The organism is Dyella sp. (genome assembly GCF_035503745.1).
Taxonomy (GTDB): Bacteria; Pseudomonadota; Gammaproteobacteria; order Xanthomonadales; family Rhodanobacteraceae; genus Dyella_B.
This window is the reverse complement of sequence record NZ_DATJTC010000011.1, coordinates 57,672-288,357: the sequence shown is the minus strand read 5'-3', so window position 1 is coordinate 288,357 and position 230,686 is coordinate 57,672. Positions and strand designations below refer to the sequence as shown.

Annotated in this window: 190 protein-coding genes and 3 pseudogenes (1 of these 193 running past the window's edge); 87 read left to right on the top strand and 106 right to left on the bottom strand. The window is 63.3% G+C overall.

All coding sequences use genetic code 11. The features are described from left to right. Positions 1–259: 259 nt before the first annotated feature. Together VME63_RS05110 and VME63_RS05105 are read right to left on the bottom strand one after the other, a co-directional pair. On the bottom strand, positions 260–1,312 hold the full coding sequence (locus VME63_RS05110; RefSeq protein ID WP_325430917.1) for a hypothetical protein: 1,053 nt from the start codon (positions 1,310–1,312) through the stop codon (positions 260–262). A 160-nt stretch (positions 1,313–1,472) separates the two neighbouring features. After that, a complete protein-coding gene (locus VME63_RS05105; RefSeq protein ID WP_325430915.1) occupies positions 1,473–1,736 on the bottom strand; it encodes a hypothetical protein in 264 nt (87 codons plus the stop codon). Between the two features lie 100 nt (positions 1,737–1,836). Between VME63_RS05105 and VME63_RS05100 the strand changes: the two genes are divergently transcribed. From VME63_RS05100 to VME63_RS05070, 7 genes are all read left to right on the top strand, one after another. Then, positions 1,837–3,168, top strand: coding sequence for a dermonecrotic toxin domain-containing protein (locus tag VME63_RS05100; RefSeq protein WP_325430913.1), 1,332 nt, complete (start codon positions 1,837–1,839; stop codon positions 3,166–3,168). Between the two features lie 133 nt (positions 3,169–3,301). Further along, positions 3,302–4,408: a hypothetical protein gene (locus VME63_RS05095; RefSeq protein WP_325430911.1), complete on the top strand. Its 1,107-nt coding sequence runs from the start codon at positions 3,302–3,304 to the stop codon at positions 4,406–4,408. 363 nt (positions 4,409–4,771) lie between these two features. Then, entirely contained in the window at positions 4,772–6,373 is a 1,602-nt protein-coding gene (locus tag VME63_RS05090) for a peptide chain release factor 3 (RefSeq protein WP_325430909.1), read from the top strand. A gap of 168 nt (positions 6,374–6,541) precedes the next feature. After that, positions 6,542–10,189 carry a response regulator gene (locus tag VME63_RS05085; protein WP_325430907.1) on the top strand — a complete coding sequence of 1,216 codons (3,648 nt, stop codon included), beginning with the start codon at positions 6,542–6,544 and terminating at the stop codon, positions 10,187–10,189. Between the two features lie 13 nt (positions 10,190–10,202). After that, a complete protein-coding gene (locus VME63_RS05080; protein WP_325430905.1) occupies positions 10,203–11,048 on the top strand; it encodes a protein-glutamate O-methyltransferase CheR in 846 nt (281 codons plus the stop codon). After that, positions 11,045–11,614, top strand: coding sequence for a chemotaxis protein CheB (locus VME63_RS05075; RefSeq protein WP_325430903.1), 570 nt, complete (start codon positions 11,045–11,047; stop codon positions 11,612–11,614). Before VME63_RS05080 ends, VME63_RS05075 begins: the two co-directional genes overlap by 4 nt. After that, on the top strand, positions 11,611–12,609 hold the full coding sequence (locus tag VME63_RS05070) for a diguanylate cyclase domain-containing protein (protein ID WP_325430901.1): 999 nt from the start codon (positions 11,611–11,613) through the stop codon (positions 12,607–12,609). Before VME63_RS05075 ends, VME63_RS05070 begins: the two co-directional genes overlap by 4 nt. Before the next feature lie 138 nt (positions 12,610–12,747). Here the strand turns inward: VME63_RS05070 and VME63_RS05065 are convergent, their stop codons facing one another. From VME63_RS05065 to VME63_RS05055, 3 genes are read right to left on the bottom strand one after another with little or no spacing between them, the layout of a single operon-like run. Further along, complete coding sequence (locus tag VME63_RS05065; RefSeq protein WP_325430899.1) at positions 12,748–13,236, bottom strand: hotdog fold domain-containing protein; 489 nt, start codon at positions 13,234–13,236, stop codon at positions 12,748–12,750. Positions 13,237–13,288: 52 nt separating this feature from the next. Beyond that, positions 13,289–15,769 (bottom strand): acyl-CoA dehydrogenase, encoded by a 2,481-nt coding sequence (locus VME63_RS05060; RefSeq protein WP_325430897.1) that lies wholly within the window; start codon positions 15,767–15,769, stop codon positions 13,289–13,291. A 1-nt stretch (position 15,770) separates the two neighbouring features. After that, entirely contained in the window at positions 15,771–16,676 is a 906-nt protein-coding gene (locus VME63_RS05055; RefSeq protein ID WP_325430895.1) for an alpha/beta hydrolase, read from the bottom strand. A 95-nt stretch (positions 16,677–16,771) separates the two neighbouring features. On the opposite strand from VME63_RS05055, the gene VME63_RS05050 reads away from it, so the two are divergent. The 5 genes from VME63_RS05050 to VME63_RS05030 all read left to right on the top strand — a co-directional run bounded on the left by VME63_RS05050 (position 16,772) and on the right by VME63_RS05030 (position 21,427). Continuing rightward, positions 16,772–17,350: a helix-turn-helix domain-containing protein gene (locus VME63_RS05050; RefSeq protein WP_325430893.1), complete on the top strand. Its 579-nt coding sequence runs from the start codon at positions 16,772–16,774 to the stop codon at positions 17,348–17,350. Between the two features lie 158 nt (positions 17,351–17,508). Beyond that, positions 17,509–19,278, top strand: a complete 1,770-nt coding sequence (locus VME63_RS05045) for a phosphoenolpyruvate carboxykinase (GTP) (RefSeq protein ID WP_325430891.1) — start codon at positions 17,509–17,511, stop codon at positions 19,276–19,278. Between the two features lie 223 nt (positions 19,279–19,501). Further along, positions 19,502–20,047 (top strand): RNA polymerase sigma factor, encoded by a 546-nt coding sequence (locus tag VME63_RS05040; protein ID WP_325430889.1) that lies wholly within the window; start codon positions 19,502–19,504, stop codon positions 20,045–20,047. After that, positions 20,047–20,499, top strand: coding sequence for a hypothetical protein (locus tag VME63_RS05035; RefSeq protein WP_325430887.1), 453 nt, complete (start codon positions 20,047–20,049; stop codon positions 20,497–20,499). Before VME63_RS05040 ends, VME63_RS05035 begins: the two co-directional genes overlap by 1 nt. A 22-nt stretch (positions 20,500–20,521) precedes the next feature. Continuing rightward, positions 20,522–21,427, top strand: a complete 906-nt coding sequence (locus VME63_RS05030) for a DUF4097 family beta strand repeat-containing protein (RefSeq protein ID WP_325430885.1) — start codon at positions 20,522–20,524, stop codon at positions 21,425–21,427. A 71-nt stretch (positions 21,428–21,498) separates the two neighbouring features. Here the strand turns inward: VME63_RS05030 and VME63_RS05025 are convergent, their stop codons facing one another. Further along, on the bottom strand, positions 21,499–22,377 hold the full coding sequence (locus VME63_RS05025; protein WP_325430883.1) for a hypothetical protein: 879 nt from the start codon (positions 22,375–22,377) through the stop codon (positions 21,499–21,501). A gap of 288 nt (positions 22,378–22,665) precedes the next feature. Between VME63_RS05025 and VME63_RS05020 the strand changes: the two genes are divergently transcribed. Further along, on the top strand, positions 22,666–25,557 hold the full coding sequence (locus VME63_RS05020) for a bifunctional diguanylate cyclase/phosphodiesterase (RefSeq protein WP_414648204.1): 2,892 nt from the start codon (positions 22,666–22,668) through the stop codon (positions 25,555–25,557). A gap of 59 nt (positions 25,558–25,616) precedes the next feature. Here VME63_RS05020 and VME63_RS05015 read toward each other — a convergent pair whose 3' ends face one another. Beyond that, entirely contained in the window at positions 25,617–26,510 is an 894-nt protein-coding gene (locus VME63_RS05015) for an Hsp33 family molecular chaperone HslO (RefSeq protein ID WP_325430879.1), read from the bottom strand. Between the two features lie 216 nt (positions 26,511–26,726). Between VME63_RS05015 and mtgA the strand changes: the two genes are divergently transcribed. The 3 genes from mtgA (at position 26,727) to VME63_RS05000 (ending at position 29,011) form a co-directional block, all read left to right on the top strand. After that, entirely contained in the window at positions 26,727–27,473 is a 747-nt protein-coding gene (gene mtgA, locus VME63_RS05010; RefSeq protein ID WP_325430877.1) for a monofunctional biosynthetic peptidoglycan transglycosylase, read from the top strand. 83 nt (positions 27,474–27,556) lie between these two features. Further along, on the top strand, positions 27,557–28,537 hold the full coding sequence (locus VME63_RS05005; protein WP_325430875.1) for a glycosyltransferase family 2 protein: 981 nt from the start codon (positions 27,557–27,559) through the stop codon (positions 28,535–28,537). A gap of 45 nt (positions 28,538–28,582) precedes the next feature. Next, positions 28,583–29,011 (top strand): CBS domain-containing protein, encoded by a 429-nt coding sequence (locus VME63_RS05000; protein WP_325430873.1) that lies wholly within the window; start codon positions 28,583–28,585, stop codon positions 29,009–29,011. Positions 29,012–29,014: 3 nt separating this feature from the next. Here VME63_RS05000 and VME63_RS04995 read toward each other — a convergent pair whose 3' ends face one another. Then, positions 29,015–30,322, bottom strand: a complete 1,308-nt coding sequence (locus VME63_RS04995) for an NTP/NDP exchange transporter (RefSeq protein ID WP_325430871.1) — start codon at positions 30,320–30,322, stop codon at positions 29,015–29,017. 35 nt (positions 30,323–30,357) lie between these two features. On the opposite strand from VME63_RS04995, the gene VME63_RS04990 reads away from it, so the two are divergent. Both VME63_RS04990 and VME63_RS04985 read left to right on the top strand, forming a co-directional pair. Beyond that, the gene (locus VME63_RS04990; protein WP_325430869.1) at positions 30,358–31,971 is read left to right on the top strand and encodes a choline dehydrogenase; all 1,614 of its coding nucleotides are present in this window, start codon (positions 30,358–30,360) and stop codon (positions 31,969–31,971) included. 192 nt (positions 31,972–32,163) lie between these two features. Further along, positions 32,164–33,468, top strand: a complete 1,305-nt coding sequence (locus tag VME63_RS04985) for a serine hydrolase domain-containing protein (protein WP_325430867.1) — start codon at positions 32,164–32,166, stop codon at positions 33,466–33,468. Positions 33,469–33,582: 114 nt separating this feature from the next. On the opposite strand, the gene VME63_RS04980 is transcribed toward VME63_RS04985, so the two are convergent. The 7 genes and pseudogenes from VME63_RS04980 to VME63_RS04950 form a co-directional block, all read right to left on the bottom strand. Then, the gene (locus tag VME63_RS04980) at positions 33,583–34,605 is read right to left on the bottom strand and encodes an energy transducer TonB (protein ID WP_325430865.1); all 1,023 of its coding nucleotides are present in this window, start codon (positions 34,603–34,605) and stop codon (positions 33,583–33,585) included. Positions 34,606–35,374: 769 nt separating this feature from the next. Further along, a pseudogene (gene metJ / locus VME63_RS18495) lies at positions 35,375–35,605 on the bottom strand (met regulon transcriptional regulator MetJ); the annotation flags it as partial. Positions 35,606–36,179: 574 nt separating this feature from the next. After that, positions 36,180–36,575 carry a glycine cleavage system protein GcvH gene (gene gcvH, locus VME63_RS04970; RefSeq protein ID WP_325430863.1) on the bottom strand — a complete coding sequence of 132 codons (396 nt, stop codon included), beginning with the start codon at positions 36,573–36,575 and terminating at the stop codon, positions 36,180–36,182. Between the two features lie 86 nt (positions 36,576–36,661). Beyond that, positions 36,662–37,762, bottom strand: coding sequence for a glycine cleavage system aminomethyltransferase GcvT (gene gcvT, locus VME63_RS04965; RefSeq protein ID WP_325430861.1), 1,101 nt, complete (start codon positions 37,760–37,762; stop codon positions 36,662–36,664). Between the two features lie 82 nt (positions 37,763–37,844). Continuing rightward, on the bottom strand, positions 37,845–38,486 hold the full coding sequence (locus tag VME63_RS04960; protein ID WP_325430991.1) for an alpha-ketoglutarate-dependent dioxygenase AlkB family protein: 642 nt from the start codon (positions 38,484–38,486) through the stop codon (positions 37,845–37,847). Further along, positions 38,479–39,066, bottom strand: coding sequence for a class I SAM-dependent methyltransferase (locus VME63_RS04955; protein ID WP_325430859.1), 588 nt, complete (start codon positions 39,064–39,066; stop codon positions 38,479–38,481). The genes VME63_RS04960 and VME63_RS04955 overlap by 8 nt, the downstream gene beginning before the upstream one ends. A 79-nt stretch (positions 39,067–39,145) precedes the next feature. Continuing rightward, positions 39,146–40,543, bottom strand: coding sequence for an amidase (locus VME63_RS04950; protein ID WP_325430857.1), 1,398 nt, complete (start codon positions 40,541–40,543; stop codon positions 39,146–39,148). Between the two features lie 156 nt (positions 40,544–40,699). Here VME63_RS04950 and VME63_RS04945 point away from each other — a divergent pair, with 156 nt between their 5' ends. The 8 genes from VME63_RS04945 to VME63_RS04910 all read left to right on the top strand — a co-directional run bounded on the left by VME63_RS04945 (position 40,700) and on the right by VME63_RS04910 (position 50,424). Further along, positions 40,700–42,301 carry an electron transfer flavoprotein-ubiquinone oxidoreductase gene (locus tag VME63_RS04945; RefSeq protein ID WP_325430855.1) on the top strand — a complete coding sequence of 534 codons (1,602 nt, stop codon included), beginning with the start codon at positions 40,700–40,702 and terminating at the stop codon, positions 42,299–42,301. Next, complete coding sequence (locus tag VME63_RS04940; protein ID WP_325430853.1) at positions 42,298–43,605, top strand: glycosyltransferase; 1,308 nt, start codon at positions 42,298–42,300, stop codon at positions 43,603–43,605. The genes VME63_RS04945 and VME63_RS04940 overlap by 4 nt, the downstream gene beginning before the upstream one ends. Beyond that, positions 43,602–43,826, top strand: coding sequence for a hypothetical protein (locus tag VME63_RS04935; protein ID WP_325430851.1), 225 nt, complete (start codon positions 43,602–43,604; stop codon positions 43,824–43,826). Before VME63_RS04940 ends, VME63_RS04935 begins: the two co-directional genes overlap by 4 nt. Then, positions 43,823–46,846 carry a glycosyltransferase family 1 protein gene (locus VME63_RS04930; RefSeq protein WP_325430849.1) on the top strand — a complete coding sequence of 1,008 codons (3,024 nt, stop codon included), beginning with the start codon at positions 43,823–43,825 and terminating at the stop codon, positions 46,844–46,846. The genes VME63_RS04935 and VME63_RS04930 overlap by 4 nt, the downstream gene beginning before the upstream one ends. A gap of 122 nt (positions 46,847–46,968) precedes the next feature. After that, positions 46,969–47,715, top strand: coding sequence for an electron transfer flavoprotein subunit beta/FixA family protein (locus VME63_RS04925; RefSeq protein WP_325430847.1), 747 nt, complete (start codon positions 46,969–46,971; stop codon positions 47,713–47,715). Positions 47,716–47,741: 26 nt separating this feature from the next. Further along, a complete protein-coding gene (locus VME63_RS04920) occupies positions 47,742–48,686 on the top strand; it encodes an electron transfer flavoprotein subunit alpha/FixB family protein (RefSeq protein ID WP_325430845.1) in 945 nt (314 codons plus the stop codon). Positions 48,687–49,060: 374 nt separating this feature from the next. Beyond that, positions 49,061–49,525: a GtrA family protein gene (locus tag VME63_RS04915; RefSeq protein ID WP_325430843.1), complete on the top strand. Its 465-nt coding sequence runs from the start codon at positions 49,061–49,063 to the stop codon at positions 49,523–49,525. Between the two features lie 50 nt (positions 49,526–49,575). Further along, the gene (locus tag VME63_RS04910) at positions 49,576–50,424 is read left to right on the top strand and encodes a polyprenol monophosphomannose synthase (protein ID WP_325430842.1); all 849 of its coding nucleotides are present in this window, start codon (positions 49,576–49,578) and stop codon (positions 50,422–50,424) included. Positions 50,425–50,470: 46 nt separating this feature from the next. Here the strand turns inward: VME63_RS04910 and VME63_RS04905 are convergent, their stop codons facing one another. The 6 genes from VME63_RS04905 to VME63_RS04880 form a co-directional block, all read right to left on the bottom strand. Continuing rightward, the gene (locus VME63_RS04905; RefSeq protein ID WP_325430840.1) at positions 50,471–51,643 is read right to left on the bottom strand and encodes a DegT/DnrJ/EryC1/StrS aminotransferase family protein; all 1,173 of its coding nucleotides are present in this window, start codon (positions 51,641–51,643) and stop codon (positions 50,471–50,473) included. Positions 51,644–51,669: 26 nt separating this feature from the next. After that, a complete protein-coding gene (gene cysC, locus VME63_RS04900; RefSeq protein ID WP_325430838.1) occupies positions 51,670–53,526 on the bottom strand; it encodes an adenylyl-sulfate kinase in 1,857 nt (618 codons plus the stop codon). Further along, positions 53,526–54,431: a sulfate adenylyltransferase subunit CysD gene (gene cysD / locus VME63_RS04895; RefSeq protein WP_325430836.1), complete on the bottom strand. Its 906-nt coding sequence runs from the start codon at positions 54,429–54,431 to the stop codon at positions 53,526–53,528. The genes cysC and cysD overlap by 1 nt, the downstream gene beginning before the upstream one ends. Before the next feature lie 276 nt (positions 54,432–54,707). After that, on the bottom strand, positions 54,708–55,055 hold the full coding sequence (locus VME63_RS04890) for a hypothetical protein (protein WP_325430834.1): 348 nt from the start codon (positions 55,053–55,055) through the stop codon (positions 54,708–54,710). After that, positions 55,052–55,969, bottom strand: coding sequence for a glycosyltransferase family 2 protein (locus VME63_RS04885; RefSeq protein ID WP_325430832.1), 918 nt, complete (start codon positions 55,967–55,969; stop codon positions 55,052–55,054). Before VME63_RS04885 ends, VME63_RS04890 begins: the two co-directional genes overlap by 4 nt. Before the next feature lie 72 nt (positions 55,970–56,041). Then, entirely contained in the window at positions 56,042–57,805 is a 1,764-nt protein-coding gene (locus VME63_RS04880) for a hypothetical protein (RefSeq protein WP_325430830.1), read from the bottom strand. 1,379 nt (positions 57,806–59,184) lie between these two features. Here VME63_RS04880 and VME63_RS04875 point away from each other — a divergent pair. Beyond that, the gene (locus tag VME63_RS04875; protein WP_325430828.1) at positions 59,185–60,849 is read left to right on the top strand and encodes a Wzt carbohydrate-binding domain-containing protein; all 1,665 of its coding nucleotides are present in this window, start codon (positions 59,185–59,187) and stop codon (positions 60,847–60,849) included. Positions 60,850–60,925: 76 nt separating this feature from the next. Here VME63_RS04875 and VME63_RS04870 read toward each other — a convergent pair whose 3' ends face one another. The 8 genes from VME63_RS04870 to VME63_RS04835 form a co-directional block, all read right to left on the bottom strand. Further along, complete coding sequence (locus VME63_RS04870) at positions 60,926–62,281, bottom strand: phosphomannomutase (RefSeq protein WP_325430826.1); 1,356 nt, start codon at positions 62,279–62,281, stop codon at positions 60,926–60,928. 36 nt (positions 62,282–62,317) lie between these two features. After that, positions 62,318–63,229 carry an NAD-dependent epimerase/dehydratase family protein gene (locus tag VME63_RS04865; protein ID WP_325430823.1) on the bottom strand — a complete coding sequence of 304 codons (912 nt, stop codon included), beginning with the start codon at positions 63,227–63,229 and terminating at the stop codon, positions 62,318–62,320. Next, positions 63,207–64,241 (bottom strand): GDP-mannose 4,6-dehydratase, encoded by a 1,035-nt coding sequence (gene gmd / locus VME63_RS04860; protein WP_325430821.1) that lies wholly within the window; start codon positions 64,239–64,241, stop codon positions 63,207–63,209. Before gmd ends, VME63_RS04865 begins: the two co-directional genes overlap by 23 nt. 72 nt (positions 64,242–64,313) lie before the next feature. After that, entirely contained in the window at positions 64,314–67,802 is a 3,489-nt protein-coding gene (locus tag VME63_RS04855) for a glycosyltransferase family 1 protein (RefSeq protein ID WP_325430819.1), read from the bottom strand. Between the two features lie 8 nt (positions 67,803–67,810). Further along, positions 67,811–69,265, bottom strand: coding sequence for a methyltransferase domain-containing protein (locus VME63_RS04850; protein WP_325430817.1), 1,455 nt, complete (start codon positions 69,263–69,265; stop codon positions 67,811–67,813). 120 nt (positions 69,266–69,385) lie between these two features. Further along, entirely contained in the window at positions 69,386–70,612 is a 1,227-nt protein-coding gene (locus tag VME63_RS04845) for an ABC transporter ATP-binding protein (protein WP_325430815.1), read from the bottom strand. Beyond that, positions 70,609–71,394 carry an ABC transporter permease gene (locus tag VME63_RS04840; RefSeq protein ID WP_414648207.1) on the bottom strand — a complete coding sequence of 262 codons (786 nt, stop codon included), beginning with the start codon at positions 71,392–71,394 and terminating at the stop codon, positions 70,609–70,611. The genes VME63_RS04845 and VME63_RS04840 overlap by 4 nt, the downstream gene beginning before the upstream one ends. Before the next feature lie 363 nt (positions 71,395–71,757). After that, positions 71,758–72,933, bottom strand: coding sequence for a PLP-dependent aspartate aminotransferase family protein (locus tag VME63_RS04835; protein WP_325430811.1), 1,176 nt, complete (start codon positions 72,931–72,933; stop codon positions 71,758–71,760). A 608-nt stretch (positions 72,934–73,541) separates the two neighbouring features. On the opposite strand from VME63_RS04835, the gene VME63_RS04830 reads away from it, so the two are divergent. The 6 genes from VME63_RS04830 to VME63_RS04805 all read left to right on the top strand — a co-directional run bounded on the left by VME63_RS04830 (position 73,542) and on the right by VME63_RS04805 (position 80,513). Next, positions 73,542–75,026, top strand: a complete 1,485-nt coding sequence (locus VME63_RS04830) for a hypothetical protein (protein WP_325430809.1) — start codon at positions 73,542–73,544, stop codon at positions 75,024–75,026. Continuing rightward, the gene (locus VME63_RS04825; RefSeq protein ID WP_325430807.1) at positions 75,023–76,309 is read left to right on the top strand and encodes a glycosyltransferase; all 1,287 of its coding nucleotides are present in this window, start codon (positions 75,023–75,025) and stop codon (positions 76,307–76,309) included. The genes VME63_RS04830 and VME63_RS04825 overlap by 4 nt, the downstream gene beginning before the upstream one ends. Further along, positions 76,309–77,523, top strand: a complete 1,215-nt coding sequence (locus tag VME63_RS04820; RefSeq protein ID WP_325430805.1) for an acyltransferase — start codon at positions 76,309–76,311, stop codon at positions 77,521–77,523. The genes VME63_RS04825 and VME63_RS04820 overlap by 1 nt, the downstream gene beginning before the upstream one ends. A gap of 65 nt (positions 77,524–77,588) precedes the next feature. Continuing rightward, complete coding sequence (locus VME63_RS04815) at positions 77,589–78,440, top strand: class I SAM-dependent methyltransferase (RefSeq protein ID WP_325430803.1); 852 nt, start codon at positions 77,589–77,591, stop codon at positions 78,438–78,440. A 16-nt stretch (positions 78,441–78,456) separates the two neighbouring features. Next, positions 78,457–79,254 carry an ABC transporter permease gene (locus tag VME63_RS04810; protein ID WP_325430801.1) on the top strand — a complete coding sequence of 266 codons (798 nt, stop codon included), beginning with the start codon at positions 78,457–78,459 and terminating at the stop codon, positions 79,252–79,254. Further along, positions 79,254–80,513, top strand: a complete 1,260-nt coding sequence (locus VME63_RS04805) for an ABC transporter ATP-binding protein (protein ID WP_325430799.1) — start codon at positions 79,254–79,256, stop codon at positions 80,511–80,513. The genes VME63_RS04810 and VME63_RS04805 overlap by 1 nt, the downstream gene beginning before the upstream one ends. A 58-nt stretch (positions 80,514–80,571) precedes the next feature. Here the strand turns inward: VME63_RS04805 and VME63_RS04800 are convergent, their stop codons facing one another. Next, a complete protein-coding gene (locus tag VME63_RS04800; RefSeq protein ID WP_325430798.1) occupies positions 80,572–80,976 on the bottom strand; it encodes a hypothetical protein in 405 nt (134 codons plus the stop codon). A 250-nt stretch (positions 80,977–81,226) separates the two neighbouring features. Here VME63_RS04800 and rfbB point away from each other — a divergent pair, with 250 nt between their 5' ends. From rfbB to VME63_RS04770, 6 genes are all read left to right on the top strand, one after another. Then, a complete protein-coding gene (gene rfbB / locus VME63_RS04795) occupies positions 81,227–82,276 on the top strand; it encodes a dTDP-glucose 4,6-dehydratase (RefSeq protein ID WP_325430796.1) in 1,050 nt (349 codons plus the stop codon). Further along, complete coding sequence (rfbA, locus tag VME63_RS04790) at positions 82,273–83,169, top strand: glucose-1-phosphate thymidylyltransferase RfbA (protein ID WP_325430794.1); 897 nt, start codon at positions 82,273–82,275, stop codon at positions 83,167–83,169. The genes rfbB and rfbA overlap by 4 nt, the downstream gene beginning before the upstream one ends. Next, positions 83,166–83,723 carry a dTDP-4-dehydrorhamnose 3,5-epimerase gene (rfbC, locus tag VME63_RS04785; RefSeq protein WP_325430793.1) on the top strand — a complete coding sequence of 186 codons (558 nt, stop codon included), beginning with the start codon at positions 83,166–83,168 and terminating at the stop codon, positions 83,721–83,723. Before rfbA ends, rfbC begins: the two co-directional genes overlap by 4 nt. Then, positions 83,720–84,640, top strand: coding sequence for a dTDP-4-dehydrorhamnose reductase (rfbD, locus tag VME63_RS04780; RefSeq protein ID WP_325430791.1), 921 nt, complete (start codon positions 83,720–83,722; stop codon positions 84,638–84,640). Before rfbC ends, rfbD begins: the two co-directional genes overlap by 4 nt. Before the next feature lie 19 nt (positions 84,641–84,659). Continuing rightward, entirely contained in the window at positions 84,660–86,072 is a 1,413-nt protein-coding gene (locus VME63_RS04775) for a mannose-1-phosphate guanylyltransferase/mannose-6-phosphate isomerase (RefSeq protein WP_325430789.1), read from the top strand. A 312-nt stretch (positions 86,073–86,384) separates the two neighbouring features. Further along, complete coding sequence (locus VME63_RS04770; RefSeq protein WP_325430787.1) at positions 86,385–87,542, top strand: alkaline phosphatase family protein; 1,158 nt, start codon at positions 86,385–86,387, stop codon at positions 87,540–87,542. 82 nt (positions 87,543–87,624) lie between these two features. On the opposite strand, the gene VME63_RS04765 is transcribed toward VME63_RS04770, so the two are convergent. Continuing rightward, the gene (locus VME63_RS04765; RefSeq protein ID WP_325430785.1) at positions 87,625–89,778 is read right to left on the bottom strand and encodes a S53 family peptidase; all 2,154 of its coding nucleotides are present in this window, start codon (positions 89,776–89,778) and stop codon (positions 87,625–87,627) included. 663 nt (positions 89,779–90,441) lie between these two features. On the opposite strand from VME63_RS04765, the gene VME63_RS04760 reads away from it, so the two are divergent. Then, the gene (locus tag VME63_RS04760) at positions 90,442–91,818 is read left to right on the top strand and encodes an outer membrane protein transport protein (protein WP_325430783.1); all 1,377 of its coding nucleotides are present in this window, start codon (positions 90,442–90,444) and stop codon (positions 91,816–91,818) included. 43 nt (positions 91,819–91,861) lie between these two features. On the opposite strand, the gene VME63_RS04755 is transcribed toward VME63_RS04760, so the two are convergent. The 7 genes from VME63_RS04755 to VME63_RS04725 form a co-directional block, all read right to left on the bottom strand. After that, entirely contained in the window at positions 91,862–94,264 is a 2,403-nt protein-coding gene (locus tag VME63_RS04755; protein WP_325430781.1) for a TonB-dependent receptor, read from the bottom strand. A 90-nt stretch (positions 94,265–94,354) separates the two neighbouring features. Then, positions 94,355–95,365, bottom strand: coding sequence for a FecR family protein (locus tag VME63_RS04750; protein WP_325430779.1), 1,011 nt, complete (start codon positions 95,363–95,365; stop codon positions 94,355–94,357). Continuing rightward, entirely contained in the window at positions 95,365–95,880 is a 516-nt protein-coding gene (locus VME63_RS04745; RefSeq protein ID WP_325430777.1) for an RNA polymerase sigma factor, read from the bottom strand. The genes VME63_RS04750 and VME63_RS04745 overlap by 1 nt, the downstream gene beginning before the upstream one ends. Positions 95,881–95,909: 29 nt before the next feature. After that, positions 95,910–97,019 (bottom strand): VirK/YbjX family protein, encoded by a 1,110-nt coding sequence (locus VME63_RS04740; protein ID WP_325430775.1) that lies wholly within the window; start codon positions 97,017–97,019, stop codon positions 95,910–95,912. Between the two features lie 114 nt (positions 97,020–97,133). Beyond that, positions 97,134–98,591 (bottom strand): efflux transporter outer membrane subunit, encoded by a 1,458-nt coding sequence (locus VME63_RS04735; protein WP_325430773.1) that lies wholly within the window; start codon positions 98,589–98,591, stop codon positions 97,134–97,136. Beyond that, positions 98,588–101,764 carry an efflux RND transporter permease subunit gene (locus VME63_RS04730; protein WP_325430771.1) on the bottom strand — a complete coding sequence of 1,059 codons (3,177 nt, stop codon included), beginning with the start codon at positions 101,762–101,764 and terminating at the stop codon, positions 98,588–98,590. The genes VME63_RS04735 and VME63_RS04730 overlap by 4 nt, the downstream gene beginning before the upstream one ends. Further along, complete coding sequence (locus tag VME63_RS04725; RefSeq protein ID WP_325430769.1) at positions 101,761–102,900, bottom strand: efflux RND transporter periplasmic adaptor subunit; 1,140 nt, start codon at positions 102,898–102,900, stop codon at positions 101,761–101,763. Before VME63_RS04725 ends, VME63_RS04730 begins: the two co-directional genes overlap by 4 nt. 136 nt (positions 102,901–103,036) lie before the next feature. On the opposite strand from VME63_RS04725, the gene VME63_RS04720 reads away from it, so the two are divergent. Beyond that, on the top strand, positions 103,037–103,654 hold the full coding sequence (locus VME63_RS04720) for a TetR/AcrR family transcriptional regulator (RefSeq protein ID WP_325430767.1): 618 nt from the start codon (positions 103,037–103,039) through the stop codon (positions 103,652–103,654). Between the two features lie 2 nt (positions 103,655–103,656). Here VME63_RS04720 and VME63_RS04715 read toward each other — a convergent pair whose 3' ends face one another. The 5 genes from VME63_RS04715 to cyoA form a co-directional block, all read right to left on the bottom strand. After that, on the bottom strand, positions 103,657–104,442 hold the full coding sequence (locus VME63_RS04715; RefSeq protein ID WP_325430765.1) for an SURF1 family protein: 786 nt from the start codon (positions 104,440–104,442) through the stop codon (positions 103,657–103,659). A gap of 96 nt (positions 104,443–104,538) precedes the next feature. Further along, on the bottom strand, positions 104,539–104,934 hold the full coding sequence (gene cyoD, locus VME63_RS04710; protein WP_325430764.1) for a cytochrome o ubiquinol oxidase subunit IV: 396 nt from the start codon (positions 104,932–104,934) through the stop codon (positions 104,539–104,541). After that, positions 104,931–105,569, bottom strand: coding sequence for a cytochrome o ubiquinol oxidase subunit III (cyoC, locus tag VME63_RS04705; RefSeq protein WP_325430762.1), 639 nt, complete (start codon positions 105,567–105,569; stop codon positions 104,931–104,933). The genes cyoD and cyoC overlap by 4 nt, the downstream gene beginning before the upstream one ends. Beyond that, a complete protein-coding gene (gene cyoB, locus VME63_RS04700; RefSeq protein WP_325430989.1) occupies positions 105,562–107,535 on the bottom strand; it encodes a cytochrome o ubiquinol oxidase subunit I in 1,974 nt (657 codons plus the stop codon). Before cyoB ends, cyoC begins: the two co-directional genes overlap by 8 nt. A 57-nt stretch (positions 107,536–107,592) precedes the next feature. Next, positions 107,593–108,552: a ubiquinol oxidase subunit II gene (gene cyoA, locus VME63_RS04695; RefSeq protein WP_325430760.1), complete on the bottom strand. Its 960-nt coding sequence runs from the start codon at positions 108,550–108,552 to the stop codon at positions 107,593–107,595. Between the two features lie 160 nt (positions 108,553–108,712). Between cyoA and VME63_RS04690 the strand changes: the two genes are divergently transcribed. After that, entirely contained in the window at positions 108,713–110,044 is a 1,332-nt protein-coding gene (locus tag VME63_RS04690; protein ID WP_325430758.1) for an MFS transporter, read from the top strand. Between the two features lie 56 nt (positions 110,045–110,100). On the opposite strand, the gene VME63_RS04685 is transcribed toward VME63_RS04690, so the two are convergent. Then, positions 110,101–110,973, bottom strand: a complete 873-nt coding sequence (locus tag VME63_RS04685; protein WP_325430755.1) for a helix-turn-helix transcriptional regulator — start codon at positions 110,971–110,973, stop codon at positions 110,101–110,103. Positions 110,974–111,108: 135 nt separating this feature from the next. Further along, positions 111,109–111,660 carry a hypothetical protein gene (locus VME63_RS04680; protein WP_325430753.1) on the bottom strand — a complete coding sequence of 184 codons (552 nt, stop codon included), beginning with the start codon at positions 111,658–111,660 and terminating at the stop codon, positions 111,109–111,111. A 518-nt stretch (positions 111,661–112,178) separates the two neighbouring features. On the opposite strand from VME63_RS04680, the gene VME63_RS04675 reads away from it, so the two are divergent. The 5 genes from VME63_RS04675 (at position 112,179) to VME63_RS04655 (ending at position 120,471) form a co-directional block, all read left to right on the top strand. Then, positions 112,179–115,133, top strand: coding sequence for a response regulator (locus tag VME63_RS04675; RefSeq protein WP_325430751.1), 2,955 nt, complete (start codon positions 112,179–112,181; stop codon positions 115,131–115,133). Continuing rightward, positions 115,130–115,519 (top strand): response regulator, encoded by a 390-nt coding sequence (locus tag VME63_RS04670; RefSeq protein WP_325430749.1) that lies wholly within the window; start codon positions 115,130–115,132, stop codon positions 115,517–115,519. Before VME63_RS04675 ends, VME63_RS04670 begins: the two co-directional genes overlap by 4 nt. After that, complete coding sequence (locus VME63_RS04665) at positions 115,516–117,189, top strand: EAL domain-containing protein (RefSeq protein WP_325430747.1); 1,674 nt, start codon at positions 115,516–115,518, stop codon at positions 117,187–117,189. Before VME63_RS04670 ends, VME63_RS04665 begins: the two co-directional genes overlap by 4 nt. A gap of 181 nt (positions 117,190–117,370) precedes the next feature. Continuing rightward, positions 117,371–119,146 carry an aspartyl protease family protein gene (locus VME63_RS04660; protein ID WP_325430745.1) on the top strand — a complete coding sequence of 592 codons (1,776 nt, stop codon included), beginning with the start codon at positions 117,371–117,373 and terminating at the stop codon, positions 119,144–119,146. A 272-nt stretch (positions 119,147–119,418) separates the two neighbouring features. After that, positions 119,419–120,471 carry a hypothetical protein gene (locus VME63_RS04655; RefSeq protein WP_325430743.1) on the top strand — a complete coding sequence of 351 codons (1,053 nt, stop codon included), beginning with the start codon at positions 119,419–119,421 and terminating at the stop codon, positions 120,469–120,471. 104 nt (positions 120,472–120,575) lie between these two features. Here VME63_RS04655 and VME63_RS04650 read toward each other — a convergent pair whose 3' ends face one another. Next, the gene (locus VME63_RS04650; protein ID WP_325430741.1) at positions 120,576–125,933 is read right to left on the bottom strand and encodes a fibronectin type III domain-containing protein; all 5,358 of its coding nucleotides are present in this window, start codon (positions 125,931–125,933) and stop codon (positions 120,576–120,578) included. Positions 125,934–126,397: 464 nt separating this feature from the next. Between VME63_RS04650 and VME63_RS04645 the strand changes: the two genes are divergently transcribed. The 4 genes from VME63_RS04645 (at position 126,398) to VME63_RS04630 (ending at position 128,698) form a co-directional block, all read left to right on the top strand. Beyond that, on the top strand, positions 126,398–126,937 hold the full coding sequence (locus VME63_RS04645; RefSeq protein WP_325430739.1) for a phage tail protein: 540 nt from the start codon (positions 126,398–126,400) through the stop codon (positions 126,935–126,937). A 39-nt stretch (positions 126,938–126,976) separates the two neighbouring features. Then, entirely contained in the window at positions 126,977–127,510 is a 534-nt protein-coding gene (locus VME63_RS04640) for a phage tail protein (protein ID WP_325430737.1), read from the top strand. Positions 127,511–127,539: 29 nt separating this feature from the next. Further along, entirely contained in the window at positions 127,540–128,067 is a 528-nt protein-coding gene (locus VME63_RS04635; RefSeq protein WP_325430735.1) for a phage tail protein, read from the top strand. A gap of 61 nt (positions 128,068–128,128) precedes the next feature. Then, entirely contained in the window at positions 128,129–128,698 is a 570-nt protein-coding gene (locus VME63_RS04630; RefSeq protein ID WP_414648202.1) for a GNAT family N-acetyltransferase, read from the top strand. On the opposite strand, the gene VME63_RS04625 is transcribed toward VME63_RS04630, so the two are convergent. The 3 genes from VME63_RS04625 to VME63_RS04615 all read right to left on the bottom strand — a co-directional run bounded on the left by VME63_RS04625 (position 128,680) and on the right by VME63_RS04615 (position 131,404). Continuing rightward, the gene (locus VME63_RS04625) at positions 128,680–128,973 is read right to left on the bottom strand and encodes a DUF6916 family protein (protein ID WP_325430731.1); all 294 of its coding nucleotides are present in this window, start codon (positions 128,971–128,973) and stop codon (positions 128,680–128,682) included. The two genes, VME63_RS04630 and VME63_RS04625, sit on opposite strands and share 19 nt — an antisense overlap. Before the next feature lie 147 nt (positions 128,974–129,120). After that, positions 129,121–130,458 carry a hypothetical protein gene (locus tag VME63_RS04620; protein WP_325430729.1) on the bottom strand — a complete coding sequence of 446 codons (1,338 nt, stop codon included), beginning with the start codon at positions 130,456–130,458 and terminating at the stop codon, positions 129,121–129,123. A gap of 340 nt (positions 130,459–130,798) precedes the next feature. Beyond that, complete coding sequence (locus tag VME63_RS04615; RefSeq protein WP_325430727.1) at positions 130,799–131,404, bottom strand: OmpW/AlkL family protein; 606 nt, start codon at positions 131,402–131,404, stop codon at positions 130,799–130,801. 335 nt (positions 131,405–131,739) lie between these two features. On the opposite strand from VME63_RS04615, the gene VME63_RS04610 reads away from it, so the two are divergent. The 6 genes from VME63_RS04610 to hemN all read left to right on the top strand — a co-directional run bounded on the left by VME63_RS04610 (position 131,740) and on the right by hemN (position 139,638). Beyond that, positions 131,740–133,305 carry a cytochrome ubiquinol oxidase subunit I gene (locus VME63_RS04610; RefSeq protein WP_325430725.1) on the top strand — a complete coding sequence of 522 codons (1,566 nt, stop codon included), beginning with the start codon at positions 131,740–131,742 and terminating at the stop codon, positions 133,303–133,305. 4 nt (positions 133,306–133,309) lie between these two features. Next, a complete protein-coding gene (gene cydB / locus VME63_RS04605; protein ID WP_325430723.1) occupies positions 133,310–134,443 on the top strand; it encodes a cytochrome d ubiquinol oxidase subunit II in 1,134 nt (377 codons plus the stop codon). A gap of 11 nt (positions 134,444–134,454) precedes the next feature. Further along, the gene (locus tag VME63_RS04600) at positions 134,455–134,670 is read left to right on the top strand and encodes a hypothetical protein (RefSeq protein ID WP_325430721.1); all 216 of its coding nucleotides are present in this window, start codon (positions 134,455–134,457) and stop codon (positions 134,668–134,670) included. Then, positions 134,657–136,414, top strand: a complete 1,758-nt coding sequence (gene cydD / locus VME63_RS04595) for a thiol reductant ABC exporter subunit CydD (RefSeq protein ID WP_325430719.1) — start codon at positions 134,657–134,659, stop codon at positions 136,412–136,414. Before VME63_RS04600 ends, cydD begins: the two co-directional genes overlap by 14 nt. Continuing rightward, a complete protein-coding gene (gene cydC / locus VME63_RS04590) occupies positions 136,411–138,192 on the top strand; it encodes a thiol reductant ABC exporter subunit CydC (RefSeq protein WP_325430717.1) in 1,782 nt (593 codons plus the stop codon). The genes cydD and cydC overlap by 4 nt, the downstream gene beginning before the upstream one ends. 69 nt (positions 138,193–138,261) lie before the next feature. After that, the gene (hemN, locus tag VME63_RS04585; RefSeq protein WP_325430715.1) at positions 138,262–139,638 is read left to right on the top strand and encodes an oxygen-independent coproporphyrinogen III oxidase; all 1,377 of its coding nucleotides are present in this window, start codon (positions 138,262–138,264) and stop codon (positions 139,636–139,638) included. Positions 139,639–139,745: 107 nt separating this feature from the next. On the opposite strand, the pseudogene VME63_RS04580 reads toward hemN, so the two are convergent. Further along, positions 139,746–140,590: pseudogene (locus VME63_RS04580) on the bottom strand (EAL domain-containing protein). Between the two features lie 131 nt (positions 140,591–140,721). On the opposite strand from VME63_RS04580, the gene VME63_RS04575 reads away from it, so the two are divergent. Both VME63_RS04575 and VME63_RS04570 read left to right on the top strand, forming a co-directional pair. Next, positions 140,722–141,645, top strand: a complete 924-nt coding sequence (locus tag VME63_RS04575) for a DUF2950 family protein (protein WP_325430713.1) — start codon at positions 140,722–140,724, stop codon at positions 141,643–141,645. A gap of 71 nt (positions 141,646–141,716) precedes the next feature. Further along, entirely contained in the window at positions 141,717–144,113 is a 2,397-nt protein-coding gene (locus VME63_RS04570; protein WP_325430711.1) for a phosphoketolase family protein, read from the top strand. Between the two features lie 568 nt (positions 144,114–144,681). Here the strand turns inward: VME63_RS04570 and VME63_RS04565 are convergent. Next, positions 144,682–145,656 carry a zinc-dependent alcohol dehydrogenase family protein gene (locus tag VME63_RS04565; RefSeq protein ID WP_325430987.1) on the bottom strand — a complete coding sequence of 325 codons (975 nt, stop codon included), beginning with the start codon at positions 145,654–145,656 and terminating at the stop codon, positions 144,682–144,684. A 157-nt stretch (positions 145,657–145,813) separates the two neighbouring features. On the opposite strand from VME63_RS04565, the gene VME63_RS04560 reads away from it, so the two are divergent. Beyond that, entirely contained in the window at positions 145,814–146,251 is a 438-nt protein-coding gene (locus VME63_RS04560) for a universal stress protein (RefSeq protein ID WP_325430709.1), read from the top strand. Positions 146,252–146,309: 58 nt separating this feature from the next. On the opposite strand, the gene VME63_RS04555 is transcribed toward VME63_RS04560, so the two are convergent. From VME63_RS04555 to VME63_RS04510, 10 genes are all read right to left on the bottom strand, one after another. Then, on the bottom strand, positions 146,310–146,618 hold the full coding sequence (locus tag VME63_RS04555) for a hypothetical protein (RefSeq protein ID WP_325430707.1): 309 nt from the start codon (positions 146,616–146,618) through the stop codon (positions 146,310–146,312). 20 nt (positions 146,619–146,638) lie between these two features. Next, a complete protein-coding gene (locus VME63_RS04550; protein ID WP_325430705.1) occupies positions 146,639–147,844 on the bottom strand; it encodes an acetate/propionate family kinase in 1,206 nt (401 codons plus the stop codon). Between the two features lie 3 nt (positions 147,845–147,847). Further along, on the bottom strand, positions 147,848–149,278 hold the full coding sequence (locus VME63_RS04545; RefSeq protein ID WP_325430703.1) for a bifunctional enoyl-CoA hydratase/phosphate acetyltransferase: 1,431 nt from the start codon (positions 149,276–149,278) through the stop codon (positions 147,848–147,850). A gap of 9 nt (positions 149,279–149,287) precedes the next feature. Beyond that, positions 149,288–150,034 (bottom strand): acetoacetyl-CoA reductase, encoded by a 747-nt coding sequence (phbB, locus tag VME63_RS04540; protein WP_325430701.1) that lies wholly within the window; start codon positions 150,032–150,034, stop codon positions 149,288–149,290. Then, entirely contained in the window at positions 150,024–150,470 is a 447-nt protein-coding gene (locus VME63_RS04535) for a phasin family protein (RefSeq protein WP_325430699.1), read from the bottom strand. The genes phbB and VME63_RS04535 overlap by 11 nt, the downstream gene beginning before the upstream one ends. A 97-nt stretch (positions 150,471–150,567) precedes the next feature. Beyond that, entirely contained in the window at positions 150,568–152,307 is a 1,740-nt protein-coding gene (locus tag VME63_RS04530) for a PHA/PHB synthase family protein (protein WP_325430697.1), read from the bottom strand. Between the two features lie 94 nt (positions 152,308–152,401). Beyond that, positions 152,402–153,508 carry an ABC transporter permease gene (locus tag VME63_RS04525; RefSeq protein ID WP_325430695.1) on the bottom strand — a complete coding sequence of 369 codons (1,107 nt, stop codon included), beginning with the start codon at positions 153,506–153,508 and terminating at the stop codon, positions 152,402–152,404. Positions 153,509–153,540: 32 nt separating this feature from the next. After that, positions 153,541–155,043, bottom strand: a complete 1,503-nt coding sequence (locus tag VME63_RS04520) for an efflux transporter outer membrane subunit (RefSeq protein WP_325430693.1) — start codon at positions 155,041–155,043, stop codon at positions 153,541–153,543. Continuing rightward, entirely contained in the window at positions 155,021–156,106 is a 1,086-nt protein-coding gene (locus VME63_RS04515) for an HlyD family secretion protein (RefSeq protein ID WP_325430691.1), read from the bottom strand. Before VME63_RS04515 ends, VME63_RS04520 begins: the two co-directional genes overlap by 23 nt. Further along, positions 156,103–156,798 (bottom strand): ABC transporter ATP-binding protein, encoded by a 696-nt coding sequence (locus tag VME63_RS04510; protein WP_325430689.1) that lies wholly within the window; start codon positions 156,796–156,798, stop codon positions 156,103–156,105. Before VME63_RS04510 ends, VME63_RS04515 begins: the two co-directional genes overlap by 4 nt. 171 nt (positions 156,799–156,969) lie before the next feature. Between VME63_RS04510 and VME63_RS04505 the strand changes: the two genes are divergently transcribed. Next, entirely contained in the window at positions 156,970–157,722 is a 753-nt protein-coding gene (locus VME63_RS04505; protein ID WP_325430687.1) for a response regulator, read from the top strand. A gap of 8 nt (positions 157,723–157,730) precedes the next feature. Further along, positions 157,731–159,764, top strand: coding sequence for a PAS domain S-box protein (locus VME63_RS04500; RefSeq protein WP_325430685.1), 2,034 nt, complete (start codon positions 157,731–157,733; stop codon positions 159,762–159,764). A gap of 4 nt (positions 159,765–159,768) precedes the next feature. On the opposite strand, the gene VME63_RS04495 is transcribed toward VME63_RS04500, so the two are convergent. After that, a complete protein-coding gene (locus tag VME63_RS04495; protein ID WP_325430682.1) occupies positions 159,769–160,506 on the bottom strand; it encodes a Crp/Fnr family transcriptional regulator in 738 nt (245 codons plus the stop codon). Positions 160,507–160,638: 132 nt separating this feature from the next. Next, positions 160,639–161,514 carry a universal stress protein gene (locus VME63_RS04490; RefSeq protein WP_325430680.1) on the bottom strand — a complete coding sequence of 292 codons (876 nt, stop codon included), beginning with the start codon at positions 161,512–161,514 and terminating at the stop codon, positions 160,639–160,641. Positions 161,515–161,660: 146 nt separating this feature from the next. Between VME63_RS04490 and VME63_RS04485 the strand changes: the two genes are divergently transcribed. Both VME63_RS04485 and VME63_RS04480 read left to right on the top strand, forming a co-directional pair. After that, a complete protein-coding gene (locus tag VME63_RS04485; RefSeq protein WP_325430678.1) occupies positions 161,661–162,242 on the top strand; it encodes a GNAT family N-acetyltransferase in 582 nt (193 codons plus the stop codon). Between the two features lie 33 nt (positions 162,243–162,275). Then, on the top strand, positions 162,276–163,172 hold the full coding sequence (locus tag VME63_RS04480; protein WP_325430676.1) for a universal stress protein: 897 nt from the start codon (positions 162,276–162,278) through the stop codon (positions 163,170–163,172). A gap of 189 nt (positions 163,173–163,361) precedes the next feature. Here the strand turns inward: VME63_RS04480 and VME63_RS04475 are convergent, their stop codons facing one another. Both VME63_RS04475 and VME63_RS04470 read right to left on the bottom strand, forming a co-directional pair. Continuing rightward, the gene (locus VME63_RS04475; protein WP_325430674.1) at positions 163,362–163,799 is read right to left on the bottom strand and encodes a universal stress protein; all 438 of its coding nucleotides are present in this window, start codon (positions 163,797–163,799) and stop codon (positions 163,362–163,364) included. Positions 163,800–163,829: 30 nt separating this feature from the next. Continuing rightward, on the bottom strand, positions 163,830–164,015 hold the full coding sequence (locus tag VME63_RS04470) for a hypothetical protein (protein WP_325430672.1): 186 nt from the start codon (positions 164,013–164,015) through the stop codon (positions 163,830–163,832). 478 nt (positions 164,016–164,493) lie between these two features. Between VME63_RS04470 and VME63_RS04465 the strand changes: the two genes are divergently transcribed. Continuing rightward, a complete protein-coding gene (locus VME63_RS04465) occupies positions 164,494–164,979 on the top strand; it encodes a universal stress protein (protein WP_325430670.1) in 486 nt (161 codons plus the stop codon). Between the two features lie 144 nt (positions 164,980–165,123). Here the strand turns inward: VME63_RS04465 and VME63_RS04460 are convergent, their stop codons facing one another. Then, positions 165,124–165,882: an SDR family oxidoreductase gene (locus VME63_RS04460; protein ID WP_325430668.1), complete on the bottom strand. Its 759-nt coding sequence runs from the start codon at positions 165,880–165,882 to the stop codon at positions 165,124–165,126. Between the two features lie 21 nt (positions 165,883–165,903). Next, positions 165,904–166,305 (bottom strand): nuclear transport factor 2 family protein, encoded by a 402-nt coding sequence (locus VME63_RS04455; RefSeq protein ID WP_325430666.1) that lies wholly within the window; start codon positions 166,303–166,305, stop codon positions 165,904–165,906. A 196-nt stretch (positions 166,306–166,501) separates the two neighbouring features. On the opposite strand from VME63_RS04455, the gene VME63_RS04450 reads away from it, so the two are divergent. Further along, positions 166,502–167,143 (top strand): TetR/AcrR family transcriptional regulator, encoded by a 642-nt coding sequence (locus VME63_RS04450; protein ID WP_325430664.1) that lies wholly within the window; start codon positions 166,502–166,504, stop codon positions 167,141–167,143. A 120-nt stretch (positions 167,144–167,263) separates the two neighbouring features. After that, positions 167,264–168,637, top strand: a complete 1,374-nt coding sequence (gene yjjJ / locus VME63_RS04445) for a type II toxin-antitoxin system HipA family toxin YjjJ (RefSeq protein ID WP_325430662.1) — start codon at positions 167,264–167,266, stop codon at positions 168,635–168,637. Positions 168,638–169,056: 419 nt separating this feature from the next. Here the strand turns inward: yjjJ and glmS are convergent, their stop codons facing one another. The 5 genes from glmS to VME63_RS04420 all read right to left on the bottom strand — a co-directional run bounded on the left by glmS (position 169,057) and on the right by VME63_RS04420 (position 174,601). Beyond that, the gene (gene glmS / locus VME63_RS04440; protein WP_325430660.1) at positions 169,057–170,886 is read right to left on the bottom strand and encodes a glutamine--fructose-6-phosphate transaminase (isomerizing); all 1,830 of its coding nucleotides are present in this window, start codon (positions 170,884–170,886) and stop codon (positions 169,057–169,059) included. A 198-nt stretch (positions 170,887–171,084) separates the two neighbouring features. Further along, entirely contained in the window at positions 171,085–172,455 is a 1,371-nt protein-coding gene (locus VME63_RS04435) for a pyridoxal-phosphate dependent enzyme (RefSeq protein ID WP_325430658.1), read from the bottom strand. A 337-nt stretch (positions 172,456–172,792) separates the two neighbouring features. Continuing rightward, positions 172,793–173,017, bottom strand: a complete 225-nt coding sequence (locus VME63_RS04430) for a YdcH family protein (protein WP_325430656.1) — start codon at positions 173,015–173,017, stop codon at positions 172,793–172,795. Positions 173,018–173,288: 271 nt separating this feature from the next. Further along, the gene (locus tag VME63_RS04425) at positions 173,289–173,921 is read right to left on the bottom strand and encodes a hypothetical protein (protein WP_325430654.1); all 633 of its coding nucleotides are present in this window, start codon (positions 173,919–173,921) and stop codon (positions 173,289–173,291) included. Continuing rightward, complete coding sequence (locus tag VME63_RS04420; RefSeq protein ID WP_325430653.1) at positions 173,918–174,601, bottom strand: DUF4398 domain-containing protein; 684 nt, start codon at positions 174,599–174,601, stop codon at positions 173,918–173,920. The genes VME63_RS04425 and VME63_RS04420 overlap by 4 nt, the downstream gene beginning before the upstream one ends. 84 nt (positions 174,602–174,685) lie before the next feature. Here VME63_RS04420 and VME63_RS04415 point away from each other — a divergent pair, with 84 nt between their 5' ends. Next, positions 174,686–175,801, top strand: a complete 1,116-nt coding sequence (locus tag VME63_RS04415) for a PilT/PilU family type 4a pilus ATPase (RefSeq protein ID WP_325430651.1) — start codon at positions 174,686–174,688, stop codon at positions 175,799–175,801. A 338-nt stretch (positions 175,802–176,139) separates the two neighbouring features. On the opposite strand, the gene maiA is transcribed toward VME63_RS04415, so the two are convergent. Then, the gene (maiA, locus tag VME63_RS04410; RefSeq protein ID WP_325430649.1) at positions 176,140–176,805 is read right to left on the bottom strand and encodes a maleylacetoacetate isomerase; all 666 of its coding nucleotides are present in this window, start codon (positions 176,803–176,805) and stop codon (positions 176,140–176,142) included. Positions 176,806–176,938: 133 nt separating this feature from the next. On the opposite strand from maiA, the gene VME63_RS04405 reads away from it, so the two are divergent. Beyond that, on the top strand, positions 176,939–178,117 hold the full coding sequence (locus tag VME63_RS04405) for a phosphoglycerate kinase (protein WP_325430647.1): 1,179 nt from the start codon (positions 176,939–176,941) through the stop codon (positions 178,115–178,117). Then, entirely contained in the window at positions 178,117–178,764 is a 648-nt protein-coding gene (locus VME63_RS04400) for an HAD hydrolase-like protein (RefSeq protein ID WP_325430645.1), read from the top strand. The genes VME63_RS04405 and VME63_RS04400 overlap by 1 nt, the downstream gene beginning before the upstream one ends. A 141-nt stretch (positions 178,765–178,905) precedes the next feature. Here VME63_RS04400 and VME63_RS04395 read toward each other — a convergent pair whose 3' ends face one another. The 5 genes and pseudogenes from VME63_RS04395 to lexA all read right to left on the bottom strand — a co-directional run bounded on the left by VME63_RS04395 (position 178,906) and on the right by lexA (position 185,413). Then, positions 178,906–179,508, bottom strand: coding sequence for an alpha-ketoglutarate-dependent dioxygenase AlkB (locus VME63_RS04395; RefSeq protein WP_325430643.1), 603 nt, complete (start codon positions 179,506–179,508; stop codon positions 178,906–178,908). 24 nt (positions 179,509–179,532) lie between these two features. Then, a complete protein-coding gene (locus VME63_RS04390) occupies positions 179,533–182,610 on the bottom strand; it encodes an error-prone DNA polymerase (protein WP_325430641.1) in 3,078 nt (1,025 codons plus the stop codon). Continuing rightward, positions 182,607–184,007 (bottom strand): DNA polymerase Y family protein, encoded by a 1,401-nt coding sequence (locus VME63_RS04385; protein ID WP_325430639.1) that lies wholly within the window; start codon positions 184,005–184,007, stop codon positions 182,607–182,609. Before VME63_RS04385 ends, VME63_RS04390 begins: the two co-directional genes overlap by 4 nt. A gap of 177 nt (positions 184,008–184,184) precedes the next feature. Next, a pseudogene (gene imuA / locus VME63_RS04380) lies at positions 184,185–184,796 on the bottom strand (translesion DNA synthesis-associated protein ImuA); the annotation flags it as partial. Beyond that, complete coding sequence (lexA, locus tag VME63_RS04375) at positions 184,796–185,413, bottom strand: transcriptional repressor LexA (protein WP_325430637.1); 618 nt, start codon at positions 185,411–185,413, stop codon at positions 184,796–184,798. The gene lexA and the pseudogene imuA, both read right to left, overlap by 1 nt. Positions 185,414–185,616: 203 nt before the next feature. Between lexA and VME63_RS04370 the strand changes: the two genes are divergently transcribed. Then, positions 185,617–186,684, top strand: a complete 1,068-nt coding sequence (locus tag VME63_RS04370) for a hypothetical protein (protein WP_325430635.1) — start codon at positions 185,617–185,619, stop codon at positions 186,682–186,684. A gap of 63 nt (positions 186,685–186,747) precedes the next feature. Here the strand turns inward: VME63_RS04370 and VME63_RS04365 are convergent, their stop codons facing one another. Together VME63_RS04365 and VME63_RS04360 are read right to left on the bottom strand one after the other, a co-directional pair. Then, complete coding sequence (locus VME63_RS04365) at positions 186,748–188,889, bottom strand: beta-agarase (protein ID WP_325430633.1); 2,142 nt, start codon at positions 188,887–188,889, stop codon at positions 186,748–186,750. 60 nt (positions 188,890–188,949) lie between these two features. Then, a complete protein-coding gene (locus VME63_RS04360; RefSeq protein WP_325430631.1) occupies positions 188,950–190,284 on the bottom strand; it encodes an APC family permease in 1,335 nt (444 codons plus the stop codon). A 496-nt stretch (positions 190,285–190,780) separates the two neighbouring features. Here VME63_RS04360 and dinB point away from each other — a divergent pair, with 496 nt between their 5' ends. Together dinB and VME63_RS04350 are read left to right on the top strand one after the other, a co-directional pair. Continuing rightward, positions 190,781–191,863: a DNA polymerase IV gene (gene dinB / locus VME63_RS04355; RefSeq protein ID WP_325430629.1), complete on the top strand. Its 1,083-nt coding sequence runs from the start codon at positions 190,781–190,783 to the stop codon at positions 191,861–191,863. Positions 191,864–191,947: 84 nt separating this feature from the next. Next, the gene (locus tag VME63_RS04350) at positions 191,948–192,643 is read left to right on the top strand and encodes a hypothetical protein (RefSeq protein ID WP_325430627.1); all 696 of its coding nucleotides are present in this window, start codon (positions 191,948–191,950) and stop codon (positions 192,641–192,643) included. 76 nt (positions 192,644–192,719) lie between these two features. On the opposite strand, the gene VME63_RS04345 is transcribed toward VME63_RS04350, so the two are convergent. From VME63_RS04345 to VME63_RS04315, 7 genes are all read right to left on the bottom strand, one after another. Beyond that, a complete protein-coding gene (locus tag VME63_RS04345; protein ID WP_325430624.1) occupies positions 192,720–193,331 on the bottom strand; it encodes a hypothetical protein in 612 nt (203 codons plus the stop codon). Between the two features lie 109 nt (positions 193,332–193,440). Beyond that, entirely contained in the window at positions 193,441–193,941 is a 501-nt protein-coding gene (locus tag VME63_RS04340; protein ID WP_325430622.1) for a hypothetical protein, read from the bottom strand. Between the two features lie 69 nt (positions 193,942–194,010). Next, positions 194,011–194,511 (bottom strand): POTRA domain-containing protein, encoded by a 501-nt coding sequence (locus VME63_RS04335; protein ID WP_325430620.1) that lies wholly within the window; start codon positions 194,509–194,511, stop codon positions 194,011–194,013. A gap of 433 nt (positions 194,512–194,944) precedes the next feature. Next, positions 194,945–196,744, bottom strand: coding sequence for a dihydrolipoyl dehydrogenase (lpdA, locus tag VME63_RS04330; protein WP_325430618.1), 1,800 nt, complete (start codon positions 196,742–196,744; stop codon positions 194,945–194,947). Between the two features lie 15 nt (positions 196,745–196,759). Further along, positions 196,760–198,130: a dihydrolipoyllysine-residue acetyltransferase gene (aceF, locus tag VME63_RS04325; protein ID WP_414648200.1), complete on the bottom strand. Its 1,371-nt coding sequence runs from the start codon at positions 198,128–198,130 to the stop codon at positions 196,760–196,762. Between the two features lie 139 nt (positions 198,131–198,269). Next, positions 198,270–199,106: a mechanosensitive ion channel family protein gene (locus VME63_RS04320; protein ID WP_325430616.1), complete on the bottom strand. Its 837-nt coding sequence runs from the start codon at positions 199,104–199,106 to the stop codon at positions 198,270–198,272. Between the two features lie 135 nt (positions 199,107–199,241). Beyond that, positions 199,242–200,048 (bottom strand): DUF2884 family protein, encoded by an 807-nt coding sequence (locus VME63_RS04315; RefSeq protein WP_325430614.1) that lies wholly within the window; start codon positions 200,046–200,048, stop codon positions 199,242–199,244. A 229-nt stretch (positions 200,049–200,277) separates the two neighbouring features. On the opposite strand from VME63_RS04315, the gene VME63_RS04310 reads away from it, so the two are divergent. Both VME63_RS04310 and VME63_RS04305 read left to right on the top strand, forming a co-directional pair. Further along, the gene (locus tag VME63_RS04310; RefSeq protein ID WP_325430612.1) at positions 200,278–201,933 is read left to right on the top strand and encodes an FAD-binding dehydrogenase; all 1,656 of its coding nucleotides are present in this window, start codon (positions 200,278–200,280) and stop codon (positions 201,931–201,933) included. Beyond that, positions 201,930–202,946: a 2-dehydropantoate 2-reductase gene (locus VME63_RS04305; RefSeq protein ID WP_325430610.1), complete on the top strand. Its 1,017-nt coding sequence runs from the start codon at positions 201,930–201,932 to the stop codon at positions 202,944–202,946. Before VME63_RS04310 ends, VME63_RS04305 begins: the two co-directional genes overlap by 4 nt. A 3-nt stretch (positions 202,947–202,949) precedes the next feature. Here the strand turns inward: VME63_RS04305 and VME63_RS04300 are convergent, their stop codons facing one another. The 7 genes from VME63_RS04300 to VME63_RS04275 all read right to left on the bottom strand — a co-directional run bounded on the left by VME63_RS04300 (position 202,950) and on the right by VME63_RS04275 (position 206,883). Continuing rightward, a complete protein-coding gene (locus VME63_RS04300; RefSeq protein WP_325430608.1) occupies positions 202,950–203,288 on the bottom strand; it encodes a hypothetical protein in 339 nt (112 codons plus the stop codon). Positions 203,289–203,439: 151 nt separating this feature from the next. Then, positions 203,440–203,676, bottom strand: a complete 237-nt coding sequence (locus tag VME63_RS18430) for a hypothetical protein (protein ID WP_414648206.1) — start codon at positions 203,674–203,676, stop codon at positions 203,440–203,442. Between the two features lie 179 nt (positions 203,677–203,855). Further along, positions 203,856–204,299: a PA2169 family four-helix-bundle protein gene (locus tag VME63_RS04295; protein ID WP_325430606.1), complete on the bottom strand. Its 444-nt coding sequence runs from the start codon at positions 204,297–204,299 to the stop codon at positions 203,856–203,858. A gap of 108 nt (positions 204,300–204,407) precedes the next feature. Further along, positions 204,408–205,160, bottom strand: a complete 753-nt coding sequence (locus VME63_RS04290) for a DUF2884 family protein (RefSeq protein ID WP_325430604.1) — start codon at positions 205,158–205,160, stop codon at positions 204,408–204,410. Positions 205,161–205,232: 72 nt separating this feature from the next. Further along, on the bottom strand, positions 205,233–205,766 hold the full coding sequence (locus tag VME63_RS04285; RefSeq protein WP_325430602.1) for a hypothetical protein: 534 nt from the start codon (positions 205,764–205,766) through the stop codon (positions 205,233–205,235). Beyond that, the gene (locus VME63_RS04280; protein WP_325430600.1) at positions 205,766–206,314 is read right to left on the bottom strand and encodes a peroxiredoxin; all 549 of its coding nucleotides are present in this window, start codon (positions 206,312–206,314) and stop codon (positions 205,766–205,768) included. The genes VME63_RS04285 and VME63_RS04280 overlap by 1 nt, the downstream gene beginning before the upstream one ends. Before the next feature lie 101 nt (positions 206,315–206,415). After that, positions 206,416–206,883 carry a hypothetical protein gene (locus VME63_RS04275; protein WP_325430598.1) on the bottom strand — a complete coding sequence of 156 codons (468 nt, stop codon included), beginning with the start codon at positions 206,881–206,883 and terminating at the stop codon, positions 206,416–206,418. Positions 206,884–207,098: 215 nt separating this feature from the next. On the opposite strand from VME63_RS04275, the gene VME63_RS04270 reads away from it, so the two are divergent. Continuing rightward, positions 207,099–207,515 (top strand): universal stress protein, encoded by a 417-nt coding sequence (locus tag VME63_RS04270; RefSeq protein WP_325430596.1) that lies wholly within the window; start codon positions 207,099–207,101, stop codon positions 207,513–207,515. 112 nt (positions 207,516–207,627) lie between these two features. Then, entirely contained in the window at positions 207,628–208,449 is an 822-nt protein-coding gene (locus VME63_RS04265) for a ferritin-like domain-containing protein (RefSeq protein ID WP_325430594.1), read from the top strand. Between the two features lie 24 nt (positions 208,450–208,473). Here VME63_RS04265 and VME63_RS04260 read toward each other — a convergent pair whose 3' ends face one another. The 5 genes from VME63_RS04260 to VME63_RS04240 all read right to left on the bottom strand — a co-directional run bounded on the left by VME63_RS04260 (position 208,474) and on the right by VME63_RS04240 (position 211,566). Further along, positions 208,474–208,977 (bottom strand): DUF6491 family protein, encoded by a 504-nt coding sequence (locus VME63_RS04260; RefSeq protein ID WP_325430592.1) that lies wholly within the window; start codon positions 208,975–208,977, stop codon positions 208,474–208,476. 91 nt (positions 208,978–209,068) lie between these two features. After that, entirely contained in the window at positions 209,069–209,344 is a 276-nt protein-coding gene (locus VME63_RS04255; RefSeq protein ID WP_325430590.1) for a hypothetical protein, read from the bottom strand. Positions 209,345–209,347: 3 nt separating this feature from the next. Next, positions 209,348–209,821 (bottom strand): DUF6491 family protein, encoded by a 474-nt coding sequence (locus VME63_RS04250; RefSeq protein WP_325430588.1) that lies wholly within the window; start codon positions 209,819–209,821, stop codon positions 209,348–209,350. Positions 209,822–209,881: 60 nt separating this feature from the next. Further along, positions 209,882–210,616 (bottom strand): hypothetical protein, encoded by a 735-nt coding sequence (locus VME63_RS04245; RefSeq protein ID WP_325430586.1) that lies wholly within the window; start codon positions 210,614–210,616, stop codon positions 209,882–209,884. A gap of 77 nt (positions 210,617–210,693) precedes the next feature. Then, complete coding sequence (locus VME63_RS04240) at positions 210,694–211,566, bottom strand: LytTR family DNA-binding domain-containing protein (RefSeq protein WP_325430584.1); 873 nt, start codon at positions 211,564–211,566, stop codon at positions 210,694–210,696. A 102-nt stretch (positions 211,567–211,668) separates the two neighbouring features. On the opposite strand from VME63_RS04240, the gene VME63_RS04235 reads away from it, so the two are divergent. The 4 genes from VME63_RS04235 to VME63_RS04220 all read left to right on the top strand — a co-directional run bounded on the left by VME63_RS04235 (position 211,669) and on the right by VME63_RS04220 (position 214,682). Then, entirely contained in the window at positions 211,669–212,940 is a 1,272-nt protein-coding gene (locus VME63_RS04235; protein ID WP_325430582.1) for an MFS transporter, read from the top strand. Positions 212,941–213,003: 63 nt separating this feature from the next. Beyond that, positions 213,004–213,615 carry a hypothetical protein gene (locus VME63_RS04230; protein ID WP_325430580.1) on the top strand — a complete coding sequence of 204 codons (612 nt, stop codon included), beginning with the start codon at positions 213,004–213,006 and terminating at the stop codon, positions 213,613–213,615. After that, entirely contained in the window at positions 213,612–214,286 is a 675-nt protein-coding gene (locus tag VME63_RS04225) for a glutathione S-transferase (RefSeq protein ID WP_325430578.1), read from the top strand. The genes VME63_RS04230 and VME63_RS04225 overlap by 4 nt, the downstream gene beginning before the upstream one ends. Before the next feature lie 78 nt (positions 214,287–214,364). Further along, positions 214,365–214,682, top strand: coding sequence for a hypothetical protein (locus VME63_RS04220; RefSeq protein ID WP_325430576.1), 318 nt, complete (start codon positions 214,365–214,367; stop codon positions 214,680–214,682). A 68-nt stretch (positions 214,683–214,750) separates the two neighbouring features. Here the strand turns inward: VME63_RS04220 and aceE are convergent, their stop codons facing one another. Next, a complete protein-coding gene (gene aceE / locus VME63_RS04215; RefSeq protein WP_325430574.1) occupies positions 214,751–217,444 on the bottom strand; it encodes a pyruvate dehydrogenase (acetyl-transferring), homodimeric type in 2,694 nt (897 codons plus the stop codon). Positions 217,445–217,795: 351 nt separating this feature from the next. Next, positions 217,796–220,084 (bottom strand): NADP-dependent malic enzyme, encoded by a 2,289-nt coding sequence (locus VME63_RS04210; RefSeq protein WP_325430572.1) that lies wholly within the window; start codon positions 220,082–220,084, stop codon positions 217,796–217,798. A 283-nt stretch (positions 220,085–220,367) separates the two neighbouring features. Here VME63_RS04210 and VME63_RS04205 point away from each other — a divergent pair, with 283 nt between their 5' ends. Further along, positions 220,368–220,868 carry a DUF2165 domain-containing protein gene (locus VME63_RS04205; protein WP_325430570.1) on the top strand — a complete coding sequence of 167 codons (501 nt, stop codon included), beginning with the start codon at positions 220,368–220,370 and terminating at the stop codon, positions 220,866–220,868. Between the two features lie 25 nt (positions 220,869–220,893). Here VME63_RS04205 and VME63_RS04200 read toward each other — a convergent pair whose 3' ends face one another. Genes VME63_RS04200 through rsgA form a run of 3 tightly spaced genes read right to left on the bottom strand, consistent with a single transcriptional unit; the run spans position 220,894 to position 223,487 of the window. Beyond that, the gene (locus VME63_RS04200; protein ID WP_325430568.1) at positions 220,894–222,168 is read right to left on the bottom strand and encodes a flavohemoglobin expression-modulating QEGLA motif protein; all 1,275 of its coding nucleotides are present in this window, start codon (positions 222,166–222,168) and stop codon (positions 220,894–220,896) included. Continuing rightward, the gene (locus tag VME63_RS04195; RefSeq protein ID WP_325430566.1) at positions 222,165–222,410 is read right to left on the bottom strand and encodes a hypothetical protein; all 246 of its coding nucleotides are present in this window, start codon (positions 222,408–222,410) and stop codon (positions 222,165–222,167) included. The genes VME63_RS04200 and VME63_RS04195 overlap by 4 nt, the downstream gene beginning before the upstream one ends. 21 nt (positions 222,411–222,431) lie before the next feature. Continuing rightward, the gene (rsgA, locus tag VME63_RS04190; RefSeq protein WP_325430564.1) at positions 222,432–223,487 is read right to left on the bottom strand and encodes a ribosome small subunit-dependent GTPase A; all 1,056 of its coding nucleotides are present in this window, start codon (positions 223,485–223,487) and stop codon (positions 222,432–222,434) included. Between the two features lie 146 nt (positions 223,488–223,633). Between rsgA and VME63_RS04185 the strand changes: the two genes are divergently transcribed. From VME63_RS04185 to grxD, 4 genes are all read left to right on the top strand, one after another. Continuing rightward, entirely contained in the window at positions 223,634–224,881 is a 1,248-nt protein-coding gene (locus VME63_RS04185) for an aminotransferase class I/II-fold pyridoxal phosphate-dependent enzyme (RefSeq protein ID WP_325430562.1), read from the top strand. Between the two features lie 3 nt (positions 224,882–224,884). Next, entirely contained in the window at positions 224,885–225,484 is a 600-nt protein-coding gene (locus tag VME63_RS04180; protein ID WP_325430560.1) for an SGNH/GDSL hydrolase family protein, read from the top strand. 107 nt (positions 225,485–225,591) lie between these two features. Then, a complete protein-coding gene (locus VME63_RS04175; RefSeq protein ID WP_325430558.1) occupies positions 225,592–226,449 on the top strand; it encodes a UDP-2,3-diacylglucosamine diphosphatase in 858 nt (285 codons plus the stop codon). Between the two features lie 319 nt (positions 226,450–226,768). Further along, complete coding sequence (grxD, locus tag VME63_RS04170) at positions 226,769–227,692, top strand: Grx4 family monothiol glutaredoxin (RefSeq protein ID WP_325430556.1); 924 nt, start codon at positions 226,769–226,771, stop codon at positions 227,690–227,692. A gap of 125 nt (positions 227,693–227,817) precedes the next feature. On the opposite strand, the gene VME63_RS04165 is transcribed toward grxD, so the two are convergent. Next, the gene (locus tag VME63_RS04165; RefSeq protein ID WP_325430554.1) at positions 227,818–228,492 is read right to left on the bottom strand and encodes a Fe2+-dependent dioxygenase; all 675 of its coding nucleotides are present in this window, start codon (positions 228,490–228,492) and stop codon (positions 227,818–227,820) included. A 152-nt stretch (positions 228,493–228,644) separates the two neighbouring features. On the opposite strand from VME63_RS04165, the gene VME63_RS04160 reads away from it, so the two are divergent. Further along, complete coding sequence (locus VME63_RS04160; protein ID WP_325430552.1) at positions 228,645–230,207, top strand: tetratricopeptide repeat-containing sulfotransferase family protein; 1,563 nt, start codon at positions 228,645–228,647, stop codon at positions 230,205–230,207. Between the two features lie 90 nt (positions 230,208–230,297). On the opposite strand, the gene VME63_RS04155 is transcribed toward VME63_RS04160, so the two are convergent. Then, a protein-coding gene (locus tag VME63_RS04155) for a TonB-dependent receptor (RefSeq protein WP_325430551.1) crosses the window boundary here: on the bottom strand, positions 230,298–230,686 show its final stretch. 2,764 nt of this gene lie beyond the right edge of the window; 389 of the gene's 3,153 nt are visible here — the last part of the coding sequence; the start codon falls outside the window, past its right edge — the gene reads right to left on this strand; it ends in the stop codon at positions 230,298–230,300.

Below are 230,686 nucleotides of genomic sequence, written 5' to 3'. Positions count from 1 at the left end.
TTCAAGTGGCCACACCGTGGCAACGTGCCGTCAACGCCGAGGCGCCATCGGTCCGCGACCAAGCTCAGCCAGCCTGCATCCGGCGGACCAACTTGATCGAATTTCCGCAGGGAAGGCTCAAAATTGACGCATCGCCATCTCGCCAGACATGTGAAAGTCGCCCTTCTATTTATGCGACCCAACGGGGCACCGCGTAGACAGACACGCCGGCATCAACCCAATGGCGATGCTTGCACCCACCTTTGCCGCCGAAAACAGCTCAAGACTTATCCCCGCCGCTCCCCGAATCGTTCGGTCGCCGAGGTCCACCGAATTGGCCCGGTGCGCCCGGTATGTAGAAGTCGCGCGCAAGCAAGGATGATGAGGTGCCCGAAGAGGTTGACGGACCAGGCAGCGCGCTGGTTCCAACTGTACCAGGGTTGCTCCAGGCACTTCGATTGCCGGACGAATGCCCTGCCCGCGACTCCGGCCACATCACCTTGGCATTCTCTTTAAAGTAACCCTTACCGTGATCCGGTCCGCCAATCCATATGCGTACGGGAACCATGCTATCGAGCGAAGAATCGCCAGGCGCGTACCCGCCTTTACCATCTTCAATAACCCAGTTCTTACTCTTCCCATCCCCCGAATCTTTTATTCGCCAATCTCTAGCGAATGGACCCGATACATACGAATCGAATGTGGCGGCCTTGCTCGCCTTAAAGGAGGATGCGGCACGCGAAGAAGTTGACGGAACGGGCTTCGCGCCTGTACTGGCATTATTCCAGGTACTTCGATCGCTGAACGAATGCCCCGCTTGCGAGCGACCGGAGCTTTTGCCAAACAGAGGCGTCTTGTCCGTTGTGCTCGTTTCGTAACCGCTCCCTTGATCGCCATCATCCCTGCTTGAGCTGGCGTGCTTGGTGGATTTTTGTCCGCCGCCCGGAAGGCCCGTATCAAGCGTCCATGCTCCACTGCCATCACGCACCACCTGCTTGGACGTCTGTTTGTATGCGCCCGCGGCGGCATGAAACTTCAAGAGCGAGCGGCTGCGGCCCGTGCCGGAATCACTCTTCACAGCATAGTCGCTCGTATCGCCCGGCAGCTTCACGGACTCATAGCCGGTGTCCGGCTTATCGAATTTCGCCAAAAGTCCCGATGCCCTGCCGCTTGCGGGCGAGGAGGAAAAGCCGGCAGTGCCCGGCGTAACCAACGCCGATAGCGAATGCGTGCCGGCATCGCCTTCGGAACCGCGCAACTTGGGATGACTCTCCGAACCGGCTAAAGGGTGCGGCGCGACATGTGTTGGGACATGTGGGGTAATACCAAACATAAGAAACACTCCCGTGCGTAGGTGACCACGAACCTCGCCGGCAGTATGAACATACGGCGCAAAGTACGGCGTTACATGCTCACTGCCACCATGCCGTGCATGGCACCTATCTTCGGTGGATACCTCGCCCAAGTGCGCCCATACGCCGTGAGTTCTTCTTTCAATCCATGACCACGATCACCCAAAACGTATCGCCTGCTTTCAGCAACACGCCACCCTCCGATCCGCCAACTGACACCGGCCAAGGCATTTCGGTATCGGCTAGACCGACGGTCATAGCCAATGCAAATCCTTTCGCCAGCCCATCCAAAAGCACATCATCGGCAAGTGCACCGGCCTTTACCGCCCGGCCATCGGCAACCACGCCCGCCACCGGCACTGCGCCACCCGCAAACACCTCGACCGCAAGCACCACTTCATCCACGGATGCCCCGGACGCTGGCGATGCGACGTCTGACACCTCATCCATCGACCCTGTGGCCTTGCACGAGCTTAAGCAACGCGCAAGGAACATCGACCTTAGAATGCGCGAGCTTGCGCAGGATGTACCTACCTACAGCGCCGAATCGTCTTCCTACATGAAGCAATTCATCAAGGACCACTTCGGCAAGGACATCGATCCCGACCACACGTATTTGAATGAATATGAACCCATCTACGAGACCGTGCCCAGCCGTGCCGGCCCGATGTATCCCGATACAAAAAGGGAGACCGGCGCCGGGCGCCTTATCCGATCCACGCCGCTATCCCAAATCGCCTATAGCAACCTGTACAGGCTTATTTCCGCGGACTCGCAGCATTTCCACATTTGCGACAATAAGGATGCCAAGCCATCTTTCGCGGAACAAAAGGATGTGATCGATCCGCGCGCCTTTTACAAGGCGCTCGACGATCTGGATTTCAAAACCTACTACTACGGAAAGCTGGACCGGTTTTACGAAAAGCACGGCGACGATCTGCGTCAACTCTTCAAGGACCGCGCCCAGTTCGAGATCGACGCGCAACACGCCGAGGGCACGTTGAGCGACGATGATTACGCGCTCGCCAATCGCGCGTTCAACCCCAACCCCAACGACAAAAATCCACCCAAGGTGCATGCCTTCGTCGTCAACGGGTATCGATCCAATGATTGCCTTGTCATCCAAGGCAACGGCCGCACGCTGCTCTATACGCGCGGCCAGGACATAGCCGTAAAAGGCTTCCGCGACGAAGACGATCTTTACAGCTCTCTCGATTCTTATCACATGAGCGACGATGACCTGAAAACCTTTGCCAAGCTGCATTTTTCCGCCAACGACGCCGAAGGGCGCGATGGCGGCCCCGGCGTTACCGGCTCGCGCTACAACACTTTCGGCAACATCTGGCACAAGCTTGGAAACTGGCTTTCCCAGGATTTATTCCCCGCCGATAACGGGGATATTTATAACGACCCCTTTGGGCACCTCGTCAAGATCAGCCAAGGCAACGACAAGCGCGATGCCAAGTTCGACATTACCTCCAACGGGGATGTCACCAGCAAGAAAATCTACCGTGGCATGAATTACGTTCCTCTACCCTTCGCGCCATCGGGGCTGCAGTTTCTTTTCAGCAAGACCAAAACACAGCGAGAGGATGCGCAGTTTGGATTCGGCATCGACACCATTTCCATGGGACTGGGCAGAAAGATTCCCCTCGTGGGACTTTACACTGACTATGGATTCCCCATTACCCAGGCCCTGCGCAAAGGCAAATCCGAGCCTGACCCGGGCCAGGCAGCCAATGTGAATGACCCTTACGATCCGAACAACCCGTACAACATAAGCAAGACCAAAGACAACGACATTAATAAGCGCAATAACGCGACCAAAAACTGGTGACGCCCTGATTTGACGCGCACGCACTCGCGCGCAACCTGCTCTTGTCGTGTCCCTTCATACACGTTTACGTCACGACACCGATGAACGCGGCCAATAATCAAAGCACTTCACTGCTTTATCGGAGCGCTCGCTTATGTTTCGTATCGACACGGATGTTCTGACGCATTTTGAACCGACCGTCGAACCTCACCCCGGCAGGCCGAACCCCGAAGAAAGCGCGCAAATGCGATCCTCTTCGGTATCGATAACGCCCGGCCCCGCCGGCTTTCCTTCTTCCCCCGCTAGCGGAAGATCATCGGGGTTGCTGGCTCGCTTCGATCATCCAACCCATGAGCCGATGGCCGTACGCGTACCAGGTGATTCGACGCCCTATTACATCAAGGACGCCTCCAATACCCGGCAAGCGCAACCGCTGTTTACGCGCGACCCCGATGCCAAGACGCTCAAGCAGACGTCCAAGCAGGCGGTCTACCACGGCGATGGCGACGCGCAACCGGTCAATGGCCTGATCGGCGGCCGCGGTTACTCCCCCGAAGAGAGAGCCGCCCGCCTCGCACAAGCCAGAAGGCAGCTTGATCAAGCCGTGGATCGCCTCGATGCCGCGCAAGCCAGTATCGACGACCTCAAGATCGATTTGCGCATATCGCAGGCGGACGTCACGGCATCTCAAAATGATGTAAATCACGCTGACACGAACGTCGCCCTCAGCCTGCAAGCGGTCAACCGCTGGGAAGGGCTACATCGCCAGGCCATGGATAATTTGACCGGTGCTTCAAACCAGCTCGCCGCCACTCGCGAGCGTAGCCGGCTGGACGACGCGGAGGTGGTCAGTGCCCAACACGAGGTCGCGGATGCCAAACGCAAGCTAAGTGATGCCACTCGAATCGGTATCCCTGATGAGGTAGCTCGACGGACCGAGGCGCTCGCCACGGCAGCGAACCGCCTGAGCAACGCCGGAAAACGGCAACGCCTCACCCACGACAGGTACGACCATGCACGGCAGCAATTGGACTCGGCGCAAGCCCAGCATCACGATGCAGAAAGCAGGTTATTCCAGGCCAGGCAAAAACTCAGCAAAAGCCAAACAGACCTCGCACAACGCCGGCAGGAATTGTGCAACGCAAAGATGCGAATACCCCGTGTCCAGAATAAACTCACGTCGGCCCGGCACACATTCGCGCAAGCGCGTCGTGATGTCATGCGCAGGGAAGCCGAGTTAAAAAATGCAGAGCCCTGGTAACGCCGCTCTGCACAACATGATGCATCAGGCGCCGGCGCGCCTGCCGCAACGTGGCGTGGCGTGGCGTCATGACGAAACCCGTTCACGGCCCGCGGTAATGGCGCCCCCCCCGGGCCCCGACGGACGAAAAGAGCACCGGATCGGCGCCTCAGACAACGAGCCCAAGCGCCGACGAAACCTTCCAGCCACCCTAGAAACGGCTGCCCCGCATCCCCCACACCGGACCCACGGCGGCACCTGCGGCAGCCGGGCCGCGGGGAAGACATGGCGCAGCAAAGCCCCCCAAAGCGCCCCCAGGACGCCGCTTGAAGCCCAATCCCGCTAAAATAGGGAGTTTGCGACTTCCCTGACGCTCAAGCGCTTATGTCCACGCACCTGCAAGAAACCCACCGCCGCCGCACCTTCGCCATCGTCAGCCATCCGGACGCGGGCAAGACCACGCTGACGGAAAAGCTGCTGCTGTTCGGCGGTGCGATCCAGATGGCCGGCTCCGTGAAGGGCCGCAAGGCGGCGCGCCATGCCACCTCGGACTGGATGGCGCTGGAAAAGGAGCGCGGCATTTCGGTCACCTCCTCGGTGATGCAGTTTCCCTACGAGGGCAAGATCGTCAACCTGCTCGATACCCCCGGCCACGCGGACTTCTCCGAAGATACCTACCGCGTGCTCACCGCCGTGGACTCCGCGCTGATGGTGATCGACTGCGCCAAGGGCGTGGAAGAACGCACCATCAAGCTGATGGAAGTGTGTCGCCTGCGCGACACGCCCATCATGACCTTCATCAACAAGCTCGACCGCGAAGGCCGCTCGCCGATCGACTTGCTCGACGAGGTGGAATCGGTACTGGGCATCGCCTGCGCGCCGCTGACCTGGCCGATCGGCATGGGCAAGCGCTTGAAGGGCGTGTACCACATGTTGCTGGACGAAGTGCATGTGTTCGAGCCGGGCAAAAACTTTACGCGCCAGGATTCGACCATCTTCAAGGGTCTTCACGCGCCGGGTCTTGAGGCGGCCATCGGTACCGAGGCGCTGAACGAATTGCGCGAGGAACTGGAACTGGTACAAGGAGCCTCGCATGCGTTCGACGTCGAGCAGTACCTCGCCGGCAAACTGACACCGGTATTTTTCGGCTCCGCCGTCAACAACTTCGGCGTGCAGCTGTTGCTGGATTTCTTCGTGGAACACGCGCCCGCGCCGCGCTCGCGCCATACGCTCAACCGCGAAGTGAAACCGGAGGAAGAAAAACTCACCGGCTTCGTGTTCAAGATCCAGGCCAATATGGATCCGGCGCATCGCGACCGCGTCGCATTCATGCGCGTTTGCTCGGGTACCTATACCGCGGGCATGAAGATGATGCAGACGCGCACCAGCAAGGAAGTGCGCATTGCCAACGCGCTCACCTTCATGGCCAGCGACCGCGAAATCGTCGAAAGCGCCTTTCCGGGCGATGTGATCGGCTTGCACAACCACGGCACCATCAGCATCGGCGACACCTTCACCGAAGGCGAGGCGATCAGCTTCACGGGCATCCCCAATTTCGCGCCGGAACTGTTCCGCCGCGCGCGCCTGCGCGACCCCCTGAAGATGAAGGCGCTGCAGAAGGGCCTGGCCCAGCTGTCCGAAGAAGGCGCTACGCAGTTCTTCCGCCCCCTGATGAGCAACGACCTGATCCTGGGCGCGGTGGGCGTGCTGCAGTTCGACGTGGTCGCCTACCGTCTTAAAGACGAATACGGCGTGGACGCCAGCTTCGAACCGGTCGGCGTGGTAACCGCGCGCTGGGTGCATTGCGAGGATGCGAAAAAGCTGGAGGAGTTCCGTGAAAAGAACGCGATGAACTTAGGCATAGACGCCGCCGGCGAACTGGTCTACCTGGCCCCCTCGCGCGTGAACCTGCAGCTGGCGCAGGAGCGCTCGCCTGCGGTGCGCTTCTCGGCCACGCGCGAACACGCCGCATCCGTGGCGGTCTGACCCGGCGTCGGCGGGGGCGATCCCCGCACGCTTTCACAAACCTGTCACCGCCGCGGCGGCTACCGCCGTCGCCGCCATCTCGCTAATCTGGCCTCCCGGCCACCGCCATCGCCGCCCGGGTGTTCCGGCCGGCAGCGGGGCTTCCACGCTACATCAGCGAGATCCCGCATGGCCAGCTCCACGGTGACGTCGTCTCCCCGCAAGAAATACTCCTGGCTGGCCAACCTGCCCATCCGCTACAAGATCATGCTGGCGATCGGGCTGCTGCTGGGCCTGTTTCTGCTCAATAGCCTGGCCAATGTCGTCTCGCAGAACCGGCAAACCCAGACACGCCGCTGGGCCGATCACACCTATCAAGTGTTGCTGCAGATCCAGATGCTGCAGCGCTCCGCCCTCGCCAGCCAGGTGGCCTTGCGCGGCTATTTGATTTCGCACAACCCTACCCAGCTGACCGCCATGAACGACGGCGACCGAACCTTCCGCGCGCAGTTGGCGGAACTTCGCCAGTTCACCGGCGACAACTCGCTGCAGCAGCTGCGCATCGATCATATCGAAGCACTGACATTGCAGTGGAGCCACGAACTGCAAAAGATGGTGTCGGCCACGCAAGCGGCACTGAAAAACCCCGATGCGGATGCCGCGGCCAAAGACCTCGCGCGCATCCAGGCCGATTATCTCGCCCGCCGCACCGTGCGCGTGGAAGATTACACGGCCGCGCTCGACCAGATGGCGGACACCGAACGCCAATTGCTGGCCGAACGCACCCGCGACGCCGAACACCTGCTGGCCGAAACACTGTACGTGAACGTTGCCAGCGCGATCGTCGGCCTGCTGCTGGGCCTGATGGTGATCTCGCTCACCTCGCGCATGGTCACGCGCCCGATCCGCCGGCTCACCGATCTGATGACGCGGCTTGCCGCGCACGATCACGACATCGAAATACGCGGCACCCTGCGCGGCGACGAAATCGGCGAAATCTCCCGCGCGCTGGAAGTGTTCAAGCAGATGGTGATCGAATCCGAGCAACAGGCGCAGCTCAAAAGCCACGCCGCGAACATCTCCGGCGCGCTGCAGGAAGCCACCAGCCATCGCGATTTCGCCGAATGCTTCATCATGCGGCTGGCCCCATTGCTGCACGCGGGCGTCGCACTCTTCTACGGCTACGACAACGCGCGGCAACGGCTGGATCTGCTCGGCAGCTACGGTCTGCGCATGCAGGGCGGCGCCGATGCCTATGTGCCGGGCGAAGGCCTTGTCGGCCAATGCGCGCTATCGCACCGGCCCATCAGCCTGGACGATGTGCCGGACAACTACCTGCGCATCGACTCCGGCAGCGGCCAGGCCATGCCGCGCCACATCACCATCCTTCCCTTGCTGCTGCGCGACCAGCTGGTCGGCATCCTGGAGTTCGCCGGCTTCACCCAGCCCGACCTGCTGCAACGGCAACTGCTGGACGAACTGCTGCCGATGGCGGCGCTGACCCTGGAAAACCTCAACCGCGCCGTCAACACTCAGGATCTGCTCGAACAGACGCGCGAACAGGCCGACGAACTTCGCCTCTCAAGCGTCACCATGCGCCAGCAGCAGCAAGCCCTTCGCTCGGCCAACGACACGCTGCAAACCAAGACCATCGAACTGGAGGAACAGTCCCAGCGCCTGCTCGCCTCCGAGGAAGAGTTGCGCGTGCAGGCCGATGAATTGCAATCCTCCAACGAGGAATTGCGCATGAAGACCGACACCTTGCGCGTGCAGAAGCAGCAACTGGAAGCGCTGCAGAAGGAGACGCAGCAAAAAGCCGAGGAACTTGCCCGCGCCAGCCAGTACAAGAGCGAATTCCTCGCCAACATGTCGCACGAGCTGCGCACGCCGCTGAACAGTTTGCTGATCCTTTCGCGCAGCCTGGCCGACAACCGCGAAGGCAACCTCGATGCCGAACAGGTCGAATCGGCGCGCATCATTCACGACGCGGGATCGAGCCTGCTGCGCCTGATCAACGACATCCTGGATCTGTCCAAGATCGAAGCGGGCAAGATGGAGCTGTCGCTGATCGACTACCCGCTGCAGAACGTCGTGCGCAGTTTGCGGCGCAACTTCGACCACGTCGCGCGCGAGAAAAAGCTCCATTACGAGGTTGTGCTGGAAGACGGCTTGCCCGAACAGATCCACACCGATCCGAACCGGCTGGAGCAGATCGCCAACAATCTGCTCGCCAATGCCTTCAAATTCACTCCCAAGGGCAGCGTGCGGGTGATCATCGGCCGACCCGCGGGCGACCTGCCGGTACCCGACGCACTGCAAGGGCAGACACTGTTGGCGATCAGCGTGAAGGATAGCGGCATCGGTATTTCCGCCGACAAGCTTGAGCGCATCTTCAACGCCTTCGAACAAGCCGACAGCAGCACCAGCCGCCAGTTTGGCGGTACCGGGCTGGGTCTTAGCATCTCCCGGCGCATGGCCGCGCTGCTGGGCGGCGACATCGTGCTGCGCAGCGAGATCGGCCAGGGCAGCGAATTCGTCCTCCTGGTACCCGAACGCAGCGCCGCGCAGGAACACACCGGCACGCCGGCCACCGCGCATCCGCCCGTACCCAAACCGGTAACGCGCGCCCTGCTGCCCGCCGAAGGCGTCAACGACGATCGCGAGCGCATCGCCCCCGGCGACAGCGTCATACTGATCGTCGAAGACGATCCCGCCTTCGCGCGCATCCTTGCCGATATCGTGCGCCAGAAAGGCCATCGCATGCTGCACGCGGTGAACGGCGAAAGCGGGCTGGAACTGGCGCGACGCTATCATCCGATCGGCGTGCTGCTGGACGTGATGCTGCCCGGCATGGATGGCTGGACGGTGATCGAGCGCTTGAAGGCCGATCCGGTCACACGCCATATCCCCGTGCATTTCCTCTCGGCCACCGACGAGGCCGGACGCGGACGCGAATTGGGCGCGGTAGGCTTTCTCACCAAGCCGGTCACGCGCGAAGCCATCAACGAGGCCTTCGAGCGCCTGCTGCATTTCGCCACCGGACGCACGCGCCACCTGCTGGTCGTCGACGACGATGCCAACGCGCGCAGCGCAGTGCGCATGCTCCTCAACCAGGATGACGTATCGATCGACGAGGCCGGCTCCGGCGAGGAAGCGCTGCAGAAAATCACGCACACCGGCTACGACTGCATCGTGCTCGATCTTGGCCTGCCCGGCATGTCGGGCACGGAGTTGCTTGAGCGGCTGGCCGAGAGCGGCAGCATTCCGCCGGTAGTGGTGTATTCCGGACGCGAGCTGAGCCGCGAGGAAAACCTGCGCATCCGCCAGTACACCGACAGCATCGTGATCAAAGGCGTGCGTTCGCCCGAGCGCCTGCTGGACGAAGTGAGCCTGTTCCTGCACAGCATCCGCCGCGCGGAGGGCGCGACGGAAACCAGCGCTTCTCCCGCCAGCCAGGACGGCCTGGCCGGCCACCACGTGCTGCTGGTGGACGATGACATGCGCAACCTGTTTGCGCTGTCCAAGGTACTGCGCGGCTGGGGGTTGCAGGTCAGCATGGCCCAGGACGGCGAGAAAGCCCTGCACGTATTGGCCGAAAACAACCAGATCGAACTGGTGCTGATGGACATCATGATGCCGGGCATGGATGGCTACGAAGCGACCCGCGCCATCCGCGCCCAGCCTGCGTTGAACCGCTTGCCGATCATCGCGCTCACCGCCAAAGCCATGCGCGGCGACCGCGAGCAATGCCTGGAGGCCGGTGCCAACGATTACCTGTCCAAGCCGATCGACCTGGACAAGCTCGCCTCGATGATGCACGTGTGGCTGCGTCGCTGATACCGGGATGACGATGGACAGGCCTGAACTGGAAAACATGGAAGTGGATCTGTTCGTGCAGGCGCTGCAGCGTCGCCACGGCTACGACTTCAGCCAATACGCGCCTGCCTCGTTCAAGCGCCGCGTGCAGCAGCTGGCGCAGCAGCTGCGCTGCCGCAGCATCAGCGGCCTGATCGAACGCACCATGCACGAGGCGGAGTTGTTGCCCCAGATACTGGATGGGCTTACCGTGCCGGTCTCGGACATGTTCCGCGACCCGGCCATGTTTCTCGCTTTGCGCGAACAAGTGCTGCCACTGCTGGCGTCGTATCCGCAGATCAACATCTGGCAGGCCGGTTGCGCACACGGGCAGGAGGTCTATTCGCTGGCGATCCTGCTGGAAGAGGCGGGCCTGTACGAACGATCGCAGATTTTTGCGACCGACCTCAGCGAACACGCACTGCAGCAGGCCGAAGAAGGCATCTATCCTGTGCGCGACGCGCAGCAATGGTCGCGCAACTACCAGGCGGCCGGCGGCACGCGCTCGCTGGCCGACTACTACAGCGCGCGCTACAGCCTGTTGAAGATCGACCAGCGCCTGCGCCGCAACGTCACCTTCGCGCGACACAACCTGGTATCGGACGGCGTATTTTGCGAAGCGCATCTAATCTTCTGCCGCAACGTGCTGATCTACTTTTCCAACACCCTGCAGGACCGCGTCTTGACGCTTTTCCGCGAGAGCCTCGTACGCGGCGGCTACCTGTGCCTGGGCCTGCGCGAAAGCCTGGACTACGCCAGCGCGGCTCGCGATTTCACCGCGTTCGAGGAAAAAATGCGCATCTACCGCCTCGCCGGCCGCACGGAGCACAAGGCCGCATGAACGCACCGGGCGCCATCGCCGTGGGGTGTTCCGCTGGCGGCGTGGACGCGCTGAAGACCGTGCTCGGCGGCCTGGATGGCGCGCTGCGCCAGGCTATCCTGGTGTGTTGCCACAGCAGTTCCGATACGGTGGACCTGCTGTGCGAAGTGCTGGGCCGCGCCTCGCCGCTACCGGTCATCGAGGCGAAGGAACGTCACCCGGTGCGCGCCGGCGTCGTTCATCTGGCGCCCAGCGGCTACCACCTGCTGGTGGAAGCGGATCTGCATTTTGCGCTGTCGGTGGACCCGCGCGTCAACCACGCTAGGCCCTCCATTGACGTGATGTTCACCACCGCCGCGGAAGTCTGGCGCAGCGCGCTGATCGGGGTCGTGCTCACCGGCGGCAATGCGGATGGCTCCAACGGCTTGCGCCGCATTCGCGAGCTGGGCGGTACGGCCATCGTGCAGACGCCGGAGGATGCGCAAGCACCGGTCATGCCGCGCGCCGCGCTGGAGATAGCCGGCGCGGATTATTGCGTCAATTTGAACGATATCGCCCCCTTGCTCAATCGCTTGTGCCTGGTATGACTATGTCGCTGCCCAAGATTCTTATCGTCGACGATACGCGCGCCAACCTGATCGCCATGCGCCGCCTGCTGGCCGATTGCGGCGCCGAGCTGGTGGAGGCTACTAGCGGCAACGAAGCCTTGTCGCTGTGCCTGGATCAACAGTTCGCCCTGATCCTGCTCGATGTGAACATGCCCGACATGGACGGCTTTGAAGTCGCCGCCTTGCTGGGCGAAGCCGAACAGTTGCGCGACACGCCGGTGATTTTCGTCACCGCCGCCTACGCGGACGACCTCAATCGCATGAAAGGCTATCGCTCCGGCGCGGTGGATTACATCGCCAAGCCGATCAACGACGCGATCCTGCAATCGAAGGTGCGCGTTTTCCTTGAGTTGCACGCGGCACGAATGCAACTGCAGCAAACCCTGGAAGAGCTGTCCGCGCGCAACGCCCAGCTGCAGGTGGAAATCGGCGAGCGCCAGCGCGTGGAAGCCACGGTGCGCCACCAGGCCACGCACGACATGCTCACGGGCCTGCCCAATCGCGTGCTGTTCCATGATCGCCTGCGCGCGGCCATGCAACGGGGCGATCGGGACGAAAGCCGCTTCGCGCTGGCCTTGATCGACATCGACGGCTTCAAGGCCATCAACGATACCTATGGCCATCCAGCCGGCGATGCGCTGCTGCAAGCCATCTCCGCTCGCCTGAACCATCAGGTGCGCAGCAACGATACGGTGGCGAGGCTGGGCGGCGATGAATTCGCCCTGATCTTCGAAGACGTCGGCGACCTGCCGCCGCTGATGGAACGCTGCCAGCAGATCTGCGACCTGCTGGCCCGGCCTTATCCGTTGAACGGTCCGCGCGGCGATTTCACCGCGCACGTAAGCGCGAGCATCGGCATCGCTTTGTGGAACGATCATATCCACTCCGACGAGGCCCTGATCCAGGCCGCCGACCACGCGCTCTACCAGGCCAAGGACAACGGCAAGAACGGTTGCGTACTGGCCGCCCAGTAACGCCGTCCACGTGCCGGCGCCGCCCATTTTTCTGCGTGACGAAGGACACCGGGCGAGCTGCCCGGCTGCCTGCCGCACGGCTCAGGACCGGCTGACCGGCGGCGCATGGGGCGCACAGGCGTAGACGGTTGCGCCGACTCAGGCCGCGCGGACGGCGCCATCTTTTCGCCGCGACACCCACATCACAATGCGCGCGCGAAAAACCACGGCACCTTGCGCGTCGGCAATCTGTACGCCCACCGGCCACTCCTGGCTCGCTTCCTGCGTGGCGAGCTCAACTTCAGGCACGGCAATGGCATGCATGCTGCCGATCGCCTTGCCCAGATACTCCACGCTCATAGCCTTGGGAATCCAGCGCATGCCCGGCGGCATGCTCGCCTGGGCCATCACGCCGGCACTGAGTTCAGCCAGGTTGCATAACGCAATCGCGTGCACCGTACCCAGGTGATTGTGCACGCGTCGGCGGTCGCGCATGCGCACTTCGCAGCGGCCCGGCTCCAGCGCAAGGAAACGCGGCGAAATGGTGGAAAAGTAGGGTGCGCGAAAACACACAGCGCGCGAGAACAACCAATGCCCTGCCGGCCAGCGTGCCATGCGGCGATACAAAGACAGCAACGACGCACTCATGCATTTCCCCAAAGCAAGACGGCGGCCTCGGCCGCCGTCTTCGTATTGACCGTCACGCCGCGCGTTGCGTGGTGTCGGCGGACTTGGCCTCGTCCTGGCGGTTGAGCGCGGAGCGCAATTGGGCCGGATCGAAATCATCCACCGAAATGAATTCGAACACGCCTTCGCGCACGCGCTTGAGCAGGGTCGCTTCGCTGGCATCGATCACGCCCGCCTTCACCGCCTCGTCCAACTGGCCGAGGTAGTCGTGCGAGGTGAACTGGCCCGCCTTCAGTGCCTTGCCGAACTTGCGCTCGACCGGCTCGGCGGCGATCACGTCCGGCAGCAACTGGTTCATGCGGCCCACCGTGTTATTGGCCGTCGGCGTCAGATACGCCCATTCCAGCAGGCGATCGCGCGCTTCGCCCGGCGCGGTGATGATGGCGGCCACGCGACGGCCCAGGCGATCCGACGGCGGCACCTCGCGGCGACCGAACGGAAACACCAACACGTGCAACAGCCACGCCACCGGGCGCACCGGGAAATTACGAATCGCGCCATCCAGCGCCATCTGCGTGCGCCACATGCATTCGTGGAAAGCCCAGGCCAGCAGCGGACGATCCGCTTCCGGACGGCCGCTGTCTTCGTAACGCTTGAGCATGGCGCTGGCGATGTACAGATAGCTCAGCACGTCGCCCAGTCGCGCGGACAGCTTTTCCTTGAACTTCAGCTTGCCGCCCAGCACGCCCATGAAGGTATCGGCGCACAGCGCCAGCGCGGCGGAGTAGCGATTGATCTTGCGGTAGTAGCGGCGCGTGTACGCATCGCCCGCCGCATCGCCGATGCCCGCAAAGGTCAGGCCCAGCACGAAGCTGCGCACGGCGTTGGACAGGCCAAAGCCGATGTGACCGAACAGCGCGCGGTCGAAGGTTTTCAGGCGCTCGCCGTAATCGGCGATCGACAGTGCCTGCATTTCCTTCAACACGTAGGGATGGCAGCGGATCGCACCCTGGCCGAAGATCATCAGGCTGCGCGTCATAATGTTCGCGCCTTCCACCGTAATGGCGATGGGCACACCCTGCCAGGCGCGGCCGGCATAGTTCTTCGGGCCCAGCTGCACCGCCTTGCCGCCGTGCACGTCCATTGAATCGCCCGCGATGGCGCGACCCCATTCGGTGGCGTGGTACTTGGCAATGGCCGAAGGCACGGCCGGTTTCTCGCCGCGATCGACCGCGGCGGCGGTAGCGCGCGACAACGCCGCCGTGGCATAGGTGAGGCCGCCGATGCGCGCCAGCGCTTCTTCCACGCCTTCGAAGCGCGCCACCGCCAGGCCGAACTGCTTGCGCATGCGCGCGTAGGCGCCGGTAGCGGCCACGGCCATGCGCACGCCACCGGTGGCGTTGGACGGCAACGAAATCGCGCGCCCCACCGACAGGCATTCCACCAGCATGCGCCAGCCGTGGCCGGCCATGTGCGGGCCGCCGATCAGCGTGGACAGCGGCGCGAAGATGTCCTTGCCGCGCACCGGACCATTCTGGAACGGGATGTTGAGCGGAAAATGGCGGCGGCCGATTTCCAGCCCTGGCGTCTCGCGCGGCAGCAGCGCCAGCGTGATGCCGAGGTCTTCCTTGTCGCCCAGCAGGTGCTCGGGATCGTACAGGCGGAAGGCCAGGCCCACGACCGTGGCGACCGGCGCCAGCGTGATGTAGCGCTTGTCAAAGTTGAGCTTCATGCCGATGGTTTCCACGCCATCGACCATCTGCTTGCACACCGTGCCGTAGTCGGGAATGGAGGTGGCGTCGGAACCGGCATACGGGCCGGTAAGCGCGAAACACGGAATTTCCTCGCCGACGGCCAGGCGCGGCAGGTAGAAATTCTTTTGCTCGTCGCTGCCGTAGTGCAGCAGCAATTCGGCCGGACCGAGCGAGTTGGGCACCGCCACGGTGGACGCCACCGTCGCGGACATGGTGGCCAGTTTCTGCAGCACCGCCGAATGCGCCAGTGCCGAGAAACCCAGACCGCCGTACTGCTTGGGAATGATCATGCCGAAGAATCGGTTCTTCTTGATGAAGTCCCACACGTCCGGCGGCAGGTCGGCCAGCTCGTGGGTGATCTGCCAGTCGTCGATCATGCCGCACAACTGCTCCACCGGGCCGTCGAGGAAGGCTTGTTCCTCCACGCTCAATGCCGGCTTGGGCTGCTTGAGCAGCTCATGCCAATCCGGCTTGCCGGAGAACAGTTCGCCTTCGAAACCGACGGTGCCCGCTTCCAGCGCGGTCTGCTCGGTGTCCGATAGCTTGGGCGTCACCTTCGCGAACACTTTGAGCAGCGGCGCGCTGATCTGCTTGCGGCGGAAATCGACCAGCAGCAGCGGCACGGCGATCAGCAGTTCGATGATCAGCAGCACCGCCGTCGTCACCGGCGCTTTCGCCAGGAGGCCCACGACGAGCGTGGCGGCGAGCGTGGCGATCGCCCAGGTACGCAGGCTGCTGCGATGGTAAGCGCAGGCGCCGGTCGCGATGAGCGCTGCCAGCACGGTCAGGAGTACGGACATCTCAACACCTCGTTGCAGGTTGCTTGGCCACCGCGTCGCGCGCGGCATCGGCCGGTTTCAGGCTCGCGATGAAGCCTGCTATCTGCGCCGTGAATGCATCGTTGGCATCCCCGGCCAGCATATGGGTGGCGCCCGGTACTTGCACGTGACGCGCATGCGGCACCAGGGCGAGGAATTCTTCGACCGTGCGATGCGACACGACATCGCTGCGTTCGCCCGACAGCAGCAGCACCGGCACCTCTACCTTCGCCGCGGCGGCGAGCAGGCGCGGCTGGTAGCGTTCGCTTTCGCCGATCAGGTCGCCGGCGAGCAAGGCCGGGTCCCAGTGCCAGCGCAGGCGTCCATCCGCGCCTTCGCGCAGCAGCGGGCGCAATTGCTGCTCGCTTTTCTTCTCTTTGCGTTGCGGCAGATAAGCGGCGATCTGCTCGGCCGCTTCAGCGTAGCTGGCAAAACCGTCCGGATGCGCCTGCATGAAGGCAAGGATGCGTTCCACGCCGGAGGTTTCCCAGCGCGGGGTAATGTCCACCAGCACCAGCGCGCGGAACGGCGAAGGCCGCAGCTCGCCGGCCAGCACCAGGCCCAGCAGGCCGCCCATCGACGCCCCCACCAGGATCGGCGGTTCCGGTTGCGCGTGAGCCAGCGCCACCAGGTCCTCGACGAATTGCTGCATGTGATAGTGGCCGCCCGCTACCCGGCCGCTTTCGCCATGCCCGCGGCTGTCGAAACTTACGCAGCGGCAGCCGCGCGCGGCCATCGTTGCGGCAGCCGCGTTCCAGGCACCGCGCGTCTGGCCGAATCCGTGCGCGAACAGCAGCGTCGGCTGCCCTTGCCGGTGGCGCAGATCGACGGCCAGCGGCAAACCGTCGCCAGCCGTGAAGGAAATCCGGTGGGGATGAAGTGATTCCATACGCGTGAGTATGGATCGTCCGCGCAGGCGCCGTCAACCAAGCCCCGGAATCGGCGCCAACCCAGCGCCAGTCGCATATCAGCTACCATACGGGTATGAATGTCCGCCAAAAACCTGAACGTTCGCGCCTTTCCGCCGAAGATTGGGAAGACGCCGCCCTTAACCTGATCGCCGAACAAGGCGTCGGCGCGCTGGCCGTCGAAGCCCTTGCACGTCAACTTGGCGTGACCAAAGGCAGCTTCTACTGGCACTTCCGCACCCGCGAAGCGCTGCTGCAGGCTGCACTGGAGCGCTGGGAGCAGTATGGCGAACGCGAAATCATCAGCCAGATCGAGGCCATTCCCGATCCGCGCGAACGCCTGCCGGAACTGTTCCGCCGGGTTGCTCATGAATTGCAGCCGCACCGCGTCTACGCGGCGCTGCTGAAGGCCCTGGACCACCCGCTGGTGGTGCCGGTGATGGCCCGTGTTTCCAAGCGCCGCACCGAATTTCTGCACACCGCCTTTACCGAGGCGGGCCTTGATCCGGCCCAGGCGCTCAACCGCGCCCGGCTCACCTATGCGGCGTATGTCGGCTTCCTTCAACTGAATTTCACGCTCGGTCTACCTCGCTTGAGTCATGAAGAGTTCGACTCCTACGTCGAACACATGATCGCGACGCTGATCCCCGCCTGACCGGCGCCCCTCCCTTCATCGAGGCCGGGCCGATGGCGCCCGGCCGCCTTGCCGCGACACCTGGCCACAGGCGCGATGCTGCATGCGACCTTGCAATGCCAGTTTACGTAACTTAGCGTCGCACCTGTTTTTTATGGGTAGACCAAGGCGAGGAAAACATGACGGGCAAGCTCGATTCGCTCGAACGATGGGTGCAAGACGTGGCGGCTATGACCCGCCCCGCGGCCATCCACTGGTGTGACGGTTCCGATACCGAATATCGGGCGCTGGTGCAGCAGATGCTGCACAGCGGAGACCTGATCGAACTGAACCAGGCAACCCATCCGGGCTGCTATCTGCACCGCTCCAGCCCGTCCGACGTGGCGCGCGTGGAGCACCTGACCTTCGTCTGCACGCAAGACGAGGTCGACGCCGGCCCCAACAACCACTGGATGGCCCCGGCCGATGCGCACGCGAAAATGGATGCGCTGTTCGACGGCTGCATGGAAGGCCGGACCCTGTACGTGATTCCCTACTGCATGGGGCCGATCGATTCGCCGCTGTCGCGCTGCGGCGTGGAGATCACCGACAGTCCCTATGTGGTGATCAACATGCGCACGATGACGCGCATGGGAGCGGCCGCACTGCAACGCATCGAGCGCGAAGGCCGTTTCGTAAAAGGCCTGCACTCCACCGGCGAACTCGATCCGGAGCGCCGCTTCATCATGCACTTCCCGGAAGAATTGACCATCAAGTCATATGGCTCGGGCTACGGCGGCAACGCCTTGCTCGGCAAGAAATGCCATGCGCTGCGCATCGCCAGCTTCCAGGCGCAAAGCGAAGGCTGGCTGGCCGAGCACATGCTGATCGTAGGCATCGAAAACCCGCAAGGTCACACGCATTACATCGCCGCGGCCTTCCCCTCGGCCTGCGGCAAGACCAACCTCGCCATGCTGATTCCGCCCGAAGGCTATCGCAGGGATGGCTGGAAGGTGTGGACGGTCGGCGACGACATCTGCTGGATGCGCCCCGGCGCGGACGGACGTCTCTACGCGATCAACCCGGAAGCCGGTTTCTTCGGCGTCGCGCCGGGTACCAGCACCGCCAGCAACCCGAACGCGCTGAACACGATTGCTCGCGACACCATCTTCACCAACGTCGCACTGACCGCCGACAACCAGCCCTGGTGGGAGGGCCTTCCCGGCACGCCGGTCACCGACTGGCTTGGACGCCCCTTCGACCCGGCCAACGGTCCGGCCGCCCATCCCAATTCGCGCTTCACGGTCAGCGCCAGGCAATGCCCGACGTGGTCGCCCAAGGCCGAGGATGCCCAGGGCGTGCCGATCAGCGCGATCGTGTTCGGCGGCCGTCGCCCTTCGCTGGTACCGCTGGTGATGGAAGCACGCGACTGGACCCACGGCGTGCTGATGGGCGCGGCGATGGGCTCGGAAACCACTGCCGCCGCCACCGGCGCGGTAGGCGTCCTGCGGCGCGATTCGATGGCGATGAAGCCGTTCTGCGGCTACCACTACGGCGACTACTTCAAACACTGGCTCTCGTTCGACCGCGCCGGCGCCAAGCTGCCGAAGATCTTCCACGTCAACTGGTTCCGCAAAGGCAAGGACGGCAAGTTCGTCTGGCCGGGCTTCGGCGAAAACCTGCGCGTGCTGGAATGGATGATCGCCCGCGTCGAGGGCAAGGCCCGTGGCGTGGATACGCCCATCGGCATCCTGCCGGCCAACGGCGAACTCAAGCTCGACGGACTGGAACTGCCGCGCGAAACGCTGGCCGAACTGCTTTACCTCGACATACCCGGCTGGCAGGCCGAGCTGCTTGCCATCGGCCAATACCTCGACGGCTTCCATCCGCGCGTGCCCGCACGCCTGCTGCAAGAGCAGCAGCGCATCGCCCAGGCGCTGGATACGCCGTTGAAGGCCGCCAACGCCTGATGCCCTCCCTGGCCTCCCTCCGAGGGAAAGGAGGGAGACCAGGGGCCATCTTGCGGGGGAGCCTCAAAAGGGCCGGCTTCGAGTCCGCGCCCTCCCAAGATTGCCCCCTCATCCCGGCCTTCTCCCCCCGCGGGGGAGAAGGAGTAAACCTCTAAACCTAAACGCCTTGAGCCGCATCCAAACTGGCAAGATGATTGCTGCCAGCATCGCCAACGGAAGCGCCATGCCACCTGCACTCGCTGCGGGACACAACGATACCGATGACGTGCGCGCGGCCGCGGCAGGCGACCGTCAGGCCTTTCAACGCCTGTACCGCCTGCATGCAAGCCGCATCCATGGCGCCATGCTGCGGCTGTCCGGCTACGATCATGCGCGGGCCGAAGACCTTACCCAGGACGCCTTCGTCCGCGCGTGGCAGAAGCTGGACAGCTTCCGCGAGCAAAGTTCCTTCGGCACATGGCTGTACCGGCTGGCGGTGAACGTGGCATTGATGGACATCCGCGCGCGCAACGCCGACCCGGTCGGCTATGTCGATGAGGACAGCGTTCCCGAGCATGGCCAAACGCCGTTCTGCGCCGCCGAGCGCGACGAGTTGGAACGCGCGATCGGCAAGCTCCCGCCACGGGCGCGCGCGGTACTGGTGCTGCACGACGTGGAAGGCTGGCGCCACGAGGAAATCGCCAGCGAACTGGAGATGGCGGTAGGGTCATCCAAGGCGCAGTTGCACCGTGCACGCGGCTTGTTGCGCAAGGCTCTTGGAGAAGTGTGATGAACGAATTCGAATGGCTACGCCAGATGCGCGAACTCAATCAGCCCGTTGCCCCACGCAACGATCTTTGGGCACGCATCGATGCTGCGCTGGACGAAAACGACGCACCGGCCGACATCGCCGCGCCGACGCCGGTCAGGCCCGCACGCCGTCCCCGCCTCTGGGCGATGGCCGCGGGATTGGCCGCGGTAGCCGTGCTGGCCGGCGGCGTGGCGTGGCACATGCGGACCTTGCCGCAGATGGCGCCAGGCGCGCCGCTGACGGCCCAGGTGCAGAACTGGAAACCCAGCGACCCGCGCCTCGCCAGTGCGGCGATCGAACTGGGTGCCGCGCGCATGGAACTGCAACAGGCTATCGAGCAAGCTCCCGATTCACCGGCCCTGCAGCGTTTGCTGCAGCGGACCGATGCTCAACAGGCTCGTCTGCGCGAGCTAGAGAAACAAGCCGGCTGAGGCCGTCAGGACACCTATAACTATGAAAAACGCCCGCTACCTGCCGCTGTTGCTCTGCCTGTCCTGGGGAGGACAGGCTTTGGCCCAAACCCCGCTTGATCTCACCCATGCTGCCTCGCCGACGGCGCACATCGAGATCAACAACGTCAAAGGCGAGGTGAACATCACCGCCTGGGACCGCAATGAAGTGCACGTCGGCGGCCAACTTGGCAACGGTGCGCAGCCGCTGGCCATCGAGGGCGATGCCGACAACCTGCAGATCCGGGTGCAGGCGCAAGGCAAGGGCAGCTGGTTCGACTGGGGCGGCGACAAATCCATGTCCGACAGCACGCTCAATATCAGCGTGCCGCGCGCGGCGTCGCTGAAGATCAACGTGGTGAGTGCGCCGATCAGCATGGACGGCACCAACGGCGGCGACATCAACGTCAATTCGGTGAGCGGCCGCGTACGCATCAATGCCCAGACTCCCGCACTCAGCATCATCACCGTCAGCGGCAACGTCGCCTTCTCCGGCCTGGCCAAGGAGGCCAAGCTGCAAACGGTGAGCGGCGACATCCTGGCCCCGTCGCTGGGCCATATGGTGGATCTGCAGACGGTGTCGGGCCACATCCAGGCGGGCGGCGGTCCGTGGCAGCAACTCAACCTCAGCACCGTGTCGGGCGACGTGCAGCTCGCCGGCTCCCTGGCGGCCGGCGGCAACGTCAGCATCGACAGCATGAGCGGCGATCTGCAGTTGCAATTCCCCGCCTCGCTGTCGAGCAACTTACACGCCAGCACCTTCAGCGGCGACCTGCGCACCGACTTCGGCACGCCCCACCAACCCGAGCACGGCCCCGGCACCACGCTCGACACGGTGACCGGATCCGGCGACGGCAAAATCAGCATCGAAACCTTCAGCGGCGACCTGCGCATTCGCAAGCAGGACTGAGCTTCGCGGCGCTTGATCGGGTAAAGAAAAAACCCTCGCTCGGCGAGGGCTTTTTTGTATGCGGCGCGATCTCAAAGATCCTGGTGATATTGCACGTAAGGCGTGCGCGACTGATCCGGTTCCGGCGGCCCCACCGGCGTGTTGTTGGCGTTGCCGGACGACCACAGGTTCTGCGCGCCGAAGCTCAACGACCCCTGCCACGGCAAATGCCACGTCACGCCCAGGTCGATGCTGTTCCAGCGGCGATCGACATAATTGCTATTGGGTATGCCCGGCTCCGGCTGCATGGTGCGGCCGATGATGCTGCCGGTGATCGGGCCATGTTCGACGCCGAAGCTCAGCGCTTTTTGATCCAGCGCATTGAGGCCCATCAGGTTGCCCGGCAGTAGCCGGATGCGTCCCACGCTGGCACCCACCAGCACGCCGCTGTCACCGGACAGGGCCAGGCGGCCACGCGCGTTGACCTGCGTGCTGCTGTCGAAATCCGAAAGACCGTTGACGCCCGTCACCGCACCCGGCAACACGCGCGGCAGTGGCGTGGCGGTGGGCACCTGGTCTTGCGCGACGCTCAGGCCAAGGCTGTAGCGGCCGGCGTAATAAGTGGCGCCCACTTCGCTGCCGATGATGCGCGGCTGGGTCGCCCACGAGCGCTGCGTCACACCGGCCTGCGCCGATACATTCGGCGTGATGCCGTATTGCACGCTGCCCGCGTTGACCGTGCCGCCGGCAAGCGGATTGACCGACAGGAACGATGCGGCATTCCCGTCCTGCGCTCCGGCCGTCGAAGAAGTTTGCGACTGCGGCAGCAACGAGCCTTGCATGGGGTGCTGTTGCTGCAATGGCGTCTGCTGCAGCCACGCCGGGTTGCTGACCTGATCGCCGCCCACGGTCTGCCCTGCCGCAAGCAGCGGCACGAACATCAGCGGCAATGTCAGCAACAAGCGGCGCATGAAAATTCGACGGCGACGTGACAGACCACACCCGACCCTCAAAGGAGGGACGGACTCCCGAGACCAGTGTACCTCATTTTACTTTTTACTAACACCCCGCTTACATCCTCGCTTCTGTGGCACAGTCTCCAAAAAAGCCGCCCCGAACAAGCACTTGCTGGCATGGAGGATGCTTGCCCTTGGAACCTGTCCCGCCGCCCTTTTGCTAACAGTTTGTAAGGGCGACATGACGGGATCGTCACGCGATATAGTCACCTAACGTTTAGCGAACGGACCTGCCCGATCACGATGAGTTCAGCGCCTGACGGCCGCAAATTCCTCCCAGAGCCCAGCCGGTCGGTACCGGCCGCCCTGCGCGAGACCATGGAACGGTTATTCCGGGCCGTGGATGCCGGCAGCGTGCTTGAAACCTGCGAAGCGGCCCTGGTCCACCTGGGGGTGCGCGGGGAGCTGCACTGGCTGCCGCCGGAGGTGGACGACCAGCTGGCCGTACCCGGCCGGCTGAGCCTGGCCAAGGATCCGCAGAGCCTGCAGGCGCTGGCGCTGGTCACCGACCCGGCCGAACTCACCGAAACGGTGGTCGCCGAACTCACCTGGCTGGGCCGGCTGGCCGGCACCCGCCTGCGCCAGCTGAGCGAGACCGGCCGCCTCTACGAAGCCATTTCCCGCCTGGCCATGGCCGAGCGCCTGCAACGCGCCCTGTACGCCATCGCCGAGCTGGCCGGCACCGCCCACAACATGACCGAGATGATGCAGTCCCTGCACGGCATCGTGGGCATGCTGATGTACGCGGAAAACTTCTACATTTTCCTCTACGACTCGGCCACCGACAGCGTGCGCTTTCCGTACTACGTCGACACCGCCGATCAAAAGCCGCCATCGCCGGACGAAAGCTACCCGTTGCAGGACATGCGCCACAGCCTGACCTGGAACCTGCTGCAGAGCGGCCAGCCGCTGATGGGTTCGGTGGAAGAGCTTTCGCGCCAGCTGGAAGGGCATTTCGCCCTGGTGGGTCCGGCCTGCGAACATTGGCTGGGCGTGCCGCTGATGCGCGGCAACCAGGTGGTCGGCGGCATCGCCGTGCAAAGCTATCGCAACGATACGCATTACACGCGACACGATCGCGAACTGCTCAACTACGTCGCGCAACACATGCAAACGGCGCTGGAGCGGCGCGAGGCGCACGCCGAACTGGAGCGTCGCGTCGCCGACCGTACCGCCGCGCTACGCGCCACCAATCGCGTACTGCGCCAGCAAGTGCTGCAGCGCCAGCGTGGCGAGCGCCTGCAATCGGCGTTGTTTCGCATCGCGGAACTGGCCAGCGCGCCGGAAAGCCAGCAAAACTTCTACGCGGCGGTGCATCGCGTCGTGGGCGGCCTGATCTACGCGCGCAATTTCTACATCGCCCTGCTCGACGAAAGCAGCCAGAACATCACCTTTCCCTACTCGGTGGACGAAATCGATACGCGCAAGCCGCGTCCGATCGGCAACGGCGCCACCGAATACGTGCTCAAGCACGGCAAACCGCTGCTGGCCGATCGCCAGACGTTCGAGCGGCTAGCCGCCCAAGGCGATTGCGTGGAAGGCGGTACACCCTCGATCTGCTGGCTGGGCGTCCCGCTGGTGTGGGACGACCGCGTGATGGGCGTGCTCGCCGTGCAAAGCTATTCACCCAAGCACATGTATGACGCGCGCGACCAGGAACTGCTCACGTTCGTCAGCTACCATATCGCCAATGCGCTGCAGCGCAAGCAGACCAGCGAATCGCTCAAGCAGGCCTACGTAAACCTGGAGCGCCGCGTCACCGAGCGCACCCGTGCGCTGGCGCTGGCCAATCGCGACCTGCGCGAACAGATCGCCGAACGCGAACGCGTCGAGCGCCGGCTGATGTACGAAACCCTGCACGACTCGCTCACCGGCCTGCCCAACCGTACGCTGCTGCTGCAGCGGCTGGGCCAGGCCCTGCAGGGCTACCATGCCGATCCGAACAAGCTGTTCGCGGTGCTGTTCATCGACCTGGACCGCTTCAAGGTGATCAACGATTCGGTCGGCCACCTGATCGGCGACGACCTGCTGTTCCAGGCCGGCAGCCGCATCCGTGCGTGCCTGAAGACACGCGACCTGGTCGCGCGCCTGGGCGGCGACGAATTCGCCGTGCTGCTGGAAGGCATCAGCGACGCGGGCAAGGCGCTGGTGGTGGCCGAACGCATCATCGCCGAGCTGCACGTGCCGTTCCGCCTGGGCGTGAAGGAAATCTTCACCTCCGCCTCGATCGGCATCGCCCTGCCCGGCCCGCACTACCAGCAGCCCGAAGAACTTTTGCGCGATGCCGATGCCGCCATGTATCGCGCCAAGGACGAAGGCCGCCATCGCGCCGCGATGTTCGACGACCGTCTGCGCCGCGAAGTGCTGTCGCTGCTGGAGATGGAAGGCGACCTGCGCCGCGCGCTCAGCCGCAACGAGTTCGTGCCGTTCTATCAGCCGATCGTGGCGCTGGAAGACGGGCGTACTGTCGGCTACGAAGCGCTGCTGCGCTGGCGCCACCCGGATCGCGGCCTGCTCTGCCCCGGCGATTTCCTCGCCGTGGCCGAAGAAAACGGCAGCGCCGAAAGTATCGACTGGCAGATTTTCGAACAGGTCGCCTCGCAGGCGGGCATGCTGGCGGGGAACGAGGGGTTTGTCAGCCTGAACGTGTCCGGCCGCCACTTCCGCATGCCCGATCTGGACGATCGCCTGCTCAACCTGCTGCGTGCGCATCGCGTCCATCCGCGCTCGCTGCGCATCGAAGTGACCGAACGCACGCTGCTGGAAAACCCCGCGCACGTCAAACGCATGCTGGACAACCTGCGCCAGCACGGCGTGGGCATCGCACTGGACGATTTCGGCACCGGCTACTCGTCGTTGAGCTATCTGCACCAGTATCCGATCGAAACGCTGAAGATCGACCGTTCTTTCATCACCGAACTTGCCAACGCCAACAGCCATAGCGTGCCGGTGGTGCGTGCCATCCAGGTGCTTGCCGATTCGCTGCAAATGCAGGTGATCGCCGAAGGCATCGAGGACGAAGCGCAGCGGCAGGCGCTGAGGCATATCGGCTGCCGTTTCGGCCAGGGCTTTCTGTTTGCCAGGCCCCAGCCGGCGGAAGCGTGGCTGGGCACGGTCAGCAAGGCGGTCGGCTGACCGCCCTTGATCCGTTCACGCCAGAGCCTGTTACGCCAAGCGCGTGAACCGCCCTCGGCTCACTGCACCGTCGAGGACGATGCCGTGTTGCCGCTGAGAAAATGCTCCGCATCCACCCGGTCGAAGTGGTAGGCGCGCGCGCAGAATTCGCACGTGACCTCGATCGTGCCGTGATGCGCTTGCAGCGTGGCCTCGACCTCGTCGCGACCCAGGGAGCGCAGCATCGCCACCACGCGCTCGCGCGAACAACTGCAGCCAAATGCCAACGGGCGCGGCTTGAACAGGCGCACCGTTTCTTCGTGATAAAGACGATAAAGCAGCTGCTCCGGCGGCGTGGCCAGCAGTTCGTCGCGACCCAGGGTGGCGGTGAGGTGCTCGATGCGCGGCCAGGCATCCTCGTCGTGCACGGCGTCGCGGCCGCCTTCGCCGGGCAGCTTTTGCAGCATCAGGCCTACGGCACTTTCGCCGTCCGCCGCAAGCACGATGCGCGCCGGCAATTGCTCCGATTGCTGAAAATAATTTTCCAGCGCACCGGCCAGCTCCGGATGACGCAGGTCGACCAGGCCCTGGTAGCGCTGTCCGCGTTCGGCGTGGCCGATGGTGATGGCCATGATGGCGCCGGGCAGATCGCCCAGCGCCAGCGTTTCGGGCAGCGGATCCTGCCAGCGCGCCAGGCCGCGCAGGCGGCCGGTGTCGGAGCATTCGGCAAACAGCAAGCGCAGCGCGCCGGTGCTTTTCAGTTCGATGGAAAGCGCGCCATCGAGCTTGATGTTGCCGGTCAGCAAAGCGCTGGCCGCCAGCGATTGTCCCAGCAGCTCGCGCAGCGGCGCAGGGTAGGGGGCACGGCCCGCCACTTCGCGCCAGGCCGGCCCCAGGCGCACGATCACGCCGCGCACGCCGGCGCGTTCAAGCAAAAAGCGATGCAGCACATCTTCCACTAGCACGGTTTCCACTTCGACTACCTCGTCAAACCTGATGGCGCAAGATGGGGACGGGCCATGCTGCGCACAATAGCCCAAGGCCACCGCCGTTAGCGCCCGTCTACGATCTCTGCGTGGCCCGCACTGGCCTTGCGGATGGTGTCTGAGCGGTCTTGAGGCACCATGAAGGCCACGCAGAGATCGTAGACAGGCTCTTATACTGCGCCGGGCTTTCTCGATGGCGTGGCCATGGTTCATCTTCCCTCATTTCGCCGTCTGCTGCGTTATGCCGGCATCGTGGCGGTGTCGTGGCTGGCGCTGACCTGGCTGGCCGTGCTGGTGCTGCGCTTTGTGCCGCCGCTGACTTCGGCGGTGATGCTGGAACGGCAGCTCGATGCCGCGATCCACGGCGAGCGGGGGTTTCATCTGCAGCACCATTGGGTACCGTGGTCGCGCATCTCGCCATGGGTGCCGATTGCGATGGTGGCCGGCGAAGACCAGAAATTTCCGTTCCACCACGGCTTCGACTTCGATTCCATCCAGAACGCGATAGATGCCGCCGATGACGGCAAGCGCCTGCGCGGCGCCAGCACGATCAGCCAGCAGACGGCGAAGAACCTGTTCCTGTGGAATGGACGCAGTTTCGTGCGCAAGGGGCTGGAAGCGTATTTCACGGTGCTGATCGAATTGACCTGGCCCAAGCGACGCATCCTGGAGATATACATGAACATCGCCCAGCTCGGCGACGGCATCTACGGCGTGGGTGCGGCCAGCGAAGACTTTTTCCACACCACGCCCGACCGGCTGGGTCCGGCGCAGGCGGCCCGGCTGGCGGCGGTGCTGCCCAATCCCGACCGCTTCCACGTCGACCGTCCCAGCGACTACGTGCTGGAGCGCAGCCGCTGGATCGAGCAGCAGATGGACCAGCTGGGCGGCCCGGCCTATCTGGACAGCCATCAGCCGCCGCGCGACACGCGCAGCGGACGGCGGCGCTGACCGCGCAGGCTTTCCCACGCCAGGGCCTGTTTACACTATGGGCGTGGCCCTAACATCAGCCCTGGCCGCCACGGATCCCATGCATGCCCACGCTCACTGTCGTTGTCCCTGCCTACAATGAATCGGAAGTACTGGCGGTCTTCCACCAGCGCCTGTGCGCGGTGCTGGACACGCTTTCGCTGCAGTGCAACGTGCTGTATGTCGACGATGGCAGCGGCGACGACACCTGGGCCATCGCCCAATCGCTTGCCGCCGCGGACGCACGCGTGGGCGCGCTGAAGCTGTCGCGCAATTTCGGCAAGGAGATCGCACTCACCGCCGGGCTCGACCATGTCGAGGCGGACGCCGCCGTGGTGATCGACGCGGACCTGCAGGATCCACCCGAACTGATCCCGCAACTGGTCGCGCAGTGGCAGGCCGGCTACGACGTGGTGTACGCCACCCGCGCGGCTCGCGCCGGCGAGACCGGCTTCAAGCGGTTCACCGCCGCCGCGTTCTACCGCACCATGGAGCTGATGTCGGACGTCCCCGTGCCGCGCGACACCGGCGACTTCCGCCTGCTCTCGCGCCGCGCACTCAAGGCGCTGGCGCAGTTGCGCGAGCGGCAGCGTTTTATGAAGGGCCTGTTCGCCTGGATCGGTTACCGGCAAACCTCGGTCAGCTATCTGCGCGATCCGCGCAAGGCCGGCCAGACGAAGTGGAATTACTGGCGCCTGGCCCAATTTGCCATCGAGGGCATTACCTCCTTTTCCGGCGCCCCACTGCGGCTGGCGACATGGACGGGAATGGCGGCCTCGATAGTGGCCTTCCTGCTGGGCCTGAAGGTGCTGATCAAGACGCTGTTGCTCGGCAATCCCGTGCCTGGCTATCCAAGCCTGATGGTGATGGTGCTGTTCCTGGGCGGCATCCAGTTGCTGGCGCTGGGCGTGATCGGCGAATACCTGGGCCGCAACTACAACGAAAGCAAACAGCGCCCGCTGTATTTCATCGAAGAGGCGCAGTTGCCCGGGCAGCCGGCCGACGCATCAGGCACACTTCACACCCCCGCCACCGAGCAGCGCTAAACTGGGCGCCACGCGGCCATGCTGCGGCCGTCGGGGAGGTTTGGCATGCGTCAGGTCAAGCACTTGCTGGAAACGAAGGGCCACGACATCTTCGCCGTCGCGCCCGAAGCGCCCGTACTGGAAGCGATCAAGCATATGGCCGAGCGCCGCGTCGGCGCGCTGCTGGTGATGCGCGGCGAACAGCTGGTGGGCATCGTTTCCGAACGCGACTACGCTCGCAAGGTGATTCTGCAGGGACGCTCGTCCGCGCAGACCGCCGTCTCCGAGATCATGAGCAGCCCCGCGCTGACCGTGACGCCCGATACGGATGTATTTGACTGCATGCGCCTTTGCACCGACAGCCGCATCCGCCATCTTCCGGTGCTGCAAGGCAGCCGCGTACTGGGCGTGATCTCGATCGGCGACCTGGTCAAGGAAGTGATCAGCGCGCAGGCCGAGCAGATCGACCAGTTGCAGCGCTACATCACCAGCTGAGCGTCAGGCTTCTTTTACCGCGTGCGCATCCGGCATGGATGCGCCGTTTTCTTCCGGCGCAAGCTCCGGGGCGGTGGCGGCCTTGCGCGCCACCCAGGTTGCGAGCAACGCCGCGCCCGCGCCGATCAGCGCAATGCGCCCAAGCGCAATACCAAGCCCTTCCAGCGCGGTGACGCTGCTGGTGACCAGCAGGTCGCCCAGGCGCCACACCGCGGTCTCGACGAAGTTTTTGCCCTTGTAGCGCATCTCGCGCGGCACGCGCGTATACAGCGCATCCGATGCGGGCTTGGTCATGCCGTACATGAAACCGCGCGAGCCGATCATCACGATCGCCAGATACGGCATGCTGTAACCCATTACCGAGAACTGGGCGTGACCGCTCGCCACGGCAAACAGCATCAAGGCCAGGTTGACCAGCATCGGCACCACCACCGCCCACAACACGCCGCGGCGAATCAGCAGCAGGCGCGTCAAGGTCAGTTGCAGGCACGCGCCCAGCCCGTTCACGGCCAGATCGATATGCGCATAGAAGGCCGTACGCGAGATGCTGGAAGTCAGGTGCGCCTTGGCGTAATCGGCGACCAGTGCGTAGGCGAGCGTACCGATGCCGTCGCCCAGCAGCATCAGGATGGCCATGAAGCGCAGGAACGGGCTGGACCACAATTCGCGGACACCTTCCCACAGCGATCCGCCGATGGGTTGCTCGGTGGCGCCGCCCTGCGCCCTCTCCGCCGAGATGCCCAGCAACAGCATCAGCGCAACGCCAAGCATCGCGGCCGAGACGAGCAACAAGGGCGCAACGCCCAACACGCCGACCAGCGCGCTGGTAATCAGCGGCCCGAACACCGCACCGGCCATGCCGCCCAGCGCGATCAGCGGAAACACCTCGCGCGCGCGCCGGCTGTCGTAGACATCGGCCATGAAGCTCCAGAACAGCGACACGACGAACAGGTTGAACACGCTCACCCAGACAAAAAACGCCACGCCCAGCGTGCGTGCGCCGATGCGGTCCTGCGCGAGGAACGCGGGCATGAAGCCGAGCAGGCATACGATGAAGAAACAGTAGCTCCAGCCCAGCAGGCGGCGGCGCGGGAAACGCGCCACCAGCGCGCCGAACACCGGCGTCAACAGCAGCATCGCCGCCAGCGTGGCCGCGTAGAACAACGGCAATTGCGACGACCCTACCGCGCCGCTCAATTGATCGCGCACCGGTCGCACGATGTAGTAAGCGGTGAGGATGAAAAAGAACGCGAGCGCCGACACGATCGGCGTGGCGTCTTGGCGTGCAACGGCGGAGGAGGACAAGCTCACTGGTGGCTTCCAGCGTGGGGCCGCGCAAGACTAGCATGACACCACGACGGCAACCGGCGGGGGAAGCGGTGGACTACGACTACGTGATCGTTGGGGCAGGCTCCGCCGGCTGCGTGCTTGCCCATCGCCTGAGCGCGCATCCGGGCAAACGGGTGCTGCTGCTGGAAGCGGGCAGTTCCGACTGGAACCCGCTGATCCACATGCCTGCGGGCATCGCTCGCCTGGCCAACAACCGCCGCCTCAACTGGAACTACGACACCGAACCCGAACCGGCCCTGCAACAGCGCCGCTTGTGGTGGCCGCGCGGCAAGACGCTTGGCGGCTCCAGTTCGATCAACGCGATGTGCTACGTGCGCGGCGTCCCGGCCGACTACGACGCCTGGGCGCACGCCACCGGCGACATGCGCTGGTCGTGGCCGCAGGTGCTGCCGTGGTTCCTGCACAGCGAGGACAACACGCGCGGCGTGAATGCGTGGCACGCGCATGGGGGTTTGCTGGGCGTGTCGGACCTGCGCCACCACAACCCGCTTTCGGCCGCGCTGATCGAAGCCGGCGCGAGCGCGGGCTGGGGCCGCAACGCCGACTTCAATGGCGCCGAGCAGGCCGGTTTCGGCTTTTACCAGGTAACGCAGCGCAACGGCGCGCGCTGCTCGGCGGCGGTCGCGTTCCTGCGCCCGGCGCAATCGCGCCCGAACCTGCACGTACGCACCCGCGCATACGTGACAGGCATCGTGCTCGAACAAGGGCGCGCCGTGGGCGTACGGCTGCAAGGGCGCGGTCGCAGCGAACAGGTGCGCGCGGGTGAAGTCCTGCTCGCCGCCGGTGCGATCAACTCGCCGCAGCTGCTGATGCTCTCGGGCATCGGCCCCGCCGATCACCTGCGCGAACACGGCATCACGCCGTGCCTGGACCTGCCGGGCGTAGGCGCGGGGTTGCAGGATCACCTGGACATCTGCACGCTGGTTGGCTGCACGCAAAACATCACCTACGACCATCTCAACGAGCTGGCCGCCGGTTGGCGCTATCTGCGCCATCGCGACGGCCCGGGCACGTCGAACGTGGCCGAGTCGGGCGGCTTCGTGCGCAGCCGCCTGGCCACCGATGCGCGTTGCGACATCCAGTTCCACTTTGTGCCGGCACTGTTGGACAACCACGGCCGCCACCGCCTGCCGGGCAACGGCTACACCTTGCACGCGTGCTACCTGCATCCGCGCAGCCGTGGCCGCCTGCGCCTGCGTTCGGTCGATCCGGCGACGCCTGTCGCCATCCACGCCGGCTACCTGAGCGATCCGGAAGGACACGACCTGGCGCGCATGATCGAGGCGGCCAAACTTTCCCGCGACATTCTCGCCCAGCCCGCCTTCGACGCTTATCGCGGCAAGCCGGTTTTTCCCGAAATGGCGCCGCAGAACGATGCGCAGTGGGAAGCCTTCATCCGGCGCAAGGCCGAAACCATCTATCACCCCGTAGGTACCTGCCGCATGGGCAGGGATGGCCACGCGGTGGTAGACAGCGAACTGCGTGTCCACGGCATCGCGGGCCTGCGCGTGGTCGATGCCTCGGTGATGCCGGCGCTGCCCAGCGGCAACACCCATGCGCCCACGGTCATGATCGCCGAGCGGGCGGCGGCGCTGACGCTGGCGACATAAGTCGCCGGCCGTAAGCACAGGATGGTCGGCCACGCGCAAACTGAACCCCTGGCGAGAGCCCGCTTCGCAAATCGCCGTCCAGCGTTGTGGCGATGTCCGAAGTGCAGCAAAATCGGCTGTCCCCGTCATGGAAGATGCCTCTGAGCTTGATGACCCGAGGCGTGGCCGCACGCCCGTAGTACGCGGAGTAGCATGCAGTTCCGTAAGCCTTCCCTTTTGATGGCCGGCACCCTGGGCCTGATCGCCGTATTGGCCAGCGCGTCGCCGGCGCGGGCGGCGCCTGTTCGCCGGACCGGTCCCCTCGCGCATCCGGCGCAGCACGACGCGACGGATCTGGACGCCACCACCACCATTCCCCCCGATCGCGTGAAAGCCGCGCTGGATGCCTATTCACACTGGCTCGACACGGTCGCGCAACGCAACGAGGTCGCGGGCTTGGCCACTGCCGTGGTAGTCGATGACAAGGTGGCGTACGAACGCGAGATCGGCTACACCGATACGTCCACCCAGCAGCCGGTCACCGCCGACACGGTGTTCCGGCTGGCCTCGCTGTCCAAGGCATTCGCGACCGCGCTGACCGGCCTGCTGGTCGATGACGGACGCTTCAGCTGGAACACCAAGCTTGCCAACGTGCTGCCGTTCTTCCAGCTCAAGGATGCCCAAGCATCCGAAGCGGCCACCGTCCAGGACATCCTCGGCCAGCGTCTGGGCCTGCCGCACAACACCTACGATCAGATGCTGGAAGACAACATCCCGTATGAAGAGCTGGTGCGCAAGCTCGACGAGGTCAACCTCACCTGCGGCGTCGGCGAGTGCTACGGCTACCAGAATGTAGCCTTCAGCCTGATCGGCGACTTGATCTACGCCGAGACCGGCGACTTCTTCTATCACCAGGTCGACAGGCGCCTGTTCTTTCCGCTGGGCATGACCAACGCCAGCTACGGTCGCGAGGCGCTGGAAAGCAGCAAGAGCTGGGCACGTCCGCACCGTCCCAACGGCGCGCACGGCTGGACGCCGTTCGATCCCAACGAAGCCTATTACCGCGTAGCACCGGCGGCCGGCGTGAATGCCAGCCTGCACGACATGGAGCTATGGCTGATCGCGCAGATGGGCGGACGCCAGGATGTGCTGCCGCAGTCGCTGCTGGATTTCCTGCACACCCCGGGCGTGCCCACGCCGGAAGAAATGCGCGAAGCGCCCTGGCGGCGAGCGCGGCTGACCTCGGCCAGCTATGCACTTGGCTGGCGCGTGTTCACCTATGGCGGCGAAACCATGGTCTTCCACGCGGGCGCGGTGGAGGGCTATCGCACCATGATCGCCTTCTTTCCGAAGTACCACGTCGGCATGGTGTCGATGTGGAACTCGCCCGGCGCGATCGGCACCGACCTGATGCCGATGGTGTTCGACACCATGTTCGGCCTGCCGCACGTGGATTGGGCCGGCGTCGAAAGCGATCCGCCGGCCAGCGCGCCGCATCACAAGCGACGCCGGCGCTAGGGATACCCCCGATCGATTGGCGTAACCTGCCGACGGCACGGATACGACCCAAAGCAAAGAGGCGAAGCCCTGGGCTTCGCCTCTTTGTTTTTACCCCTCGCGCCGCGCGGCGGCTTATTGCGGATTGCTGAGCTTGAACTCGATGCGCTTCTGCTGTTGCGAGGCAATCGCCGTGCCGTCGCGCAGGGCGGGCGAGAACTTGGCATGCCGGATAGCTTCGATCGCGGCACTGTCGAACACGTGCCGCGGCTCGGCATTGACGATGTTGATGTTGGTCACGCTACCGTCCGCATTGACCGTGTACTGCAGGTCCACCCAGCCTTCCTGATTGTTGCGCAGCGCCGAGGACGGGTAGCGCACGCGGATGCTGCTGACCGGAATGGCATCCCTGGTCTCCCCGCCGCCCGCGCCCGCATTGTTGCTGGCGGCCACCGCGTTGCTACCTGCCGTGTTGGACGAGGCGGTCTTGGCCGACTGCTCTTCCTGCCTGGCCTTCTGCTGCGCCGCCAAGGCGGCCTGTTCCTGGGCAGCCTTGTCCGCGGCGGCCTTGTCGGCAGCGGCCTTGTCGGCGGCGGCCTTCTGCGTGGCAAGATCCTGCTGGCGCTGCGCATCGAGCTGCTTCTGCTGCTCTTCGTCAAGCGTCTTGCGCTGCGCATCGAGCTTGGAGCGCAGGATGGTCAAGGTGTAGTTGGTCGGGTCCACCTTCGCCAACAGGTCGATTTCGCGCTCGGCCTCATTGAAGTCGCGCTGGTTGATCACCTGTTCGACGTTGCTGGCCGCGAACGGAAAGGTTTCGCGCAGGGCGTCGGCCGCGGCCTGGTTGCCCGGCTGCTTCTGCAGCACCTTGAGGTAGAACTCGAAAGCGTTGTTGCCGGCCGGCGCGATATAGCGCTGCTGGTTCATCGCCTTGCGCGCCTCGTCCTGCAGTTCGTTGAGGCTCAGCGCATCGACGTTGACCGGCGGCGGCGCGTGCTGGCTCTGGCTGACCGGCGTGGACGGATGCGCCCCCTGGTCGGCACTCATCAGATCCTCATGCGGCTTGATGATGAAGATCCAGGAGGCAATCGCCAGCGCCCCGATGATGACCAGAACGGCGATGGTGGCGGGCCGGATGGCGCCGCGCGCGCGAGCGCGCATAAGACTAATGTTTCGGGTATCCATGATCTCTCACTGACTTCGTGGCATCAGATACCCGCGCTTCCCCCCTGTTATCCAGGTGCGGCTCCCAAGGTCGCCGCGGCGCGGATGGAGGAAAGGTAACCCGATTACTGCGCTACGGCAAATGCGCTGCACTTCACGCCAGCCCTGGAAAATAGCTGCTAGCGAGGGGGTTGGAAAAATTCCTAGAGCGCTCGGACCCGTAAATGCCCATCGGGCGGCTCGTTCGGGCACCTTCTTAATTCAGGCGCCTTCTTAGTTCAGGCACGTCCGCCATGACTGCCGGCCGGCCGCGCCGGGCGGGCCTGTGGCGGGCAAAAAACTTCCGCGAGAGGCGATTTTTGGTGAGCCCTAAATGAAGCGTCCCGGCAAATGCCGGGACGAAACGCTTTCGAAGCACCTCCCTGCGCTGGGCACCGCAGGGAGACAATTCCGAATTTGCAGCTAGTTGTTGTGCTTACTTCTTGGTCTTGCTGGTCTTGGTGGCCTTCACCACCTTGGCAGCGGCAGCCTTCTTGGCAGTGCGCTTGCGCGTTGCCTTCTTGGCGGACTTCTTGGCAACGCGCTTGGCGGTCGCCTTCTTCGCGCCTACGCGCTTGGTGGCAGCCTTCTTGGCAGTCTTGCGAACGGTGCGCTTCTTGGCGGTGGCCTTCTTGGCGACCGGCCGCTTGGCGGCGGCTTTGCGGGTGGACTTCTTAGCGGCTTTCTTAGCCGATTTCCTAGCAGTTTTCTTGGCAGTGGCCATAGTTCGTCTCAGCTCCTCATCAGTTGGCAGTGGTTGCCCAGTAAAAGCGTGGAGGAACGCCTCAACCAGCAAATCGCTGTTGGTGGCGTGCCTCAAATTGTTGACCTGGCGGTACGTACGCAAATCCGAAAGCAGTCGCAATACATGCATTGGAATCGAAACAGTGATCTTTCTCACTGCGCCGGCTTTTTCACCGTGATCCACGTAAGGTTTGATGAACTTCGATGCCGCCATTGGTACCGTTCCCCGTTATATGGTGCGAAAGCTATTCCTGAACATTTCAACTGTCAATTGATTTTTGCCATGAAATCAATCCCTTCGATCCGGCGACCCGCTCATGGCATCGATTTCTAAAGGTCAATTGACGGTGCAAAAAACAAATGGCGAAGTGCTTCAGGCATTCTGTGTACGTGTCTCGCGCATTTTCAAATAAAGCCAAAAACAAGCTAAAAACGATCATTTTTTATTTTGCCCGCGCATGCCGTATGCATGCTGCGCGCGCATGCTTCGCACGCCGCGCAACACCGCTTCGGAGCCCTCGGCAGACACCCGACCGAAGCATGAACGGATGACGACTGAATTGTGCCCGGGATGACCCCGACCGGGTCCCGAACATCCCCGAACGCGTCCATGCGCACGCCAACGAGGTGGCGATGGATGCACCGCATGGATCGTCGTCGCGATGCGATCGCGGTATGTCTTCACCACCGCATCGACGCTCGCCGATGCGCCAGCGGGCGCATCGGCGAACCGCGAAAATGGCAACGGCCGCCTAAGCGGCCGTTGCCGGAACGAACCGATCGAGCAATCAGTCGTCTTCGTTCTCGATCAACTCCGCATAGGCGTCGGCGTCGAGCAGTTCGTCCAGTTCCGCGCGGTCGCTGGCCTTGACCACGAAGATCCAGCCGTCGCCGTAGGCGTCTTCGTTGATCGTTTCGGGCTTGTCGTTGAGGTTTTCGTTGACCTCGACAATTTCGCCGGACACCGGCGAATAGATGTCCGAGGCGGCCTTGACCGATTCGACCACCGCCGCGCCGTTGCCGGCCTGGACGCTGCTGCCCACTTCGGGCAGTTCCACGTAGACCAGATCGCCGAGCTGGCCTTGCGCATGGTCGGAGATACCCACGCGGATCAGGCCGTTGTCTTCGACACGGGCCCACTCGTGGGATTTGAGGAATTTCAGATCGCCGGGAATCTCGCTCATGGTCGGGTCCAGTCGTCGTTGGTTTCGATCAGGGGTGGAGGCACAAATTCTAACCATTTCCGCCGCAGGTCAATACATGCCGTGCGTCAGATACCCTCGCAAGGCTTGCCGTCGCGTACGAAGGGAAACTTGACCACGCGCACCGGCACTTCGCGGCCGCGGATGTCCACGCGCACTTGGCCGCAGGCGCCGGCCGGAATACGCGCGAAGGCCACCGCTTTGTTCAAGGTCGGCGCGAAGCTGCCGGAAAGAATCTCGCCCTCGCCGCCGTCGGTAAGCACCTTCTGGCCGTGGCGCAGCACGCCCTTCTCGTCCAGCACCAGGCCGACCATGGTACGCGTCACGCCGGCGGCTTTCTGCGCCTGGAGCGCCTCGCGGCCGATGAAGTCGCGGCCTTCGTCCAGCGCGATGGTCCATGCCAGGCCCGCTTCCCACGGCGAGACGTCTTCATCCATGTCCTGGCCGTAGAGGTTCATGCCCGCTTCCAGCCGCAGCGTGTCGCGCGCGCCCAGTCCGCATGGCGCCACGCCGGCACCGGCCAGCTCGTTCCACAGCGTGACGGCTTGTTCTTGCGGCACGATGATCTCGAAGCCGTCTTCGCCGGTGTAGCCGGTGCGCGCGATGAACAGCGGCGCGCCGTGCGGACCTTGCGCGGCCGCCGCGGCGAAGCGCCCGAGTTTTTCGATGCGGGCGCGATCCACCTCATGCAGCAGCCCGATCACCTTGGCGCGCGCGTTCGGGCCCTGCACCGCGATCATGGCGAAGTCCGGGCGCTCCTTTACCTCGACGCCGAACGCCTTGGCCTGCTGCGCGATCCAGGCCAGATCCTTCGCGCGCGTGGCCGCATTGACCACCAGGCGGAAAAACTCGTCGCCAAGGAAGTAGACGATCAGGTCGTCGATCACGCCGCCCCGCTCGTTCAACATGCACGTGTACAGCGCCTTGCCCTGCACTTTCAGCTTGTCGACATTGTTGGCCGCCAGGTGGCGCAGGAACGGGCGCACGCGCGCACCATGCAAGTCGACCACCGTCATGTGCGAGACATCGAACATGCCCGCGTCGCGCCGCACGGCGTGATGTTCCTCGATCTGCGAACCGTAGCTGATCGGCATGTCCCAGCCGCCGAAATCGACCATGCGTGCGCCGAGCGCGCGATGGGTGTCGTTGAGTACGGTCTTCTCGGTCATTGCTGGGCCTGTCGGGGTCAAGGGAGGAGATGGCAAACGCGCATTATCCCCGGCGCATGCGGGCAATCCAAGCTGCACGGCGTCATGGCCGCCGCCCGGCGGGGGCATGGATGAGACGAAAAGTGAGGTTGATGCGCGGTGCGCTTACCCGTGCGCTCTTGGGTACGTCGTGCTGGTACAGCTGCTGGGTGGCGCCGGACATGCACAGCAGGCTGCCGTGCGTGAGGGGTATCTCCACGGTATCGGCGGCCGTCGCGCGCGCGCCGCGCGGCAGCCTGCGACGCAGGCGGAAGCGGCGGGTGGCGCCCAGGCTCAAGGAGGCGATGACCGGTTGCGGGCCCAGTTCGGGCTCGTCGTCGCTGTGCCAGCCCATGCTGTCGGCGCCATCGCGATACAGATTGGCCAGTACACTGTTGAAGCGCGCATGACACGATCGCTGCACCGCTTCACGCAGCGCATGCAGCGCAGGCGTCCATGGCCGCGGCTCGAAGCGCGTGCGCGAATAGACGTAAACGGCGCCGGGATCGCCGATCCAGCAGCTCAGCCGTGGCGCATCCCGCTCGCGGCCGAACATGCGCAGGCGATGGCGCTCCCAGGGGATCTCTTGCAGCAGTTGCTCCCACCACGCATCGGCCGCTTCTTGCGACAGCCACGACCATGCGCACCGCACGTGGGCGCCTGGCAGCGGCAGAAGCTCCCAGCCTGCGTGGCCCGCGTCAGCCATCCTCGCGGACATAGGCAAACACCTGCGCCGGCGGCAGATTGCGCCACACCACGCCCACGCGCGTGCAACGCAGGCGAAGTTGCTGGCGCACCTTTTCGTCGAGCGGACTGCGCAGACCGTAGGTGTATTGCACGAACACGCCGCCGGGCCGCAGCACCGCCAGCGCGGCGGAGACGATGTCGTGCTGCCACTGCGGCGGCATGGTCAGCAGGCCCAGGCTGCTGAGAATGGCATCGGCACCGGCCGGCGCCAGCACGCCGGTGCGCTGCGCCAGTTCGTTGACATGCCGCGCGTCGGCGCACAGCACCTGCGCCTGCGGAAAGCGGCGGCGCAGCACGGCATGCATGGTCTGGTTCATTTCAAGCACCAGCAGCTGCGAGGGCGATACGCCGTGGCGGATCAGCGCCTCGGTGATCACGCCGGTGCCGCCGCCCAGCTCGATTACGCAACGCGCCTCATCGGGCATGGCCGAAATCATCATGCGCGCCAGCGGCTGGCCGGAGGGCAGCACCGAGGCCATTTGCAGCGGATGCTTGATCCACTCTAGAAAAAAGGTGAGCTGCTGGGTGTCGGCTGGCATGGGGAGGCCCGGCTGTTTTGCGCCACTTTAATGCGCCGACCGTAACAAAACGTTGTCAGTGCGCATCGGGCCGGCCCAGTCAGGTCAGAACGGGGTATTCGGGCGCCGCATCCAGCGTGGCCGACCATACCGCCGCCAGCTCCAGCAGGCGCAGGTCCGAACCGCGCGCGCCCACCAGCTGCAAGCCGATCGGCAGGCCGTCGGGCAGCGTGCCCATGGGGATGCTGACCGCCGGACATCCGGCGAGATTGGCAAACGCAGTCAGGTCGCCCTGCGTGGTGGGCACCGGGCCATCCAGCGCAAAGGCACCCTGGGGCGTGGTGGGCATAAGGAGCACGTCGATCTGCGCGAACAGCCGGCGCATCTTCAAGGTGGCCGCGTCCAGCACCCGGTCGGCGCGGGTGACATCGAGGGCGGTCTTGCGGGCGGCATAGTCGAGCATCGATCGAAAGCGCGGCGATACGGGATGCTCGGCATCGGCCAGCTGGGCGGCGAAGGTATCGAGCATCTGCGCTTCCATCAGCAGCAGGCCGGCGCGACGTGCGCGGTCGAAATGCCAGTCCTCGAAGTCCACCGCGCGGCACTGGCCAAGTTCGCCGTCGAGTTTGGCCAGCGCCGCGTCGAACACGTCGATCACCGCCGGCTGTACACCCAGCGCGGGCAGGTTGGCCAGCACGCCGCAACGCAATTTGGCCGGCTCCCAGTCCGGCGGCGCAAGCGCCACGCGGCGGCGGCGGGAGCGCGGATCGTCCGCATCGTAGCCGGCCAGCACCTGCAGCAGCACGGTCAGATCGTCCACGCTGCGCGCGATCAGCCCGACGGTGTCCAGCGCGCGCGCCGCCGGCACCATGCCGCGCGCGGAAATTTCGCCCTGCGTGGGTTTGAGGGCAAACACGCCACAGTAACTGGCCGGAATGCGGATCGAACCAAGCGAATCCGAACCGATCGCCGCCACCGCCAGCCCCGCCGCCACGGCCGCCGCCGAGCCGCCGGACGAACCGCCCGCCGTGTAGCCCTGCCGGTGCGGATTGTGTGTCGGTCCGGTGTGCGGATTGTCGGTGACCGCGCCAAGCGCACCCTCATCCATATTGGTTTTGCCGATCAACACCGCGCCCGACGCGCGCAACCGCCCCACGACGTGCGCATCGTACCCGGCCGCTGCGCCAGGCCCGGGCAGGCCCGCCCGTGTCGGCCAGCCGGCGATGTCGAAGTTGTCCTTGATGGCGATCGGGATGCCGTCCAGCCGCCCGATGACGCCGTTGCGCCGCCGCTGTTCGGACATACGCGCCTGTTCGCGCGCCAGCGGGGCGCTCACGCTGACGTAGGCATTGAGTTGGGGATCGAGGCGCGCGATGGCGTCCAGATAAACCTCGGCCAGCGCCTGGGGATTGACCTGCCCCGCCGCCAGCCCGTGCAGCAGCCGGCACAGCGTGGCGCGGCGCAGATCCAGTCCAGCGATGGGCGGCAGCAAGTTCACGCGCGCTCCGGCACAGATCCAGCACGATAGGGTCGTTGCCCGGCAAACCCGCGGCCGATCCCGGCCGGTTTGCCGCGCACGAGGCGAACCCGGAGAATAACCGGACATACCTTGGGGCGCTCGCCCCGCAGCCCATAGCCACACGACGGAGCCCTCATGACCGAACGCGAAACGATGGAATACGACGTTGTCGTCGTGGGCGCGGGGCCGGCCGGGCTGTCATTTGCCATCCGCCTCAAGCAGCTCAAGCCGGATGTCACCGTCTGCGTGATCGAAAAGGCTTCCACCATCGGCGCCCAGATCCTGTCCGGCGCGGTGATCGAACCGCAGCCGCTGGACGCCCTGCTGCCCGGCTGGCGCGACAACCCGCCGCCGATCTGCGTGCCCGCCGCCGAGGACGAATTCTGGCTGCTCAACAAGACCGGCGCACGCAAGCTGCCGGTACCGCCGGGCATGAAGAACCATGGCAACTTCATCGTGTCGCTGGGCGCGCTCTGCGCGTGGCTGGCGCCGCAGGCCGAGGCGCTGGGCGTGGACGTATTCCCCGGCTTCGCCGCCGCCGACACCATCTATAACGACGACGGCTCGGTCGCGGGCGTGCGTATCGGCGACATGGGCGTGGCCAAGGACGGTTCGCACAAGGCCGGCTACACCCAGGGCATCGACATCAAGGCCAAGGTCACCGTGCTCGCCGAAGGCGCGCGCGGCAGCCTCAGCAAGCAGCTGATCAAGCGCTTCAAGCTGGACCAGGACAGCGATCCGCAGGGCTACTCCATCGGCATCAAGGAGCTGTGGCAGGTGCCGCCCGGACGCGTGACGCCCGGCAAGATCGTGCACAGCTTCGGCTGGCCGGCCGACAGCCACACCTACGGCGGAAGCTTTCTTTATCACCTGGACAAGGACCGCATCGCGCTCGGCTACGTCAGCGGCCTGGATTACAGCGACCCGGACTATCAGCCGTGGGAAGCGTTCCAGCAGTGGAAGAACCACCCGATGATCAAGTCGCTGCTCGAAGGCGGCAGCATTCTTTCCGCCGGCGCGCGCGCCATCGTCACCGGCGGCTACCAATCGCTGCCGAAGCTGGAAATGCCCGGCGCGCTGTTGATCGGCGACAGCGCAGGCCTGCTCAACGTGCCCAAGATCAAGGGCACGCACCAGGCGATCCGCAGCGGCATGCTGGCGGCCGAACACCTGGCGGGCAGCGCCCTGGCATCCGCCGGTTTCGACGCCAAGCTGCGCGGCTCGGAAGTGATGGCGGAGCTGAAGAAAGTACGCAACATCAAGCCCGGTTTCAAAAAGGGCTTGTGGTGGGGCATGCTCAATGCCGCATGGGAAACCTTCACCGGCGGCGCATCGCCCTGGACGCTGAAGAACAAGGCCGACTGGTCCTCGCTGCACAAGCTGGGCCAGCAGGAAGAGCCCAAGCGCGACTACGTGCAGCGCGAACTGCCGCCGCGCGACCGCCTCGCCGGCGTCTACTTCGCCGCCACCGAACACGATGAAGACCAGCCGGTCCATCTGCACGTGCAGGACACGTCCGTGTGCGTGACCAGGTGCGCGCAGGAATACGGCAACCCGTGCACGCGCTTCTGTCCGGCCAATGTCTATGAAATCGTGCAGGACGACGCGGGCAAGCGCCTGCAGATCAACGCCGCCAACTGCGTGCACTGCAAGACCTGCGACATCAAGGATCCCTATCAGATCATCAACTGGGTCACGCCGGAAGGTGGCTCGGGCCCCAATTACCAGAATCTGTGAGCCTGGATCTGACCTGGCGCCTTGCGCGCCTGCATCAACTGGTCCGCCGCGCCTGGGGCAGCCTTGCCCTGCGCGGGTGGAAAGGCACGCTGCGGCGCATCGCCGAGCAGCGCCGCGCACCGCAGGACGATGACGCGGCAGCGGCGGCCGTGACACACGCCAGGTGGAACGACGCCGACACCCACGGCCGCCGGCGCATGCTGGTGATCGACGCGATGGCACCCAATCCCGCGCGCGATTCCGGTTCGCTGCGCCTGTGCATGATGCTGCGGCTGCTGCATGAGGACGGCTGGCATGTGGATCTGCTTTCCGACGACGGCCGCATCACCGCGGCGGACACGGCACGACTGGCCGGATACGGTGTCCACGCCCACCACGGCAGCCCGATGCGCTGGCTGCGCCAGCACGGCCGCACGCTCGACGCGGTGCTGCTGTGCCGCCTTTCGGTAGCGGCGCCTTACCTGGCGCCGAGCAAGCGCCTGGCGCCCGAAGCCATCCGTATTTTCGACACCGTCGACCTGCACTTTCTGCGCGAGCGGCGCGCGGCGGAAGTATCCGGCAGCCGCCGCATGCAGCGGCAGGCCGCGGCATCGCAACGGCAGGAGCTTGCCCTGATCCGCGCGAGCGACGTGAGTTTCGTGGTCAGCCCGGTGGAGCTGGAACTGCTGCGCAAGGAACTGCCCGGCAGCCGCGTCGAGCTGGTCAGCAATATCCACGACGTGCACGGCCGCGCCGCACCTTTTGCCGAGCGGCACGACCTGCTGTTCGTCGGCGGCTTCGGCCACCCGCCCAATGAAGATGCGATGCGCTGGTTCGTGGCCGACATCCTGCCCCTGCTGCACGAACGCGATACCGGCCTGCGCCTGCACGTGGCCGGCGATATCTCGCCCCAAGCCCGCGACGCGCTGACGCGGCCGGGCGTGGATATTCACGGCCGCGTCGAGGATCTCTCGGAACTGATGAACCGCTGCCGCGTTTCCATTGCGCCGCTGCGCTTCGGCGCGGGCGTCAAGGGCAAGGTGAACATGGCCATGAGTTATGGACTGCCGGTGGTGGTTACGCCGATGGCCGCCGAAGGCATGCACCTGGTGGACGGATACGACGCGCTGATCGCCGAAACGGCGGCGGGCTTCGCCGACGCCATCTGGCGCGTCTACCATGACCCGGCGCTATGGATGCGGCTGTCCAAGCACGGCCTGGACAACGTAAGACTGCACTTCTCCGCGCAGGCTGCGCGCGACACGCTGCGCAAGGCGCTGGCGGTCGCCGGCACGCCCGCATCGCCGGAACCACCCACGCCATGAAACGCCTGCTTCATCTGGCCAAGCAGTTTCTCGCCCGGCATCCCGGGCTGCGACGCAAGATCGTCAACGCCATCTATCGCGTGCCGATGCTCGACATGCGCCTGCGCGCGGTGCTGGACCGACGCGACGACCCGGCGTGGCGCCGGGTGGACGCGGCCGATCTGCCGCAAGAGGTGCGCATGGTCTATTCGCGGCTGCGCCAGCGCATGGAGCGTCGATGAAGCTGCTGCTGGATCTTCAAGGCGCGCAGAGCCAAAGCCGGCACCGCGGCATCGGCCGCTACACGCTGGCGCTCAGCCGCGCATTCCTCGCGCGCGCCGAACCGTTGCACGACGTGCGGCTGCTGCTCAACGCGCGTTTCGATACACCGACCGATGCGCTGATCGCGACGCTGGGCAGGCATGCCCGCGCAGACCGCCGCATCGTGCTCGATGTTCCCGAAGGCATCCGCGCACAGCCCGGCGGCAACCCCTGGCTGCGCCGGGCCGCGGCGCGCACGATGCGGCACGCAATCGAAGGCTTCGATGCCGATGCCGTATGGTTCAGCAGCCTGCTCGAAGGCTACAACGACGATGCCCTGCCCCCGGACGCGCCGCCGGCCGGCATGGCCAGCGTGGCGACCCTGTACGACCTGATTCCGCTGCACAACCCGGACGTCTACCTCGGGCATCCGCGCGTGCGCCAATGGTACGAGCAGAGCATCGACGTGCTGCGTCGCTGCGACTTGCTGCTGGCGATTTCCGAATGGGTACGCCAGGACGCCATCGAACGGTTGGGACTTGCGCCCGAACGGGTGGTAAACATCGGCGCGGCGGTGGATGCCGGCTTTCGCAAGCCGCAAGCGGATGTCGCCGCCAGCGAGGACCTATCCCGGCGCTACGGCATGACGCGTCCTTTCGTGCTTTACAGCGGAGGCTTCGAACAACGCAAGAACGTGTCATCGCTGATCGAGGCATTCGCCAGGCTGCCCGAGGGGCTGCGCGCGCGCCATCAGCTTGTGCTCGTCGGGCGCCCCTCGCAGGAGGAAAAAGCGCAGCTTGATGCGGTAGCGCGCAAAGCGGCACTCTCCCCCGACAGCATCATCTACACCGGCTTTGCGCCCGATGACGATCTGGTGCACCTGTACGCCGAATGCGCGCTGTTCGTGTTCCCCTCGCTGCTGGAAGGCTTCGGCCTGCCGCCGCTCGAAGCGATGGCCTGCGGCGCGCCAGTGATCGCCAGCAACGCCGCGAGCCTGCCCGAAGTGGTCGATCGCCGCGATGCGCAGTTCGATCCCACCCGCATCGACAGCCTTGTCGAGCGAATGGCCCAGGCGCTGGGCAATCCCGCTTTCGCCGCAGCGCTTCGGCTCTATGCCCAGGAACGCGCGGCAACGTTCAGCTGGGATGGCGTTGCCGAGCGTGCGCTGGGCGCGCTTCAGGAACTGGCGCAAAGGCGCGGAGCGGCACGCACCGTCGCCGCCGCTTCGACGCAGGCACGCATCACCTGCGTAGTTGCCGGCGACACCGGCACGCCGGCATGGCTGGCCGAACTCGATGCGCGCGTCGTTTCGCCAGCGCAGCTGCCGGCACCCGGCGATGCCTCGCCGCTCAATGCAAGCGACACGCGCTTGCTGTATCTGGTCAACCCGGGCACGGCAGGGCAACTCGCGCCGATCATGCAAACGCATCCGGGCGTGCTGTTGGTCCAGGAAGCATCCGGAAATCTTCCGGCGATGCCGGACCAGCGTGCGCTCGAAGCCGCCTATCGCACAGGCGGTTACGCGGACTTGCTAGCCGCGTGCAGCCCCGGCGCGCAAGCGATCGACCCACGCCTGCTCGCCCTGGCGGAGGACGCCCTTGGCGTGCTGTGCACGGATGAGCGCGCCGCCCAGCCATGGCGCAGCCAGGCCGGCGCGGCCTCGCTGCCGCAGATCACGGTACTGCCGGCACACGGCACCTCCGCCGCATGCCGGCGCGAGATCGCGCACGCCTACGCAACGCATCCGCTCGCGCGCGAGGCGTGCTTGTTCGACGACATCGCAAACATGGAAGGCAAACCCGGCGACGACGATCTCGCCGCGCTTGCCAACACCATCGTCGCGGCCCGTCCGCCCGGCGGCGTGCGCCGATGGCTGGTGGATGTCAGCGGCATTGCCGAAAAAGACCTCCGCACCGGCGTGCAGCGCGTGGTGCGCAACATCTTGCTGCACTGGCTGAAGTCGCCACCGGCCGGCGTGCGCGTGGAACCGGTGCGTTTCAGCAACGGCCGCTACCGCTATGCGCGCCCCTATGCGCTGAGCCTGCTCGACGTTACGCAGATCCAACTGCCGGAAGACGCCGTGGAAATCGCCAACGGCGACGTCTTCGTCGGGCTCGACTGGGCCATCGACACCATCGCCCAAGCCGAACCGCAACTGCGCGACTGGCACCGGCGTGGCGCAAGCCTGCACTTCCTTGTGCACGACCTGCTGCCGCTCACGCTGCCGGACATGTTTCATCCGTATGCGCGCGGACGCTTCGAGGATTGGCTGCGCCGCGTCGCCGGCATCGCCGATCAGCTCGTCTGCGTGTCGCGCGCCACGGCCGAGGACCTGCGCCATTGGTTGAACACCCAGGCGCCGGACTACCAGTTCGGCGCGCCACCGCGCCTGTGCGACTCGCCACTGGGCGTGGATGCCGTGCTGGGAACCGGCCATTCCGTGCTGCGCAAACCACTCGCCCAAGCCATGCATACGCGCCCGACGCTGCTGATGGTGGGAACGATCGAACCGCGCAAAGGCTACGACCAGGCGCTTGAAGCCTGCGAGATGCTGTGGAATACCGGCACCGACTGCAATCTGGTCATCGTGGGGCACTACGGTTGGTTGATGGAAACGTTTCGCACGCGCGTACAAGCCCATGCCGAGCGCGGCCGGCGCCTGTTCTGGATCGACGATGCCGGCGACGGCGAACTCGACGCCATCTATCGCCAAAGCACCGCACTGCTTGCCGCATCCTGGGGCGAGGGTTACGGACTTCCCCTGATTGAAGCGGCCCGTCGTGGCCTGCCGGTGATCGCCCGTGACCTGCCGGTTTTTCGGGAGGTGATGGGTGGGGCGGCTCGCTATGTCAGCGCGCCCGGTGCGGCGGAGCTGGCTGCCGCACTGCGCGGCCCACTGACCACGCCGGTTTCCCGCGATACCATCCCTGCCACATCGTGGCCGAACTGGGAACAGAGCGGGGCTGCCATGGCCGAGCGGATTGCCCGGTTCGCCCCTTAGCGATGCGCTAGCGCACCGCCGCGGCTGACCATGCGCGCCCGCATGGTCAGCCAAATCCGGTTAGAATGCGCGTTTGCATCACACCCCATACGCCCAAGGGCGTCCGGTAGAAGGAAACGCAGATGAAGATTCTGGTCGGCTACAAGCGCGTGGTGGACTACAACGTCCGCATCCAAGTCAAACCCGACGGCACCGGCGTGGTGACCGACGGCGTGAAGCTCTCGGCAAACCCCTTTGACGATATCGCGCTGGAAGAAGCACTGCGTCTGCGCGAAAAAGGCGTGGCCGAAGAAGTCGTGGTGGTGGCCATCGGCCCGGCCGATCTTACCGCGCACCTGCGCAACGGCCTGGCGATGGGCGCCAACCGCGCCATCCACGTGGTCACCGCCGATGCCGTGGAACCGTTGACCGCCGCGCGCGTGCTGCACAAGCTGGTCGAGAAAGAACGGCCGGGCCTGGTGATCCTGGGCAAGCAGGCGATCGACGATGACGCCAACCAGACCGGCCAGATGCTTGCCGCATTGTGGGACCGGCCGCAGGCGACCTTCGCCAGCAAGCTGGATGTCGCCGACGGCAAAGCCACCGTCACGCGCGAAGTCGACGCCGGTCTGGAAACGATCGAAGCGGAACTGCCCGCCGTCGTCACCACCGACCTGCGCCTTAACGAACCACGCTTCATCAAGCTGCCGGACATCATGAAAGCCAAGTCCAAACCGATCGACACGATCGAATTGGCGTCGTTGAGCGTGGATGCGCACCAGCAACTCAAGACCACCCATTACGCCGCGCCGCCCAAGCGCAGCAAGGGCGTGATGGTGAAGGATGCGGCCGAACTGGTCGCCGCACTCAAGCAGAAAGGCCTGCTTTAAGCAGCCGCCCGGACAAGGAGACACCCATGAGCAAGATCCTGGTTATCGCCGAACATCTGGACGGCAAGCTCAATGCCTCGACCGCACGCGCGGTCAGCGCAGCAAGCGCAGTCAAGCCCGAAGCCATCGATGTGCTGGTGCTGGGCGACCATGTGGACACCATCGCTGCCGACGCCGCGAAGATCGACGGCGTGAGCCGCGTGCTGACCGTGGCCCGCGCCGAGAACGCCCATCCGCTGGCCGCGATGCTGGCGCCGCAGATCGCCAAGGCCGCCGCCGGCTACAGCCACGTGTTCGCCCCTTCCACCACCTTCGGCAAGGACGTCGCGCCTCGCGTCGCCGCCCTGCTCGGCGTGGCGCAGGTCAGCGACGTGATGAGCGTGGAAGGCAGCCACACCTTCAAGCGCCCGATCTACGCCGGCAACGCCATCGTCACGGTGGAAGCCGATGCCGCGCACACGATCGTCGCCACCATCCGCACGGCATCGTGGCCTGCCGCCGCCACCGGCGCCAACAACGCGCCCGTCGAGGCGCTTGGCCTGGACGTGGCACTGCCCTCGCACACCCGCTTCGTCGAACTCAAGCAGGGCAAGAGCGATCGCCCCGACCTGCAAAGCGCCAGCAAGGTCGTATCCGGCGGGCGCGGCGTGGGCTCGAAGGAAAACTTCGAGATCATCTACAAGTTTGCCGACAAGATCGGCGCGGCCGTCGGCGCCTCGCGCGCGGCGGTAGACGCCGGCTACGTGCCGAACGAACTGCAGGTAGGCCAGACCGGCAAGATCATCGCGCCGGAACTGTACATGGCCATCGGCATCTCGGGCGCCATCCAGCACCTGACCGGCATCAAGGACGCGGGCACCATCGTGGCCATCAACAAGGACGGCGAGGCGCCGATCTTCGAAATCGCGGACATCGGCCTGGTGGGGGATCTGTTCAAGCTGATTCCGGAGCTGGAACAAGCCCTCGGCTGAGCGGCGGAAAAACGGCCTCCAGGGCGCGGTGCGGGACACTCCCGTACCGCGCTTTTTTTATGCGATACGGAAAGCCTGCCGCTGGACGCCTGACGCGATGGCCCGTCAGGTCTGCGTCAGTTCACGCGCGACCTCGCCGCCACGGCCGATCCGGGCCGGCCGCTTGTCGGATCAGCACACCCTGGGCCGCAGGAACGCGCACTGTTGCTGCCGCATGGTGAATTTGTGAAAAGTTTCTGGAAACACCGGCCCCACGGCCGCGGCGAGCTTGTAAGCTATTGATCCTAAGGACCGCACCGTGCATGAGAAACGCGGCGCGCAGCGTAAAAAAGGACTTACCACATAGAGCGTCCTTTTTCGCTCGAGATGCGCACATGATCAAGACCATCGCCTGGCTGACCCAACTCGGCCGGAAGCTTACTTTCAACCTGCTGCCTGAATCGCTGATTTCCTTCCTTGTTGTCGGCGCATTGGGCGTGCTCGTGCACCTGACCGTACTGAAGCTGTCGATGTCGACGATCATCCATGCATTCACCTACGCCAACCTCATGGCGATGGTGTTCGCGGCGACGTTCAACTACGTCCTCAACAACAACTCCACATTCGCCGACAGTGCACTGGTCGGCAGGCATGTCTACCTTGGTTATGTCTGCTACGTGGGCATCACCGCCGTGGGCATGGCGATAAGCCTCTCCATTTCCACAAGAATATATGCCACGCATGGCATGCCCATGATCGCCGCGCTGTGCGGCATCGTCGCCGGTTCGCTCTGGAATTACCTCGTGTCGTACACGCTGGTCTGGAAATTCCTGTTCAGCCTTTCCAAACAACAGGGCTGATGGCCCCGCATGCATCGACGGCCCGGAACCCGGCAAGAGACACCATCTAAATGACTAAGCTGCTGGTGTTTTTTGCCACCTATAACGAAGCGGGAAACGCCGAACCTCTGTTGAGCAAGATCACCAGCGTCGCGCCGGAGGCAGACATACTGGTTGTCGACGACAACAGCTCCGATGGTACCGTGGAGGTCATGCAGCAGATGCATCTGCCGCAGCTGACCATCATCAACCGGAAGGGAAAGCTTGGGCTTGGCACTGCCCATCTGTTGGCGTTGGCGTATGCGCGGCATCATGGGTATGACATCGTCGTAACGATGGATGGCGATCTGTCCCACGACCCCGCCGACTTGCCCGCACTCACCTGCGAAGTGGCCAAAGGCTCCGATATTGGCATCGGCTCGCGCTATATGTCCGGCGGCACCTGCGACTACTCCGGCTACCGCCTTTACGTCAGCAAGCTTGGCAACATCGTCGCGCGCTGCCTGCTTGGCCTGAAGCTGCACGAATTCACTACGTCGTTTCGCGCGTTCAAGGTCGATTCGCTGCAGCGCGTCGACTTTTCCAGGTTGCTGGTGGGCGGCTATTCCTTCTTCCTTACCATGATCGCCGAAGCGTCCTCGCGCGGCCTGCTCATCACCGAAACGCCGATTCATTTCCACGAGCGCGGTTACGGCGTCTCCAAGATCCCCACCTTCGAAGCGATACGCGGCATCGTCAACCTGGTACGCCTCGCCTGGATCAAGGTTTTCGTGCGCAAGCCACCGGCACCCGCCATGCTATATGCGTGCCCGGCATGCAAGACGGCCTATACCTTTGTCGCCACCACCGGCAAGCACGGCGCCCAGGCAGCATTGACGCCTGCGGGAACGTGCGTGCTTTGCGGCTATCACCACACCTGAACCGGCCGCTAGCGCCGCTGCATCGACCATGCGTTGGGCGCAACGACTATGCCTTCATCAGTCGGCACACTTGCGCCATCACCCTTTCGACATCCGCGTCCGATAGCGCAGGCGACAGCGGCAGGCTGACCGTTTCGCGCCCCAGCTTCATGGCGTTCGGCCACTGCCCGGGCCGCCAGCCAAAGCGCTGCTGGTAATACGGGTGCTCGGGGATGGAAAGGTAATGCACGCCGGTGCCGATGCGCGCGGCGTTCATCGCATCCAGGAAATCGTCGCGCCCGAGGCCGCAACGCTGGCGGTCGATCATCACCGTGTACAGGTGTCGGCCGTGGCGCGTGCCCGCATCGGCAGCCGCGGGCAGGCCGATGGGCAGTTGGGCGAACGCGTCGTCATAGCGCCTCCAGATCGCCTCGCGCCGATGCCAGTTGCGCTCCACGCGCGCCAGCTGATGCAAACCGATGGCGGCCTGCAGATCCATCATGTTGTACTTGAAGCCGCATTCGACCACCTGGTAGTGCTTGTATCCCTGGTCACCGAAGCGGTGCCAGGCGTCCTTGCTCATGCCATGGAGGGCGAGGATGCGCGCACGCGCGATCTGCTCCTCGCTGCGGCCCAGGATCATGCCGCCTTCGCCGGTGGCCACGTTCTTGGTGGCGTAGAAGCTGAAGCAGCCGAAATCGCCGAACGTGCCCAGCGGCTGGCCGTGGAACGATGCTTCTACTGCATGCGCGCAGTCCTCGATGACGACCAGCTCATGCTTGCGCGCGATCGCCATGATCGCGTCCATGTCGCAGGGGCGTCCGGCGAAATGCACCGGCAGGATCGCCCGCGTGCGCGGCGTGATGGCCGCCTCGATCGCGGCGGGATCGATGTTCTGCGTGGCGGCATCGACATCGGCCAGCACCGGCACCAGCCCCGCGTGCACGATGGCGTTGACGGTGGCGCAGAACGTCAACGGTGTGGTGATCACTTCCGACCCGGGCTCGATGCCTGCCGACAACATGCTGACGTGCAAGGCCGCCGTGCAGGAATTGACCGCCGCCGCCTGCGTATCACGCACTGCGCGAAAGGCGGCAAAATCTCGCTCGAATTGCGCCACGCGCGGCCCCGTGCCCAGCCAGCCGGAGCGTAGGCAGGCCAGTACCTCCTCTATCTCCGCCTCGTCGATCTGGGGCGCACCGAAGACCAGAAACGGCAACTGTGAAGATTCAAGGCTCATGTCGGTCCCAATCTCGGGCGGCACACTCAGCGATGTTCTCGTTGCCGCACGCAGATGACCAGCTGCTCGACCATCGCCTCCAGCGTGGCACTGCGCGTATGTAGGTGCACTTCGGGCGCCTGCGGCGTTTCGTAGGGCGAATCGATACCGGTAAAGTTGGTGATCTCGCCCGCGCGCGCCTTGCGGTACAGCCCCTTGGGATCACGGCGCTCGCACTCTTCCAGCGGCGTATCCACGAACACCTCGACAAACTCACCCTGGTCGAACAGGGTGCGCGCGAATTCGCGCTCGCTGCGGAACGGCGAGATCACGCAAACCAGCACGATCAAGCCCGCATCGACCATCAAATTCGCCACTTCGGCCACGCGGCGGACGTTCTCCACGCGCGCCTCTGCGGTGAAGCCGAGGTCACGGTTGAGACCGTGGCGGAGATTGTCGCCATCGAGCAGGTAAGTGTGATAGCCGAGCGCGCTGAGGCGCCGCTCCAGCAGGTTGGCCACGGTCGACTTGCCGGCGCCGGAAAGCCCGGTAAACCACAGGCAGCACGGCCACTGACCCTTGCTGTTCGCGCGCAGCTGCTTGTCGATGTCCAGATGCTGCCAATGCACATTGGTCGCGCGGTGCAGCGCGAAATCGAGCATGCCGCAGGCGACCGTGGCATGGTTTTGCTTGTCGATCAGGATGAAGCCGCCGAGGGCCGGATTGGTCGCATAGCTCTCGAACGCGATCGGATGATCGAGATCGAGATTGCCGTAGCCCACTTCGTTCAATTCGAGGCGGTGCGCGGCGAGCTTGGCCTGCGTGTTGACGTCCACCTTGTGCTTGATCGAGGTAACGCGCGCATTGACCGTTTTCGCGCCGATTTTCAGCCAGTAGCTACGATTGGGCAGCAGCGGTTCGTCGCCCATCCACAACAGATGCGTGGCGAACTGGTCGGCCTCCAGCGCGGGACGGGCGGCATCGGTCAGCACGTCGCCACGACTGGCATCAACCTCGCGATCCAACGTCAGCGTCACCGCCTGTCCGGCCTGCGCCTCGGGCAGATCCCCATCGGCCGTGACGATGCGCGCAATGCGCGCGCGATGCGTGCCCGGTTGCACCATGATCTCGTCGCCGACCTTGACCCGGCCACCGCAGACGGTGCCTGCATAGCCGCGAAAAGACTGGTCCGGCCGGTTGACCCACTGCACCGGCATGCGGAAATCGGCCGCGTGCAGCGGATCGATGTGCATGGTTTCAAGCAGCTCCAGCAGGGTCGGGCCGTGATACCAGGGCATGTGCGCTGGCGCATGGCCGACGTTTTCGCCCGCCAGCGCAGCGACGGGCAGCCCATGCACCGCCGCGATGCCGAGCTGCGCAGCCAAATCCGAATAGGCGTCCCGGATCGCCTCGTAGACGTCCCGCCGATAGTCGACCAGGTCCATCTTGTTGACCGCCAGCACGATTTTGCCAATGCCCAGTAAGGCGCAAATGTAGGTGTGCCGACGCGTCTGCGTCAGCAGCCCCTTGCGTGCATCAACCAGCACCACGGCCAGATCGGCATGCGACGCGCCCGTCGCCATGTTGCGCGTGTATTGCTCGTGCCCGGGACAATCGGCCACTATGAAACTGCGCCGGGCGCTATGGAAATAGCGGTAAGCGACGTCGATGGTGATGCCCTGCTCGCGCTCCGCGTCGAGGCCGTCGGTCAGCAGCGAAAAGTCAAGCAGGTCGCGGCCGGGATGCAGGCGTGCGCTGTCGCGGCGCAGCGCCTCAAGCTGGTCGTCGGGCACCATGCCGGCGTCGTACAGCAGGCGACCGAGCAGCGTGCTCTTGCCGTCATCCACACTGCCGCAGGTGATGAAGCGCAACATGCTGCGCGTGGGAGTATCCGTGCCGGCCATCAAAAATAACCTTCCTGCTTCTTGCGCTCCATGGAAGCGGAGGCATCGTGGTCGATGACTCGCCCCTGGCGCTCGGAGGAGCGCGCCGCCTCCATTTCCGCGATGATTTCATCCAGCGTGGATGCACCCGATTCGATGGCGCCGGTGAGTGGATAGCAACCGAGCGTGCGGAAGCGCACCATGCGCTGCTCGATCCGTTCGCCATCGCGCAAGATGAAGCGATCGTCGTCCACCATGATCAGCGCACCGTCGCGCGACACCACCGGACGCCGCTTGGCGTAATACAGCGGCACTACCGGAATGCCTTCGCGGCGGATGTAATGCCACACGTCCATCTCGGTCCAGTTGGACATCGGAAACACGCGGACGTTTTCGCCCTTGTGGATGTGCGTGTTGTACACGTTCCACAACTCCGGGCGCTGGCGCTTGGGATCCCAGCGATGCTGGGCGCTACGGAAGGAAAAAATGCGCTCTTTCGCGCGCGATTTCTCTTCATCGCGGCGCGCACCACCGATGGCGGCGTCGAAGCCGTATTTGTCCAGCGCCTGCTTGAGCGCAACCGTTTTCATCACGTCGGTGTGCACGGTCGCCCCATGCACCAGCGGCGAAATACCCTGCCGCACACCGTCTTCGTTGATGTGCACCAGCAGATGCAGATCCGGCGCGGCGCCCACTTCGTCGCGGAACGCGATCATCTCGCGGAACTTCCAGGTGGTGTCGACGTGTAACAGCGGAATCGGCGGACGGCTCGGATAAAACGCCTTGCGCAGCAGGTGCAGCAGCACCGACGAATCCTTGCCGATGGAATAAAGCATCACCGGCCGCTGGAAACTAGCAGCCACCTCGCGAAAGATGTGGATGCTTTCCGCTTCCAGCTGATCCAGGTGTTCGAAGGTTCTATTCATCACTTCCACCGGGCTCGCGCAAGGGCTGGATTTGACATGATACGGCGTGGCGCCATCCAACTAAGGCCACGCAAAGTCCCTGGACACTACTTGATTTGGGCTGCTCCGCATGGCTTGACACCTTACAGGTGAACGGAGCCGCCCCATCTGCACTTTACCTAGGACGCCACGCTCGACTGCGCGAGCACTCACTAAAATACCATCGTGCCGAAAACTGATCGCAGCGTCTATCTGTTCACAATCCGAGCGACACACAAACAGCGACCTCACACAACCCTAGCGAGCCACTACCAAGGCTATGCCACAAATGATAAACAGCACGCCGAGCCAATTGGAACTGGTCATGATTTCCCCAAAAAGCCGGGTCGAGGACACTGCGACCAGTACAAACGTCGCGGCAGCCATGATTGGAACAATCCTCGCCAAGGGAAATGCCTGAAAGACTTTCATGGTCAGCAGGAATGACAGCCCGTAGAAAAAAACGGCCAGAAGAATCAATGGAGTAAAGAAAACACGCAATAGGCTTGATAGCCCATCCGCGTTCACTGAACGCATCACCGACTTAATCAATAGCTGCGAACTGACGTTCAAGAGCACTGCCAATGCCACCCATAGCAGTTTCATTGTTCGCAAATCTCGACAATGTAAGACGGCCGATCGCGTGTTTCGTCCATCATCAGCGAAATATAGTAGGCAACGACACCCATACCAAGTAACAGCACACCGCCAATAAATGCCAACAACAAAATCACGGTTGTAAAGCCCGGCAGAGCCTCCCCTAGAAACCATCGCACCAGGCTAATCAGCCCTATGGCGGACGATACGACTATCGTCAACAGTCCGACCCACCCGAGCGCCATCATCGGCATATAAGTAAATGAGGCGATATTGACAAAGGCGTAGCGCAATAACTTAACAAAGGACCATTTTGACCCCCCCCCGCTACGCGGATCCACATCAAAGTGGACGTCCTTGGCGGAAAACCCGGACCAGGCGATGATTCCTCGGAAGAATTTGTGCCGCTCGCGCAAATTGACGTAAAAGTCGATGACCTTCCGATCGAGCAACTTAAAATCGCTGCGGCCCTTCAGATCGATACCCGAAGTTTTCCGCAACAAGGCGTAGAAACCATTTGAAAACAAGCTCCGCAGCCAGCCATCGCCACGATTCCGCTTCACGCCATCGATCACTAGGTAGCCCTCACGCCACATCCGAATCATTTCGGGGATAAGCGACGGCGGGTGTTGCAGATCCGAATCCATGACAATGCAGGCACGCCCTTTGGCATGTGCCAGACCCGCCTCGATAGCTGCCTCCTTGCCAAAGTTCCTAGTAAAGGACAGATATTCGACGTCTTCACAAGACGCCCGAATTTGCGTCAACACCTCGCGCGTAGCATCGCGGGAGCCGTCATCGACAAAAAGGTAGGAAATCGACTCATCGCAGCTTTCGCAAGCGGCTTTGATGCTCGCAAAATTCAACGCAAGCGCCCCAGCCTCGTTGAAAACCGGTATCACCACTGTTACGTCCGGACACATGAAACACCCCAATTCCCAAATACAAATGCGGAAACGACCAGACAGCAATCTGGAGAGCAGAAAACACCAATGCTAGTCAACGCACTGAACTGACAGCGCCCCATTGGGCTTCAATACCATCAAAAACTGCCCGAAACTTGAGGCTTTAGCCTCACCCTGGAATTCATTCGGATACGGATAATACACCCTCTGAGCGGAGGCCTTTAGCTGCTGATAAAGCGCCTGGGCACTTGCCGGATCCAGGGGCGAGATACCTAAAGCAACGTTATCACCGGCAGCGCCTAGCCAAAAACCCTTTTCGGTCCAATTGACGTTTGGAGAATCCGAAGGAAGAGGCGTACCAAAGACTCTTACGAAGTCCGCATCGCTGACTGCTATGGGGGCCAATCCATTAACACTGTTCTTACTGTGCTCATAACTGACTCCATATCTAGCCAATTGGACCAGAGATTTGCACAACTTGCGCACGACCGGCGCGCGTTCGGCCGACGCCAAATTGTCGAGCGTATTGGCCGATATTTCCGTAACTCGAATATGACCGTACTGCCGATAGGGCAACGACTGGCCGCGATATGTCTCGGTCAACGCGTCGGCAGCCCGATCGTCGCTCAAGACGAATTGAGCGCCCGTGTTTTTGAGGAAACTGAGCAACCCCAGCTTGGCCATTTCGGGTTCTGAACCGCCGTAGTAATACCACTGGTATTTATCGAAACCTTCGGGTGTTTTCCCGGCAAGTCCATTGACGATGTCAAACGAAAAATCCGCCTCTTCCTGCCACAGCGCCGGTTGATAACCACCAAAACCGTATGAAGGCAAAACCATGACCCTGGAACCCACAGGAATCACCTGTTGGTAAATGCGATCTTTAAAGAACGAATCGCTCGGCACCGGAGACATGCGATACATCGACAAGTTGGGCCACAGCAACAGCACACCTAACCCTGCAATAAGCTTTGGCGGCCATGCGTTGCTGTAGGTAAGCGCCCTACTTGCCAACAACGATGCCAATAGCGACGTATAAAGCCCAAATCGAATGGGCAACGCCTCCCTGATGAGCGGCAATTTCAAAGCGAAATGCCACGGCATGGTGATAGTGGGCGTACCGAGAATTGTCAAATGCGCACCTAAGCTACACAGTGCGACCGTAATGAAAAGCACGAACAGGCATCGATTTAATCGCTCTGCGTAAAATGCAGGACCGGCAAAAAGTAGCAGTAGAACGGGCAACCCAAGATAGCTCCCCTGCTCAGTGATATTGCCAGTGAATTTGCTAGAAACAGCGGCGAATCGAGTGCCAAGCAACCAGTTGTTCTGAGTTGGAAGTAGGTAATTGAGCGGATCTGCGGCGTACTTGGACACATCCTGCAGGCCCGAAACATGGTTGGCAAAGACCTGATACAAATAAGGACTGAGCCACAGGATCGACAGCAACACTCCAGCCACCGCCTCGATGCCAGTGACAACGACTTTTCTTCTCCCCGATTCAGTGCCATGTGGCATCAGAAAGAAAATGATAGCCGCCATCGCCATAAAGACGATCAGCGTCGCGTAGATCTCATTGGAGACACCAAATTGCAACGCAAGCAGTATCGAAATCGTAGCTGCAAAGTGGACGGGCCCGATCTTTTCGTTACAGCGCCGTAGGGTGGTGTACGCAACTGCGACCGCAAAGGAGGTGACGCATAGATTTAGATGCCCAAGCAACTGGCCCCAGGTATAACTGGAAAAATAAAACAGCACCGCGCCCGCGACAGCGGCAAATTTATCGCAGCGAAGCTCCCGCGCCATAAGGTAGGCCAGAACCCCATTTGCAGAGATGGCCAGCAGGGTAATCATGTTATACGCCAGAACAGGGCCTCCCCATTGAGTTATGGGAAAGGCTAGCAGTGCAAGACTCGGGACTGCGGTAACCCAAGCCAGGTTCTGCCCTTTCGGCGCGAAGAAGCTGGCGTGAAACGGGTTATGCCAAGCGAGCACATTGTGAGGCCACCATTTCAAGCACCAAAGCATGAAAGCGCTGTCGGGCGACAAGAGCAGCCTATGGCCCGGTTGCCAATGGCTCATGCCTCCGATCAGCACTACGCTAAGTAGCAGGAATGCGATTATGACGTTGCGTACCTCCCGCGAAGATGGAATGGGGCTGTCACTGAACCTTGCTGGATTTTGCTGCACTTTAAATGTTCCCCACCTTGTCCCTGAACAGCTACATCACGCTACCCTGCAACCTTCGCCATTGCGAACGGTGTAGGCGCAGAGCTATCCCACTTTTTTGCACCAAGTCGTCGAGCGCCTCTACGAAACAGCTCTAGAAGACGACCGAACCGGTTACCCCATTGCTCATAATGGGGGCAGTGGCGACCCAGTTGCATTGTAATGTCCTGCTGCCTCTCCGATCCCGTGGATCGCCCGCGAAAAATCCCGTCGCACCATCGGATGCAAAAGATCGCCGGGCGCTCGATGTTTCAACGGATTAGCAAAAGCAGGCTTACGAAATGAATGTTCTCTGCCGCGCGAGGCATCAGTGAGGGGCCATTGAGCACCACACCTTAAAGGCCATCGCGGCAGGCGACCCCATCGTCTACCCAGGTAGCCACATGATGGCCGCCGGATAAGTAAGGCCTCTGCTGCTCGCAGTACGACCGACGAGAAAACATGAGGCATTACTTGCGGTGGTAATGCGGTCCCCTTGAGTTTTCTAGCGTCAATGGCACTCACGCAAGACGTCACCCGATCAAAGACCGATCAAAGACCGATCAATCACCTTAAGCGATTGATCATACACGAAAAAATAACCTTACACCAGCAATGCGCGCCAGCCGGTCCTGATCTGTTGACGCGTTCGCAGCATGGCGACTTACCTCCCTTTCAGGGGTTGGCCACGCAAAATGGGCACGGTCAACACCTTTTGCCATGTTGTCTCAACACCATTGGCGCAAATGCGCCTAAATCAATCATTTCATTTGGGCCTGCATACAACTCTGGTGCAAGTTGCGTAGCCGACGCTACACGTGGCCCAAGGGCAAGCCGCGCACCATGAGCTGCTTGCGCCACCTTCAATTCCGCCTCTTTGCTGAACGCAAGTGTGCTCTAGCAAACGCTTGCGGTTAGCTTACGTTAATATGTCAGAGCCGTGTCAAGGGTTGGGAAGGCCATGCCCTGACAACGCCCTAAACCGTAATCGCACACCCGCTGCGTCCAGAATCGACGAGACTCTTTTGCAAAAAATTCTGCACTTCCACATACCCAAGACCGGCGGAATTGCCATACGCCACTATTTCGTCGATCAGCTGGGCGAGGCCCGGGTTTCACCGAGCGTTGTGGGCAGCCGTCTCAGTGACGCGCTGCTTCGCTGGGATGATCTGGACGTGGTTAGCGGACATTTCCTACTTCGACAGGGGGATCGCTTGCCTGCCGATCGGTGCGGCGTAACGGTACTGCGCAATCCGATCGATCGCTTTTTATCTGAGTATTTCTTTGCCAAAAGCGATAACGCCGATCGATTGCTCGATACAAAGTTGCACGCCCTCGATCTGGACACCTACCTCGACAAATTGACCGAACAGGAAGTCCAATCCGCGTCTTGCCAAATCGAAATGCTCTACGCGCTAGGGACGACTTCGCAGGACGTTCTTTCTAGCAATGAAAAACTCGCCGCCGCGCTGCGTGCCATAGATAAGTTCGAGCTTGTCGGCATGCAAGACGAATTGGAAGACTTTGCATGCATGCTGGACGCCAGGTTTTCCTGGAGCTCAAAACCGCTCAGCTTCAAGAACGTGACATCGCAACGCCTTCAATCGAACGCGCTAACGCCATCGCAGGCGTGCAAGCTTAAATCTCTCCTGGGCGCCGAGTTCGAACTCTACGAGCACGCCCGAATGATCTTCAGGAGAAAACGGCGCGAATATCTCAAACGATCGACTGCCGGACATTTCGATACCCCCACAACGACAAATTCAAGCGAGGACGTCCCGACCAATATCCATGAATCGCGGGCCAATTTCGGCGACATGCGATGTTCCATTGAAGATGTTTCGGTAGTCGGCGATATATCCGGCGACCATCGCGCGATGGTAGGCGAACACATGACCATCTCGATCACATTCAAAGCGCATCAAACGATTGATGAAATCAATATCGGGATCGCGATCAGGGACGACCGCGGGTTGCTCATCTTTGGCACAAACTCCATGCTGCTTGGCCAGACATATTCGCTAGAGCCCGGCCAATACCGTATCCAGTTCACGATGCTAAACCGGGCGCCCAACGGTAAATACACAATCGACGCTGCCCTTCTCCAGGGTGAAAGCCACTATCAGGGCTGTTACCACTGGATCGACAAAGCGGCCTCCTTCGAGATTCACAATACAGCTGTCACGCATTTCGAGGGCGAGATCCTGATGGACGCGAACGCGCAAATGACATCCGAGTCCCCCTCTGCATCATGGCGCGGCAAGCCCTACGCTCCGACGAGCGCTCAGATCAAATCGCTGGGGCGGACCAACAAACCGCTTGAACGCTTCGAGTCAACGATAATCCCAATGTCCAGGGACGAGCAGTTTTTCCATGGTGTGGACGCTTTCCTACCGGTGCGTGTCGAGAATACGGGCAAAGAAAGCTGGGCAGCCTACGGACAACAACTGGTTACGCTCACGTACCGCTGGCTATCGGATAATAATGAAGTGCTGGTGGCCGACGGCGTTCGCAGCCGCCTCCCCACTGACATCTCTCCTGGCGGCGCAGCGATCGTTCCCATGCGCATCGCCACGCCCACCGAGGCTGGCAACTATCTGCTGGTCCTGTCGCTGGTGCAGGAATCCGTCGCATGGTTTGTCGATAGAAATCCCGACTCGGGACATTCGGTTCGCATAGCGCTGAAGTAGCCGCCACGCGCGGAAACACCGCGCTGTGGTCCCGCGAAGGTGGCTAGCTCAAGCGCCCGTACAACTCAGTGCCGCATCATTCAGCGGCACCCTGCAAAAGGCGGCTGATTTCCGCGGTCTTTTCGCGCATCAACGCATCGTCCCCGCGTGACTCGACATTGAGGCGCAGCAGCGGTTCGGTATTGGACGATCGCAGGTTGAAGCGCCAGGAACCGAAGTCCGCACTGGTGCCGTCGGTGTAATCGAGCGAAGGTTGCTGCGCCTGGAAGTGCGCCATTACCCGGCTTACCGCCTGTTTGGCGTCTGCGACGCGGAAATTGATTTCGCCGCTACACGGGAACGCGCGCATCTGCTCGCCCAGCATGGCGGCGAGCGAAGTGTTGGTGCGCGAGATGCGCTCGACCAGCAGCAGCCAGGGAATCATGCCCGAGTCGCAATAGGCGAACTGGCGGAAGTAATGATGCGCACTCATTTCGCCGCCGTAGACGGCATCTTCGCTGCGCATGCGCTCCTTGATGAAGGCGTGACCGGTCTTGCTCTCTATCGCCACGCCGCCAGCCAGCTTCACCATGTCGATGGTGTTCCAGGTCAGGCGGGGGTCGTGAATGATCTTTGCGCCCGGATGTTTGGCCAAAAGCTGTGCGGCAAGCAGGCCGACGATGTAGTAGCCCTCGATGAAGTCGCCCGCGCTATCGAAGAAGAAACAGCGGTCGAAATCGCCATCCCATGCCAGGCCAAGATCCGCTTGATGCGCCCGCACGGCATCGGCCGTGGCGGAGCGGTTTTCAGGCAGCAGTGGATTGGGGATGCCGTTGGGAAAGCTGCCGTCCGGCTCGTGGTGCACCCTGATGAATTGGCACGGCAGGTGCTCGGCGAGCAGATCGACGATAGGCCCGGCACAGCCGTTGCCGGCGTTGACCACGATCTTCAGCGGCCGAATTTGCGAGACATCGACGTAACTCAGCAGATGGCGAATGTAGGCCGATTTGTCCGCGTCGCGGCGAAGGCCGCCGGCCTTGTCCGCATCGCTAAACCGGCTTTCCTCGACCAGGCGTTCGATGTCGCGCAGGCCGCTGTCGCCGCTGATCGGCTTGCTGCCCTCGCGCACCAGCTTCATGCCGTTGTAGTCCATCGGATTGTGGCTGGCGGTGACCATGATGCCGCCCTTGGCGCCACGATCGAAGGTCTGGAAGTAGACCTCTTCGGTGCCGCACAGGCCGATGTCGATGACGTCGCAGCCGGCGCGCATCAGGCCCTGGGCCAGTGCCGCGGCCAATGCGGGACTGTCCTTGCGGATGTCGTAGCCGACGACGATCTCGCCCTTGCCCACGACCTGCGCATAGGCGCGGCCGATCCGGTGCGCGAGATCCTCGTTGAGTTCATCGGGAATGCGGCCACGAATGTCGTAGGCCTTGAAAGACGATAGAGCCATAGCTTTGATCCTCTCGCACGCGCAATGCGCGGCGGTTCAGTCGCGCGCTTCGTACATCCACTGCAGCGTGTCGCGCAGCGGAATGATGTCGAGCGGGCCGATCAGCTCCCCAAGCTTGCGGTTGGAGCCGGTAAGTTTCGCCACTTCGTTGGCGCGCACGAACGCCGGGTTGACCTTGATCTCGATCTTGTAGCCCGCCAACGCCTCCACCATGCTCACCACTTCGGTGAGCGTATAGGCACGGCCGGAACACAGGTTCACGGTCTGCCCGATCGCGTCGGCATCCAGCAGGCGGCGGTAAGCGTTGGCGACGAATCGTACGTCCTGGAAATCGCGCGCCACGTCGATGTTGCCCAGTTCGATCACTGTCGCCCGGCGGCGGAAGTGATTGACGATCTTGGGCAGCAGGAATTTTTCCGACTGCCCCACCCCTGTGTAGTTGAACGGGCGAACCACGATGATCGGCAGCTTTTCCTTCCACAGCCCGGCCATGTGCTCCATCGCCAGCTTGCTTACCGCGTAGTCGTTGGCGGGGGCCGGGGGCACCGCTTCGGTCAGCAGCTCCACGGTGCTGTTGCCATACACATTGGCGCTGCTCGCCAGCAGCACCGCGCGCGGACGATGCGCCTGGGCGGCCAGGGCTTCCAGCAAGTTGCGCGTGCCCATGATGTTGGTGCGATAGATCGCATCGACATCGCCATGCGCAACGAAGGCAATCGCCGCCAGGTGGATGACGACATCCGGCTGGATGCGCGCAATGGCGTCCATCATGGCCTGTCGATCGCACAGATCGACCGCCGTGGCGCCGTCGCCGCTCTCGTGGGTGAGACCCACGACGTCGTAGCCCCCCTCGCGCAGTTCCTGCGCGAGGTAGACGCCGGTGAAGCCCTGCACGCCGGTGACCAGCGCTACGGGGCGCGCGCGTTCAGAAGGAATGGCCACGTTCATTCCGCTTCAAATCGGCCTCGACCATCATCTTGCATAGATCTTCCAGACTGGTCGTGGGCTCCCAGCCGAGCTTGTTCTTGGCCTTGGAGGCGTCGCCGATCAGCAGTTCGACTTCCGCCGGGCGGTAGAAGCGCGGGTTGATGGTGACCAGCACCTTGCCGGTCTGCTTGCAGATGCCGCGTTCGCCTTCGCCCTCGCCCTGCCACTCGATGGCAACGTCCACCGCCTTGAACGCCATGGTGACGAAATCGCGCACGGTTTCCGTGCGGTTGGTGGCTAGCACATAGGTATCGGGCTCCTCGACCTGCAGCATGCGCCACATGCCCTCGACATATTCCTTGGCGAAGCCCCAGTCGCGCTTGGCGTCGAGGTTGCCCAGCTCAAGACGATCGGCGAGGCCGAGCTTTATCTTCGCCACGGTGTCGGTGATCTTGCGCGTGACGAATTCGCGGCCACGCATCGGCGATTCGTGGTTGAAGAGAATGCCGCTGCAGCCAAAGATGCCGTAGGACTCGCGGTAGTTCACCGTGATCCAGTGCGCGTACAGCTTCGCCACGCCATAGGGGCTGCGCGGGTAGAACGGCGTGTCTTCGGTTTGCGGAATGGCCTGCACCTTGCCGAACATCTCGGAGGTGGATGCCTGATAGAAACGGATCTTGGGATTGACGATACGAATGGCTTCCAACAGATTCAACGCGCCCACCGCGGTGATCTGCGCCGTCAGCGCGGGCTGGTCGAACGAGACGCCCACGAAGCTTTGCGCCGCGAGGTTGTAGATCTCGGTTGCGCCGCTCTCGTTGAGCAGGCGGATGGCCGAACCCTGATCGGTCAGATCAAATTCCGCCAGATGCAGGTTGGGATGATTGTGAATGCCCAGCTCTTCGATGCGCCAGAAATTCACCGAGCTCGTGCGGCGATACGTACCATAGACGCGATAACCTTTTTCCAGCAGCAGTTGGGCCAGATAAGCCCCATCCTGGCCGGAAATGCCCGTAATGACGGCAGTCTTCATAGCAAAGTTCCTGTTCAAACCAAGTCCTAAAAAAAGGGTCGTCTTTTATCGCTTTTCAACAAAGCGGGACGCTCAGGCGCTCCGTTCATCGATGCTTTCGGCCAGGGGCGAAGGCTCAGAGTGAGGAGGACGCTGATCCACCGGATGCAAGCGCAGCTCGCTTATCCATAGCTTTGACACGGCATCCACGTGGATGCGGATGTCGAGGTCGCTGACATCCGCCCCAAGCGCCAATTCCACCACCGCCAGGCATCCGGTGGCCAACTTGTCTTGGGCGCACAGCTCGCGCCGGAGGTGCAGGACGTCCACGGACTGGCTGCAAATCTCCAGCAGCGCACACCCCTCATCGCCATCCCATCCGCCCTGGATCTTCACCACGTAGCGGCCCATCTGCAACGCCAGAGGCAAGCCGTACAACAGCAGGCCTGCCGCACCGGTGGTATGCATGCGTCCGCGCACGAGTTTGCCGACGTCGCTTCGAAAACGGTAATCGTAGGCCGCATGCCGCCACTCGCCGCCGGGCAGCCAGGCATGCACCCAGTGTTGCAGCCGCACTCGTTCGACCAGTTGCCGGGTGGCCTTGCTCCAGGTCATCCAGCGCATGCCGTCGGATTGGGGCGCGCGCCCTTGCGCGTCCAGGGCCAGCCATTGATCCAGCGACCGGGCCAGGCTCTGTGGATCGTAGCCGGAAAAGTAGTGCGCATGCTCGCCGGCTATTTCCCGGAATACAGGCAAATCGCGTGCGACCAGCGGCAGGCCATGATGGGCGCCCTCGATCAACGGTAGGCCGAAGCCTTCGCCTTCGGAGGCCATGATCAGCGCCGAGGCCCGTGCGTAGGCGCCTAGCAGCAAATCGTCCGCGGCCTGCTCGTACCAGAACAGCCGCTTGCCACGCTCCGGGTGGTTGCGCATATGCGCCAGTAGCTCATCCATCAGCCAACCGGGCTTGCCGATGATCAGCAGATTGACCTCGCGCCCCTGCGACCATAGCCGCTCGAACGCAGCCAGGGTCTGCGCATGGCCTTTGCGGGGTTCGACCGTACCGACCATGAGAAACGTCGTGCGATCGCCCAGCGCGGCCAGCTGCGCGTTGCCCTGCACGGCTGCGGCCTGGCGGACATGCGGTGCGCCCAGGTCCGCGCCCAGATGGAAGTAGCCGATCATCAGCGGCCGGTAGCGCACAGGCCTGGCCTGGTCCAGCCAGAGTTTGAACTCATCGGCCACCGCTTTGGAGATGCACATGAGGCTGTCGGCCACCTCCGCCACCGCCTCGTACCATGAGCGGAACAGCGGCAGCGAGGGCGGGTCGAAACAGTCCGGGCGCAACACCGGCAACAGATCGTAGACGACGTAATGCTGCTGCACGCCGCGATTGCGCAGGTCGCGGAAGCGCTCGATGTACTTGGGCAGCAGATGCGCGACCAGATCCAGGCCCAGATAGACATCGCCCGCAGCGAACTCCACCGGGTCGTCCGGCGGCAACGTTTCGCCCGCGTAGTAGCGGCGTGCGCAATAGCTGCGCGCATATCTGAAAATGCCGTCTTCACCCAGGCAGATGGGTTCTACGCGATAACCGCTGGGCGCATCCTTGATCAGCTCGTCCAGCACGTGTCGGACGACGCGCTGGATGCCCGTGCCCGCATCGGTGACGAACAAAGTGGAAATGTCCACCAGCCACTGCGGCTTGGCGGAGGTGGCGATGGGCAAATCCCTCGAAACGGCGGTTGCGATCCGGCGCCAGTCTTCCTCGGACACACTGCCCAATCGCTCGTGTGAGGCGATCTCGCCGATGACCGCACGAGCTTCCTCGCGCCAATGGCCGTTGCCGCCATCGGCACGGATCGCAGCATCCTCGCCGGGGAGAAACTGGGCGCAGCCAAGTGTTTGCAGATCCAGCGGCGAGAACACCCGCGCCAGTACTTCCGCCGAGAAACCCGACGCCACCGCCGCCGAAATCGCCGGGTAGCCACCGGACCGGTAAACCAGCGAAATCACCAGTTCGCGACCTGCGGGGGTGGTGGCCAGGGCGCCAAGCAACATGCCGAGCCGGTTGTCGCGCAGGACCAGGTCGGCCATGCCGGTGGCGGCGAAAGGAAGTGTCTTGGCGCAATAAGCGTGATCGGAGACTTCGATGACGACCCGATCGAAGTGCTCTCTTTCAGCGGCCAATGCGCTCAAGGGCCGATGCGGCTGCACACCGTCGCAATCGTCATCGGCATACACCGTGCAATCGCCCAGATGGCGCATGGGCTTTGGCTCATGTCCCGGGGCGGGCAGCCATGCGGTGAGACCGCGCCAGCCCTGTACCGGAGCGCTGTTGGCACCGGTACGACTGACACGGGCGCGTTCGGCCGCCGCCGCCAGCGCGGACATCGCGCGCCTGGCCGATTCCTGCCAGGAAAACCGTAGCGGCTGGCGTTGGCCGTGCTCACGCAGTACCGACCGAAAACCATCGTCCGTCAATGCGACGAGCATCTTGGCCTGGATGGCTTGCGGATCTTTCGGATCGAACAACGCCTCCTCGTATCCGATCACCTCCGGCAAGCTGGAAGCGTTCGAACCGATGACCAGCGCGCCGCTTGACATGGCCTCCAGCGCGGGCAGGCCAAAGCCCTCCTGCAGGGAGGGAAACACATACAGCGCGCAGAGGTTGTAAAGCTTCATCAGATCGACGTCGGGCACATAACCGGTGAACACCACCTCCGACGCATCCAGCCCGCTGGACGCGATCACCGCCGCGAGCGCCTTTTGCTCCGGCTCGGGCGCACCGCCTACGATGGCCAGTTGATGGCCTTTGCGCACCGCATCGGGCAACAGCGCGAAGGCGCGAACCAGCGCGGCGATGTTCTTGCGCGAATCGAAACCGCCGGCGTACATGACGAATGGCCGGCTAAGGCCATACCGGCTCATCAGTTCGTGGCGGAAGTGTTCGGGGTACTGAAGCGGCTTGAACATGGGATCGGCGGCGCCGGATATGTTTGTCAGGCGCTCTTGCGCGATGCCTAGCAGCTCGGCGGCCTCGTCGCACGAAAAGCGCGAGATGCCGAGCAAAAGATCGGCACGCTTCAGATGATCGATCTTGGCCATGTACCAACGGCGCACGCGCTCGTCGGCGAGATAGGTTTCCTGGTGCGCCAGCGGGATCAGGTCATAGAGCGTGACTGCGTTGAGGTAGCCGTCATCGGGATGGATTGCCGACACCACATCGTCGCCGAACCCATCGAACAGGCTCGCCACATGCACCACATCCGGCTTCAGTCGCCGCAAAACCTCCCTGCGCAGCACTTCCGAGGCCGAGCGGCGGAACGCGGTGGACGGGTCGATCCACGACACCGGCGCCAGGCCATCCCAGGTCACGATACGCGACTGCGGCAACAGGCCATCGAACTGGCCGCGCAGGTACTCGATCGAATCGCCCATGCTCGCGTTGAGCAGGACGGTCATCTCGTGCCCATGCGGATTGGCCAGCATGGCCCTGGCCAATGCCAGTGAATATCGGCCTACGCCGCGCCGGCGCCCCTCCGGCGACTGACAGGCCTGTAAATCGAGAATGATATGCACGTGTATCCCTACCCTTTCTTAGGCGCCTTCTTGCCACCGGCCGATGGCTCATCCGCTCGCACCTGGTCGATCACGGAAAGTATCCGACTTGCCTGTCGAGTCAATGACGCTTCCGACGAAATGGGTTCAGCCGGTACCGAAGCGGGGCCGAGCAAGAACAATCGCGCTCGCCAGACCACCCGCGAATCGCGACCCATGACGCGCACGACCGCTCCACGCAGCCACGTCCACCCGTACATCCTAACCAGCATCGGACGCGTGGACCTGGCCACGCTGCGCACGGTCAGAAACGCGACGCGGCGCAGTACGGTGTAGGCCCGCCGCGCCAGCTTCGAGGAGGATCGCAACGGCGCGGTCAAGCGCCAGGATTTACTCTGGTAAACCGTGTTCAGATCGGCGCGAAGCCTTATCACTTCATGATCGAGCGCGGCCTCGCGCTCGCGCAGGGTTTCGATCTGTCGAGTCAGCAGGCGATGGCTCTCGCCTAGCTGCCCGTGCTCCCGCTCCAGCGCCACCCATGCGACTTCGCGTTCCTGCAGATGTTCGCGCAGGCCCACCAGGGCCGCTTCGCGGCGCTCGTTCTCCGTGTCCAGAAACGCAACCCTTTCCCTAAGCTCCCTAAGCTCGGCGATGCGCCTTGCATCCTCGACCATACGGGTTCCTCGAAGCTCCTCTCCAGGATGATCACTGTCGTAGTTCTTCAGCAGCACGGACACTGGCAAACCGAAATCCCTCTGAAAGACCTCGTTGAACGCCTCCAGCGATGGCGCATCCGATGCCTTCTGCGCGACCACGGCGTAATCGGGGCTGGCGCCGCCCAATACCTGGTCCAAGGAAACGCCCGTTGCCTGCAGGAGCGAGCTGTCCTCTTGCAGGCGAACGATTTTTACTCGCGCAAAGCCGTAGTACTCCGGGACGAACGCCAGCAGATCCGGCGGCAGCGGATTGCGATGCGATGGATCCAGGTAGAAATTCAGCGAAGAAACCTTGAAGTTCTCCGGATTGGGCGTTTCCAGGATCAGCAGACCGGCCGGCTTGAGCACGCGCAGAGCTTCCTGAATCAACGCCTGCAAGATCTCGAAAGGAAGATGCTCGGCGACGTGAAAGCCGGACACGATCATCTGGCTTTGGTTCGGCAATGCCTTGAGAAACTCGATGGCATCGCCCTGGGTCACCTGCAGACCGCGCTCCCGGCATGCGTGCAGCATGCCCGCATCGACATCCACGCCCTGCCCTTCGAAGCCGTGCTGCTTGAGCAGTTCCAGCCACTCGCCACGACCGCAGCCCAGATCCACCGCAGCTACGACGTCCGCCAAGCCCTTCAACGGCTCGATGAAAGGCAGATACGCCACCAGGCGGGACAGGATCAATTCGCGCGATCCACGAAACCGGTCTTCGAGCGCCCGATAGAAACCCGCAGGCGTCGGCTGTGCGGCCGGCTCCGGCCCCTGTGGCGGGGACATGGCATCATCGTTGTGCATAAATGGCCCGATGCACGTTACACCTAAGCCCGGAGAAGCGCTGCACGGCAGATGGCATCGATAACACCGAGCCCTTGCCATCGAGCGCAGGACAGACGTAGCTCATAACTGTGCCGTCTCGATCACCGGCGGAACCCATGCGGTGCCGACGAAGCGCGTCCGGCTCATGTTGGATACCGAAAAAACCAGGGCGAGATCGCGCCATTCGTAATTGTTGACCAGGTGCGTTTCGCTACTGGCCAATGCGGTGGAAACCGAATAGCTGCCCGGTCCGAGATTCATCGGAAACGCGATGCGGAATTGGACACACTGGCCCGCCTTCACATTCTCCAGCGCCTGTCCGGTGTGATGCGTATTGGTTCCAAATACCGGCTGCCCGAGCCGGTCCTTGATCATGTAACCCAGCACCAGCCGCGGAATGTCCTCGCGCACGGCAACCTTGATATGCAGCACCACCGGCTGGCCGACATCGACGAATTCGATCGGGTCGCCTGCTTCGTTCAGCAGGGCGATCTGTTCCACCGACGCCTCGCGCGTGCCCGAAACGGTCTGCACGCGGCCGCTTTCGTGCTTGGAAATCATCACCGTGCGGTTCTCCCGCTCGGCGATCAGGGCGTTGTAGAGGTCCATGATTTCCGCCGGGTCGCCATCCTTGACCATACGGCCACCATCGAGCAGCAGCGCGCGATCGCAAAGGGACTGCACCGCTCCGCTGTCGTGCGACACGATCAGCAAACTCGTGCCCAGCTCGCGGAATTCGCGAATGCGCTTGAAGCATTTGTGCTGGAAATACGCATCGCCAACCGATAGCGCCTCATCGACAATGAGCGCGTCGGGCCTGAACGCGGTGGCCGTGGAAAAGGCCACGCGCATCTGCATGCCGGTGGAATAGGTGCGCGTGGGTTCGTTGAAGTAGCTGCCGATTTCGGCGAACTCTTCAATATCGTCGATAACGCCATCGATTGCCTTGCGCGAAAAACCCATCAGGCCGGCGACGTGGTAGACGTTTTCGCGCCCGGACAGATCCGGATTGAAGCCCATGCCAAGCTCGAGAATCGCGGCGATGCGTCCATTCACGGCCAGGCTTCCGCTGGTGGCGCGCAAGGTACCGGTGATCAGCTTGAGCAGCGTGCTTTTACCCGCACCGTTCTGCCCGACGATGCCGATGGCTTCGCCGTGCGCGACGTTGAAGGAGACATCCTTGAGCGCCCAGTGCTCAACCTTCGGCTGCACCTGCACGCCCACCCAGGAAGCAAAGCGCTTCCATTCGGTGCCGTAATCGCGATACGCCTTGCCGAGTGCGTTGACGGTAAGAAGTTTATCGGTCACAGCACGTCCACCATTTCCGGAGCCGCGCGCCGGAACATCAGCAAGGATACGCCCAGCATCAGCAGGCCAAACACGCCCACCGCAATCAATCCCCTCACATGCGGCGCCTGACCGTAAAGCATGACGGTCTGGAACGAGAGCACAATGTGATACATGGGATTGAGTTCCAGCGCCATTTTCAGCGGTTCGGGAATAATGGTGGGCATGTAGACCACAGGCGTCAGCCAAAACCAAAGCTGCAGCACTACGGTCATCACCTGCGCCACGTCGCGCACGAAAACGTTGATCACCCCAAGCAGCAACCCAAGCCCCAGGCTGAAGATCACGTTGACCACAAACAGCGCCGGCAGCCACAGGTATGCCGCCGTGGGCATATGGCCGACCAGCAGGAACACGCCGATGGCCGCGGCCAGCAGCAACACGTTGTTGACCAGCGCGGAGCCCGCGACGATGACTGGCAGGCACACGCGGGGAAACATGATTTTCTTCATCAGGCTTCCGTTGTCCACGAACATGTTGACCGAACGCGACAGCAGCTCGCTGAACAGCGACCATGCCGTCATGCCCGCCATCAGGTAGATCACGTAGGCGTAGCGGTTGTTGATGCCCGGCAGTTTCGCCGCCAGGACCCTGGAAAGCACCAACGCATAAATGGCCACCTGCGCCAGCGGCTGCAGAATCATCCACGCCGCGCCGAGCTTGCTGCGCACGAATCTCGACCGCAGGTCGTTCTTGATGGAGGACACAATGAAGTGCCGGTAACGCCAGATCGCAAGCAGCATTTCTCTCACAGCAATATCTTCCTCAAACTATGGCCAAGCGTTCGGTTGCGATAACGCGATACCCAAACCATCAGCCCTTGCCAGATTCCCTGGCGCCCGGCTTCCTCCAATCGAAGGGCCGTCTCCCTGGGGCTTGTGTCGCGATGATTTGCCAAGCCAGGATCGCCGGCAAGCCGCCTTAGACCCCTGCGATTGCCACAATTACTTACGGTTGCGGCAACCTTGCTGGACAAGCCCTGCAGCGATCCCCGTCACCATGCCCGCTCCTGCGCCCTGAAACGGGAAATAACCGGCTCAAGCCTCGTAAAGCTTGCACCGGCCCTCCATGCGTCCAAATCCCATAAGCCATGGGTCCCTTGGCAGTTACTTCAACGCGGCCGCCAGTTCGCCCTTCAAATCAGCTATGTCCTCTACACCCACGGACAGTCGGATCAACCCATCGCTGATACCCAAGCGCTTGCGATTGGCCGCAGGCACCGAAGCGTGCGTCATGATAGCCGGATGCTCGATCAGGCTTTCGACGCCGCCAAGCGATTCGGCCAGCGCGAACAGCTCGCAACGTTCCAACACACGTCGGGCTTTCTTCAGGCCACCCTTGATTTCGGCGCTGATGATGCCGCCAAAGCCGTTCATCTGGCGGCGGGCCAGCGCATGCTGCGGGTGGCTCTTGAGGCCTGGATAGATCACGCGCTCGACCGCTGGATGCTGTTCCAGCCAGTGGGCCAGCTGCATGGCGCCCTCGCAATGGGCCTTCATGCGAAGGTGCAGGGTCTTCAGGCCGCGCATGGCCAGGAAGGAGTCGAAAGGCCCGGCCACGGCGCCGACCGAGTTCTGTACAAAAGCCATCTGCTCGGCCAGCTCGCGGGTACCCGCGACGACCACGCCACCCACCATGTCCGAATGGCCGTTGAGGTACTTGGTCGCTGAATGGAGTACCAGATCCGCGCCCAGCTCGAGCGGACGCTGGATCATCGGGGAACAGAACGTGTTGTCGACCACCAGGATCAACCCATGCTTTTTCGCAAAGGCCGCCACCTTGGTCAGGTCGACGAGCTTGAGCATCGGGTTGGTCGGCGTTTCCGCCCAGATCATGCGGGTATTGGGCTTCAAGGCCGCTTTCAAAGCGGCAGTGTCGTTCAGGTCGATGAAGCTGAAATCCAGCCCGGCCGAACGGCGACGCACGCGCTCGAACAGGCGGTAGCTGCCGCCATACAGATCGTCCATGGCGATCACATGGCTGCCCGAATCGAGCAGGTCCAGCACCGTGGCCGCCGCGGCGAGGCCCGAGGCAAAGGCGAAGCCGGCCACGCCACCTTCCAGTTCGGCCACGCAGCGCTCATAGGCCATGCGCGTGGGATTCTGGGTGCGCGAGTATTCGTAGCCCTTGTGCTTGCCGGGACTCTCCTGCACGTAGGTCGAGGTGGCGTAGATCGGGGTCATGATCGCGCCCGTGCTCGGGTCAGGATGCTGCCCGGCGTGGATGGCGCGCGTGCCCAAGCCCAGTGCGCGGGTCTTGCTGCGGCTTTTGGAGATTGCCATGGCGTAAGGGTTGAGCCTGTGTACGGGTTAAAGGTGTTATCTTAACCTGCTAGGGCAAGTATTACCGAGGACGCCGGCCATCAAGCGCCGCCCCGGCAAGCGAAGCTTCAGCCTTGACGCAAAACTAGGCACAGCCCATACGCGCATGTATGGCCGCCCATTCACAGCGATGAATAAACCTAAGGACATTTGCTAGGGAGTGCCGCCTGCCCCAGGCCGGCCATGGGCCAAAGTCCGTCGCAGCATCTTGCGGATGCAAGATCTGGCATCCCATCCATGCTGCAAAGCAACATCAGCACTGCAGGGCGGCTCGATATCTTGCGCCACCGGAGCAGGCGATCAGGCCCCCGTCGCCGGTCAGGACAAGCCCCCACCGAAACCGGATCGGGAACCGGCACACAGATCGCGGACCAAGCACTGGCGCGCACCCTTGATTCTGCGGTCCACGCGCGCCCGAACCGTTTGAAACGTTTCGCGTTTGATGCCGACGGGGGCACCGCATCCGCTCTTGCACCGCAGCGTTCCTAAGCGGCGGCGGTGGTGCAAAGTTATGAGCATCGCCGGCCTTAATTGACAAGGTAAAGTCCGAAGATCTTGAGCGGAGCCGTATGAAATTCATCGTGTATGCGCCAGCACATTTTTACGGCACCGAAGAACTATCGGGCATAGTCGATAAGAACGGCTTTTCGTTGTTGCAGGCCTTTTCCCGGATCATGCGCCAGCTGGGCGAAGTGATCGAGGTCGAATGCCCCGAACAAGCCGAGCCGATCTACTGGCAATGCGTCCAGGAAAACCGCGCCTGCGTGCTGTTCTCCTTTGCGCCGCCCCATTTGCTGCCCATTACCCTGGCGTGTCCGGTCGTGCCGGTATTTGGCTGGGAATACGCCGACATTCCCGAGCGCATCGAAGAACAGTGCTGGCTGGACGATCCGCGGCACGATTGGCGCTTTGCGCTATCGAAGGCCGCTGGCGCCATCGTGCTTTCCTCCCATGCACGCGACATCGTGCGGCGAAGCATGGGGGCGATGTATCCGGTCGCTGCGGTGCATTGGCCGCTGAGTGCGAGCGTGAAGGATCAATCCTCCTGCTTCCGCGCCCTTCCGCATGCGGGCCGCAGGTCGATGCTGTCCATCCGCGGCTCGGTAGGCGATAGCGAGCACATGGGCCTGGACGTCGATGCCATCGTCTGCGACGAAGAGGACGATACCCCGGCGTTTGATCCTTCCGACGCGATCGACCTGCCGCCCCTGGATCAGATTGCACGGCATGTTCACAGCGTCGCGGCGGAAAATCCGGCGATGAATGATTCCGGCGACCTGTGGTCCAGTGAACCGCTGCCCTGCAGCTGGCGTATGCCACCCATCGTGTACATCCGCACGCGCCTGCGCGGCATCGTGTATACCGCCGTGCTCTCGATGTCGCTGGAGCAGGACAACTGGGTCGACGTCGTTACCGGATTTGGCTGGAGCTTCCGTGATGTCGCAGACGCCACCTTGCTGCTTGTCATCGACGATCCGGCGCTGGAATCCTGCCAGGCCAAGCTGGTCTCGGAGCTGAGCAAGCTATCCCCGCTCAAATGCCGGGTGCTGGCCATCTACGGCATGCCTTCGGCCGACGAATACGCCGCGCTTATCCACGCCACCACTTACTACGTCAGCGCTTCCTGCGCGAGCGCAAGCTGTCGTCACGCGGCTGACTTCATGGCGGCTGGCATACCCGTCATCGCACCGGCGCATACGGCACTGGGCGACCTGGTCCAGGGCGACAGTGCTTTGGTGGTGCGCAGCATGCCTGGCACGCCGAGAGTGTGGCCGCACGGCGATCAGGACATCTATCGCACCTGGTGGCATCAGATCGATTGGCAATCCTTGGTGGAGGCATACCATAAAAGCTATGCAGTGGCCCGCAAGGAGCCGGCAACCTATCTTGCGATGGGCCATCTGGCACGCACGCGCGCACGCGCGCATTGCGGCCCTGACGCCATCAAGATCGAGATCCAGCAATTTCTGCGCGATATCGTCACGTCAGGTCTGATGGCGCAGCACGAACGGCAGCAGGCACCCGCCATGCATACCCTGGGTATGCAATCATGATACTGCTCGTCTACACCAGCACGGCCGATAAGGACCTGGTAACGCGGCTTGGATGCCCGGAATACAGCTATCGCTTCGTCATCCGCGAATTCATGCCCCTGTTGCACGAATTTGGCAAAGTCATCGACATCGCCGACCCCGAACAGGAGGTCGACGCGATCTACGCATCCTGCGTGGCGCGCGCCGAACCGTGCCTGTTTCTGTGCTTCATGCCGCCAGGCAAGACACCGCTCCGGCTCAACTGCCCCACTATCCCGGTGTTTGCCTGGGAATACGACAATCTGCCGAACGAGGCATTCCGGGGACGCCCGCGCAACGACTGGACGCGCGTGCTGGCACGGCTGGGCAATGCCATCACCCACTCCAGCTTTGTCGCCGAACGCACCCGCGCGGTGCTGGGACCGAACTTTCCCATCGCATGCATACCCGCGCCGCTGTGGGACCGCATGCAGCGCCACCACGCCACGCACAGCGGGCTCCGGTGCCTCGCGTTCCAGGGGCTGGCGATCGACTGCAGCGAGGTGGATCTGACGCCTTATCGGCTGAGCGCCTTGAAATCCATCCCATCGCGCGACGTCCCGCTCCCGCCGGGCCAGGCCGACGGGCCGGTGACGATGCAGCTGGAAGGCGTGGTGTACACCGCCATCTTCAATCCGCAGGACGGGCGCAAGAACTGGCGCATCATGATCAGCGCTTTCTGCGAGGCGTTGCGCGAGAGGGAAGACGCAACGCTGCTGCTCAAGCTGACCCATCGCGACGCCAACGAGGTCGTGCCTGACCTGCTGCAGCAAATCCACCAGATGGGCCGGCTGAAGTGCCGCGTGGTGCTCATCCATGCCTACCTTTCCGACGAGGCCTACAATGACCTCATCCGCTGCACGACCTATGCGCTGAATACCTCGCATGGCGAAGGCCAATGCTTGCCGTTGATGGAATACATGTCGTCGGGCAAGCCCGCCGTTGCGCCTCGCCACACTTCCATGCTCGACTACATCGACGATCATTGCGCCTTTGTCGTGGACTCGTCCGAGGAAATAGGATGCTGGCCGCAGGATCCGCGGCAGGTGTATCGAACCTTGCGTCAGCGCATTCACTATGGCTCGCTGGTCAACGCCTTCCGCAACAGCTACCACGTAGCCAAGCATGAACCGGAAACCTACAAGAACATGAGCCACTCCGCGCGCCAGTCATTGAAACGCTATTGCTCCATGGATGTCGCCCGTTCCCGCTTCAAGCAACTGCTGGCGGGACAGTGCATCGGGCAGGCCAAGCAAATCGCCTGATGGCCACCATGCGCAGCGCAAGCCCGGCGCAAACCGCGCCGTCTCCCAATACCGACATCGAATGCCTGCGCGCGCTGGCCGTGATCGGAGTGGTGATTCATCACATGCAGGGCAATTTGTTCTATCCGAACCTGCCGCTGCTGACCCGCCTGTCTCAGTATGTTCAAACGTGGTGTGGCGTAGATTTGTTCTTCGCCATTTCCGGCTTCGTCATCGCACGCAGCCTGCTGCCGCCATTGGCAGCCGCGTCCGGCAACATGTCCACGCAATGGCAGGTGATCGCCGCCTTCTGGATCCGACGCGCGTGGCGCCTGCTGCCTTCGGCCTGGCTATGGCTCGCACTGATGCTGCTCGCCTCGATCGTGGCCAACCGCAGCGGCGCGTTCCAAAGCGTTCACGCCAACCTGATGGCCACCGCCGCCGGCGTCTTCAATGTCGCCAATATTCGATTTGGCCAAAGCATATTTCGATATTTCTACGGTGCAAGCTTCGTCTATTGGAGCCTGTCGCTGGAGGAACAGTTCTATCTTGTACTGCCTTGGCTGGTTGTCTGTTTGCGGCGCTATTTCCCATGGGTGCTGGCCATTCTATTGGCGATCCAGCTGCCCATGGATCGGTCCATCATGATGATGCAATTTCGCACCGACGCGCTCGGCCTTGGGGTTTTACTCGCCATGGCAAGCAGGACCGTCTTCTACACCCGGATCGAGCCGCGCATCCTGGGGCACCTGCGGGGAAGCGGCGCCGCGCTGCTGGTGCTTGCACTGTCGGGCATGGCGTTGTTGGCGAAGCTCAATCCAAAGCATTCTTCATACACCATCGGCGGGATCGCCATCATCGCCACGGTGCTGGTCTGGATGGCCTCCTACAATGCGAACTACCTTGTCCGGCAAGGCTGGCTCAAGCGCGCGCTGGTGTGGGTGGGAAACCGGTCCTACGCGATCTACTTGTGCCACGTCCCGATCTTTTTCCTGCTGCGCGAATACTGTTTCCGCCTCGGCATCCAGCACGCCCCCGCGTGGCAGCTCAGCGCGGCCGCAGCCGTCCTGATCGCGGTAACGGCGGCGCTGAATTTTCGTTATGTCGAACAGCCACTTCGGCGCCATGGCCGCGAGGTTGCCAGGCAATTCCTTGCGCGCCGCAAGAACCAGGCCGATGCCGCGAACATTCCCGCGTCGGACGACCCTGATAACCGGGCTGCAATCAGCGCATAATCCCTACTTGCCCAACGTCGCGGAAGCGCCCCTGGGTATCTTGACGGGGCAGGAGAACAACAGACATGTCGAGCATCACCAAGAAGCTGCTGGGATTGTCATCGAAGTCTTCTTCGAACGATGCGGCGAGCGCGACAGGCTGCGAGCAGCGCAATTGGAACGACCTGTCCGGCTCCCGTGGCGCGGGCCTCAAAGATGCGTTCCTCAGCGGCTGGTTCCAGAACGATACGAACGAAATTTTTCGCGGCATACCGATCGGCGAAAGCGACGTCGTGGTCGACGTGGGCTGCGGCGACGGCGGCAACTCCGCATTCTGCCTGCGGCGCGGCGCGAAGGTGGTCCTGGCCGACACGGACAAGGAAGCCATCGCCACCGCCATCGCGAGGCTCCGCACCATTCGCCCGGACAACGTGGAAACCCACGTCAGCGACGGCAACCCGTTGCCGCTCAAGGACGCGATCGCCACGCGCGTGATGTGCACGGAAGTGCTCGAACATGTGGACGATCCGGCGCAACTGATGCGCGAACTGGTGCGCATCGGCAAGCCCGGCGCGCGCTATCTGATCAGCGTCCCGGACCCGCTGCAGGAGAACCTGCAAAAGCATGTCGCGCCGCCCAGCTATTTCCAAAAACCCAATCACATCCGGGTCATCGAGCGGCAGGAGTTCTCCGATTTGGTTACGCAAGCCGGGCTGGTGATCGACGAGGTAACCTACTACGGTTTCTTCTGGTCCATCTGGTGGGCCATGTTCTGGGCTTGCGGAGTGGATCTGGAGCAACCGGCGCATCCGGTTCTGGACCACTGGACCGAAGCGTGGCGCGCGCTGATGGACATGCCCAACGGCCATGAACTCAAGCGCAAGCTGGATCAGTTCATGCCCAAAAGCCAGGTGATCGTTGCCCATAAACCTGCCTGACCGGAACCTACGCGACATGAGCCTCAGCATGACCCGCGCGCTGTGGAATTACCGCGGCTTCATTTTCGGAAGCGTCAAGCGCGAATTCCAGGCGCGCTATCGCAACTCCCTGCTCGGCGCGGCCTGGACCATCCTGCAGCCGCTGGCGATGATCACGGTTTACACGGTGGTGTTTTCCGAACTGATGCGCGCCAAGCTGCCGGGCATCGATCGCGCCTATGCCTACAGCGTGTTTCTGTGCGCGGGCCTGCTCACCTGGGGCTTGTTCGCAGAAATCCTGCAACGCGGGCAAAACGTGTTCCTGGAGAACGGCAACCTGATCAAGAAGCTCAACTTCCCGCGCATCTGCCTGCCGATCATCACGGTCATCAACGCGCTGGTGAACTTCGGCATTACCTTTACGCTGTTCGTGCTGTTTCTGCTGGTTTCGCACAGTTTTCCCGGCATGGTGGCGCTGTGCACGTTGCCGGTGCTGTTCATCCAGATCGCGCTTGCCGCGGGCATCGGCACCGTCGCGGGCGTTCTCAACGTGTTTTTCCGCGACGTGGGGCAGTTCATCGGCATCCTGCTGCAGTTCTGGTTCTGGTTCACGCCGATCGTCTATTCGGTAGCGACGCTGCCTGCGTGGGCGAGGTCGTGGATCGGCTTGAATCCGGCTACTACCCTGGCGCAGGCGTATCAAACCATTTACGTGTATGGCAAGGCTCCGGACTGGCATGGCCTGTGGCATGTCGCGGTGCTGGCGGCCGTGTTCTGCGTGTTGGCGTTGATATTGTTCCGCCGGCATGCCGGCGATATGGTGGATGAGCTGTAATGGGCGTTATTCGCGTCAACGACCTGGGCAAGGCCTACAAGACCTACGCCAGCCAGTGGTCGCGCCTGGCCGAGTGGCTGATCCCGTTCGGCAAGCCGCGCCATCACCCGCACTGGGTACTGCAAGACATTAATTTCAGCATCGGTGCAGGCGAAGCGGTGGGCATCGTCGGCAGCAACGGCGCTGGCAAAAGCACGCTGCTGAAGATCATCACCGGCACGGTGCGCCCCAGTTGCGGATCGGTGGCGCTCGAAGGCCGCGTCGCGGCCATGCTGGAATTGGGCATGGGCTTTCATCCGGACTTCACCGGCCGGCAGAACGTCATGATGGGCGGCCAGCTGCTCGGGCTGTCGGTGAGCGAGATCCAGGCGCTGATGCCCCAGATCGAGGATTTCGCCGAAATCGGCGACTATATCGACCAGCCCGTGCGCACATATTCCAGCGGCATGCAGATGCGTCTGGCATTCAGCGTGGCCACCGCGCGCCGCCCCGATATCCTGATCGTGGATGAAGCGCTGTCTGTCGGCGACGCCTATTTTCAACACAAAAGCTTCGACCGCATCCGCCAGTTCCGCATGGCCGGCACCACCTTGCTGATCGTTTCGCACGATCGCTATGCGATTCAGACCGTTTGCGATCGCGCGATCCTGCTCGATGCCGGCCGCATGCGCATGGAAGGCGATCCGGTCCAGGTGCTGGACTACTACAACGCCCTGATGGCCGAGCGCGATCACCAGCACATCCGGCGCGTCACGCAGCCGGACGGCAGCGTAGCGACGATTTCGGGTACCGGCGAGGCGTCGATCACCGGCGTGCGCATGACCGACACGCGCGGACAAACCCTGCAGTCGATCGAAACGGGCCAGGCCGTACGCCTGGAGGTTCGTATCAAGGCCCACGTGGCGGTGGACCGCGTCGTGCTCGGCTTCATGATCACCGATCGGCTGGGCCTTTGCGTTTACGGCATCAACACACACCGTCTTGAGCAACCCATCACCAATATGGCCGCTGACGAGGAAGCCACGATCTGCTTCGATTTTCCCGCGCGCCTGGGCAAGGGCAGCTACGCGGTGGCGCTATCGCTTTCGCGCGAGGATTCGCACATCGACAAAAATTACGAATGGCGCGACAAGGCACTGATGCTGCATGTGTTCAACACCAGGCAGGAGAATTTTGTCGGCTGCAATTGGCTGGACGCGAAGGTCAGCATCGAGCGCGCGATCCCCGTCAACCAGAGCCAGGCTGACATGCCGGCCTGAGGAAACCGATGTTCGACGCGGTGGAACACCGCCTGGCCGCTCAACGCATCGCGAGCCTTCAGGTCAATCCAAGCTTTGTCATCAGGCGTGCGCGCAACCCCGGCGCCAGCCTCAACACCAGGCCCATGAGGCGGCGCAGTGCGCGAATACCGGCCAGCCACTTGAGCCAACGGGTGGGTCTGCGCACCCATTCCACGACATGCCATGCCGTAGCCGCCCAGGATTTTCCGATCGGACGCAGGCGGGAGAGTTCTTCATGGCAGCTTGCCAGCGCCTGCTTGTGCCCATGCAAGTCGGCAAGCAACTGATGCTGCTCCTGCCGCAATCGTTCGACCTGCTGCTGCAGTTCACCGCAGGCGTGCTCGCTGTCGGTGAGCCGGGTCAACCGCTGTGCGGCCAGCAGGCGCCAATCGGGCGCGTTGGCGTCGTCGATGCCTGCTATGTCATGGCTTTTGACTATCATGCGTCTTCGCTCTCCCATGCCAGCAGCTCCACGCCAAACCGATCCCGGGCGCCGAGCCATCGATGCAACCTCCATGGAACGAACGCCGACCCACGGCGCCGGGCACCCTGCGCGCTCCAGCGCTACTGCCTTGGGTAAACAGTAACTTATATGAGGGGCCGAGCACAGTCCTGGCAACAGGGCCCGCGCCTGGCCAAGCCCTCTGGCTTGGCGGTAAGGCATAATCGGCGCGACCACGTTGGAGTCATTCATGCAGACACTGCTCGTAAGCGGCGGAGCCGGATTCATCGGCGCCAATTTCGTCCTGAAGGCCGTCGCCGACGGCTTGCGTGTCGTCAATCTGGACAAACTCACCTACGCCGGCAATCTCGATACGCTGACCAGCTTGCACGGGAACGCGAACCACCACTTTGTGCAGGGCGACATTGGCGACAGGGCGCTGGTCGGGCAGCTGCTGGCCCAATTCAAGCCCGATGCCATTGTCAATTTCGCAGCCGAGTCGCACGTGGATCGATCGATCGACGGCCCGGCGGCGTTCGTCCACACCAATGTCGTGGGCACGCTTGCGCTGCTGGAATGCGCGCGCGATTACTGGAAGGCGCTGCCGGAGGCGGCCGGCGCCGCGTTTCGTTTCCTGCATGTGTCTACCGATGAAGTCTACGGCTCGCTCGGCGCGAACGGACGCTTCACCGAAACCACACCTTACGCGCCCAATTCGCCGTATTCGGCGTCCAAGGCCGCGTCCGATCATCTGGTGCGCGCGTTCCACCATACCTACGGCCTGCCCACGCTTACCACGAATTGCTCCAACAATTACGGGCCGTGTCAGTTCCCCGAAAAACTCATTCCGCTGGTGATCCAGAAAGCGCTTGCCGCGTCACCCCTGCCGGTCTATGGCGACGGCCTTAACGTGCGCGACTGGCTGTTCGTGGGCGACCATTGCGCGGCGATCCGGCGTGTACTCCAGGCTGGCACCGTGGGCGATACCTACAACGTGGGCGGCAACGCCGAGCGCACGAACATCGAGGTCGTCAAGGCGATCTGCGCACTGCTGGACGATCGGCATCCGCTGGACGGCGGGCGCAAGCACCAGACGCTGATCACTTTCGTGAAAGACCGTCCCGGGCACGACCGCCGCTACGCCATCGATGCAGGCAAGCTGCAGCGCGAACTGGGCTGGCAACCGTCCCTGACGTTCGAAACCGGCATCGCGCAAACAGTCGACTGGTACCTTTCCAACCAGCCGTGGGTACAACGCGTACTCGACGGCAGCTACCGCATGGAGCGTCTGGGCGTATGAGTCAGCGCAAGGGCATCATCCTCGCCGGCGGTTCCGGCACGCGGCTTTATCCGATCACGCAAGCGGTGAGCAAGCAGTTGCTGCCGATCTACGACAAGCCGATGGTGTATTACCCGCTGTCCATCCTGATGCTCGCCGGCATCCGCGATGTGCTGATGATCAACACGCCCCACGAACAGGCCTTGTTCCAGCGCCTGCTCGGCGACGGCTCGCAGTGGGGCATCGATATCCGCTATGCGGTGCAGCCCTCTCCCGACGGGTTGGCACAGGCGTTTTTGATCGGCCGCGATTTCGTCGGCAACGATCCCAGCTGCCTGGTGCTGGGCGACAACATCTTCTATGGCGTGGGCCTTACCGAACGCTTGAGGCGCGCGGCATCGCGCGAACACGGCGCAAGCATTTTCGGTTATCGCGTGAAGGATCCGGAGCGCTACGGCGTGGCCGAATTCGACCAGAGCGGGCGCGTGGTCGGCATCGAAGAAAAACCCAGCCAGCCCAAATCGCAGTACGCCGTGACGGGTCTGTATTTCTACGACCGGCGCGTGTGCGATTTCGCCGCGCAACTGAAGCCTTCGCCGCGCGGCGAGCTGGAAATCACCGATCTCAACCGCTGCTATCTGCAGGACGACTCGCTGCATCTGGAACAGCTCGGCCGCGGCTATGCGTGGCTGGACACCGGTACGCACGAGTCGCTGATGGAAGCGGGCAATTACATCCAGACCATCGAAAACCGCCAGGGTCTGAAGGTGTGCTGCCCGGAGGAAATCGCCTACCTCAACGGCTGGATCGACGCCGAACAGCTGATGCGGCTGGCCACGCCATTGATGAAGACCGGATACGGCCAATACCTGGTCCAACTGGTAAAACAAGGTGTCGAGGGCGTCGAACGATGAAAGTGATCGAAACCTCGCTGCCGGGCGTGCTGGTGATCGAGCCGCAGGTGTTCAAGGACGCGCGCGGCTATTTCTACGAAAGCCACAACCAGGGCAAGTTCGCCAAGGCCGGCATCCACGCCCAGTTCGTGCAGGCCAACGTGTCGCGTTCGAGCAGGGGCGTACTGCGCGGCCTGCATTATCAATGGCCCAATCCGCAGGGAAAACTGGTGAGCGTGCTCGATGGCGAGGTCTACGACGTGGCGGTCGACATCCGCCAGGGCTCGCCTACGTTCGGGCAATGGACCGCCGTGATGCTTACTTCCGACAACCATCGCCACATGTGGATTCCCGAAGGATTCGCGCACGGCTTTTGCGTACTTTCCGAGCAGGCCACCTTCACCTACCAGTGCACCGCGCTGTATGACTCCGCCGCCGATGCGTCGATCGCATGGAACGATGCGCGCATCGGCATCGACTGGCCAATCAGCGAGCCGCTGATTTCCGACAAGGATGCCAAAGCACGCCTGCTGGCCGACGTGCCGGCGGACCGGCTGCCGACCTTCGCCCCATGAACATCCTGCTGCTGGGCGCCAACGGCCAGTTGGGCCGCAGCTTCGTCGAAGACGGCGGCCTGGCGCGGCGCGGATCATTGATCGCGGCTACCCGCGACGGCACCCGTTTCGATGGCGGTCCGGCCGAGACCGCGGACCTGTCGCAACCGCAGTCGCTCAAACCGCTGCTCGATCGCCACCGGCCGGGCCTGATCGTCAATACCGCCGCCTACACCGGCGTCGATCGCGCGGAAAACGAAGAAGCGCTCGCCACCCGCGTCAACGGCGAAGCCGTCGGCGTGCTGGGCGAATGGGCCGCCGCGCATGATGCGCTGGTGGTGCACTACTCCACCGACTACGTCTTTGACGGCAACGCGCACGCACCGTATGCCACCGATGCGCCGACCGCTCCGATCGGTGCATACGGCCGCAGCAAACTCGCCGGCGAACGTGCGCTGGCCGACAGCGGCGGCGCCTATCTGCTGTTGCGCACCGCCTGGGTGTACGCCGCGCACGGTCAGAATTTCCTGCGCACCATGCTGCGCCTGGCGGCCGAGCGCGACGAGCTGCGCGTGGTGGCCGACCAGCAAGGCAGCCCCACCGATACCGGCCTTATCGTGCAGGGCACCCTGGCGGCACTGGATGCCTGGCGCGCCGCCACGCCGGAGCGGCGCCAGGCGCTTGCCGGCGCCCACCACCTGGTCGCCAGCGGACACACCACCTGGCACGGGTTCGCCAACGCCATCATGCAGGAAGCCCTTGCCCGCGGGCTGCTGTCCCGCGCGCCCCGCATCACCGCCATCAGCACTGGCCAATTCCCTACGCCAGCCAAACGGCCGGCCTGGTCCGTGCTGGACAATTCCGGCTTCCAGCGACACTTCGGCTATTCTTTACCGGATTGGCGGCAGGGGCTTCGCCACGTGATCCAGACACTTTGACGGACTGATCCCTTAAAACATGTTGATTCCTCTTATTCTCAGCGGCGGTAGCGGCACACGCCTTTGGCCGGTGTCGCGTAGAAACCTGCCCAAGCAATTCCTTTCGCTCAGCGGCGACGGCACCCTCTTCCAGCAGACCGTCGCCCGTACCCGGCAATTGCCCGACGTCAGCGCCCCGATCGTGGTCGCCAGCGAGGACCATCGCTTCCTGGCCGCCGACCAATTGCTGGAAATGGGCACGCAGGGCGCCACGATCGTGCTGGAGCCCACCCCGCGCAACACCGCGCCGGCTATTGCCCTTGGCGCGCTCAAGGCGCTGGAGCGCGATCCGGAAGCCCTGCTGCTGGTGTTGCCGGCCGATCATTTGATCGGCGATACCCAGAGCTTCGTTGCCGCAGTGCAACAGGCTTTGCCTGCCGCCCGCGATGGCTGGCTGGTGACCTTCGGCATTCGTCCGGACCGCCCGGAAACCGGCTTCGGCTACATCCGCCGCGCCGAGTCGATCGGCGGCAATGCCTTCCGCGTTGCCCAGTTCGTGGAGAAGCCCGACCAGGCCAAGGCCGAAACCTATGTCGCGGACGGCGGCTACGACTGGAACTCGGGCATGTTCCTGTTCAAGGCCTCGCGCTACCTGGAAGAACTGGGCCAGCACGCGCCGGAGATGTTCCATGCCGTGCGCACGGCCTACGCCACTGGACACGGCGACCTGGATTTCGTACGCGTGGACAAGGAAGCCTTCGGCAAGGTGCCGGACAACTCCATCGACTACGCGGTGATGGAAAAAACCTTGCGCGCGGCGGTCATTCCGGTCAGCTGCGCCTGGAGCGACATCGGTTCGTGGTCGGCGCTGTGGCTATCGGGCCAGCACGACGAGCAAGGCAACCAGCGCGAAGGCGACACGCTCACCGTCAATACGCGCAATTCGCTGTTGCGTTCGCACGACCGGCACATGATCGCCACCGTCGGCGTGGACGACCTGATCGTGGTCAGCACGCCCGACGCCACGCTGGTGGCGCATCGCGATGCCGCGCAGGACGTCAAGAAAGTGGTCGACCAGCTCAAGGCCTCCGGCCGCACCGAGCACTCGTTCCATCGCGTGGTGCATCGCCCGTGGGGCAGCTACGACTCGCTGGAGGAAGGCGGCCGCTTCCAGGTCAAGCGCATCGTGGTCAAGCCCGGCGCCAGCCTGAGCCTGCAGAAGCACCACCACCGCGCCGAGCACTGGATCGTGGTGTCGGGCACGGCCGAAGTGACCTGCGACGAAAAGGTGTTCCTGCTCACCGAAAACCAGAGCACCTATATCCCGCTCGGCAGCGTGCATCGCCTACGCAACCCCGGCAAGGTGCCCCTGGAACTGATCGAAGTGCAGTCGGGCAGCTATCTGGGCGAAGACGACATCGTCCGCTTCGACGACGTCTACGGCCGCGCCTGACGTATGTCCGTTTGCACGCATGGCGCAACGCGCGCCCTGCGTGCAAACGCGCTCAGCCCGTGGGATATCCTGATCAGTGGCTCGCGGGCGGCATGATGTCCAGAACACCGCGCCTGTCGTGCTGCGCGCGGCGCCGGGGCGACCGGCCGTCTTGCCAGGCCGCGCGGCGCGGGCCACGCCCATAGTGTAAACAGGCCCTAGACATCCCCGCGCCCCTGACGCCCGCATGACTTGATCCTGTCGCGCAACACGGTTGCAATAGCGTCGCGCCGCGCATCTTGCGTGGCTCGACGCTACCGAAGGAATCCGCAGATGTCTTATGTATCGATCCATTCCGCCGCGCGGAGCAGGCTGCTCGGCGCTTGCGCGGTCTTCGCCGCGCTGATCGCCACGCTGTGCGTGTCGGCCACCTGCCTGGCCGCGTCGGTGTCGAAATTGCCGCCGGTGCGCCACGTCTTCATCATCATGCTGGAGAACGAGTCCTATCAGGTCACGTTCAACCCGCAGTCGCCCGCTCCCTACCTGGCCAACGAACTGCCCCAACAGGGTGCGCTGCTGTCCAAGTATTACGGCATCGGCCACTACAGCCTGGACAACTACATCGCCATGATCAGCGGTCAGGCACCCAACCCTGACACGCAAGCCGATTGCAGTACGTATAGCCAATTCGTGCCCACCGGCAAGGCAGACGCCAACGGCCAGCTGCCGGGCGCCGGTTGCGTCTACCCCAAGAGCGTGCGCACCCTCGCCAATCAGCTTACCGACGCGGGCCTCACCTGGAAGGCGTACATGGAAGACATGGGCCTGGATCCAGCCCGCGAAGCGGCCACCTGCGCGCATCCGGCCATCGGCGCGGCAGACGGCACCGAACACGCCGCGCCGAACGACCAGTACGCGACCAAGCACAATCCGTTCATGTATTTCCACGCCATCATCGACGACAAGAAATACTGCGACCAACGCGTGGTCAATCTGGATCACCTCGCGAACGATCTTGCCCATCTCGACAGCACGCCGAACCTGGTCTACATCACGCCCAACCTCTGCCATGACGGCCATGACGCCCCATGCAAAGACGGCAAGCAACCGGGCGGGCTGATTTCCGCCAACGCGTTCCTCAAGACCTGGGTGCCGCGCATCACGCAGTCGCCGGCCTTCAAGAAAGACGGCCTGCTGATCATCACTTTCGACGAAGGCAACGACGGCACCGTCTGCTGCCACGAAAAGCCGTTGCCGGGCGGTCCGCAGCCGGGTGGGAAGATGGGTCCGGGCGGCGGACGGATCGGCGCGGTGCTGCTATCGCCGTTCATTGCGCCGGGCACGAAGTCGGATGTGGAATACAACCACTACAGCTTGCTGCGTACGCTTGAAAACATCTACGGCTTCAAGCACCTGGGCTACGCCAAGGACGATCAGCTCAACACCTTCGGCGCCGACGTTTTCACCGCGCATCCGTCGAAGTCGAAGTAAGCCTTCAGCCGCAGCGAACGCATGCCCGAATAAAGCGCCCCCTGGCGAACCAGGGGGCGCGTGGATACCACGGCTCAGGCCATCACCACGCTGAGCTGTTGACCAGGTTGTAGGCATTGACCGAGCCGATGCCGGTGGCGAAGTCCCAGCCCACCCCCGAGCCGTAGGCAGGGGCATAACTGGATGTTGACGTCGATAGCACGCCGTACGTGCCCGAAGGCTTGTAGCAGCTGTGCGAACCGGTGCAATTGACGTCCATGTCGCCTTGGGTCACGTCGTAGAAGATGCACGAACTGGCCACCGTGTTGCCATGGCTTGCGTTGCAGCTGCTGCTGCCGGACGAGCCGTACTCGGTATTGGCCAGCGCGTAGTACACCGGATTGGGATTGCCCGCGCCGCCGGTGAGGCCGTTCTGCTGGTCCACCAGCGCCTGGATACCTGCCATGATCGGCGAGGCGAACGAGGTACCGCCCGCGCCGGCCCAGCCGCTCGGCGCACCCGTGCAGGCCACGCCGCCGCCACGCGTGTTGGCGTAGCAGAACACGTAGTAGTGGCCCCATACGCCGTTTGCCGCGAACAGCGAGACGTCCGGAATATCGCGCACGCCGTCGGACGGATTGCCCACCAGCGTCTGCCACGACGGCTTGGACCAGCCCTTGCACGTTCCGCTTACCACCCCGCTGGTGCTGGCCGAACCGCTGGCGCAACCGCTGGGGCCACCGCTACCCGAGGCGGTGGTCAGATAGTCCTGCTTGCCGATCGTGCTGTTGCAGAAGCCGCTGCTGCCATAAGGCGTGCCGTAGCCGGATTTGCTGGCGATCAGCGCACTGGCGCACGAATCGTTCCACGGAATTTCCGGGACGTACGACAGGGCCGAGCCATAGGTCGCGCTGTTAGTCGAACTCCAGTAGCTGCTATTGGTGCCGGCATAGGTGTCGCCGAAATCGGTGCCGCCTACCGCCACGTTATACGGCGTGGAGGCAAAACCGCTCACGCCGATGCCGTGCGTGGCGTTGCTGAGGTCGGCATCGCAGCTGGCGGCGCCTTCGTCGCCTGAGGAAACGAACACCGAAATGCCTTGCGCGGCCGCGCTTTGATAGGCCGAGCTGTAGGCCGCGTTCTGCGTGGCGCCGTTTTCCGCTTCGCATTCGCCATAGCTCACGCTCCAGATCTTCGGTGCGTTGCCGGCTTCAAGCAGGTTCTGCATCGCGATCAGGCCGCCGAACGTGGTGGACGTGTCCTTGCACGACACCAGCTCCAGTGCCGCGCCCGGTGCCGACGCGCCGGCGTATTCCACGTCAAGCTCCGCCTCGCCGTCATTGCCGGCCACGTCGCCCGGGTTGGTGCAGTTGTCCGGATGCACCTGGGTGAACGTGGCAGCGGGCAGGCCGAAGGCGGAGCGGAAGGTGGTGATGTCGCTGGTGGCATACACGTTGGTATCTTCGATCAGCGCGATCGTCTGGCCGCTACCGTTGACGCCCGCGCTGAACAGCGGATTGAGGTTGTAGATCGTCGCCAGGTCCGCGGGCGTCACGGCCTGGTAGGTGGAGCCGCCGGAGGTGAAGGTGTAATCCACATGCTGCTTGTAGTTGACGTGCGGACGGAAGTCGTTGAGCGACACCACGCCCTCCACCACGCCGGCGAACGCCGCCGGAATCTGCGGATCGCTCATGTTGCCGATATGGCTTTGGCCATTGACGTTCAAGCGATGGATCTCCGTCGCGAACGCCTGCCGCACCTGCCCGGCGTTGCCCGAGAAATCGATGGTCATGCCGTTCTGGTAGACCTTGTTCACCTTGAAGCCTTGCGCCGTGAGCCAGCTGACGACCACATCGATGTCCGTCTGCGCCGGGCCATATTGCTCGCCCAGCGCCGCGTTGGTCAGCCACTTGTGATAGTTCGGCGAACCCTTGGTGAGCTGTTGCTGCATCAGGGTCTCAAGCGCCTGCTCGCGCTCGGCCGGACGCTTCAGTTGCAGCAGCATGTGGTCCAGCGCCGTGGTGTCCTCCACGCGGCCCTGGTCATTGGCCGCGATCGCATGCGGCGAGACGTTGCCGGCGAGGACGATGCGATGGTTGTTGTCCGGTGCCTGGGTAATCTGCGGCGTGGAAAGCAGGCCGATGGTGCCGGCCGCATCGCTGTGGGTGGCATAGGCGCAAGCCACGCCCATCGCTAAAAAGGACAGCACCAGCCGGGCGGCGCCGCGGCCGCCGGAACATATGGATCCATGTCTCACGTTGAATTCTCCCGAAGGGATTTTTTATAAGAAATGGCGTTCGCGAACCGCCATGCGCCCCGATCCGGCGGCGACACGGTAAGAGCGCGAGGCACCAAACGCACATCCACTGCTGCACTGCTTCGATCCGAACAACCTGCAAACTCCCCCAACTTTCACAGCAAGGCATGCTGTTGCGGCTCTTCAATCTGCCCGGCCGCTCTTCGTTTTCAGTTCGGCTTTATTTCTAACAGCCGTGTTTCGAGGGCGGCATATGACAGCGACATGAAGCGCATCACATTCTTTTGTAGGCGCCTGCCGTCGCGCGCAGGCGTACGCGCTTGCCACAGGCCGGCGAACGGGATGTTTGAAGCGATTGAATCGATTTGCCCGGGACGGACTTCTTGAAACCTTCGCCCTGTTTGCGCGCGACGCCACCGTGTGCGCCGTTGCTGCGCGGCGGATGCGATTGCACGCTGGAAAGTCACGGGCGATGCGAAATTTTTTGCGCAACGCACAAAGTCCGGCGGCCAAACACCGTCTGTACCCGCGTCTTTTTTCTTGCGAATGTAATGCTATGGTTAAGACGTCTTTGGGTCCGGTTAATCAACCCGTCTACATTCTGATCACGCGTTTTACAGAAACTTAGCGTCGCACCCGATACCGCCGTCTGAGGAGAAAAACGTGGCAACTCATTCCAAGCCTCACATGACCCGCCGCTACCTGCATGCCGCCCTCGCTGTCGCCGTGGCAACCACCCTTGCGGTTCCCGTGGTGGCACAGGCCGGCGCCTTCCAACTGCCGACCGACAACGCCGCGGGCTGGGCACGCGCGAATGCGGGCGGCTCGCTGTTTCCCGACGATCCCACCGCCGCCTACAACAATCCGGCCGCCATGTCCTTTTTCAGCGCACCGGCCTTTCAAGGCACGCTGACGGAAATCCGGCCGCAAGCCCAGTTCAGCGGCCAGACCCTGGACGTGGACGGCTACGCGACCACCGGCGGCAATCCCAACGGTTTCGGCAAATTTGTGCCGTTCCCGAACATCGGCTGGGTGGTGCCGGTAAACAGCTGGTTTGCGCTCGGTGGCGCGCTCGCGGTGCCGTATGGCCTTGAGAGCAATTACAACTCGCAGTGGCAGGGTCGCTATTTCGGCACCGAAACGTATCTGCAGTCGGTGAACCTCAGCCTGTCGGCCGCATTCAAGCTCAACGACCGCTTCTCGATCGGCGTGGGCGTACTGGGCCAGCGCACCAAGGCCGAACTGAACACCGTGCTCGATCCCAATGGCGCCGCCAAGGCGATCTTCGGCCTGCCGCTGACGCCGGGGCTGGATGACGAGCAGCTCAACGTCAACGTGCGGCGCAAATTCTCCTGGGGCTTCTTCGGCGGCATGGTGTTCAAACCGACCGACCTGGACACCTTGGGCTTCAGCTACCACTCGCGCGTGGACAACAATCTCAGCGGCAGCTACGCGGTGTACGGCGGCGCCACCGGCAAGAGCTTGCTGACGCTGGCGCCGTTGCTGGATCCGAGCCTGCCCACCATCAATCCGAACGGCGCGTCGGCCTCCGCGCAATTTGACACGCCCGCTTTTGCCAGCGTCGACTGGCTGCATACCTTCACCGACCGGCTGACCATGGCGGCTACGGTCAAGTGGACGCAGTGGTCCACGTTCAAGGAGTTGGTGCTGATGTCCGAGGGTCAGCAGCTGCTTTCGCTGCCCGAACAATTCAAGGACAGCTATTTGTTCTCGGTCGGCGGCGACTACAAGCTCAACGATCAATGGACCGTGCGCGGAGGCATCGGCTACGACCAGACGCCCACCAACATCATCAGCCGCGATCCGCGCGTACCCGATGGCGCACGCAAGCTGCTCGGCTTCGGCTTAGGTTACAAACTCAACCAGCACATCAGCTTCGACCTGGGCTACGAGCATCAGTTCGTCAGCAATACGCCCGTGCACCTGACCAACCAGCCGATCCTCGGCGGACAGACGATGGACGGCTACTTCGCCGACTCCGGCGACGTGGTAAGCCTCACCGGCACCTATCACTTTTGATCAAGCCGCCCCCTCTTCCGCCGGAAGAGGGGGCTTGGCTCGCTCAAAAATCCACGGCGGCACTTAAGCGATACGTACGCCGATAGCGCAATGGCACGAAGGTTTCATCGAAATACGTGCCGTAAAGCTGCCGATCGAAGAGATTCTTCACGCCCAGCGTCACGCTCCAGCGGTGCGCGCGATAAAAAACATTCGCCGAGGCGTCGGCTTGTCCGGGAATGCGGATATAACTGCTGAAGTCGGAGGTCTCGGTGAGGCTGCGGCTGCGCGCCAGCAGGCCCCCGGCCATGCCGAAACCGCGCAGGCTGCCGTGCTGGAACGTATAGCTTGCCCACACGTTGAAGCGCTGCCGTGACGCATGAGTGGCCGGCGTGCCATCGTCGTTGCCGATCACGGCATTGGTGTAGGCCGCGCTCAGGTCCAAGCCCTGCGACAGCCGCCCATTGAATTCGATCTCCACCCCCTTGTTCGACTGCCCCGGGCCGCTCATCACGTAATACGGCGGCTGCAGGGAAATCAGGTCGGTGCTGTGATCGAGCATGATGCGATAGGCCGCCACCGTCAGGCGTGCCTTGTTTTGAAACAAGTCGAACTTCGCGCCCAGTTCGATCTGCCGCGACAACGACGGCGGCAGCGGATGGTTGTCTTTGCCCAACAGCGTATCGGGTTGAAAACCGTTGGCCGTGTTGGCGTATAGCGACGCGTCCGGCGTCAGCTTGTAAACCAGGCCAAAGCTTGGCACCCACTTCACCCGATGCTGGTTCCAGGGTGTGCCGTCCGGATAGCTGGTCTGCAACTCGTACGCCGCACGCCGCACCGCCGTCAGCAGTTCCCAGCGGTTGCCCAGGCTGATCTGGTCCTGCACGAAGATACCGCTGTCGGTAACCCATGGATTGCCCGGAAGATAGCCATCGGCGTAATCGCCGGCCCCGAGCATCGAAGTCGGCGGCGGCAGCGTGCCGCCGGTGTAGATGTTATACGGCATGCCGCTGCCGCCGTTGCTCAGCGCGTCGTCGCTGCTGCCCACTTGCACGCGCGAATAGTCCAAACCCAGCACGATCGAATGCTGCAGCCAGCCGTGGCCGAAATTCGCGGCGATGTCATTCTGCGTCACGTAGTAGGCATCGGAAGACCGATAGTGTTCGGCCGTGGCGTTGACGTCGCCGGTCGGTTCTATGGCATCGATCAGCCAATCCTTCAGGTCGATCGACTCACGCACGTACTGCGCCCGGCTGCGCAGGGTCCACGTATCGCCGAAGCGGTGCTCGAACAAATAGAACAGCCGGCGCGTTTCCACCGCCGTGTCGTCGTTCGGGTTGTCCAGCAGGATGCCCGGCGGCGATGCGGACGACAAGGTGTCCTGGAGCAGGATGACGTGATCGGGAATTGGCATGTGATTCATCATCCACGATGCGCCGCCAATGAAGGTGGTGCTGGCCGTCGTCCAGCCGACCGACGGCGCGACATAGCGGTTGCGCTGCCCGCGCATGCCTTGCACGGTGCCATTGGCATAGTCGCCGTTTGCAATCAGCCGGTAGCTTAGCGAGCCGCTGCGATTCCATGGGCCGGCCAGGTCCACGCCCACCTGCTTTTCGCCGTGATCGCCGAGGGAAAACGTCAGTTCGTGGATCGGTTGCGCCTGCGGTTTCTTCAGCACCACGTCGATCAGGCCACCGAAATTGTTGTAAGCCGACGTATCACCCAGGATCGCCTGCGGCCCCTTCAGCACCTCCACGCGTTCTACGCCGATCAGCGGCGGCGAATCGCCGATGCCAAGAATATTGTTCGGCAGGCCATCGGTCATGCCGTTGCCGGTGAAAAATCCGCGCACCTCGAATATCGGCAACCCGCTGGAACCATCCACGTATTGGGCACCCGATACGTTCTGCACCGCATCGGCCACCGTCTGCAACTGCTGCGACTGCAACAGGCTTTGCGTGACGATGCCCACCGACTGCGGCACGTCGATCGGATCGGCCAGCGTGCGCGTGGGGCCGCTGCTGACGTCCGCCATGAAGCCCACGTCGCTGCCGACCAGGCCGATCGCCTGGATCGGCGGCAACAACCTCGCCACCGGCACGGGCTTGGACAACGGCCTGGCGTTTGCAGCGTGCGGCTCGCGCGGCGTGATCACCACGGTGCGCGCATCGACGAACGTATAGGCGGCACCGGTGCCTTGCAGCAGCCGCGTCAGCGCCGCGTCAGCGGTGAGCATTCCGTCGACGTCGGTCGAACGCAGTGCATCGATCGCCCGTCCCGCCGTGAGCACCTGCACATTCGCCTGCTTGCCAAAAGCAATCAATGCGCTGGCAAGCGATTGGGCCGGGATCGAAAAACGCAGCGTCGCCGGCTGCGCTACCGCGTACGACGGCGCGACGCCCAAGCTCGTCATCACACACAACCATGTCAGGCAGCCGTAAGCCGGCAGCCAGGCAAGCCGACTCATGAATGGCGTCGTTCCCGGACCAAATCATGAGTCTGACATGCGGCGTGACGCTTGGCACGTGCAAGCGTAATGACGCACGCGTCCTGGCGATCAGCGCGGCGCCGGATGCGCCGCATCCGAAAGAATCACTTGATTGCCCACGGTGCTCACGCGCAACGGAAACACCCGCGGCAACGCGCTCAACCAGCCGTCGATCGCATCGGTACGGATGCTGCCGGTGTAGCTCAGCGTGCCAAGATCGGCATCGGCGATGCGTAGCTGGCGTGCGCTGTAGCGATTGAGATTGGCTACCACCACGCTCAAAGGCTCGTCGATGAAATCCAGGCGATCGTCGCGCCACCCCGTGGCCTGCTCCGGCACGATGCTGCCGATCGTCATGCCCCCGCTATGGGGATCGTAGGAGACGAGCTGGCCGGCGGAAACCTCAAGCGTACCCTGCTGTGCATGACCCGATGCCGCGGATATCTGCGCAATCTGAACGCGCCCCTGCGTCACCGCGACAGTGACGCGATCGCCCGTGCGGCGTACGTCGAACGCCGTGCCGATATCGCGCACCGACACCTCGCCGGCCGCCACTTCAAATGGACGGCTATTGTCATGCACGACCTGAAAGAATGCCTCGCCCTGGCGCAATTCCACGCGGCGCTGGCCATGGCTGAAATGCATGGCCAGTGTCGAGGCGGCGCCCAGCGCGACCTGCGTGCCGTCCGGCAGAACGATATCCTTGTTCTGCGCGATGGCACTGGTATAGACCTGCGAAGCGGCGCCCGATACGCCGGCCCGCCAAAGCAGATACGTACCCGACAGCGCCGCCACCGCCATCGACGCGGCGGCAGCCAACGGCAGCCATCGGCGCCATGGTTTGGAGGGCGGCGCGAACGCGTTGATCAGCCCGCGGCGCGACACCGCGTCCAGCGACCCAAGCCTGCCGGCCAGATCGTTCATGCGCTCGAACATCGCCAGGTGGCGTTCGTCTTCGGCGGTCCATGCCAGCCATTGCTCGATCGTCTCGCCGGTGGCGTCGGGCTCGCGCAGCTTCACCCACCAATCGGCGGCGGCGTGCAGGATCTGCTCCTGCTTGCGTGGGTTGGTCTTGGCCATCACGGTTTCTCCTTCGCGTCCACCCACGCGCGGCAGTGCGCCAGCGCGTTGGCAACGTGGTAGCGCACCATGCGCTCGCTCAGTTGCATGCTTTGCGCGACGGTGCCGAAATCGCGCCCTTCGATCACGTGCAGCACAAACGCCCGGCTGGTCTTGGGCGGCAGTTCGCGCAGCGCACGGCGCAGGCCGGCCACCTGCTCGGCCGCCATCGCGTGGTGATCCGGCCACGCTTCCGATACCGGCTCCTCCTGCGACTGGGCCACGGCGAAATCGTTACGCACCTTGCGCTTGCGCAGGCGGTCGATGGCCAGGTTGCCGGCGACGGTGAACAAGTAGCCGCGCAACGATTCCACCTCTTCGCGGTTGCTCATGGTGAGCACGCGCAGGTACGCCTCCTGCGCGACCTCCTGCGCATCGGAGTGCGAGCCGAGCCGGCATTGCACAAAGGCGACCAGCGCGCGGTGGTGTTCGCGGAAAAGTCGCTCGACGTCGTTTGCGTGCACCGAAAGCGTCACCGTGACCCTGTCCTCATGTAGCCATGCATTCAGCTTGCCCACGATCTTGCGCGCCAGTCATGCCATGGTTTGTAGGCTCCCGGCAGCTTCTGCACAAGAGGCCCGGCCGTTTGTACCGCCGCGCCGCCTAGCGCATGCAGCACCCGTTGTTCGGCCTCCCGCCGCAGAGCCTCGCGGCGCCGGAACGCGGAACGATGCTGGCTGGACACGTCCGTCTCCGACTTGCGGCCGGGCGATGCCGGCAACGCATACCAGCCGCCTGCGATGGCCGCGCCCTGTTGTTCCTCCCAGAAGGCATCGTAATCGGAGAGCACCGGACGCCCGCTGCGCCGCAACGGATGCGCCTGGTTGCTGACCGCGATGATGTCCCGGATGCCGTAGTGCCGCGCGAACGTATACACCAGCGACAACATCAATTGCTTGGGACGCAGGCCATGCAGTTGGCGCGTCAGCGCGCGCACGATGTCTCTCGCCCCGTCGCCGGCAGGTCCCTGCAGGCAACCGATGACCAGCCGCGTGCGCTGCTCGCCGACCACCGAGAAAACGATGCTGTACAGCGGATTTTCGGTGGCGTCGCAAAGTTGCAGGCACAGCTCGCCTTCGCAGCCCATGAAAATCGGCGGGCGCATGCAAAGCGTCAGCAGGGTGCCATCCTTGGCGATGATGCCTCCCAAGCTGGCATGCCCCTGGCCGTAAACCTGCTCGAACAATCCTTCGGGCAGGCTTGCAAGGGCAAAGCGGTAGTGCTGATGCAGGCTGCGCAGGCGCCGCCGGCGACGCCATTGCGTATTGATATAGCGATGCATGTGTCGCTCAAGCAGGCGCGGATCGCGCCGCCGATAGCTCATCATCTGCGGATGGGCATGCACAAAGGCGAGGAATCGTCCGTGGCACCACGGCATGCAGGCGCTGCGCAACACATACTTGAGCGCGGACGCGGCGCGTTTGTACCACGCGCCGCGCCAGTCGTAGCGCTCGCGTAGCGAGTGCAGCATATGGATCGCCCATCGGCTCGGCGCCAACGGCTTATGGACCTGCCCCGGCCCGTACGCGCGCCCGGCGGCCGCCGCACCGGGCGGCAGGAAAGCATCGGCGCTGATACCCAGCACACCGGCGGGCGGATGATTTGGCTTGTTCAAGGCGCTGGCCCCGCGAAACAGTCACAGTCATCCAAAGACGTTTCAGGCCGGCGATTTTGCAATGAGGCGGGAAATCTCCGTCGGAGCGCGGGGCCGACAACCCCGCGCCCGGCTTTACCGGCGCGCGGCCAGGACGGTCGCGGGCGGCACGCCCATCGCCTGGAACAGCGCCGCCGTATCGGCAAGCCGCGCCGCCCTGGCGCGGATCTGCGTCAACCTGGCGTTCTGCCACGCCTGCTCGCTGAGCAGCACCGATGGATACGCAGCCGCGCCAAGGCGATAGCGCGCACGGGTATCGTCGAATGATTGATCCGCCAGCGTCGTCGCCGACTGCGCCGATTGCAGCGTCAGGGCATCCTGATCCAGCGCGGTCAGCGTGTCGGCCACGTTCTGGAAGGCATTGAGCACCGTTTGCTGATACTGCGCGATCGCCGCGTTGTATTGATCGATCGCCGCCCTGCGTTGCGCCATCAGCGCGCCGCCGTGAAAGAGCGGCTGGGTCAGCGATGCACCGGCGCTCCAGATCGAGCCCGCGCCGGTAAACAGCATCGCGCGGTTGAACGCGGCCGAACCCATTGTCGCGGAAAGCGAAAGATGCGGGAAAAGATTGGCCGTGGCCACGCCCACCTGCGCCGACGCCGCGTGCACGGCCGCTTGGGCGGCCAACACGTCCGGACGTTGCCGCAACAGGTCCGAAGGCACGCTGACCGGTACGTCTTCGGGCAGATGCAGTTGCGCCAAGGTGAGGTTCGAGGGCGCCTGATCCGGCGTGCGTCCCATCAGTACCGCCAGCGCATGGCGCGCGCGCAGACTTTGCGCGCGCAGCGCGGGCAGCGAGGTATCGAAGTTCGCCGCCTGCTGCTGCGCGGCGAGCACGTCATCGCGCGAGGCCGCGCCCGATCGATAAGCACGGCCGGCGATATCGGCCTGTTCGTGCGCCAGTGCCGACAGGCGTTCGCTGGTATGCAGCTGTTCTTCCAGTGCTGCCGCATTGATCGCCGCCGTCACGATGTTGGCCGCCAGCGCACGACGCGCCGCATCCAGCTCGTACGACTGCTGATCCACCTGCGCGGCCGTCTGCTCGATGCCATGCCGGTTGGCGCCGAACAGGTCGAAGTCGTAGCTCAGTTGCAGTTGGCCGGCATAGACGTCGTAGAGGTTGGTGGGCGGACCGAGATCGGGGAACCCCAGTGCGCGCTGGCGACTGGCCTGTGCGCCGCCGTCAAGCGAAGGCAGCATGGTCTGCCCGACTTGCGCGCGCAGCAGTTGATGCGCGGCCTCGAGCGTATGCCTGGTCGCGGTCAGCGAAGGATTGTTGCGCAATCCTTCCTCGACCCAGCCATCGAGCGTGTCGCATCGGTATTGGCGCCACCAGTCCGGCACCGGCCGTTCGCCCAGGCTGAAACGTTGCGCAACACCCTCGGCGGGCGTGCTTTGCGCCGGCGTAGGCGTCGCGGCGTAATGCGCGGGCAATGGCGGTGCCGGCGGTCTGGCGGGCGGTGCCAAGGCGCATCCGGCCAGCAGCACGGCCAGCAGCAGCGGTACGCGTGCGATCATCGTTTCAGTGTTCATGCCATAACCTCCGGTTCCGGTGCCGGCTCGTCGGCGCGCACACCGAACCATGTCGCGTACAGCGCCGGCAGATAGAACAACGTCAGCACGGTCGCCACCGTGATGCCGCCCATCAGGGCCGTAGCCATGGGGCCAAAAAAGTTGCTGCGCAACAGCGGAATCAGCGCCAGCACGGCGGCCGCGGCGGTCAGGGTGATGGGACGGAAGCGCCGCACGGTGGCGCCGATGATCGCTTCCCAGCGCGGATGCCCCGCGCGGATATCCTGCTCGATCTGGTCCACCAGAATCACCGAGTTGCGCATGATGATGCCGAACATCGCAATGACGCCAAGCAGGGCCACGAAACCGAACGGCTTGCCGAACAGCAGCAGCGCGGCGATGACGCCGATCAGGCCCAGCGGCGCGGTCAGCACCACCATGAAGGTGCGGCCGATGCTTTGCAGCTGGATCATCAGCAAGGTCAGCACGGCGATCGCCATCAGCGGCATCTGCGCATTGATGGAGTCCTGCGCTTTTTCGTTCTGCTCGACCGAGCCGCCCACTTCCACGCGATAGCCGACCGGCAAATGACTGCGGATGCCGGCCAGCTTGCGATCCACTTCGTTGGTGACGTCCAGCCCCTGCGCGCCGTCGCGCGTATCCGATTGCACCGTTATCGACGGCTGCCGGTCGCGCTCCCAGATCACGCCGTATTCGAGACCGTAGCTGACATGGCCCAGCTGCGACAACGGAATCGCAGTGCCATTGGGCGTAGGTATCGCCAGACGCTCGATCTGATCGGGGTGGATGCGGTCGCCCTGCCCACCGCGCAGATCCACGGCGATCAGCTTGTCGCGCTCGCGCAACTGAGTAACCGTGGTACCGGACAAAGTCATCGAAAGAAAATTGGCGACATCCTGCGAGCTGATACCCAGCTGGCGCGCCCGGTTCTGGTCGATCTCAAAGCGCACCGAACGTTCGGCTGGCTCGTCCCAGTCGAACTGCACATGGACGGTGTGCGGATTGGCGCGCATCACCGTGGCCACCTGTTCGGCGATCTGGCGCACCTTGGCGATGTCGTCGCCATCGACGCGGAACTGCACGGGGAAGCCCACCGGGGGCCCGTTCTCCAGTCGGCTGACGCGCGTACGCACGTCACTGAAATCCTTACTCAGCACGCCATCGAGATAGGCCGCCAGATGCTCGCGCTGTGCGACGTCTTTGGCGGTGATCACGAACTGGGCGAAGTTCGGTTGCGGCAGCTGCTGATCCAGCGGCAGGTAGAAGCGCGGCGCACCGCTGCCAACGAAGCTGACGTAGCTGGCAATTTCCGGGCGCCCTCGCAGGGACGCTTCCAGGCGCTTGGTTTCGCGCAGCGTCGCGGCAATGGACGCGCCTTCGGGCAGGCGCAGGTCGACCAGCAATTCCGGCCGGTCGGAGCTGGGAAAGAACTGCTTGGGCACCACGCCAAAACCGGCCAAGGCGACCACGAACAACACCACCGTCGAGGCCAGCACCAGCCAGCGGCGGCGCAGGCACCAGTCCAGCCAAAGCCGGAAACGGCGGTAGAAGCGCGTGTCGTAGATTTCGATTTCCTCGCCGTTGTGCATCATCGGCGCCGCCCGCTGGGTGCGTGCTTGGCGCCACGCCTGTGGCAGGAAACGCGCCCACCATTCCTGGCCCGGCTTCGCGCGCTCATGATGCTCAGGCAGCATGTGATAGCCCAACAGCGGAATGACGATCACCGCGGCGAACCACGATACCAGCAGGGCGATGGCGGACACTTCGAAAATCGAACGCGTGTATTCGCCCGTGCCGGACTTGGCCAGCGCGATCGGCAAAAAGCCCGATACTGTCACCAGCGTACCGGTAAGCATCGGGAACGCCGTGCTGGTGTAGGCAAACGCGGCGGCGCGCACGCGCCCCCAACCTTGCTCCAGCTTCACCGACATCATTTCCACCGCGATAATCGCATCGTCAACCAGCAGGCCAAGCGCCAGCACCAGCGTGCCGAGCGACACTTTGTGCAAGCCGATGCCGAAGATATCCATGCACAGCGCGGTAGCCGCCAGCACGAACGGAATGGAGATCACCACCACCATGCCCGTGCGAAATCCCAGGCTCAGCAAACTCACCACCAAGACGATGGCCACCGCCTCGGCCACCGATTCGAGGAAGTCATCGACCGATCGCGACACCGCGCGCGGCATGCTGGTGACGTTGGACAGCTTCAGTCCCGCCGGCAGGCGCGCCTGCAACGCCGTCGTCGCCCGGTCCAGCGCCTTGCCGAGCTGGATCACGTCGCCGCCCGGCTGCATGGTGACGCCGATGCCCAGCACCTGATGCCCCATGAAGCGCATTTGTTCGGTCGGCGGATCGTCGTAGCCGCGACGAATCGTGGCGATGTCGCCCAGGCGGAACGTTTTGCCGTTGACGCGCAACAGGGTATCGGCCAGTGCGCGCTCGTCGCCGAACTGTCCGCTGGGCCGCACGAACACCCGATCGTCCGCGGTGGTCAGCACGCCGGTATCGGCCACCGCGTTCTGCTGGTCGATCGCCTGCGCGATCTGCTGCGGGCTGATGCCCAACTTGGCCAGCTGCACGTTGGCAATGTCGATGTAGATGTGCTGATTCTGGTCGCCGAAGTAATCGACCTTGGCAACCCCCGGCACACGCAGCAGTTCTGCGCGCAGCTGGTCGGCGTAGTCGTGCCATTGCGCGGGCGTGAAACCGTCGCCTTCCAGCGCGTAGATATTGGTATAGACGTCGCCGAACTCATCGTTGAAGAACGGCCCCTGCACGCCTTGCGGCAATTGCGCGGCGATGTCGCCGACTTTCTTGCGTACCTGGTACCAGGTTTCGGGCACGCTGGAAGCCGGCGCCGAATCCTTGATGTTGAAGAAGATCAGCGATTGTCCCGGCCGCGAATAGCTGCGCAGAAAATCGATCGACGGCGTTTCCTGCAGCTTGCGCGCGATGCGGTCGGTGACTTCCTCTTGCACCTGTTTGGCGGTGGCGCCGGGCCAGTAGGTTTGGATCACCATCACCTTGAAGGTGAAGGGCGGATCTTCCGACTGCGAAAGGCTCTTGTACGAGAGCAGACCGAACAGGGCGATCATGCCCATCAAAAAGAACACCAGCGACTGATGCCGCAGCGTCCACGCCGAGAGATTGAAACGTTCGCCTGTGTTCATTGCGGTGCATCCTCTGGATGCGGCGGCGCGATCGGCACGACTTTTTCGCCGGCGGAAACGGTATGCACGCCTTGCATGACGATGCGTTCGCCCGCTTTCAGGCCACCGTCGATCAACACGTCGCGCTCGCCGTAACGGACCACCACGACCGGCCGCAATGCCAGTGTCGAGTCTGTGGGGCTCACCACCCATACCGCCGGATGCTCGCCCTGATGAAACAGCGCGGTGGCGGGAATGCTTACCATCGCGCCGGCTACCGGTCGCGCGTGCAGCGCAACCTCGGCGGTCATGCCCAGTGGCAACGCGGCGGCGGACGGATCGAGCGTGAGCTTCACCCGATAGGTACGCGACTGCGCATCGGCCAACGGCGACACTTCGCGCACGTGCGCGTCAAACACGCGGCCTGGCACGGCTGGCAAGGTCACGGATGCGGGCTGGCCGACGGTGACGTCACCAATGCGGCTTTCCGGCACATCCACGTACACCTCGCGCTCACCCGACCACGCAAAGCCGAACACCTGCTGCCCGGCGGCCAACACCTGCCCTACCTCGGCCTGCCGGCTGGTGATCACGCCATCGTGATCGGCGACCAGGGTGGTGTAGCGCGACTGGTTCTGGGCCAGCTGCCATTGCTGTTTCGCCTGGTCGCGACCGGCCAGCGCCGAGGCGTAGGCATCCTGGGTCTGCTCCAGTTGCTGCTGGCTGATCAGGTTCTGCTTGAACTGGGCCTCGTCGCGATCGCGTTGCTGGGTGGCCCACAGCAGGCGGTGTTCGGCTGCCGCCAGCGCGGCCTGTGCAGCGCTGAGCTGGTCGGCGGCGTCCTTGGGGTCCAACTGCGCCAGTGCCTGGCCCTGCTTGACCGTATCGCCGGTGTCGACCGCACGCGATACCAGCTGGCCACCGACGCGGAAGGACAGCGGCATTTCGTAGCGCGCGTGGACCTCGCCCGGGAAACGGCCGCCGGACGGCTGCGCGGCCGCCTGCACCGGCAGCGCGATCACCGGCACCGCGGCATTGGATTCGGGCGGCGCCCGGTGGCATCCGGCCAGCACCAGCAGCGCGGCGAACAGCGCGGGGGGAAGCACGGCGCGCCGCAGCGCGGGCGCACGAGGCGGGGAAAGTTGTCGGTCACTCACAGGCCGCTCCTGGGGACGGATGGGGAGGTCGGCGAGTCTCCTCGCCACAATACGGTTATGAATTCTAATACATATCTGTATCTGAATGCAAAATGGTATTGGAATCCATGTGCCGGCGGCCGTGGTACCATGGCGTATGTCACGTAAACGCCTGACCCGTGAGGAATCCCGCGAACAGACGCGCCAGCGCCTGCTGGACGCGGGCGCGGCCGTCATCGCCAAAAAGGGGCTGTCCGCGACCAGCGTGGAAGACATCGCCGCACACGCCGGCTATACCCGCGGCGCGTTCTATTCGAACTTCAAGAGCAAGTCGGACCTGTTCATCGACCTGCTGAAGAACGATCACCAGAGCATCCAGCTGGACCTGCAGCAACTGCTCGACGCCGACCTCTCCGATGAAGACCTGCAGCGGCAGCTGACCCAGTTCTACAGCCAGTGTTATCGCGATCACACCAGCTACGTGCTGTGGGCCGAAGCGCGCCTGTACGCCGTGCGCGACAGCAAATTCCGCCAGCGCCTGAACGTGCTGTGCCTGGAAAAGCGCGACGTGATCGCCTACTTCATCACCCAATTCTGCGAGCGCATGAAGCGGCCCCTGCCCGCGCCCGCACCCGATCTTGCGCTGGCGATGATGGCGCTGATCGACGGCACGCTTTATTTCAACATCAGCATGCCCAACGAGATGACCGATGCCGGCGTAGAAACCGCGCTAGGCACGATCTTCCACGCAACGTTCTTCGGCTCCCGCGGCTGATATCAGCCGCGCGGCGGCGTTTGCTTCAGCTCGCGGCGCAGGCGGTATTCGTCGTAGCCGACATAGATGGCGGCGGCCAGCGTCATCAGCGCCAGCAAGTACCAAGTGATCAGGTAGCTGAGATGGTTGTTGGGAAAATCGAGCACGGTCTTGCCGCCTTCGGGCCATGACGGCTGCGCGCCGTACGCGGGCGACGCATCGGCATCGATAAAATAGGGCGCCACGTCGTGCAACCCGCGCGCGGCCGCCATCGCCGCCACGTCGCGCGTGTACCAGCTGTTGCGCGCCGGATCGTTATGGCGCAGGAAGCCCTGCGGCTCGGGCATGCGCAACAGGCCGGTGATGGTCACTTCACCGGCGGGGCCGGCCGCGCAATGGCCGTCGCGCCCGCACCAGTCGGTGGGCGCGAAGCCGCGGTTGATCATCACGATGCTGCCGTCGTCAGTGCGCAGCGGGGTCATGACCCAAAAGCCGCTGCCTTCGTCGCTGGCGGTCCACACCAGCGTCTGGCGATCGTTCAGCAGCACGCCCGAAACGCGCACGTGCCGGTATTCGTCGGCATCGGCCGTGACGTGCGCCCATTCGCCCGGGCCCGGCGGCGCCACCGGCGGTGCGTGCACGCGCTGGCTTACGTGCTCGATCAGCGTCGTCTTCCAGGCCAGGCGGCGCACCTGCCAGTTGCCCAGTGCGATGAAGCCGGCGAACACGCCCGCGGCGACGATGGCCAGCAGGGTCAGCGCTACCGGGCCGCGCGGCCCGCGCGCGGCATCCTGGGGGGGAGCGGTCACAACATGGAACCTCGATGGTGCTGTCCGCACATTTTAGCGGGATCGTCGCGATGACGATCGGCGCAGCGGCGACGTGTCACATCCGCGCGCCCGCCGTCACGGCTGGTTGCGCGCATCCTGCATGGTCCAGGGCATCATGTTGACGTTGAGGTGGTACATGATCCAGATCGAGCCGCTTAGCGTGATGACCACCAGCACCAGCGTGAACACGAAGGCCAGCATGTTCCAGCCGCCCTCGGACTTGGTGTTCATATGCAGGAAATACACCATGTGCACCACGATCTGGATGCCGGCCAGCAGCAAGATCAACGCATCGGCCGGGCCGCTCTTGGCGAACGCGCCGCTCATGACCAGCCAGAACGGGATGAAGGTGAGAATGGCCGCCAAACCGAAGCCGGTCATGTAACCCTTGAAGGTGGCGTGGATCGCGCCCACGCCATCGGGATCGTGCGCGTCGTCGTGGCCGTGCTGCGTATCGGCATGCTCGCTCATGGCAGCACCCCCATCAGATAGACGAAGCTGAAAACGCCCACCCAGATCAGATCCAGGAAGTGCCAGAACATGGACAGGCACATCAGGCGGCGCTTGTTGGCGGGGGTAAGGCCTTTCCTGCCGACCTGCACCATCAGCGTCACCAGCCAGATCAGGCCCGAGGTGACATGCAGGCCATGCGTGCCGACCAGGGTGAAGAACGAGGACAGGAACGCGCTGCGCTGCGGTCCCGCGCCAATGGAGATCAGATGCGCGAACTCGGTCAGCTCCAGCGCAATGAAGCCGGCCCCGAGCAAGCCGGTCACCGCCAGCCACACCATCATCACGCCGCGGCGATTGGCCTGCATCTCCAGCACCGCAAAGCCGTAGGTGATCGAAGACAGCAGCAGCAGCGTCGTGTTGACCGCGACCGTCGGCAGCTCCAGCACCTGCGCCGTGGTGGGACCGCCGGCGTATTCGCGCCCCAGCACGCCATAGGCGGCGAACAGGCAGGCGAAGATGAGGCAGTCGCTCATCAGGTAGATCCAGAAACCCAGCAGCGTGCCATTGGGTACGTGGTGCTCGCCCTCCACGTGGAAGCTCAGCGCCTTGGATGCGCCGTTGTCCGCCGTCATGCTGATCGATGTACTAGACATGGCTGGCCAGGAGCTCCGTGCGGGCTGCCTCGACGCGCGCCACGTCATCGCTGGGGATGTAGTAGTCGCGGTCGTAGTTGAAGGTATGGCCGATGGCGGTGGCCAGCAGCGCCACGAACGACACGATGGCCAGCGGCCACATGTACCAGATCATCGCAAAGCCGAACACGGTGGCAAACCCGGCCATGATCATGCCCGCGCCGGTGTTCTTGGGCATGTGGATCGGCTGGAAGCCCTGCAACGGCCGCTGATAGCGATGCTGCTTCATCTGCCACCAGGCATCGTTGTCGTGGATCAGCGGCGTGAAGGCGAAGTTGTATTTGGGCGGCGGCGAGGACGTGGACCACTCCAGCGTGCGCGCGTCCCACGGATCGCCGGTAACGTCGCGCAGCTTCTCCCGATCGCGGAAACTGACGTAGAACTGCATCAGCATGCTGAGAATGCCAAGCAGGATCAGGAACGCTCCGAAGGCGGCAATGACAAACCATTTCTGCAAGTCCGGATTGTCGAAATGGCTGAGCCTGCGCGTAACGCCCATGAAGCCGAGCACGTACAGCGGCATGAAGGCAAAGTAGAAGCCCACCACCCAGAACCAGAACGCGCACTTGCCCCAGAACGGATCGAGCCTGAAACCGAAAGCCTTGGGAAACCAGTAATTGACCCCGGCGAACATGCCAAACAGCACGCCGCCGATGATGACGTTGTGGAAATGCGCAATCAGGAACAAGCTGTTGTGCAGCGTGAAGTCCGCCGGCGGGATGGCCAGCATCACCCCGGTCATGCCGCCGATGACGAAAGTGATCATGAACGCCACCGTCCACATCATCGGCAGCTCGAAGTGGATGCGGCCGCGATACATGGTGAACAGCCAGTTGAAGATCTTCGCGCCCGTGGGGATCGAAATGATCATCGTGGTGATGCCGAAGAACGAATTGACGCTGGCACCGGAACCCATGGTGAAGAAATGGTGCAGCCACACCAGGTATGACAGCACCGTGATCACCACCGTGGCATACACCATCGATGCGTAGCCGAACAGGCGCTTGCGGCAAAACGTGGCCGTGACCTCGGAGAACACGCCGAACGCCGGCAGCACCAGGATGTACACCTCCGGATGGCCCCAGATCCAGATCAGGTTGACGTACATCATGGCGTTGCCGCCAAGCATGGTGGTGAAGAAGTTGGTGCCGGCATAACGATCCAGCGCCAGCAGCGCCAGCGCGGCGGTGAGCACCGGGAACGCCGCCACGATCAGCACGTTCGTGCACAGCGCCGTCCAGGTGAAGATCGGCATGCGCATCAGCGTCATGCCCGGCGCGCGCATCTTGATGATGGTGGTAAGCAGGTTGACGCCCGATAACAACGTCCCCACACCCGCGATCTGCAACGCCCAGATGTAGTAATCCACACCCGCATCCGGACTGGACACGATGTCCGACAACGGGGGATACGCCAGCCAGCCGGTGCGGGCGAACTCGCCCACGAACAGCGAGATCATCACCAGCACCGCGCCGGAAATGGTCATCCACAGGCTGAAATTGTTGAGGAACGGAAACGCCACGTCGCGCGCGCCGATCTGCAGCGGCATCACGAAATTCATCAGGCCGTTCACGAACGGCATGGCCACGAAGAAAATCATGATCACGCCGTGCGCGGTGAAAATCTGGTCGTAGTGGAACGGCGGCAAGTAGCCCGTGTTGTGGCCGAAGGAGATCGCCTGCTGCGCGCGCATCATGATCGCGTCGGAAAAACCGCGCAGCAGCATCACCAGCGCAAGGATGATGTACATCACGCCGATCTTCTTGTGATCGATGCTGGTGAACCACTCCCGCCACAGGTAACCCCACAGGCGGAAATACGTCACCGCGCCCAGCAGCGCGATCGCGCCTAGCGCCACCACGATGAAGGTGCCTACCACGATCGGCTCATGCAGCGGCAACTGGTCGATGGTGAGGCGACCGAAAATGAGCTTGGTAAGGTCGGGATGGGCAAGCATCTGGGTACCCTTACACTGTCCTGCGGATTACTGGGAATGGGACATCGGCGCGACGGCCATGCCGTTCGCATCGCTGCCGGTTTGCATCGCACCGGCATCGGCCGGCTTCATCGGGGGCATGCAGGACATGCTGTCCGGCTGCACGCAGTTGGTGAGAATGGCCTGGTACAGCGTGGCATCGACCGTGCCATAACGATGCACCGGCTCGTTCGAACTGGGCGCGACGAGCTTCATGTACTCCTCACGGTTGAGCGCATGGCCGCTGGCCTTGGCCTGCGCAATCCACTGGGCGAAACCGTCGTTGCTCAAGGCATGGAAAACGAACTTCATGCCGGAGAAGCCATCTCCACTGTAATTGGCTGAAAAACCTTCGAAATTACCGGGTTTATTGATCACCGCCTGGAGCTGGGTTTCCATGTTGGGCATGGCATAGATCTGGCCGGCCAGGGCAGGGATGAAGAACGAATTCATCACTGTCGAGGCGGTAATCTTGAACTGGATGGGCCGGTCCACCGGAGCGGCCAGATCGTTGACCGTGGCGATCCCCTGTTCGGGGTAGATAAACAGCCACTTCCAGTCCAGTGCGACCACGTCCACTTCCAGCGGCTTCATGTCCGCCGGCACCGGACGGCCTTCGGCGATGCGGTCCAGCGGGCGGAACGGATCGAGCTTGTGGGTGCTGACCCAGGTCAGCGCGCCCAGCGCGATGATGATCAGTAGCGGTGCGGCCCAGATCAAAAGCTCCAGCATGGTGGAGTGATCCCAATCCGGGTCGTAGTGGGCGTCCTTGTTGGAGGCCCGGTAGCGCCAGGCGAACAGTACGATCAGTACCATCACCGGCACGATGATCAGCAGCATCAGCACCACCGAATAGATGATCAGATCGCGCTCTTGCAGCGCCAGATCACCCGACGGCGACATGATAACCGCATGGCACCCTGCCAAGAGGGCAACGGCAGGCAGGAGCAGTCCTCGGAGAGCCTTCATGGACATGACCGGCGACGCGACCAAAGGGAAAGGGGTACTGCCCTTACAAGGTACGCCGATCCGCTGCCATCACGCAATTGCCCCGAATGGGGGTGTGGCGTTGCCGCAGTGATGGTGCCATGCTGTATCCGGCGCACACACCCTCTTCCGAGCAACGACGATGTCAAGTACGTTTCAGGAACAGCGCGAACCGGCCGGCTATACCGCTGACGAGCTCAGCCGCATCCATGCCCATGCCAAGGTGGCGCCGGGCGAGATCGCCATCGGCGTGGTGATCGGCAGAACGTCGGAATACTTCGATTTCTTCGTGTTCGGCATCGCCTGCGTGCTGGTGTTTCCGCAGGTCTTTTTTCCGTTCGAGTCCAAGCTTGACGGCATCCTGCTTTCCTTCGCGATCTTCCCGCTGGCCTTCATCGCGCGTCCGATCGGCACCACCATCTTCATGTCGTTCCAGCGGCGCTGGAGCCGCGGCACCAAACTGACCATCGCGCTTTTCCTGCTCGGCAGCTCCACTGCGGGCATGGCCTTTCTGCCCAACTACATCACCATCGGCAGTTGGTCGATCGGCCTGCTGGCGTTTTTCCGGCTCATGCAGGGCATCGCGCTGGGCGGCTCGTGGGATGGCCTGCCCTCGCTGCTGGCACTGAACACGCCGCCTGAGCGTCGCGGCTGGTATGCGATGCTCGGGCAGCTGAGCGCGCCGATCGGCTTCATGATCGCCTGCGCCCTGTTTCTTTACCTGCACGGGCAGCTGTCCAGCGAGGACTTCCTGGAATGGGGCTGGCGCTATCCGTTCTTCGTTGCCTTCGCCATCAACGTGGTGGCGCTGTTCGCGCGCCTGCGGCTGGTGGTGACGGAGGAATACACCCGCGCGATGGAAGAACGCGCACTCGAACCGATCGGCATCATCGACATGCTGCGCCGGCAGGGCTACAACATTTTCGTAGGCGCGTTCGCCGCGCTGGCAAGCTACGCGCTGTTCCATCTGGTTTCGATCTTCCCGATCTCCTGGATCAGCCTGGGCAACGTGCAATCGGTGAACTCGGTGCTGGCCGTGCAGATCGTCGGCGCCGCCGCGGGCATCCTGGGCATCATCGCCTCGGGCATCATCGCCGACCGCATCGGGCGGCGCACGACGCTGGGCACCGCCGCCATCCTGATCGGCATTTTCGCGCTGTTCGCGCCCCGGTTGCTCGGCGGCGGCGAAGCGGCGCAGGATACCTTCATCGTGGTGGGCTTCGCCCTGCTGGGGCTTTCGTACGGGCAGGCGGCGGGCAGCGTCACCTCCAACTTCGAAATTCACCTGCGCTATACCGGCGCCGCACTCACCAGCGATTTCGCCTGGCTGATCGGCGCCGCGTTCGCACCGCTGGTGGCGCTGGGCTTGTCTTCGCGATTCGGGCTGGTGGCGGTGAGCGTGTACCTGCTCTCGGGCGTGGCCTGCACGCTGATTGCGCTGCGCGTCAATCGCGCGCTGGCGGCGCGCGAGTAGCAAACGGCAACGCCAGCCATCCTTTCATCTTCACGATGGGTGCATGCGCGGCTGGCTTAGCGGCCCCCGCGCCCGCCTTCGGGCTGCGCCGGCGCGTGACTTGCCGACATCCATGCCTCGTGAGCCCGCTCGGTTTCCTCGTCGGCGGGAAACAATGACTCGATGCGCAGCTCCTGCGCGGCCACGCTTTGTGGCGCCCCCACCGTGGTCACCATCGAAAAATAGCGCAGCACCTTGTCGCCCTTGCGAAACCCCAAGGGGATCATCGGCAAGTTCGGCGCCGGCCCGGCGGCGCCCTGCAGACGCCACGCAGCATCGACGCCGGGATACGCGAACAGGGCGTCGAGCAGGTGGCGTGTGCCCTCGTCCAATACGTGTCCTACCGCTTCGCGGCGGATGCGCTGGATCAAGCTTTGGGCGACTGTTTCCCACTCCGCCACGAACGGCCGCATGCCATCCGGATCGAAGATGAGATGCAGCATGTTGCGCGGACCTTTGCGCGCCGCCATGTCGATAAACCATCCGAAAAAACGCGGGGACGATGCATTGGCGGCCAGCACATTCCAGTAGCGGTCCATCACGATCGCGGGAAACGGATCGTGCTGGCACAGCATGCGGTCGAGCGCGCGCTTGATGCCTTGCATCTCCTGCGCATCCCACGACGCTTCGGAATACAGTGGTGCGTAGCCGGCGGCGAGAAAGATAGCGTTGCGCTCGCGCAACGGAACATCCAGGGCTTGCGCGATGCTGGTCAACACCTGGCGGCTGGGCGTGCTTCGGCCGCTTTCGACAAAACTCAAATGCCGCTGCGACATGCCGGCGTCGAGCGCGAGGTTGAGCTGGCTGATGCCACGCACGTCCCGCCAGTGGCGCAACAGTTGCCCCAGGTCACCGACGGCATGTTTCTGAAGGGTGTGAGTGGTAGTCATGAGATGCTCCCAGGCACATGCATGCGGCCAGACTAACGTATGGGCGAGCGCTCGATCAGACGCCGCGACGAAATCCGCGCCGGGAGGCCGCGCACTCCAGCGGCCTCCCGGCGACGACTCACCAACGTATCGAACCTAGGCCGCGCGCCAGCGATAGGCCAGCAACGCTTCTTCCAGCGGCGGCTCGGTGACATTGCCGGTGTAGTTGGTGATCGTGGACGCCGCGACAACGGCAATCACCTCCAGCAGATGATCCTTGCCAAAGCCGGCGCCGAGAAACGCCGACGCATCCTGCTCGCTCAGGCGTCCGCGCTTTTCGATCAGGGTGCGCGCCACGTTGGACAGTGCGGCGTCTTTCGCATCCTGCGGAAGGCGGCGCGCGCGGATGGCTTCGACGTCGGTCTCGGCAACGCCTTCCTGCACGGCCAGGAACGAATGGAATGCCACCGCCCAGTCGCATGCATTCGTGACGGCGTTGGTCAATAACAGAACCTGCACCTGACGCTCGGAAAAGCTGCCACCGTGCACCTTGCCAAACAGCCCGACCAGGCTGCCGATCAGCACGGGCGAGGTGGCCATGGCGCGCGCGATGTTGGGGATCATGCCGAATGAACGCTGCAAGGCTTCCAGCGACGGCCTGGATAGTTCGGGGGACGATTCGATCGTGTGAATGGGGAACGTTGACATGGTATTGCCCTCAGTGAATGGGGATGGGCGCATCAAATTCGGCATCGGCGTCTACATCGATATCCGTGCCGGTATACGCACACTATTCACCTGGGCGCGGCGCGCCAATTACCTGTGAGGTAATCAGCTGCCTCGGCACATCAGGGTGTACGGCAGCCTCCGCGCCGAACGCCGACTGACTCCGCCTCCACATGGCTGCGATTAACCTGACCGGCGAATCCGCGCCCACGACGAAGCGCGGCATTGAGTACGCACATGTCGGCAAAGCATTCCGCATCGGCTTTACGTGTACCACCCATCGCATCGAGTCCCCTAACCGATGCGGCAAATGGGCGGGCACATCGGCGCGCGCTTCACACGTTTTGTGAAGACTGCGTCAACGCCATCGAGCCTATGCAGCAAAACTTTGCGACACCGATGTGTCTTCGCTGGCTGACATGCCCGACACAGCAATGCAATACTTGCTCGCACCCGCATCCATCGGAAGCGAGCTACGCGGGCAATAAGGGGGCAAGCGTATGAAGCGACTTGTTCTGGCCGGGGACCTGGCTAGATTCCTGGGAACGTTTTTCGTTCTTTTCGCACTGGGCGCGCTGGTGCAGGTTGCCGTCGCCGTAATCGAGCAGCGCTTCGCCGCGCATCGCGTCGACCAGGTGAACGCCAATGCGATCACCGTCGCCGGCAACACGCTGCGAGCGAACATCGATACGACCAAAGGCGACGCAAAGCTGCTCGCCGCGATCCCCGCCGTGCGCCAGTTCCTGTCCGCACCGACGCCCGCGTCGCGCGAGGTGACGGAGCGCTTGTTCGCCACGCTGGCCGCCACGCGCGGCGATTACGCGCAAGTGAGGCTGATCGACAACCGCGGCATGGAAGTATTGCGGATCAACCGCACCGCCAACGGCGTGCGCGTCGTTCCGGTGCCGGAACTGCAGGACAAATCGTCGCGCCCTTATGTCACGGCTACCGCCAAACTCGGTAGCGGCGTATTTTACGTATCGCCGCTCGATCTCAACATCGAGCATGGCGCGGTCGAGAAACCCTACGAGAGCACCTTGCGCGTAGGGATGCCCGTGTTCGCCGACGACGGCACCCGCGTGGGCATGATCGTGATCAATCTCGACGGCAACCAGCTACTGGCCCGGTTCGCCGATGATGCCAGGCTCGCGCAGGGATCGATGTGGCTGGTCGACCGCGACGGCAACTGGCTGATCGGCCCCGATCCCAGTCGCGAATGGCGTTTCATGATGCCGGATGCGGCGCAGGCCAGCGTAGGCAGCGACTTGCCCGCCATATGGACCGTCATGCAATCGGCGCCACGCGGGCAACGGCACGGCAGTTTCGGCAACGTGGCGTTCGACACCATCGACCTCAATCGCGGTGCCGGAGCCGGTGCCCCGCAGCTGCGCATCATCACGCTGACGAAAACCCCCAGCGTCACCGACATCCTGCTCAGTCGCAGCTACGTCTTGTTCCTGCTGCTGTCGATCGCACCGCTACTGATCCTGGCCGGATTGCTGACCCGCCTGCGCATCGGCTACCGCGTCATCCACGACGAGATGCAGGCCAATGCACGGCTCATGGAAGATATTTTCCGCCACTCGAGCATGGCGATGAAGGTGAAGGATGCCAACGGCCGCATCGTGCGCATCAATGAGACTGCCGCCAAGCTGATGGGCCGTCCCGCCAGCGAATTGATCGGCAAGAGCATCGACAAGGTCGCCTCGGCCGAAAGCGCCGCGCTGGTGCACGAGCACGACCACGAAGTGATCGCCGGACGCAGCGTCACCGCCTACGAGGAACAGCTCGAATACCTCGGAGGTTCCTACACCCTGCTCACCCGTCGCTTTCCGGTCACCGACGCAAGCGGCGAAGTGGCCGGCATCGGCGTGATCTCCATGGACATCACCCAGCGCATCCATATGGAGCAGGTGCTGCGCATGGCCAAGCTGGAGGCCGAGGCCGCCAATCGGGCCAAGTCGCTGTTCCTGGCCAACATGAGCCATGAGCTGCGCACGCCGCTCAACAGCATCATCGGCCTGAGCGAGCTGACGCTGGAACAGGCCTACGATCGGGAAGACAACGAAACCGCCGAGGTCATGCAGCGCGTGGTCAACGCCGGCCGGCATTTGCTGTCGCTGATCAACGACGTGCTGGATATCTCGCGCATCGAATCCGGGCGCATCGAACTGCACGCCGAAGTCGCCCGCGTGGATACGCTGGTGGAGAGCGTGATCAACTCGATGCAGCCCCTGGCCAGCGCCAACACCAACAAACTGCTGCTGGAGGTGGCCCCCGACGTCGGCCTGGCCTGCGTCGATGTGATGCGCCTGCGGCAGGTGATGCTCAACCTGATCGGCAACGCGATCAAGTTCACCCGCAACGGCGAGGTGAAAGTGGCGCTGTCGAGCCTGGACGACCATCTGCAGATCACCGTGTCGGACACCGGCATCGGCATGACGCCCGAACAACTGCAACGCGTGTTCGAACCCTTTGAACAGGCCGACCGCTCCATTGCCCGCCGCTTCGGCGGCTCGGGGCTCGGCCTTTCCATCTCGCGGCAATTGGTCGCCCTGATGGGCGGCCGGATCGAAGCGACCAGCGACATCCATTGCGGCAGCGTGTTTACCGTGTCGCTGCCGGTGGGCGACATCGACGGCTTCGAGCCCCCCGCACCGCAGCCCGGCGCGGACGCCAACTTCGCACGCCGGCGCCGGCCGGTGGTGCTGGTGGTGGACGACGATGCCGACGCCTGCGAGCTGGTACGCAATGCACTCAAGCGCAACGGCATCAACGTGGTGAGCGCCGCCTCCGGACGTGAGGCGCTGGCACTGACGCGCTCGCTGCGGCCGGCGGTGATGGTGCTGGACATCATGCTCGGCGACATGAGCGGCTGGGACGTGCTCGCCGCGCTGCGCGCAGACCCCGATCACGCCGAACTGCCCGTGATCCTTTGCACGGTCACCGATCCGGAGCAGCGCACCGGCGTACTGGGCGTGATCGAGCACCTGGTCAAGCCGTTCGACCGCGATCATCTCAGCCGCCTGGTGCAGCGTTTCGTCGGCAGCGCCAAGCGCGGCCGGCTGCTGGTGGTGGACGATGACGATTTTTATCGCGACAAAGTCGCCGGCACGTTGCGTGAAGAGGGTTATCACGTGGAGACCGCCGCCAACGGACAGCGCGCCCTGGGCCTCATGCGCGAGCATGTTCCCGACCTGGTGCTGCTGGATCTGGTAATGCCCGGCCTGGATGGCTTGGCGGTGATCGAAGCCATGCGCGCCGAGGAGATGCTCGCACTGGTGCCCATCATGTTGGTAACGGCGGCGGACGTCACCCCGGAGATGAATCGCAGCCTGTACGAGCGCGCCGTGCTGTTGGTGCGCAAGGGCGATGGCAGCCTCGTGGACGTGGTGCGACACGTGCATCACCTGCTCGATCAGTTACACCTTCCCGCGATCGAGGAAACGACATGAACAACGTGCTGTACGTCGAGGACGACGACGACAACGCCTTCATGCTCACTCGCCGCCTGGCGCGCCACGGCATTCAGGTGCGCCACGTCGAGGATGGCGAAAAGGCGCTGATCGCCGCGCTGTGGAAGCGCCCCGACGCTGTTTTGCTGGACATCAACCTGCCCGGCATCAACGGCCTGGAAGTGCTCAAGCGCCTGCGCAACAACCCGCACACCCTCGACATACCGGTGATCGTGCTCTCCGCGCACGTGATGGAGCACGACATCCTGCAGGCAATGGAGGCGGGCGCCAATGCCTTCGTGCCCAAGCCGATCGAGCTGCAGGCGCTGCTCGATGCCCTGCAACGCGTAACACATAGCCATAACCCAGAGGACCATGCCTCGTGAGCCAGGACGCCCGCATCCTTATCGTCGACGACGACGAAAGCAGCCGCTTCATGTTGCGCCGCCGATTGCGGCAACTGGGCTTTTTGAATCTGGCCGAAGCTCGCGACGGCGCCGCCGCGCTGGCCGAGGTGCACCGGCAACTGCCGGACGTGATGCTGCTGGACGTGATGATGCCCGGCACCGACGGACTGGCCGTCCTGTGCGCGATGCGCGAGGACGAACGCTTGCGCGACGTGGCCGTCATCATGATTTCGGCCAACGACAAAATGGACCTGGCCGCCCGCTGCATCGAACTGGGTGCCGAAGATTACCTGGCCAAGCCGGTGTTGATGCCGATGCTGCAGGCGCGTATCGCTTCCGTGCTGGAGCGGCGCCGCCTGCGTGCAATCGAACGCGCGTTCCTGTCCCGCTTCGACGCCGAAACCGAGTTGCCCAATCGTGCCGCCTTGATCGAGCGCACCGAACGCCTGATGGCATCGAACCGCCCGCTCGCCCTGGTGGCGGTGGCATGCAGCAACCACGCTAGCATCGCGCTCGGTACGGATGAAGGCGAAGCGGCCGCATCGCTACGCCGCTTGGCGGCCTACGTGCAATCGCGCTGGGAGCGCGTGGATACCGTGGCGCGCATCGCCGAGGACATGCTGGGCTGGCTGATTCCCGAGACACGGCCCGGCCAGCAAATGGTGCTGGAAGTGCAGGCGACGCTTGGCATGACGGCGCGCGAGTCTTCGCGTGTACTCGGCTCGGTGCGCGCACTCACCGCCGCTATCGCCGTGTGGCCGGCCAACGACGGCGCGTCGGTGGAGGCGGCCGAATTGCTGCGTCTGGCGATGAGCGAGGCGGCCCGTATCGATCCGCTCGGCGACGAGCGCGTGATCCTGGCCGATCCTTCGCTGCGTACGCGCACGCGTGCTTCGCTGGCGATCCATCAGCAACTGGAACAAGGACTGGATAACGGCGAACTGGAACTCTACTTCCAGCCCATTTTCGCGGTCGAAGGCGATCTATGCCCGGTCGGCGCCGAGGCGCTGCTGCGCTGGAACCATCCCGAGCGCGGCCTGCTCGCACCCGGCGAATTCCTGGACGCCGTTGAGCACACGCCACTGATGAACCGTCTCGACGCCTGGGTCGCCGAACGCGCCGTCGCCAGCCTGGCGGCGTGGAACGGCGAGCTTCCGCCGGCGTTCCGCCTGCACGTAAACGTAACCGCGCGTACCCTCGCCTCGGGGCGGCTGACCGAGATCTTCACCCACGACTTGCCCATGTCCTTGCGCAGGCATCTTGCGGTGGAACTGACCGAACGCGTGCACGTGCCAGACATGCCCGCCTGCGCCGCCGCACTGCATGAGTTGCGCGACCTGGGCATTCACGTGGCGCTGGACGATTTCGGCACCGGCTTCTCTTCGCTGAGCCATGTCAGCCAGCTGCCCTGCGACACGATGAAGATCGACCGCAGCTTCGTGCGTGGCGTGGATCACGACGCCAATATGCGCAGCCTGCTCGAATCGCTGATCAGCATGGCCAAATCGCTGGGCCTTGCGGTGATCGTCGAAGGCGTGGAGGAAAAAGCCGAGCTGTCCGTGCTGCGCGAAGTCGGTTGTCCGTTGGTGCAGGGCTACCTGCTCGGCCGGCCGCGCAACGAAACGGACTTCTTGCGCTGCCTGCATTGAACCGATGCCACATGGCCGATAAACCGGCGAAGCTGCCTTCGCCGGCTCACCCATCGGCCATTTACCACAATTCCCAGTGCAATTGAGGATCAATGGCGGCTGCGCGACCGCACCCCCTGCATGGCTATCGGACCACATGAAAAGCTGGATATATTTACGGCCAAGCCAACAGGGGATGTTGATGACGACGAAAATGCTGCGCCTTTGCGGCCTGGGTATCTGCATGCTGCTCGCCGGTCAGGTCTGGGCCGGGACGTGCCATCTGAAAAAATACGGCACGCTGCCGGTGGACATGATCGGCGGCCAGCCCACCACCATGATCAAGATCAACGGAACCGACACACGCTTCATGCTCGATACCGGAGCGTTCTTCAACATCATGTCCAAGGCCACCGCAGCGTCGCTGGGGCTGCGCCTGCGGCCTCTTCCCGACTGGTTCCGCATCAGCGGCATCGGCGGCTCTTCGGACGCCCAATATACGCGCGTGAAGGACTTCGGCATCCTTGGCACCACGTTCAACAACGTCGAATTCATGGTTGGCGGTTCCGACGCGGGCTATGGCCTGCTCGGCGCCAACCTGCTCGATGCGCTGGACCTGGAAGTGGATCTGGCGCAAGGCAAACTGACCTTATTTGGAACCGAAGGCTGCGGCGACGCGCCGCTGGCGTATTGGGCCAAGGACGGCAACTACAACGTCGCCGACATCCAGCCCTTGGGCGATGCCGCCGACCGGCGCACCATCCTTGAGGTCGTGATCAACGGCAAGAAGCTGCAGGCCGTACTGGATTCGGGTGCCTATGCGACCATGCTCAGCCGCGACGCAGCCGAGCGCATCGGCATCGACCTCAACGGGCCCGACGCCAAGGCCAGCATCACCAGTAGCGGCTTCGGCGCCAAAACGGTCAAGACATGGACGGTCAATATCGACTCTTTTTCCATCGGCACGGAAACCGTTCATCACAGCCAGATGCAGGTGCTCGACGGCGACTTCGGCGACCGCGATACCGACATGCTGCTAGGCGTGGATTTCATGCTTGCGCATCACATGTATATTGCCAACGAACAGCACAAGGTTTATTTCAGCTACAACGGCGGACGTGTATTCACCCTGGCCGCGGCGCCGAGCGACAACGGCAACGCCGACACCGGCACATCTAGCGGTGGCAAAGGCACCACGCCCAAGAGCGCAAGCGACTACGCGCTGGCCGGCGAGGCGCATTTATCCCGCGGCGAGCCCAAGGCTGCCGTGGCCGATTTGAATGAGGCGATTCGCCTGGCACCCGATCAGGCCGCCTATTACCTGGCCCGCGCGCGCGCGAACGCAGCGGACAAGCAGCCCGACGCGGAACTTGCCGATCTGGATAAAGCGATAAGCCTTGATCCGAAAAACGTCGATGCCCTGCTGGCACGCGCCGAGTTTCGCCTTGCGCGCAAGGACTCCACCGGTGCGGCGGCAGACGTGGCGACTGCGGCGCCGCTGGTCGCCGCGGGGTCGGCGCAAGCGCGCGCGACCGCCACGCTTTATGTGGCACTCCAACAACCTGCTGCGGCACTGCCGCTGCTCGATGACTGGATCAAGCTGCATCAGAACGATGCCATGCTCGGCGACGCACTTAACGAACGTTGCTGGGCACGCGCCCTGAGCAATCAGATGCTCGACGACGCCTTGAAGGATTGCCGCAAAGCCATCCGCCGCGACGGCAAAAACCCGGCCTATCTGGACAGCATGGGCATGGTGCAGCTGCGGCTGGGGCGCTACGCCGACGCGATCAAGGCGTACCAGCAGGCGCTTGCATTAAACCCACTGCTGGCCTGGTCGCACTACGGCCTTGGCCTGGCGGAAATTCGCAGCGGCCAGGCGGATGCGGGCAATGCACAGCTGGCGGCGGCCCGCGCGATCAATCCGCATATTGAGGCGCTCGCCCAAAAGCATGGCCTGACCACGGCCACGCCGTAAAAGCTCCCCCGCGTATCTGCCGGTGCCGCGGGGGAATCTCTCTCGCTGCCGTCTTCGCGCGCCTTTTGGCGTCAGCCTTCCAATGGCCCTGCCCGCCCCACGGAGATGCCAGTCCGCCGCAACCGGAATAGCGCTTGCGGGCACTAACCAGCAGTGCCCCCTCGATACCGCACATGCGCCCACCGACCGCCGAGGAAATCAACACAACACCGCTTGCGCGAACGGGTCTGGGCTTGCGCGCGTGGATCCTGACGGCGATCGTCGCGCTGTGCGTGCTGGCGCTCGGCGTAAAGAAGCCTTACTACAACTGGGACATGATCGGCTATGTCGCCGCTGCGCTCAGCGCCGATGGTCATCGCGGCGCCGATCTCAACACAGCGGCGTACGGCATGGTGAAAAGCGAGGTCGGCGCGCCTACGTTCGACCGATTGGTTCAACAAGACGATTATCGCCGGACCGTCTACCGCGATCCGGTTTCGCTGCAGCAACAGCTGCCGTTTTATCGCATTCGAGTGCTGTACGTCGGGTTGATCCGCCTGATGCACGCCGCCGGCGTCAATGACGCCAAGTCCACTTACCTCATAAGCGCCGTTTTCGCAGCGCTTTCAGTGGTATGGCTGGCGCTGATCGGCCGTGAAACCGGCACGCCGATCGCCGCGCTACCGCTGGTGGTTGCCTTTTCCGGGTTGCTCGACGTCGCCAGGCTGTCGACCCCCGATGCGATGGCGTGCTTCTTTGCCCTGCTGTCGGTGTATGCACTGATACGGCAAAGCGTACTGGTTTTTGTCGTCGCGGCCATCTTGCCGCTGGTCAGGACCGAGTTTCTTTTACTTTCTCTGCTGATTTTCGCCCATGCCTTCATCTACGGCAAAAGGAAATACGCGCTCATGGCGGCGGCGGTTTCTTGCGCGCTCTACTGGATTGTCATGAAGGCGAGCGGCAATGATGGCTGGCTGGTCTTGTTCAATTTCTCTTTGATCCACAAGACGGCCTATCCGGCGCAACGGATTGTTTCGCATGACCTCATCGATTATCTGCGCCCGTACGTTCTCATCGCTTACGATCTCACCACCCAGCCACTCTTGGTTCTATGCGGATTGGCCATGGCAGTTCTGTTGATGCACGGACGCGGACGAACAGCGGCGCAATGGCGGCTTTCCAGCGCCGTCTACGTCATTCCCATCGCCTTCGCCGCCATGCACCTGGCACTTTTCCCCGAGATGACCTATCGCTTTTTCCCGTTCGTCACAGCCGTGGTGCCGATGGGGTTGCTTGGCAACAGGCAGCCAGGCTTGCTGGGCCCGTCGCGGCACGATTTGCGCTGAGCATTCATCCAACCACCTGCTTTTCAGCACGCGGATAAATCCAGGGCGCGGCAATCTTCCGATTACCGCGCCCTGGATACGCGACACTGCATGGTGGCGATTAACTAGAACTGCTTCTTCACCCCAAGCTTGATCATCTGATCATGCGAATGCGGCTGGACCAGGTAATCGTAATCCGTGGTGATCAGCCAGTTGCCCTGCAGTTTCAGATCGCTACCGAAGCCCAGTTGCACGCTGTTGCCGTTCGCGCTGTACGGGTTGGACAGGATGTTCCATGATCCGGCCGAAGGAATCAGTGCGTAGCTCAGCGTGGTGCTGGTGACGCCCTGGAATTCGTGCCCGAATTCCAGACGCGCGTGCGGAATGATCAGGCCCCAGTCTTCCTTGTATTGGGTGCTCGCGCGCAAGCCCAGCAGGGCCTGCGTGGTGCGCACGAGTTCGCTGCCGTAAGTGAGCGCTTCGGTAACATCGCCGGTTTCGGAGTAGCTGTTGAGGCGCGACAGCGACCATTGCATGCTGCCATAAGGCGTCAGCAGCCACGACTGGTATTTGTATTCGTAGCCGCCCGTCAGCGATGCGAACCATTGGTCGCCGTAGCGATGGCCCAGCAGCTCGTCGCCAGCGTTTTCGCCACGGCGCGCCGTATCGAAGCTCAAGCCGCCGCCGCCGAGCACGCCGTCGATATAGGTGTGCTCCGATGGCGCGAAGCTGCCGTACATCGCGGCGCTGTAGCCTTGCGCGACGCTGCGGGTGCCATCGTTGGAGATCTCGCTGTTGTCGTGGTTGTAGCCGAGGGCCAGGCCGAACAGGCTGTCCTTGCCGATGCGCTGGTCGACGCCAGCTGTAACGGCGATGTTGTCGGAATCGAAACCGGCAGCCTGGCGATAGGAATCAAACGCGCCGAAGTTCGCGGCACCACCAATCCAAACGCCCAATCCCTGCGGTCCGGTGAAACCGGGGGTGGAGACCTGCTTGGTTGGCGTGTCGGGCGATGCCAGCGTGCCATCCGGCGCTTCGCTTGCACCCATGCCCGGACGCATGAAGCCGGCGGCGTGCGGCCACGACGTGGACTCTGATGCATTGCCTGTTTGAGGCTGGCCAGGTTGCGGCTGGCCGGGCATGGCATTGGCGCCGCCGCCGCTCAGCGGCCGGCCATCGAGGCTCAAGGACAAGGTGTTGCTGAACAGCGAACCGCCGCCATCGTGCAGGCTTTCCAGTCGGCCGCGGATGTTGTCGAGCTGGCTCTGCGCGAACATCTCCGCTTCGTTGGTTTGCGCATTGATCAGTCCAAGCACATCGGGATTCTTGGACGGATCCGGTTGCTTGGTGACCAGCACCAGCACATCGACCGTTACCGGACTGCCGCTGGTGGAAGTGAGCACCGCCGTAATCTGCACCAGCCCGGTGAAGCTGCCGTTGGGCGTAAAGGTCAACGCGGTGGGCTGGTTGAGCGAGACATTGCCCGCGTTGCCGGGCGAAAGGCCCAGCACGCTCGACCCGCTGTACGTACCCGGCGCGATGCTGCCCAGATTCACCGATACCGACGTACCGGGCGAAGTAATCACCGTCTTGGTGTAGCCGGTGGTTTTGCCCGCGGCGGTCACGGTAACCGTGATGCTGGCCGGTTGCGAGGCGCCGAAGTTATTCGACACGACGTAGTTGAACGTATCGGTGCCGACGAAGCCGGCCGCCGGTGTGTAGGTGATCTGTTCGCCATTGGCCGTGGCGGTGCCGTGCGCAGGTTGCGTGGCGACACCGACGCTGACGTAGGGCTGCGGTCCGCTGGCACCCTGCGTGGCCTGGATCAGCACCGGCGCACCGGCCGTGGTGGTCACCGAATGACTGGCCGCCGTCGGCGCCGCCAGGGACACCACGGTGATCGTCACCGTCGCGGGCGACGACGTGCCGCCCGGATTGGTGGCGGTGTAGGTAAAGGTATCGGTGCCGCCGTAATAGGCGGACGAAGGCGTGTAGGTGACGCTCTCGCCCGATACGGTCGCGGTGCCGTGCTGCGGCGCCTTGGCGATGGCCACCGACGTCACGTCGATGCCGGTGATCGCACCGCTCAAGTTGATCGTCGTGGCGGTGTTGTAGTTGGTGCTGGCGTTGACGTTGGCGGTGGTGGGCGGCGGCGGATTGGTGATCGTCACGGGCAGCGTCGCCTGCGGCGCGGCCACATGGCTACCGTCGCCGGCCTGGTTGGCGGTGACGTTGCAGACGCCGGCCGACAACGTGGTGACGGTGCTGCCCTGGATCGAACATACCGATCCGGACGAGCCGGCGATGGCGAACACGATCGGGCTGCTCGAACCCGTGCCCGTTGCCGACACGGCAAACGTGCCGCTCGGCTTGAACACCGGCGCCGCCGGGTTGGCCGCGAAGTTGGTGATCGAAGCGGCCACCTTGGGCGTCACGCTGTTGGAGGCCGCCGACGCCACACTGGTGCCGGCCGCATTGGTCGCCGTCACCGTGAAGGTATAGGCGGTGCCGTTGGTGAGTCCGGTCACCGTACAAGGCGAACTGGCGCAGGTACCGGTTATTCCGCCTGGATTGCTGGTGGCGGTGTAACCGGTGATCGCGTCGCCGCCGGTAACCGTCGGCGGCGTGAAGGTTATCGAGGCTTGCGCATCGCTGGCCGTCGCGGTGCCGATGGTCGGCGCAGCGGGTGCCACGCCCGCGATGGCGAACGTCTGGCTCACTTGCGGCGCGGGTGCGTAAGTACCGTTGCCGCCCTGATTGGCATTGATGGTGCACGATCCGGGCGTCACGGTGGTCAACGCGCCACCGCTGGTGATGGTGCAGACTGCGGTGGTGCTCGAAGAGAACGTCACCGTCAATCCTGATGTTGCGCTGGCGGTCAATGTCGGCGTGGCGCCGAAATTCACCGTGCCGGGATTGCTGAAGTTGATCGTCTGCGCGCCTTTGGGCGTTACGGCGTTCGATGCGGCGGACGCGGCGCCGGTGCCCACGCCGTTGGTTGCCGTGACGGTGAAGGTATAGGCCGTACCGTCGGTAAGACCGGTGACGGTGCACGGCGAGGCCGAACACGTGCCGGTTAATCCGCCGGGGCTGCTGGTGGCGGTGTAGCCGGTGATCGCCGAACCGCCCGACGAAGCAGGCGGGGTGAAACTCACCGTTGCTTGCTGAGCGCCCGCCGTCGCTACGCCGATGGTCGGTGCGCCCGGCACGATCCCGTTGACGGTGAAGGTCTGGCTAACCTGGGGCGCGGCCGAGTAAGTGGCATTGCCGGCCTGGTTGGCATCGATGGTGCAACTGCCGGCGGTGAGGAACGTAAGCGTGCCGCCGGTGGTGATCGTACATACGGCCGTCGTGCTGGAGGTGAAGGTCACCGTCAGGCCGGAGGTGGCCGAGGCCGTCAACGTCGGCGTGGTGCCGAAATTCTGCGCGCCTGGATTGGCGAAGGTAATCGTCTGCGACGTCTGCGGTGTCGTGCTGCCCGACGCGGCCGATGGCGCACCGGTGCCGGCCGAGTTGGTGGCGGTTACCGTGAAGGTGTACGCCGTGCCATTGGTAAGACCGGTCACCACGCAGGGCGAACTGGCACACGTCCCCGTCAAGCCGCCCGGGCTGCTGGTGGCGGTGTACTGGGTGATCGACGCACCGCCGGTGAAAGCGGGCGGCGTAAAGTTGACCGTTGCCTGCCCGCTGGCCGACGTGACTGCGCCGATGGTAGGCGCGCCTGGCACGACTGCCGCGACCGTGAAGACCTGGGTCACCTGCGGCGCAGCCGAATAAGTGGTGTCGCCGGACTGATCGGCATTGATGCTGCAACTACCTGCGGTGATGAAAGTAAGCGTGCCGCCGGTGGTGATCGTACACACCGCCGTCGTATTCGAGCTGAAGCTTACCGGCAGGCCGGAGCTGGCCGTGGCCGTCAGCGTCGGCGTGGTGCCGAAATTCTGCGTACCCGGATTGGCGAAGGTAATGGTCTGCGTTGCCTGCGGCGTGACGCTGTTCGACGCCGCCGATGGCGCACCCGTGCCGGCCGAATTGGTGGCCGTCACGCTGAAGGTGTAAGCCGTGCCATTGGTCAGGCCGGTCACCACGCAGGGCGTGCTGGCGCACGTCCCCGTCAAGCCGCCCGGGCTGCTGGTGGCGGTGTACTGGGTAATCGACGCGCCACCGGTGAATGCCGGCGCAGTAAAGCTGACCGATGCCTGCGCGGACGTTGCCGAGGCCGTGCCGATGGTGGGCGCGCCGGGCACTACCGCGTCGACAGCGAACGTCTGCGCGACAGTCGGCGCCTGGCTGTAGGTACCGTTGCCGGCCTGGTCCGCATCGATCGTGCAGCTGCCGGCCGTGATGAAGGTGAGCGTGCCGCCGGTGGTAATGGTACATATCGCGGTGGTGGTCGAGCTGAACGTGACCGTCAAGCCCGACGTGGCGGAGGCCGTCAGCGTCGGTGTCGTGCCGAAGTTCTGCGTACCCGGGTTGGTAAAGGTAATGGTTTGCGTTGCCTTGGGCGTGACGCTGTTCGATGCGCTGGAAGCCGGCCCGCTACCATCCGCGTTGGCCGCCACCACGGTGAAGGTATACGCCGTGCCGTTGGTCAATCCGGTGATGGTGTGCGTGAGCGCGGTACTGCCGGCGTTGGAATCGGTGCCGCCGGCCGGACTGGACGTCACCGTGTAACCGGTGATCGGCGAGCCGCCATTGCTGGCGGGCGCCGAGAACGTCACCGTGGCCTGTGCCACGCCGGCTGATGCGGTAACGCCGGTCGGTGCACCGGGCACCGTCGATGGCGTGACGGAATTGGACGCCGCCGACGCGCTACCTGTGCCGACGGCATTGGTGGCGGTGACCGTAAACGTGTAGGCCGTTCCATTCGTCAGGCCGGTGACCGTGCATGGCGATGCGCTACACGTACCGGTAAATCCTCCCGGGCTGGACGTGGCGGTATAGCCGGTGATGGGAGAGCCCCCGTCACTGGATGGTGCGGTGAAGGTTATCGACGCTTGCGCGTTGCCGGCCGTCGCGGTGCCTATGGTGGGCGCGCCGGGAGCCGTGGCGACGATGTTGACGGTGACGTTGGCGGTGTCGTTGTAGACCACCGATCCGCCGTCATCGCCATAAAATGCAATCGACTCGCTATAGCTGCTCGACGTGGCGGATGTCGGCGTATACAAGATCCACTCGTTGCCATTGTCGTCGTATTCGAGCGTGTAAGTGCCGTGCTCTCCGGCGATCTGGTCACCGGGATTGCCCGAACCGCCCCCCACGGCCGTCGCGCCGGGCGTCGCCTGAATATCGCCGTTTGGACTGCACGCTGCTGCTTGCCCCGTTCCCGAATACGCATTTCCGGTCAGGTTGTAGCGCTGCGCCGTATTGAGCGGGCCGTTGTTGAACGTGATCGTCAGGGTGCAGCCGGTCTGCGTTGTGTACGCCATCGCCTCGCGCGGCCAAAGGCTCGCCAGCGTCATGAACGCCAGCAGCAACAGCATGCCAAACATCGAAGTGAAGGCGCCGCATACTGCAGCGCACGCCGCGCGGTGGCGGACGAAACGAATATGAATCATGACCCCTACCCCTGAAACGACTTGCCGTGTCGTGCATGCGCACGCGGGAAACGCTATGCCGCGCTCAGGCACATGGCGAAAAAAACGAGAATCCCCGACGCTATCCGAAATCTTGCGTACTGGCGTATTAGCTTGCGACGCCGGCACACCCCCCCCTTTCGATGCATAACGTCGTAGCAAGGATGCCTACAAGTCAAGTGTTATCTTCGTCACAGTTCCATCACATCTGCAGGCCCGCAGATAGCTAGACTTCACGCGCCGGCGGGGTTTGCCGCAGCCAGGGGACATCGGCTGGGCATTGTCGCGATGGCGGCAATTGTCACGAGAGGCAGGGTAGGCTCGCACGGGGTCAGCACTTCATTGCAACGATTCACCACTGGGGGAGTCGCATGGCTGAATTTTATCTCGGTCAAATCATGATGACCGGCTTCGGGTTCGCGCAACGCGGTTTTGCGTTCTGCAACGGGCAACTCCTGCCCATCCAGCAGAATACGGCGTTGTTTTCGTTACTGGGCGTCCAGTACGGCGGTAACGGTACATCCAACTTTCAACTACCCAATCTGCAAGGACGCGCACCGGTCGGCAGCGGCCCTTCCGCGGATCCGAGCTGGCAACCTCCCAGCTATACGATCGGGGACATGGAAGGCGTGGAATCGGTGACCCTCGCCGGTCAGCAGCTACCCATGCACTCCCACCTGGTCGGCGCAACCACCAGCACCGGCAACAGCAAGATCGTGACCAATGCTCTTTTTGGCACAAGCAACAATACGAGCATCCCGGTCTTTGCAGCCGGCGGCACCAATACCGTCCCGCTCTATCCGGCAACCATCGGCATGACGGGTGGGTCCGGCCCGCATAACAACATGCAGCCGTATCGTGTCATCAACTTCAATATCGCTCTCAGCGGCATCTATCCAACGCGCGGTTGATGGCTTGAAGACTCACTCGTTTCCGGAAGGAGAACTTACGTGACGACACCTTACGTCGGCGAAATACGCCTATTAGGATTTCCGCGCATTCCCACCGGTTGGATGGCCTGCGACGGCAGTCTCAAGCCCATATCCACTTACCAGACACTGTATGCCCTGCTCGGCACCACCTACGGCGGCGACGGCGTCACCACCTTCGCGGTACCGGACCTGCGCGGCCAGGTACCCTTGCACCAGGGCACCGGCCTTGGACTTACCACCCGCGTGCTTGGCGAAGTGGGCGGCAATGAAAACGTTACGCTGCTGAGTGCGCAGATGCCGCAGCACAACCATAACTTCATGGCCACCACCAATGCTGCGACGGCCACGTCGCCGGGCACGACGGTGCAGCCGGCCACGTTGCCCAGCGACCATATCTATCTGCAAAACATCACCGGAACGCCTACGGCCGATGCCATGGCACCTACCATGATCGGGCAGGCGGGCGGAAATCTGCCCCACAACAACATCATGCCTACGTTGACGCTGTCTTTCTGTATTGCCTGGGAAGGGATTTATCCCTCACAGAGCTGACCATCGCGCAACCACATTCGGAGAATGGCATGACCACACCTTTTCTGGGCGAAGTACAAATCTTCGGCTTCAATTTTGCGCCGTATGGCTGGGCTCTGTGCAATGGCGCGACCTTGAGCATCTCGCAGTATGCGACGCTTTACTCCTTGCTCGGCACCAACTATGGCGGCAACGGGACGACCACCTTCCAGCTGCCCAACCTGACCACGCGCGCACCTTGCAGCCAGGGCACGGGACCGGGACTCTCGCAACGCACGATCGGCGAGGCGTTCGGCGAGCCGGCGCATACGCTGATTTCCAACGAGATGCCCCAGCACATCCACTCGGCGCAGGGTTTCGGCGGTGCCGGCACCCGTTCGCCGCAACCTGCCCCCAACGCGGCGCTTACCAGCTCCGGCGTGTTCGAGGTCTACAACAATAATCAGGCGCAAAACACCACGCTGCTGCCCACCACGCTGGGCACCTATGGCGGAAGTCAGCCGCACGAGAATCGCCAACCCTTTCTGGCGTTGAACTTCTGCATCGCCTTGAGCGGCGTATACCCGTCGTTTTCTTGATGTCAGTGCGCAACAGTCCGCGGTTGCATCGCTGCGGCCTGTTGCCTTGAAGCCTTCTCGCGTGTCGAACCCTCCGGTGTTTCCATCCAGGCCGAGCTTTGCGACGGAACTGCCGGAGCATCTGCGGCACGAGGGCTATCGCTTGCGCTGGGCGGGGGCAAGCGATGAGGCGTTCTTGCGCGAGCTTTATGCGTGCTCGCGCACCGAAGAGCTGGACCTCGTGGCATGGCCCGAGGGAACCAAGGCCGCCTTTCTCGGTAGCCAATTCGACTTGCAGCACCGGCATTTCGCGCACTACTTCGCCGATGCTGAATTCCTGGTCCTGGAATACAAGCAAGAACCGATCGGCCGCTTGTATGTATCGCGTCAAAAAGAAGACTGGCTGGTGATCGATATCGGGTTGATGCCTGCCTATCGCGGCAAGGGTTTAGGCAGCACCCTGCTGCTGCAGCTACTGGCTGCGGCAGAACGGGAAGGAGCCCGCAGCGTTGCGCTGCACGTGGAGCAGCGCAACGTGCGTGCGCACCGCCTTTATCGAAAGCTTGGCTTTCGCGATGAAGCCGTGGAAGGCTTTCACCTGCTTATGCGCTGGCATGTCCCCAACGGCAGCGCTCAGTTGAATATGGCTTGATAGATAAATCCATCCTGATTGCGCGCCACCGGCACCAGAAAGATGCCGAAATCGCCGACGCCTGGATTTTCCATCTGGTAAATGCGCTGCGGAAACAGCAGCGCCGAGCTGTGGTGAAACAACAGCGAAAACGGTGCACGCACCATGCCAGGCACGGCAGCGGCAGGCAATGGCCGCGCCTCGACCAGCACGAACGGCGATTTGCCGTGGTCAAGGTCCACGGTAAAGGTTTCATTGATGCGGCCGGCAAAATGTTCCAGCGTGAGAATTTGCACGCCAGCGTCCCCAGTGATTCGGCGATGCGTTTAGTGTCGCACGGAAGTGGCGCGCGCAACAGCGCTTGCCATGTTATTCGTCACAGACCACACATGAAACATGCCGGGCCTGACGCTTGCGCGCGCGGCCCGGCATCGATCCCATGATCAGTGAATTTCGTTAAGTGCGGGATCGCGTTCCACCTTGTAGATCTTGGCGGGCGGCGTCGCCGACTTCATCAGCTTCAGGCGGAAGTTCTTCGCTTGCTGGCAGGCATTGGGTCCATGCACGAACACGCCGTCCTGCGTGCACTTCCATTCGTAGAAATTCTGGATGCCGCCGGCAAGCTGCAGGCTGTAGTCGGTGCTGAGCGACGATGCATCGAACGGCACGCCGGCGGGAAGGTTCTGGAACCAGCGCATCCATTCCTTGGAACCGACCGGCGGCGGATTGGCCTGGAAGGTGGGATTCATCGGTGACACCTGCGGGCTTTCGGCCGTCATATGGCAGCTCATGCACGCGCTGACCGGATTATCCACCGGGCCGTCCAGACGGCCATTCCAACCCAGATGCGTAGGCGGCAATTCCGCCTTGCCGTTAATTGCCGATTCCTTGATCTTCGGATTGATCTTGGTCACGGTCGGCTTGGGGTTGGTGTAGTCGTTGCCGGTCTCTTCCGGATCGTTGCCCCACATCACGCCCACCGGCACCAGATTGTCCCAGCTAGGCTTGCCGGTCACCGTGCCGTTGTACTGGAAGGTGCCGAAGATCCAGCCGGTGCCGGGCACGCGCGTGTCGCGCACCGCGAAGTCCATCTGGATCAAGGCCACGTTCTTGATCTCGCGATTGGCCGAGGTGAAGCTATCGGTGACGTAAGCCTTCCAGAGCACCGGATTGACCAGGAACGGTACCTGCTTGAGATCCACGTCCGCGAACAGGGCCTTGCACACCACGGTGCCGTTATGGAACGTGTTGGGCTTGGTGGTGACGGAAGGGTCGGGATTTTGCGGGTCTTTCCACACCTGGCCGATGGTGTAGGCGCCGATATCGTTGTAGATGCCTACCGCAAACGTCTGGCCGGTGGCGGTCTGCGTGACGGCAAGCTGCTGCGACTGGATCTGCGCCTCCTTGGTCAAGCCATGGATGCCTTCGCGGCCCAGCGGCCCATAATGCTGCCACGGTGCGTGGTACCACTTGCGCACGGTGTTGTTCTGCACGTACCAGTCGCTTTCCACATTGCCCTCGAGGCAATATTTCTTCACCGCGTCCACGTACGGCCGCCACTGCTCGAAGTCGTTGCTGAACTTCGCCGGCAACAATTTGAAGAATGCCGGCGTATCGGTCGGCAACGTGGTCGGGTAGTTCTGACTCAGCTGAAAGATCGGGCCCTTGTACGTAGACGGCGGCTTATAGCCGTAGTCCGGAAACGTTCCCGCATTGGCGGCACCCGCCATCATCGCGAGCGCCATCACGGCACCCGCGACCCTGCCTTTTCCAAAAAGCATGGTTGATTCCCCGTTTTGAGTTCGCACGCCCGTAGCGGGGACATTGCAACCCCGTACGATCCCCTGTCCGGCATGACGCGGGCCCGGACGGCCATTCACGATCCAGCGGTGCGTACGATCACTGGAAGGCTGTATGGGTGGCGTGAATTTTCCAAACGGGGGGCGCAACGGCCAGGTTGCGCCACCTTGCTAGAGCTACTTATTCGGCGATGGTCCGGCGCGCACATGGACTCCATGGACTACCGAAACGTGCAATGAGCTAAGACATAACCCATATGCGTTCTTAGCACCGTGGAACTTGAATGAAAGCCGCGCGCAAATCTGCCCGGAAAACCGACCGTCAGAACCGATAGCCGACGCTCAAACCATAGGCGATAGGATCTATGGTCGCGCGACCGACATTCGCGCCATTGACATGTACCGTTCCACGGATGTCCATCCAGCGCAGATCCGCGGTCACTAGCCAGCGGTCCGTCAGCTTGACATCGATACCGCCATGCGCAGCCGCACCCCAGCTGTTTTGGATATGCACGCTGGCGCCGTTCAGCACGCCTTCGCCACGCGTATCGAAGAAGTGGGTGTAGTTGATGCCCGCGCCGATGAACGGCGATACGACGGCGCCTGGCATGAAGTGATAGTTCACGCCGAGCGTGGGCGGCAGGTCCTTGGTAGTGGCGGCTTTCATGCCGTCCAACCGCACCTCGTGCCTGAACGGCACCGCCGCCAGCGCATCCACGCCCCAATGGGGCGTGATCATGTATTCAACGCTGAAGGTGGGTTTGGCATCGTTGCTGGTGGTCGCCTTCAGGCCCGCAAGCGTACCGGTATCGCTCGTGGGATCGACGACATGCGCGCCCACGCGCACAACCCAATCGTCGTCGGCATGGCTTGGCGAAGCCAGAAAAACGGCGGCACAGGCGACCAGTACGGGGATATGGCTTTTCATGGACATCATCCGTTCGTTGATTGACGAACGGATTCTGAAAATCCCGGAGGCTGGCCCGATTGATGCAGATCAATCGCGCTACCGCATGTGTCGTCTTGCCGCAGTGTGCTGATTCCCCTCGCCGGGGATGCATCTGATCGATGCGTTGCCGAGCGCTGGTGACGCCTACGAAACATTGATCGGAGCACCCTTAGACCAAGCCGCACTTGATCGGCGTCAATATCGCCGGCTCCCCGGCCATCGACACTGGGCGTCGCGATGAACCGCCACATGCGGAACCTCGACCGTTTCGGCGATACTCCGGACGGACCTCGCTTACCTAAGGGCATCACGTCATGCATGACATAACGGTTGTCGAGCTGTCACGACTGCAGTTTGCAGCGACCGCGCTCTATCACTTTCTTTTCGTACCGCTAACGCTCGGCCTGTCCTTCCTGCTCGCGGGAATGGAAACGGTTTACGTTATCTCAGGCAGGCCCATTTACAAGCAGATGACCCAGTTCTGGGGAAAGCTGTTCCTGATCAACTTTGCGCTGGGTGTCGCCACGGGCTTGACGATGGAGTTTCAGTTCGGCACCAATTGGTCCTTTTATTCCAGTTTCGTCGGCGACATTTTTGGTGCGCCGCTGGCCATCGAGGGGCTGATGGCATTCTTTCTGGAGTCCACCTTCGTCGGCCTGATGGCATTCGGCTGGGATCGCCTCAAGCCGGGCCAGCACCTTGCGGTAACGTACCTGGTCGCCTTGGGCTCCAATTTGTCGGCACTGTGGATCCTGATTGCCAACGCCTTCATGCAATCGCCGGTGGGCGCAACATTCAACCCCGCCACCATGCGCATGGAGCTTACCGACCTCCCCGCGCTGATTTTCAGCCATGATGCGCAGGCCAAGTTCGTGCATACGTCGATCGCCGGTTATGTGACCGCGGCCGTGTTCGTGGCCGGTGTCAGCGCGTGGTACATGCTCAAGCGCAGGCATCTGGACATGGCGCGGCGCTCCTTCCGCATGGCCGTGCTGTTTGGCCTGCTTGCCACGGCGGGCGTGATCACGCTGGGCGATGCGCTGGGTTTTGTCGGCGCACAGGCGCAACCGACCAAGTTGGCGGCCATGGAAGGGCTGTGGCGAACCGAGCCAGGCCCCATGCCATTCAACCTGATGGCATTTCCCTCGCAGACCGAGCATGTAAACCATGCACAAGTGCAGATTCCGTATGCGCTGTCCATTCTCGTCACGCATTCGCTTACCGGCAGCGTGCCGGGCATCGACGTACTCGAGCAGCGCGCCGAGCAGCGCATTCGCCATGGCATTCCCGCGGTGGAAGCACTTAAGACCTTGTCCCTCCATCCAGGCGATGCGCAGGCAATGGCGACATTCGACGCGCATCGGGACGACCTTGGCTACGGTTTCCTGGTCAAGCGATACGCCGACGATGTCGCCACCGCCACCGATGCGCAAATTGCGCAGGCGGCCAAGGATTCCATTCCAAACGTCGCCACGTTGTTCTGGTCCTTCCGCGCCATGGTGGTGATGGGACTGGGCATGCTCGCGTTCTTCGTGCTGGCCCTGCTTTACACCATGCGCGACACCGTACACGAGCACCGCCGGTTCCTGCAGTTCGCGGTGTGGATGATTCCCGTGCCGTTTCTTGCCTGCGAAGCAGGCTGGCTCGTGGCCGAACTGGGCCGCCAGCCCTGGACGGTCTACGGCGTATTGCCGACGTGGATGTCCGCCTCGACGCACAGTGTCGGCTACATGCTGTTTTCACTGGGCGGATTCGTGACGCTTTACACGCTCTTCATCGTGATCGAGATGTACCTGATGGTCCGCGCGATTCGCATTGGCCCCGTCGAGTCCGAGGAGCCTGCCTCGCCCGCCCTCTCCTCCGTCTATGCCGAGGCCTGATCTCATGGACCTGTATGCAACCCTTCAAATCGTCTGGTGGCTGCTATTGGGCGTGCTGCTGATCGGACTGGCGGTCATGGTCGGCATGGACATGGGCGTGGGGACGATTCTTCGCTACGTCGGCCGCACCGACCTGGAGCGTCGCGTGGCGCTCAACGTGATCGGGCCGCATTGGGATGGCAACCAGGTGTGGTTCATCCTTGGCGGCGGCGCGGTTTTCGCCGCGTTTCCCTTGATTTATGCAACGGCCTTTTCAGGCTTCTACGTCGTGATGCTCTTGCTGCTGTGGAGCATGATCATGCGTCCGCTCGGTTTCGAGTACCGCAGCAAATTGTCCTCCGCGGGCTGGCGAAACGCCTGGGACTGGGCGTTGTTCGTCAGTGGCTTCGTGCCGATGGTGGTGTTTGGCGCGGCGTGCGGCAATCTGTTCCTGGGGGTGCCGTTCCAGTTCGACTGGACGCTTACCTCGACCTACACCGGCAGCTTCATCGCGCTGCTCAACCCTTTCGCGATCCTTTGCGGCTTACTGTCGGCCAGCATGTCGGCGGCGATGGGTGCCATCACCGTGATGAACGGTGCCGAAGGCGTGATGGCCGAACGCGGCAGGACGCTAGCGCGGGTGGCTTGGCTGCTTGGGATGGTCCTGTTCGCGGCGGGCGGTTTCTGGATCGCGCACATCCAGGGTTATGTGCTGCTGGGTTCGCCCGGTGCCGGTGTGCCGCAAACGCCGATGCAGCAACAGGTATCGCTGGTCGATGGGGCATGGCTTGCCCATTTCCGCGACCACGGCGTGCTGTGGCTGGTGCCGGCGACGGGCTTTGCCGGCATGGCGGCAAGTTTGCTCGCCGCCAGCGCACGCCGATCACACCTGGCCTGGTGGCTGGGCGCGCTGGCATGGGCCGGGGTGATCGGAACCCTCGGCACCGCGTTGTTTCCATTTCTTCTGCCAAGCGCAAGCGTGCCGGCACAAAGCCTCACCGTGTGGAACGCCAGCTCCAGCAGACTGACGCTGGCGTGGATGACCGGCTTTGCGCTCGTCTTCGTCCCGCTTGTCATCTGGTACACGAGTTGGGCTTTCTATGTCATGCGGGGAAAGGTCGATCCGCATCACATCGCCAACGATGAGCACGCCTACTGAGAGCCATCGATATGAAAACCTTTTTCCAATTCGTGCTGTTCATGATCATTGCCATCCTGATCATCCTGATGGCGGTGATACTGGGCGATTCAGGAGCCTGGTATTTCGCATGGCTGATTGGTACGGCGATGATCGTGCTCATCTCGGCAGCCGGGGGCGCATTGCTGGACGCGCAGGATCGGCAGGCAAACGGCACTGCCGGGATAAAGCACCGTGACGGTGCCTGAAGCGACCTCCGATGCCGGCGGTGCACGTGCGCAGCGTTGGCTGCGCGCGCACGCGGCACCGGGGCGACGGCTGATCAACATCGGCCTGTGCTTTGGCATCGCCCATGCCGCCGTGGCCTGCCTCATCGCGTGGCTGGTCGCGCAAGCGCTGGCGCGGGTGATCTTTCACCGCGCCGGCTACGGCGACCTTTGGACGGTACTGGCGCTTATCGGCATCTTTGCGCTTCTGCGCGGCGCATTGCTTTACCAACAGCGCCTCTTCAGCGACCGGGCGGCACATGCGGCCATCTGCGCCATGCATCGCCAATTGCGCGAGAGCTTGCGCGCGCTCGGTCCCTCGTGGTGCGCCAGCCAGTCACAGGGCGACCTGATTACGCGCCTCGTCGAGGGCGTGGATACGTTCGCGCCGTTTTATGCCAACTATCTTCCGCAGACCGTCTTCGCCGTCATCGTTCCGCTAGTGGTGGCCATTGCCGTATCGGTGGCCGACCCATGGTCGGCCGTGGCCCTGGCGGCCTGCGCACCGCTTATACCGATCTTCATGATCCTTGCCGGCCGCTCGGCGGCCGATGCCAGCACGCGGCGATGGCTGGTGCTGCGCCGCCTGGGCTCGCAGTTCATGGATGCCATCGCCGGCTTGACGACATTGCTACTATACCGCGCGGGAGACCGGGAACATAAGCGGCTGACCCTGGTCGGCGACGCGTACCGCCGCGAAACCATGGCGGTGCTACGCGTGGCTTTTTTGTCGTCGCTGGTGATGGAATTTTTTGCGGCGGTCAGCATCGCGGTCGTGGCCGTCATGGTGGGCTTCAGGTTGATGGACGGACGGCTGGCCTTCGAAAATGGGCTGTTCGCGCTTTTGCTGGCGCCGGAATTTTTCGCTCCACTGCGTGCCCTGGGCACGCAGCGCCACACCCGCATGGAGGCACTTGCCGCCGCCGACGGGCTTATCGACATCGTCGAACAGGCCAGGGCGCATGCCACGGGCGACACGGCTAGCGCCATGCCCGGCTTCGCCCCGCCGGCCATTCGGCTCCAAAGCGTGCGCGCCGGCTACGAGCGCGACGTGCTCCATGGCATCGACCTGGATATCCCGGCCGGCACGCGCCTGACGGTGGTCGGTGCCAGTGGCGGCGGCAAGAGCACGCTGCTCGCGTTGCTGATGGGCTTCATCGCCGTGCGTGAGGGACGTGTGGAAATAGACGGCCAGCACTTGTCCGCGCTGCGGCTCGATGCATGGCGGCGGCAGATAACCTGGATGCCACAGCGCCCACACGTGTTCCGCGGCAGCTTGCGTGACAATCTGCGTATCGCACGCCCCGATGCGGGCGACGCCGCACTGGCACGCGCCATCCAGCACGCTGCGCTGGACAAAGTCATCGCCCGCCTGCCGCAGGGACTGGATACACCCTTGGGCGAGCGCGGGTACGGCCTTTCCGGCGGCGAAGCGCAGCGACTTGCCCTGGCGCGTGCATGGCTGCGCGATACCCCGATCATGCTGCTGGACGAACCGACACAGCATCTGGATGCAACCACCGCCGGCGCCATCGATGACGCGCTGGACGCGTTATGCGCAGATCGCACCGTAATCCGGATAGCGCATCGCGTCGATACGCTATCGGACGACGAACGGATTGCGGTATTGAACGAAGGACGTATCGTGGAGGTGGGTACCGTTGCCACGCTGCGCCGCCAGGAAGGCGCTTTTTCAGCGCTATTGCGCTTGGGCGCCAGCGCATGAGCCATCCGTTCAAACCCGGCGGGCAGACCACACGCGAGCAATGGCGGCGTTTGGCCGCGCTATGGCTCCCGCAGCGCCGTCGCATGACAGCCGGCTTGCTGCTGGCGCTGATCGCAACGCTCGCGAGCATTGCATTGCTTGGCACGTCGGGCCATTTCATTACCGGCATGGCCATCGCCGGCGCGGGTGGAGCGGCCATCAATTACTACACGCCCGCCGCGCTGGTGCGACTGTTTGCACTGCTTCGCAGCGGGGGCCGCTACGCCGAGCGCATCGTGACGCACGATGCGACACTATCGATCCTGGCGCAGCTTCGCTGCTGGCTCTTCGCGCGCATGCTGCCGCTGGCCCCTGCAGGCCTTCGCGGCATGCGGAGCGCACAATGGATGTCGCGACTTCGCGCCGACGTAGACGCGCTGGAACATACCTACCTCGGACTGCTTCTGCCGACCCTCGTCAGCCTTTTATCCATGGCGGTCGTCGTGGGTGTCATGGCGATGTGGTCGCTCCATGGCGCGTTGGCACTGGCCATCATGCTGGCCGCGATCGGTGTGCCGCTTATTCCATGGCTCAAGCGCCACACGCTTCATGCCGAGCAGTTCGACCGTGACGGCGAGACGCTTCGGGCCGAATGGGCGGACGCGCTTGCTGGCCGCGCGGAGCTGGTGCTGTTCGGCGCGGAAACCGAGGTCGACCACCGGCTGGAAGCCACCGTCATGCGGCGCGAACGCTCGCGGCAAGCCGGCCAGCGTGCGTTGGCGGCCAGCGATGCCGCGCTTGTTGCGGCGACATCGCTGGCGGCGCTGCTTGCGCTCGCCGTTGGAATCGGCGCGTACCGCAGCGGCGCGTTAAGCGGGCCGGGACTGACCTTGCTGGTCATGCTCGCCATGGCTGGTATCGAACTGCTGCTGCCATTACCCGCGGCGTGGCTGAAGCTCGGCTCGATCCGGGCGGCGGCGCGGCGCATTTTCGGACTCGCCGACACCAAGCCGGTTGTAGCGCCACCCATCACCCCGGTCGCGCCGCCAACGGCAAGCGATCTCGATCTGCGGGATGTCTGGATGTACCACGACGATGGCGCGTGCGTGGCATTGCGGGGCATCAACATTCACCTGGCCGCCGGGGCGCGCGTCGCCATCGTAGGCCGCTCCGGCTGCGGGAAAAGCAGCCTCGCGCATGTGCTGGCACGTTTGTACCCATTCCAGGGTGACATCCTCCTTGGCGGCGTGCCGATCGCATCGCTCAACCCCGACGACGTGCGCGCGCGCATCTGCGTGGTGGAGCAATCGCCCTACCTGTTCGATGCGAGCTTGCGCGACAACCTGCGCCTGGCCTGCCCCGACGCGGACGAAACGCGCATGCTGCAAGCCTTGTCCGCCGCGCAACTGGATGGATTCGTCGCGGACCTTCCGCGCGGGCTCGATACGTGGGTGGGGCCCAACGGGGTATGCGTTTCCGGGGGCGAGGCGCGCCGTATCGCCATAGCGCGTGCGTTGCTGACCGATGCGCCCATAGTCATCCTGGACGAGCCCACCGAAGGACTCGATAACGGTACCGTCGCCGCGCTTTATGCCTCACTGGCACACGCAATGAACGGCCGCACAATGGTACTGATGACGCATCGGCTGGAAGCGCTCTCGTCGCTGGTGGACGAGATGATCGTGATGGAATCCGGCCGCATCGTAGACCGGCGGAGCCTTTCCGATACGTGCAGCCAGCAAGATCCCGGTAGCCGCTGTGGCGACGGCGTCCTGCACAAAGATCGCCGCGTCGGGTAAGCACAACCACTTCCCTTCGACGCCAGCGCCACACCCATGCAACATGCCCTACAAAGGACATATGCCACCATGGCCCACCATTTCGACGCCGCCCTGATTGCCCGTTATGATGGTAACGGCCCGCGCTACACCAGTTATCCCACGGCACTCCACTTCGCGCCATCATTTGATGAGGCAGCGCTACGCAAGGCCATTGCGGCCACCAATAACCTGTCGCCACCCAGGCCATTGTCGGCTTACATACACGTACCCTTTTGCCACAGCCCCTGCTTCTACTGCGGCTGCAACCGTGTCATCACCCGCGACGCGAACAAATCTCACCGTTACCTCAGTGTGCTTAGTCAGGAGGTGGCGCGACTCGCGCCGCTCTTCCACCAGGATCGCAGCCTGCACCAACTCCACCTCGGGGGCGGCACGCCCAACAGTCTGGATATCGATCAAATGACGGCGCTGATGGCGGCACTGGAACGCCACTTCCATCTCGCACCGCCTAGTCAGCGCGAGTTCGGCTTCGAAATGGACCCGCGGCATGCCGACGCCGATTATGTAAGTGCGCTGGCTCGACTCGGATTTAATCGTCTGTCGGTAGGCATCCAGGACTTCAGTCCGGCAGTGCAGGCGGCGGTCAACCGCCTGCAGTCGCCCGAACAAACCAGGCGCGTGATCGAAGCGGCACGCACAAACGGCTTTCGCTCAATCAGCGTTGATTTGATGTACGGACTGCCGCGCCAGACGCAGCCCGATTTTGCCCGCACGCTCGATACCGTGCTGAGCCTGGCACCCGATCGCCTGGCTGTCTACGGTTACGCCCACCTGCCTCATTTGTTCAGGGCCCAATCGCACATCAAGGCGGAAGAAACACCGAGCGCCGCCGAACGGCTGGATCTGTTCGGCCAGGCACTGGAGACCCTGACCGGCGCAGGCTACGTATACATCGGCATGGACCACTTCGCACTGCCCGGAGACGACTTGGTTCGCGCCCAGCGCGCAGGCACACTGCAGCGCAATTTCCAGGGCTATTCCACCTTTGGACACTGCGACATCGTAGGCCTGGGCCCCAGTGCGATCAGCCGAATCGGCGACACTTACAGCCAGTCAATCCGCGATCTTGCCGGTTACTCTGCTGCGGTGCTCGGCGGCAACCTGCCGGTCGCGCGCGGTATCGCGCTCACCGCTGACGATCGGCTGCGCCGGGAAGTCATCAACACACTGATGTGCGATGGTGAACTGGACATGCTCGCCTTCAGCGAGAGTCATCACCTCGATTTCCCCAGTTATTTCGGCCAGGAACTGGTGCGCTTGTACCGGCTTGGCGAAGACGGACTGGTGGCGGTCGATGACCGCCGCATTCGCGTGACACCGACGGGACGATTCCTTTTGCGGCAAATCGCGATGAGCTTCGATGCCTATCTGCCCGCCAAACAACATGGCGCGCGCCTGATTTGAAGCCAGGCGCGCGAGGGCCGGCATCGCCGATGCCAAACACCTGTTCAGCCCATAGAAAAACGCCGCCTTGGCAAGCGCGGCGTGCATCGAAAGCCCAAGCCCACTGGCTAAAGATCGAAAAAGACCTCACCCCACGAAGATGGATCAGCCGCCTGCGTTGATCGCTCGCCCGAATACACATAGAACATGCGGTTCTCGGTCTCGCCTTCAGCCGACAGCTCGAACAGTTGCTCGATCGACGCGGCCGATGCGAGCAGATGACCCTGGATCAGATCGCACCTGGCATTGCGAAGCGCGTCATGTTGCGTAGCGCGCTGCACGCCTGCGGCGACAACCGTTATGCCCAGTGCATGCACCATGCCGACGATAGCCTGGACGACGCCCTGATCGCGTGCGTCCGAATCGATTGCACTGACCAGCTCGCGATCGATCTTGAGCGAATCCACGGACAGCCGGCGCACGTAACTAAGTGAAGCAAAGCCGACGCCGAAGTCGGCGATGGCGCAATGGATGCCTAGTTCATGGATAGCCGCCAGTACCGCATCGGCCGCCGCTAAGTCTTCCAGCAGGCAGTTCTCGGTAATTTCCAACTTCAACCAACCTGGTTCCAGCGCCGTCTCAGCGACCATGGAGCGCAGCAAGATAAGAGACGCCCGATCGCACCACTGCCTGGCCGAAGCATTTACCGCGATCGGCACGAGGGGATGACCACAGTTGCGAAGCGACACCAGCTCCCTTGACACTGTTTGCAGCACGAACGCCCCAGCGATGCAATCAGTCCGCTCTCCTCCGCGACGGGAATGAAATCGGCCGGCGAGACCGGGCCAAGCTCAGGGTCGTTCCAGCGGATGAGTGCCTGCGCATACGCCATGCGACCGGTTATCGCATCCACTACCGGCTGGTACACCAGGCTCAAATGCCCGTGTGCAAGCGCACGCGGCAGCCTTTCCATTTGACTTTCGTCAATGCGCGGCACCGCTGACGCGGCGATGCTGTGGGCACGCTGGAGATAGCCGCCACGCTCTGGATACATGCCAGGTCCTTGGCGAGTCAGATCGCCTCTTTAATGCGGATGCCTTTACCATGCCCAAGTTGATCGCAAACACCCATGGCAGGGCCACAGCGCGCCTTATGCGCCTTGCGGCACTCGCGGCCTGGCTATGGGTGACGGGGCTGGCGGCGGCACCATCCGCGCAACTTACGTTCGCCTCGCCCGAAGCGGGGGTCAACGCCTTGATCAGGGCCGCGCAAGACAATGACATCTTGGCGCTGGAAGCCATACTCGGTCCCGACAGCGGCGATGTGATCAGTTCCGGCGATTCGATCGAGGATGCGCACAATCGACGGATTTTCCTGCACATCTATGAAACGTCGCATGCCCTGGTGTTTTCAGATGCAACGCATGGCGTTCTGATCGTTGGCAGGGGAAAGATGCCCATGCCGATCCCGCTGGTCAAGGAGGCTGGCGCTTGGCGCTTTGATACCAAACAGGGCCGCGCGGCCATTCTCCAGCGGCGTATTGAACGCAATGAACGCGATGCCATGCAGGTTTGCCTGGCTATCGTCTACGCGGAGCGCCAGTTCGCCGCGGAGAATCCGGGAAACGGCGGCGCTCCGGTGTATGCGTCACATTTGCGCAGCACCCCGGGACGCCACGATGGGCTTTACTGGCCCACCACGCCGGGCGAGCGCCCCAGTCTGCTGGGCGTGCTGTTGGCTGATGCGGCGGTGCACGATGGCTATGAGGCGCCGGGCGCGTCAACGGCCACGCCGTACCTGGGCTACATCTACCGCATCGTCATGCAACCGCCAGTGGAAAAGCGCGCGCGCTTCGTCGTAATGGCTTATCCGGCGGTCTATAGCGTATCGGGTATCCGCAGTTTCGTTGCCGGCGTCGACGGCGTGGTTTACGGCAAGGACCTGGGTGCCTACACGGCAACCATCGTAGCCACCACCGACGGCTTCCGTCTGGAAGACGGGTGGCAGGTCAGCCAGCCGGTGGATTGAACCAACCCGCGCCGCTTGCCGGCCGCCGCGGGCGGCATCGGCAGCGACGCATTTCATGAGGCATGAGCGACATGGCCACTCCTCTTTCGCCAAGGCAGTTGCAAAAAATCGATGCGTATTGGCGCGCTGCCAATTATCTATCCGTAGGCCAAATTTATCTGCGCGACAATCCGCTTCTGCAGCAGCCGCTGAAACGCGAGCACATCAAGCCACGCCTGCTGGGGCACTGGGGAACGACGCCGGGCTTGAACATGCTGTACGTGCATCTGAACCGGCTGATCAAGCAGCAAGATCTCAATATGATCTTCATCACGGGTCCTGGGCACGGCGGACCGGCGCTCGTCGCGCAAACCTATCTCGAAGGCTCCTACACCGAACGTTATCCCGCGATCGAACGCAACGCCAGCGGCATGCGTCGGCTATTCCGTCAGTTTTCATGGCCATATGGCGTGCCAAGTCATGTGGCACCGGAAACCCCCGGGTCGATCCACGAAGGCGGCGAACTCGGATATTCACTCGCACATGCGTATGGCGCGGCATTCGATAACCCCGACTTGATCGTCGCTTGCGTCGTCGGCGACGGTGAAGCGGAAACGGGCGCACTTGCCACAAGCTGGCATTCGAATAAATTTCTCAACCCCGCGCGCGACGGCGCCGTCTTGCCGATCCTGCATCTGAACGGATTCAAGATCGCCAACCCGACCATTCTTTCGCGCATCAGCCAGGACGAGTTGGCGGACTTGTTTCGCGGCTATGGCTACGAGCCCTATTTCGTCGAGGGCAGCGATCCGGCGATAGTTCACCAAGATCTGGCCGATGCGCTGCAGCGCATCGTCGGGAACATCCAGGCGATCCAACGAGCCGCGCGTGCGAACGGCGCGGCCGCTCCTGTCGTGCGCCCGCGCTGGCCGATGTTGATTTTCCGCACGCCCAAAGGATGGACCGGGCCTAAGGAAGTCGATGGGTTGCCAGTCGAAGGTACCTGGCGAGCGCACCAAGTGCCGCTCGCCCAGTTCGACAAGCCCGGGCATATCGAGCAGCTCGCTGCTTGGATGAAAAGCTACCAGCCACAAGACCTCTTTGACGAAAACGGCCAGCTGCATCACGAGCTCGCCGCACTGGCGCCTACGGGCCATCGTCGCATGGGCGCCAATCCGCATGCCAACGGCGGCGAACTGCTTAAACCCTTGGACATGCCGCACTTTCGCGATCATGCCGTCCGCGTGCGAGAGCCCGGATCGGCCGAAGCGGAATCCACGCGCGTACTCGGCAATTTCCTGCGCGAAGTCATGCGGTTGAACCTGGAAAGTCGAAATTTTCGCCTGTTCGGCCCTGATGAAACGGCGTCGAACCGGCTGGATGCGGTATATGAGGTTTCCGGCAAGGAATGGATGGCGGTCATTGCCCCTGTCGATGATCACCTCAGCGCCGATGGCCGCGTCATGGAAGTCTTGAGCGAGCATCTATGCGAAGGCTGGCTGGAAGGCTACCTGCTCAGCGGCCGCCATGGCCTTTTTTCCTGCTACGAAGCCTTCATCCACATCATCGATTCGATGTTCAACCAGCATGCGAAGTGGCTGAAAGTTGCGCGAGAGATTCCATGGCGGGCACCTATAGCGTCGCTCAACTATCTGCTGACATCGCACGTGTGGCGCCAGGATCACAACGGGTTCTCGCATCAGGACCCGGGCTTTATCGACATTGTGGCGAACAAGAAATCCGAGATCGTTCGCATCTACCTTCCCCCCGATGCAAACTGCCTGCTATCGGTGGCCGACCACTGCCTGCGTAGCCGCAACTACGTGAATTTAATCGTCGCCGGCAAACAGCCGCAATGGCAATGGCTGGATATCGATGCCGCCACCAAGCACTGCGCTGCCGGGGCCGGCATCTGGGATTGGGCCAGCAACGACGATGGTGACCCTGATGTAGTGATGGCCTGCGCCGGCGACGTGCCGACACTCGAGTGCCTGGCTGCGGTGACGCTACTACGCGATTTTCTTCCCGATATCCGAATCCGCGTGGTCAACGTGGTGGACTTGATGGTATTGCAACCCCAATCGGAACATCCGCACGGCTTATCCGATCGCGACTTCGAGTCTTCGTTTACCGCCGACAAGCCGGTGATATTCGCCTTTCATGGCTACCCCTCTCTGATTCACAAACTCATTTATCGCCGCCGCAATCACGATCGCTTCCACGTTCGCGGTTACAAAGACGAAGGAACTACCACAACACCGTTCGACATGGTAGTGCTGAACAACCTCGACCGTTATCAACTTTCGCTCGATGCCATTACAAGCATCCCCCGCTTCAAGGCATATGTCGAACAAGCCGTCGCGCGCTATTGGGCAATCATGGAACGGCACAAACTCTATATCGGCGAGCACGGTCAAGACATGCCCGAAGTGGCTCAATGGCGTTGGACGTCCAGCCGTCGATCGGATCAACTTGCCGCACAAACCTAGTGAGGGCGACGCTAACGACACGCCCGGCACGTGCATGCGGGGCAGCCGCGGCTTTTCGGGCAGCCGCGTTCGGCCTTTTGCATTTTCCCGTACATCGAAATGTTGACCCGCTGATGCAACGGCCGACGGCACGGCCGACACGAAAGCGCGCGGCCGGATCACGCCTTCTTCGGCATGTAAGAAGTGCTCCATCCGTTGGCATTGACCACCTCGCTGTGGAACAGCTGGCCGGACCATAACCTAACTTGCTGCCGCTGTAGAGCCGGCAGTTTGCGCCGGTTCTCCTGGGCTTGTACAGCGTACTCGTAGCGGTCGTCGCATCGTCTACATGGCCGATAGCCTTGACCGTGGGATCGGCATCAAGAATCGACGGCCTTCTTTGTAACGCGACACGAGACCTCCGGTACGAGCTTATAGGCTGAAAATCGCCATATCCGCTCGGCGCCGCACAAGCGCCTATCATTGGCGTAAGCGCCGTTTACAACGACCATAGAGAACTTAACCTCGCGCTTGTCCGATTTGAATCAAGCTGTCACCCACCTATCAGCCGCAAGCTCTCTTCCGTCGTTCACATTTCAAGCACCGCAGCTCCCGACAAGCGCCCGGCGCGAAGATCGTCCAACGCCTGGTTGGCTTGTTCCAACGCATAGGTAGTGACGGCTGTAACGACTCCTTCGCACGTTTTTTCTGCAAAAAAAAGCCGCGCATCGTCACGCGTCAGATTGGCCACCGAAACAAGTTCGCGCTCCTCCCATAACCAGCGATAGGGAAAGGTGGGTATGTCGGACATGTGAATGCCGCCGCACACGACGTGCCCGCCTTTTTTGACGGCGCGCAACGCCTGCGGTACCAATGCGCCGACAGGGGCGAAGATGATCGCCGCATCCAAGGCGGCGGGCGGATTGTCCAGCGACGATCCGGCCCAAGCTACGCCAAGCGAGCGCGCAAAGGCTTGCGCCTGGACATCGCCGGGGCGCGTAAAAGCGTATACGCACCGGCCCTGCCTTAGCGCAACCTGCGCGATGATGTGCGCGGCTGCCCCAAACCCATACAACCCCAGGCGGCGGGCGTTTCCCACCTTTACCAGGCAACGCCAGCCGATCAAGCCGGCGCATAGCAACGGCGCCGTTACGACTGGATCCATATCGCCTTGCAGCGGTATACAGTAATCGGCCCGCGCGAGCATATGGGACGCATATCCACCCGGGCGCGTGTAGCCGGTGAACTCGGGCGTATTGCACAGATTCTCGCGACCGGCGAGGCAATATTCACAATGATGGCACGTACCACCCAGCCAGGGCACGCCCACGCGTGCGCCCGGTTTCGGGTCGATGACGCCCTGGCCAATTGTTTCCACGACGCCCACACATTCATGACCAGGGGTCAGTGGCGTGACGATTTCGGGCAGTTCCGCGTCGATCACGTGCAGGTCCGTACGGCAAACACCGCAGGCTTCGACGCGTATGCGCACCTCGCCGGGCCCGGGCTCCAGGTCGGGTAGTGTTCGCAAGATCAGCGGCTTGCCGACTTTCTCCAACACCATTGCTTGCATGGCTCAGACCTCGTCTCCACCCTGGCCATCATGACCCACATGCGCGCGCCGGCCAGTTGATATGGCTCAACATGGGGCGAAACCGGCCGGAACATCATCACGCTCGCATTGCGTAGATCGTTATCCTTCAACACGAGATCGGGGCTTTATGTTCAAGAGAATTCTTCTTCCGACCGATGGTTCGGAGCTGTCCATGAAGGCGGTGCGACTGGGCGTGGATCTCGCCAAATCCTGTGGAGCCAGCGTTCTGGCTATACACGTTGTGCCCCCGGCACAGACCATCGCCTACGTGGCGGAGATGATCGCGTCGCTGGAATTTGACTATGCCAAAGAAGCGACGCGCCATGCCGAACGCTATCTGGATGTGGTACGTACGATCGCCGATAAGGCGGGCGTTCCCTTCGAGCGGCGGTTGGTATTTGGCTCGCAACCGTATCAGGCCATTTTGGAGACAGCGGCTGAGGCGAAATGCGACCTTATCGCAATGGCGTCGCATGGCTGGGAGGGTGTAGCGCGGCTGCTCATGGGCAGCGAAACGCATAAAGTGATCCTGAAATCGGAGATTCCGATTCTCGTCTGCCGCTAGGGCCGGCGGGCGACTCGCGCAGGCGTCTGCAGCCTCTTTTTTGCAGCTGTCCCAACGATTAACTGGCCCTGAGGTCATGGCCGCCGATGCCGCTCTCCACGTGGCCTGGTGCATGCGGACGTGCCCTCGCCGACCGGCCGTCATCTGGCGGGAACGCCGCTGACGGCGCCGACAGCTCGAACGGGTAGGTCATGGCGCTGACCATGGCGTCGGTCAATAGCCCATACGTATTCGCCCACGTCTCCAGCCATCCGTAGACCGGTGCCGAAAGCCACGCGAAGCAGGCAAAGGGAGCAAAAGGCGCCAGCGAACCTAAAGCCTCAAATGGCGCGCACTGCGTATCGAAATCATAAATGGATGTGCTCATGACCAACCTCTCTGTCGACGTTACACCGTTTCAGCTCGCGGTGAGGCATAGCGCAGCACTTCGGCAGTGTGTGCCGCGAGCATGGCCTCCTCATCGGTCGGAATGACAAATACATGTTTTTGACTGCGCTGAGTACTGATAAGCACGTTGTGGCTGGCGTTGGCTTCGACGTCGTACTCCACCCCCAGCCAGGCGAGCTTTTCGCACACGGCAGCACGTACCGGGGCGGAATGTTCGCCTATGCCAGCGGAGAACACCAAGGCATCCATGCCACCCATGCTCGCCGTCAGTGCGCCGATTTCGCGCACCACGTGAAATACGAAAAGATCGACGGCGTCCCTGGCGTGTCGATCGCTGCTGGCCAACAGGGTACGCATATCGCTGCTGATGCCTGAGATGCCAAGCAGGCCACTTTCGTGATAGAGCAGATGCTCCACCTCGCCGACGGAAAGGCCCTGCGCTTGCTGCAGGTACAACACCGCTCCCGGATCGAGGCTGCCGCAACGGGTTCCCATTACCAAACCATCCAGCGCCGTAAAACCCATTGTGGTGTCGGTACTCCGTCCATCGCGAATGGCGCACAGGCTTGCGCCATTGCCAAGATGCGCCACGATCACGCGCCCCCTGGCCAATGCCGGCGAAAGCTCTGTGAGCTGACCGAGGATGTATTCGTATGAAAGGCCATGGAACCCGTACCGCCGCATACCCTGCGCCTCATAGCGGCGCGGCAGCGCCATGCGCGCGGCGACCGGCAGCATGCCGTGATGAAAAGACGTGTCGAAACAGGCAACTTGAGGCAGCTCCGGAAGCAAAGCGCCCATTGCCTGGATGGCGGCGATATTGTGCGGCTGGTGTAAGGGTGCGAGCGGCACCAGCGCCTGGAGCTTGCTCAGTATGGCTGCATCGACCAGCACCGGATGGATGAACTCGCGCCCGCCATGAACCACCCGATGCCCTACTGCGATCAGAGTCTCATCGCCCAGGTGCGATGTTACCCATGCAAGCAGCGGCTTGAGCAGCTGCTCATGATCAAGCTTGGCCGTTGCCGGCCAGCGATATTCGCCTAGCACGGCCCCATCCGATCCGAGGGCGAAAAAGCGTGGAGCGATACCAATATCTTCGATGCCCCCGTGCGCTAGCGGCTTTTGGCAACACCGCCCCTGCTCGTAGAGTCCAAATTTGATACTTGATGAACCTGCATTGATGGTCAGCAACGCATTGGGCATACCTTAAGACTCCACGACAGCAGCTGGCCGCGCCTGTCCCGCCAGCAGAATCAGTGCGGTGATGGCGCAGGAGGTTACGCGCGCGCGCGACGTATCGGCGCGGCTGGTCAAGATGATCGGCACCCGTGCGCCCATCACGATGCCAGCCGCTTCGGCGCCGGCAAGAAACGTCAGTTGCTTGGCCAGCATGTTGCCCGATTCCAGATCCGGCACCACGAGAATGTCGGCCGCGCCGGCGACGGCCGAGTCGATCCCTTTTTCGTTCGCTGCGAGCTTGCTGACCGCGTTATCGAAAGCCAGGGGGCCATCGACCACGCCGCCTTCGATTTGTCCACGCGACGCCATTTTGCACAGCGCCGCAGAGTCGGCCGTCGAAGGAATCGCCGGATTCACTGTTTCAACCGCCGACAACACCGCTACTTTTGGCGCACCGATGTCCAGCATGTACGCCAAATCGATGGCATTCTGGATAATGTCGCGTTTCTCGGCGAGCGTCGGTGCAATGTGAATGGCCGCGTCGGTAACCAGCAGCAGGCGCTCATAGCTCGGCACGTCCATCAGATACACATGGCTCAGCCGGCGTCCGGTGTGCAAACCCGGCTCCGCCACCACGGCGTGCATCAGCTCGTCCGTGTGCAGTGGGCCTTTCATCAGTACCTTGGCCTCGCCGCTTGTCACTAGTGCCACGGCGCGCTGGGCTGCCGCATGGCTGTGCGCCGCGTCGACCATGCGATACGCCGATATGTCCACGCCGGCTTGTCCAGCCACCCTTCTGATCTTTTCTGCCGGCCCCACCAAAATGGGCTCAATCCATCCGGCGGCAGCGGCTTCTTTTACCGCCACGATCGAACTCTCATCGCACGGATGGACGACGGCGACTGTAATCGATGAATCGCCCGCAACGCGGGAAAGCATGGCCCTGAACCGCCGGTGGTCAGCGATCTGCACGTCTGGCAGATCCACGTGGGGGCAACGTATTTTCTTTAGCGGCACCTGGACCTCGGCCTTGCCAAGAATCACGTCCACGCCATACTGATTGCGTACGCAGCAATGAAATACAATGCGGTGCCGCAGTGCATCCTTTTCCACCGCGGTGACATTCACATCGATCGTATCGCCCACGCCGATCGGCGCATAAAAGCGCAGGTCCTGGGCAAGATGAATGGTGCCGGGGCCAGGCAGCTGCATGCCGAGTACGGCCGATATCAGCGAACCGCCCCACATGCCATGTGCGACCAGGTGATGCAACATGCCGGTCCCGGCGTAGTCAGCATCCATCTCCACCGGGCTCATGTCGCCGGATACGGCGGAAAACAGCTCAATGTCGCGCTGGGTCAGCGTGCGCGTGATGCGAGCGCTATCGCCCAACGAAATTTCGTCGAACGTGCGATTCTCGATGCAGGTAGCGGTTACCAAGGCGGATACGGCATTCATTGCGCAGCCTCAATACATATGCTGGCCGCCGTTCATGGCGACATTGCTACCGGTCATGAAGGCTGCGCCATCGCTGCAGATGAACCCTACCAGGGCGGCAATTTCCTCCGGCTTTCCCAGCCTTCCGACAGGTATCAGGGGAATCACCTTTGCGTCGAGCACTTCCTTAGGTACAGCCTGGACCATGTGCGTGGCGGTATAGCCTGGCGACACCGTGTTCACGGTAACGCCGTGCCGCGCCACCTCCAGCGCCAGCGATTCGGTAAACCCGTGAATGCCCGCCTTCGTCGCCGCATAATTGCATTGCCCGAACTGGCCCTTGGTACCGTTGATCGACCCGATATTGACGATGCGTCCCCAGCCTCGATCGACCATGCCGGCGCAGAACTGCCGGGTAACATTGAACATGGAATCGAGATTGGTGTGCATCACGGCTTCCCAATCGTCGCGGCTCATTTTCACGAAGCGCCCGTCACGGGTGATTCCTGCGTTGTTAATCAGGATATCGACCTTGTAGCCATCCCTGGCAACGGCATCCGCCAGCTGCTGGCACGAGGTGTAGTCGGCCACGTCTACAGCATATGTTTTGTATGTGTAACCCTCCGCCGCCTGGTGCTCGATCCAGGCGGCGACGTGGTCATTGTGGGGGGAATGCGTAACCAGCACGGTATGTCCCGCATCGTGCAGTACCTTCGCGATCGCCTCGCCAATACCGCCCATGCCTCCGGTTACCAGCGCGACATGCTTAGTGGTCACGGCTCGCTCCTGCAGCGGCTGCTCCGCTGAACAATTTGAAGAAGTCGCTCACCATGGCTTCGTACGGCTTGGCGCCGTGCGCGCCGCCCATGGCCTTGGCCGTCTCGCGCTGCCAGATCAGAAATGCATCCTGAAGGCCGGTCAGAAACTTCGTCTGGTTCACCACCGCCGCCTGCGCGACCGATTGGGCGTCGCCCACGCGTTCCTGCATCAGGCGCAGGAACGTTTCGCCGGGGATGGCGGTCAGCGATTGCCAGTCCTCGCCCACCGAGAGCTTGTCGATTTCCTGCTGCGACTCGGCAATGCTTTCGCCTACGGCATGATCAAAGGTATCGAGCCAGCGCTGGCCGCACTCCTTGAGCAGCTTGTTGGTGCGAAGGGCAAATTGCAGGTTGGCTTTGTACAGTTCGAACGGGATGTCGGCTTGAGTGCTCATCGTATATTCCTCATCGGTTTTCGCGTCCCTATGCATGGCCGTCGCGCCATCGTCCGGCGTAACGAGGAGGCCTGGCGCCGCCATGCGCAGGCCGCAATTACTTCTCCATCACATAACGCCCCGGCGCGGGCAACAGGCTCTCTTCATTGCTTCCGGGCAGGCCCATGGATGGCGGCGGCCCGGGCTCGCCCGAGCGTGCGCCCAGCCAGTCGGTCCAGGCTGGCCACCAGGAACCGTCCTGAACCTTGGTCTGGGACAGCCATGCCGAGGACGTCAACGTAGTCGCCTGGGCAGGGCGTGTCAGCGCGCGATAGCGACGGCCCGGATGCCCCGGCTCGCTGACGATGCCTGCGTTGTGGCCCCCGCTGGTCAGTACAAAGGTCACCTCATCGGTGAATAGGTGATGCACTTTGTAGACCGAATGCCATGGTGCTACGTGGTCCGTCTCGGTCGCGACGCAAAACAACGGCGCGGCGATGGCTTTCAGTTCCACCGGCTTGCCATCGACCTGATAGCGCCCTTCGCTAAGGTCGTTGCCCAGATAAAGGCGTCGCAGGTATTGCGAATGCATGGCTGCCGGCATGCGCGTGGTATCGGCATTCCATGCCATCAGGTCGCTCGGTTCGTTCCGCTGCCCAAGCAGGTATTCGTTGACCATGCGAGACCACAATAGATCGTATGAGCGCAGCATCTGAAATGCGCCGGCCATCTGCCCCGCGGAGAGATAACCGGCCTGCCCCATCTGATCCTCGAGCAGTGATACTTCGCTGTCATCAATGAACAACGCCAGCTCGCCGGGCTCGGTGAAATCGGTTTGCGCAGCCAAAAGGGTTAGCGATGCCAGTCGCTTGTCGCCCTCGCGCGCCATGGCGGCCGCAGCAATCGACAACAACGTGCCGCCTAGGCAATATCCAACGGCATGCACACGGTGGTTGCGCTCAATGTCACTTATCGTATCCAGCGAGGCACAGATTCCAAGGTTGAGGTAATCATCCATGGAAAGGTGTGCATCCGCACGGCCTGGGTTTTTCCACGAGATGCAGAACACCGTATAACCCTTGCCAACCAAATAGCGAATCAGCGAATTGTCGGGTGAAAGATCCAGGATGTAGTACTTCATGATCCAGGCCGGCACGATCAGCACGGGCTCGGGCCGAACCACGTCCGTAGCGGGTGCATACTGTATGAGTTCGATCAGGTCATTATTCATGACCACCCGGCCAGGCGTCACCGCAAGGTCGCGACCGACTACGAATGCACCATCCATGAAGCTACTGGATCCACACATATAACGCACAACATCATTCATCCAATTCTGCACCCCTCGCATCAGATTGCGACCACCCTCCTCACGAGTGCGTTTGAGCACGACCGGATTGGATGCAAAGAAGTTACCCGGCGACAAAATGTCCAGCCATTGCCGTGTCACGAAATCCATCACGGCCTGGTGATGACCGGAAACACCATGCACATCCGTCATCGCCGCGTGCCACCACTGCTGTTGAAGTAGAAAAGCCTGATGGAACGCATTAAATGGCCACTGGCGCCATTGGGCATCGCTAAAACGCCGGTCGGTCGCCGGCGGCACGATGCATAGCGACGATTCACTCGCCTCGTTCTGCGCACAACTGATCAGGTAGCCATGAAACTGGCGCGCCTGCTCCAGCGCCAGTTGCATGAGATCCAACCGCTTGCCGGGCGACCGCAGCACATGCATCAACCAGTCTGCAAAGGCCAGATATAGCGATTCCATCGACACCGATGCCGTCCATCGCGCCTGCAACGCGTGCACAGGCGGATCCAAACTCGATGCTGCAGGGACATAGAGGTGGTTCACGGTGCGGTTCCTCACTGTATAGATACAGTGCCATTGCGCCAGATGCGAACGGTTGACCTAGGTCAACCCCGGCTAACGGAGCCGGTTACCGTGCTCAACCACGGAAGATATCGAACGGCTCGACCCGCAATACCTTGCGTATACTTATGTAACTAGACACCGCTGCGATCAGCACGACCATGCCCAGCGCCAAAGCCAGATTGGTCATGGTCACCAATGCGGCATAGTCGGGCAGGCGGGCCTTGGCCAGGCCGATCATCGTCGTGCAAAGGCCGATGCCCAGGCCATAGCCGGTCAAGCTGGTGAAGGTGACCTGGAACAGGATCATGTAAGTCAGCTCGTAGCCCTTGGCACCAATAGCCTTTAGGGCACCGAACTTGTCCAGATTCTCTAGCACGAAGGTGTAAAACGTTTGTGCAGAAATCGACAAGCCTACGATAAAACTGATGATCGTCATCAACATGATGTTGGTACCGATGCCGGTCTGGTACTTATAGAAGTCGGCGATGCGATCGTCGAACTCGCCCTTGGTCAAGGCCAGATAGCCCAGCCTCGCCACCTCCTTCTTGATCGAAGGTATGGCATTGGGGCTCTTCGGTTCGAGCAAAATGTATGAAATGGTGAAGCGAGTATTGGGGATGTATTCGATAGCACGGCTATAGGTTGTGTACAAGGTCGGCACGCCGAACAAACTGAAGGCGTTCACTTTGGCTACGCCAACGACCAAGCCACGGTTGTCGTTGAGTTCAAAATCCTGACCGATATCCGGTTTGCCAAGCTTGCCGTATTCGGCGTCGTCCACCACGATGAATGCGTTTTCGGCGTAAATGTCCTGAATATTGCCTTTTTCAAGCTTGGGTCTGCCGACCAGGCTTGTGTCGTCCAGCCCCATCACCGTGACGGCCTGATAAGTACCGTCGTGCAACTTGACAAGCGCACCGCCGGAATAAAGCGGCACGGCGTAGTCGACGCCATCGATGCTGCGCACGGCGTCGAGCAGGTAATCGGGCATGGGGATGCTGTTGGCTACGGTCTGCACCGCCGGATCCATGATCCACACCGACGCGCCGACATTGGTCACTGTAGATGCCGAACGCGCCAATATGCCGGCAAACAGCGACGTCATCATCACCATCAGAAATACCGCGAATGTGATGCCGAGCAGTAACGCCGAAAACTTGCCGCGGTCGTTGACCAGCAACTTGTAAGCGAGCTTGAAAATGCCCAAGTAATTCATGGCTGCGCGCCGGTGGCGATAGTGGCCCGTGCCGTTGGCATCGATGACTCGCCCACCCCTTCCCACCAGCCACCGCCGAGCGCGACATACAGCGCGACAGTATCCTGATACCGCTGCGCCAGAGATTGCACAAACGCCAGCTTGCTCTGCCGGTATTGCGCATCGGCGACCAGTACATCGACATAACTGACTAGACCGGCCGCGTAATTGGCCTGGATCAAATGCAAGGCCTGTTCAGCGTCGCGCGCCGCCTCGTCGTTGGCTTGCAGTGACTCGGCGTCGTGCTGCAAGGCTTTAAGCACGTCGGCAACTTGTTCAAAGGCGCTGATAACCGTACTACGGTAGTCCTCAGCCGATTTTTGATAGGCATCGATAGCCGCCCTCCGGCCGTACCAGCGCGCACCGCCCTGGAATATGGGCGCGGAGACATCCACCCCGGCATTCCAGAATCGACTTTCTGCGCTGCCAAGCACGCCCGTTTCGTTGGCTTCCGAGCCATCGTTTCCGCTCAATACGATGCTTGGAAACATGGCAGCAGTCGCCACGCCGATCTGCGCGCTCGCCTGGTGCAGCTGGGCTTCGGCGACCAAAATATCCGGTCGCTGGCGCACCAGTTGGGACGGCAGACTGAGTGGCAGTGCCGCGGGCAAGTGCAGATCCTCGAACCGTATCGCGGGTATTTGCGATGCCGCCGAACTCTGGCCCAGCAACGCGTGCAATAGATGATCAGCCTGGTCGCGCTTTAATTGGAGTGCGGCCAACTGGGCAAAGCTCGAAGCGCGCGCGCTGCGCAGGCTAAGCAAGTCGCTATACCCTTCAGCACCGGTTCGTATGCGGGTCTCGACCAGGTCCAGCTGCTGACTCTGGGCGGATATCAACTCCCGGATCACCTCGATTTCATCCGCATAGGCCTGGCGCGCAAAAGCAGTGTTCACGACATTGCCGGCCAGGGAAAGATAGGTAGCTCCCAGCATGTAGCGCTGCTCGTCGACCTGCGCGTGCAATCCCTCGACCGCCCGGCGTTCCCCGCCAAACAGATCCAGGGCATAGCTGACCGTCGCGCTTAAGGTGAACAGATTGAAGATACCGCCGACCCCGCGCGGGCCGAGCGGATAGGGAGACACGCGTTGACGCGCCGCATCGGCGCCGACGGCTATTTGGGGGAAAAACACGCCCTGTCCCGCACGCAGATTATCCTGGCTCTCGCGCAGACTCGCCTGCGCCGACTGTACGCTAGGGTTGCCCGCAATGGCGGCAAGCACGAGTCGATCGAGCTCGGGCGAGCGAAACAAGTGCCACCAATCGGCAGGCAAGGTTTGCGCCGGTTGAAAATGTTGCACCTGACCTAGCGCGATGGCGTATCCAGGCGACTGGTCTTTCGGAAGGTAGCGCGCGTCGGTCGGTGCGGATGGCCGCTTGAAGTCAGGACCTGCGGCGCAAGCGCCCAGGAGCAGTATCATCGCCGCCACCGCGAAGCTATTTTTCAGCCACATAGACATCCACCAGTTGCCCTGGGTAGATAGCCACGTCTGCCGGCTTCTTGAACCGGAAGATAATAGGGAGCACGCGCAAGTCCACACGCTCGAGCCGCTGGTCGGAAAGCTCGATCTTCGGTGTAACGTAGGGTTGGATGCGCACCACCTCCAACGGGAGCGTCAAACCGGTGCCGCGAATCGACATCTGCGCCTTCATCTTTGTCAACACCGGTAGGCGGTTGACCAGAATTTCATCGACGAAACAGCGAACCGACAGGTAGTCCTGGGAACCGCCCATGACCAGGATTGGGTCGTAGCCCTGGGTATACGCGTCATAAGCGCCCTGCGCCGATACGTAACTGCCCAATGCCGTATTCATGGCCAGCACGACGCCATCGGACGGCGCGCGGATCGTATACTTCTCCAAAAGCGCAGTGGATGCCAGGTATGCTTGCTCGAGCGCGTTGTATTGCATTTGCTGATTGCGAATGTCGTAGCTCCAGGCGCCGGCCTTGGTCAGCTCATATTGCCGGCGCGCGACGGCCAAATTGGCTTTGGCGACTGCCAAGGCGTCTTCGTCGTTATCCAGCGTATCTTTGCTGACGGAGCGCGGATCGATCGCAAAAGAACGACGCTGCTTATCATAGGTATCGCTGGCAGTTTTTTGATTGGCTTGCGCCATCGTCACCTGCGCGGCGGCGACGCTCAGGGTTTCCTTGCGCGGCTGCGCCTGCAGTTCCTGCAGGCTGGACAGGGCGGCTTCGGCTTGATGCTTTTGCTGTTGAGCCAGTGCAATCTGCACCGAGTTGTCGATGATCAGGAGAGGCTGGCCGGCTTTCACGCGATCGCCCTCGCGCACCATGATCTGCACGATGCGACCGGACACATCCGGATAAATGTTGACGTTTTCGCCGCTTCCCTGATAGCTCTCCACGATGCCGTTGGCGTAGATACCGTGCGCGTAGGGGCTGGTGGCCGGACTGAATACCGGCGGCTCCGCAACAGCTTCCCGTCCGTAGTAATAAGCGCTGCCGGCAGCCAGCAACACTCCGAACGCGGCCAAAATGAAGACAATGCGATTCCTCATAGATTTTTGCCTGTATCTGGCGTAATGCGCCCGTCCTCCATGTGCACGACGCGATCGGCGTACTCGATGATGCGCGCGTCATGAGTGACGATCAGTACGCAGCGTGTAGGATTGAGCACATGCTCGCGCACGAACTGCATGACCATTCGCCCGGTATCGCCGTCCAGCGAGGCGGTCGGCTCGTCCAAAATAAGCAGTTGCGGGTCCCCCACCAATGCACGCGCAATGGCAACGCGCTGCTGTTCGCCACCGCTCAACTTAACGGGCGGAAGCTGAGCCCTCTCCTTCAGACCTACGACAGCAAGCATCTGCGTCCCCTTCGCAAGAGAGGCATCCCAATCCTCCTTGCGCAAAATCAGGGGGATCGCCACGTTTTCCGCTGTGGTCAGCTTGGGAAACAGGTGAAAATCCTGAAACACAAAACCAATGGTCTTGAGCCGGAATTCAGCCAGTTCGTCGGCCGACAGGTGCCAAAGGTCGGCGCCTTTGACGACTACCGTTCCCGATGTCGGCCGGAGAATGCCTGAGATCATGCTCAGCAACGTGGTCTTGCCGCTTCCCGAAGGACCCACGATAAAGAGCATTTCGCCAAACCGCGCTTCAAAGCTTGCCTGGCGCACCGCCTGCGTCGCGGCAGCTCCTTCCCCGAAGGATTTGCATAGGCCAGTCGCTTGTATCGCAGCATTTTCCATGGGCCGAATCTAGCGGTGGGTCATGTGGCTGGATTTGAGCCAAATCAAGTGAATATGCGATTTAAATCCTCCTGGGCATCACGTCCTTGCTGCAACCGGTCCGGTACAGGCGTATCCTAGGCAAACGGTGTACTCGGTCCTGCTGGGAGCTTTAGGGAGCACTGGCTTTAGATGATCGTCACATCAGGCAACACGTCGGCACCCGTCTCGTCCATGCACTTGCTGGTAGTCGACGACGATGTTGAAATCACTCAAATTTTCAGCCGTTATTTCGGCTCGCACGGCTTTCGCGTCAGCACGGCAGGGGACGGTGTGCAGATGCGCAGGATTCTCGATGCGGAACCTGTCGACCTCGTGGTGCTTGATCTTGGCCTACCTGGCGAAGATGGACTGAGCCTTACCCGCCATCTGCGCGAACATTGGAACGGCCCGGTCATCATCGTGACGGGACGAGGCGAGTCCGTCGATCGCGTAGTGGGCCTGGAGCTTGGCGCGGACGATTACGTAACCAAGCCCTTCGATTTGCGCGAACTGCTCGCGCGCGTGCGCAGCGTGCTAAGGCGCGCTTCTGCGCCGTCAAAAGCAGCCCCCAGGCTTACCGAGCATGATCGATACGCATTCGATGGCTACGTGCTGGATTCGCATTCGCACAACGTCGTGGGACCGGAAGGCAAGCCGCTGGCCCTCACCAGCGGTGAATTCGCCCTGCTGCGAATCTTTGTGGAACATGCCAATCAGGTACTTTCCCGCGATCAGCTAATGACGCACATCCATGGACGCGATGCGGGCCCCTACGACCGCGCGATCGACGTGCAAATCGGCCGCCTGCGCCGCAAGATCGAAGCCGACCCCGCCGACCCGCAGCGCATCAAATCGATTCGCGGCGCGGGTTACCTGTTTTCTCCTGCCGTGCGCAAAATCTGAGCGCCGGCATGTTCAGCAGACAAGCGCCCGACGCCAGCTTGTTCCAGTCGCTGTTCGAAACAGCCCCGGATGCGATGATCGTCGTCGACCTGCACGGCACCATCGTCCTGGCCAATGCGCATGCCGAGCGCCTGTTTGGCTATGAAGGAGGCAAGCTCGCCGGCCTGAAGGTCGAAGCGTTGTTACCGGCCGCCATCCGGGAAGCGCATATAGCGCACCGTACCCACTACATGTCCAATCCACGCGTGCGGCCGATGGGCGCCGGTTATGAATTGACGGGTATCCGCGCCGATGGGCAGTCGTTTCCGGTTGAAATCGGCCTGAGCCCTGTCGTCGCGTCCGTGGGGACGTTGTTTGCGGCATCGATCCGTGACATTTCCGAGACCCAGCGGGCCAGGCAAGCCTTGCAGCGCGCGCGTTTCGATGCAGCGGTCGCGCAGGTGAGCCGAAGCCTGCTTGAAGCGGCGCACCATGAAAAGGCCATCATCGAGGTGCCTGGCCTGGTGACGGACACCCTGCAGATTCCCGCCGCGGCAATCATGCTGGCCGACACCCACCGCGCCCGCCTGCATATACCTGCATCCATCGGGCTTTCGGAGTCTGCGCTGGCGGCACTGTCCAATGAACCGACCCTGCAGGCCATTGCCCACGATGCAACGTTGACCGGCGATGCCCAATCGCTCGAACAAATGGCGGCGATGGAGAGTCTGCAACAGCATTGCCCGGCATTGTCGGAGGTATTTCTTGACGCTGCCGTGGTGCCATTGCCCGACCGTCGCGGCCCGACGGGCCTGTTGCTGGCATTCGCACAGCAAAAAAGCTACTTCGATCGCGACCGCCTCTATTTTCTCCAGTCGATCGCCAACATCCTTGCGGCGGCGGTGCAGCGCGGCCGCAGCGAAGAACAACTAGCGCATTCCCAGCGCCTGGATGCCCTCGGCCAGCTGACGGGCGGCATCGCGCACGATTTCAATAATCTTCTCACGGTGATCTCCGGCAACCTGCAGTTACTGGAAATCGACGTGCCGGAAGACCCCGCCACGCGTGAAACGCTGGAGAGCGCGTCGCGCGCGGTCGAGCGTGGCGCCGCCCTGACGCGCAAGCTGCTGGCTTTTTCACGCCGCCAGCACTTGCTTCCACGTGTCGTTCGCACGCTGCAATTGCTGGCCGATGTCAGCGACATGTTGCGGCGCACGCTCGGCGAGCAAGTCACCATCGCCGCCGAGTGCGCAAGCACCATTCCCCCGGTCTACGCCGATCCGGGCGAGCTGGAAGCCGCCTTGATCAATCTCGCGCTCAACGCGCGCGACGCCATGCCGCGCGGCGGGCGTCTCGCCATTACGGCACGCGCCTACCGCGCTTCCGGCGGCGACGGCGAAACGCGCCTTGCGCCGGGCGATTACGTCATGTTTGCGGTATCGGACACTGGCGTGGGGATGTCCGCCGACGTGCTGGCGCACGCGCTGGATCCGTTTTTCACCACCAAGGAGGCCGGCAAGGGCAGCGGGCTTGGCCTCAGCATGGTTTATGGTTTCGTGAAGCAATCGGGCGGCCATCTGAACATCGAAAGCCAACCCGGCCGCGGTACCCGGGTGGAACTTTACCTGCCGGTCGCCGTCACCGGTGCCACGGAAGAGACGCCGCTTACGGTGTCGCGCCGCGGCCATGAAACCGTGCTGGTGGTCGAAGACGAACATGAAGTGCGACGCGTTGCAACGACCTTTTTGCGCTCACTCGGCTACGTCACCTACGAGGCCAGCAACGCCCACCAGGCGCTGGAACAGCTGGCGGCACACCCGGATATCGACCTGCTGTTTTCCGACGTGGTGCTCGGAGGCAACATGACCGGCTTCGAACTTGCGGCCAAGGCGCGCGAGAAGTACCCCCACCTGCCGGTTCTTTTCACATCCGGCTACGAATACGCGTCGATGGATATCGACTCGCACTCCTTCGGCTCATTCGAGCTGCTGCGCAAGCCCTATCGCCGGGAACAGCTTGGCGTCGCCCTGCGCCGCGTGCTTGACCGCGAAGCGTCCGCCTGACCGCTCAGTTCACGGCCGCGCTCGCGCCCGCCATGCCACGAAGGCCATCCAGGTTCAGCACGCGAACTTCGCGGCGCTGCACATCGATGTAGTTGAGTCCGTGCAAACGAGACAGCGCGCGGCTTACGGTTTCATGCTTGAGCGCCAGGAAGCTCGCCATGTCCATGCGGCTCATGCGCAGAATGAAATGCCGCGCACTGTACCCGAGCCGCGCATAACGAGCGGCCACATCCAGCAAGAAGGCGGCCACCCGGCGCTCGGCCGCGAGCGTGCCCAGCATCAGCATCCACGAGCGATCGCCGCGTATTTCCGCCGCAAGAGCCAAAGTGATGTGTGCCTGCAGGTCGGGCACGTGCAGGCAGGCGCGTAGCACCGCCGGGTAAGGAAGCTCCCATACTTCACTGTCTTCCAGGGCGATCGCATCGCTTGAGTAGGCTTTCAACCCAATCGATTCCATCCCGATCAGCTCGCCACGCATGCGAAAGCCGGTCACCTGCTCGCGGCCATCGTCGGCCAATTCGCAGACTTTGTAGGAACCGGCGTGCACCAGATAAATCGCCTGGAAGGGTTGGCCGGCGTGATAGACGCCCTGGCCAGCACCATGTTTGCAGCGCCGGACCGGTACATGTTCACGAATGGCTTCGATGTCGATAGCCATATCACCGGAATGGTCAGCCAAGGCCAGTGATGCGTACGGTTTGCCGACTGGTGCGGCGTGAAAGTCCGATGCGAGCGCTGTCATGACACTTACCCCCGAGCTGTGATCCGTTGTCGCCACGCGATCGACTCTAGGCTCGGCAAGTAACGACAGTAGTTCACCCCGGCAACGGTTTGTAACGTTTTGTAACAAGGTCTCGACAGGCCCTTTTGACAATCAGTGCGCCAACAACACCGGCAGCGCCGCGTTTTCCAGCACATGGCGCGTCGTTCCGCCCAGCAGCAGCTCGGTAATGCGCGAATGGCCCCATGCTCCCATCACCAGCAAATCGGCGTGCACGCCATGCACCTTGTCCAATAACGCGTCCCCCACTTGATTGTTGGCCGGAAATTGCTGCACAGCGTGCAGCGTGACGCCCTGTCGCGTCAACCAGTCGCGTACGGGCAATGGCGGCGGTGAGAAGCCCGCGACGCCTTCATCGGTGCCATCGACGAAATAGACCATTTCCGCTTCGCGCAGGAATGGCAATGCGGCGCGCAACGCACGCATGGATTCAGGGGTGTTGTTCCAGGCGACGAGAATCTTTGTGGCGCGGAAATCCTTATCCCAGGCCGATGGCACCAGCAGCATGGGCGAGGACGATGCAAGCAGCACCCGGGTTACATAATTCAGGCTGGCTGGATAGGGATCCTTTTGATCGGGCAGATGGCTGACAGTGATATCGGCCATGCACGAGCGCCTCGCCAGGAGGGGAACATAGATGCCGCGGATCACCTCCCATGCACCCCTGACACCGCGCTTGCGGCACAGCTCGCCCCACCAGGCATCGCGTGCCCTTGCCTCCCGTTCTTCCATGGCGAGCATTTCCACGGCATCGGGAAGTGCGAGCGCCGACGGAAAGACATCGACGACGTGCAGACCCGTGGCAAAGCCGTTATGGCGGCTAGCGACGTCCAGGCCAACCCGTACTGCTGGATTGTCGTCGCGCATATCGTCGACGTTGACAAGGATATCGAGCATGGCGGCCTGCCTCGGTGTTGGCGAGGCTCCACTATTTCCCGGCTCTGTGTGACGCGCGTTGACCTGAATCAACCACGGTGAACTCCGCTTTGCCGCCGCTTAAGGGCCGCCTCGCGTTCTATTGATCACGGTCAAGTTCTGACGCTCGTCTGGGCGCTAAAAAACATACGCCATGCCCGTCATGCCGAACTTTTCGAAACCCATGCGAGGTTATCGCCATGTCCTCCAGCGCCAAACAACCATCGACCACCTCCGGCAGCACCAAGAACCCGATCCCGCCGGTCATCCAGGGCGATCATTGGATCGAGCCGCTGCGCGACGGAACGCATGTATTGATCCGACCCTTGCGTGCGGAAGATCGCGAGATTGAAACAAGATTCATCAACCGGCTTTCGCCGGAATCCAGGCGCCTACGCTTCCTTTGCAACTTCAAGGAGCCCAGTAAGCAGCTAATTGATCAGCTCATGCACGTCGACTACGTCCATGACATGGCCTTTGTGGCGCTCGCCCACGACAACGGGGAGCTTCGCGAAGTGGGCGTGAGCCGTTATGCCGCCACCGCCGACGGCGACCAATGCGAATGTGCGGTCACCGTCGCGGACGACTGGCGCAAGCGCGGCCTGGCCGTGTTGCTTATGAAGCATCTGATCGCCATCGCCCGCGAGAATAAATTCAAGCGCATGTTTTCCATCGACGATGTCAACAATGAAGCCATGCGTGAGTTGGCCACCTATCTTGGATTCAAGCACGAATCCCATCCGGAAGACCCCAAGTCGGCCATCTATTCGCTGGCATTATGACAATTACTTGCTTGTGTCTGGGAGGTATGAGCCATGCTTGCACATGAATTACGCGGTAAATCGATCGCCCGCACGCACGCGGCCGACGCCAAGGCCAGGATGGCGGAACCGCAGATGCACGACATCCTGGCCTTGGCGACATCGACCGGGCCCTGGAGCGCATCGCTGGTGACGGCTATCGATATCGCATCGCGCTGTAACGGCAATGTCACGGGATGCTACGTGCCCGGCTCGCTAAGGCAGCAGCGCGCTTATGAAACCGACCCAACCATCATGAGCTTGCTGACGGACATCGACTATGAAATGCCGGATGAGTCCGCCGCCTTCCGCGATTTCGCCAAACGCTACGGCGCGGGCCACTCTACCTGGGCGGTGACCCGTACCGCCATTGCACCCACGATGCGCAAGCTTGGTGCATGGCATGACGTCATCATCATCGAGCGCGACATCGTCGATGAGGAACGCGTCTTCGACATTCTTGGCGAGGGCATGCTAAGCAGCCGTACGCCATGCATCGTTCTCCCGCCACACTGGGACGGCGCGGTATCTTTTGAACGCATCGTTATCGCCTGGAACGGCACCTACGAGTCCACCCGCGCACTACACAGCGCGCTTCCCCTTATTCAACTGGCCAAACACGTAACACTGATCAACGGAGAAATGCGCCCACCATACGGCGATCAAGTCAGCGTTACGGAGCCCGATCCGATCACCTATCTGGCGCATCATGGCATCGCCGCAAAGCCCCATTTTATTCGTGTGGCCGCTGACGAGGCCGGCAAGACGATACTGAACAAGGCGCGCGAAACGCAGGCCGGCCTGCTGGTGATGGGCGCCTACAGCCATTCCCGCATTCGTGAACGGGTGCTGGGCGGTGCGACGCGCTACGTCCTCGCCAACGCCGATCTGCCTATTTTCATGCAGCACTAATCACCAAGAGGCTGCTGACGATGCCTGTCATTTCGCGCATGTGCATCGTCAGCGCCTGAGAGACGTCAATCGTGTGTTCGCTGATCCGACAATCGGGCGCAGCGGCGGCGATTCACCGTTGATTTCGGCGAACGCCAAGAACCATGGCAAGCCCCCAAGGCTTCTTAGAGCGGTGCCAACAACGTTCGTTTACCGGCACACCAGAACCGGGATATCCGAACAGCTGAGCACCTTGTTTGTTTCTCCGCCCATGACCAGGCGGTCGATGCCGGTATGACCGTGGATCCCCATGACGATCAGGTCGCAATCGAATTGCCGCGCAGCACCCACAATCGCCGCATAAGGGCGCTTGTCGAAGGTATAACCGCCATCGAACGGTACATCCGCTTCCTTGGCCAGTGCTTCGATGGCATCCAACTGCCGCTGCGCGCGGCTTACCGCTTCGCTACGGTAGTCTTCCGGCGAATGCCGGATCGAGTCGGAAAAATAAGCGATCGCCGCGAGCGGCGCCAGGACGTGGTATGCATGAACGCGCGCGCCCAGTTGCTTGGCGATGGCGATGCCCAATTGCGCCGCTCTCAGCGACTGGTCCGATCCGTCGGTGGGAAGCAGAATATTTTTGAACATGGCTAATCTCCCCAGAGACGATTGAGCAGGCTATTTGCGGGCGTCAGCGATCAGGCTGGCGATCAACGCCAGGACGCTGATGCCGCAAATCCACTCGGCGACCGTCCAAACCATTTGGTATTCGCGCACAATGCTGACCAGCGCACTGGCCGCCGCCATAAGCAGAAAGAAGATGGAGCGCGTCGAAAACGCCGGATCGTTCGATTGAGTTCTCATGGAGTGTCTCGCTTGGCCATGCCGCGTGGATCAACGATGCGGATACCGGCCACCTTGCCCGCGTACCATCGATGGTTCGAAACGATATGCGCGCACCGGCACAAGCGCCGGCGCGCCGCGACCCGCAGAGGGGAGCAACCACCTTGCCCATTCGGCGGTCCGGCAGCCGATCAGACGCCATAACCTTCCGAGGCGGCCCGGCGTGCGCGGTCTTTTCCATGGAAAAGCTGAATTGCAAGCAGACATGGCCGACTCCGCCTTAGTTGGACCGTTGTCAGCTTACGCGTCCGACCGCGCGCGATCTTGACCGCGATCAACTGCGGCCCCCGCCTCATTTCCCATCGATTCAGCCCAGGGACAAAGCGTGCCCCGCGGAAAATTGATCGCGATCAATACTCGTTCGCGCGGGCGCCCCATCATGGATCCCAATTGCACCGGATCGTGGCTGCAATGCACTGTCACCCATGAGGCTGCACCCATGAATACCGTCGCCATCCACGAATCATCGATCGTACCGCGCCGGGTACAATTCAGGCATTTACTGCTCCCTATCGACGGGTCGGAGCTTTCCTTGAAAGCCTTTGGCAAAGGACTGGAGCTGGCCAAGGCTTTCGGTGCAAAGGTGCTTATCTTGCACGCCGTGCCTCCCTTCAACTCCGTCGCTTTCGTGAGCGAAATCCTCGCCGCGGCGGAATTGAATTTCAGCCAGCATGCGTTGGCAAGCGCGTCGCGCTATCTGGACGAGGCAAAGGCGCTGGCGGTAGAGGCAGGGGTGCCGTGCGAGTGCCATTACGCATTTGGCGAACAACCGCACAACGCCATTCTGGAAGCCGCGCGGGAACATCGTTGCGACTTGATCGTCATGGCCACCCACGGCTGGCGTGGCATGGATCGCCTGATGCTGGGGAGCGAAGCACAGAAGGTCATCCTTGACAGCACCATTCCGGTCTTGGTCTGCCGGTGATATTTGAACCGGCCAGGCATCATGCCGTTGCACGGCGATCCAGGTGGGGGCGGGCAAATTTCCATCCTGCCCCCTCTATGGCGACTACGATGTCCCTGGCACGGTGCACGATGAGCGTGGGCGGATGGGCATCCCCCACGCTACTCACGTACCGCCAAACAGCGCGAGCGCTTGTTCGTTAAATCCATTGACCAGGCCATGCTCATTCGGGCCGACGTTGCCGCGGAACTGTTTGGCGCCATCGACCAGGATCTCGTCCGCATCCGTGCCCAGGACCGCCATGGTTTCAGCGATGAACTCGTCCAGCGGCATGGCTTGCTCGGCTTCCTGGCTGTTCATCAATTCGGTGCGCACCCACGGCGGCGCAATCTCAAGGACGCGTACGCCCGTATTGCGCAGCATGAAGCGTTGCGACAGTACATACGAATGGAGCGCCGCTTTGCTCGACGAATAGATGCCGGTGATGGCCATCGGCACAAAGGCCAGTACCGAGGTCGTATAGGCCACGATCGCGTCTTTCTTCGTCTTCAGATGCTCGATCAGCGCCGAAGTCATGCGAATGGGGCCCAGCACATTGGTTGTGATGGTGGACGTCAGCAACGCATCGTCGATCTTTCCACCCACGGTGTCGGGCTGCATGATGCCGGCGTTGTTGATCAGCACGTTGAGTTCGGGGTATTCGGCGATCAGCTTCGCAGCGACGCGTTCGATGCTGGCGGGATCGGCGACGTCCAGCTCTACCGCTTCCATGCCGGGATTGGCATCGATCACGGCCTTCAGATGGCTGCGCCTGCGCCCGGCGATGATGACCTTGTTGCCGCGTTTATGCAGCGCCTCGGCGAGACCGCGGCCGATACCTGAGCCGCCGCCGGTGATGAAGATGGTGTTGCCGGTGAGTTTCATGAGCGTTCTCCTAAGGTGGTTTCATGCAGGGAACCGGTCGCCGAACATAGGCAACCCGCTCTTGGATTCGGTGTGGGTGGCTTCGTCCTGCAACACGTCCCAGTGCTCGGCAAGCTTGCCGTTTTCGATGCGCACGACATCCGCGGCAACCCACGCGGCGGGGCGGCCGTTGCCGGAGAAGCGACCGTGCACGATGACGTAGTCGCCTTCAGCCAGGATCAGGCCATGCTCGTAGCGCAGGGTGTCGGGGATGCTGCGGATGAGATTGAAGAGGCCGTCGCGGCCCGGCTCGATGTGCGCGCTGTGCTGGATGTACGTGTCGGACCAAAACTGCTCGGCCGTCTGGTAGTCGCGCTTGTTGAACAATGTGTCGAAGGCTTTGAGGACGAGCGCCTTGTTCTGTTCGGGTGATGTCTTGGACATGGTCGTTTCCTTCTCGATGAGCGATGGGGCCGCGGCGCTCTGGGTGGGGATGCCGGCTTACCTGGAGGTGGAGCATATTCACAATGGCGATCACCATTGACGTGAGTTAGAATGGCACCGCACCGATCCATTGTCAATGGTGATCGCCATTAACAACGGATGGGTGCCACCCTAGCGCACGTCAGGAGTCGATGTTATGGGCGTTTCAAAACAGCAAGCCATTGAAAATAAAAGGGCTATTGTCGCCGCAGCGGAAAAGCTGTTCCGCCAGCGCGGGGTGGCCGCCGTGGGTCTGGCCGAGCTGACCAAGGCCGCGGGCTTCACTCAGGGGGGCTTTTACAACCACTTCAAATCGAAAGACGACCTGGTCGCCGCGGTCATGGACAAGGCCACGGAAGATGGCGCCGCCGAGCTGATCGCCGGCATCGCGGCGTCGAGAGCGGAGGCGGCCGATCCCATCAAGCGTTACGCCGAGTGGTACTTATCTCCCGAGCACCTGGGCAATATCGAGAAGGGTTGTCCATTGACAGGGTTTGCCGGCGACGTCCGGCGGCTCGGCAAGGAAGCGCGCGAATCTTACGCACGTGGACTGGCATCGAATTTCGATCAGATGGCGAATGCGATCGACGGCGAAAATCCTCAAGAGAAGCGGCAAAAGGTCATTTCGCTTTTCAGCCAGATGGTGGGCTCGCTGCTGCTGTCGCGCGCGGTCGCCGAGACCGATCCTGTTCTGGCGGATGAAATCTTGAAGAATGGGCGCCAGCAGTTGCAGCGGGTCTTGGATGCGTCCAAAAGGTCAGCCACTGACCCCTGGACAGTCTCTGGCCATACCCCCTAGCCATAAATCTATTCATTTATCTATTCATATAGCTTGGAATTATTTTCATAATACATTGTATATAAAGTATTATTAAGGTAGTTTATGTGCAAAGTATCTATTCATTGAATGGGTCCGCCCATGGCCGCCTCAACGGCATCCCTCGAAAGCCTGCTAACCGTCCTAAGGCACCAGCGCGTGGTGACAGCGAAGGATCTTGGCCGTCGGCTGGACACCAGTCAGCCCACCGTGTCTCGCCTTCTGGCTCAAGCCGGCCCCGCGGTGGTCAAGATCGGTCGCGCGCGCGCCACCCGGTATTCGGCTACTCGTGATGTTCGCGGTCTCGGAAGACATTGGCCATTGTTCCGCATCAACGCGCAGGGGCGCCCTGAAGACGTGGGGCGCCTGGTTGCGCTCCATGGCGACGGCTGCCTGCTCGAAGCCGACAACCCGCCAGCATGGCTGCGGGGCGAGTTCGCCGACGGCCTCTTTCCGGGCATCCCTTGGTTTCTGGATGACCAACGTCCCCAAGGGTTCCTGGGGCGCAAGTTCGCACAGCGCCACGCGCGCGAATTGGGATTACGCGACGACATCCTTCAATGGAACGCCGACGATGTGCTGACCGCGCTCCTGCTGCGTGGTGACAATGGCCCGGGCCAGTTCGTGCTGGGGAAGGCCTCGCTGGAACGGGCGCTGCAGACTCACCATGCCGCGATTCCGGCCGGTGACCGCCAGGAGTGTTATGCCGGCATGGCGGCCGACACCATCGCCGGCCTGAACGTAGGCTCCTCGCCCGGCGGCGAGCAGCCGAAGTTCGTCACGTGCGTTGACGACGGTAACGGCGCCTTGCGCCACGTCATTGTCAAGTTCACGGAACCGGCCGACAAGCACCCCACGGCACGCCGATGGGCGGACCTGCTGATCGCCGAGCATCTCGCCGGCGTCATCCTTGCCGAGCACGGCACGCCAAGCGCGCGCTCCGAACTCATCTGGTCCGGGGGCCGTCTGTGCCTGGAGTCGACCCGGTTCGATCGACAGGGTGCGTTCGGGCGCCGAGGCATGGTCTCCCTGGCCGCGTGGAGCGACGCCTATGACGGGCTGCGCGGACCTTGGTACGAGGTAGCCGAACGGATGCGTGCTGGCGGCTGGTTGAATGCCGCGGCTCAGCAGGACGTCGAGCAACGGTGGTGGTTTGCCAAGCTGATCGCCAACAACGACACGCACTACGGCAACTTGTCGCTCTTTCTCGACGACGCCCTGCCGATTGAACCGTGCCCAAATTACGACATGCTGCCGATGGACTACCGGCCGGGCTCGGGTGGCAACCTGCCTGATGCAGTGTACGAGCCGCCCGCCTACCCTCCGGCATCCATGGCGAACTGGCAGCGCGCCGCAGGCTGGGCAGAGCAGTTCTGGGAGCGGCTGGTTGGGAACGACGATGTCAGCCAGAGCTTCCGTGCGCTGGCCCGGGCCAATGGCGACGCGCTCCAGGCGATCCGCCAGCGGCTAGGTTGAAAAACCAACGCACCCTGCCCCAGCTCAGGGGTCCTGATCACGCGCAAGCAGTGCCAGCCAGTGCGATGACGCCTCGACGTGAGACTCGCGTCTTGGCAGGCTGAGCGTGCAGGCTGGCGTCCATGCGCAGCATCACTGGCGCACCTGTGCAATCCCTCTGGTGTTTGGTACGCAGTAAATCGGCGTCGCACAGAAACGAAAACAAGACGCCTGATCGCGACAAAAGCGGACTTGCACGTGCTTACTGGCTATATAAATGAGCGGCGCGATTAATCGTCGATGTCCTTAGACAAGTCGATCAAGCCGTTCAAGCCGTTCAAGCCGTTCAAGGAAAGAACTTCATTTACCAGGAAACAACTTCATCTTATGGGATACAACTTTATTTTCTTTTGACAATTGAAGCTTACCCCCGTTGGAAACTATTCCACCGTCACCGACTTGGCCAGGTTGCGCGGCTGATCCACATCCGTGCCGCGCAGTACGGCAACGTGGTAGGCGAGCAGTTGCAGTGGCACGGTGAATACGGCGGGCGCGATGAAGTCGCCGCCGGCGTCGATGCGCAACACGGTACCGCGCGCGGCGTTGCCGTCGATGTGTGCGGCGGTGTCGGCGAAAACGATCAGTTCGCCGCCCCGCGCGCGCACTTCTTGCAGGTTGGATTTGAGTTTGTCGAGCAGCGGGCCGTTCGGAGCCACCGCGACGACCGGCATGTCTTCGTCCACCAAGGCCAGCGGGCCGTGCTTGAGTTCGCCGGCCGGATAGGCTTCGGCGTGGATGTAGGAAATTTCCTTGAGCTTGAGCGACCCTTCCAGCGCGACCGGGTAATGCGCGCCGCGGCCGAGGAAAAGTGCGTGATGGCGGTGTACGAAACGCTCGGCCAGTTCGATGATCTGCGGCTCGAGTTTCAAGGCTTCTTCGATCGCGCGCGGCAGGTGGTGCAATTGCGCGCAGAGTTCGTCCAGGCGCGCGCCGTCGAGGTTGCGCCGTTTGGCCAGGTGCAACGTAAGCAGGGCCAACGCGGTGAGCTGGGTGGTAAAGGCCTTGGTGGAGGCCACGCCGATCTCGGGGCCGGCGCGCGTCATCAGCTTGAGGTCCGCTTCGCGCACAACGGAGGATTCGGGCACGTTGCAGATGGCGAGCGTGCCCAGGTAACCGCGGCGGCGCGACTCGCGCATCGCGGCCAGGGTGTCGGCGGTTTCGCCCGATTGCGAGATGGCGATGAATAGCGTGCCTTCCGGCACCACCGCTTCGCGGTAACGGTATTCGCTGGCCACTTCCACGCTCACGGGCAGCCGTGCGTAGTCTTCGATCCAATATTTGGCGACCATGCCTGCGTGATAACTGGTGCCGCAGGCGATGATGTGCACGCCCTTCACCTGCGCCAGCAGCTGATCGCCGCCGACGCCGAACACGTTCGGCAGCACGCCGCTGGCGCCGATGCGCGCCTCGAGCGTGTCGCTGACGGCGCGCGGCTGCTCGAAGATTTCCTTTTGCATGTAGTGGCGGTATTCCCCGCGCTCCACGGCGTCGGCCGACAGCTCGCTTTCGTGCACGGCGCGCTCGACGGGTTCGCCGTCGAGGGTGTAGATCTGCACTTTGTTGCGGCTGATCTCCACCACGTCGTCGTCTTCGAGGTAGATGATCTTGTTGGTCACCTGCACGAGTGCCTGCGCATCGGAGCCGAGGAAGTTTTCACCGATGCCCACGCCGATCAGGAGCGGTGCGCCGCGACGCGCGCCAACCACCAGGCCGGGTTGGTCGCGGTCGATCACCGCGATGGCATAGGCGCCTTCCAGTTCACGCACGCTGGCGAGCACGGCTTCGCGCAGGCTGATGCCTTTGGCGAGGTTCGCGTCGATGATCGCGGCGATGACTTCGGTGTCGGTTTCGGAGCTGAAGACGCTGCCCTTGGCCTGCAACTGCGCGCGCAGGGGCGCGTAGTTTTCGATGATGCCGTTATGCACCACCGCCACGCGGCCGACCATGTGCGGGTGCGCGTTCGCTTCGTTGGGTACGCCATGGGTGGCCCAGCGGGTGTGCGCGATGCCGGTGCCGCCGGGGAAAGGGTCGGCCAGATACAGCGACTCCATCTCGCGCACCTTGCCCTTGGCGCGCACGCGGTGCACCTGGCCCGATTCGAGTACGGCAAGGCCGGCCGAGTCGTAGCCGCGGTATTCGAGCGCCTTCAGGCCCGCAATCAGCAGCGGGCCGACGTCTCGTTGGGCAGCGGCGGCGACAATTCCACACATGGGGTCGGTTCCTGGTCAAAATGAGCGGGCACATTAAGGGCATGCCGTTTCGATCAGCTTTCCAGCCGGCATGTCATGCCTGCGTAGAATCGGGCGCACGGCCATGGTGAAACGAAGCGCACGGTGCGAAAGCGAAGCGCGCGAGCGGACTTGGATCGTTCCAACTCCACCAGCGCGCGCTTTGCCCGCGACGCGAAGTTAGTGCACCTTGCGCCGCAGATAGTTCAACAGGTCGATGCGGGTGATCAGGCCCAGGAACTGCTCGCCATCCACCACGATGGCCACGTGGCCGCGCTCGAATACCGGCAGCAGCGATTGGATCGGCGAGCGCACGTCCAGCATCTGCAGGTCGGTGATCATGGCGGTGGCGACCGAGTCGCGGAAGCGCGCTTCGTCGGCGTGCACGTGCATCAATACGTCCGATTCATCGAGGATGCCCACGATGCGATGGCCGTCCATCACCGGCAGCTGCGACACGTCGTAGAGCTTCATGCGCGTGTAGGCCGTCATCAGCAATTCGTTCGGGCCGACCACCACGGTGTCGCGCTGCGCGAACGGCCGCAGCAGCAGATCGCGCAAGTCGCCGTGCTGTTCGCGCGCGATGAAGCCGTTGTCGAGCATCCAATAGTCGTTGTACATCTTCGACAGGTATTTGTTGCCGGTGTCGCACACCAGCGTCACCACGCGCTTGGGCTGGGTCTGCTCGCGGCAATATTTCAGCGCGGCGGACAGCAGGGTGCCGGTGGAGGAGCCGCCGAGCACGCCTTCTTTGGCGAGCAGTTCGCGTGCGGCGAGAAAGCTCTCTTTGTCGGAAATCGCGTAGGCTTTTTTTACGCGGGAAAAATCGCTGATCGTCGGCAGGAAATCTTCGCCGATGCCTTCGACCATCCAACTGCCGGACTTGGTCGATAGCACGCCTTCGTTGATGTATTGGGCGAGAATCGAACCCACCGGATCGGCCAGCACGATTTCCGTATGCGGCGAATGTTCGGCGAAGTACTTGGACAGCCCCGTCATGGTGCCGGAGGATCCGCAGCCCACCACCACCGCATCGACCTTGCCATCCATCTGCTTGAGAATTTCCGGGCCGGTGGTTTGGATGTGCGCGAGCGGATTGTCCGGATTGCCGAACTGGTTGATGAAATACGCACCGGGCGTTTCGCGCGCGATGCGTTCGGCCATGTCCTGGTAGTACTCCGGATGACCCTTGGCGACATCCGAACGCGTCAGCACCACTTCGGCGCCCATGGCCTTGAGATTGAAGATTTTCTCGCGGCTCATCTTGTCGGGGACGACCAGAATCAGGCGATAGCCCTTGGCCTGCGCCACCAGCGCCAGGCCCAAGCCGGTATTGCCGGCAGTGCCTTCCACCAGCGTGGCGCCGGGTTTGATCTTGCCGGCTTTCTCGGCGCCTTCGACCATCGACAGGCCGATGCGATCCTTGATCGAGCCACCCGGATTGGCGCTTTCCAGCTTTAGGAAAAGCTCGCAATGCCCGGTGTCCAGGCGCTGCGCGCGCACCATGGGGGTATTACCGATCAGTTCGAGGACGCTTGCATTGACCGTCATGAAAACTCCTTGGCGTGGATACTCCAACGCGGACTTCATCGTCGCGCCGGCCGCCCATCATAACCGAGGGTCGTATGGGCTCCGCGCGAGAAAAGCCCGATGACATGCGGTGCGTGGCGGGCCGTGCATCCGATTCAGGCAATCCGTCGATCCGGATGAAGCGATTGAATGGCACCCGTTCATGGCCGTGGCATACATGGGCGCATGCGCCTGCACGAACATGCTGCCGGCAATGCCGTTTGAAAAAAGATCGGCTGAAGACGCTGCCAAAAACGCATCCCTGAAGATGAAACGGCCCCGGTGTACCGGGGCCGTGCATCATGCGAAAACACGCAGGTCAGTTGACGGGGTGCTGCATATCCCACATGCGCTGAAGGCGCTCCTTGGCGTAGAGTTTTTCTTTCTTCATCCCTGCCAAGGTCATGTCGTCGATGGGGAGAACGCCGATTTCGGCATCGTGCACCTTGCTGTCGAGCTCCCTGTGATACTGGTAAAGCCGGCGAAACTCCGCGTCGGCTTTCATCAAGGCTTCGACATCGTCACGCTGCTGGTTTTCAAACATGATCCAACCTCCTCGCAAAACTGCGGGCAGACAACTTTGAGCAGAATCGAATCGCGCACATGACCGCACCCCACGTCCTTGGGGAAGGACCTGGGCGAGGGGACGTTGGCGGGTGTGCGCATGATTCGGGTCGTTAAAAACCGCGGAAGCTGGAGGTCCACGGCAACTCGACCCTACTCCCGCTCCGAAGGGGGCGCAAGCGCCCCCCGGGAAGTCGCATCGGTGCTGGTTTTTTGATCAAAAACCCGTAAAACGGCGGGCAGCAGCCTGCTCAATTACCGCCGTTGGAGCCACCGGAAGGCTGCTGGCTGTCCTGGATCTGCGAGCGCAGCGCCTTAGCCGCCTTGGCGGCCAGTTCCGCCTGTCGCCGCGCGGCGGCGGCGACCCTGCCCTGCGCGGCGGCTACTTTGCGGGCCTGCTCGGCTTCGGCGCGGGCCTGGGCGGCCTGATCGGCAGCGACCTGGCCCTCGGCCTGCAGGCGCGCGGTTTCCTGCTGCGAAAGCTGGTACTGCATGCGCTGGATATCCAGCTGCTGCTGCGCGGCGGTGGCATCGATGCGGCTGCGATCGAGCTGCAGCTGCGCGTTTTCCTGGTCGAGCTGGTTGAGCTGGCGCTGGGCCAGTTGCAACTGCGCCTCGGCCTTCGCCTGATCGACGCGGCGTTCGGCGATGTAGAGCGCATGCGGCCGGTCGTGCCCGCTTGCCTGGGCGAGCTGGCTGACCGCATCGCGCGCCAGCGCCTGGTCGGCCTGGGCATAGGTGCCCAGCGTGGGATCGCTGGCCAGCTGGTTGAGGCTGTCGTTGAGGCGATCGACGTCGAGGTCGTCCTTGTGCGCCTGCACGGCAGTGCTGGCCAACAGGGCCAGCAGGGCCGCGGCGAGGATCGATATGCGATGTTTGTTCATGGCTGGCCTCCCTGGTTCGGGTTCTGCTGGCCGGTATCGGGCTGGGTCTGGAACCCGCCCTGCTGCCCCTGCGGCGGATTGCCAAGGACCGAGGACGAGGGCGCGGGCATGTCCTGCTGGACCGGTGCCTGGCTGGGCAGGGCGGAACTGGACGGCGCGGCCGGTGCCGATGCGCTGGAGGCCGGATTGTCGCCGTTGTCCCCACCCGCCTGCTGCTGCACGGCGGCCTGCTGGGCGGCCAGCTGGGCCTTCAGCTGCTGATAGTGCTGATCGTTTTCCGACTGCGCCTCGGCGTTCTGGGAGCGTAACTGACTGTTTGCGTCGGTTTTGGACTGAATTTGGGCACGCGCCTGGCCCAGTTGCGCCTTGGTCCGCGCCAGGGTGGCATCGGCACGCGATTCGTCGGCAAGATCCGCGGCGAGCGCATACTTGCGGTCGGCCATGGCGGCCTGGGCCTGCTGGAATTTATCCTGTGCAAAGCCGAAATCGACCGGATCGTAATCGGACGCGCCCGCGTCGCGGGCCGCCTGCAGCTGGGCCTGGGCCTGATTCATCGCGCCATCCGGGGGAGGCACGCTTGCGCAACCGGTTAACAGCAGCAGCACGGCCGCCACCCATACCGGGACCACCGTCTTGAAACGCCTGTCGCGTCCCTGTAACGGGGAAAATGTGTGCACCATCACTCATTCCTCTCCGAGGATCACGGCGTATTGTGAGCGGGCACAATCCTTGAATGCAATGCGTAAAATTTTGGGGTCTTCACGGTGGATATCGGTTACTTCCTCAAGTTGATGGTGGATAAGGGCGCGTCGGACATGTTCCTGACGACCGGCGCCCCGGTGAACATCAAGGTCGAGGGCAAGCTTTACCCGCTCGGCAATACCGGGCTGCCCAGCGGCATGGTGAAAAAGATCGCCTATTCGCTCATGGATGAAGGCCAGGTGCCGCAGTTCGAGCGCGATCTGGAGCTCAACATGGCGCTGGCGGTGAAGGAAGCCGGACGCTTCCGTATCAATGTATTCAAGCAGCGCGGCGAAGTGGGCATGGTGATCCGCGCCATCAAAAGCGAAATCCCCAGCGTCGAACAGCTGCAGTTGCCGCCCATTTTCCGCGACCTAATCATGGAGCCGCGCGGACTGATCCTGGTGGTCGGCGCCACGGGCTCGGGCAAGTCCACCACGCTGGCGGCGATGCTCGACCATCGCAATTCCAATTCCTCCGGCCACATCCTCACGATCGAGGATCCGATCGAATACCTGCATCGCCACAAGAAATCGATCGTCAACCAGCGCGAAGTGGGCCTGGATACGCATACTTATCACGAGGCCCTGCGCAACGCGATGCGCGAAGCGCCCGACGTGATCATGATCGGCGAAATCCGCGACACCGATACGATGGAAGCGGCGATCGCGTTCTCCGAAACGGGCCACTTGTGCCTGGCGACACTGCATTCCAACAACGCCGACCAGACGCTGGAACGCATCCTCAACTTCTTCCCCGAATCGGCGCACAAGAACGTGCTGATGAACCTGGCCCTCAACCTGCGCGCGGTGATCAGCCAACGCCTGGTACTGGGCAAGGACGGCCGCCGCCTGCCGGCGGTGGAAGTGCTGCTGAACACGCCCTTCATCCGCGACATGATCCGCCGCGGCCAGATCCACGAGGTGAAGGAAGCGATGGACCGCAGCCTGCAGGAAGGCATGCAGACCTTCGACCAGTCGCTGTACAAGCTGTACCGTGGCGGCCGTATCGAGCTGGAAGAAGCGCTGGCGAAGGCCGACTCGCGCGACGGTTTGGCCTTGAAGATCCGTCTGTCCGAGGGCGGCAACGCCGAGAGCACCGAGCTGGCCGGAAACGATCCGTACGGGCTGGGATTCTAAATGCGCAGCCAAAGGCTGCCCTGATCATCTTCTCCCCTCCGGGGAGAAGATGGCCCGAAGGGTCGGATGAGGGGCCAACCTCGCGCGGATCTCAGCTGCCCTGATGACCTTCTCCCCACCAGGAGAAGGTGGCCCGAAGGGTCGGATGAGGGGCCAACCTCGCGCGAATCTCAGCTGCCCTGATGACCTTCTCCCCACCGGGAGAAGGTGGCCCGAAGGGTCGGATGAGGGGCCGACCTTGCGAGGATGTCAAACGAACAACACTTCAATAAGAAGCGTTGTCGCAAAAGCCGGCCCTCACCCCAACCTTCTGCCCCGAAGCGGCGAGGAAGAAAACCTCAAGCCGCCTTCTGCGCATCCGGCTGCTGCTCCGGCGCCGCGGCGTGAAACGCCGCATGCGCCGCACACATCGCATCGATGCGCAGAAGGGTCGGATAATCACCCAGCGGCAGCTTCCAGCGCCGCGCGTTGTACACCTGCGGCACCAGGCATATGTCGGCCAAGCTGGGCGTATCGCCATGGCAGTAATGCCCGGTGTGGGGACTGCTGGCCAGCATCGCCTCCAACGCCTGGAAGCCGATCGCCATCCAGTGCCGCATCCAGTTTCCCTTCTGCTCGTCGCCCGCTTCGAATGGGTTGCCCAGCCACTGCAGTACACGCAGGTTGCCCAGCGGATGGATATCGCATCCGACGATTTGCGCCAGCTCCCGCACGCGTGCGCGCCCCGGCGCATCGGACGGCAGCAGCGGCGGCTGCGGATGGGTTTCGTCCAGGTATTCCACGATCGCCATCGACTGCGTCAGCACCCGCTCGCCATCCACCAGCGTCGGCACCAGCTGCTGCGGGTTGAGCGCCGCGTAGGCCGCCCCGTGCTGCTCGCCGCCGTCGCGGACCAGGTGCACTGCCTGCGTTCGGTAATGTAAACCCTTTAAATTCAGCGCAATGCGCACGCGGTAAGACGCGCTGGAGCGCCAGTAACTGTAGAGGACAAGATCGGCCGCCATCGGGCCACTCCATGGAAGGACGAAACAAAGAGTGTAACCCCGCCGTTTGCATCGACGTGGCGCCGGCGGGAAAATAAGCGGTTGCGGCCCATGGGCCTGTTCCACTTCCTTAAGTTATGCCAGGAGCTATCACGTGACCGTCACCCGCATGAGCGACCTCGACCTGCGCGGCAAGCGCGTGCTTATCCGCGAAGACTTGAACGTGCCGATCGAAAGCGGCCGCATCACGTCCACCCAACGCCTGGATGCTTCGCTGCCCACCATCAAGGCCGCCCGCGATGCCGGCGCCAGGGTCATGGTGATGTCGCACCTGGGCCGCCCGAAGGAAGGTCAGTTCGATGCCGAGTCCTCGCTTGAGCCCGTCGCCAGGTGGCTGGGCGAAAAACTCGGCGCGCCGGTGCGCCTGGTCGCCGATTACCTTGACGGCGTGGACGTGGCCGAAGGCGAAGTGGTGGTGCTGGAAAACTGCCGCATGAATGTCGGCGAAGGCAAGGACGACCAAGCGCTGTCCCAGAAATATGCCGCGCTGTGCGACGTGTTTGTGATGGATGCCTTCGGCACCGCCCATCGCGCGCAGGCCTCCACCCATGGCGTGATCAAGTTCGCGCCGGTGGCCGCGGCCGGCCCCTTGCTGTGCGATGAACTGGACGCGCTGGGCAAGGCGCTGGAACATCCGGCGCATCCGCTGCTCGCCATCGTGGCGGGTTCGAAGGTATCGACCAAGCTCACGCTGCTGGAAAACCTGATCGGCAAGGTCGACCAGCTGATCGTGGGCGGCGGCATCGCCAACACCTTTATCGCCGCGGCCGGCCACGTTGTGGGCAATTCGCTGTACGAACCCGATCTTATTCCCGCCGCCAAGAAGGTGCTGGCCGATGCCAGGCGCCGCGGCGCGCAGGTGCCGATGCCGGTGGACGTGGTGGTGGCGCCGGAGTTTTCCGCACACGCACCGGCTACCGTCAAGCCGGTGGATCAGGTGAAAGAAGGCGAGATGATCCTGGACATCGGCCCGGAAACCGCCCGGCAATATGCCGAGTTGATCGCCAAGGCCGGCACGGTGGTGTGGAACGGCCCGGTGGGCGTGTTCGAATTCGATGCCTTCGCCAAGGGCACGGAAGTGCTGGCCCGCGCGGTGGCCGATTCGAAGGCCTTCTCCATTGCCGGCGGCGGCGACACGCTGGCTGCGGTGGACAAGTACGGCATCGCCGACAAGGTTTCCTACATCTCCACCGGCGGCGGCGCGTTCCTGGAATTCCTCGAAGGCAAGGAACTGCCGGCGGTGGCAGCGCTCAAGGCACGCGCCGCCCATTGATGCTGTGCCTGTTCGACCTCGACGGCACGCTGATCGATTCGCAGGCCGGCATCAGCGCGTGCATCCGCCACGCACTGACAAAGCTCGGCGTGCCCTCGCCTGCCGATCTGCGCGCGTGGATCGGCCCGCCGCTGCGGCACAACTTTGCGCCGCTTTTGGGCGGCGATGCCGAACGCGTGGAGGCGGCGGTGGCGTATTACCACGAGCGCTTCACCACGCTCGGTTGGCGCGAACACAGCATCTATCCCGGCGTCGAGGACATGATGGTCGCGCTGCACGCGGCCGGCCACCGCCTTGCCGTGGTCACCAGCAAACCGCGGCAGCATGCGCAGCCCATCGTCCAGGCGCTGCCGTTCGGGCATCACTTTGAGAAACTGTACGGGCCGCATCCGTCGAGCCCGCATAGCGAGAAGGCCTCGATGATCGCCGCTGCGTTGGCCGATTTCGGCGCCGCGCCGCAGGAGACGGTGATGATCGGCGACCGGCGTTTCGACATGGAAGGTGCGCTGGCCAATGCCGTGGCGGGGATCGGCGTGTTGTGGGGGTTTGGTAGTCGCGAAGAATTGGAAGCAGCGGGCGCGCAAGTCGTTATCGAACATCCTGCGCATTTGCCTGCGTATTTGGACGCATTTCTGCCACCGGCCTGAACCTCCATTCGGTCCACGTGCCCATACGCTCATCGTTCCGGCACACATCCCCGATCCGGTGACCGGAGCGCGCGGCCGTGTCAAAACGCAGGCAGCCTCAGACCACTGGATGGTACCCGCGCCGGAATGGCGCGCAAGAAATCAGGACGTACCCCAGGCTTCCCGGGCGCGCGCCGGCCTGACCCGGAACGCCACGCTGATCCGCGCCCCCACCGGCTGGCGCAGCTTGGGAATGCCATGGTCGTAATGCAGCTGCGCATTCCACCCCATCAGCAGCAAGCTCCCCGCTTCCAGCTCCAGTTCGGTCTTCAAATGCGGCGGCAGCTTGCGGCGTATCACCATGGTTCGCGTCGCGCCCAGCGACAAAAGCACGATCGGCTGGTGCGGCGCCAGCTCATGCAGTTTGTCGTTATGCGGCGCCACGCCGTCGTGCTCGTCGCGATACAAATTCAACCCGATGCTATTGAAGGGCGCCGGCACCACCTGTTCGACCACGGCAAGCATTTCGCGCAGCACGCCAGGCAGTGCGGGATCGTCGATGGCGTAATGCCCGTGCAGGCGCGGTACGCCCACCATGCGTTCGTACATCATGCGCGTACTGGCATGCCAGTCGACGGCATCGCGCAGCGCGGCAAACCAGCTATCTGCCAACGGCGGCGCTACCACGCCGGGCTGGTAGGTGATCGGCCCGGTCGAAGCGTCCGCGATCGTCCGTACCGTTTCATCGAAAAGCAGCGTCTGCATTGCAAGCTCCACGCCCATAGCGCTTCAATGAAAATCCCGCGACCGCGCATCCAGGTCGCCCAACATGTCGCTGACGTCGCGCAGGCGCTGCGCGATCAGATGGCTCACGCCATCGACCGCCTCCCACCGTCCCTCGACGGCCAACAGGCGCGCTTCCAGGTATGGCCTGCGCTGACGCTGTGCCACATGGTTCCACACCACCACATTGACGTAGCCAAACTCGTCCTCAATGGTCATGAAGGTAACGCCGCTTGCCGTTTGCGGCCGTTGCCGCTGCGTGACCAGGCCCACGGTGCGCACCTGCGTTTCGTGCGGTTGCTGGTGCAGGCTGCGCGAATCGATGAAATGCGCGGCGCGCAGGCGGCCACGCAGCAGTTTCAGCGGATGCGGGCCGAGCGTGAGGCCGCTATGTGCGTAGTCGGCATGGAGGTTTTCCTCGGGTGTGGGCAGCGGCAGCACGATCTCGTGTTCGCGCGGGCTTTCGCGGCCGAACAGGGGCCGCTGCGTTTCCACGCCACGGGTCAGCCACAACGCACGATGGCGATGCCCCGCCAGTCCGCGCAGCACGCCCGCGTCGGCCAGCAGATCCTGATGACGCGCATCCAGCCCCGCGCGCGTGCACAGATCGACCACGTCGCGGAAGGGCTTAAATTCCCGCGCCTTTGAAATGCGCAACGCAACCGCCTCGCTGCAGCCGCGCAACTGGCGCAAGCCCAGACGAAGCGCCAAGCCGCCGTCGCTGTGCGCGTCAGGCTCCAGCGTGCAGTCCCAATCGCTATGGCGCACGTCCATCGGCCGCACGCGCACGCCATGCCGCTGCGCATCCTGTACCAGCTGGCTGGCACTGTAGAAGCCCATGGGCTGCGCGTTGAGCAAAGCGCACAGGAAGGCCGCCGGTTGATGGCACTTCAGCCAACTGCTGATGTAGGCCAGATTGGCGAAGCTGGCGGCGTGGCTTTCCGGAAAACCATAACTGCCGAAACCTTTGATCTGCTCGAAAATCTGCGCGGCGAACGCTTCGCTATAACCGTTTTTCAGCATGCCCTTGGTCATGCGCTCGCGATGTACCTCCATGTCGCCATGGCGTTTCCACGCCGCCATGGAGCGCCGCAATTGATCGGCCTGCCCGGCCGTGTAATCGGCGGCTACCATCGCCAGCTTCATCACCTGTTCCTGGAACAGCGGCACGCCCAAGGTGCGCTCGAGCACCGGTCGCAAGGCTTCCGATGGGTATTGGATCGGTTCTTCGCCGCGACGGCGGCGCAGATACGGATGCACCATGCCGCCCTGGATCGGACCGGGCCGTACGATGGCGACCTGGATCACCAGGTCGTAGTAATGCGCCGGCCTGAGGCGCGGCAGCATCGACATCTGCGCACGGCTTTCGATCTGGAACACGCCGATGGTGTCGGCGCGCTGGATCATGGCATAAGTGCGTGGGTCGCCATGCTCGATCGTCGCCATGGTCGGCGCCGTGCCGCGATGCTTGCGCACCAGATCGAAGCATTTGCGGATGCAGGTCAGCATCCCCAGGGCAAGGCAATCGACCTTGAGCAGGCCCATGGTGTCCAGGTCGTCCTTGTCCCACTGGATGATGGTGCGATCGGGCATGGCCGCGTTTTCCACCGGGACCAGTTCGTGCAACGGCGCATCGGCGATGACGAAGCCACCCACGTGCTGGCTGAGATGACGCGGCATGCCGATCAGTTGCGCACTCAGCGCCAGCACCTTGCGCAGCACCGGCGCGCCGGGATCGAAACCCTGCTCGCGCAGGCGACCGTCCAGCGATGCTTCGCCATCCCACCACGCCAGGATGCCGCTGAGCTTGTCGATCTGGTCGGCCGGCAGGTCCAGCGCCTTGGCCACGTCGCGCACCGCGCTTTTGCCGCGATAGCTGATCACGGTTGCCGCGATGGCGGCGCGCTCGCGGCCGTATTTGTTGTAGATGTATTGAATGACTTCCTCGCGCCGCTCGTGCTCGAAATCGATATCGATATCGGGCGGCTCGTTGCGCTCCTCGGAAATGAAGCGCTCCACCAGCAGTTGCACTTTTTCCGGATCGGCATCCATCACGCCCAACGCGTAGCACACGACGGAATTGGCCGCCGAACCGCGGCCTTGGCAAAGAATCCCCTGGCTGCGCGCGAAACGCACGATGTCCTGCACCGTCAAAAAATAAGCTTCGTAGCCTTTCTTTTCGATCAGCCGCAGCTCGTGCTCGATGGTTTTTTCGATGTGCCCGGGAACGCCCGCGGGCCAGCGCCACGCCATGCCTTGGGCCACCAGTTGGCGTAGCCACTGGATGGACTGGTATCCGTCCGGCACCAGCTCGGCGGGATAGGCGTAGCGCAGTTCACCCATGCTGAAAGTGCAACGCCTGGCGATATGCACGCTCTCGTCCAGCAACGGCCTGGGATAGATTTTTTCCAGCGCGCAACGTCGACGCAGATGGCGCTCGCCGTTGCGAAACAGCACCGCGCCGGCTTCGGCGACGGTCAGGCGATGACGGATCGCGGTCATCGTGTGCTGTAGCGGCAGACGCCGGCGGACATGCATGTGCACGTCGCCGGTGGCGACGCGCGGCAGGTCCAGCGCGTCGCCCAGTGTCTGCAGTTCGGACAGGCGCGAGGCGTCGTCGCTATCGCGATGCAGTTCCACCGCCAGCCACGCACGGTCGCCGAAAATGCGCTTGACCCAGGTGCCATGTTCACGAGCCGGTTCACGCCCGGGTATCCACAACGCCAGCGTGCCGGGCGCGCCGTCGCCAAGATCGGCTTTGCACAGGCGGTAGCTGCCTTTGGCCGACGCGCGGCGGCCCTGGGTAATCAGGCGGCACAGCGAGATATAGCCCTGCCTGGTCTCCACCAGCAGTACCAGCGTGGGGCCATCTTCCAGCCGGATCTCGCTGCCCACGATCAAGGGCATCTTGGTGTCGCGCGAGGCTTCGAACGCGCGCACGATGCCGGCCAGCGAGCATTCGTCGGTGATCGCCAGTGCGCTGTAGCCGCAATCGGTGGCGCGCTCGAACAATTCGCGCGCGCTGGAGGCGCCGCGTTGAAAGGAGAAATCGGACAGGCAGTGCAACTCGGCGTAGTCGCTCATGCGAACCATCCGTGCAGCATCCAGCCGGTTTGTTCGTCCGGCGGGCAGAATGCCCAGGCGCGCTGGCCCAACTCGGTTTCCACGATGTAGTAATCGCGGCGCGTATCGCCGCCATCCCACCACCCGGTTTCCATGCGTTCGGGGCCGGCGATGATGCGCAGCGCGCCGCGTAGCGGAATCGGGCGGTCCAGCAGCCAGGTGGGGCGCGGACGTGGATCGAGCGGCCCCTCGCTGTCGGCCGAGATGCGTTGCGAATGTTCCGGACGCGGATCGATCGTGGTGCCCCACTGGTACAGCGCGCCATCGCCCAATCGCGCGCGCAGGCGCTCGCGCAGTTGCTCCAACGGCAAGGCCGTGGCCGGGCGCTCGTCGAACAGGTCGCGGCCGGCCGGCACGAAACCGGGTAGATCGTCGGCGATCAGGCGCAAGGCCAGCACAGGTGCGGGCAGTTGCACCTGTTCGAGGCGCCCGCGTGCGGCATCGAACAACACCTCGGCGCTGCGTTCGGGTGCGAGCATGCCCACCGTTACGTCGGTGGCCGGTGCGTCGCGATGTTCCAGTCGCAACACGAAGCGCTGCACGCCGCCGTCGCGGCCGGAAAGATAAGCCGCCAGATCGCCGGTCATGCGCTTCAAGGGGAAGACCAGCGCGGCGATGTTTTCCACTTCGTGCGAAAGCTCGACGGTCCAGTCCACCGCATCGGGCGGCAGGTAGAGATCCAGACCCGCGGGGGCATCGCCGGTCAGGCGATCCATCGCCCGCAGCAGCTCGGCGCCGAAGCGGCGTTGCAGGCCATCGCGCGGCATGCGCAGCAATGGACCAAGGCAGCGTATGCCCATGCGTGGCAGCGCATCGACCGCCGCTGGCGGCAGGCGGCTCTTGTGCAACGGTACGCTTTCCAGCAGGCGCAGCATGCCTTCATGGCTCAACGCCGTCTGCCCGTCGCGTACGCCCGCCAGTACGTAGGCGCCATGCGGAGTCGGCGCAGCGGCGAGGCGATGGCGAAAATCCAGTTGCCCGACATCCTCGCGCAGGCGCCGCTCCATCATCTGCCACGAGCCGAACAGGCTCTGGCTCTTGCTGACTTCCAGCACGATCGCATGCGGCAGCAACGCCACCTGCGAGCTGTAGCGATACGCCACGCCGGCCAGAAACTGCTGCCAGCGCTGCGCGTCCGAAGCGTCGTACGCCATCGCCTCGAAGCGCGCCAGCAAGGCCTGCGCCGCAGTCAGCCGCTGGCCGATGCGCAAGCCCGCTGCACGCGCGGACGCATTGACGGCAACGACGGTACGCGCATTGAGCGGCCCGTCCACCAACACCAACGGGCTGTTATCGGCACGGCGACGCAGGACGCCATCGAGCGCCAACTGCGGCAGCAACAGGCAGGCCCACAACATAGGCCGGCCTCACGCGCTGGGCTTCTTGCGTGCGTGAGGATGGTGAAGGCCGGAATCAGGCAAGCAAGACCCACGCTGATGAGCCATGGTGCTTACCGCCGGATTCCGGCCTCCCTCACTCGGCAAAATCGGGCACGTCCCTGTGCCCTCTCCACGGGAGCTGGAAAAACGCTGGATGTGATCGAAGGAAACGGGCTGCGAGGGCGCGTTGCCGCCACGGCATTTGCGCACCCAGATGGCGTTGCGCGGCGAGGTGGCAAGCTCCAGCCGCAATGATGCGGGCGAAGCGTTCGCCAAATGCTTGCGGTCGCGGAACACGAACGCCAGCGCGCGTCCGGTATCCGCCGCCACCTGCAGGCGGCGCAAGCTGCGATCGTCCGCCTGGCGCGGCCACGCCAGCACGGCGGCACAGCTGCCCGAACGCAGGCATTGTTCGGCCGCCCACAGCACTTGTTGTGCTTGCGCATCGACGATGTCCAGCCGCTGCAGGTTGACGCCGTGCTGGCGCCAGCCCATGGCGCAGGGCAGATACGGCGGCGCGACCAGCACCACCGGACGCGTACCCTGCGTCAGGCGCGCCAGCGTCGGCAGTACCAGCCGCAATTCGCCGATGCCATCGGCCGGCAGCAGGATTTCCGACAGTGCGCCCGCCGGCCAGCCGCGAGTGGGCAGCACCGCGTCCAGTTGCGGCCAGCCGGTCGGCTGCTCGCCCTCCACGATCGGCAGCGCCTCGCCGCGCCATACCTGTCGCGCGTCGAGCAGATGGGACAGCGGCACCACCGCGCTCATCAGGCACCCCTCACCAGACCTGCGAACAAGCCTTCGATGGCGAAGTCTTCGGTGGGATCCGGATCGATCGGCTGGTAACCGGCGCTGTTGGGCAGCAGGCGGATCACATCGTCTTTCCAGTACAGGCGCTTGATGGTGAAGCGGTCATCCACACGCGCGGCCACTATCTGGCCATGCCGTGCGACCGGCGTGGCGTGCACGGCAACCAGGTCGCCATCGAGGATGCCTTCGTCGCGCATCGAATCACCGATGACGCGCACAAGGTAATCCGGACGCAATTGAAACAGGTCACGCGACACATGCAGGCTGCGCTCCACGCGCGACTCGGAAAAGATCGGCTCGCCGGCGGCGATGCGGCCGATCAGCGGCAGCTCCATGGTGTCGGCGGCCAGCGGATCGCTCTCCTGGATCAGCCGGATGCCGCGCGCGCGATTGGCTTCGATCGCCAGCCGCCCTTTGGCCTCCAGCGAGCGCACGTGCTTGAGCACCGCGCTGACGTTGGGCAGGCCCATGGCATTGCCGATTTCCTCCAGCGTGGGCGCCTCGCCGGTTTGCTGCAGGCGGGCCCGGATGAAGGCGAGGATGTTGGACTGGCGACTGGTGAGGTGCAGGGTCATGGCCCTATCTTTTCACCTTTTTTGGTGAAAATGAAGAGGGCGCTGCGATTAAATGTATATCAATGGCTTACCGCGAATGAAACGGCCCGGACGGGGCTAGGGATGCTCCGTCAGGCGGTATATCGATACCCCCTGGCCGGCATTTCGGACGGATACGGTGGCCTCGACAGCCGACCATCGAGAAACAGCGAAGGAGCGCATGCATGTTATCCATCAGCGTCAACTCTCAGGACCGCTACTCATCCGCCAGCGGCGACTTCTGCGCCGCTCCCTGCGGGTCCGGACCCTCGCCCGTGCGTGTGGAGCGGCCAGCCGGATCTCCCCCCGGCGCGCCGGATACGCCCGTGTCCTACCAGGGGCCAGGCATCCCGCCGCAGGCCCGCAACGCATCGGCCGCCAGCCCGTCATTCAATGCTTCACCGGTGCGCGCGGAACGACCTGCCGGCACCCCGCCCGGCGCGCCGGATACGCCAGTCACGCGTCTGCGCAGCGGGGATCTGCACCAGTACCGGGTTTCCCCCAACCATCTGCGCGGACTGCAGCCTGATCGCAACGGCATCTATACCCGCACCCTCGCCGATCGAAGCCGCCACTATTTCGCCGACGTGGACGGTGATATCTACCGGGTGGGCGGCTTCGACCGGCAAAGCCTCACCTGGCAGGTGCTTGATCCTCGTTCGGGCAAAGAAGTCGCGCCACTGCAGCGTACAGACGGCAAATGGACCGCGGCCGCAGCACCCGCCTCTTATCCACGCGGCTATCGCGGCACCATCCTGCGGGCACTCGACGGCGGCATCCACAACGTCATCCTGGCGCTTACCCAGGTACGCGGCAACTGGTCGCGCGCAACCAGTGCGACGATGAACACGTTGTTCGGCCGTGGCGCATCGTCCGAAGGCGGCAAGGCCCGTATCGAACAAGGGCTGCGCAATACGTTGAACCAGATGCAGGAAAGCAAACGTACCGGCGCGCGCAATTTGCAGGTCGGCGGCGAGGGCGGCCCCAACTCTCCGTCCGCGGTCGCGTTTGGCAATGGAACGGTGCAATTTACGAAATATACGCTGCGAAACTGGCGCCCGGCGGACCTCAATGAATTGATGGTGCACGAATTCACGCATACCGGGGCCGGCACGAAGGATCATTGGTACCTCAACCGCAACAATGGCCGGATTCCCAATTGGGGCGGCAGCATCAGCCCGTTGACCTTCCATAACGCGGTGAACAACGCCGACACGCTGGCGCGATCGTCCAGCGTGCTTGCCAATAACTAACGCCGGCGATCGCACGCACGCAAACGCAAACGATGCCCGGCGATGAACGTCGCCGGGCATGATTCAATGCACAAGACCCAGATTGGCCTTGCGCACCGCATCCACGAAGGCACCGAACGGCAAGTCAGTCATGCCGACCAGCCCGATATGGCTGTTCTCGCCATCGATCAGGCGCCCCGTCACCGGCTGATCCACGTACTCAAACCAATGCGTACCGACGATGTCCGGATCGCTCGCCGCCGCCTGCACGAAATGCGCATAGGCCGGGCCGCGCTGCGCCTCGTTCCACACCGACACCACGCCCTTGCCGAACGGGCCGCGATCGTCCGAACCGAAATGGAACTCGGTGATGAGCACTGGCTTATCCAGCCGGTGCACGGCATCCAGATCCACGCCATGCTGCGGCACATCCGCATACACGTTGAAGCTGAGCACATCGCAATAGCGCGCGCACGATGCCACCGCTTCGGGCGTATTTACGGCGAAACGGCCGCCGAGAAACAAGTGATGCGGGTCATGCCGATGGATCGCCGCCGCGACAGTGCCGAAATATTTATCGGCATAGACGCGCAACCATGCACTGTAATCTTCGGCGATGGCCGGATGCGCTTCATTGGGCACGGGCGCGGCGACATTCGTGGCATTCAATGCCTGCCAATCGGTCAACGCGATGCCCCACGCCGCCGCCAGCTTCGCCGGCTCGCCGTATTTTTTCTTGAGCATGGCGATGAACGCCTGCTTGGCATCGCTGCGCGCCTGCCCACGCAAGGTACCCACCGCCAGGCCCCAGCGCCCTTGCGGCCCCCGGCCCGCCCACGCCAGTTCGTTGTCGGCGAAATAGCCCAGCAGCCATGGATCGTTGCGCGCATGTTCGCTTGCGCTCGCCACCGCACGCTCGACCGCTTGCGCGAAACGCGGATCGAAGGGATCGGGCATGCGCCCCCAATAATCGAAACCGCTGGAAACGTTGCCAAACGTGCCGTTGATATCGATCGGCAAGGTGTAGGCCACGCGATGCATCCGGCCCAGCGCGTCATCGCTCCAGTTGCCGATGGTGTTGAAACCCCACGCCTGCAGGCGATCGAGCGTGCGCCGCCGCCAGATCGTCAGCCAGTCGGCACCGGTGGCGCGATAGAGATTGGCTTCGTAAAAATCGAACCAGCGCCCGTGATTGTCACCCAGGCCCGCACTGGCGCCGCGTTCGGCATCGCGGCTGTCGTCCAGGCCGTAGAACGTGTGCCATGGTGCCTGGTCCAGCGGCAGGTTGACGAACATGTACTGGCGCCCTTGCACATAGGTACGCGAGTTGTCGGCAGCCACGGCGTTTACGCCCAGCGAGAAAAACGCGTGGCCATCGGGCGTAACCAGCCACCAGCGGCCGTTCGCCTTCTGCGTGTGGAACCAACCCGTGCGCGTGAGCGCGATATCCTGGCGGCCGCCGTAGGCATCCAGGCCATGCCGTTGCGCCAGCGCCGCGGCAAGCGTGCGTTGTTCCTGCAGGTGCGCGGCGCGCAAGGCCGCATCGCTGTCGATTTTCTCCGGCCACCGGCCGCGCGTGTACTGTCCCCATTGATCGACGATGCCGCTGTAGGCGCTCTGCAACGCGGCATCGCCCGCTGTCGTACCCATGCTTCCAAGCAGCACTTGCTGCGCGGCCTGCGGTGCGGGCATGCCAAGATGAATGGCATGAACGTGTGCAAGGTCGATCGAGCCTTCGACGGTCGTCGCCACGAACACCGCGCTGCCATGATCGTCGAACGGCATCGGCGGCCCTGCCTGCATGCCAAAGCTGCGCGGCGAGGTGGCGTGCAATGGCACGATCAGCGTTTGCGCGGGACCCGCGGGCAATCCCACCACCGCGTGCAGATGCTGGTCCGGCGTGGTGCCATCGATATCGACCACCAGCGTGACCGCCCATGCCATGGCGTTCTGTACCTGGATCCGCAGCGCGCCCTGCCCCGACCAGTTCCACGTACCGCTGGCCGGCGCGATGACCAGTTGCGGCCGGCCGGACGGCTCGAACGCGTAGCGCTGCAGCGCCGTGCCGCGGCTATCGTGTTCGGTGCCGCCGACGCGTTCCACCTGCAAAAGTTGCAGTTGCGCGCCCGTGCTTGCACGGGAAAGGTCGGCCACCTCGGCCGCCTTCGCGCGGGCAAGCGGCAACACACCTGATACCAGGGCTATCACCAGCGCGAGCTGCTTCATGGCCGATCCGGGCGAAGAAAGATTCGCGCAGTATGCGTCATCCATCCGCATGGCGGCAGCTCAAGCCGCGCGCCGTGCCTGCCAGTAACGCCACAACGCATACACCGGCACGCCCAGCGCAATGATCAAAAGGCTCATGCCCGCATCGTGCGGCTGGTTGATCACCGTGGCGATGATCACGCCGAACACGGTGGCGACGAATACGAACGGAATCACCGGATACCACGGCACGCGATAGGGCAGCGATTGATCGGCAAAGCGGCGCCGATACCAGAACAGCGTGGCGATGCCGAAGGCATGCCCCAGCCATTCGCCGACCGTGGTGTAGTCCAGCAGCTGATCGAACGTACCGGTGAGGATCAGCACGATGGCCCACCCGCCCAGCACCGCCAGCGCGATCTGCGGCGCGCGCCAGCGCGAGTCGATGCGCCCCACCGAGCGAAAAAACATGCCGTCCGCGCCCATCGTCTGCAGTACGCGTGCGCCGCCGGCGATGGCGATGCTGCAATAGCCGAACGTGGAGCAGGCAATGCCGACCGCCATGATCCGCGCGCCGGCCGTGCCGAAGATGTTGCTCATCACATCGGCCGCGGGCGCGATGCTGGCCGCCAGGCCCGCATGCCCCAATCCCGTGAGGTAGGCGATATTGACCAGCAGATAGCACACCACCACGCCGATCATGCCCATCGCCAGCGCGCGCGGCAGCGTGCGTTGGGGATCGCGTACTTCGCCGGCCAGGTCGTTGAGGTAATGGAAGCCGCCATAGGCGAACAACACCGGCAGCAAGGCGCCGATCCACGCGCCGCTGGGCACCGGATGCGCGCTATCGACCGCCAGCACGCGATCGAAATGCCCGTGCGCCAGCACCAGCCCCACCACCACCAGCATCGCGATGGCGGCGAGCTTGAGGATCGTGAAAAGGTTCTGCATCCACGCGCCCGCGCGAATGCCAAACAGGTTCACGCCGACAATGAAAACGATCGCCCCCACCGCCGATGGCTTCACCCAGATCGCCGAGAGGCCGCAGGCATGGCAGAAATAATCGGCGAAAGTGGTGGCCACCGCTGCTACGCTGCCTGGGTAATTGATCAGCGCCATCGTCCAGCCGAACAGGAACGCCGGCAACGAACCGAAGGCTTCGCGCAGATAGATATAGATGCCGCCCGCCTGCGGCCGCCGCGCGCCAAGCTCGCCGTAGCACAGCACCCCGGCCAGCGTAAGCAGGCCGCCGATGGCCCATAGCGTCAACAGCGGCAGGCCCGCGCCGGTTTGCTTGGCCACCGTGGCCGGCGTGCGGAAAATGCCGCCGCCGATCACGCCGCCCACGACAATGGCGGCACCGTCCCAGACGCCCAGCCGCCGCAGATAGGAATGTTGCGAAGTTTCGTCGGTCATAGATGCCGACATTAACCCGAGTCGGCACCAAAATTTCGGATGACCTATGCCCTATGGCAGGGGTCGCCGCCATCGGCGTGCGGAAAAAAGCCGGGGCTGTGCGAGCGCGACAAGGAAATCCCATAAAGCGTGTAGGCCTGGCGGCCATGCCCAGGCCCGGGTACCGGGCCTGGCATCCCATCTTTGCCCGCACCGGCAACGCGGCTCCTGGCTGGCGTGTCTTAACCGGGCCGGCTATCGAGCCGATGCTACAGCGCCTGCATCCCATCTCGCGGCAAGATCGACCCATTCCGCGTGGCATCCGCCGGATGGTTAAGCCACCCACCCTGCGCAACCTACCGGCGGCAGTAGCCCCACCTATGATGCGGCATGCCAGACACGTGCGACATGGCGCCTGTACTTCAGCCCAGGCCTGCCATGCGCACGCCGACACTCCGGCATGCGCACACCCAGGCCAGCGCTTAAAATCGCCCTATCAACCGCGACCGGTAGCAGCGTGTCCACCCCACCCCGCAAGATTCTCCACGTTGACATGGATGCCTTCTATGCATCGGTGGAGCAGCGCGACGATCCGTCGCTGCGCGGCAAGCCGGTGGTCGTGGCCTGGCGCGGCGCGCGCTCGGTGGTGTGCGCGGCCAGTTATGAAGCACGCAAATTCGGCGTGCGCTCGGCCATGCCCGCGGTGCGTGCGGAGCGGCTGTGTCCGCAGGCGATTTTCGTGCCGCCGGATTTCGTGCGCTACAAGGCCGTGTCGCGGCAGGTGCGCGAAATCTTCGCGCGGCACACCGACCTGATCGAACCGTTGTCGCTGGACGAAGCCTACCTCGACGTCACCGCCACCAAGAGCAACCTGCCCACGGCCACCGCCACCGCCGAGGCGATCCGCGCGGCCATCCGCGAGGAAACCCACCTTACCGCCTCCGCCGGCGTGGCGCCGAACAAATTCCTGGCGAAAATCGCTTCCGATTGGAACAAGCCGGACGGCCTGTTCGTGATCCGCCCGCACCAGGTGCAGGCCTTCCTCGCGCCGCTGGCGGTCAACCGGCTGCCCGGCGTGGGCAAGGTGATGGAAGCCAAACTGGAAGCGATGGGCATCAAGACGGTAAGCGACCTGCGCACCTTGACGCTGACCGAACTCGAGATGCGCTTGGGCCGCTGGGGCCGCCGCCTGCACGAGCTGTCGCTGGGTATCGACGATCACGCCGTGCAACCCAACCAGCTCACCTTGCAAGTGTCCGCCGAAGATACCTTCGAGCACGACCTCACGCTGGACGAACTCGAACCGCACATCCGCCAGCTGGCCGAAAAAACCTGGGCCGCGCATCAACGCGAAGCGCAACGCGGACGCATCGCACGCACTATCGTGCTGAAACTGAAAACCTCCGACTTCCACACTCTCACCCGCAGCCTCACGCCCTCCTCGCTGCCCAGCTCCGCGCAGGAACTGGCCGACGTCGCTTGCGCACTGCGCGGCCGCGTGGAACGCCCCGCCGACAGCCGCTATCGACTGGTGGGCGTGGGCCTGTCGGGCTTCGTGGACCAGGACAGCTTTATCGCTCAGCGCGACCTGTTCGCGTAAAACAGCACGTGCGGCGAGGGACCGGCACCCGCGACAAAAATCCATTACCCTTCGCCCATTCCATCCATTGCCAGGGAACGACCCATGCACGTTGAACCGGCGAAAATGCCCATGGAAACCATGAAGGATCTGGCCAAGCATTATGTGATGATCGTGCTTGGCATCGTCACCGCATTGGCCTTGGAAGCCTGGGTGGAACACGTGCACGAGCGCCACGCCGCCGAAGCGGCCAGCACGCAGATCGAAGCGGAGATCCGCACCAACCGCAGCGAGATCGACAAAGCACGCGCGCGCGATACCCAACGCATGCACGATCTGCAAAAACTTCGCGACGTGCTGGTGCAAGACATCAAGGCCCACGCCAGCGATGCGCAAATTATTCAGCACATGCAACAAAACGCACCGGACGGGCTTTATCTCGACTGGCGCTGGCCGATCCTGCGGCATGAAGCCTGGGACGTCGCCGTCGCCAATCAATCCGCCGGCTGGATCGACAACGACAAACTGCGCCGCTATGCCGCCGTCTACGCCGCACAAAACGCCCGCAGCACCTTGATGAGCGAAGACCTTCCCATCGTACTCGACGGCCCACGCATGGTCGATGTCATCATCGATCTGCAAGTAGGCAACGTACAACCGACCGAACTGTTGCACGTCGTCAACCAGATGGTCTGGCTGACCAACGAGGCATCGCACAACCTCGAAGGCCTCGCGGCGACCATTGATGCTGCCATGTCTGATCAGCCAACTAACACCACAAGCGCTGCCACCACTCGCTGACACAAGCATAGTAGCGGGTGTTCTGGCCGGCGGTGAGGATGGCGCATGGCTCAGCGCACAATCCTGGTATCCCAAACTAGGGGGCAGTGAAAACAGCAACAGTCCAGGATTCACTTGAAGGATATCGCCGTTGTTCTGGATCAGCTGAGACCCCCGGTGTCGCACTCATCAACGGCTGACCATCCTGCTGATTGACCAGCGTGTAATTCAGCGTCGTGCTTGGACTGCTGGGGTTTTGATACGACAACGCCTGATTAAACAGCGCTGTAAAGGCCGGCGCGTTTGGCTGAGTGGAATTCAGCGCAGCAACCAGCGATGACGGCAAATTGCTTGACTCGATCAGGCCATTGGCCATGTTGAGGTCTTGCGTGTAACTAAGCGCGTTGTACTGCGCAGTGACATTATCCACGCATTGCTGGTTCTTGCAGGCGGCCTTCGCGGCGGCTTCTTGCGCCATTTGGAGGTGATCCAGATAGTTGTATTGCGTACCCGCCAATGCTGTTGATGCACCTGCCCCACCGCCGAAGAGCGCACCCACGAGTGTTGTGCCAGCCAACTCTCCACTCGCCCCGTAGCTTTCGAGATACGGTGTCACCGCCTCGCCGGCCGCTGCGCCTCCCGCGCCCTGCAACGCATTGCCACCACCTGCCGCCGCAGCGGCCGCACCTACCGCCGCGTGGATCGCCATCGCCCCATACTGCCCGGCATAAGGTTTAAATTGCTCTCCAGATCGCCGGCTGCGGTCATGCCCACTTGATAGGCGCGTTGATGCTTACACCAAATCACTTGGGGCACACTCATTTTTCCGTAGGCGATATTGAAGTTTCGAGATTCTCAGGACGGTTCACTGAGCGAATTGCGGCCGCAGGGTCCTTCATTCCGTACTGCTGATAGACCCAATGCAATGTGCCACTACTACGATAGGTAAAGAGCACTCCCTGATTACTGGTGCTCGTGATAACCCCGCCGAATTCCTTGTGATCAGTGGCGATCGTAATGATTACGGACCAAGTTGTAACAGGGTGGTTTGGTACGACGTGCCACATACCTGTCATAGGCGTAAGTAGTGCCTTTATTTCTGCTCTGTCGCGAACAATAAGCGACCCGTGGATCAAAGAATGGTCGCTTGTCGGATCGATGCGGACATACCGAATATCCGCCAAAGGAAGATGTTCCAGAAACTCTCTCCCCTCTCTTGCCGAGGGACTTACAAAACGGTAACCAAGCAAAACCGCCCATATAACTGCGAAAATAATCACCCCACCTAGGCTCAGCTTGTTATTCTTGTCAGCTTCCATACCGCTACTGTCCTTGGCTAGTGGGTGACTGATCACCGGGGGTAAATGGAAGGCTAAATAGAGGTGCCATTACACCCGTAGAACCTGTTGGCGCTTTAATTGGCACCATAATTCCAGCACCGACCTCAAGGGCCGTGTCGCCACCAAAAGCGTGATTAGCACCACGGTGAGCGTAAGCGTGCCTTTGGAGAGATCCTGCTGGCCCAAACCCACCCGGGTGGTGACGTAGCCGCGCGCGAGGATCAGGTCGCCCGCACGGCGCACGATCAGGCTGACGCCCTCATGACCGATGCAGCGGCCTGCGTAGTGATTGAGGTAGCGCTGCACGAAACCGAAGGTGTCGCTGCGCTCGCCTTGCAGGCGGATCTGCCTGATGTCCAAGCACGGCGTTTCGCTGGGAAGATCGCGATGATGAAAATCGGTGGCCGCGTTGTCGCTCAGCCGCGCGGCCGGCGCGTTCTCGCGCGCGCTGCGTTCTTGCGCCTGTTGCTGGGTGCGCAGTCGTTGTTGCTGCTGATCGAGCGTGACGGGTTTGTCTTGCGCCATCGCAGCGGGCGAGATGGCCGCCATACCTGCCAGCGCGAGCAAACGCGGGGTTGCCGTGCTGCGGCGAGGAACCGTTCGAAATTTTCTTAGAGAGGAACTTTCCATACTGCCGCGCGCCCCCACTGACGGGGCGCGGACATTATCGAAACCTCACCGTTTCAACTACACGTTACGGGTGATTTGCGGTGCGAAACGTTCAAAGCCGACGCACAAATCGGAAATAACTTACTTTGCCCTTGGTTTTGTCGAATTTGTCCGGTGACGAATGCGATTAATCGTGAAGGTGCAATCTGATCGTGGCGTCGGGTTTCCTATCCCATGGCCATGGGCATCACGGAAATTACCGGTAGGTTTTTCCGTGCATCCGCTCGCTTCACTGCGCGACGCCGCCACGCCGGCACCGCCAACAAAAAAGGCCCGGATCGCTCCGGGCCTTTTTATCCACCGCCAATGCGGCTTATTTTTTCTTGGGGATGTACAGATCGGTGATGGTGCCTTCGTAGACCTCGGCCGCCATGCCCACCGATTCGCTGAGGGTGGGATGCGGATGGATGGTGAGGCCGATGTCGGCCGCTTCGCTGCCCATTTCGATCGCCAGCGCGATTTCCGAAATCAAGTCGCCGGCATGCGGACCGACGATGGCGCCGCCGACCACGCGATGGGTTTCTTCGTCGAACAGCAACTTGGTGAAGCCCTCGGTGCGGTCGATGCCGATGGCGCGGCCACTGGCCACCCACGGGAATTTGCCCACGCCGATCTTGAGGCCTTTTTCTTTCGCTTCGCGCTCGGTGACGCCCACCCATGCCACTTCCGGATCGGTGTAGGCGACGGACGGGATCACGCGCGCATCGAAATGGCTCTTCATGCCGGCAATGGCTTCCGCCGCGACTTTCGCTTCGTGCGTGGCCTTGTGCGCCAGCATCGGCTGGCCGACCAGGTCGCCGATGGCGAAGATGTGCTTGACGTTGGTGCGCATCTGCGTGTCGACGTTGATGAAGCCGCGCTCGGTGACGGCGACGCCGGCCTTGTCCGCGCCGATCTTGCCACCGTTGGGCGAGCGGCCCACCGACACCAGCACGCGGTCGAACAGCGTGGTTTCGGGCTTGTTTTCGCCTTCGTAGCTGACTTCGATGCCTTTCTTGGTGGCCTTGGCCTCAACCACCTTGGTCTTGAGATGAATGCCCTTGAGCTTGCCGCCAAGGCGCTTGGACAGCGGCTTGATGAGGTCGGCATCGGCGCCGGGGATGATCTGGTCCATGAATTCGACCACGGTCACTTCGCTGCCGAGCCCCGCGTACACGGTGGCCATTTCCAGGCCGATGATGCCGCCGCCCACGACCAGCAGCTTGGCCGGCACATCTTTGAGTTCCAGCGCGCCGGTGGAATCGACGATGCGATCGTCGTCCCACGGGAATGCCGGCAGCTTCACCGACTGCGAGCCCGCGGCGATGATGGCGTATTCGAAGCGGATCAGCTTTTTGCCTTCGGCCGTCTCCACTTCCATTTCGTTGGGCGAGATGAACGTGCCCACGCCCTGCACCGTGCGTACCTTGCGCTGCTTGGCCATGCCGGCCAGGCCGCCGGTGAGCTGGCCGACCACTTTGTCCTTGAAGCTGCGCAGCTTGTCGATGTCGATCTTGGGCTTGCCGAAGCTGACGCCGTGCGCGGCCATCGCTTCGGCTTCGTCGATCACCGCCGCCGCGTGCAGCAAGGCCTTGGACGGGATGCAGCCGACATTGAGGCATACGCCGCCGAGCTTGGCGTAGCGTTCCACCAGCACAGTATCCACGCCGAGGTCCGCGGCGCGGAAGGCGGCCGTATAGCCGCCCGGGCCGGAACCGAGCACGACGAGCTTGCATTGGATATCCGCCGCTCTTCCTGACGATGATGCCGCTTGCGGCGCCTTCGCCGCCTCTGCCCGCTGGGGAGAGGATTGAGGTGAGGGAGCGGGGCCTGGTGCGGAAGCCGGCGCCGGTGCAGGCGCGGCGGTCTTGGGCGCTTCGGCCGCAGCGCCTTCGCTCACCTGGACCACCGCAATGACCGTGCCCTCGGACACTTCATCGCCGACCTTGAGCTTGAATTCCTTGATGACGCCGGCGGCGCTGGAAGGAATCTCCATCGTCGCCTTGTCCGATTCGAGCGTAATGAGGCTCTGCTCCTTGGCGACGGTATCGCCGACTTTCACCATCACCTCGATCACCGGCACGTTGTCGTGCCCGCCGATGTCGGGGACTTTGATTTCGATCGTATTGGCCATGATCGTCTCCCCTCGTCAGAGCAACAGGCGACGGATGTCGCCCAGCTGGGCCGCGAGGAACGAGGCGAAGCGCGCGGCGAGCGCGCCGTCGATCACGCGATGGTCGTAGCTGAGCGACAGCGGCAGGATCAGGCGCGGCGCGAATTCCTTGCCGTTCCACACCGGCTTGGTCTGCGCCTTGGACACGCCCAGGATGGCCACTTCCGGCGCGTTGACGATCGGCGTGAAGGCCGTGCCGCCGATGCCGCCGAGCGAGGAGATGGAGAAGCAGCCACCGGACATGTCGTTGGGGCCGAGCTTTTTATCGCGTGCTTTCTTGGAGATCTCGCCCAGTTCCACCGCGAGATCCAACAGGCCCTTCTTGTCGCAATCGCGAATCACCGGCACCACCAGGCCATCGGGCGTGTCCACCGCGATGCCGATGTGGAAGTACTTCTTGAGGAACAGCTTCTCGCCGCTTTCGTCGAGCGAGGCGTTGAACTGCGGGAATTTCTTCAGCGCCGCAACCACCGCCTTGATCTGGAACACCAGCGGGGTGATCTTGAGGTCCTTGTTTTCTTCGCCGAGCTTCTTGCGGAAGGCCTCCAGCTCGGTGATGTCGGCATCTTCGTGCTGGGTGACGTGCGGGATCATCGCCCAGTTGCGCGCGAGGTTGGCGCCGGAGATCTTTTGGATGCGCGAGAGCGGCTTTTCCTCGATCTGGCCGAACTTGGCGAAATCGACCTTCGGCCACGGCAGCAGGTTGAGGCCGCCGCCGGCCGGGGCCGCGCCACCGGTGGCCGGACGGGCGCCCGATGCCAGCGCATGCTTGACGTAGCTGGTGACGTCCTCGCGCACGATGCGCCCGGCGCGGGCGCTGCCTTTCACCTGGCGGATGTCCACGCCCAACTCGCGCGCGAAGGCGCGGATGGCAGGGCTGGCGTAGGGGGCATCGCCGGGCATGATGATGTTGGCGTCGAACGGCGGGCGGGCCTGGGGGGCGACATCACCCTCGGGCGCATTGCCGGGCAGCACGCTGCGGCCGCCTTGCGGGGCCGGTTCTTCCTTCACCGGGGGCGCGGCGGCCGGGGCGGGCGCGGGTGCCGGGGCTGCGGGAGCCGGGGCTTGGGCCTTGGCAGGCGCCGGAGCCGGTGCGGCGGCGCCGTCGGAGGCTTCGATCAGGGCGATCACGGCACCCTCGGACACCTCGTCGCCGACCTTCAGCTTCACGTCCTTCACCACGCCGGCGAACGGCGCGGGCACTTCCATGGTGGCCTTGTCCGACTCCAGCGTGATGAGGCTTTGGTCCTTTTCCACCGAGTCACCGGGTTTGATCATCACTTCGATGACGGGCACATCGGCGTGACCGCCGATATCAGGAACGCGGGCTTCTTTGAGGTCGGCCATGATTACTCCTGCAGAGCGAAGGCGGCCGCGTGGGGAGGCGGGGGCGGCCGCAAGGCTTCCATCATAGCAACCGGCGCCCCTCTACGGACATGGCAAATCGACCTGAGGGGGCCATGCGCATACGTATGCGGAAGGGATCCTACTTGCGCTCCTCGGCGGCGCCGACGATGCGCACCTCGCGTTGCGGAAACGGCATGCGGATGCCCTGGGCGTCGAACTGTTCTTTCACCGCACGCAGCAGATCGGTCTGCGCGGGCCAGAAATCGCCGGTGCGGGTGTAGGCGCGCAGCAGCAGATGGATGGCGCTCTCGCCAAGGCTGTCGGACCAGACGGTGGGTGCGGGGTCTTGCAAGATGCGCGCATCGGCCTCGATGAGTCGTTGCACCACGCCGATCGCCGCGCCGATGTCGCTGTCATAGCCGATGCCCACGCGCAACTCGAAGCGCCGCGTGCCGCGCCGGCTGAAGTTGATGATGGCATCGGCACCGATCTTGGCATTGGGCACCACCGCCTCGCGGTTGTCGGCCAGCACCAGTTGGGTATGCATCAGGTTGATGCCTTCCACCGTGCCCTCAACGCCGCCGGCATCGATGAAATCGCCGACCTTGAACGGTCGGAACACGATCAGCAGCACACCCCACGCCAGGTTGCTCAGCGAACCCTGCAAGGCGAGCCCGATCGCCAGGCCACCCGCGCCGAGCGCGGCCAGCAGCGGCGCACTCGGCACGCCGGCGGTCTGCAGGGCGATCACGATCAACACGGCAATCAGCACGCCGTAGATGAGGTTGCGCAGAAAGCCGCTCAGGGTCGGATCGATGGCGGCACGGTGCATTGCGCGCTGGATGAAGTTGGCCAGCCGCCGCGCCAGCCAATGGCCGAGCAGCAGCACCAGCGCCGCGCCGAGCAAGGCCGGGCCATGATGGGTGAAAAACAGCGAGAAGTCCTCGCGAGACAAACGCAGCAGATGGTCGAACATGGCGCGGCCCTGGAAAAAACCGCGAAAGCCTAGCAGCCCGTGTTCAAATCCATCATGACGCACAAAAAAAGTGCCCGGAGGGGTAGCCGGGCACATGACTGTCCCATGCCGGTGAGCATGGCGTTCGGGGGAGTGCTATCGCTGGGCGTAGTGGCTTGCCTTGTCGTTACCGTCCGTGTCCGATGAAAGCAGCGTCAGCCGCTCGCCGTTGGGCAGGCGGAATTGAAACTGCTGTTGCAGTTGCTCAAGTTGACCAAGGCTCGGACACAGTGCATCGGCGCGCTGGGCGAGTTTCTCGGCGGGCTGTTCGACGGCTTTGTCGAGCGTGGTTTCCAGCGCGCTGGTGCGCGCCTGGAGCGAGGCGAGCTTGCTGGGATCGTTGCTGAGCGCGTCGTTGAGCACGTCGCGGGTGATGCTGCCGACCATGTCGGCCACCGCCTCTTCCACCGCGGCGCCGAAGGTTTCGCCGCTGTCGCCCGCTTTCCAGAAGCCATGGCCGAGGGTGACGTCGATCTGCTGCAGCGCCTCGTCGTGGCGGTCGCGCAGCTTGTCCATGATGCGCGTGCGTTCGTCGCTGTCGTCGGTGAGCGTGGCGGCCACGGTGGTCATCGCCGAATAGCCGATATCCACCCCGTCGCGCGCGATGCCCGCCATCGCCGGCAGCAGGTCGCGCACCTGGCGTTCGTAGCTGCGCAGGCGCGCGCCATCCTGCGGCGACACCGTCACCGGGCGGCCGTCGATGCGCAGCTGTCCGTCGTGGATGAAAACCGTTTGCGCGGGGCCGCTCTCGCGGCTGAAAGCGATGCCGTCGGGCTTGATCTGCACGTCGTAATCGCTATTGAACGAACACTGCATAGCATGTCCGTGCACGCTCGAAGCCTGCGCGCCGCCGGCCATGACCAGGCCGGCCGCGAACGCGATGGTGGTGAGATGACGATGCATGTGCGATTCCCTCTCCCGCTTCGGCACGGCCCACGCCGGCCGTTGTGTCGCTTGGATGCGTCCCAGCCTGCATAGGGTTTAACGGCCGGGCATCGGCAAGCATGGGCCATGCGTCATCCCGTGCCATCGGTCATACCGCGCTCGCGGCGAACGATGGCGCAGCGCACATAGGCAAAGCGGCGGGTGCGCGATAAGTTGTTCCTTCGGAGCATTCCCAGGGGCAAGGCGTATGCAATCCACCGATGTCATCGTGGTCGGCGCGGGGCTCGCCGGCCTGGTCGCCGCCACCGAGCTCGCCGATGCGGGCCGGCGCGTGCTGCTGGTCGAGCAGGAGCCGGAGCAGAGCCTGGGCGGCCAGGCGCACTGGTCGTTTGGCGGCCTGTTTTTTGTCGATTCGCCCGAGCAGCGGCGCATGGGCGTGCGCGATTCGCACGCGCTGGCCCTGGCCGACTGGATGGGCACGGCCGCTTTCGACCGTACCGAAGACCACTGGCCCCGCCAATGGGCGCAGGCGTACGTCGATTTCGCCGCGGGCGAAAAACGCGCCTGGCTGCATGGCATGGGCATGCGCTGGTTTCCGGTGGTGGGCTGGGCCGAACGCGGCGGCCATGGCGCGATCGGCCACGGCAATTCGGTGCCGCGCTTCCACGTCACCTGGGGTACCGGTCCGGGCGTGCTGGAACCGTTCGTGCGCCGGGCGCGCGAAGCGGCGGCGAAAGGCTTGCTGCAATGGGCATTCCGCCATCGCGTGGACCAGTTGCTGGTGGAAAACGGCTGCGTGGCCGGCGTGCGCGGCGCGCGCCTGGCCGAGGATGGCGTGGAACGCGGCAAACCCAGTTCGCGCGAGGTGACCGGCGATTTCGAATATCGCGCGCAGGCGGTGATCGTGGCGTCCGGCGGCATCGGCGGCAACCACGAACTGGTGCGCCGCCATTGGCCCGAGCGTTTGGGACCGCCGCCCTCGCACATGTTGTGCGGCGTGCCCGCGCATGTGGACGGGCGCATGCTCGACATCACGGAGGCGGCCGGCGCGCGGTTGATCAATCGCGACCGCATGTGGCACTACGTCGAAGGCATCGAAAACTGGAATCCGATCTGGCCCGGGCACGCGATCCGCATTCTGCCCGGCCCGTCGTCGCTGTGGTTCGACGCGCGCGGCCAGCGCCTGCCCTGCCCGCTGTGGCCGGGCTTCGACACGCTGGGCACGCTGGAGCATCTGCGCCGTACCGGCTTTGACTACAGCTGGTTTGTGCTGGACCAGCAGATCATCCGGCGCGAATTTGCACTGTCCGGCTCCGAGCAGAATCCGGATCTCACCAACAAAAGCTGGCGCCAGGTGGCCAAGCGCGCCATCGGCAAGAACGCTCCCGCGCCGGTGGAGGCGTTCAAGCAACATGGCCGCGACTTCATCGTGCGCGACAACGTGGACGATCTGGTCGCCGGGATGAACGCACTGGCCGGCACCCCGCTTATCGATGCCGCGCGGATGCGCGAGGAGATCCAGGCGCGCGATCGCCAGTTCGACCATCCGTATGCGAAGGATAGCCAGGTGATGGCCATCCACAACGCGCGCCGTTATCGCGGCGATCGCCTGGTGCGCGTGGCCAGGCCGCATCGCATCCTGGATCCGGCCAACGGACCGCTGATCGCGGTGCGCTTGAACATCCTGACACGCAAGACGCTCGGCGGACTGGAAACGGACCTGCAAGCACGCGTGCTGGGCCATGATGGCCAACCCGTGCGCGGACTTTATGCCGTGGGCGAAGCCGCCGGATTCGGCGGCGGCGGCTTGCACGGCTATCGCGCGCTGGAAGGCAGCTTCCTCGGCGGATGCCTGTTTTCCGGCCGCATCGCCGGACGCGCGGCCGCGGCGGCGATCGCATGAAGGCGCTACCGCGCATCGTCATCTACGGCGCCGGCATGATCGGCAACTATCTTGGCGGCCGTCTGCACCAGCACGCGCGCGTTCGTTTCGTTGCACGGCCGCATGTGGTCGCCACGCTGAAAGCGCAGGGGCTGACGGTCAGCGATTTGAACGGCCACCGCCAGCACATCGCACCCGATGCGCTGGACCTGCACACGCAACCCGACGCCGCGCGCGAGGCGGATCTGGTGCTGGTGACGGTGAAATCGTCGGCGACCATGGATGTAGGCCACGAGCTTTCCGACGTGCTGGCGCCCGGCACGCCAGTGATCAGTTTCCAAAACGGCGTGCGCAATGCGGCCGAGTTGCGCGTATCGCTGCCAGGGCATGGCGTGCTGGCCGGCATGGTGCCATTCAACGTGACACAGCCGGCGCCCGGCCATTTCCACCAGGGCTCCTCCGGCGAGCTGATGGTGGAGCGCTCGCCCGTGCTGGAACCGTTTCAGCCGGCCTTCGCCGCCGCGGGACTAGCATGGCAAGCGCAGGACGACATGCACGCGGTGTTGTGGGCGAAGCTGCTGATGAATCTCAACAACCCGCTCAATGCGCTGAGCGGGCTGCCGCTGCGCGATCAACTGGCGCAACGCAGCTGGCGGCGTTGCCTGGCGCTGCTGCAACGCGAAGGTTTGCAGGTGCTGGAGGCGGCCGGCATTCGTCCGGCGCAGCTCACGCCGCTGCCCACGCGCTGGATACCGGGCGTGCTGTCGCTGCCCGATGCCATCTTCCAGCGCATCGCGGGGCGAATGCTGGCGATCGACCCGCTGGCGCGCTCGTCCACTTGGGACGACCTGCAGGCAGGGCGGCGCACCGAGGTCGACTACATCAACGGCGAGATCGTCGCGCTGGCGGCGTCGAAGGGATTTCGCGCGGCGGCCAATGCGCGCATCGTGGCGTTGATCCGCGACGCGGAGCGATCCTATTTGCGCTGGGAAGCGGAGGCTTTGTTCAAGACGTTGCGCAACGCACGGCCATAGCGCTTAGCGCGCGCGGTCCTCAATGTGCGCAACCTTGCCGTCCACGATGGTGATGGTGGTGGCGTGGCCATCGCGCCAGTATTGCCACTTCTCGCCCTTGTCCTTGGTACGGCTCCTGGACGACTTGCCCTTGGATGACGGGCTGTTGCGGGCGGTCGAACTTTTCGACGAGGCCTTGCCTGCATTGCCATGCTTTCCATGTCCCGAAGGATGGCCCAGCAACGCCTTCACCCGCGCGGCGCTGTCGCCGACCACCAGTACCTGACTGCCCACGCGCAGGCTTTCCAGCGCATGCGCGGGATACACGCAAACCAACAAAGCCCAAACCAGATATCGACGCATGACATGCTCCGTGTCGCCATGGGGCCACGTTCCATGGCCGGGAAAAATGGATGATTTAAAGATAGGCCACGGCATGCGCCTGATCGGGCTGTACGATCCGGGTTGCCCGATCGGACACGGAAACCGTGCTGGGCCGGATACGCCGCTTCATTCAGCGTGGCGATGCGTACAACGGCCCATGCGCGTGATCGCGGCCTGATGCTTGGGAGCATAACGGGGGATTACCCCATAGCGCTTGCGTTATTCCGGCGGCAAACAACGCCAACGGCGTGACGCAGCGGTCCTGCATGCCTGTATTTTCAGTATGTTCCAGCGGCATGTAGGCGAACACGCGCCGGATCACGGGACGTTGGCGGTCATCATCTTCATCGATCCCCCACACGGTCAGTCGCTCGGCGCGTAGCCCTTGTTGCCGGGCGCATGGTGGCGATCATGGGAGTGCCCGCAAAGCATGGGCGGATGATGCGTCGAAAGATGGGATCGCTTTTTCCAGCGCCTGTCGCGATGGGCCGGGACCAACCCGCATGTCAGCAGCGCCCGCGCTTGGGGCGTTGGCGCTGCCGCGGCTTACCGGCCCGCCGCTTTGGCAAGGCTGTGCATATCCAGGTGGATGGACTGCAGGCGCGGAAGCTGGCGGTGCAGCGTGGCGGCCATGTCGCCGGCGGAAAGGCGGGCAATGACCCGCTCGAACGCGCGCAGCAGGCTCTGTTCATCTCGCGCCAGCAAGCGTATCCACGCATCGTCGCTGCGCGGCATGCCACGCACCAGCCATGTATCCAGGCGCTGGCGCGCGGCACCGAACATGCCGCCGCGCGTGACCGGCACACCGTCGTGGTGGCGCATCTGGGTCTGCAGCTCGGCGATCACCGCTTCCAGCGATTGCGCTTCTTCACTCAATACCGTGCGCAGGCCCGGCTCACTCACCTGCTCGGCGGCATGGCTGTACAGCGCGCGCAGCTCGATGCTGCGGCGGATGAGGCCGTTGCACAGATGTCGGGTTTCCAGCGGCACGGGGTCGCCTCCTGCCTGATCGCTCACCTTTGGCAAACATGTTGCAAGACGCGGACTTACCAGAGGATTAATCCGCCGCGCGCACCTTCGCCCCGCTCAGCCTGGGTTTCACTGGCCTATCTGCACCAGATTCAGCGGACGGCCATTGCTGGCGCGAAGGCCGGCCTGCAACTGGGAAAGTCGATCGATGTCCGGGCAAAGGGCCTGGATCTGCGGGCGCAGTACCTGCAGGCGCCGCTCAAGGCGGGGCTGGAAACTGCCCGCCAGATTGCCGGCACGGTCGCGCAGCGTAGCGGCCTGCTGTAAATCGCCGCTCAGGGCGGCATTGACTGCCTGTTGTCCGAGCGCTGCAACCAAGAGCGGCGCGATGTCGCTGATGACCTCGTTGGCATAGCGGTCGGCGGCGTCGCCGTGCCAGTCGTGCGTGCTCTGGCTGGCGGCGATGCGCTGGCGCAGTTGCGCCGAATGGACGGCCAGACGGCGATTCAATTGCGCCTGCGTGTCGGCATCCAGATTCAGGCTCATCGATTCGTCGCGCACCAGTTGCAAGGTGATGTCCACGCCCTGCTGCGCGATGGCCTTGACGCGCGGCATCAGCGCGCGCAGATCGCGCTGGAACAGGTCCAGGCGGTCCTGTTCTTCATAGTTCAGCGGCACGCTTTGGCCGTCCGTCAGCAGCGTGTCGGCGCCCAGCACCACGCGCGTGGGCGCGGGGGCGTCACGGTCGAACACCAGCCGGCCAGGCTGTACGGTCAGGTCATAGCTGCTGGTGGCGTGGCAGACCTTGGCCAGGTCCTGCGCATGCAAGCTGCCTGCGGCCAGAACAAAAACAAGTATGGCGAGCGATCGTGTCATGCGCATGGGTGGGCTTGGGCGGCGGGCCAGGGAGTTTGGCCGACAGCGATAAAGCCCACCGTGGGAACTGCCGCTGAATCAGCGCCGGCGCGCCTTGAATTGCAGCCGCACCGCCGGCTGGCCCAGTTGCCAGGACAGCCATAGCAGCACCGGGGCCGCGATCAGCCGCAGCCCGAGGCCCGCGATCACCACGTGCCGCAGATCGATCAGCTGCGTGGCCGCCTGCCCGCTGGCGGCCGAGGCCGCAGCCAGGCCATTGAGCATGGTCCATTGCTGCCACGCGCCGAACGCGGCCAGCGCACAGAGCAGCAGAGCGATCAAGCGCAGCACCGGTCGCGCCCAGGACTGCCGCAAAATGCAACCGGCGCAAACCACGATCAGCGCAAACCATCCAACCAGAAAGCCCACATCCCACGCCAGCATGCCCTGCATGGCCGAGACGGCCGATGCATCGCCCGGCGGCAGGTTGCGCAGCACGCCCCACACTTGCTGTGCGTGCGTGAGGTTCTCTATCCCGCCGCCTGCCGCCAGCAACAGCAGCACCCACACCAGCATGCGCCACCAGGCGAACCTGGAGCGTCGCACGCCCAGGTCGGAACGCGATATCAGCATCAATGGAACGCCTTCTTCAAAGTGATGAGGTCGCTCAGTACCTCGGCGGAATTTTTTTCCGGATCCACCTCGCGATAGATCTTGGCGATCTTGCCGCTGGGATCGATCAGGAAGGTGGTGCGCCTGGCGAAGTGAAAACCCACCGCGGACGTCAGCACACCGTAGCTGATCGCCACTTGGCGGTTGGCATCGGAGAGCAGCGGAAACGGCACATGATACTTGGCCGCGAATTCCTCATGGGATTTGACGTCATCCAGGCTCACGCCCACCACATCCGCGCCGGCCTGGCGCAGCTTGGCGAGGTTATCGCGAAACGCACACACTTCCGTGGTGCAGCCGGGGGTGAAGTCTTTCGGATAGAAGTACAGCACCAGCCAGCGGCCGTGGTAATCGGACGGCGCGCGCCAATGGCCGTTCTGGTCCTGCAAGCGGAAGGCCGGAGCGGCCTGGCCCACCTGCGGATTGCCCACTTTGATCCCCGAGAACGCCGGCGGGGCCAGCAAGCCCAGCAGGCAGATCATCGCCAGCATGACCCAAACGCGACGCATGGACAGACCCCCGCAAAGAAACGCTGCCGGGCGAGTATACGCTGTGCTTAAACGACGAAAGGCGCCACCAGGCGCCTTTCGCTTGCCGCAAAAAAATGTGCTTAGTGGCCGGCCGGCGTGATGGAGAACTTGTCCACCGCCACGCCCAGGTTGATGCCTTCGCCGCTGCCGCTCAGGGCGATCGACGTGGTGCCCTTGGTCAGCACCTGCGCCGTACCGCTCTTGACCACGCCAGCCGACGCACCGGCCTGGGCGTAATCGCCGAACACATCGTGGATGCCACGCACATGGCTGATCTCGCCGGTACCGTTGTCGATACGGAACTTGCCGGCGGTGAGGCCGCCGCCGACCATGGAAATTTTCACGGCCGACACCTGGCCGTTGTCGCAGGTAACGCGACCGCTGCCTTCGGCGTGCTGGTACAACGCCGACCAGCCGGCCAGGTTGAATTTCAGATGGCACTTGATATTGGCCACCGCGGCCGCGTGGGCCGGGTTGGCGGGCAGGCCGGCCAAGCCGGCGGCACCAAGAATCAGGGCGGCGGTCAAACCAAGAGTACGCTTGCTCATGGAAGTCTCCTTACGTTGCGTTGACGCTCGTCGAGCCGAGTGGAGAGTGTCCAACCTTAAAACTGAACGAAACAGCAAGAAACTGTCGTCTTGTTCAGAAATGACAAGGTTTGGTGAAGACGCCGTCTATTGTTTCCCCAGGCTTGATGCTTAACTAACGACGCGCCGCGCACACTGATCCAAGGCGCGCAACACGCTTGGCCAAGGAGGAAAACATGCTCAAGTATTCGCTGGTCGGCTATGACAGCTCGGAGTCCTCCCAGCGTGCTTTTCGTTTCGCCATGGACCTGGCCCGCTGCGGCGGCGGCCGGGTACGCGTGGTTTCGGTACTGCAGGTGGCCCAGGGCGGCGCCGACGCCTGCAGCCTGATGATGACCGATTCGGCCACCTTGCGAACCCAGGAACTGGAGCAGGAGCTGCGTGCCATCGCCCCGGATTCGGACCGCTTCGTGGACCTGGAAATCACCCACGGCAGCCCGGGCGACGTGCTGCTCAACCAGGTCAGGCAGCACCCCATCGATCACATCGTGATCGGCCATACCGGACGGGGCGCCCTGGGACGCTGGCTGCTCGGCTCGGTCTCCGACGACGTGCTGGCCGGCTCGCATGTGCCGGTGACCGTGGTGCGCTGATGCCTGGACCCGGGCGGGTCGGTTAGCATTAATCCGCGGCAGCGTTCACCCTTTATGCTGTTGTCCCCGATCTGTCATGGGCCGGGTGGCCTTTTTGCACAGGAAATTCCGCGTGGACTACAGCCCCGTCCTGCCATGGACCCTGGAAAGCCTCAACTTTGCCGACATCGATGTCGCGCGCGTGCGGCATAACGAGAACCTTTTCCTTCTGCTTTGCAGCGCCTCGTTCGTGGAAAGCGGCTCCGATCTCTACACGCACAACCTGATCGAGCATTTCGACGGCGACCTGGAACTACAGGCCTGGCTGCGCGAACACTGGGAGCACGAAGAACTGCAGCACGGCCGGGCGCTGGCTGCGTACGTGCGCCACGTGTGGCCGGAGTTCGACTGGGACAGCGGCTTCAAGGCGTTCTGGGACGACTATGGCGCGCTGTGCACCAATGAACAGCTCGAACCCTCGCGCGGCCTGGAACTGGCCGCGCGCTGCGTGGTGGAAACCGGCACCGCCAGCCTTTACCGCGCCCTGAACGACATCGTGGACGAGCCCGTGCTCAAGCAGCTGACCAGTCACATCAAGAGCGACGAAGTACGCCACTACAAGCACTTCTACCAGGCCTTCACGCGTTACCGCGAACAGGAACGGCTGGGTCGCTACAAGGTGTTCCGCGCGATCCTGCGCCGGGTCAACGAGATCCGCAACGAGGACAGCGACATCGCGCTGCGCCACGTCTTCAACCAGTGCTACCCCCATTACAAGGACGACAAAGCGCAGTTTCTGAAAGTGGCAGGCCCCGCCCAGGCATTGCTGCGCCGGCACATCCCTGCGGAAATGACGGTGAAGATGCTGCTCAAGCCGCTGGATCTGCCGCCCCGGCTGCAGCAGACGCTGGAAAAGCCGCTCGCCCGCATCAGCGAGAAACTGTTCCTGCAATAAACCCGCCCCTGAGGGAGCAGCCGGTCACGGCCGTCCGGACTGACCCGGTTGGCCCGATTGACCGGCTTGGCCCGGCGGCGTGGCGGCATCGTTCCTGGACTGCACATCGACCTCGCGCGGCGACTGCTGCGCCAGCTTCAGGCGGGTCAGGTCAAGCGGCCGGATCTGGGTGATCGGACACGGCGGATACGGGCCGCCAGCCAATACCTTGTCGAAGTTGGCCTGCACCTCATGGAAGCTGGCGGTGAGGCCGATGACCTGCGTCCACGGCAGGTTCGGGCAACCCCATACGTCCAGCAGATACGCCTTGTTCGGCGTGGTGTAGACCACCAGCTGCCGGTCGCCGAGAGGCTCCCACGACCACATCCGGCCGAGGTAGACGAAGCTGCGCACGGGCGCGCCCGCCGCCGCGGCGTAGGCGTTCTGGCGTTGCTGCTGCGCTTGCGATACCGGCACGCTGGAACAGGCCGCAAGCATGGCTGCGAGCAGAGCGACGGCTATGGCGGCTATGGCGCGCGACTTGGACATGGCACAACTCCCAAAGCATCCTTCGCGTATCAACGCGCCAGCTTGGCGAGAGTGCACAGCGTCCGGCCACGTGCGTGCCGGCGCGAAGGCGTCATGGTCCGGCCGGGTATTCCGTTTCGCGCACGCGGTCGCGTTGCTGCCCGGCATCGGGTTCGGGCCAGTGATACCAGTCCTTGTGCAGCGCGAACTGCTTGCACGACAGGCACGCGGTGATTTCCCAGCGGCAACCGCAGCCCGGACAGACGCCGCCGGTCCAGAACGTGTTCCACTTCGTGCCGCAACCGCCCATGTGATGGGAGCAAAGCCAGCGGCTGCTGCCAAGCGGACGCCAGGCGCAATGCGGACAGTAGATCTCCGGTTCGCGCATCGATCAGCCGTTGCCGGGCGCTGGCGTACTGCTGCCGTTGCGTTGCAGGCTGTCGATGTGGCGCTGCTCTTCGGCGGCCTTGTCCAGCTTAAGCTGCGCCAGATCGACGGGGCGGATCTGCTTGATCATGCAAGGCACGTAGCCGCGCCCCTGCAGCACCTTGTCGAAACCGGTCTGCACCTGGTCGGCGAAACTGGTCAGGCCGATGCTGTTGGTGAAGGTGAGGTTGTTGCACGGCCACACGTCCAGCAAATAGGCACGCGTGGGCAAGGTGTAGACCACCAGCTGCGTATCGCTGAGCGGCTCCCACGAATAAATTTGCGCACCAAGGATGAGGCGAAAACTTCGTACCGGCGCGCCGGCGGCTGCGTTGTAGGCCTGCTGGCGCTGCTGCAGGCGCTGCGCGTAGGGAACGCTGGCGCATCCGGCGAGCAACGCGCCGGCCACTACCATCATCAACACTCGCTTGTTCAACATGGCACTTTCTCCATCACGGACAGGCGATCAAACGCACGCGTGCACGGCCCGTGCACAGCGTTATTTCTTGCCCAGGCTCACCCACTTGCCCGGATCGTAGCCGCCGGTTTCAAACACCAGCGTCTGCTTGCCGCCATCCTGCATTTCCACGTTCATGGTGATGCGCTTGGTTTTCTGCATCGCCTCGATGAACGGCTTGTCGTCGCGGATGAAGATCGCCGGCTCGCCGGTGGTGGGCAGAAACGCGCGCAACGGATGCGACTTGCCGTCGAACTGCGCCTGGATCGTGCAATTGCCCTTGCACACAAAACCATGGCCGGTACCGAACAGGAACACGCTCTGACCCCATTTGGTATGCCGGCGCAGCACCAGGCGCACGGCCCGATCGCCCGAGGGCGAGGTGCTGTAGAGGCTGGCGGTCGATTGCGTGCCGCCTTCCATCGGGCCGACCTGGTAGGTCCATAGCGCCGCCAGGCGGCGCGTCTCGCTGGTCTGCTTCCAGCGTTGCTCGACGGCCGGCAGGGTTTGTTGCACTTCCTTGGCAGCATCGCTGGTGGGGAATCGCTGCACGATTTCCTGACCGAGGTCCGCTGCCATCTCATCGTTCTTCATCTGCAGCATCTTGCGATAGCTCTGCAGCTCGGTGTTGGCTTCGTCGGCCTCCACCTGGGCCTGCGCCTTGGCTGCATTGGCCTGCGACGGGGCGCTGGACTGCTGTTGCGAACAGGCGGCAAGCGCGAACAGCCCGCAGACGGCAAGCAGGAGAACGGAACGACGAAGCAGCAGACGGGTCATTGGCAGCACACCGGACAGGGACAGGTCGCTAGCTTGGAACGAGTGCCACTTGGGCGCAACCGCCGCGCACCGCCCGCCTAGGCCACCGTGGCCTGGCCGAAACGCTCGCGCAGCATGGCGCGATAACGGCGGCTGCACGGAATCTTCATCCCGTCGCGCATCAGCAGGCGCGCGTCGCCCGTATCCAGCGGCTCGATCTCGCTGAGGAATTCCAGGTTGATCACGTAGCTGCGATGCACGCGCACGAAATGCTGCGCATTGAGCCGCGCCTCGATGCCCGCCATGGTGGCGCGCAAGGGATAATCGCGCCCGCGCACATGCAGGTTCACGTAGTTGCCCGAAGCCTGTAGCCATTCGATCTCGCGCGCGGCGAGCAAAAATTCCCTGCCGAGCTTGCGCACCAGAAAGCGCTCCGGCTGCTCGACCGGTTCCACCGGCGGCCCCACGTCGGGCTCTTCCAGCAAGCGCGCTTCGCCCTGCAGGCGCACGACCCACAAGCGGTACAGGCCGATCGTGACCAATATCCAGAAGTAGGACCGCACGTCCTTGAGGTATTCGTAGACGAAATTCGCACCCACCGCGCCGAAGTCGTAATGCATGCCGGCCAGCACATAGGCCAGCTTGCGCAGCGCCACCATGCCCGACACATGGATGACGCTGAACACCAGGCTGCAGGCCAGGTGCAACGGCAGGTTGCGTCGCAAGGTATCGATCCGGATCGGCCAGCGCCGCAAGGCGGCCACTACCGCGGGTATCAGCGCCAGCATCGCGGCGGAACTGCTTGCCTCCCACACCCATGGCTGCCACGCGGAAACGCGCGGATGGTCCAGCCCTGAAATCACCCCGTTGAACAGGGTATTGACGAAGAAAAACACCGGCCAGAAAGCGATCTCGAACGATCGCCGCCAGCGCTGAAAACGCTCGAAGGTAAAGCCGTGCCCTTTGCTCATGCGACCGATTCTACATAGCCCTGCCCGGCCCATGGCCCGTGCCTGCAGCCTTGCGCAAGCCAGGACGGCATCGATAATGCCCGCTCAGGACAAGGACCGCTGATGCCCATTTCTTCCAAGCCCGCGCCTGCCGATTCGCTGTTTCAGCATCGGGCTTATATCGCCTTCTGGTGTGCGCGCACGGCGTCGAGCTTCGGCTTCCAGATGCTGTCGGTGGCGGTGGGCTGGCAGATCTACGCGATGACCGGGCGCGCCTTCGACCTGGGGCTGATCGGCCTGGTGCAATTCTTCCCGTCGGTTCTGTTGGCGTTGCCTGCGGGCCATATCGCCGACCAGTTCGACCGGCGCCGGGTGGTGCTGATCGGGCAGATCGTGGAGTGGATCGCGATCGTGTCCCTGGCCACGCTCACCCTGCTGCACGCGATCGACGAGGTAGGCATCCTGGCGCTGATTTTCACCATCAGCGTGGCCAAGGCGTTCGAATCGCCCTCGATGCAATCGATGGTTCCCGCGCTGGTGCCGCCTTCGCTGCTGCCGCGCGCGATGGCGGTGAATGGCTCGGCCATGCAGGCGGCGATGATCATGGGTCCGGCCCTGGGCGGCCTGCTCTACGTGGCGGGGCCGGGCGTGGTGTACGCGGTGTCGGCGGTGCTGTACCTGATCGCCGCCGCCATGGTGGCGCAGCTGCGCTATGAACAGGCGCCGCCGAGGCGCGAGCCGGCCACGGTCAAGACGCTGTTTGCGGGCGTGCACTTCATCCGCGAACGCAAGGATATTCTGGGCGTCATTTCGCTGGACCTGTTCGCGGTATTGCTGGGCGGCGCCACCGCGCTGCTGCCGATCTTCGCCAAGGACATCCTGCATACCGGGCCGTGGGGCCTGGGTCTGCTGCGCGCAGCACCGGCGGTCGGTGCCTTGCTGATGTCGTTCTGGCTGGCGCGCCACAGCATGGAGCGGCGCGTGGGCAAGATCATGTTCGCCTCGGTCGCCGGCTTCGGCGTGGCGACGCTGGTGTTTGCACTGTCCAAGATCCTGTGGCTGTCGCTGATCGCGCTGTTCGCACTCGGCGCGTTCGACATGGTGAGCATGGTGATCCGCGGTTCGCTGGTACAGCTGGATACACCCGATGCCATGCGCGGCCGGGTCAGCGCGGTCAATTCCATTTTCATCAACACGTCCAACCAGCTTGGCGAATTCGAGTCGGGCATGCTGGCCGCGTGGTTGGGCGCGGTTGGCTCGGCGGTGGTCGGCGGTATCGGCACGCTGGTGGTGGTGGGTCTGTGGATGCTGATGTTTCCGGGCTTGCGCCGCCGGCAGCGTTTGCATCTGGAACCGGTTGCGGAAGAAAAGGACGCCTCGGCGCAAACGCTTTAGCGCGCGCGTGGGCGGCAGGTCGAACACCCTTTACCGGGTCGGCATTTTCATAGAGGAACGTCCATGAACAGCCCAAGCATGACGCCCGTGCGTTCCACCTTCGTCACCGTGCTCGCATGGATCTTTATCGGCCTGACCGGATTGGCCTCGCTCATCAGCCTGCTGCAGAACCTGATGCTGCAGATGGTTTTCGTGCCGCTGATGGCGCAGCAACATACCCATCTGTCGCAGGGCATGCCGCCCGGCATGCCGGTGCAGATGGGCTGGATGTTCGATCACCTGATCTGGTTCTTCCGGCTGTTCCTGCTGATGTCACTGTCGGTGCTGATCGCCTCGATCGGTTTGCTGTTGCGCAAGGAATGGGCGCGCAAGCTGTTTATCGGGCTGATGGGCTTTGGCATGGTTTACCAGGTCGCGGGCCTGTTTTTTCAGTGGTGGTATTTCAACGCCGTGTTCGATCACTTTCCGATGCCGCCCCATCCGAAGCCGGACGCGCAGCAAGTGATGCAGGTCATGCAGGGCTTTATCAACGCGATGCGCATTTTCAGCGCGCTGATGGCCATCGGCATCGCCGGCCTGTTCGGCTGGATCATCAAGAAACTGGCCAGCGCGCCGATTCGCCGGGAATTCAGGCCGGTGCCGGTGCCTGCGACCATTGCCGGGAACGGACCATGATCACTGTCCATCACCTCAACCATTCGCGCTCGCAACGCGTGCTATGGCTGCTGGAAGAACTCGGCCTGCCCTATGAGATCAAGCGCTACGAGCGCGATCGGAAAACCATGCTCGCGCCGCCGGAACTGCGCGCAGTCCACCCGCTGGGCAAGTCGCCCGTGATCACCGATGGCGAGCTGACCCTGGCCGAATCCGGCGCGATCATCCAATACCTGGGCGATCGCTATGGCGCCGGGCGCCTGATCGAAGCACCCGGCACGCCCACACGGCTGCGCATCAACTACTGGCTGCACTACGCCGAGGGTTCGGCGATGCCGCTGTTGCTGTTGAAGCTGGTGTTCCGCCGCGTCCAAACCGCGCCGGCGCCGTTCTTCGTGCGGCCGGTGGCCAAGGGCATCGCGGGCAAGGTACAGCACGATTTCGTCGATCCGCAGATCGCGCTGCACCTTGCCTACATGGAAGGCGAACTGGCCAGGGCGGAGTGGTTCGGCGGCGCTCCATTCAGCGTCGCCGACATCGCCATGAGCTTCCCGCTGGAAGTCGCGGCGGCCCGCGGCGGCCTGGACGAGCGCTACCCGCACCTGCAGGCGTTTTTGCAGAAAATCCACGCGCGACCGGCGTACCGGCGCGCGATCGAGCGCGGCGGCGACTACAACCTGCTGGGCGGCTGAACAAAGTCGCAGCGGTTAACGTCTCGCTCACGTAAGCGCTGGCAACGTGACAGGTCTGGACAGCGGCGGAGCATTCCCATGAGCAGGCAAGCCGATATCGAACGTCGCCTGGACGACCTTAGCAGTCGCGTCAGGCATTACACCGATGGCGTCACCGACACGGCCGAGGGCTGGGTCAGCCGCGGGCGCCGCGCCGTGGGCAAGCTCAACCGCACCGACACCACCCGGCGCATCGCCCAGGCCGCCGAGGATTTCGCCGACGAAGCCAACTATCAGTACCGCCGCCTGCGCCGGCATGTGAACCGCCACCCGGTGGCCACGGCGGCGATCGTCGCCGGCACCATCGGCGCCTTCCTGCTGCTGCGCCGCGCGTTTCGCGGCAACGACGAGGATTGATCGAAGCGCTTTCCCGAGACTTGCCCCTGGATAAAAAACCCGCCTTTCGGCGGGTTTTTTTGTGCTCGTCACACGTTCTGCGGATTGGGTTTGTCCGGATCGAGCTTGTACTCGCGGATGGCGCGCGCCACGTCCTTGGCGTTGACCTTGCCGTCCTTCGCCAGCGCGGCGAGCGCGGCGTGCGCGATCCAGTAGCGGTCCACCTCGAAGAAGCCGCGCAGGTGCTCGCGCGTATCGGAGCGGCCGAAGCCATCGGTGCCGAGCACGGTGTAGCGCATGCCGTCGGGCATGAAGGCGCGGATCTGGTCGGCGTATTCGCGCACGTAGTCGGTGGCGGCAATCGCGGGGCCCTGATGGCCTTGCAGCAGGCCGGTGACGAAAGGCACGCGCTGCTCGGCTTCCGGATGCAGGCGGTTCCAGCGCTCGGCATCGAAACCGTCGCGGCGCAGCTCGCTGAAGCTGGGCACGGACCAGATGTCGGCGGTGACGCCGAAATCCTTTTCCAGCAGTTCGGCCGCAGCGATCACTTCGCGCAGGATGGTGCCCGAGCCGAGCAGTTGCACGCGCGGCTCGTTCTTCTTCGCCTTGCCGCCATCCTTGAACAGGTACATGCCCTTGACGATGCCTTCCTCGGTGCCGGCTGGCAGGTCCGGATGGCTGTAGTTCTCGTTCATGACCGTGAGGTAGTAGTACACGTCCTCCTGGTCTTCGATCATGCGGCGCGTGCCGTCCTGCAGGATCACGGCCACTTCGTAGGAGAAGGTCGGATCGTAGGCGCGCACGTTCGGAATGGCGCCGGCCAGCAGGTGCGAATGGCCGTCTTCATGCTGCAGGCCTTCGCCGTTGAGCGTGGTACGGCCGGCGGTGCCGCCGATCAGGAAGCCGCGCGAACGCATGTCGCCGGCCGCCCAGGCCAGGTCGCCGATGCGCTGGAAGCCGAACATCGAGTAGTAAATGAAGAACGGCAGCATCGGCTGGTTGCTGATGCTGTAGCTGGTCGCCGCGGCCATCCAGGCGGCCATGCCGCCGGCTTCGGAAATGCCTTCCTGCAGCACCTGGCCCTTCTGGTCTTCACGGTAGTAGAGCAGTTGGTCGGCGTCCTGCGGACGGTATTTCTGACCGAACGGCGCGTAGATGCCGATCTGGCGGAACATGCCTTCCATGCCGAAGGTACGCGCTTCGTCGGCAACGATGGGCACGACGCGCGGGCCGATCCCCTTGTCGCGCAGCAGCAGGTTCATGCCGCGCACCAGCGCCATGGTGGTGGAGATTTCGCGATCGCCCGTGCCCTTGGTGATCTGCTCGAACGCGGACAATTCCGGCGCCTTGAGCTTGACGTCGCTGTGGCGGCGGCGCTGCGGCAGCGAACCGCCCAGTGCCTTGCGGCGCTCCAGCATGTACTGCACTTCCGGGGAATCCTTGCCGGGGTGGTAGTAAGGCACGTCCTTGAGCTTGTCGTCCGGCACCGGGATGTTGAAGCGGTCGCGGAAGTGGCGCACGGCTTCGTCGTCCAGCTTTTTCTGCTGGTGGGTGGGGTTCTGCGATTCGCCGGCCGCGCCCATGCCATAGCCCTTCACCGTCTTGGCGAGGATTACGGTGGGCATGCCTTTGGTGTTCACCGCCGCGTGATACGCCGCGTAGACCTTGTGCGGATCGTGGCCACCGCGGTTGAGGCGCCAGATGTCGTCGTCGCTCAAGTTGGCGACCATCTCGCGCGTCTGCGGATATTTGCCGAAGAAGTGCTCGCGCGTGTAGGCGCCGCCGAATGCCTTGCAGGCCTGGTATTCGCCGTCGATGGTTTCCATCATCAGCTTGCGCAGCACGCCGTCCTTGTCGCGCGCCAGGAGCGGATCCCAGTAGCTGCCCCAGACCACCTTCAACGCATTCCAGCCGGCACCGCGGAAGACGCCTTCCAGTTCCTGGATGATCTTGCCGTTGCCGCGCACCGGACCGTCGAGGCGCTGCAGGTTGCAGTTGATGACGAAGACGAGGTTGTCCAGGCCTTCGCGGCCGGCCAGCGCGATGGCGCCGAGCGATTCGGGTTCGTCCGTTTCACCGTCGCCGAGGAAGCACCAGATCTTGCGGTCGGTCTTGGGCATCAGGCCGCGGTGTTCCAGGTACTTCCAGAACTGCGCCTGGTAGATCGCCTGGATCGGCCCCAGGCCCATCGACACCGTGGGCACCTGCCAGTAGTCGGGCATCAGCCAGGGATGCGGATAGGAGGACAGGCCGCGGCCGTGGCCGGCCACTTCCATGCGGAACAGGTCCAGCTGCTCTTCGCTGATGCGGCCTTCCAGGAACGAGCGCGCGTAGACGCCGGGGCTGGAGTGGCCCTGGTGGAAAACCAGGTCGCCGGGATGATCGGCGCTCGGTGCGCGCCAGAAATGATTGAAGCCCACGTCGTAGAGCGTCGCCGACGAAGCGAAGCTGGCGATGTGGCCGCCAAGCTCGCCGGGCTTGCGGTTGGCGCGCACCACCATGGCCATGGAGTTCCAGCGGATCAGCGTGCGGATGCGCCATTCCATCGCACCGTCGCCGGGCATCTTCGCTTCCAGGTGCGGCGGGATGGTGTTGACGTATTCGGTGGTGGGATCGAACGGCAGGTAGCCGCCCGACCGGCGCGCGGAATCGACCAGCTTTTCCAGCAGGAAGTGCGCGCGCCCGGTGCCTTCGCGATTGATGACCGCGCCGAGCGACTCGACCCATTCCTGGGTTTCGGTGGGGTCGGGATCCTGGTGGAGGATATCGTCGATCTGATCCATGGAACGTCTCCGCGGCGCCGGGCGCCGCCTTGCGGTGGATGCGCGTCGCTGGGGAGGCGACGAAACCATTGCATCGCTTGCGCGGCTGAGGCCGGCACGGAAGGGACCGCGAGGCGTTGGCGCCGCATGACGAGCTAAGCCTTCCGATTCTAGCCGCCCGTGACGATCCCGCCAAATGAATTGCAGTACATACGTATGCGCACGGGCGCAGTGTCCATGCGCTCGCGGAAAACGGCGCGGTTGGGGTACCCGCAGACCTCAGGCCAGGTGCTTGCCGGCGATGCCGGCGCGGAGCGTTTTTGCCGAGGCAGGCCGGCACCGATGGCCCGGCCTACCGCATTGCAGCATCAATCAGCTCCGCTCGCCCTGCGCGGCGCGGATCTGCGCATCGACCGCCGCGATCGCGGTCATGTTGATCACCCGGCGCACGGTGGAAGACGGCGTGAGGATGTGCGCGGGCTTGTCCACGCCCATCAGGATCGGCCCGATCGCCACGCCGTCGGTCATCACCCGCACCATGTTGTAGGTGATGTTGGCGGCATCGAGATTGGGCATCACAAACAGGTTGGCGCGGCCGCTCAGCGTGGTGTTGGGGAAGATGCGCTCGCGCAGCGATCCGTCCCACGCGGTATCGGCCTGCATTTCGCCGTCCACTTCAAGCTTGGGCGCACGCGCCTTGAGGATCTTGAACACCTCGCGCATCTTGGCCGCGCTGGCGTTCTCGTGGCTGCCGTAGTTGGAGTGCGACAGCAGCGCGACCTTCGGCTCCACGCCGAACAGCTTGAGGCGGTAGCTGGCCTGCAGCGTCGCCTCGGCGATCTGCTCGGCGGTGGGATCGCATTGCACGTGGGTATCGAGGAAGAACCAGGTGCCCTTGTCGTTGATCACACCGCTCATCGCCGAGGTGCACGACACGCCCGGGTCCAGCCCGAACACGCTGCGGATGTAGCCGAGCTTCTTGTGATAGCGGCCGACCAGGCCGCAGATCATCGCATCGGCCTCGCCGCGCTCGACCATGATCGCGGCGATCAGCGTGGGCCGCGAACGCAAAAGGTTCTTGGCCGCCGCGGGCGACACGCCGCGGCGCTCGGTGAGCGCGTGGTAGTGCTGCCAGTATTCGTTGAAGCGCGGGTCGTCGTTGATGTTGGTCAGTTCGAAATCCACGCCCGCGCGCATGCGCAGGCCCAGGCGCTCGATGCGCGTCTCGATCACGTCGGGACGTCCGATCAGGATCGGATAGGCGAGCTTCTCGTCGATCGCCGTCTGCACCGCGCGCAGCACGGTTTCCTCTTCGCCTTCGGCATACACCACGCGCTTGAGGTCGGCGCGCGCGCGCTCGTACACCGGCTTCATGATCAGGCCGGTGCGGTAGATGAACTGCGCGAGCGTTTCGACGTAGGCGTCCATGTTGGCGATGGGGCGCGTGGCGACGCCCGAATCCATCGCCGCCTTCGCCACCGCCGGCGCCAGCATCACCAGCAGGCGCACGTCGAACGGACGCGGGATCAGGTACTGGGCGCCGAAGGTCGGCGATTCGCCGCCATAGGCGCCGGCCAGGTCGCCCGCTTCCATCCGCGCCAGCGCGGCGATCGCGTGCACGCAGGCGAGCTTCATCGCCTCGTTGATGACTGTGGCGCCCACGTCCAGGGCGCCGCGGAAAATGTACGGGAAGCACAGCGCGTTGTTGACCTGGTTCGGATAGTCCGAACGGCCGGTGGCGATGATGCAGTCCGGGCGTACCTTCCTGGCGTCTTCGGGCAGGATTTCCGGCGTGGGGTTGGCCAGCGCCAGGATGATGGGCTTGTCCGCCATCGTCGCGACCATCTCCGGCTTCAGGATGCCGCCTGCGGAGAGCCCCAGGAAAATATCGGCGCCCTCCACGATCTCGGCCAGCGTGCGCGCCGTGGTGTCGCGCGCATAACGCTGCTTGTCCGGATCCATGTGGCCGCGGCCGGTATGCAGTACGCCTTCGCGGTCGAACGCGAGGATGTGCTCGGGCTTCACGCCCAGCGCCACCAGCATGTCCAGGCAGGCAATGCCCGCCGCGCCGGCGCCGGTGGTGGCCACTTTGACGTCTTCGATCTTCTTGCCGACCACTTCCAGCGCATTGATCACCGCCGCGCCGACGATGATCGCGGTGCCGTGCTGGTCGTCGTGGAACACCGGGATCTTCATCCGTTCGCGCAGCTTGCGCTCGACGATGAAGCATTCGGGGGCCTTGATGTCTTCCAGGTTGATGCCGCCGAAAGTGGGCTCCATCGAGGCGATGATGTCCACCAGCTTGTCGGGGTCGCGCTCGGCCAGCTCGATGTCGAACACATCGATGCCGGCGAACTTCTGGAACAGCACGCCCTTGCCCTCCATCACCGGCTTGCCGGCCAGCGGGCCGATATCGCCCAGGCCCAGCACGGCGGTGCCATTGGTGATCACCGCCACCAGGTTCGAGCGCGCGGTCATTTCGCTGGCGGCCTGGGGATCGGCCACGATCGCCTCGCAGGCATAGGCCACGCCCGGGGAATACGCCAGCGAGAGGTCGCGCTGGGTGATCAGCGGGGTGGTCGGCGAAACCTTGATTTTGCCGGGGCGCGGTTTGCGGTGGTACTCGAGTGCGGCTTTGCGGAAGTCGTCGGAATGAGCCATCGGAGGTGTCGAAACAATACGAAAAGAAGGGCTCCGGCTCGCCGGAGCAGGGACGGAGCATGGTATCACCGGCACGCAGCGGGTACCTCGATACGGCAGCCATAAGGAAATAGCAGGCCATTGCGACGGCTTACAGACGCCTTACGCCAGCCGTCGCTGTAGGGTTTTGCCGCGACATGCCGGCAACCGGGGTATGAGGTTGTGGCCAACCCGGGCGCGGCCGTGGGGTGTGTTATATGTCGGGAGCCTGCGCCGATACCGCGCCACCGCCCAGACTATCCCCATGACCGCCCGACTCGCCAAGATCCTGCTGCCCCTGATGCTGGCGTCATTCGCCTTCCTGGTGGCGTTCAACAATATTGTCGATTACCCCTCCAACCTCGTGTTCGTGCGGCACGTGATGTCGATGGACACCACGCTGCCGGACAATGCGCTGATCGGCCGCGCCTCCACCGACCCGGCGAGCTGGCGTGCCTGCTACTGGCTGATCATCGCCGCCGAAGGCGCCACCAGCCTGTTGCTGCTGGGCGGAAGCCACGCGCTGTGGCAGGCCCGGCGCAAGCACGCGGCCGCTTTCAACGCCGCAAAGCAGTTGGTCATCCTCGGCTGCCTACTGGGTTTCGCCGTTTGGTTCTTCGGCTTCATGGTAGTGGGCGGGGAATGGTTCGCGATGTGGCAGTCCAAGGCGTGGAACGGCCAGGACGCCGCTTTCAAGTTCTACATGGCGATCCTGGGTGTGCTGATCTTCGTCAGCCAGCCCGACGCCGAACTGGGCGTGTACTGATCCATGCCGGGCTCGCCTGTGCCGATCAGATGCCCGCCGACAGCGTCTGCGCCTCGACCTTGGACATGCGCACGCGGTTGATGAACAGCGAGAACGCGAGCTTGCCGGCCAGCCCGTGCACGTGCTGCATCCACGGCGGCAGCCAGCGCGGCGGCACGATCGCGCCAGTGCTGAAGTAGGGCTCCAGCGTCATCACGTCGTGCAGGGTCAGCTTGCCGGCGAACAGAAAGCGCAACAGATCCATGCGCCGCTCCTTCAGGGACCAGCGGAAAAACGTGTGCACATCGAGCAGGCCCGACAGGTATACGTTGTCCTTGGCGAACGCCGCGCCGCCGGTGAGCGGCACGCCGCGGAACACGCGCTGCGCGGAGTGGAAGCTGTCGGCCACGCTTTGCCCGCAGCGGTTGAAATAGCGGTAAACCTCAACGAAATCGGCGCCATTGAGCGCCATGTCGATCGCCAGGATGCGCAGGCTGATGCGCTTGAGCCGCGCAATGTCGATGGCGCCGGACATCAGCTCGGCGAACACGGCCAGGCCCTCCTGGGTGGCGGTGACGCGCGGCGAGGTGCGCGCCAGCGAGGCCAGCACCGGCTGCGCGCGGCCGTTGAGCGCCGTGAGCGAATGCACATAGGCCTCGTGATTGAGCAATTGATGCCGGTCGTATTCGCTAAAGCGCGTGCCGCCGCGCAGGCGGATGCGCGTGGCGCCGGCGGCGGCTTTGGCGGTGAGATCGTTGTCGACCTCCACCGCGATCAAGCCCGGGCCGAAAAAGTCATCCAATGCCTTGGCCAGGTCCGCACGCAAGGTCTCGGCGGGGATGTTGGCGCTGATGTTGTCGTCGTTGAGATCGGCGCCCAGTTCGTCGGACAGCTCCACGAAGTAGCGCGCGGCGTCCAGATTGCTGCGATCGCTGCCCGGAATGGCGTCGCCGGGGCGGCCGTAAAGCTGGATCGACGGCGCGGTGACGCCCTCGGTGCCCACCGATTCGAGCATCTCGGCGGCAATGCGCCAGGATTCGGCCGTGCGCCGCAGGTATTCGCCGAGCGGATCGCCGTCGCCCGCTTCGCTTTCGATCGCGACCAGCTCCTTGCGTGCGTCCGATAGATCAGGGCGCTTGTAGGTGACCTGGGGCAGCGCGTACTGACCGCGGCCGTATTCCTCGATCATGCGATCTTCGAGCGAGGCGGGCCAACTCACCGTGGCAAGGATGTTGATGCCGCGTACCGCCGCGAGCAGCCGCTTGTCCAGCGCCGCGTAGGGCTCAAGGCCCGGGGGAATGGATTCGGATGGCGTACTCATGGTGCCGGCATCCGCCAAGCATCGACACGCTCGATCAGCCCGGTCGCGACCGGATCGGGCATGAAACGGCTGACCCGGCGCGAGGGCGTCGCCGGCATGAAGCGGGCGGACCGGCCAAGGCGCGAGTCGTTGCGCAGGCGCAGCGCGGACCGGGCGAAGATGCCCGACCCAGGCAACCGAAAAATCCGTGGGTAGAAGCACGTGTAGCGGAAAGAGAGACGGCGCATATCGTTGTGGTACATGCCTCGCGACAACGCGTCGCTTCAAGATTCCCGATCGCGCGGGCCGCGCGGACCATGCAGCTTCGTGACGGGCCGGCCGCCGCGCTGACGCCGCAGGCGCGACTCCAGCATGGCCGCCTGTTCTTCGCGCTCGTCGCGCAGCTTGAGGTAGTTGCGCCAGCGTTCGGGCGACAGTTCGCCATCGTCCAGCGCAGCCTGCACCGCGCAACCGGGTTCGCTGCCGTGGCCGCAATCGGCAAAGCGGCATTTGTCGGCCAGTTCTTCGATATCGGCGAACAGATCCAGATGTTCTTCGCCGGTGAGCTTGAGCTCGCGCATGCCCGGGGTATCGATCAGACAGCCGCCGCTGGGCAAGGAAAGCAAGGCGCGGTAGGTCGTGGTGTGGCGGCCGCGGCTGTCGTGGCCGCGCACCTCGCCGGTCGCCATGTGGTCGCTGCCCAGCAGGGTGTTGGTGAGGGTGGACTTGCCCGCGCCGGAGGAGCCGACCAGCACGGCGCTGTCGCCGGCCTTCAGGTACCGCGCCAGCTGGGCGACGCTGGCCGGATCCTTGCCGTTGATCGCGTGGATGGGCGTGCCGGCCGGCAAACGGCCGCGCAGGTCTTCGATGCGCGCATCGCCCTCGTGCAGGTCCAGCTTGCTGAGGATGACCACCGGCTGCGCGCCCGAACCCTCGGTAAGCGACAGGTAGCGCTCGATGCGCGCCGGATTGAAATCGCCGTCCAGACCGGTAAGCACCAGCACGTAGTCGATGTTGGTGGCAATCACCTGGCGCTCGTAGCGCTCGCCGGCCGCCGCGCGCGAAAGCACGGTGCGGCGCGGCTGCACCGTGAGGATATGCGGCGGCTTGCCCGGTTCCACTTCCACGAAATCGCCCACGGCGGGGCGTTCGGCAGGGTCCAGGCCACGCTTGAGAAAGTATCCCGCCGGCTGGGCGCCGAAGATCTGGCGGCCATCGTGCAGTTCGTAGCCGGCGCGGTGCTGGGCGACCACCCGCGCGATGCGCCGCCCGTCCACAGGCAGCGCCTGGCCGCGCCAACCGATGTGGCGCAGCTGTTCGATGGTCTGGACCTCGCTCATGTGTCCGATTATGCCTGCCCGCGACCTGCCCGTCGTCTGCCCCGATTTTCGCCCTCCGCCGACTCCCATGGACCGTCCATACGCTGCTAGCATCGGTTTGAACCGGCGGCAGGCCGGGTTTTCGCCTGAAGATAAGGATTCCTCCGTTGGTCCCGATCAAACCCAGCGCGCATCTGGCCCAGGTGCGCTACGAAATCCGCGGCGCGCTGACGCGCCGTGCGCGCGAACTCGAAGCGGCCGGACAGCCGATCATCAAGCTCAACATCGGCAACCCCGCCCGCTACGGCTTCTGCGTACCCGACCATCTGCGCGAGGCGATTGCCGGGCATCTGCGCGAAAGCGAAGCCTATGGCCACGAGCAGGGCCTGGAAGAAGCGCGCGAAGCCATCGCCGCGCAGCAACGCGCACGCGGGGCGCGGCATGTGGAGGTGGAGCGCATCTTCATCGGCAACGGCGTCAGCGAACTGATCGACCTGAGCCTGCGCGCCCTGCTGCAGCCGGGCGACGAAGTGCTGCTGCCCAGCCCCGACTATCCGCTGTGGAGCGCCGCCACCATCCTCAACGGCGGCGTGCCGCGTTATTACCGCTGCCTGGCCGAACACCAGCACATGCCCGATCCGGATGAAATCGAGGCACTGATCACGCCGCGCACGCGTGCACTGGTGCTGATCAATCCGAACAATCCCACCGGCGCGGTGTATCCGCGCGCGCTGCTGGAGCAGCTGGTTGCCATCGCCGCGCGTCATCGCCTGCTACTGCTGTGCGATGAAATCTACGACGAAATCCTTTACGATGGCACCGCCTTCCAGCCCTTGGCGGAAATCGCCGGACAGACGCCATGCATCAGTTTCGGCGGCTTGAGCAAGGTGCACCGCGCCTGCGGTTACCGCGTGGGCTGGCTGAGCCTTTCGGGCGATCCGGCGCGCACCCACGATTACCGCGATGCGCTGCAGTTGCTGGCGGCGCTGCGCTTGTGCGCCAATGTCACCGCGCAATGGGCGGTGATTCCCGCGCTGCACGACACCCCGACCATCCATGCGCTCACCGCGCCGGGCGGCCGCCTGCACGAAGCGCGCAAAGCCGTGCTCGAAGGCGTGGCCACCAGCCAATTTCTGGATCTGGTGACCCCGGGCGGCGCGCTGTATGCGTTTCCGCGCGTGCGCACCGATCACATCGCCGACTTCAGCGACGACGCGTTCGCCCTGCGCCTGCTGGAAGAAGAATCGGTACTGGTGGTGCCCGGTTCGAGCTTCAACGTACCGACCAGCCGCCACATGCGCCTGACGCTGCTGCCGCAGCCGGCGCAGCTGAGTGAAGTGTTTGTGCGCATGGAGCGCGTGCTTGCGGGCATGGCCGCCGAGCAATCGCCGCGCGCCGCTGTCGCCATCGCCTGATCCATGCCGCTGCGCTATCTCGCCCTGGGCGATTCCTACACCATCGGCGAGGACGTTCCCGCCGATGCGCGCTGGCCGGTGCAGCTGGCGGCCGCGTTGCGCGAGCAGGGCGTGATGATCGACGATCCGCACGTCGTGGCCGTCACCGGCTGGACCACCGACGAGCTGTCGGCCGGCATGGATCAGGCCGGCCTCGCGCCGGCCTACGATCTTGCGACCCTGCTGATCGGCGTGAACAACCAGTATCGCGGCCGCTCGGCGCTCGATTACCGCGGCGAATTTCGCGGCCTGCTCGCGCGTGCGATAACCCTGGCTGGCGGCCGGCCCGGGCGGGTGGTGGCGGTTTCCATTCCCGACTGGGGCGTCACGCCCTTTGGCCAGGCCAGCGGCCGCGACCTGGCGCAGATCGCGCAGGAGCTGGATGCCTTCAACGCCATCGGCCGCGACGAAGCCGTGCGGGCCGGTGCGCATTTCGTGGATATCACTGGCCTTTCCCGTGCGCATCCGGAATGGGTCGCAGCCGATGGCCTGCACCCTAGCGCGGCCCAATACGCGCTGTGGACAGCGGCGATCGAACCGGCGGTACACGCCGCGTTGCGCTGAAAAAAGCGCAAAATCGCCCACGGCAACCTTCCTGCAACCTATTCGCCATCGCTCGGTGACGTTCGGGCACGACACTGTGATCCCGGCAACCAACCGGGACCGACGCCATGGCCATCCTTCGCTGCCGCAGCGTTTTCATTTCCGACGTCCACTTGGGCACGCCGGACTGCAAAGCCGCCTACCTGCTGGATTTCCTGCGCAATCTGCAATGCCAGAAGCTCTACCTGGTGGGCGACATCATCGATCTTGAAGCCCTCAGCCGCCGCCGCTGGTGGCATCCGGACCACGGTACCGTGATCGCCGAAGTGCTGGATATGGCGCGTCGCGGCGTGGAAGTGACCTACATTCCCGGCAACCATGACGCGGCGATCCGCGGCATGGTCGGGCAATCGATCTGCGGCGTGCGCATCGAACTGGACGCCATCCACGTGGGTGCGGACGGCCGCCGCTATCGCGTCAGCCACGGCGACGAATACGACCCCGAGCAGATCGGCCGCAGCTGGATGCTACATATCGGCGAGGCCATGCATCGTTTCATCTGCTGGAGCAACCGCCGCGTCAACGCCTGGCGCCGCCGCATGGCGCTGCCGTATCTGCCGCTGTCGATCATCGTCAAATCGCACATCGGCAAGGCGCTGGAATACATCCGCGCCTACGAAGAACGCGTCGCCGCCGATGCGCGCGAGCGCGGCGTGGACGGCCACATCTGCGGCCATATCCATTACGGCCAGGTGCGCACCATCGACGGCGTGGTCTATCTCAACGATGGCGATTGGGTCGAACACTGCACCGCGCTGGTGGAGGACGACGTGGGCGCCATGGAACTGATCCACTGGAGTGAGCAGCCCACCGCCCTGGGCCGGGCCAGCCGCGAGCTGGTACTGCCCTCGCCCACCGCGGCGCTCGCGCTTGCGCCGCTGGCGCGCCGCAAGCGGGATCTGCAAGACCTGCGCCCGGCCGCGTGACGCGCCTTACTCCCTCCCTTGCCTGCAGGGATAGGGTTGGGGGGCACGCGATCTTGCGAAAGTGTTTTTAAAAGAGCCTTACCCCCTCCCAACCTCCCCCTGCTTCGCAGGGGGAGGGGCAGAAGCTGCGCAGAACCATTCACTCCCTCCCCTGCTAGCAAGGGAGGGTCGGGAGGGGTCACACAATCTTGCGACAGCGCGTTTATAGAGCCTTACCCTTCCCAATCTCCCCCTGGCAAAACCACTCCAAGCCTTGAACCCGTCCCGGCCGCCTGCATATGCAAGGGGATACAATGCCCCTCTTTGCCGGAGCCCCTGCATGTCCCTCGACACCCCCACCCGCGAACGCATCGAAAGCCTGCTCAAAGACCACCGCGTGGTGCTGTTCATGAAGGGCACCCGGCAGCAGCCGATGTGCGGCTTCTCCGCGGCGGCCACCAACACGCTCAATGAGCTGCTGCCCAGCTACCACACGGTCAACGTGCTGGAAGATTCGGAAATCCGCGAAGGCATCAAGGCCTTCGGCAACTGGCCGACCATCCCGCAGCTGTACGTCGATGGCGAGCTGATCGGCGGCGCCGACATCATCCGCCAGATGTACGGCAGCGGCCAATTGCACGAGCTGTTCGGCGTGGCGCAGCCGGACCGCACGCCGCCGCAAATCACCATCACCGACAAGGCCGCCGAGGCGATCGGCCAAGGCATCGCGAATGCGGAAGGCTTGGCGCTGCATCTGGAAATCGGCCCGGACCACAGCGCCGGCTTCCAGCTGGCGCCCGGTAGCGAACACGACATCGTGGTCAACGCCAACGGCATCGAGGTGCACTTCGACCCGGCCAGCGCCCAGCGCGCCAAGGGCATCGTGATCGACTGGGTGTCGACCATGCAGGGCGAGGGCCTGAGCCTTAAGTTTCCCGGCGCGGTCGAACTGAAATCGATGAGCGTGCACCAATTGCAGCAGCGCCTGGCCAAGGGCGACATCACCCTGATCGACGTGCGTCCCGCGCAAGGCCGCATGATGGCCCCGCCGCTACCGCAGGCACGCGTGCTGGAAGAGGAAGGCTACGCCGCCCTGGCTGCGCTGCCCAAGGACACGGCGCTGGCTTTTATCTGCCACCACGGCATTTCCAGCCGCACCGCCGCCGAGCGCTTCATCGCGCATGGTTTCAGCCATGTCTACAGCGTCGATGGCGGCATGGACGCGTGGGCGGCACAGATCGACACCAGCGTGCCGCGTTACTGATACCGCACGCCACCGATCCACGGCGTGCCGATTCGGCCCAGGCCGAGCGCATGCCGCTGATCGGGAGATGCCGCTGATCGAACCGCCGCAGCGCCGCACCGCCCGCTGCGATGCCATGGCCTGCGTCAGGTTTCCGCCCACATGCGGACCAGGTTCGCGCGGGACCGGCTGATCAGGTCGAACGCCTGGCTCTTGCCTTCACGCTCGAAGGTCAGGCGCTTGGCGGTTTCCATATCCCACAACAGCTCCCGTTTGGCCGGATCGCGTATCTGGCTTTGCACCCAGATGATGGCCGCATCGCGCGCACCGCGCGTGACGGGTGTTACGTGGTGCAAGGTGTTGGCGGGATAGGCAATGGCGGCACCCGCTTCAAGCTTGAACGCGCTGTTGGCGCCATTCATGAGCATGGTCAACTCGCCGCCGTCGTAGCTTTGCGGGTCGGACAGAAAAATGGTGATGGCCACATCGCTGCGTACCGCATTGCTCATGACGCCCATGACCGGCGCATCCACGTGCGGGCCGTATTCCATGCCCTGGCCGTAGCGGTTGAACAATACCGGCGTCGCCATCGCGGGCAGCAAGGCGGCCTGCAACTCGCCGCTGCGCATGAAGGCTTCGCGCACGATACGCGCGATCTGCTCGTATTCAGGCGTGCCCGCCGTCACTTGCAGGTTGCGCTTGACCTCGCGCGCGGACCAGCCGGCCGTGCCGGCGCCATCGGCAAAAACAATGCTCTGCAGCCTGGAACGGATGGCGGCCAGCTCATCGGGACCGAGAACGGCGGGGACACAGTGAATCAAGGCAGTAACCCTTCATGAGGTTGCACGGCGCAGTCCATGGTAATCGCACGCCCCAGGAAGCGGAACAGCTGTCGCCGTGCGGGCATTCTTTTGCCTGGCGGGAACATGCAAGACTAGGCATCCGTCCTCAAGCCATCCGTATCAGGTAGCCCATGCCGCCTCCCGATCTCACCCCCGCAGCGCGCCAGTGGCTCAGCGAAGCCGGCAGGGCGTTGTCCCAGGGACGTCCGGATCTGGCCGAGCAGCCGTTGAAGCGGGTGCTGGCCCAGGCGCCCGGCTTTGCCAATGCGCAGTTTCTGTATGGCATCGCCTGCCAGATGCGCGGCGACAGTCGCACCGCTGTCCAGTACATGCGCAAGGCTGCGCAGCAGCGTCCTGACGATCCGAACATTCTCGCCAATCTAGGCGGCGCGCTTTACGATTCCGGCGAAACCGAGGAAGCCTTTGTCTACTTGCGTCGCGCCACTGAGCTGGCGCCCGCGCACGCATCAAACTGGTACAACCTCGGCAAGGCGCTGAAACTGCAATGGCAGTTGGACGAGGCCGCCGCTGCGTTGCAACGTGCGCTCGACCTGGACGAAAAACACATCAGCGCGCGCACCACGCTTGCGGACGTTTTCACCATACGCGGCGATATCCCCGCCGCGGTGGCGCACTATCGCAAGATACTGGCCCTGCAACCCGATCACGCCCTCGCCTGGCATGGCTTGGCCAACCTGAAAACCGAATCGCTCACCCCCGCCGATACGCAGCAGCTCCGGCAGGTGCTGCGCAACCCGCAGCTTGCGCCCGACTCGCGTGCCTTCCTTGGTTTCAGCTTGTACCGAGCGCTGGAAGACCAGCATGACTACGCCGGCGCCTTTGAGGCCTTGCGCGAGGCCAATGCCGTCAAGCGCAAGCAGGTCGTATGGGATGCGGCTGCCGAACATGCCCACGTGGCCGCCATCACCGAAGCGTTTGGCCGCCCGTTGCCGGCACCGCTCGATCCAACCCTTGGCCGCGAGGTGATTTTCATCGCCAGCCTTCCGCGCTCCGGATCAACGCTGGTCGAACACATTCTCGCGTCGCACCCGCTAGTGGAAGGCGCCAACGAGATCGACGACCTTGCACAGGTTTTGCAGGACGAATCGACACGGCGCGGCAAGGATTTTCCGCACTGGGCAAGCGAGGCCACGGCGGAAGATTGGGCACGGATGGGTAAAGACTATCTTGCGCGCACCCAGCGCTGGCGCGCCAAGCGTCCCTGTTTCACCGACAAGGGCTTGCAGAACTGGCAATGGATCGGCGCCATTGGCGCGATGTTGCCGGGCGCCAGGATCATCCATTGCCATCGCGATGCGGTGGAAACCTGTTTTGCCTGCTATCGCCAGTTATTCAGCGAAGGCGTCCACTTCAGCTACGACCTCGAAGATCTCGCCAGCTATTACAACGACTACCGCATCTTAAGTGACTATTGGCAAGAGCGTTATCCGGGCAAGGTGTTTGACCTTGCTTACGAGAAGCTGGTGCGGGAACCCGAAGCGCAGATTCGGCAGCTACTTGCCTTCTGCCAATTGCCCTTCGATGCGGCATGCCTTTCGCCGCATCAGACGCAACGCGATGTGCACAGCACGGCCAGTGCGGCGCAAGTGCGCCAGCCCATCCGCGGCGATACCGCACGCAGTCCGCGCTATCGGGATTTTCTGGCGCCATTGATCGAGCGCCTGCATCACTGAAACGAAGAAGGCCGCCGGTTATGCCGGCGGCCTTCTTCGTTGTTCCGATGACCGGCGCCATCCATGGCGCCAGGGCATCGTCTATAGGCATTACCAGTCGAACTTCACGCTGAAATCCATGTAGCGCGGCGTTTCGGTCGACTGCGCGGTGTGATAGACCGGGTTCCAATAGGTCGTACCACCGTTGCCGCCACCAGGACCGCCGTTGGTACCCACGGCGTATTCGGTGTAGTACAGCGTCGCTTCCTGCTCGTTGAGCAGGTTGTGGATTTCCCACTGCAGGGTGAGATGCTTCTTCGCCCATTCCGGCGTGTAGGTCAGCGCCAGGTTGATCTGGTGCGTCCACGGCGTATGGCCAGAGGTGCCCGGAGGAGACGGCATGCCGCCGTAGCCCACACCCGTGGTGGAGTTGCCAGACGGCGTACCACCGCAGAAGTGCTGATACGGGCCGGAGTACAGGTCCGGGATGATCTCGTCGC

Bases quoted from the DNA above. Each gene is read 5' to 3' on its own strand.
- rfbB (WP_325430796.1), top strand. From the start codon at position 81,227: ATGCAGACACTGCTCGTAAGCGGCGGAGCCGGATTCATCGGCGCCAAT.
- VME63_RS04820 (WP_325430805.1), top strand. From the start codon at position 76,309: ATGGCCACCATGCGCAGCGCAAGCCCGGCGCAAACCGCGCCGTCTCCC.
- yjjJ (WP_325430662.1), top strand. From the start codon at position 167,264: ATGGCCGCCTCAACGGCATCCCTCGAAAGCCTGCTAACCGTCCTAAGG.
- VME63_RS04560 (WP_325430709.1), top strand. From the start codon at position 145,814: ATGTTCAAGAGAATTCTTCTTCCGACCGATGGTTCGGAGCTGTCCATG.
- gcvH (WP_325430863.1), bottom strand. From the start codon at position 36,575: ATGAGCGAGATTCCCGGCGATCTGAAATTCCTCAAATCCCACGAGTGG.
- VME63_RS04800 (WP_325430798.1), bottom strand. From the start codon at position 80,976: ATGATAGTCAAAAGCCATGACATAGCAGGCATCGACGACGCCAACGCG.
- VME63_RS04810 (WP_325430801.1), top strand. From the start codon at position 78,457: ATGAGCCTCAGCATGACCCGCGCGCTGTGGAATTACCGCGGCTTCATT.
- VME63_RS04195 (WP_325430566.1), bottom strand. From the start codon at position 222,410: ATGTACCACAACGATATGCGCCGTCTCTCTTTCCGCTACACGTGCTTC.
- VME63_RS04835 (WP_325430811.1), bottom strand. From the start codon at position 72,933: ATGGCAATCTCCAAAAGCCGCAGCAAGACCCGCGCACTGGGCTTGGGC.
- VME63_RS04365 (WP_325430633.1), bottom strand. From the start codon at position 188,889: ATGAAGCAGCTCGCGCTGGTGATAGCCCTGGTATCAGGTGTGTTGCCG.
- VME63_RS04495 (WP_325430682.1), bottom strand. From the start codon at position 160,506: ATGACAGCGCTCGCATCGGACTTTCACGCCGCACCAGTCGGCAAACCG.
- VME63_RS04430 (WP_325430656.1), bottom strand. From the start codon at position 173,017: ATGTTTGAAAACCAGCAGCGTGACGATGTCGAAGCCTTGATGAAAGCC.
- rfbC (WP_325430793.1), top strand. From the start codon at position 83,166: ATGAAAGTGATCGAAACCTCGCTGCCGGGCGTGCTGGTGATCGAGCCG.
- VME63_RS04535 (WP_325430699.1), bottom strand. From the start codon at position 150,470: ATGAGCACTCAAGCCGACATCCCGTTCGAACTGTACAAAGCCAACCTG.
- VME63_RS04890 (WP_325430834.1), bottom strand. From the start codon at position 55,055: ATGAAACTGCTATGGGTGGCATTGGCAGTGCTCTTGAACGTCAGTTCG.
- glmS (WP_325430660.1), bottom strand. From the start codon at position 170,886: ATGTGTGGAATTGTCGCCGCCGCTGCCCAACGAGACGTCGGCCCGCTG.
- VME63_RS04690 (WP_325430758.1), top strand. From the start codon at position 108,713: ATGTCAAGTACGTTTCAGGAACAGCGCGAACCGGCCGGCTATACCGCT.
- VME63_RS04460 (WP_325430668.1), bottom strand. From the start codon at position 165,882: ATGAAACTCACCGGCAACACCATCTTCATCACCGGCGGCGGCTCAGGT.
- VME63_RS04620 (WP_325430729.1), bottom strand. From the start codon at position 130,458: ATGCTTTTTGGAAAAGGCAGGGTCGCGGGTGCCGTGATGGCGCTCGCG.
- VME63_RS04945 (WP_325430855.1), top strand. From the start codon at position 40,700: ATGACCGAACGCGAAACGATGGAATACGACGTTGTCGTCGTGGGCGCG.
- VME63_RS04335 (WP_325430620.1), bottom strand. From the start codon at position 194,511: ATGGCGGCCATCTCGCCCGCTGCGATGGCGCAAGACAAACCCGTCACG.
- lpdA (WP_325430618.1), bottom strand. From the start codon at position 196,744: ATGGCCAATACGATCGAAATCAAAGTCCCCGACATCGGCGGGCACGAC.
- VME63_RS04805 (WP_325430799.1), top strand. From the start codon at position 79,254: ATGGGCGTTATTCGCGTCAACGACCTGGGCAAGGCCTACAAGACCTAC.
- VME63_RS05075 (WP_325430903.1), top strand. From the start codon at position 11,045: ATGAACGCACCGGGCGCCATCGCCGTGGGGTGTTCCGCTGGCGGCGTG.
- VME63_RS04750 (WP_325430779.1), bottom strand. From the start codon at position 95,365: ATGGCCAAGACCAACCCACGCAAGCAGGAGCAGATCCTGCACGCCGCC.
- VME63_RS04840 (WP_414648207.1), bottom strand. From the start codon at position 71,394: ATGCTGCTTGCGATCTGGCGTTACCGGCACTTCATTGTGTCCTCCATC.
- VME63_RS05090 (WP_325430909.1), top strand. From the start codon at position 4,772: ATGTCCACGCACCTGCAAGAAACCCACCGCCGCCGCACCTTCGCCATC.
- VME63_RS04245 (WP_325430586.1), bottom strand. From the start codon at position 210,616: ATGACCCGTCTGCTGCTTCGTCGTTCCGTTCTCCTGCTTGCCGTCTGC.
- cyoA (WP_325430760.1), bottom strand. From the start codon at position 108,552: ATGAAGGCTCTCCGAGGACTGCTCCTGCCTGCCGTTGCCCTCTTGGCA.
- rfbA (WP_325430794.1), top strand. From the start codon at position 82,273: ATGAGTCAGCGCAAGGGCATCATCCTCGCCGGCGGTTCCGGCACGCGG.
- VME63_RS05030 (WP_325430885.1), top strand. From the start codon at position 20,522: ATGAAAAACGCCCGCTACCTGCCGCTGTTGCTCTGCCTGTCCTGGGGA.
- VME63_RS04315 (WP_325430614.1), bottom strand. From the start codon at position 200,048: ATGCATCGTCATCTCACCACCATCGCGTTCGCGGCCGGCCTGGTCATG.
- VME63_RS04485 (WP_325430678.1), top strand. From the start codon at position 161,661: ATGTCCTCCAGCGCCAAACAACCATCGACCACCTCCGGCAGCACCAAG.
- VME63_RS04175 (WP_325430558.1), top strand. From the start codon at position 225,592: ATGGCCATCCTTCGCTGCCGCAGCGTTTTCATTTCCGACGTCCACTTG.
- VME63_RS04350 (WP_325430627.1), top strand. From the start codon at position 191,948: ATGCACGTTGAACCGGCGAAAATGCCCATGGAAACCATGAAGGATCTG.
- VME63_RS04910 (WP_325430842.1), top strand. From the start codon at position 49,576: ATGACTAAGCTGCTGGTGTTTTTTGCCACCTATAACGAAGCGGGAAAC.
- VME63_RS04920 (WP_325430845.1), top strand. From the start codon at position 47,742: ATGAGCAAGATCCTGGTTATCGCCGAACATCTGGACGGCAAGCTCAAT.
- VME63_RS04735 (WP_325430773.1), bottom strand. From the start codon at position 98,591: ATGAACACTGAAACGATGATCGCACGCGTACCGCTGCTGCTGGCCGTG.
- maiA (WP_325430649.1), bottom strand. From the start codon at position 176,805: ATGGCGGCCGATCTTGTCCTCTACAGTTACTGGCGCTCCAGCGCGTCT.
- VME63_RS04680 (WP_325430753.1), bottom strand. From the start codon at position 111,660: ATGTCAACGTTCCCCATTCACACGATCGAATCGTCCCCCGAACTATCC.
- VME63_RS04275 (WP_325430598.1), bottom strand. From the start codon at position 206,883: ATGAGCAAGCGTACTCTTGGTTTGACCGCCGCCCTGATTCTTGGTGCC.
- VME63_RS05055 (WP_325430895.1), bottom strand. From the start codon at position 16,676: ATGGAATCACTTCATCCCCACCGGATTTCCTTCACGGCTGGCGACGGT.
- VME63_RS05020 (WP_414648204.1), top strand. From the start codon at position 22,666: ATGAGTTCAGCGCCTGACGGCCGCAAATTCCTCCCAGAGCCCAGCCGG.
- VME63_RS04300 (WP_325430608.1), bottom strand. From the start codon at position 203,288: ATGCGTCGATATCTGGTTTGGGCTTTGTTGGTTTGCGTGTATCCCGCG.
- grxD (WP_325430556.1), top strand. From the start codon at position 226,769: ATGTCCCTCGACACCCCCACCCGCGAACGCATCGAAAGCCTGCTCAAA.
- VME63_RS04310 (WP_325430612.1), top strand. From the start codon at position 200,278: ATGCAATCCACCGATGTCATCGTGGTCGGCGCGGGGCTCGCCGGCCTG.
- cyoC (WP_325430762.1), bottom strand. From the start codon at position 105,569: ATGTCTAGTACATCGATCAGCATGACGGCGGACAACGGCGCATCCAAG.
- VME63_RS04870 (WP_325430826.1), bottom strand. From the start codon at position 62,281: ATGGCTCTATCGTCTTTCAAGGCCTACGACATTCGTGGCCGCATTCCC.
- VME63_RS05000 (WP_325430873.1), top strand. From the start codon at position 28,583: ATGCGTCAGGTCAAGCACTTGCTGGAAACGAAGGGCCACGACATCTTC.
- hemN (WP_325430715.1), top strand. From the start codon at position 138,262: ATGGCCCACCATTTCGACGCCGCCCTGATTGCCCGTTATGATGGTAAC.
- lexA (WP_325430637.1), bottom strand. From the start codon at position 185,413: ATGACCCTGCACCTCACCAGTCGCCAGTCCAACATCCTCGCCTTCATC.
- VME63_RS04935 (WP_325430851.1), top strand. From the start codon at position 43,602: ATGAAACGCCTGCTTCATCTGGCCAAGCAGTTTCTCGCCCGGCATCCC.
- VME63_RS04210 (WP_325430572.1), bottom strand. From the start codon at position 220,084: ATGGCTCATTCCGACGACTTCCGCAAAGCCGCACTCGAGTACCACCGC.
- VME63_RS04200 (WP_325430568.1), bottom strand. From the start codon at position 222,168: ATGAGTACGCCATCCGAATCCATTCCCCCGGGCCTTGAGCCCTACGCG.
- VME63_RS04880 (WP_325430830.1), bottom strand. From the start codon at position 57,805: ATGATTACCCTGCTGGCCATCTCTGCAAATGGGGTTCTGGCCTACCTT.
- cysD (WP_325430836.1), bottom strand. From the start codon at position 54,431: ATGAATAGAACCTTCGAACACCTGGATCAGCTGGAAGCGGAAAGCATC.
- VME63_RS04610 (WP_325430725.1), top strand. From the start codon at position 131,740: ATGCATGACATAACGGTTGTCGAGCTGTCACGACTGCAGTTTGCAGCG.
- VME63_RS04235 (WP_325430582.1), top strand. From the start codon at position 211,669: ATGCCCATTTCTTCCAAGCCCGCGCCTGCCGATTCGCTGTTTCAGCAT.
- VME63_RS04230 (WP_325430580.1), top strand. From the start codon at position 213,004: ATGAACAGCCCAAGCATGACGCCCGTGCGTTCCACCTTCGTCACCGTG.
- aceF (WP_414648200.1), bottom strand. From the start codon at position 198,130: ATGGCCGACCTCAAAGAAGCCCGCGTTCCTGATATCGGCGGTCACGCC.
- VME63_RS04550 (WP_325430705.1), bottom strand. From the start codon at position 147,844: ATGCCCAATGCGTTGCTGACCATCAATGCAGGTTCATCAAGTATCAAA.
- VME63_RS04480 (WP_325430676.1), top strand. From the start codon at position 162,276: ATGCTTGCACATGAATTACGCGGTAAATCGATCGCCCGCACGCACGCG.
- VME63_RS04825 (WP_325430807.1), top strand. From the start codon at position 75,023: ATGATACTGCTCGTCTACACCAGCACGGCCGATAAGGACCTGGTAACG.
- rfbD (WP_325430791.1), top strand. From the start codon at position 83,720: ATGAACATCCTGCTGCTGGGCGCCAACGGCCAGTTGGGCCGCAGCTTC.
- VME63_RS05100 (WP_325430913.1), top strand. From the start codon at position 1,837: ATGCGCGAGCTTGCGCAGGATGTACCTACCTACAGCGCCGAATCGTCT.
- VME63_RS05035 (WP_325430887.1), top strand. From the start codon at position 20,047: ATGAACGAATTCGAATGGCTACGCCAGATGCGCGAACTCAATCAGCCC.
- gmd (WP_325430821.1), bottom strand. From the start codon at position 64,241: ATGAAGACTGCCGTCATTACGGGCATTTCCGGCCAGGATGGGGCTTAT.
- VME63_RS04270 (WP_325430596.1), top strand. From the start codon at position 207,099: ATGCTCAAGTATTCGCTGGTCGGCTATGACAGCTCGGAGTCCTCCCAG.
- VME63_RS05080 (WP_325430905.1), top strand. From the start codon at position 10,203: ATGGACAGGCCTGAACTGGAAAACATGGAAGTGGATCTGTTCGTGCAG.
- VME63_RS04650 (WP_325430741.1), bottom strand. From the start codon at position 125,933: ATGCTGTTGCTGCTGGCGTTCATGACGCTGGCGAGCCTTTGGCCGCGC.
- VME63_RS04225 (WP_325430578.1), top strand. From the start codon at position 213,612: ATGATCACTGTCCATCACCTCAACCATTCGCGCTCGCAACGCGTGCTA.
- VME63_RS04565 (WP_325430987.1), bottom strand. From the start codon at position 145,656: ATGGTGTTGGAGAAAGTCGGCAAGCCGCTGATCTTGCGAACACTACCC.
- VME63_RS04575 (WP_325430713.1), top strand. From the start codon at position 140,722: ATGCCCAAGTTGATCGCAAACACCCATGGCAGGGCCACAGCGCGCCTT.
- VME63_RS04340 (WP_325430622.1), bottom strand. From the start codon at position 193,941: ATGGAAGCTGACAAGAATAACAAGCTGAGCCTAGGTGGGGTGATTATT.
- VME63_RS04180 (WP_325430560.1), top strand. From the start codon at position 224,885: ATGCCGCTGCGCTATCTCGCCCTGGGCGATTCCTACACCATCGGCGAG.
- VME63_RS04865 (WP_325430823.1), bottom strand. From the start codon at position 63,229: ATGAACGTGGCCATTCCTTCTGAACGCGCGCGCCCCGTAGCGCTGGTC.
- VME63_RS05005 (WP_325430875.1), top strand. From the start codon at position 27,557: ATGCCCACGCTCACTGTCGTTGTCCCTGCCTACAATGAATCGGAAGTA.
- VME63_RS04960 (WP_325430991.1), bottom strand. From the start codon at position 38,486: ATGGCTGACGCGGGCCACGCAGGCTGGGAGCTTCTGCCGCTGCCAGGC.
- VME63_RS04435 (WP_325430658.1), bottom strand. From the start codon at position 172,455: ATGACGGTCAATGCAAGCGTCCTCGAACTGATCGGTAATACCCCCATG.
- VME63_RS04885 (WP_325430832.1), bottom strand. From the start codon at position 55,969: ATGTGTCCGGACGTAACAGTGGTGATACCGGTTTTCAACGAGGCTGGG.
- rsgA (WP_325430564.1), bottom strand. From the start codon at position 223,487: ATGAGCGAGGTCCAGACCATCGAACAGCTGCGCCACATCGGTTGGCGC.
- VME63_RS04450 (WP_325430664.1), top strand. From the start codon at position 166,502: ATGGGCGTTTCAAAACAGCAAGCCATTGAAAATAAAAGGGCTATTGTC.
- VME63_RS04990 (WP_325430869.1), top strand. From the start codon at position 30,358: ATGACACCACGACGGCAACCGGCGGGGGAAGCGGTGGACTACGACTAC.
- VME63_RS04395 (WP_325430643.1), bottom strand. From the start codon at position 179,508: ATGCAGACGCTGCTTTTCGATGAAACGGTACGGACGATCGCGGACGCT.
- VME63_RS04320 (WP_325430616.1), bottom strand. From the start codon at position 199,106: ATGTTCGACCATCTGCTGCGTTTGTCTCGCGAGGACTTCTCGCTGTTT.
- VME63_RS04685 (WP_325430755.1), bottom strand. From the start codon at position 110,973: ATGACTACCACTCACACCCTTCAGAAACATGCCGTCGGTGACCTGGGG.
- VME63_RS05045 (WP_325430891.1), top strand. From the start codon at position 17,509: ATGACGGGCAAGCTCGATTCGCTCGAACGATGGGTGCAAGACGTGGCG.
- cydC (WP_325430717.1), top strand. From the start codon at position 136,411: ATGAGCCATCCGTTCAAACCCGGCGGGCAGACCACACGCGAGCAATGG.
- VME63_RS04930 (WP_325430849.1), top strand. From the start codon at position 43,823: ATGAAGCTGCTGCTGGATCTTCAAGGCGCGCAGAGCCAAAGCCGGCAC.
- VME63_RS04675 (WP_325430751.1), top strand. From the start codon at position 112,179: ATGAAGCGACTTGTTCTGGCCGGGGACCTGGCTAGATTCCTGGGAACG.
- VME63_RS04645 (WP_325430739.1), top strand. From the start codon at position 126,398: ATGGCTGAATTTTATCTCGGTCAAATCATGATGACCGGCTTCGGGTTC.
- VME63_RS05065 (WP_325430899.1), bottom strand. From the start codon at position 13,236: ATGAGTGCGTCGTTGCTGTCTTTGTATCGCCGCATGGCACGCTGGCCG.
- VME63_RS04720 (WP_325430767.1), top strand. From the start codon at position 103,037: ATGTCACGTAAACGCCTGACCCGTGAGGAATCCCGCGAACAGACGCGC.
- VME63_RS04500 (WP_325430685.1), top strand. From the start codon at position 157,731: ATGTTCAGCAGACAAGCGCCCGACGCCAGCTTGTTCCAGTCGCTGTTC.
- VME63_RS04285 (WP_325430602.1), bottom strand. From the start codon at position 205,766: ATGCTGATATCGCGTTCCGACCTGGGCGTGCGACGCTCCAGGTTCGCC.
- VME63_RS04255 (WP_325430590.1), bottom strand. From the start codon at position 209,344: ATGCGCGAACCGGAGATCTACTGTCCGCATTGCGCCTGGCGTCCGCTT.
- VME63_RS04470 (WP_325430672.1), bottom strand. From the start codon at position 164,015: ATGAGAACTCAATCGAACGATCCGGCGTTTTCGACGCGCTCCATCTTC.
- cyoD (WP_325430764.1), bottom strand. From the start codon at position 104,934: ATGAGCGAGCATGCCGATACGCAGCACGGCCACGACGACGCGCACGAT.
- VME63_RS04905 (WP_325430840.1), bottom strand. From the start codon at position 51,643: ATGAGCCTTGAATCTTCACAGTTGCCGTTTCTGGTCTTCGGTGCGCCC.
- VME63_RS04545 (WP_325430703.1), bottom strand. From the start codon at position 149,278: ATGAATGCCGTATCCGCCTTGGTAACCGCTACCTGCATCGAGAATCGC.
- VME63_RS04670 (WP_325430749.1), top strand. From the start codon at position 115,130: ATGAACAACGTGCTGTACGTCGAGGACGACGACGACAACGCCTTCATG.
- VME63_RS04520 (WP_325430693.1), bottom strand. From the start codon at position 155,043: ATGTCTATGTGGCTGAAAAATAGCTTCGCGGTGGCGGCGATGATACTG.
- VME63_RS04615 (WP_325430727.1), bottom strand. From the start codon at position 131,404: ATGAAAAGCCATATCCCCGTACTGGTCGCCTGTGCCGCCGTTTTTCTG.
- cysC (WP_325430838.1), bottom strand. From the start codon at position 53,526: ATGGCCGGCACGGATACTCCCACGCGCAGCATGTTGCGCTTCATCACC.
- VME63_RS04290 (WP_325430604.1), bottom strand. From the start codon at position 205,160: ATGCGCATGACACGATCGCTCGCCATACTTGTTTTTGTTCTGGCCGCA.
- mtgA (WP_325430877.1), top strand. From the start codon at position 26,727: ATGGTTCATCTTCCCTCATTTCGCCGTCTGCTGCGTTATGCCGGCATC.
- VME63_RS04555 (WP_325430707.1), bottom strand. From the start codon at position 146,618: ATGAGCACATCCATTTATGATTTCGATACGCAGTGCGCGCCATTTGAG.
- VME63_RS04915 (WP_325430843.1), top strand. From the start codon at position 49,061: ATGATCAAGACCATCGCCTGGCTGACCCAACTCGGCCGGAAGCTTACT.
- VME63_RS04635 (WP_325430735.1), top strand. From the start codon at position 127,540: ATGACCACACCTTTTCTGGGCGAAGTACAAATCTTCGGCTTCAATTTT.
- VME63_RS05095 (WP_325430911.1), top strand. From the start codon at position 3,302: ATGTTTCGTATCGACACGGATGTTCTGACGCATTTTGAACCGACCGTC.
- VME63_RS05110 (WP_325430917.1), bottom strand. From the start codon at position 1,312: ATGTTTGGTATTACCCCACATGTCCCAACACATGTCGCGCCGCACCCT.
- VME63_RS04730 (WP_325430771.1), bottom strand. From the start codon at position 101,764: ATGAACACAGGCGAACGTTTCAATCTCTCGGCGTGGACGCTGCGGCAT.
- VME63_RS04515 (WP_325430691.1), bottom strand. From the start codon at position 156,106: ATGAGGAATCGCATTGTCTTCATTTTGGCCGCGTTCGGAGTGTTGCTG.
- VME63_RS04510 (WP_325430689.1), bottom strand. From the start codon at position 156,798: ATGGAAAATGCTGCGATACAAGCGACTGGCCTATGCAAATCCTTCGGG.
- VME63_RS04815 (WP_325430803.1), top strand. From the start codon at position 77,589: ATGTCGAGCATCACCAAGAAGCTGCTGGGATTGTCATCGAAGTCTTCT.
- VME63_RS04775 (WP_325430789.1), top strand. From the start codon at position 84,660: ATGTTGATTCCTCTTATTCTCAGCGGCGGTAGCGGCACACGCCTTTGG.
- VME63_RS04220 (WP_325430576.1), top strand. From the start codon at position 214,365: ATGAGCAGGCAAGCCGATATCGAACGTCGCCTGGACGACCTTAGCAGT.
- VME63_RS04400 (WP_325430645.1), top strand. From the start codon at position 178,117: ATGCTGTGCCTGTTCGACCTCGACGGCACGCTGATCGATTCGCAGGCC.
- VME63_RS05085 (WP_325430907.1), top strand. From the start codon at position 6,542: ATGGCCAGCTCCACGGTGACGTCGTCTCCCCGCAAGAAATACTCCTGG.
- VME63_RS04260 (WP_325430592.1), bottom strand. From the start codon at position 208,977: ATGTCCAAGTCGCGCGCCATAGCCGCCATAGCCGTCGCTCTGCTCGCA.
- cydB (WP_325430723.1), top strand. From the start codon at position 133,310: ATGGACCTGTATGCAACCCTTCAAATCGTCTGGTGGCTGCTATTGGGC.
- VME63_RS05025 (WP_325430883.1), bottom strand. From the start codon at position 22,377: ATGCGCCGCTTGTTGCTGACATTGCCGCTGATGTTCGTGCCGCTGCTT.
- VME63_RS05070 (WP_325430901.1), top strand. From the start codon at position 11,611: ATGACTATGTCGCTGCCCAAGATTCTTATCGTCGACGATACGCGCGCC.
- VME63_RS04280 (WP_325430600.1), bottom strand. From the start codon at position 206,314: ATGCGTCGCGTTTGGGTCATGCTGGCGATGATCTGCCTGCTGGGCTTG.
- VME63_RS05040 (WP_325430889.1), top strand. From the start codon at position 19,502: ATGCCACCTGCACTCGCTGCGGGACACAACGATACCGATGACGTGCGC.
- VME63_RS04240 (WP_325430584.1), bottom strand. From the start codon at position 211,566: ATGAGCAAAGGGCACGGCTTTACCTTCGAGCGTTTTCAGCGCTGGCGG.
- VME63_RS04160 (WP_325430552.1), top strand. From the start codon at position 228,645: ATGCCGCCTCCCGATCTCACCCCCGCAGCGCGCCAGTGGCTCAGCGAA.
- VME63_RS04345 (WP_325430624.1), bottom strand. From the start codon at position 193,331: ATGGCGATCCACGCGGCGGTAGGTGCGGCCGCTGCGGCGGCAGGTGGT.
- VME63_RS04385 (WP_325430639.1), bottom strand. From the start codon at position 184,007: ATGTTGTGGGCCTGCCTGTTGCTGCCGCAGTTGGCGCTCGATGGCGTC.
- VME63_RS04390 (WP_325430641.1), bottom strand. From the start codon at position 182,610: ATGAGCGACTACGCCGAGTTGCACTGCCTGTCCGATTTCTCCTTTCAA.
- VME63_RS04305 (WP_325430610.1), top strand. From the start codon at position 201,930: ATGAAGGCGCTACCGCGCATCGTCATCTACGGCGCCGGCATGATCGGC.
- VME63_RS04465 (WP_325430670.1), top strand. From the start codon at position 164,494: ATGAATACCGTCGCCATCCACGAATCATCGATCGTACCGCGCCGGGTA.
- VME63_RS04570 (WP_325430711.1), top strand. From the start codon at position 141,717: ATGGCCACTCCTCTTTCGCCAAGGCAGTTGCAAAAAATCGATGCGTAT.
- VME63_RS04420 (WP_325430653.1), bottom strand. From the start codon at position 174,601: ATGGTGCACACATTTTCCCCGTTACAGGGACGCGACAGGCGTTTCAAG.
- VME63_RS04475 (WP_325430674.1), bottom strand. From the start codon at position 163,799: ATGTTCAAAAATATTCTGCTTCCCACCGACGGATCGGACCAGTCGCTG.
- VME63_RS04370 (WP_325430635.1), top strand. From the start codon at position 185,617: ATGTTATCCATCAGCGTCAACTCTCAGGACCGCTACTCATCCGCCAGC.
- VME63_RS04455 (WP_325430666.1), bottom strand. From the start codon at position 166,305: ATGTCCAAGACATCACCCGAACAGAACAAGGCGCTCGTCCTCAAAGCC.
- VME63_RS05060 (WP_325430897.1), bottom strand. From the start codon at position 15,769: ATGTCCGTACTCCTGACCGTGCTGGCAGCGCTCATCGCGACCGGCGCC.
- VME63_RS04425 (WP_325430654.1), bottom strand. From the start codon at position 173,921: ATGAACAAACATCGCATATCGATCCTCGCCGCGGCCCTGCTGGCCCTG.
- VME63_RS04985 (WP_325430867.1), top strand. From the start codon at position 32,164: ATGCAGTTCCGTAAGCCTTCCCTTTTGATGGCCGGCACCCTGGGCCTG.
- VME63_RS04360 (WP_325430631.1), bottom strand. From the start codon at position 190,284: ATGACCGACGAAACTTCGCAACATTCCTATCTGCGGCGGCTGGGCGTC.
- VME63_RS04980 (WP_325430865.1), bottom strand. From the start codon at position 34,605: ATGCGCGCTCGCGCGCGCGGCGCCATCCGGCCCGCCACCATCGCCGTT.
- VME63_RS04205 (WP_325430570.1), top strand. From the start codon at position 220,368: ATGACCGCCCGACTCGCCAAGATCCTGCTGCCCCTGATGCTGGCGTCA.
- VME63_RS04850 (WP_325430817.1), bottom strand. From the start codon at position 69,265: ATGTCCCCGCCACAGGGGCCGGAGCCGGCCGCACAGCCGACGCCTGCG.
- VME63_RS04600 (WP_325430721.1), top strand. From the start codon at position 134,455: ATGAAAACCTTTTTCCAATTCGTGCTGTTCATGATCATTGCCATCCTG.
- VME63_RS04770 (WP_325430787.1), top strand. From the start codon at position 86,385: ATGTCTTATGTATCGATCCATTCCGCCGCGCGGAGCAGGCTGCTCGGC.
- VME63_RS04505 (WP_325430687.1), top strand. From the start codon at position 156,970: ATGATCGTCACATCAGGCAACACGTCGGCACCCGTCTCGTCCATGCAC.
- VME63_RS04250 (WP_325430588.1), bottom strand. From the start codon at position 209,821: ATGTTGAACAAGCGAGTGTTGATGATGGTAGTGGCCGGCGCGTTGCTC.
- VME63_RS04925 (WP_325430847.1), top strand. From the start codon at position 46,969: ATGAAGATTCTGGTCGGCTACAAGCGCGTGGTGGACTACAACGTCCGC.
- aceE (WP_325430574.1), bottom strand. From the start codon at position 217,444: ATGGATCAGATCGACGATATCCTCCACCAGGATCCCGACCCCACCGAA.
- VME63_RS05050 (WP_325430893.1), top strand. From the start codon at position 16,772: ATGAATGTCCGCCAAAAACCTGAACGTTCGCGCCTTTCCGCCGAAGAT.
- VME63_RS04830 (WP_325430809.1), top strand. From the start codon at position 73,542: ATGAAATTCATCGTGTATGCGCCAGCACATTTTTACGGCACCGAAGAA.
- VME63_RS04660 (WP_325430745.1), top strand. From the start codon at position 117,371: ATGACGACGAAAATGCTGCGCCTTTGCGGCCTGGGTATCTGCATGCTG.
- VME63_RS04955 (WP_325430859.1), bottom strand. From the start codon at position 39,066: ATGCCAGCCGACACCCAGCAGCTCACCTTTTTTCTAGAGTGGATCAAG.
- VME63_RS04755 (WP_325430781.1), bottom strand. From the start codon at position 94,264: ATGAGTCGGCTTGCCTGGCTGCCGGCTTACGGCTGCCTGACATGGTTG.
- gcvT (WP_325430861.1), bottom strand. From the start codon at position 37,762: ATGACCGAGAAGACCGTACTCAACGACACCCATCGCGCGCTCGGCGCA.